Source organism: Streptomyces sp. LUP30 (genome assembly GCF_001746365.1).
Taxonomy (GTDB): domain Bacteria; phylum Actinomycetota; class Actinomycetes; order Streptomycetales; family Streptomycetaceae; genus Streptomyces.
The window spans coordinates 1-230686 of sequence record NZ_MJAJ01000004.1 but is presented as its reverse complement, the minus strand read 5'-3'; the positions used below and the strand labels follow the sequence as shown (position 1 = coordinate 230686).

Sequence of the window (230686 nt, the reverse complement as noted above, 5' to 3'; positions counted from 1 at the left end):
CGCACAGCGTGAGGACGGCCGTTGCGACGGTGATCCGCAACGGGTCGCCCTGCGCCGCGCGCAACAGGGCGCGGATCAGGGGGTCGAAGAGCCCGGCGTCCACCATCAGGCTGAAGTACAGGACCGCGAAGGCGATCATGATGCCGGTGGGCGCCACCTTGGACAGCCCCCCGAGAATCAGCTCGCCGAGATCGCCCGCGAACCCACCGATGAGCGCCGCCAGCACCGGAAGCAGGATCAGGGCGACGAGCACCGAGGCGCGTCGGCTCATGGTGAGCAGCAGGATGAGGGCGATCGTGGCGAAGCCCAGGGCTGCCAGCATGCGGCGCTCGCTTTCTCGGGGACGGGCCCTCGGCGTTGGCGAGCGGGGCTGGGCGGGGGAAGGCCGGCCGAGGTGTTACGCGAGAGTTTCGAAGCACCAACTGCTCAGTGTCCAGCATCAAACCGAGATCTGTTCATGCGTTAAGAGCATCAGTTCAAGCGTGGGCGCTCTATGCTCGTCGGCCATGGAGGCCCCCACCCTGCGTCAACTGGCGGCGTACACGGCCGTCGCCCGGGCCGCGAGCTTCACCGCGGCCGCCGTGGAGATGCACGTGTCGCAGTCCTCGCTCAGCCGCGCGGTCGCGGATCTGGAGCGGCAACTCGGCGTCCAGCTCCTGGCACGGGACACCCGTAACGTGCAGTTGACCGCGGCGGGCGTGGAGGCCCTGCGGGTCGCCGAGCAGATCGTCACCGCCCACCGGGCGGGCATGAAGGAGCTCAGGCGATATCTGCTCGGCGAGTCGGGAACGGTCGCCGTGGCGACCCTGCCCTCGGTCGCCGCGGTGCTCCTGCCGCAGGTGATCTCCGACTTCCGCGAGCGTCGGCCGCAGGTGGCGGTCCGCCTCCTCGACGGCCTGGAGCGGTCGGTACTGGACCGGGTCCTGTCCGGTGACGCCGACTTCGCGATCACCACCGTCGGTGACCCGTCGGAGCGTCTGGACCATCGCCCCCTGGTCAGGGACCGATTCGTCGCGGTGCTGCCGAGAGGCCACCCGCTCGCCGACCGCCCCGAGATCGCCTGGGAGGATCTGGCCCGTCAGCCGTTCCTGGCCGTCGGGCGCGACTCCAGCGTGCGCCGGCTCACCGATGCGGCGTTCGCCCAGATCGACGCGCACACGGTACCGGCGGCCGAGGCGGGCAGTGTCGCGACGGTGGGGGGACTGGTGGCCGCCGGCCTCGGGGTGTCGGCGATGCCCGCCCTCGTGCTCCCGCTGATGGGCGCCGGGTCCGTCGTCTGCCGTCCTCTGGTGGACCCGGTGGTGGACCGGCGCCTGGACATCGCGGTGCGCGTTCGGCGGTCCCTCCCCGCCGTGACGGAGCGGTTCCTCCAGACGCTCGAGGAGTTCCGTCTCCAGGGCCGCGCTCTTCCGCCCGGGGCGTCATGGGCATGAAGCCGCTCACGCACCGACCGCTCCCCGATTCATGCGTTCTTCGCATTGATTGATGGCCTTCTGTTGCTCGACAGGCATTTCTCCGCTCCTGCACTCTGAAGACTCGAACCGCGACGACCGTGCTGCACCGGCGCGGACGGTGCGGTCGGCGCGGTCGGGGAACCAAGGCGAACTGCAGGGGCGAGGGAGCGCATCGGTGTCGGACGACGAGCGGAACACCACCGGACGCGGGCAGTTGCAGGGGCTGAAAGTGGTTGAGTTCGCCCATGTGGTGGCCGGGCCGCTGGCGGGCTCGATGCTCGCCGACCAAGGGGCCGACGTCGTGCACGTGGAACCCCCCGGCGCCGGAGACGCGGCCCGCGCCATGGGACCGCAACGTGACGGCGTCCCCCTGTGGTTCAAGGTCGCCGGCCGCAACAAGCGCTCGGTCACCCTCGATCTGCGCCAGGAGGCCGGCCGGGGTGTCGCCCGCCGGCTCGTCGCCTGGGCGGACGTCGTCATCGTCACCCTGCGCGCCGGACGCCTGCGCAGCTGGGGACTCGACTGGGACTCCGTGCACCGGATCAACCCCCGGGCCGTCCTGCTGCAGATCTCCGGTTTCGGCGCCACCTCGTCGCAGGCGGACGCCCCGGGCTTCGGCAAGATGGGTGAGGCACGCAGCGGGGTCGTCCACCTGACCGGTTTCCCCGACGGCCCGCCCGTGCACACCGGCTTCTCGCACGGCGACGCCGTGACCGGCCTGATGGGCGCCTACGCCGTCCTCGCGGCCCTCCACCGCCGCGACCACGATCCCGGGTTCGACGGCGAGTGGATCGACCTCGCTCTCTTCGAGGCCCTGTTCCGTCTCGTCGAGTGGCAGGTCATCGTCCACGACCAGTTGGGGGAAGTGCCCGAACGTTCCGGCAACCAGCTGGCGGTCGCCCCCGCGGCCGTGATCAACACCTACCGCTCCCGCGACGGAGAGTGGATCACGGTGACCTCCGCGACGCTGCGTTCGGTCCGCAACATCGTCCGCCTGCTGGGTCTGCCCGAGCAGGAGTTCGCCACGGCGCGGCAACAGCACGACCGGCGGGCACAGCTGGACGAGGGCCTGCACGACTGGGTGGCGCAGCGCGGCGCCGGCGAGTGCCTCGAGGAGTTCGCCCGCGCCGAAGTCGTGGCCTCACGGGTGTTCGACGCCGCGGACATCGCCGCCGACCCCGTGTACGCCGAACGCGAGGACATCGTCACGGTCGACGACCCCGACCTCGGTCCGGTACGTATGCAGGCGGTGATCCCGCACTTCCGGCAGCGGCCCGGCCGGGTCTGGCGAACGGGTCCCGCCCTCGGTCAGGACAACCGCCTCGTCTACGGGCAGTGGCTCGGACTCACCGCGGACGAACTGGCCGACCTGGAGAAGAGCGATGTCATCTGAAGCGCCTCGCAGGAGGCCTGCCGAGGCGGACCCGGGACCGGTCGGCCGGCCCCCGCTGCGCTCCCTGCTCTTCGTCCCCGGCACCAGAACCGACTGGCTGCCCAAGGCCCGGGCGGCGGGCGCCGACGCGGCCGTCCTCGACCTGGAGGACGCGGTGCCCGCCGCGGACAAGCTCGCCGCCCGCGCTCAGGTGGCCGACGCCATCGCGCGGGCCGCAGCCGAACCGGCCGATCGGGTGGAAGGGATGGCGCTGTTCGTCCGGGTCAACCCGCTGGACGGCTGGGCGGGGGCCGAGGAACTACGCGCGGTCGTAAAGCCGGGCCTCGCCGGCATCGTGCTGCCCAAGGTCCGCTCCGCAAAGGACGTGTGGCTTGCCGACCGGCTGCTGGGCTGGTGCGAACGGGAACAGGGGCTGCCGCCCGGACGGGTCGCCCTGGTGCCCCTGCTGGAGACGGCCCGTGGCCTGCGCGAGGCCTACGACATCGCGCGAACCGCCGCACGCATCGCCTACGTGGGCGCACTGACCGCCCCCGGCGGCGACGTGGAACGGGCCGTCGGCTACCGCTGGAGCCCGGAGGGGACCGAGACGGCGGCGCTGCGCTCTCGTGTTCTCCTGGACGTCCGGGCAGCCGGAGTGCCGTGCCCGGTCACTGGAGTGTGGACGCGCGTCACCGACCTGCCGGGGCTACGCGCCTTCGCCCAGCAGAACCGCTCCCTCGGCTACGAGGGGATGATGGCGATCCACCCTTCCCATGTCCCGGTGATCAACGAGGTGTTCTCTCCCCGCCCGGACGAACTCGCCCGCTGCGCGGAGGTGATAGCGGCGGTCGAGGCGGCGCAGGAGGACGGCAGGGGCGCTGTGACTTTTCAGGGCGAGATGGTCGACGAGGCCATGGCCGCTACGGCACGGCTTGTTCTCGGACGAACCAGGGCGCGGATGCGGGTGACCGATGAGCTCCCGCCTTCCGGCCTGTGATCACGAAACGCCGCCGTCACCGGCGGGGGGGATGATCCGGCGGGCCCGGACCGGCGTCAGTCCGGCTTCAGCATCACCGCCTGGCCGCCCGAGGGAGCCAGGGCCACGCTGAGCACGGTCGCCGCGGCGGCGGCGGTGCCCGTCGCGCCTATCCCGACCGCGGCGGCGCCGACGGCGACCGCCGTGCCCTTGAGCAGCCCCGGCGGGACACTGCCGGGGGGCGCCGGGACGGGTCCGTCCCTGCGTCCGTCGGGCGTGAGGGAACCTGCATGGCAGTGCACCTCTCCATCGAGTAGATCCGCGCCGGGCAGGGAGATCGGATGTTTCGGATCACCGTCCGCCCGCACACCCAAACACAACTGAACAGTAATGAACGGGTGCCAACACCTCGGCAGTTGTACGTCAGGGCGATGGAAAGGTCAACAGTGCGCGCAACACCCGTCCCGCCGCCCGCCCGAGCATTTCCTGGCGCGCCCGACTTCGCCCGGCGAAGCGCGGCCCCGCTCTCCAACAGCCCGATTCCGAGGCGGCATTACCTACCATCCAGGGCCGAAACCGGACAGCAGCCCGGCCGGTGGACCTTGGACCGCGCCCTCCGAACGACCCCGTGGTCACCCCGTGTGAAGCCACGGGTGGTCATGCCGCGACTCCCGGGCTCCCCCTCGCGTGCAAACAAAACCAATCACTTTCTCTTGACACGACAGTGCACCTGCGGCTGTCATGACCGACGGATATCCCATCTCCCCTTCCGCACCGCCGCGTTTGCCACCGTTCGCGGCCCCACTCCCTGTCGAGCGTGCCGCCATGCACCCTCACCGTGCGGCACGGCCCGCCAAGGCGTCCGGCCTCGCTGCGGCCGGACACCGTGATCCGGTTCCTCGCGGTGCGTCATGACGTCATGTCAGAACCTCTAAGGAGAGGCAGAACATGTCGAATCGGGCACCCCACCACAGCCCCCCACGCGCCCGGTGGCGCACCGTCGTCACCGCGTTCCTCACGCTGCTCGGAGGCCTCGCGGCACTGCTGCTGCCCGCCGCGTCCGCCCACGCCGCCACCGTCTCGTTCACCCTGGGCGCCACCAGAACCGACCAGAACGGCAACACGCTCCAGCTGCACGGGCTGGGCATCGTCAAGGTCGGCTCCACCTGGTACGGCTTCGGCGAGGACAAGACCGGCGAGACGTCGACGGACACGTCCTTCCAGGACGTCCCCTGCTACACCTCGACCGACCTCGCCGACTGGACCTACCAGGGCCGGGCCCTGAGCAGACAGAGCAGCGGCGACCTGGGACCGAGCCGGATCGTGGAGCGGCCGAAGGTCATCCACAACGCGTCGACCGGCATGTACGTGATGTACACGCACATCGACAGCATGAACTACTCCGACGCGAGGGTCGGCGTGGCCACCAGCAGCACCCCCTGCGGCCCGTACACCTACCGGGGCAGCTTCCGGCCGATGGGCAACCTCAGCCGTGACCTCGGCCTGTTCCAGGACACCGACGGCACCGGCTACCTGCTGAGCGAGGACCGCAACAACGGCCTGCGCGTCTACCGGCTCTCCGCCGACTACCTCTCCGTCGACAGCCTGGTGACGACACTGGGCAGCAGCGGCAGCGGCAGCGTCGAGTCGCCCGCCATGCTGAAGATCAACGGCATGTACTACGTCTTCGGATCCCACCTGACGGGCTGGAGCCTGAACGACAACATCTACGCCACCGCCACGTCACTGAACGGGCCATGGTCGGCGTTCCGGAACTTCGCCGCGCCCGGCACCCACACCTACGGCAGCCAGACGGCGAACGTCATCACCGTCCAGGGCGCCTCCGGCACCACCTACCTCTACGCCGGCGACCGCTGGGACACCTCGAACCTGGGCGAGTCGAAGCTGATCTGGCTGCCGTTGACCATCAGAGGCACGACGGTGAACCTCGGCCAGTACCCCACCTGGTCCCTCGACGTGTCGGCGGGCACCTGGACGCCCGACTCCGGCGTCCCCACCGACGCGGTGCACACGCTCACCAACGCGGGCAGCTCCATGCTGATGGACGTCTCGAGCGGTTCCACCGCGACCGGGGCCAAGGTCATCCAGTGGCAGTCCAACGGCGGTGACAACCAGAGGTGGAGCCTGAACCGAGTGGCGGACAACGTCTACACGCTCAAGAGCGTGAAGAGCGGCCTGTGCCTGGAGGTCCCGGGCAAGTCCACCGCGGAGAACGTCCAACTGCAGCAGTGGACCTGCAACGGCGGAGCCAACCAGCAGTTCGCCGCCGATCTGGTCGGCAGTCTGACCGGCGCCAAGTTCATGCTCGTCAACGTCAACAGCGGACTGGACATCGGCGTGGACTCCTCCTCCACCACCGCGGGCGCCGCCGTCGTCCAGCTGACCGGCACCGGCGCCGCCGGCCAGCAGTGGACGATGTCATGACCCTCCGGACGCGGGCTCGCCGCGGCCGTCGCAGTCCGGCCCCGCACGCGCGCCCCACGTGACAGGCGGACGGCCCCTGCCGGAGTCGGGAGGCGGACGGGGGCGCTGACGTTGCGGCCGGTCGCCCCCGGCGTGAATGCCTCGCACACACCACGCGAGGCATTCACGCCGACCGGGCAGAGGCGACTCCACCTGCGGGGACGCCTGAAAGGGCGGCGGAGAAGCGGAGGTGCGGATCACACGGAACCCTGGACCGTCATCCAGCGCCACTGGGTGAACTGCTCCAGGTTGGCGGTGCCGCCGATGCGGGAGCCGTTGCCCGAGGCTCCCATCCCACCGAAGGGGGCGTTCGCGGCGTCCTTGGCGGAGACGTCGTTGAGGTGCACCATGCCGGTGCACAGCTGCTCGGCGATGACCGCGGCCCTCGCCGTCGAACCGGAGTGCACAGCCGCCGTCAGGCCGTACGGCGTGTCGTTGGCGATCTCCACGGCCTCATGGTCGGTACGGAACGCGACGACGGGAGCGACCGGCCCGAAGATCTCCTCGGTGAAGGCGGGCATGGTCCGCTCGACGCGGTCCAGAACGGTGGGCGGGTAGAACAGCCCGTCGCGGCGTCCGCCCGCCAGCACCCGCGCACCGGCGGCCACGCTCTCGTCCACGATGCGTGCGACCCTCGCGACCTGACGCTCGCTGATCACCGGGCCGAGGGCCACGCCCTCCTCGCGCGGGTCGCCGACCCGCAGCTCGTCGGCCTGCCTGACCAGCGCCTGCGTGTAGGGCTCCACGACGTCGGCGTGCACCAGATGACGTCCGGCGGCGACGCAGGCCTGCCCTTGATAGCCGAAGGAGCTCATCGCCCCGGCCGCCGCGGCGGAGCCGATGTCGGCGTCGTCGAGCACGACGATCGAGTTCTTGCCGCCCAGTTCCAGCGCCACCCGCTTGAGCCCGTCGCCCGCGGCGCGGGCGACCGCCCGTCCCGCCTCGGTGGAGCCGGTGAAAACGACCATGTCGACGTGGGCATCGGCCACGACCGCCTCACCGGTGCCGGGGCCTCCGGGCAGGACGTGGAGCAGCCCCTCGGGCAGTCCGGCCTCCTCGAACAGCCGTGCCACGACGACACCGCCGGACACCGGTGTGTGGGGGTCGGGCTTGAGCAGAACGGCGTTGCCGAGGACGAGTGCGGGCGCCAGGGCCCGCATGGCGAACAGCAGGGGGGCGTTCCAGGGGTTGATGACGCCGACCACGCCCAGGGGTACCCGCCATGCGTAGCTGGCCCGGGCGGGCGCCGACGGGCTCAGGATCTCGCCGCGGGGCAGCGACGCGAGGCCGGCGGCCTGCGCGAGCTGGCTGAGTCCGGCCGCGATCTCGTAGTCGCCCTTCGCCGGGACGCCTCCGGACTCCCTGACGATCCATTCGCGAATCGCTCCGCGGTGGTCGCGCAGTGCCCCGGCGGCGCGGAGCAGGACCTCGGCGCGCTCCTGGGGCGCCGTCCCGGCCCAGACCGGCTGGGCTCGGGCGGCCTGGGTCCCGGCCCGGGCCACATCCGCGGGCGCGGCCACCCCCACCTCGGCCAGCCGCTCCCCCGTGGCGGGTTCGTCGACCGGCTGCACACCGCCCTCGGACCGCCGCCAACCGCCGCTGTAGATCTTGCCGGTCCATTCGGCCGCGTCCGGCCACGTCTCGTCGTCGGTGACGGTCATGGCACGACCCTCCAGCCCCCGATGGATTGGTCTATCTTTTACATTTATGCCGTTATCGATGATATATGTCCGGTCATCTCTCTAGGTTGCTCGTGGCCGGGCCGGGACGCACGGTGGAAAGACCGAAGCGAGGGCGGATGAACGCGATGACGGGTTCTGGCACCGCCGGCGACGACCGGGCGGCGTGGCGGCCTGACGACCCCATCGACGAGTCGGCCACGGCCGGAGCCCGCGTGGACTCGAACGGCATCATGACCTGGTGGAGCGAGGGGGCACGGCGGCTGCTCGGATACCCGTCCGCGGAGGTCGTCGGCCGGCCCGCGGCGTCATTGCTCGTAGGGGAGCCGCCCGCCGAGACGCTTCGTTCCCTGCGAACGCTGCGGCGGTGGGCCGGGACGGCGACTCTCCTGCACCGCGACGGCCACCGTCTCGCAGTGAACCTGCTGGCCCACCGCCGGGAGCCCGACGGCGAGGAGACAGGGGGCGGCGAGTGGCTCCTGGTCTCCCCCCTGGCCGGGTCGGCGTCGCCGCTCCCGGACGACGCGCTGGTGATGTGGGCGTTCACCCGGTCCCCGCTCACGACGGCGCTCTACGACACCGGCCTGCGGCTGCGGCGGGCGAACGCGGACATGGAGCGGGTGATCGGTCTGCCCGAAGCCGCGATGCAGGGGCTGCGCGTATCGGAGATCGTGGTCGACCCGGAGAGCGACCGCACGGAAGAGTGCATGCGGCGGGCGCTGGAGACCGGCGAACAGCAGCATCTGCAGCAGTCCCTGCACCTGGCGGGCCATGAGAGCCAGAGCGTCTGGACGACCTTGCTCACCCCCGTGCGGGACGCCGAGGGAACGATACGGGGAGTGCTCCTTTCCGCGTACGACGTGACCGAGGAGCACCTGGCCCGAGGACGGCTGGCCCTGCTGAACGAGGCCAGCATCCGCATCGGCAGCACCCTGGACCTCGCCCGGACCGCGCAGGAACTCGCCGATGTGGCCATCCCCCAACTCGCGGACTTCGTCACCGTCGACCTGCTTCCCGCCATCGAGGGCGGCGACGACCCGCTCGCGGGCTCGCCGCCCAGCCCCGTCATGCTGCGCCGTGTCGCCTACCAGTCCGTCCTGGAGGGCTGCCCCGAGGTCGTGGTGGAACGCGGAACGGTGGCCGCCTACCCGGACGACTCGACTGCGGCCAGGTGCCTGACCACCGGCCGGCCGCTGATCGAGAACGTGACCGCTTCCGCGATGGACCGGGTGGCGAGCCAGACCCCGGACCGGGCCGAGCGGATGCGGCACTACGGCTTCCACTCCGTGCTGGCCGTGCCGATGCGCGCCCGCGGCATCACCCTCGGCGTGGCCACGTTCTCCCGCCACCGGCACCCGGAACCCTTCGAGCAGGACGACCTGCTCCTGGGCGAGGAGATCACCGCCAGGGCCGCCGTCTGCATCGACAACGCCCGCCGCTACAGCCGCGAGCGCCGCACCTCCCTCACCCTTCAGAGCAGTCTCCTGCCGCAGCGGCTGCCCCCGCAGGCCGCCGTCGACGTCGCCTCCCGCTACCTCCCCGCCAGCGCGCAAGCCGGCGTCGGCGGCGACTGGTTCGACGTGATCCCGCTGTCCGGCGCCCGGGTCGCGCTCGTCGTCGGCGACGTCGTCGGCCACGGCATCCAGGCCTCGGCCGCGATGGGACGACTGCGTACCGCCGTGCGCACCCTTGCCGACGTCGACCTTCCGCCCGACGAGTTGCTGACCCACCTGGACGACATGGTCATCCACCTGTCCGCCGAGGCCGAAAACACGGCCGGCGTCGTCGGCGACATCGGCGCGACCTGTCTGTACGCCGTCTACGACCCGGTCTCCCGGCGCTGCGCCATGGCTCGCGCGGGCCACCCCGTACCCGCGCTGGCGACGCCGGACGGCGCCGTCGTGTTCCCCGACATCCCCGCGGGCCCGCCGCTCGGGCTGGGCGGCCTGCCCTTCGAGGTCACCGAGATCGAGCTGCCCGAAGGAAGCATCCTCGCGCTGTACACCGACGGCCTCATCGAGGCCCGCGGCCGCGACATCGACGAAGGTCTCGACGCACTGCGCAAGGTGCTGGCCCGGCCGGCTCCGTCCTTGGAGAGCACCTGCGACACCGTGCTCCGGACGCTTCTCCCGGACCACCCCGCCGATGACGTGGCGCTGTTGATCGCCCGCACCCGCGCCCTGGACGCGGCCCATGTCGCCACCTGGGACGTGCCGCCCGATCCCTCAGCGGTCGCCCGGACCCGTAAGGACGCCACCCGGCAGCTGGCCGCCTGGGGCCTGGACGAAGCCGTTTTCGTGACCGAACTGGTGGTCAGCGAACTCGTCACCAACGCCATCCGTTACGGCGGCCCCCCCATACAGCTCCGGCTCATCCGCGACCGCAACCTCATCTGCGAAGTCTCCGACGGCAGCAACACCACCCCCCACCTCCGCCGCGCGCGCACCTTCGACGAAGGCGGCCGCGGGCTGCTCCTCGTCGCTCAGCTCACCCAGGGCTGGGGCACTCGCCAGACGTACACCGGCAAGACGATCTGGGCCGAACAGGCCCTCTCCCCGCACGCTTCACCGTCTACGAAGACGGACTGACCGATGCGGCAGCCCCGCCGCTTCGAGACCTTCGAGGATCTTGACGACCCTTGCCGATCAGCAGCCGTCCATGACGTTTCTGCTGGCGGGCCGGGGTGCGCCATCTCTCTGCCCGTCGGTCTCTGTCGGTCTGTTCCTGTCCTCGCGTCCCAACTGCCTCCCGACACCGCGCCGAAGGGCCAGAGACGCTGGGCTGTGGGGCGGTCCGTGTCCGCCGGTGCGGCCGACGTCGGCTCGAGGGGCGTGGACCCGCCCGGTGCTGGGGAAGACCTGGGGCTGACCTGAACCTTGTCGGGCTGTCTTACGCGCGCGTAGCGTGTGTCGTGCCCTGGTGCCTGGGGAGTGCCGCCAGGCGACGCCGGTGAAGGGGCTGACCGGCCAGGGGAAGGTGCGGAGCGTGTGCGCGTCTGATCGCCGGGGGTTGTCGTGGTGACGTTCAGACTTCTCGGGCCCGTCGAGTTATGGGGCCGAGGACCGATCGACGTAGGTCCTCCGCAGCGGCGGAGCGTGATGGCGGCGCTCGCGGTGGACGCCGGCCGGGCAGTGCCGCTCGAGACACTGATGAGGCGTGTGTGGGGTGAGGATCCGCCGGAGGGGGCGCGTCAGGCGCTGTACGCCCATGTGGCCCGCATCCGGCGGGTGTTGGCGGCCACCGGGGCCGTCCGCACGCAGGGCCTGCTTCGGCGGAACGGCGGTTACGTGCTGGACGTCGACTCCGAAGACGTGGACCTCCACCGGTTTCACCGCCTGGTCGCCGACGCCCGCAGAGCCGACCGGGGCCACGCCGAGCAGGTGACCATACTCCGCGAGGCCCTGGATCTGTGGCGCGGGGAGCCGCTCGCCGGACTGTCCGGGGAGTGGGTGTCGCGGATGCGCGACACCTGGCAACGGCAACGGCTGGACGCGGTCACGGCGTGGGCCCACGCGGAGACGGCGGTGGGCAACCACGCGGTGGTGATCGACCGGGTGCCCGAGCTGATCGACCAACACCCGCTCGTGGAGCCGCTGGTGGCCGTGCTGATGCGGGCGCTGTACGAGGCGGGGCGCGGTTCCGAGGCCCTGGAGTGCTTCGCCCGGACCCGGAAGCGCCTGGCCGACGAACTGGGCGCCGATCCGGGGACCGAGCTCCGGCGACTCCACCGGGAGATCCTGCGGGGAGCCCCCGAGCCGGCCGAGGTCACGGATCCGCTGCCTTCGGCCCGACCGCGGTCCGTGCCGGTTCTGGCGCGTCTGCCCCTGGACGTACCGGCTTTCACCGGCCGGGAGGAGGAGCTGGCCCAGCTCGACAAGATCCTCGCGGAGGGCATGGGCGGCCCCGCGGTGGCGGTGGTCTCGACCCTCTCCGGGACCGCGGGCGTCGGGAAGACGGCTGTGGCCGTCCACTGGGCCCACCGGGTGGCCGAGTGGTTCGAGGACGGCCAGCTCTACGTGAACCTCCATGGTTTCGAGCCTTCGCGGCCACCCGTGACCCCGGCGGAGGCGCTGCCCCGGCTGCTGGAGACGTTGGGCGTGCTCCCGCAGCACATGCCGGTCAGCCCGGAGGCGCAGACCGGGCTGTACCGGAGCATGCTGGCGGGACGGCGGATGCTGGTGATGCTCGACAACGCACGGGACGCCGAGCAGGTACGGGCGTTCCTGCCCGGCAGTCCGGGGTGCTTCACCCTGGTGACCAGCCGGAACCGGCTCTCCGGCCTGATCGCCCTCGAAGACGCCCGGAGTCTCGTCCTGGATGTGCTGCCCGCGGCGGAGTGCCGACGGCTGCTCGCTCGCCGGACAGGGGCCGAGCGCGTGATGTCCGAACCGCTGGCGGTGGACGAGATCGTGAGCCGCTGCGCGCGGCTGCCGCTGGCCCTGGTGATCGTGGCGGCCCGCGCGGCGATCGAGCCGGGGCTCAGCCTGGCACGGCTCGCAGCCGAACTCCGGGACGCCCAGGACTCCCCCGACGGGCTGGACAGCTTCGGCAACGAGGACACGAGGGCGGACATACGCGCCGTGTTCTCCTGGTCGTACGGCACCCTGCATCCCCAGGCCGCCCGGATGTTCCGGCTGCTCGGCGTTCACCCCGGCCCGGACATCAGCGTGCCCGCCGCCGCGAGCCTGGCCGGGCTCCCCGTCCGGCACGCGGGCCGGCTGCTGACCGCGCTGGCCGACAGTTGCCTGGTCACCGAGCACTCGCGCGGCAGATACGTGCTCCACGACCTGCTGCGGATGTACGCCGCGGAACTCGCCGGCGCCGCGGACGCAGCCGGTGAGACGCACGCGGCCGAAGACCGCTTGTTCGGCCACTACCTGCACTCCGCGCACTCCGCGGACCGCATGCTGGATCCCCACCGCGACCCGATCGCGCTGCCGCCCCCGGCCCCCGGCGTCTCCCCCGAGCACGCCGCGGACCACGGGGAGGCTCTCGCCTGGTTCACAGCCGAGCACCCTGTGCTCCTGGCGGTGGCGCACCGGTCGGGCGTCACCACGCAGGCGCCCGATGCCCCCACCTGGCAGCTGACGCGCGCGCTGACCACGTTTCTTCAGCGACGCGGCCACTGGTCCGACTGGGCCGCAGCGCAGGAGGCCGCCCTGGACGCCGCCCTGCGCTCGGCTTCCCGGGTTGGGGAAGCCGAGGCCCGCAGCGGCCTCGGCCGTGCCTGCACCCGCCTGATGCGACTGGACGACGCGCTCACCCACCTCACCCGCGCCCTGGATCTCCACCAAGGACTCGGCAACCGTACGGAGCTGGCGCACACCCACCTCGACCTGGCCCGCCTGCACGCCCGGCGGGACGCCTGCCCCGAAGCCCTGGCCTGTGCCCAGGAGGCCCTCGACCTGTACACCTCCTTGGGTCATCGGGCCGGACAGGCCCGGGCCCTGAACTCGGTCGGCTGGTATCACGCGCAGCTCGGCGACCACCGCCGGTGCCTCGCGTGCTGCGGGCAGGCGCTGGAGCTCTTCGCCGAACTCGGCGTCCGGGACGGGCAGGCGGACACCTGGGACAGCCTCGGCTACGCCCACCATCACCTCGGCGACCACCGCCGGGCAGCAACCTGTTACCGCAACGCCGTCGCGCTGTTCCACGGTCTCGGGGACCGCTACTACGAGGCCGACGTACTCGCCCACCTCTGCGAGAGCCTCCGGGCCGCCGGCGAGGCCGACGCAGCACGGCGGGCCGCCCGGCGCGCCGCGGACATCCTCGACGAACTCGGCGTCCCGGGCTCGGACGGCATCCGCGTGCGGCTACGCCGCCTCGGCCTGCCGACCGTCCCCTGAGCAGGTTCCGCTCGGCGTCCTGTGAACCGACAGCCGGCCGAGGGGCCCGCGCGAACGCAGGCGGCGTGTCCGCACGGCGGGCCGCCGCGCGGACACGTCAGGGACTATCGCGTGTAGCAGACGCCCGTGTGCCTGCCGTTCTGGCCGTTGGTGTAGTCGTATGCCTGGAAAAGGAACTTGGAGCTGGTCTTGGGGCCGAAGCGGCCGTCCACGTCCAGCACGTGGCTGCCCGCGTTCCGGTTGATCTGCGTCTGGGCGTTCTTCACCGCCTGCTCGGTGCCGGAGCCGAAGTCCCGGTCCTCCGCGATGCCCTGGCCGAAGCAGGCGTTCAGGCTCTCCTGCACGACGAGTACCGGGAGGCTGTTCATCCCCCGGGCCACGACGCAGTTGTAGTTTCCTGAACCCGCCGAGGGCACATGGAGGTACCAACCGCCACCGACACTCACGTTGGTGAAGCCGGTGCACGCGACCTCGGCGGCAACCGTCTTGGACGCAACCTGCGCCGAGGCCGTTCCTGCGCTGCCCCCCACCACCGCCGGGACGGCGAGCGCCGCCACTGCCGCCAACGAAGCCAGGCTTGCCCGTCGTGTCGTTCGCATGGATTCCCTCTCCCTCGTCCCACGCGCCTCACACAGATGCGCGATAAACGTGCGCCGTCGGGACCTTCCGCTCCGGTGGCCGGCGTGGCCGCCTCGGTGCACATGACGACAATGGACAGGAAGCCTTGCCGGAACCTTGCCGGAACCTTGTTGCCCGTCCCGCCGCCCGGCCGACCAGGACACCACCGCCGGACGCCGCCGCCAGGCTTCGACGACGCGGGGAGCCGATCGGCGCCCCGCGCGTCCGCGTCAGCCCGTTGCGGACTCAGCCACGCGGCCCCGCGCCGTGCAGGAGTGTGTCGATGACGAGCGTGGCCAGGGCGTCCGGGTCCTGTGCGGCAGGATCCTGCTCCGTGCCGGGCCCGTTGACGGCTTCGCCGAGGAGGGCGTAGTACACCTGCCGCGTCCACGCCAGGTCTGCGTCCGGAGCGATCAGCCCCTCCCGCTGCGCCCGGTTCATGAGCTCGACGGTGTGGGTGTCGATCTCACCCCAGAGGGCGGCTGCGGCGGGAGTGTGAGCCGCGGCGTGGCTGAGGGTGAACCGCCAGGTGTTCTTGACCCGCAGGACGTTCGCCGTCACCCGGTGCAGTGCCACGAGCGCGGGGGCGGCCTGCGGCCGGGCCTCCTCGATGGCGTCGATGAGCTGCTGCTTCGCGGAGACGGCGAGCGCCTCCAGCAGCGCCTGCCGGTTCGCGAACCGGCGGTGAACGGTGATCCTGGTCAGCCCCGCCGCCTCGGCGACCTGCTCCATGGAGGCGCCGGCGTCCTGGGCGAAGACCTGTTCAGCCGCCTCGAGAATCGCGCGCACACTGCGCTCGGCATCTGCCCGCAGTGCTCGGCCCATGTCTGTCTCCTGTCTGATCGCTGCCCGTCCCCTTGTAGGGGATACGTGAATGCTACCGGTAGCCGGTTAATTGATGCTTCCGTGTTGCCATTGACTTGAAAACTGATACATTGGTGAAACCGATTGAGGATCGCTCGGCGCCGGCATCGCGAGCCCTCCATCACGACAACGACGAAACCGACCCCCTGAGCAAGGAGCCCACAATGGCGACGACACGACCGGTAGCCCTCGTGACGGGCGCGTCCTCCGGAATCGGAAAGGCAGCCGCTCTCGCACTGGCCGCGGCAGGCCACGAAGTGGTAGGCACCAGCCGCAACACCGCGCACGTCACCCCGATCGAGGGCGTGACCTTCCTCGACCTCGACGTGACCAGTGACGAGTCGGTGACCGCCGCGGTCGGCGAGGTGATCGACCGGTTCGGGCGCATCGACGTCCTGGTCAACAACGCCGGCATCGGCTCGGCTGGCGCCGCCGAGGAAAGTTCCGCCGCGCAGGCGCAGGGCCTCTTCGACATCAACGTCTTCGGCGTCATCCGCATGACGAACGCCGTCCTGCCGCACATGCGCGCGGCACGCAGCGGACGCGTCATCAACATCTCGTCCATCGTCGGGTTCATGCCGCAGCCCTACATGGCCGTCTACGCCGCTTCCAAGCACGCCGTCGAGGGCTACTCGGAGTCCGTCGACCACGAGGTCCGCGAGTACGGCGTGCGGGTCCTGCTCGTCGAGCCGGCCTGGACCAGCACCGCGTTCGACGCCGCCAGCGTCCGCCCCGACCAGCCCTTGGACGTCTACGCCCACCAGCGGCACGTCTTCGAGGAGTACATGGCCCAGGCCGTCAAGGACGGCGACGCCCCCGCCGTCGTCGCCAAGGAGATCGTCGCCGCCGCGACCGACGCCAAGCCCAAGCTGCGCTACACCGCCGGCGCCCTCACCGGCCGCGTCCGCACCATGCGCCGCATCGTCCCCACCCGCATGTTCGACCAGCAGCTGCGCAAGCTCAACCGCCTGCCCACCACCTGACGTTCAGACCCCACCTCCAGACGACAGCGACAGCGACAGCGACAGGAAAGCGAAGCGACATGAGCACCTACCTGGCAGACGCGGCCGAGGACCTCACCGTCGACGGTCCCTCCGCGACCTTCACCTACCGGCGCCTCGGCCCGGCCGGGGGCACCCCGCTGGTCCTGCTGAACCGGGTCCGGGGCACCCTCGACTGGTGGGACCCGGAGTTCCTGGACCACCTGGCCGCCGAACGCGACGTGATCGTCTTCGACTACCTCGGTACCGGCTACACCACCGGTACTCCGGCCGACTCCGTGGAGGGACTCGCCGACGGGACCGTCGAGTTCATCGAGGCCCTCGGCCTCACGCAGGTGGACCTGCTCGGCTGGACGCTGGGCGGCACCGTCGCCCAGCACATCGCCCGCCGACGGCCCGACCTGGTCCGCAGGCTGGTCGTGGCGGCCGCCGGTCCCGGCGGCACGGTGCCCGGCGCACCCGACCCGAACCCGAAGGTGCGGGCCACCATGACCAAGCCCGAGGTCACGGGGGACGACCTGGTGTTCCTGTTCTTCCCGGAGACGGACACCGGGCGCGCCGCCGGGTACGCGCACCTCGCCAGGGTGGCCACCCGGCTGGCCGGCGGGCTTCCCGAGGTGTCCGAGGCGGCGGCCATGGGCCAGATCGCCGCGATCCAGAAGGACGCGTCGATCCCTTTCGAGCAGGTGCGGGCAGAGCTGGCGGCCATCCGGCAGCCCGTTCTCTACGCGACCGGCATGCAGGACGTGATGATCCCCGCGCTGGCGGCCTACACCGCCGTGCAGGACCTCGTTGACGCCACTCTCGTCGCCTACAGCGACGCCGGCCACGCCTTCCTCTTCCAGCACGCCAGGGAATTCGCCGCCCAGGTGACGTCCTTCCTCGCCGACTGACCACTGAACGAAGCCCGACACCGAGGGAGTCGGAAAGCCTCCCCGAACGAGGAGACCCACCGTGGAGTCGACCAGCGATCCGGCACGCCGCGAGGTCACGCCCCTGGAACTGTTCTTCGACCTGGTCTACGTCTTCGCCATCGGCCAGCTGTCACACCGATTGCTGGCGCACCCGACGTGGACCGGCGCCGCCCAGACGCTCGTGCTCTACCTCGCCGTCTACGCAGCGTGGGCGTACACCACGTGGGCGGTCACCCTCGTCCCGGCCGAGGACCCACGGACCCGGCGGATGCTGCTCGCGGTCATGCTCGTGGGGCTCTTCATGAACGCCGCGATCCCGCGAGCCTTCAGCGACGCCGGTTGGCTCTTCGTCGCCACCTTCCTGCTGGTCCACATCGGGCGGACGGTATGGCTGCTCACCGTCGGCCTCGACGAGGTCAACCAGGAGCATTTCGTCCGCGTTCTGGTCTGGTTCGTCGCCGCCGCTCCCCTGTGGGTGACCGGCGCGGCGGTCGGCGGCGGCGCGCGGCTGGCGTGGTGGGCCGCGGCGCTGCTGATCGAGTTGGCGGGCACGTGGACGGCGCACCCGCTGCCCGGCCGCAGGCTGGAGTCCCGGCAGATCGGCTTCGCCGGCGGGCACCTGCTGGAACGCGGCCGCCTGTTCGTGATCATCGCGTTGGGCGAGACGGTCATGACCACCGGCACGGCGCTCACCGCGGCACCGTACGAGCCGATGACCCTGCTCACCGGCAGTGTCGCGCTCACCGGCACGGTCGCACTGTTCTGGCTGTTCTTCAGCCGCTCCGAGCGCGTCGTGCGCCATTTCCAGCGGACCGAGGACCCCATGCGGGCCGGGCGCAGCGGCGTCATCAGCCTCATGGCCTCCGTCGCCGGGTTGATCGCCGTCGCCGTCGCCGATGAACGTGTCATCGTCCACCCCGTCGACCACGCCGGCATCACCACGAACCTGTTGCTCTTCGGCGGGCCGGCCCTCTACCTCGTCCCCCAGGTGTGGCACGGGGCAACCCTGTTCGACGAGCTGCTCTCGCCACGGCTGCTCGCGCTGTCCGCCCTGGTCGTCGCGGGCCTGCTCACGCCCATGGCCCCGGCATGCCTGGCGGCGGTCGTCGCCGCCGTGATCGTCGTGGCACTGGCCGCGTTCGAAGAGCGCCGTCCGACCGACGATACGCAGGGGAAGCCGGCTCCTCGGACCGTCCACACCCCTGACCCGATCACCTGATTCCGACGCACGCGGCCGGTCTGCCGGCCGGCATGGCACATCGGCGGGTCGTCCGATGAGACCGGCATGCCTTCTCCCCCTCCCCACCCCCCTTTCAACAGAAGGATTTTCATGAGCCTGTCCACCAGCGCCCCCTCGCCACCGGAGCCGACGGGGGTGCCGACAGGGGCCCCGCCCGGACACCCGCTCTCGAGCCGTCCGGCGCTGAGACCGCCCTCCACGCCGGTGCCCGCGACCACCCCGACCATCCGCATCCGGTAGCCGGACATGAGCCGACCGGCGGGCGGGAGCAGGTGGCCGTGTCGGGAGGCGGGGCGCCATAACGACGGCCGGCGTACTGATCTGTGACGCCCAGGAGTTGATGCGGGCCGGACTGCGCGGGGTGGTCGACAGCCAACCGGACTTCACTGTCGTCGGCGAGGCCGGGGACGGCGAGTCCGCTGTGGCGCAGGCACTCACGCTGCGCCCGGACCTCGTCGTCATGGGAGTGCGGATGCCGTGTCTGGACGGCATCTCGGCAACCGCGCAGGTGCGTGCCGAACTGCCCGGGACCCACGTCCTGGTGCTCAGCGCCTGCGACCGCGACGAGTACGCCTACGCGGCGCTGCGTGCCGGAGCCAGTGGCTTTCTCGTCAGGGACACCTCGGCCGCCGAGATGCTCGTCGCGCTCCGCGGGGTACTGCGCGGCGAAACGATGATCGCCCCCTCCGTGGCGCGGCGTCTCATCGACCGGTACGTCACGGGCGCGGTCGTCCCCCTCCCCGACGCCCGCCTCGACACCCTCACCGAGCGTGAGCGGGAGGTGCTGTGTCTGGTCGGCCGCGGGCTGAACAACGGGGAGATCGCCGAGAAGCTGTTCCTCGGCGAGACCACGGTCAAGACGCACGTGGCCCGGATCCTCGCCAAACTGCACGTCCGTGACCGCATCCAGGCCGTCGTCGTGGCCTACGAGAGCGGACTGGTTCGCCCTGGCGGATGACCCCGTCGGGCGCCGGGGAGGACGCCCGACGGCACGGCCGGTACCTAGATTCGGGGCATGTCGATCATGCGGGAGTTTCTGCGCCGCCCCCGACTCACCGGCGCGATCCTGCGACAGCTGACGCCGAGGGCACGGCTGGTGGCGGTCGAACTGAACCGGGTGTTCGCCGACAGGCCGGCACAGCGGTACCGGGACTTCCGCTCAGCACCGTCAGAATTTCTGCACTGGAGCACACCATGACGCAGCACAGCATGTTCAGCATCGGGACAGTGGCGCCGAAGATCCGCAAGGTCACCTTCTCGAATCCGCCGGTGAACGTCGTCGGGGCGGACACCGTTGCTCAACTGGCCGACGTCGTCGACGAGCTGAGCCGGGACGAGCAGGTTCAGGTCGTCATCTTCGACAGCGGCACGCCCGGGTACTTCTACAACCACGCCGATCTCGGCCAAGTGGCCGACCTCCTGGCGCTGAACAGCGCCGACGGGACACCGACGTGGGTCGACCTGGTCACGAGCCTGACCAGTGCCCCGTTCATCAGCATCGCCTCCGTCCGCGGGCGGACCAGGGGTGGCGGGGACGAGATCGCCCTGGCCTTCGACCTGCGCTACGCCAGCCGCGAGGAGGCGTTCTTCTGCCAGCCCGAGGTCGCGATCGGCATCGTCCCCGGCGGGGGCGGCAGCGACCGTCTGGCCCGGCTGCTGGGGCGGGACCGCGCGCTCGAAGCGATCCTCACCGGCCAGGACTTCGACGCCGACACGGCCGAGCGGTACGGGTGGGTGACCCGGACCGTCGCCGACACCGAACTGGACAACCTCGTGAGCGGCGTGGCCGCGCGTATCGCCTCGTTCGACAAGCAGTCCGTCCTGGCCGCCAAGGCACAGATCAACCGGTCGACCCTGCCGCCGGTGGCCGACCTGCGGGCGTCCTGGGCGGAGTTCGCGGAATCGGTCGACTGGCCGGGATTCCAGGCGCGCGTGCCGCAGCTCGGAAAGGCCATCGCCGAGATCGGTCTCGAGGAGATCGAGCGCGACCTGGGCCACTACGCCGGCCTCATCAACGAACAGGCCTGAGCACGTCCCCTCGCGGAGACGCCCGATCCGCGTCGCCTCCTTTTCGGTGAGACCGGTGAGAAGCGCGCCGATCACCCCTCCGCCGAAACCGAACGGAAAGACGTCGACATCATGTCCGACACGCAGACGGCCCGGCCGCACCATGCGGCGGAGGCGGGAATCACGGAGTGGCGACGCATCGTCGCGGGGCTGGAGTGGGACCGGCTCCCCGATCTGCTCGCGGAGAACGTCGCCTACCGGGAAAAGACAGCACCTCGTGCGAGGACGCTCCGCACACCACGGCGCACGACAACCCTCAGGGCTTCTACAGCAACCAGATGACCGTCAAGGACTTCGAGCGGCTTCCCGACCCCCGGCCCCGTCTGCGCACCCTGCACGTCCCCTCTCTGATCATGCGAGGGGAGTGCGACTTCATCAAGCCCGCCGTGACCGCCGAGTACCAACACACCCTCGGGGGCTCCGAGTTGGTGACCGTCAAGGGAGCCGGACACTCCATCTCGGGCGAACAGCCCGGCCGCTACACCGCGCTGCTGAGGGACTTCCTCCTGGACGAACCGCTGCCGAAGGGCACCGGCTGAGTACGGAACGGGCGGTCGGATCGGATCGGATCGGGCCGGGGCGGGGCGACCGACGGCCCGGACACGGCCGCCGTCCTGGCCCACGAGAGCGGACCGGTTCGCCCCGGCGGCGACTCGGTGTCGGCCTGACGGATGACCCTGCCGGGCGCTCAGGATGACGCCCGACGACACGGCCGCTCCCTAGGTTCTGGGCATGTCGATCATGCGGGAGTTCCTTCCCCTCCCCCGCATCACCGGCGTCGTCACTCCCAGGCCCCAGCTCCCAGGTCCCAGCCCCCAGCTCGCCCACACTCGCGCAGGCCATGACCTCCGCTCCGCACCTCGACCGCCCACAGGACCCATCGGGGCCTTCAGACCTACGGCGACGGGCCCGCCTTGACGAGGTCGCCGGGTCAGGAACAGCTCCACGGTCCGTGCGCCCCGCAGACACCCGTACACGAAGCGCACGGCAAGTTCGACGCGCCGGGGAAACCTCCGGCCCGACTCAAGGAATGCGCATGTCCTCAACCAACCGGCCTACCCGTGGCTCCCGGCGCACCGCGATGGCGCTGGCCACCATGTCGCTCGTCGCGGCTGTCGCCGCCACGGCGCCGAGCATGGCCAATGCCGTGAGCGGCAGCTCCAGCGGTACGCGGCAGGCGGTCACCCAGACGCGGAACGCGGTGAGCGCCAGCACCGCCCCCAACCTGCGCGTCAAGGCCGCAAACGGCGTCACCTACCTGTACCGCCGCTTCGGCCACCCCACGGCCGACAGCGTGCCCCTGGTCTTCTTCCAGCACTTCCGCGGCAACATCGACGGCTGGGACCCCAAGCTCATCGACACCATCGCCGCCGAGCGCGAGGTCATCCTCGTGGACAACGCCGGCGTCGGCGGCTCCACCGGCATCACCCCCAGCACCGACCAGCAGATGGCCCTGGACGCCATCGACTTCATCGACGCCCTCGAGCTGCCACGCTACGACCTGTTCGGCTTCTCCCTCGGCGGCGAGGTCGCCCAGGAGGTCGCCCTGCGCCGCCCCTGGCAGGTCCGCCGCGTCGTCTTGGCCGCCACCGGTCCCCAGGGTGGAGTGGACCAGCGCGCAACCGACCCCGACATCCTGCAGAGGACCCTGAAGGACGATCCCGGCCCTGAGGACTATCTCTTCCTGTTCTTCAAGAACACCGCCTCCAGCCAGGCCGCGGGAGCGGAGTTCCTGCAACGCCTCGGGCAGCGCACCACCGACCCCGACACCCCCACGAGCCTCGCCACCCGCGATCACCAGCTCACCGCGTGGTCCGAATGGGGCATCACCGACAAGTCCAGGCTGGTCCGCCTGAAGTCCCTCTTCCAGCCGGTCCTGGTCGCCGACGGCGAGAGCGACATCCTGATGCCCGCCGAGAACTCCCACCTGCTGGCCAAGTACCTCCCCAACGCCCAGTTGCACATCTACCCGGACGCCGGCCACGGCTTCCTCTACCAGTACGCCGTCAAGTTCGGCACCGAGGTGAACACCTTCCTCGACCGCTGACCGCACATCCGCCGCGAGACGGTCGCCGACGCCCATGCCGGCAGGCACGGTGACCGCCGAGCGGCAGCCGTACCCCGCCGGCGCGGAGCACGGTGGAGGGACACACCCACCCAAGAAGCACGGCAAGGAAATCGCCGCCGTGGACGCGTTCACGCACGACGGCATCAAGGCGATCGTCGTGCCGTCGTTCACGGACGACCCCAACATCCCGGCGAGCGCCCTGCAGTAGGCAATGTCGGCTGACGAATCCGGTCGCGGTCGCCTCAGCCGGAGGCGACCGCGACCGAGGCCTCGCGGGGCAGGCCTCCGATTCGAGCGCCTGTCAAGCCGCTGGGCCATGCTCGTCACCTACCCGCTCGTGACCGGGCCCGCCCGCTGTGGACTCACCACCAGACGATCCAGAGCCTGCCGGCGGACATGGCCGCGCGTGAGGCGGGGACCGCCTCCGACACCGCCGAAGGTCCCGGCCGCGGCCGTGTCGGCCACCGAGAGTGATCGGCCATCGGCTGGCCCGCCCGGCACCGGAGGGTGTCCGACGGTTTGGGTACGTTGGTGGCCACCGACCCAGGAGATGTCCCGTGCCCGACCGCCCCAGCGTTCTGTTCGTGACCGATCTCGCCTACGAGGCACGGGGACGGCGCTACTGCGACGAGGACATCTTCCTGTCGTCGCGGCTGCGGAACGACTTCGACATCGCCTTGTGCCATCCGCTGGACGCCGCCGCTCTGATGGACGCCTTTGACGCGGTCGTGGTCCGCAACAGCGGCCCCGTGCTGCACTACCAGAAGGAATACGACGCCTTCCGCGGCCAGGCCGCAGCGCGGGGCGCCCGGGTCTACAACCCGCTGTCCGGCCGGGCCGACATGGCCGGCAAGCAATACCTGCTGGACCTGACCGCAGCCGAATACCCGGTCATCCCCACCGTCGACCGGCCCCAGGACCTCGGCCGCCTGCCCGAGGTCGACCAGTATGCGGTCAAGCCGAAGGCAGGGGCGGACTCCATCGGCCTCAGCTTCGTGCCCCGGGAGCAACTGGCCGGCCTCGCCTACGGGGACGTCCTGGTCCAGCCTCGGATCGATTTCCGCTACGAGGTGTCGTTCTACTACGTCGACGACGCCTTCCAGTACGCCCTGCACGCCCCCGACCCCGAACGGCGCTGGGTCCTCGAGCCCTACCGGCCCACCGGGGCCGATCTCGACTTCGCCCGCCGCTTCATCGACTGGAACACCCTCGACCACGGCATCCAGCGCGTGGACGCCTGCCGCACCCAGGAGGGTGAGCTGCTCCTGGTCGAGCTGGAAGACCTCAACCCCTACCTGTCCCTCGACCACCTCGACGACCCGACCCGCGACATGTTCGTCACCAGCATGACGACCTCCCTCCACCGGTTCCTCGGAACCCCACCCCGCCCCTGAACCGGCAGGCCGCCGGTCATCTGAGAGCCGGAGCCCCGCCGACGTTCCGGTGGAAGCACCGTGCGTCAGCCTTCGCAGCCGCGAGGAATTGGGGATCTTGACGGCCCTTGCCGATCGTTGCCGAATCACGCCGTTCTTGCAGGTCAGACGTGCTGATCAGTGTCAACCCTGTGCAGTGCTTGTCGGTCTGTTCCTGTCCTTGTGGCCCCTCAATGGCCCCTGGAGGTCGATGAGTTAGACGCTTACCAGAGCAGCAGCCGCGTCCACCCAGCTCGGCCAAAGGATGGAACGTTCGCACAGCGGATTTCCCGTCCAACGCGCAGATGCTCCGCCCTGTAATCAGGGACGAGGCCTCACGGAAGTCCGAGGTCCTGCACACCTCGGCGAAGGCCTGCAGGACCTCGTGGTGTTGGGCGGTCCCGAGACGTTATTGGTGGGTGACCCACCAGATGGCCAGCTGGACGGGGGCGGAGCCAGCTGCGGTGGCGGCGGCGGTGACGGCAACTTGGACGGCGGTGTGGGTCAGGCGGCGCAGAAACTGACGGTCGAACATGAGGTCCCCCTCTACGGTTTGCCGGCCATGCGGGGTGCGTGGCCGTTCGCTGTCGATGGGGCCGGTCCGGACGGTTTTCCGGTTCTGCTCCGCGTTGGTGGTAGCGCAGGGCAGGCTATTGGCCTCGGGGCGGAGGCCGGTCCCGCGGTTTCCGGGATGGTTCCGGTCCGGAATCCGGTCCGGCAAAGGGGGCAGCGGGATGGGCGAGCCGCTGGACGCGACCGGGATGTGGGCACGGGCGCTGCGTGTGCTGTGGAACGCTGCGGCCCAGCCAACGGGCGCGGCGATCATTCGGCAGGCCGCCGCGCAAAACCCGCCGGTAAAGGTGACCTCGTCGTCGTGGAGCGATTGGTACAACGGCAAGAACGTCCCAGCCGAGGCCAGGACCGCGCGGTGGCTGGTGGTGTTCCTGCGGGGCCGGGCTCGCCGGACGACTCCCGGGTTCGTCGCCGAGCCCGATGACTGGTGGGAGCAGGCGTGGGAGCGGGCTCGGGCGGAACGGCAGCAGCGCCGGAGCGGCCGGTCGCCCAGGGCGTATCCCGGGCGTCCCCAGGATGCGGGAGGGCAGCTCCGGGTCGGAGTGGTGCCGCGCCAGTTGCCTCGGCAAGTCTCCCGGTTCGTCGGCCGGCGAAATGAGCTTCGCTGGATGGACTCCCCCGGTGAGCCGAGGGCAGCGCCCATCAGCGTTATCTCCGGGACCGCTGGCGTCGGTAAGACGGCGCTGGCTCTGTGTTGGGCGCACGAGGCTCGTGACCGGTTCGCCGACGGCGACCTCTACGCCGACCTCCGTGGATTCGACCCACACGGATCGGCAGTCGATCCCTCCGAAGTGCTCGGCGCGTTTCTGCGCGCTCTCGGCACCACAGACGAACTCATCCCGCAGGATATCGAGGGGCGCGGCGCGCTCTTCCGGAGCCTCCTCGGCTCGCGCGACGTCCTCGTCATGCTCGACAACGCTCGGGATGCCGCGCAGGTACGCCCGCTCCTGCCGGGCGGTGCGAACGGAGCGGTTGTGGTGACCAGCCGGAGTCGGCTGGACGGACTCATCGCTCGGGAGGGCGCGAGACGCCTTGACCTAGATGTACTGACCGAGCCGGAAGCCCTGGAGCTGCTGCGGGAAGTGCTGGGTGCCGGAAGGGTCGACCGCGAGCTACAGGCAGCGGGCGAGTTGGTGCACCGCTGCGCCCGACTGCCGCTGGCCCTCCGTATCGCGGCTGCCCACGGTATCGCCCAGCCGGGGGTGTCACTGGCCGAGCTCGCGCGCCGATTGGAGGCCCGGGGCCTGGACTACCTCAGCACGGACGACGACGATGGGATCAGCGCCGTGCGCGCTGCCTGCTCTTGGTCCTACCAGGTGCTGCCCCGCGCGCAGGCCCGGCTGTTCCGACTGCTCGGCCTATCCGGCGGTACCGACGTGCCGACGCCGGTGGTCGCCGCCTTGGCGGGTTTGCGGACCGACATGGCAGAGTCTTTGCTGGACAGACTCGCAGCGGCCTGCCTGATCGAGGAGCACCTACCCGTGGGGGCAGCCTATGCCCCGGAGGGCCCCCGTAGATGGCGGATGCACGACCTACTCCGCTCGTTCTCCTTGGAGTGCTGCATGAACGACGAGCCCAAGCGGGAACGGCGCACGGCGGAACGGCGCATGCTCGACTGGTATTTGGAGCATGCCCGGGCGCTCGACCGCCTGCTCTGGTCGCCGAACTTGACCGAGGAACGGGACGAGACCGGCGTCCCAGCCGCACGGGAACCGGAAGAGATAATTTCGGTCGTTGGCACCGGGCAAGCGGTACCGATCTTTGCCGACCTGTCGTCTGCGCTGGCGTGGTACGACCGTGAACGGCCGGCGTTCCTCGACGTGATCCGGACGGCAGCGCGCGAGGGCCACCTGGAGCACGCCTGGAAGATCCCGGTGGCCCTATACGTCGCCTACTTCCGCAGGCGGCACCTTGCCGACCTCGTTGCGACCCACCTCGTCGCCCTGGACGCGGCTGTTGCATGCGGCGACCGCGCGGCCGAGGCCAGGGTGCGCTATGGGCTGGGCGATGCCTATGGCGGGCTCGTCCGTCATGCCGAGGCCATCGCCAGCCACGAGCAGGCTCTGGTTCTGTTCGAGGAGTTGGGCGACCGACACGCCGAGGCCCGGGTACTGCATGGGCTCGCCCACGTGTACTTCACGGTCGACTCCCATCAGCGCGCCCTAGACCTGTTCCTCAGGTCGCTCGACCGCTTCGTCGAGTGCGAGGACGCACATGGCATCGGCCACACCCTCAACGGGCTCGGTAACGCGCTCACCGGTATGGAGCGCCATGCCGAGGCTCTGGATTACTACGAGCGGGCACGGGATCAGTTCCGCGAAGGCGGGGACCGACACGGAGAGGGCCACACCCTGTTCCGTCTCGGCATGTGCCAGCTCGGCCTCAGCTGCCCGGAGGCCGCGATCGAGCACTTTGGGCACGCCTTGCAACGCTTCAGCGAGGATGGCGACCACAGCATGGCGGGGGGCACCCTCGCTGGGCTGGGCGACGCGCATCTCGCACTGGAGGATGTGCCCCAAGCGGTCTACTGCTTCGAGCAAGCTCTACGCTCCTATCGGATCGCCGAAGACACCGCAGGGGCAGGGAACATGGAAAAACGGATCGCCGAAGCACGACTCCGTACCGGACGGTGACCGCCCGCGCGGGGCGTTTCTACCTACACGGAAGGAGGCCGGGGCCTAGGGACTTCTGATGGATCGCCGCGGCGTCACAGCGTCCTCCGCCCTCGGCTTCGCCCGAGCGGGGACCACCATGCCGCTCGCCGCAAGCGGACGGGGAGCTCCGCCGCATGACCGTTCACAGCGCACGCCGATCGTACGCACCGCAGACGCCGCTCCTTCCTCCACGGACATCCATCAGAAACCCCGTAGGGCCAAGCGAAGCCGATCCACGGTGACGTCCCGCTGGTACTTGCTGGACTGCCGCAGCGCCGCCTGACTGAGGCCCCGCTGTATCGAGGGCTCCGACAGCACCGCAGTGAGCGTCCGCGCCAGGGACTCCGCCGACGGTTCGCTCCACCGAGCTGCGGTGTCGCAGACCTCCTGCAAGGTGTCGGAGCGGACCGCGACGACCGGCACTCCTAGGGTCAGTGCTTCCAGCACGGGCAGGCCGAATCCCTCACACCAGGACGGTACGACAAGTACGGCCGACCTGCAGTAGGCGTCGATGAGCTCGTCGTCGCTGATCCAGTAGTGATAATTGATCCAGCCGCCAGCCACGCCCCGGCCGATCGCCGCATGGACCTGTGCAGCGTAATCCCTGTAATTGCCGGTGGAACGTCCGACCAGTGTCAGAGTCACCGGGACGCCGCAGCGGTACATCGACTCCACCGCCTGCAGAAGGCTGAGCTGGTTGCGGCGCGGCTCGAAGTTACCGATGTGCAGGATCTGCCAGGGCGCGTCGAAAGGGCCTTTCCAGCCGCTTGCGTCGTGGAACTTCGAGCTGGCGAACGGGTAGACCGTGTTGATCTTCGCGGCGTGCGCCGGAAACAGTTCACGCAGTCGGCGTGCAGAGGAATCCGAGACCGACAGCACCACGTCGGCCCTCTCGACGCCCTCGGCGTACAGCACCCTGTAGACGTCCTGGACATCGGGTTCCTGCCCGCTTGTAGAGGCGGGCATACGTTCCCGCACGTACGTCAGCAGGAGGCCGAGGTCCCGCTCACCGTAGCGCAGTCGCCATTCTTCGAGCGTCGCCAGCGGAACCCCGTCCATGAACGGATAGGTGTCATGCAGGAAGCGGATGTGTCGGCAGGGGATCAGCGGCGACACGTAGTACTGAAGGGCCAGGAAGGAGTCCACCCTCGCCGCCTCGATGATCAGCGGAAGTCCATGGATATCGCGTTCGGAGTACTTGGCCAGCGGATAGTCGCAGACCTCGGCGCCTTGCTCGGCCCACAGTCCCAGCTCCCCGCGGTCGCCGAACAGAACGAGATCAAATTCGGGCGCACCATCGATGAGCCCGCCCACGAAGTCTCGGGTCAGCCGGGAGACGCCGTTTCCCCAGATCCGCCTGCAGTCGATTCCCACGCGCATTCTTTCCTCCCAGCACCATCGTGACGTGCGGGTTCTCGTGTGATTTGCATGGCGCGAATTCTCTCGCCTTCGACGTGGCAGGCGAGATGGAGCTCGACACAATTGCCAAGATGTCGCAAGACGGTCTCCCCCCGAGAGATCTGGAGGAGCGCGGCACGTATCGCTCCGCCGTGCGAGACCACCAGCGGGGATGGCCGAGTGGCGGCACACCGGCCGAGGGCGGCGAGTATGCGGGCGGCGGCCTCAGCCAGCGATTCTCCGCCCGGAAAGGCCGCTGCCGTGTCGCCGGCGTCCCAGCGGGCGAGCACTGAGTCGTGCAAGGCCCAGGACCGCGGATCGTCCCGGCCGTCCAAATGGCCCACATCAAGCTCGCGCAGTCCCTCGTCGAACCGGACCAACGCAGCACCCCGGCCGAGGATCCGCGCGGTCTGGGCGGCACGGACCAGTGGCGAGCTAAAGATCGTCGTCTCACCCACGAGCCGGTCCGCGAGCGCCGCCGCCTGCTGCCGTCCGCAGGAGGTGAGCGGCAGGTCAGCGTCACGGTAGGACAGAAGCCGTCTTGTGTTGGTGAAACTCTCGCCATGCCGGACGAACCGAATGACAACGGGCGTTCCAGGGGTTGATTCAACGCTCATGTCCCGAGTCGCTCGGCCGCATTGATCTTGCACCTATGTTCCATTTCTCCAAGATGACGTCCAACTCGGCCTCTGTGAAGTCGCCCGTGCAGATATCCGAAGGCGCCTTGGGGGCATATTCGTGAGCAGTAGGTGCGAGACGGCCCGTGGCGGCGCGTAAGGTCTACCCGTCGCACGCCGCACGATGGGTCATCACGCTTGGCCTGTGCGGCAGTTGAGCGCCGTCGCCTGCCAACTCCGCGTGCGGCGCCCTGTGGAGACTCGATGGCGTCGAGGGTCGCGGGTGATCTCGCCAACCGCCTTGGTGAACTCAGGTGAGCGGCGTCGGCAGTGCCGGTATGAGTAGCACATTCGGGGCATGGTGCAGCGGCCGGGCGAGGCCGGCCGCGGAGGGCGTCGCGCCCAGGAACTCGGCCGCGACGATCTTCAGCTTGCCGCCGAGCGCCTTTACGTATGCGGCGAGGGTGTCGACCTCGCTGCGCTCCGGTTGACCTTTCTCGATGCGTGAGACGCGGGCCTGGGTCACACCCATGGCTTCGGCAACCTGGACTTGCGTGGCGTGCTGCCGCTTCCGCAGCTCGGCGAGGCGGTGCGCACGGGAGGCCAGGACCATCGCCGAGGGTACGGAACCCTCCCGCAGTGGATTCCCTTCCAACGCGATGCTGCTACGCATACGCCTGCTCCGCCTGGGGCACCGCGCCGCGATGCCAGCCGGCCCAGTTGCCCGGCTCGCCACCGCCGACCAGGATCACTGCCCGGCGGCCCAGGTCGAACACGAACAGCAACCCGCACCTCCGTGCCCCCGCCGAGTATTCCCGGCGTTGTTGGTTGTCCTGCTTCGACCACAACGAAGTTGTGGAACAGGTCGGCCGGGAAACCCTTTCCGTGCTGTCAGTGGGCTCTGTTAGCTTCAGGCGCTCGTGTGATCCACGAGCGTCAAGCATGCACAGGGGAGGGCCACTTGACCAGGTTCACGAGGACAGGCAGACGCAGACGGACGGTGGTGGGGAGTTGCGCAGCGGCACTGTTGGCCACGGCTGCCGGGACGGCGAACGCGGTGAGCAACCTGCCGCCGGATCAGCCGCTTGTCCAAAACCTCCAGTCGGGAGGCAAGGCATGCGCGACCGGTGACGACACGCCATACGTTTCGACGCCGCCCAGGCTCGGTGCGGTGCTGTACGACCCGGAGGAGGACAACCAGCCCTCCGAATCCAGCCCGGTCAGTGGCGAGTTCGAAGCCTGGTGGACGGATGCGGCCGGAGTGAAGCAGCAGCGTACCTTCACCAGCATCATTCTCCCCTCGGGGTCGCGCCAGTACTGGACGATGCCGAACGACATCCCGGCGAACACCGTCGTCTCCTGGCATGTCCGCGCAAACGACGGCAAGGCGACCTCCGCGTGGAGCGACGAGGGCGACGGCTCCCTCTGCTCGTTCGTGTACGACGACGTGAGCCCGGAGAAGGCCACGATCACCTCTCCCGAATACCCCAACCCGGAGGACGTTTTCTGGGTGGACGGAGTGGGCGTCTACGGCCACTTCACCATGGACTCGCCTTCCGACGACGTGGTGTCGTACAGGTACGGCCTCGTGGGCGGCCCCTACGACACCGTCTCCGCGGCGCAGCCGGGCGCGGCTGTGACCATCCCGTACCTGCCGCTCTCCGCGGGACCCAAGTCGCTGACGGTCCACGCCATCGACCGGTCGGGCCGAAGCAGTGGAGAGTCGCGTTACGACTTCAACGTGAAGGCCGGCCGTGCTCCAGTCGACCGCTGGAAGCTGGACGACCCGGCGGACTCCACCTCGGCCGCCGCCGAGACCGGCACCGCCGCCCGTGCCGGAACCGGCGTGACCTTCGGCGGCCCGGCGCCCACAGGCAGCACGACCGCCACCACGGTCGGCCTCGACGGCAGCGGCCACGGCTTTCTCACCCCGGACGCCTCGGTGACCGACATCCGTAAGACCTTCGCGGTGAGCGCGTGGGTACGGCCCGCCGAAACCGACCGGAACATGACCGTCGTCAGCCAGGATGCCGATGGGACGCCCGGCTTCGACCTCGGGCTGCGCCGCCAGGACTCCGGGGCCGCCTGGTCGTTCGCGATCGGCGGCGCACAGGTGTCCGGCGGCGCCCCCGAGACCGGCGAGTGGGCCCATCTGCTGGGGCTGTACGACGCCGAGACCGGAAAGGCGCGACTGTACGTCAACGGCCGCGAGGCCGGCACCGCCGCTGAGGCGACTCCCGCCGAAGCGGCAGGCGCTTTCCAGATCGGGCGCGCGCTCAGGGCTGCCGGCTACGAGGACCAGTGGCACGGGGACATCGGTGACGTACAGGTTCACGACCGGGTCGTGGTGCCGGACGAGGCAGCCAAACTTGCAGGCCGCAAGCCGAAGTTGCTCGGCCACTGGTCGCTGGAGAACGCGACGGGCGGTCTGAGCCCCGAGCAGTCGGACGGCGCACCGCTGCGGCTCGGTGCGGGGGCTTCGATCTACCGGGGCTCCGACAGTTCCTGCATTCCGGAGATCGACCCGGACTGCACCTACGTGCCGCCGCCACTCGTCGGTGACGGGCATCTGGTGCTGGACGGCGAGAGCGGGTACGCCACTGCTGACGGGCCCGTCGTGGACACTGGGGACAGTTTCACTCTCGGCGTCGTCGTTCGCCTCGCAGACGCCGAGCCCGCCCACCCGATGGCCGTGCTCTCGCAGGCTGGCCGGCACACCGACGCCTTCAAGGTGCGCTACGAACCGTCCACGTACACCTGGCAACTGGTGATGCCGGAGAAAGACGAGGCCGGAGCCCCCGAGAAGGTGGTGTCCCAGATCGTGGGCGCGGACGGTGGCGAGGGCCAAGGCCAGCGCCTCGCCGTGGTCTACGACGACGCCACCGACACGATCAGGCTCTACCTCAACGGCTACACCAACGCCCAGGCGACCGCGAGTCTCTCCAACGGCTGGCACAGCACCGGTGCCCTCCAGATCGGCCGGGCCAGGTCCGACGACGGCTGGGGCGAGTACCTGCATGGCGACGTGGACGAGGTACAGGCCTACTCCGGCGCGCTGAGGGACACGGACGTCTCCCGCCTGGGGTGGGGTACGGATCGTTGTCTGTGCTGATCCCTGACCTCCCCAACGGTCCGCCCGAACCCGGGTTCCGGCGGGCTGCCCTGCTCCGGTCGACCGCCGGTGCCTAAGAATGCGTGCGTCCCTCCTGACCCCCCGCCCGCATCGGACACGAACAACAGTGGGCTTCACCAGCCCTGGCCGACGCCGTTCACGACGTCCGTGCCGCGCGTGAGCACGGCGTCATCGAGGCACTCGCCGAGGCCGGCATTACCTGCTGGGCAGACAAGGGCTATCAGGGTGCAGGCGGCACGGTCCGTCTCCCTTACCGTGGCCGATGGGACAGCCTCTCCACCGGCCAGCAGGCCGTCAACCGGTCCCACGCAAAGGTCCGCGCACTGGTCGAGCGGGCCATTGCCACCCTCAAGTCCTGGCGACTCCTCCGCAAGCTCCGCTGCGCGACGACCCGGATCACTAGCCTCGTCCAAGCCGTCCTGATCCTCCAGCTCGCCGCCTCGGGCTGAGATCAATCCGCAGCATTCACCAGGTGCGTCAATTCGGCCTCGGACGTGCCCGCCCGCAGACGAACGTCGAAGGCATAACCCTCATCGCAGAACACCAGGTCAAGGTCCATGGGTGTCAGCTCGCGGAAAACGATCGCCAACCAGATCGCATCTTCCTCCCAGACGTCCATGTACAGGCATGTGCCGTCCTCGTGCAGGTACGCCTCACCTGAGCCGTTCTCCGTCTGAAACTGCCATACGAGACTGCGTGCTTCACTGCGGTGCATCGAGTCGATCTCAACCTCAGACCATCGGGCACGGATCGCTTCTGTCAGCGCATCTGAATCGATGCGCCATCCGCCCGCATCACCCTCGACCACCACCAAGAACGTCATAGCCAGGGTGTACCAGACGTCCGTGACACAGCACCGATCGACTGTCGACTGAAGTTGGAATGGGCTCACTGAACGTACACGTGCCCTTCAAGGGACGCCTCGGTCAACTCTCGGGGCGTGCCCGCCTCGAGGAGACGAGCGAAGGTCTCGGGAATGTGGGCTCCCGTCTTGCCGCGCCCTCAGCGCAGAGACCCCCAGTCCACTCGCCCGGCCTGGATCAAGGACGGCCTGACACTCATACCCGTACCCCCGGTCTCTGCCGAGCCATTGGCATACACCGCTCGCGGTCGCGAGGGTGCACCCTTCCAGAGATCATCCCTTTCCCCCGTCACCGAGGACTGGCGCTCCTGGGCGGATCAGCTACTCAAAGCCGTCGATCATCACCGACCACATCGATTGGGGTTTCTCGACCGACAGGCGATCCTTTCCATGGAAGTTGGCCCGAACCCTGGAGCAGAGTTCTCGATAGGGCGCATGGAAGTCGACGTCTGCAGCCTTGCTGCCCGATTTTCTCGAGGCTTCCCAGGCAGCCATTTCGGCACGGTCGGCCCGATCACGCTGATCCACCAGAAGAGGAGCAAGCCAGTACCAACGCCAACAGAAATCGACGAAGACGGCGAGTCGCGAATTAATCAACTCATCCTGAATCCGGTCCGGATGTACATGCGCAAGCGCCGGCGCCATGTCGCGCACATCTGGCACGGCGAACACGGAGCCAGACGTTTCACTGACCACGATTTGCACATCTCCGCATTGCGCGACCACATAACCATTCCAGCCTTGACCTGCATACTCCGGCTCACTCGACGACTGGAAGAGGGCACCGACACGCAGAAGCGTGTCCATGGAAGGAAGCGCCGGCAATCCGTGGACAGACAGAAACTCCTTGTCGCCCGGCGAGAGTCTCCATGAGCCCAGGACAACAGGCGGCCGTACTGATGCCCCCTCTCCGTGGACCAGCGATCCAAGTTCAGCACTCAAGAGGCGATCCACCTCGGTGCTTGCTTCTTGGTAATCCACGAACGACACCTCCGGTAGCCCTGCAAAGATCGCGAGCAGTCTAGCGCGACTCGCGCCGCGATCGCGGCAGGAGCCATATCATCAGCCTAGTTTCCGACCCACTCATAGTCTGGGACGCCGGAGCCAGGAGAATACCCTTCCATCGCATCACGAATACGGGCCTTATTGTATCCGCTATAGCCAGGGCCGTCCGGGTTTAGACTCCACTGAATATCATTGCGTGCCGAAGTGTATCGCCCAATTCTTGCACCACAGAGATTCGGAAGAGAAGAACATGGTTGACGCTCCGAATAGATGGCCGTGACGTCTTCAGGGGAAATTCCTTGCTTGTCCACGTAGGCGTCGAGAACGCGCTCGGAGTGTAGGTTTCCCTGATTCGCCGCTGCGATATAGCGCGCCTCATCCCTGGATCCGATGCGATAGACTGCCACATTCCTCCCGGCGGCGATACCGTTTTCCATTCGCGCCTTCGTGGCAACCTGGGCACCCTCCGACGAGGGGTCGTTGAGCGGGCAGGTCGCATCGACGTTGTGCACCAAGATCGGAACACCGCCGGCCACGACATAGTACGTGTGGAGTTCCTGGACGGTGAGGTTCCAGCGATAGGCGGTACCGGGTGTGGGGTGGGTGGCCAGGACGTGGGCGTGGCGAGCGCCGGGGGTGTTGAGGCTGTCTCCGCGGTGTAGCCCGCCGGCAGGGACCCAGGTGTGTGCGGTGTCGTCCCAGAAGGGGTGGTTGGCGGTGGTGTGGATGGTGGCGCTGCGGCCGTCCTTGGTACGGATGGTGACGTCGAGCAGGTCGTGGTCGTGGTTGATCCACACGTGTTTGACGGCGCGCGAACCGACATGCTTGCCCGTCTTCTGATCGGCTGATTCGACCTTGTCGCCGACCTTGATCTTGCCGATCTCCTTGGTCTTTCCCCCGGCCATGAGGACGGGCGTGTCAGGGGAGAAGCTGCAGCGGGCTGCCGATTCGGCGGGCTTCGTGCCGGCGTTGCCTGCTTCCGGCTCGCTCGGCCTGGCCGCTCTCGCGTTCGTCTCCGCGGCATGCTCCTGCGCGTTCGCCCGCTTCAGCGCCGCCAGGTCCGCCGCGTCGGACGCTGCTTCGTCGACGGCCTTGGCGCCCGCGCCGGCCGCGGCCGCCGCGTCGGCGTCGGCTCCGCCTCTGGCCGTGTTGACCAGCGCGCTTTCACCTTCGCCCACCGCACCGCGCTCGAGAGCCCCGATGCCGCTGCCTTCCATGCCTCCGCCGGAGACGACGCCGCCCGCGATCTGGCAGGCCTGGTCGTGGTCCGCTCCGCTTCCCGTGAGCCAGAACTCGCAGACGGACAGGGAGCGGATGGCCAGACCGATGTCCACGATGCTGCTGTAGAGGAGGTCGTGGGCGTTCGGATCGGGCGGTGTCGCGGGGGGCGTGAGGCCAGGAGAGGGCTGCGGGGCGGAGCTTCCGCCGCCGCCGCCACTGGAGGTGCTGGTGGGCGCGGGCGCCGGGGACGGGGACGGCGTCGGACCGCAGTCGATGACGCACTTGTTCATGGACGGGTCGTTGTACCAGTCGTCGAAACCCGTGGGATCGCTGCTGCTGGCGGGGTTGTCGGCGGCGTAGGTGTAGCCGCCCATCTGGTTGGGGTCGCCGGCCTGGAAGATCGGGTCCGGGGTGAGGAAGCGGCCGATGACGGGGTCGTAGTTGCGGGCGCCGAGCAGGTCGAGGCCGGTCACGGGGTCGGCGGGCTGGCCGAGGAAGCCGTGGTTCTCGTCCGGTGCCACCCAGGAACCGGGCTTGGTACCGCGCGGGTTGCCCCAGGGGTCGAAGGAGCGGCGGGTGACGGCCAGCGTGGCTGCGTTGACGGCGGTCAGGGCGGTGCCCTGACCGTTGGCGACCTGGTAGGTGACCGTGCCGGTGCTGGACCGGGTCACGGTGGTGCCGTCCGGACCTGTGATGTTGCGCAGGCCGGTCCAGGTCTTGGCAGCGACGTTGAGGGTGATCTGCTCGGTGCCGCCGAAGAGGTAGAGGACGCGGGTCTTGTCCACGCCGTCGACCGCGGCGGTCTGTTCCAGCAGGCCGCCCTTGGCGTCGTACAGGTACTTGCTGGTGTTCGTGTGGGTACCGGAGGTCGTGGCGACGGTGGCGGTGTGGCCTTCGGCGTCGTAGGTGAAGGTCTGGGTCTGACCCGCCGGTATCGCGCCGGTGCCGGCGCTCGTCCAGGTCTGGCCGCTGCCGCCGCAGGTGGCGATGGTCAGCTGGGTGCCGTTGGTGGCGGAGGCTCCCGGGTCGGTCAGGCACACCGCGCTGTTGGCGTTGTTGACCAGGGTGCCGGTGGTGGTGACCTTCCACTTCTGGGTGGCATCGGTCTTGCAGGTGTCGATCACGACGAGGGTGCCCGAGGCCGTCGCGTTGCCGGAGGTGTCCAGGCACATGCCGAGGACCTTCACCGTGCCGTCGGTGCCGACCGTCCACTTCTCGCTGGTGGCCCCGTTGCAGGTGTTGACCTGCACCTTCGTGCCCGCGGTGGTGGACGCGCCCGCGTCGTCGACGCACCGCTTCCCGCCGCCGGAGATCGTGAAGCCGGTGGACAGCGGGCCGGTGGTCGTCACCTTCCGGCTCATGGTGTCGCCCGCGTTCACGTTGCCGTAGGCGGGGTCGGCGTACGTCGACGTGATGGTCGCGGTTCCGCCCGGGTTGGTGAGGGTGGCCGTCCCCGCCTGGTCGGGCAGCGTGGCGGGCACCGTGCCGTTGACGCCCGGGTAGGCGATGCTCTGCGTGATGTCACTGAGCGCGTTGCCGGTGGTGTCGTGGTTGACCGTGCCGGTACGGTCGCCGAGCTGGTCGTAGGTGTAGGTCTGCCAGTACGGGGCGGGTCCGCCGACGGTGGTGGCCGTGATGGGGGCCGTGGTGGTCGTCTGCACCCGCGCGGTGTTGCAGCCGCCGACGGCGCCGACCGTGGCCGCCGTGGGATCGGTGATGCCCCCGGTGTCCGTCCAGGCGGCGGTCAGCCGCTGGAAGGAGTCGTAGGTGAAGCATTGGGTGTCGTGCGCCGTGTTGTTCTGCAGGTCGTCGGTCGCGGTGAGTTCGCCGACCTGGTTGTAGCGCAGGTTGACGACGTCCAGGGCCGTGGCCGAGGTCTGCACCATGCTGCTGGTCTGGGTGACGCGCCCGGTGGTGGCGTCGTACTGGGCGAAGGTCGCCAGTTCCTTGCCGGTGGGGCCGTAGTTGGCCTGCACCACACGGCCGAACGCGTCGTGGACGGCGGTGTCCAGGTAGGCGGGCGTGTTGGCGGAGTTGATGAAACCGCCGATGCCGTCGAGGTTGCCCTGCTGGGTGTAGCCGTAGTCGATGTCCTCGGCGGGCAGGTCGCCGTCCGCCTGGTAGTGCGCGGTGGAGAGCAGGCCGACGTTCGGGGTGTAGCGGGCCGTGGAGGTGTACGTGACGGTGCCGGACGTGGGCGCGCTGCTCTGCCCGGCGGCGGCGAAGCCGTCGGCTGCCGGGATCGTCAGTGTGGTTCCGAGCGGCTGGTAGGCCGTGTTGTAACCGGTGACGGCCTGGGTGTACGCCGTCCCCGAGGCGCCCCCGACGTAACGGGTGGCCGAGGTCGCGTAGCCCTTCTCCAGCGTGTCGTACACATGGGACACCAGCAGCTTGGACGGGTCCGGTGTGGCGGACCACGCGGCGGCGTACTCGGCGATGGGGCGGTTGTCCCAGTCGTAGGTGAAGGACAGCGCCTGGCCGCGCGCGTCGGTGGTCTGCAGCAGGTTGCCGGTCACGTCGTACTTGTCGAACGTGGTCTTGCCGACGTTGGGGTCGGTCTGAGAGGTCTTCTGGCCCAGCAGGTTGTACGTGTACGACCAGGTGTTGCCCGCACTGTCCTTGATCGAGTCGATCTGGCCGGCGGGGGTGTAGGTGTAGCGGGTGGTGGCGTCGGCCGCCGGGACGGCGTTGGCCGTGCCCTGCTTCCACAGCGCGGAGCCGCCGGAGGCGACGACGGCCACCGTGGAGTCGTTGCACACCTGGAAGGTGGCGCCGGTGGTGGCCGTCAGGCCGGTCGTCCACAGCTGGGCCGCGGCCGTGCTGTAGACGACCAGGTTGCCGTCGGTGCCGAACCTGGCCCAGGCACCGGGGTGACCGCCGGTGCCGGAGGACCAGATGGTCGCGCCGGTAGCCAGGGCGGAGAGCACGAGGTTGCCGTCCGCCTGCATGGTCAAACGCACGCTGTCGGAGGTCAGCGAGGTTCCCGAGGGGATCACCGAGCCGCCGGGCAGGGTGACCGTGGAGCCGGTGTTCTTCACCAAGGTGCTGGTGGTCTGACCGATGGCGTTGGTGAAGGAGGCGGTGGAACGGCCCCCGGCAGGCGCCGTGGTGTCGACCTCGTCGGCCCCCGGGTAGCTGACAGAGGTGTGCCACTGCTCGACGGCCTGGTGCCAGAGAGTCCCCTTGAGGGGTCGGCCCTGACCGTCGTACGTGGTGGTGGTCTCCGAGGGGATCTGGTTCTCGTTCGCCGCGTACAGCGTGGCCGAGGGGAAGTTGTTCGGCTCGGAGTACGGCGCGTAGGCGGCGACCTGCCAGCCGTGCGAATCGTAGAAGGTGTCCGAGATGACGCGGCCGGAGTTGGAGTCGCCCATCGCGGTGGACTGGCTCTGTCGCGGCTGCAGCATGCCGTCGTAGATCGTGATGGAGGTGGCGTACGTGCCGTCCTCGCGCAGCGTCTTGGAGGTGACCGACGTCGGTGCGCCGGGCTGGGTGATCGTGTCTCCGGGCGCGGGTACGGCACCGGGGTTGATGGAGTACTCGAACGTGCGGTCCGCGCTCTGGCCGGCTGCCTTGTCCCGGCCGGGCAGCCACACCGCGGTGCGCCTGCCGAGCGCGTCGTAGGTCATGTCGGTCTTGCGACCGTTGGCATCGACGTTCTCGGTGGACAGTCCGCGCAGCGGGTCGAGGGAGGAAGTGACCGTCCAGTTCTTGGAGTTGGTGGTGGTAATGCCGGTGGGGTTGGTGTTACCGCCGGTCGAGGCCCAGGGAGGGGTGAAGTCCGTATGGGTGTTCTGCCCGGTGACGTCCAGGGTGTCGGTGATCCGCCCGGCGCCGTCGTACTTCATCGCCGAGTTGGTCTGCCAGTTCTCCGTGGTACCGGTGTAGCCGGTGGCCGTGCGCACGGCGGTGACCCGACCGATCGCCGTGCTCCCGGTCTGCTCGAGCTGCCCGAAGGTTCCCAGATTCGTGAGGCTGCCGTCACCGTCGTAGTAGAGCTTCTTGTCGGCCAGGAGCGTGGTGGCGCTCGGTGCGGTGCCGCACGGGCCGCTGACGGCGGTGACCTGGGCCGGGTAGGCCAGGGCCATCGAGTTACCGGACGGCGGCGTCGCGTAGGTCGTGGTGGTGCACTTCTCCTGCTTCGGGTCGACGCCGTCACCGTGCTGGTTGACGGAGGACAGGCGGCCCTGACTGTCGTACGCCGTGTCTGTCTTTGTGTGCCGCCAAGCCCCGTTGGCGTTGAGTTCGTACTTGAGCGAGCTGCCGGACTTGATCCGGTGCGCGGTGAGGTCGGGCAGGGTGGACAACGTCGGCTCGGTCTCGCCAGGGTTGTCCTCCTGAGTCCAGTCCGTCCAGGGCGTCTGGTGGGAGGAGGCTGTGGTGGTGAAGGTGAACGGGCCGTTGACGCTGACGGCGTCGACGGTGCCGCCGGCCTGGGTGTAGGTGTCGTCCTCGAGCATGCTGCCGGACAACTGGCCCGAGTCGGTCACGCTCAGCACGGTGCTGCCGCCGACCTTGGCGTCGACGGTGACGGAGCGGCGACTGCCGTCGGCCTTGTAGTCGCCGTCCATGCCCTGCAGGTAGGTGGTGGTCCGCTGAGTGACGGGCTCGGGGCTCTGGCCGGTCTGCACGGTGACGGTGCGGAAGCCGCGGAACTGGTCCCAGGTCCGGTATTGGTCGTCGGTCAGCGCCGAGTCGTCGCGATGCCAGGCCGGGCCGGAGTAGCTGTAGCGGGAGATCTGGGTCTCGGAACCCGCCGGGTTGTTCTGTGCATCCGGCTTGTACTGGCCCGCGATGGTCAGGTCGGACACGGCCACGCTGTCGACCGTGACCTTGTTGAACCAGTCGGCGACCGGCTTGGAGGCGCCGGGCACAGTCCAATAGACGGGATAGCAGGAGTTGGAGTTGCTGTCCGCCTTGGTGATGGAGAGCGATCTGCCCGCACACGGAGCCGAGTTGTACTCGACTGCGATCGACTCACCGGTCTCGGTCTGCACGCTCGAGATGCGCGGCCGATACAGCGGAGGGGCGGACGGGGAGTCGTCGTTGACCCGGTTGTCGATCTCGGTGCCGGTGAACGACGCCTGGTTCAGCGTGATATCGCTGTTGCCGTTGCCGTAGGTGTCCTTTCCGGTGTGCCGGATGGACTGCAGCCACATCACGGCCTGCAGCATCCCGGCGTCCTTCGGGTCCACCGTGGTACCGGTGACGGGGTCGACCGTGCCGCCCGCGTCAGAGTAGATCTGGCCCAGCTTGTACGAGTCGACCGCGGTGAGCTGGTCGGTCGCCTTCACGTGAACCTTGGTGGTGATGGAGTCCAGCCGCGTGGTGGTCCAGAAGCTGGGCCCTGACGTGATGCACACGTCGTCGGGGACAGTCGTGGCGCCGTCCGGGAGCTTGGTCTTGTCCGTCGAGTCGCAGTGGAGGTCCCACGGCACGTCGGGCCAGTGCGTCGCCGTGGAGTCCTTCAGGTTGGACGCGGAGCAGTCGGTGAACGTGGAAGTGGTCTGGCACCGCTGGGCCAGGCCGAAGTCCACCTCGGCTGCCGGAGTACGCCCGGCCTGCTCATCGGCCAGCGTGTATCCGTACGAGAGCAGCGTCAGCGCGCCGCCGCGGGTGTACGAGGTGAGAGTGCCTGTGTCGTCCGGGTCGGTCGACTCGCCCGCTTGACCGCCGCCGAGATCGTAGTAGTTGGACTCGGTGGTGTAGTCGTACCGCTGCACGAATCCGGCCGGCGACACCACGAAGTCGAGGTTCCAGCGCCAGCCCTCCGGCTTGTCGCACTGGGACGCCTTCCCCTTGGCGCTGTCGTAGCAGGGGTCCGTCGCTTGCGGGTGCAGGACGGGGACGCCCCAGGCGGAGTGCGTGGAGGGGTCGGCGGGGTTCGCGGGCATGGTGGCAGCGGTGCCCGCACCGTTCGGGGAATGGTCGGCGCCGAAGTAGGCGGCTGTGCCATCCGTGGTCAGGACCCGGTAGTAGACGCCGTCGTGCAGGCCGTTGTCGGCTCCGGACAATTCCTGTACGAGGGTGCCGTCGTCGCCCTGCAACCGCCACTGCCTGATCTCCCCGGTCACGCTGGAGTCCACGCCGTCCGGCACCAGTACTCCGGAGTGCGCGCCGAAGGACAGCGTGGCGTTGTCCCCGCCCCAGCATTCGTCGCCGGAGCCCTTGAGGATCTTGTCTCCACCGGAGTCGAGGAGGGAGCCGCACTTGCGGTAGGCGCGCTCCACGGAACCGACCTGGTAGCTCCAGCCGTCCCCGACCCACGAGGCCTGGGAGTTGCGGGCGGTGGTCTCGCCGTCGACGGTCTGCGAGTCGTAGCTCAGGCCGACGGACGGCGCGTTGCCACCGACCGCGGAGGGCACCGAGATCGGGTAGGCGTAGGTGAACGAGCCGGTGGCGGAGGCCTGCCAGGTGCCGGCGGCCGACAGCGTGGTGGCGCCGTAGTCGCCCTGGGAGCCCGAGGTGCCAGAGGTGACCGCCAGCGCCGTGGTGCCTGTCGTGGCGGTCGCCGCCAGGGGCGCGGTGCGGACCGACATCGTCTGCGGGCCGTCCGCGGTAGCTGCCTGGTCGGGGCCTTTCGTCTGTTCGGGGACCTCTGCCTTCTCGGGCGCGGGCTCGGTGTCGGGTGAGGCCAGGGTGACGGTCGCCGTCAGCTGTTCGGCGGTGGGGCGGTTGGTGAACGCGATCGGGGTGCGCTTCTGGCATTCGGCCCGCTGCGGGGTGGTCAGCGCGCATGCCGGCAACTGCACCAGCTGCAGCCGTGAGCCGTAGCCGCCGCCGTATGCCTTGGCGATCGCGGCGTAGTCGACGACCACGCGCACCCGGCCGCCTGCGGTGGCCGCGCCGGACGGTGTGATGCCCAGCAGCATGCCGTTGGCGCCTGCCCTGAGCGTCTGCGCGTGGGAGGCGGTCTGTACGCGGACCTCGCCGACAGGGTGTCTGTCGTCGGCCTGTGTCACCCAGACCGGCAGTTCACCGGCCTTGACCGGCTTCGCCGCACCGTGGGCGCCCAAGGCGACGGTGGCGGTGCCCGCCTTAGGCCACTGAGGCCCGCGCGCCCGATAAGTACCCAGTGCGCCGGCGCCCTCGGGGTGGGGGGTCTTCTTCCGCAGGGCGTGATGCCCGACGGTCAGGGGCGCGGGGAGATTCTTGGGGTTCCAGACCTCACCGTCGAAGCGGAAGCCTCCGTGGTGGCCGAACCCGTCGTCGCCGTCGGCCCTGTGTCCGGGAAGGAATCCCGGGGTGCCGAAGCCCGTGGCGATCGCCGCCGGCAGGAGCAGCGCGAAGAGGGCGACAGGAATCGTCCAGGGTCCCAGCCCACTCAGGAATCTTCGATGCCACACGCCCGCGAACCATCGCCGTCTGCCACTCACGCGTACCCCCCGGAACACGGCCTTGAGAGACCGTCACATCGCCAGACCACACGTGCGAGTGATCGAGCGGAGGCTAGGTTCGGCCATGATCGCGACTCAAGACCCTTTGCCATCTCGATGACAAGACCGTGCCTCTACTTGGCAGAGCGTGTGTATTTTCTGTGCCGAAATTGATCACTGCCGAGTGGCAATCGGGCTTCCCCCACCCCGCTGCCCGCGAACCGAAGGAAGCTCGCCACGTGTTCAGACCACCGATACGCGCCGGTCGCAGACGTAGTGCCTCGACTCATCGTCTGGCCCTCTTCGCCACCGTACTCGGCTTGTTCACGGCTTTGCCCGTGCTGCCCGCCACAGCCGACGACTTCGCGCCCACCCCGGCGGATCCGCTGCTGGCCGCACAGAGCCAGGCCATGTCCACCGGACGACCAGTCCCCGTCGACGCCCTCACCACAGAGGTCTCCACCACCGAGGCACTTCCGGACGGCACCTTCGCCAACACCACGAGCGCGCTGCCGACCCGGGTCCTCAAGGACGGCGTCTGGACCCAGGTGGACGGCACCCTGGTCCCGGACGGCCACGGTAGGTACACGCCCAGAGCCACACCGAACGGGGTCATCCTCTCCGGCGGCGGCGACGGCCCTCTGGTCACCCTCAACCACGCCGACGGGCCCAGCATGGCCCTCACCCTGCCGTTCACTCTGCCGAAGCCGGACGTCAGCGGTGACACCGCGCTGTACGCCTCTGTGCTGCCGGGGGTGGATCTGTCGGTGTCCGTCACAGACCAAGGCGGTTTCAGCGACGTCCTGATCGTCCACGACGCCGAGGCCGCAGCCAACCCCCAGCTGCAGAAGCTCACCTTGGCCACCGCCGCCCAGGGCCTCACCCTGACCACCACCTCGTCCGACAGCATGAGCGCCACCGCCTTGGACGGCGATCTGGCCTACACGAGCCCCCAGCCTCTGATGTGGGACTCCGGCTCGACGCCCGTCGCCTCCCACGAGGCCGGTCCGGCCGCCGGCTTGACGTCCTCCGTGGACGGTCCCGGGCCCGGAGCCGACACCAAGCCCGTGGGCATGACCGCCACGAACAAGGCCCTGACGCTGATCCCGGACGCCGGCATGCTCACTGCCCCGGACACCGCCTATCCGGTGTACATCGACCCGTACACCAACCCGGTGTCCTCCACCGCCGGTCATTACACCGAGGTCTACTCCAGCTCGACGTGCAGCAACTCACCGCAGTACGACAAGGCACAGACCAACGGCCAGGGCGCGGGCTATCAGCGATGGGGCGGCGTCTGCGGTATCGGCCTGGAGCGCTCGTACTGGGCGATCAACACCAGCGGACTGCACCCGGCGTTCGTCGTTTACGACGCCTACGTGAAGATCTCCACCACCTACGCGGCCAGCTGGGACTGCAGCCAGAACCAGCCCCTCACACTCCACACCACGAATGCGATCAGCTCCAGCACCGACTGGCTGTCACGGCCCGGCGTCCACGACACCGCCTTTCCGCCGGTGACCGACACCGTGCCCAGCGGCGCCAACTCCAACAGCTCCTGCAGCAACAGCACCGCCACCTTCCACGTCACCGACCAGGCCCAGAAGATCGCCGACCAGGACGGGGACGGCTATGACGCGGCCGGCACCTTCGGCGCCGGCACCAACACCTGGACCATAGGCCTGTACGGAAACGAGTCGCAGACCTCCGGCAACGACGACTATCTGCGCCTGTCGACCACGCTGACCCTCACCACCAAGTTCGACATCCCACCCGCCGTACCGTCCAATCTCCACATCACCCCGGCCGCCACCGGCGCGTCGGCCGCCTGCACCACGAGCGGCGTGGGCTGGATCGGCGCCACCACCTACTCGGATGCCGGCAGCAACATCACCCTGCACTCCACCGTCACCACCCAGATGTCCGGCGAGAACGTCAAGGCGCACTACCACGTCTGGGACCGCACGGTCGATCCGGACGGCGACGGCAGTGGGGCCGACGTATCGACCCCGACCAGCGCCTTCCTCGCCTCCGGCACCGACGCGGCGGTGAAGATCGGCGCCACTTTGAAGGACGGCCACCAGTACGGCTGGGATGTCTACGCCGAGGACGACTCGGTCTCCGACCTGAAGTCCACGACATCCGACCACTGCTGGTTCTCCACCGACTTCACGGCACCGGCAACTCCGGAGGTGACCGGCAACGCGTCGTTCCCTCCAGTCGGTTCCGGTCCCGCCGACCCGGTGGTCTACGCCGGCCCGGGCAAGACCACGAACTTCACCGTGGCCGGCGCAGACAGCCCGGCAGCCGACACCAGCTGTGTCCCCGGCCCCTGCAAGTCCAGCGGCATGGACTCCTTCCTGTGGCAACTCGACTCCCCGCCCACCGCCGCCGACGGCCAGAGCACCACGATCACCGGCACCGACAGCCAGGGCAGGTCCACCGCCACCATCCCTGTCCCGATCCGCGACTGGGGCGTACACACCCTGTACGTGGCCGGCGTCGACAAGGCCGGCAACATCTCCACCGCTCCCTCCGGCTACACCTTCACCATCCCCTGGAACCCGGCCACCACGATCAAGCCCGGTGACATCTCCGGCGACGGCGTTCCCGACCTGCTCGCCACCACCAAGACCGGCGACCTCAACCTCGTCCCGGGCAACAGCGACCCCGCCCAGAACACCGACCCGGTCCCGAGCGGCCCCGTCACCGGCACCCCGCCGGCCGTCACCGGCCCGGTCACCGTGGCCACCGCCGCCGACTCACCCGACGGCACCGGCTGGAACAACTACCTCATCGCCCACCGCGGCAACCTGCACGGCACAAACGTCGACGACCTCTTCGCGTACAACAAGACGAGCAAGCAGCTCTACGTCGTCAAGAACGACCAGGACCCGGTCGACGACGCGTCCTTCCCGAGGAGCCCGTACTCCACGTTCGGCGGCTTCATCGGCAGACGGTTCGACGTCATCGCCAAGGACGCTTGCGCACCGTCCGACATCGTGGCGGACGACACGCGCTGCCGCGGCACCGACTACAACAGCCAGAGCTGGAACATCAGCCAGCTCATCACGCCGGGCAACGTTTTCGGCAACACCAACGACTACCCGGCCGTGATCACCGTCGAGAACAAAGAACTGTGGATCTACCAGTCCGACGGCGGCTACCACCTGAAGAACCCGATCCTGCTCGGCGACGGCGACTGGACGGGCCAGACGCTGATCGCGGCGGGCACCTTCAAGAGCAGCCCCGTCCTGTGGTCCCGCGACAACGCAACCGGCGAGCTCTACAGCTACCCGATCACCGTCGACACCAGCACCCTGGTGCCGTCCCTGCTCCACCCCACCATCCACACCAGCCTGCGGCTCACCCTGCCACCTGCCTCCTACCCCGTCGTCGCCTCACCCGGCGACCTCAACAGCCCCGTCAAGATCGGCGCAACCGACCCCGGAGGTCCGGACGGGCTTCCCGATCTCTACACCGTCGACACGTCCGGTCAGCTCATCGAGTACAACTACCGGCAGAGCCCCGTCCTCACCTCCCCGCCCACCTACGACTTCGCTGCGCCGGTCTCCCTGGGCTCGGTGACGGACACCGCCACCCACTGGTGGCAGCTCGCCGAAGGCGCCGGCACCACCACCACCGACAGCACCGGCGCCCTGGGCGCCACCCTGTCCGGCGCCTACACCTGGGGCGCCGACACCACCCGGGGCAAGTTCCTCAGCCTGAACGGCACCACCGGATACGGCGCCACCACGGCGCCCGCCATGGACACCTCGAAGAGCTTCACGGTCTCCGCCTGGGTCAAGCTCAACTCGCTCTCCGTCAACAGCACGTTCGTCTCCCAGAACGGCACCACCAACAACGGCTTCCAGCTGTACTACTCCTCCGGTGCCCAGGCCTGGGCCTTCGGCCGGCACAGCACCGACGCCTCCGGTGCCGTATGGCGAGCCGCCTACGGCAGCAAGGCCACGACCGGTCAGTGGACCCACCTGGTCGGCGTCTACGACGCCACCGCCAAGGAGATCCGCCTGTACGTCAACGGCAGGCTCACCGCCACCAGGGACTGGACCTACACCCCCTGGAACGCCACCGGCCCCCTCCAGATCGGCCGCAAGCTCTCCTCCAGTGCCTACGGCGAGTACGCCAACGCGGCCATCAGCAACATCCGCATCTACCCCACCGCCCTGCCCCCAGCCGACGCGTCGGCCACGGGCGACAGCCCCAAGGTCGCCCAGCTCGACTGAGCCGCACGCTCGGCGCTCCGCCCATGGCCCGTCCCGGCTTGACCGGGGCGGGCCCCCGTCGTGCCACGGCCTCCACTGAGGCGATGCTGGCGGATAAGCAGCGCCCGCTGCGCCTGTTGCAGTCGTCTCGGCAAAGGCGGCTCGCAGACAACCTGTCGCGATCCCTGCGTCCTCACAGCGTCCCCGATTTCGCCCTCGGATGCTGGTTCGGGTCGCTGCTACAGATCCCGTCTAACCCGTTTACGCAGGTCAGTGCAGAGCGACGACCTCCGGTCGGAGCATCGTTGTACTCGCGAGCAGCGGATGCAGTCCGATGAGCCCGAGTTGACGTTCCGAAACCTCAGGAGAGACGTTTCCGCAGGTCAGAAGCCTGCACAAGTGGGGCGGGTGGGACTCGAACCCACGGCCGACGGATTATGAGTCCTTCGAGGATCTTGGCGGTCCTTGCCCGTCCACGCTCGTTCATGACGTTTTCGCAGGTCAGAATGGGTGGGACGTGTCGGCATCCCTTCGTCTTTGTCGGTCTGTTCCTGTGCTTGTGTCCCGACTGCGTCCCGACACCGCCCCGGACGGCCGGAGACACCGGGCCGTCGAGCGGATTGCGCCAGCTCGGAAACGGGTCTCGAAGTCGCGCGCAGCGGATCTCCCTTCCAACGCGCAGGGGCTCTGCCCCATGGGTGGGGGGCAGAGCCTCTATGGCCGCAGTCATGAGCCAAACGTCTAGGGCGAGCGTAGTTGGAGGGGCTGCCGCGCCGGCCGGGGTGCTCGTCAGAGTTCTTTGATGCGGATGTTCCGGAAGGCGACCTTGCCGGTGTGGGCCTGAAGGCCGATGAAGCCCGAAGCCGGGTCTGCGGTGGCCGGCTTTCCGCGCCATGTGTCCGCGTTGGTGAACAGGGAGGTCTGGGTTCCGTTCAGGCGCACGGTGTACGTGTCGCCGCGGACCTCGATCTCGTAGTCCGTCCACTGTCAGGGGATCAGCGGGGCGGGCCGTTGGTAGGCCTGGCCGACGGGTACGGCGATCCCGTAGACGGCTCCGGTGCGGTGCATGTCCTGTCCGTCGGGTGCCGCGGTCTCGTCGATCTGGATCTCGAAGCCGGTGTCGACGGCGAGCCCAGTGCTGGTTGTTGTACGGGATCAGGCGGGTGGGGTCGGCCCGGTCGGGGACGGGCTGTCGCGGGTCGCGGGAGCGTACGAAGATTCCGGACCTGGACCTCTGCGATGCGGAACTGCGGTCGCAGGACGAAGTCGCTGAAGGACTGGCGGGCGTAGTAGAGGAGGCCCAGTTCGCTGCCGCCGGGCTGGGTGACGATGGCGCCGTCGACCAGAGCGAAGCTGCCGCCGCCTACGCCGCGCCACAGACTGAAGGTGCGGTCCAGCCGCTTCGTCCTTCGGGATCTGACCGTGCCCTGCACGATCTCACCCGCGACCGGCTGTCTGCGTTTCCCGGCTGAGGGCACGGCGGGAGGCGAAGTCTTCCCCGCCCGGGCGCGGTCCACGCGGGCGCGCGGTCACGGGCCGCAGGTGGATGCGGGCATCGAGGCCGGTGCCGGGAGCGGGGTGAAGGGAGATGGAACCGCCGGAGGCGTCCACGAGGTGGCGGACGATGGGCAGGCCGAGGCCGGTGCCGTCGTGGTGGGAGTCGGAAGAACGCCAGAAGCGGTCGAAGGCGCGTGCGCGGTCGGCGTCGTTCATGCCGGGGCCCTGGTCGATGATGTGGAGTTCGGTGCCGGGGGTGCGGTGCAGGGTGATGGTGGTGCTGGGCGGGGAGACGCGCAGGGCGTTGGCGAGGAGGTTGTCGATGATCTGCTCCAGGGCGCCGGGGATCGCCCACACGGGGCCGGCGGGAGGGCCGGTGATGTCGAGGGTGACGTACTGCTCTGCGGCCAGCGGTTCCCACATCGCGACCCGTTCGGCGACGACGGCGTCGAGGTCGACGGGTTCGGGGGTGGTGGCGGTGTTCTCCAGGCGGGCCAGGGCAAGGAGCCCCTGAACCATCCGGCCGAGGCGTTCGACCTCGCCGACGGCTTCCTCCAGGCTGCCGTGAGCGCGCGGGTCGAGGTAGGGCTCGAAGTTTTCCAGCCGCAACCGCAGCCCGGTCAGCGGGGTTTTCAGCTGGTGGGAGGCTTCCGAGGCGAACGCCTGCTGGGCCTTGAGCAGGTGCTGCAGCCGGGCGGCGGTGTGAGTGAAGGAGGCAGCGAGGCGGCGCAGTTCGGGTGGGTCCGGTGGTGGCGTCGGGCGGGTGGGTGAGCTGTCCCTCGGCGAGCTGGGCGGTCGCGGCTTCCAGGGTGCGCAGGGGGCGGGTGATCCACCGGGCCAGGCTGAACGCGACCAGCGCGACCAGCGCGAGGATGCAGGCCCCGGCGAGCGCGAGCGCGCCCCAGATCCGGTGCACCCGGGTGCTGACGTGGTCCAGCGGGTAGGTCAGGCGCAGGGCGCCGCGGATGGTGGTGCCCGAGGCGCCGGGCATGGTGGCCGACAGGACGTCCCGGCCCGCGGTGTCGGTCGCCGTGGTGACGGTGGGCTGGTTGCGCAGGGCGCGGGCGATGTCCGGCTGCGCGGCGATGCTGATGCCGGTGGGGCCGGCGGGGTCGGAGTCGGCCAGGACGACGCCCTGCTTGTCGGTGACGACGACGTGGCCGCCGGTGCGTTCGGCGTAGTCGCCGACGACGTCCGGCAGCGCGCCGAACTGGCCTTTCTCGATGTTCTCTTCGGTGACCTCTGCGAGCATGGACGCGTCGCGTTCAACGCTCTGGGAGGCGCGGGAGGTCTCCCCTCGTGCGTAGATGAAGCCGAGCGGGACCTCCAGCCCGGCGAGTACCAGTACGGCCAGGGCGAGGTAGCTGAGCAGCAGGCGGCGGGTCATCCGGTCTCCTCGGAGACGGTGTGGTCGCCGGGAACGGTCAGGCGGAAGCCGACGCCGCGGGCGGTGGTGATCCAGCCCGGATCGCCGAGCTTGCGGCGCAGGGCTGCCACGTGGGCGTCGAGGGTCTTGGTGGGGCCGAAGAAGTGCGGGTCCCACACGCTGTCCATGATCTGCTGGCGGGAGTGCACCGTCCCGGGATCGTCTGCGAGGAAAGCGAGCAGGTCGAACTCCCGGGGTGTCAGGGCGACGTCCCGGTCATTGAGGTGGACCTCGCGGGTGCGGCGGTTGATGGCCAGCGGCCCCAGCGCCTGGGCGCCGGCAGCCGGTTGCTGCGCCTGCGGCACGTCGGCGGGCTCGGTCGGCGCATAGGCGGGGGCTCCCGCGCACCGGGTGACGGCCCGGATGCGGGCGATCAGCTCCCGTACGCCGAAGGGCTTGGCGAGGTAGTCGTCGGCGCCGAGTTCGAGGCCGACGATGCGGTCAGCCTCCTCTCCCCGGGCCGTGATCATGATGATGGGGACGGCAGAGCGGGCGCGCAGGCTGCGGCAGACGTCCAGGCCGTCCATGTCGGGCAGACCGAGATCGAGCAGGACCAGGTCCGGCGCGGCTGTGGTGTTGGCCAGGCCCGCAGCGCCGGTGCGGACGTGATCCACGGTGAATCCGTAGCGTCCCAGGCCCTCGGTGAGGGGGCCGGCGATTCGGTCGTCGTCTTCGATGAGCAGCAGCCGCATGGCGCCAGGCTCGCACAGCTGTGCCAGGCGAGTTGAAGGGTTCACAGGAAGCCGCCTGAGGAGGGGAGACGTACGGGACGATGCCGGACAAGGGTGTGCCGTCCGGCCGACAGGGGCGGGAGGACGGCGTCGGCCGGACGGCGGTGGCGGGACGTCGGCGGCGCCGACCGGGGAGTCAGTCGTCGGCGTCGTCGCCGTCCTCGCGTCCTTGTTCCTCCCGCCCATGGTCCTCGTCGCGACCCCGGTCCTCGCTGGTGCCCGGCGACGAGCTCGTCTGCGTGGGCGTGGGCACAGCGGCGGTGCCTGCGGCCCCGCCGGGCGACTCGGGGGTAGCCGCGGGGTCAGGCGGGAGCGGCTGCGCGGTCGGTGACCTTGGAGCGGAGACCTGAGCGGTGCCCCCCGGGGTGGGATTGGAGGAGACCGTCTCGCTGACGGACGACAGCGCGAACCGAAGCCGCCCAGAACAACCAGCGCGGCAGCGGCCATCAGAACCGACCGGTGCAGGCCGGCCACCTGCCACCAGCCGCCAGCGTCCCGTGCCTTGGATCCTGCACGGCCTCGCCCCTCCGTCGCCACCCGCGACGCGGTGTCCGTCTCGCCGGCAGCGCGGCCGAGGAAGAGGGGTAGTCAAAGGCGTCGTCCGCCAAGCGGTCCTCGTAGCCTCGCGACGCCGGTGTGACGGGCACCGCATCGAGGATTGCTGTCTGCTCGGCGTCTGGGAGGGAGGCAGCGGACACTTGCTCGCGTTCGGATGGCATCGGATTCTCCCTTCCAGCGGCTCGGGCCGTGGCCGTCAGCTGGCGTCGTCGGCCTCCTCGGTGCCTTCCTTCTTGGTGTCGGTGACCTTGTAGGACTTGTCGAGGTAGGCCTCGATCGAGGTGCCGTCGGCCTGCTTGACCTCCACCGCGTACATGCCGGGCTTCTCCGCGTCTTCCTCGGACTTCACGACGGTGCCCGGGTACGCGGCGATCGCGGCGGCCTCGGCCTTCTGCTTGATGTCACCGGTCAGCGGCGGCTCCTTCTTGTCGTCGGTGTCGCCAGCTGCTTCACCTCCGGCCTCGGCACCGCCCGCGCTCTGGGCCTGCTGCTGGGTGTCCGCAGCCTTGGAGTCGGAGCCGGACTCGGATCCGCCGCAGGCGACCAGAGCGAACATCAACGCGGCGCAGGGAGCGGCAAGCACAGCACGACGGGGCAGAGCACGCATCAGGGTGTCTCCAAACACTGGGGTCTCGCGGGTTCGAAGGCGGTGGAACCGGGCCTCCGGGGGATGACAACGACCCTAGGAACCCGCTGTAGAGAGACAGCCCAGCAAACGGAGAGAGGCAGACCAGCAGACTGCCAACCTTTCGCCACACCACGCTGCCTTGTGACGATGACGGCTGCGCACGCGCTCGCGGCGGTTCTGGTCGCCGTGCTGTTGCACCGCGCGGACGCCACGTGCTGGGCGCTGGCGCGCGGCCTGACGACCGCGGCCGACGCGGTGGGCGTGCGCGTCGCCACGGCTTGGACGCCGCTCACCGAACGCGCGGCGCTGCCGGAGACGAGCGTGCCCATTCCCGTACGCGCCCGGCCGGAACCACCGCCGCGCGCAGGGGTGGTGCTCGCCAACGTGGTGGTACGGAGGGGTCCTCCCCGGATGGGTTCACTCACGCCATTCGACCTTGCCGGGACGACTGTTGAGCCGCCCCATGCTCCCCCACGCCTGGAGACATCCATGCTCCGTGTCACGAACAAGCAGCGCACCGCCCGCCGCCTGACCCTGCTGACCGGGGCGGCCGCCGCCATGCTCTTCCTCACCGCCGGCCCGGCCGCCGCACACGTCGAGGTCGAGTCCGAGCGTGCGCAGGCCCTCGCCCTGAACGCCGAGATCAAGTTCGAGGCCGAGTCGGAGTCCGACACGGCTGGCATCACCAAGATCCGCGTCGTCCTGCTCGAAGGCATCACCCCCGCCGACGTCACCTACGGCGAGGGCCCCAAGGGCTGGAAGTTCACCGCCGGCGACGACGGCTGCACGGTCGTGGGCCCGGCGGTGAAGACCGGCGAGAACGCCGAGTACTCCGTCGTCGCCAAGCAGCTCCCCGACGCAAGGGAGCTGGCGTTCAAGACGCTGCAGACCTACAGCGACGGCCGCACCGACCGCTGGATCGAGCTGTCCGAGAACGGCGAGAACCCGGCGCCCGTCCTGAAGCTGAAGGCCGCCGCACCGGGCGACAAGCCTGCGAGCCCGTCAGCCGACGCCACCGGGTCGGCCTCTCCCTCGCCCACTGCCAATGAGACGACCGCGACGGCGTCTCCCGCTGCCAAGGCTGACGACAAGGACGACGACGGTCTGTCGGCCGACGCCTGGGCGGGCATCGGCCTCGCGGTGGTCATCGTGGCGGGCGGCGCGGTCTATCTCGTCCGCCGCCGGGGGGCCGCGTCCACATAAGCCCCTCTGGAGCCGGGCTGGTCCCACGGCCTCTGCCGACGGGATCGGCCCGGCTCTGGCTGAGCGCCTCTCAGTCGTGCGGAGCCTGCCCACTGACCCGGCGATCGGCGTGGCTGAGCGCCTCCGTCACCAGCCGCCGCAGATGCCCGTCACGCAGGCTGTAATAGACGTGCCGCCCGTCGCGCCACGTCTCCACCAGCCCCGCCAGACGCAGCTTCGCCAGATGCTGACTGACCGCAGTCCGGGACGCGTCACACCGATCAGCCGCGGAGAAGGTGTTCCGGCGGGTGCGGGGGGAGCGATCCACCTCAAGCTCACGCGGTGCCTCCGTCGGCGCACCAAGCGTTGCGTTCTGCGTCATGTCTTCAGGTCTTACCGAACACCCGCCACGGATCACCCCGCGCCTTTCCGAAGGTCCCCGGCCGACCTGCCGAACCTCTCCGGCCGACGGGCTGGGGCCGCGCCGCCAATCGGCGGGAATGCCTCAAGCCCGCTGAATAACGCCTCCCGCGGGTGGTACGCATCCACCGGCGGGCATGCGAGGAGCGGAGCGAAGGTGATCCGGCTACTGGTAGGTCGACGATGAGGCCCTGCTCCGCACGGGGTCCGACCTTGACCGCCGACCCGCTGGGCCGTTTCAGCACGGGCCGTTTCAGCCAGTCACGGAGAACGGCCCTGCGCTCCAAAAGTGTGGAGCACCCCGGTCCGCCGCCACTGACGCCGCCTTCCGCTGTCTCCCACTGGCCGGCGTCGACAGGATGGGCCTGACGCAGCCACTTCCGATTCCCTGCGTCCCATCAGCGTCCCGAATACCGCCCTCGCCCGCCGATCAGACCGTCCGCTCCAGCCCGCGAGAGCAACCGCACGAGGCATGACCGCAGGTCAACGAAGCGCCCAACTGTGGATCACCGCATCGCCGTTGAAATCGCGAGCAGCGGATTCAGTCCGTTGGGCCAAAGTCCTGAATCCGCGCCCTCGATGAGACGTTTCTGCAGGTCAGAGCCCTGCACAGTGGGGCGGGTGGGACTCGAACCCACGGCCGACGGATTATGAGTCCGCTGCTCTAACCGGCTGAGCTACCGCCCCATAGCGGCGTGTCGCGTACACGTGTGCGCGCCGTCTGCCGCAGCATAGCCGCTCATACGATCTCACGCTCCGGCTGGTCGGCCGTGCCACGACCATGAGGACAGCGCCTCTGGCCTGCACGGTTCCCGCCGGCGTGACACCACATGAAAAAGGACCCCCATGGGGTCCTCGTTCACGATGCTCCCCCGACTGGACTCGAACCAGTAACCTGCCGGTTAACAGCCGGCTGCTCTGCCAATTGAGCTACAGGGGACCGAGCTCCCCCGACTGGACTCGAACCAGTAACCTGCCGGTTAACAGCCGGCTGCTCTGCCAATTGAGCTACAGGGGAATGCCTCGTTTGCATCGAACGTGGCTACCTGGGTATTCGCCAGGGGGCGCTCGCTCGCTGCGACACATACATTAGCGCAAGCAGGGGGGTGCTCCGCCAATCGGTTCCCCCCGGCGCCGCCGTCGTGCCAGGGACCTACACGAGGGAAGGGTGGCAGTCATGCGCTACAAGCTCACGTTCGTCGTCGGACTGGCTCTGGGTTACGTACTGGGCACGCGTGCCGGGCGCGAGCGCTACGAGCAGTTGAAGAAGTCCGCCCGGCAGGTCGCGCAGAACCCCGCCGTGCGCAACACCGCCGAGACCGCCGCCCACCAGGGCCGGCAGTACGCGGGCAAGGCGTACCACGCGGTCAGCGAGAAGGTCGGCGACAAGATGCCCGAGTCGGTGTCCAGCCGGGTGCGCTCGCTGAAGGAGCGCAGCGCCCACAACGGCGGGGACGACGACTGGGGCAGCAGCAACACCTAGCAGCGGCATCCGGCTCAGACGGCCGGACGGCCGGACCGTCGCCCTCCGGGTTCCGCGTCCGCATTCGCAGTCCTTTTCGACACGGAAACGCCGCGCCCCCAGCGGACTCGGGGGGCGCGGCGAGCTGCGTCACCAGGCACGACACACGCGCACCCGCCGGACGCCCGTCACCCGGGCGGTGCCCGACGGCCAGAGTCGAGCGGAGAGTGCGGCAGAATTTTCGCCATGGGGATAGTCGCCGGGTTGGACAGTTCGCCCGATTTCACTCGTATCGTCGTCTGCGACGCGGACACCGGAGCCGTGCTCCGGCAGGGATACGCGCCGCATCCGGTGGAAGGCGCCGAGGGCGGCGGGCGGCCCTCCGACGTCGATCCGCAGGCCTGGCTGCTGTCCCTGGGCGAGGCCGCGGGCGGCGGCCTGCTGGAGGGGGTGCAGGCCATCGGTGTGTCCTCACAGCAGAACGCCGTCGTGCCCCTGGACTCTCAGGGCAACACCGTGCGTCCGGCGATGGTCGGCGGGGACAAGCGGGCCCAGGTCGCGGCGGCGGACCTGCTCGACGCGCTCGGCGGGCGCGAGGCGTGGGCGCAGGCCGTGGGGTGTGTGCCGCAGGCCGCGCAGCCGGTGACGAAGCTGCGCTGGCTGGCCAAGAACGAGCCCGAGGCCGCCGCACGGACCACGGTGCTGCTGCAGGCCCACGACTGGCTGGTGTGGCAGCTGCTCGGGCGGCCCGTGAGACGGACCACCGATCGCGGAGGGGCCTCCGGGACGGGCTACTGGTCGGCCGCCACGGGCGGTTATCGGCCTGATCTCATGGAGCTGGCGCTGGGTCACCAGGCGATGCTGCCCGAGGTGATCGGGCCGTCCGACGCGGCCGGCACGACACCCGAGGGGCTGCTGATCTCCGCCGGGACGGGCGAGACGATGGCCGCGGCCCTGGGGCTGGGCATCGGGCGGGGCGACGCGGTCGTGTCCCTCGGAGCCTCCGGTTCCGTGATGGCCGTGCACCCCGAGGCGCTGGTCGACCAGAGCGGGATGATCACCTCCCTGGCCGACGCGACGGGGATGCACCTGCCCGTCGTCACCACGCTGAACGCGGTGCGGACCCTGCGCGGAGCCGCCGAGCTGGTGGGAGCGCCCGATCTGGAGGCGCTGTCGGATCTCGCGATGAAGTCGACGCCGGGGTCGCACGGCCTCGTCATGCTGCCCTATCTGGAGGGCGAGCGGACCCCGAACCTGCCGCACACCGCCGGGACGCTGGCCGGACTGCGGCGCGAGTCGATGAAGCCCGAGCACTTCGCGCGGGCCGCGTTCGAGGGCATGCTGTGCGGGCTCGCGGACGCGCTGGACGTGCTGCGCGGCCGGGGCGTGGACGTCCGGCGGATCTTCCTGCTCGGGGCCGCGGCGGAGCTGCCGGCGGTGCAGGCGGCGGCGCCCGCGCTGTTCGGGGCCCAGGTGGTCGTGCCGCAGCCCGCGGACTACGCGGCGATCGGGGCGGCCCGGCAGGCCGCGTGGGCGCTGGGGGCCTCGCAGGGCACGCTGGATCCGCGGACCCCGCCGGCCTGGCAGGGGGCGGCTGCGCAGGTTCTGGACCCGGGCGAGGAGCTGGCCGTGGGGCAGGCGGTGCGGCAGCAGTTCGTCTCGGTCCGCGAGCAGACCCATCCGGGCGCGTTCCGCGTCTAGCGGGCTCGTCCTGGCGGGCTCGCCCTGGAACGGGCTTGTCCGGTGGGCTCACCGGCCCGCGGGTGCGCCCTGTGCATCGGGAGCACTGGGGTGGTGGGGGAGCATCGGGAGCACTGGGGTGGCGGGGGAGCGTCGGGGGCACCGGGTGCGTCCGGTGTGCCGCCGTGCGCGGTCGAAGCCTGTGAAGACGGCTGTAAAAGCACTGCTGCCGGCTTAATGGGTTGAGGTAACGCGGGGGGAGTGTCCGACGATAGGGGCCAGGGGCAACCAATGCCTCTCCCGCCGACTCCGAGAGACGTAGCGTGCTCATACGACTGCTGAGGACCTACCTCAGGCCCTACCGAAAACCCATCAGCCTGCTGGTGCTGCTGCAACTGCTGCAGACCTGCGCCACCCTCTACCTGCCCACGCTGAACGCCCACATCATCGACAACGGTGTCGTCAAGGGGGACACCGGGTACATCGTGTCCTTCGGCGGTGTGATGATCGCCGTCTCGCTGGCGCAGGTCGTGTGCAACATCGGCGCCGTGTACTTCGGCGCGAGGACCGCCTCCGCGCTGGGCCGCGACGTACGGGGGGCCGTCTTCGACCGGGTGCAGTCCTTCTCCGCCCGCGAGGTCGGCCAGTTCGGCGCGCCCTCGCTGATCACCCGGACCACCAACGACGTCCAGCAGATCCAGATGCTGGCCCTGATGACGTTCACGCTGATGGTGTCGGCGCCCATCATGTGCGTGGGCGGCATCGTGCTGGCGCTCGGACTCGACGTGCCGCTGTCCGGGGTGCTGGTCGCCGTGGTGCCCACGCTGGGCGTCTGCGTGACGCTGATCGTGCGGCGGCTGCGTCCGCTGTTCCGGTCCATGCAGGTGCGGCTGGACACCGTGAACCGGGTGCTGCGCGAGCAGATCACCGGCAACCGGGTGATCCGCGCCTTCGTCCGGGACGAGTACGAGCAGCAGCGGTTCCGCAAGGCCAACGCCGACCTCACCGACATGTCGCTGAAGACCGGCAACCTGCTGGCGCTGATGTTCCCGGTGGTCATGACGACGGTGAACCTGTCGTCGATCGCGGTGGTCTGGTTCGGGGCCCACCGGATCGACAGCGGCGGGATGCAGATCGGTGATCTGACCGCGTTCCTCTCCTATCTGATGCAGATCGTCATGTCCGTGATGATGGCCACCTTCATGTTCATGATGGTGCCGCGCGCGGAGGTGTGCGCGGAGCGCGTCCAGGAGGTGCTGGACACCTCCTCGTCCGTGGTGCCGCCGTCGGCGCCGGTCACCGAGCTGCGCCGGCACGGGCATCTGGAGATCCGGGCGGGCGGGTTCCGCTATCCCGGGGCCGAGGAACCCGTCCTCAAGGGCATCGATCTGGTGGCCCGCCCCGGTGAGACGACGGCCGTGATCGGCTCGACCGGCAGCGGCAAGTCCACTCTGCTCGGGCTGGTACCCCGGCTGTTCGACGCCACCGAGGGCGAGGTCCTGGTCGACGGTGTCCCCGTGGCCGAGGTCGAACCCGCGCTGCTGGCGAGGACCGTCGGACTCGTACCGCAGAAGCCGTACCTGTTCGCGGGCACGGTCGCGACCAACCTGCGCTACGGCAATCCCGAGGCAACCGACGCGGAGCTGTGGCAGGCGCTGGAGGTGGCGCAGGCCAGGGACTTCGTCAGCAAGCTGGAGAACGGGCTGGACTCCCCCATCGCCCAGGGCGGCACCAACGTCTCCGGCGGCCAGCGGCAGCGGCTCGCCATCGCCAGGACGCTCGTCCAGCGGCCGGAGATCTACCTCTTCGACGACTCCTTCTCCGCTCTCGACTACGCCACCGACGCTGCGCTGCGCGAGGCTCTCGGCCGGGAGACCGCGGAGGCGACCGTCGTGATCGTCGCCCAGCGGGTGGCGACCATCCGTGACGCCGACCGGATCATCGTCCTCGACGAGGGCCGGGTCGTCGGAGTCGGCTCGCACCAGGAGCTGATGGCGGACAACGAGACCTATCGGGAGATCGTGCTCTCCCAGCTCACGGAAGCGGAGGCAGCCTGATGGCCGGGCCCATGGGGCGCATGATGGCCGGCGGCGGCCCCGAGAGCCGCACTCTGGACTTCAAGGTGTCCGGCAGGCGGCTGCTCGCCCGGTTCAAGCCGGAACGGCTCACCCTGTCCGCGATGCTGTCGTGCGTCGTCCTGAGCGTCGGCCTCAGCGTGGTCGGGCCGAAGATCCTCGGCAAGGCCACCGACCTGGTCTTCGCGGGCATCGTCGGGCGGCAGATGCCGGCCGGTGCGAGCAAGGAGCAGGTCCTCGACTCGATGCGCGAGCGCGGCGACAGCGGTGTCGCCGACATGCTCAAGGGGACCGACTTCACGCCCGGCAAGGGCATCGACTTCGACGCCGTCGGCCAGATCCTGCTGTTCGCGGTCGGTGTCTTCCTGGTCGCCGGTCTGCTGATGGCAGTGGCGACACGCCTGGTCAACAGGGCCGTCAACCGGACGATGTTCCGGATGCGCGAGGACGTGCAGACGAAGCTGTCGCGGCTGCCGCTGTCGTACTTCGACAAGCGGCAGCGCGGCGAGGTCCTCTCCCGCGCGACGAACGACATCGACAACATCGGGCAGACGCTCCAGCAGTCGATGGGCCAGCTGGTCAACTCGCTGCTGACCGTCGTCGGCGTGCTGGCGATGATGTTCTGGGTGTCGTGGATCCTGGCGCTCGTCGCGCTGGTGACGGTGCCGCTGTCGGCGCTGGTCGCCACGCGTGTCGGCAAGCGGTCGCAGCCGCACTTCGTGCAGCAGTGGCGCACCACCGGCAAGCTCAACGCCCACATCGAGGAGATGTACACCGGCCACACGCTGGTGAAGGTCTTCGGCCGCCAGGACGAGTCGGCGCAGCAGTTCGCCGAGCAGAACGACGCGCTGTACGAGGCCGGGTTCAAGGCGCAGTTCAACAGCGGGGTCATGCAGCCGCTGATGATGTTCGTGTCGAACATCAACTACGTGCTGGTCGCGGTGGTCGGCGGGCTGCGCGTCGCGTCGGGCGCCCTGTCCATCGGCGATGTGCAGGCGTTCATCCAGTATTCGCGCCAGTTCTCGATGCCGCTGACGCAGCTCGCGTCGATGGCGAACCTGGTGCAGTCGGGCGTGGCCTCGGCCGAGCGGATCTTCGAGCTCCTGGACGCCGACGAGCAGGAGGCGGACCCGGTGGCGGCGGAGCGGCCCGCGGAACTGCGCGGGCGGGTGGCGCTGGAGAACGTGTCCTTCCGGTACGACCCGCAGAAGCCGCTGATCGAGGACCTGTCCCTGACGGTGGAGCCCGGCAACACGGTCGCCATCGTCGGGCCGACGGGCGCCGGCAAGACGACGCTGGTGAACCTGCTCATGCGGTTCTACGACGTCTCCGGCGGGCGCATCACCCTCGACGGCGTGGACATCGCGAGGATGTCCCGCGACGAGCTGCGCGCCGGGATCGGCATGGTCCTGCAGGACACCTGGCTGTTCGGCGGCACCATCGCGGAGAACATCGCGTACGGCGCGTCCCGGGACGTCACCCGGGGCGAGATCGAGGAGGCGGCGCGGGCGGCGCACGCCGACCGGTTCGTGCGCACCCTGCCCGACGGCTACGACACCGTGATCGACGACGAGGGCAGCGGGGTCAGCGCCGGTGAGAAGCAGCTGATCACCATCGCGCGGGCGTTCCTGTCCGATCCGACGATCCTGGTGCTCGACGAGGCCACCAGCTCCGTCGACACCCGCACCGAGGTGCTGATCCAGAAGGCGATGGCCAAGCTGGCGCACGGGCGGACGTCGTTCGTCATCGCGCACCGGCTGTCGACCATCCGGGACGCCGACACGATCCTGGTGATGGAGAACGGCTCGATCGTCGAGCAGGGCGCCCACACCGAACTGCTCGCGGCCGACGGCGCCTACGCGAGGCTGTACAAGGCGCAGTTCGCCCAGGCGGTGGCCGAGGTGGACTAGCCCTCGGGCCTCTTCGCCCGGAGGCCCGCCCGCCCCAGGGCCGATGGCGTCCGGGGGCCGCTCGCGTCGGGGGACGGCGAGCGGCTCCGCGGGGCCGCTCCGGCTCAGTCCAGGTAGCCGCGGAGCTGGTCCGCGAACGCGTGGTCCCTCAGCTTGTTCAGCGTCTTCGACTCGATCTGCCGGATCCGCTCGCGCGTCACGCCGAAGATGCGGCCGATCTCCTCCAGGGTGCGCGGGCGGCCGTCCGCCAGTCCGTAGCGGAGCTGGACGACCTTCCGCTCGCGTTCGCCGAGCGTGGAGAGCACGGCGTCCAGGTGCTCGCGCAGCAGCAGGAACGCAGCCGACTCGACGGGGCTGGCCGCGTCGCCGTCCTCGATGAGGTCGCCGAGGGCCACGTCGTCCTCCTCGCCCACCGGGGCGTGCAGGGAGACCGGTTCCTGGGCCAGGCGCAGCACCTCGCCGACCCGCCCGGGCGGGAGGTCGAGCTGGCCGGCGACCTCTTCGGGGGTGGGCTCGTAGCCGCGTTCCTGGAGCATGCGGCGCTGGACGCGGACGACCCGGTTGATCAGTTCGACGACATGGACCGGGACGCGGATGGTGCGGGCCTGGTCGGCCAGCGCGCGGGACATGGCCTGGCGGATCCACCAGGTGGCGTAGGTGGAGAACTTGTAGCCGCGGGCGTAGTCGAACTTCTCGACGGCGCGGATGAGGCCGAGGTTGCCCTCCTGCACGAGGTCGAGCATGGTGAGCCCGCGGCCGACGTAACGCTTGGCGACGGACACGACGAGCCGGAGGTTCGCCTCGATGAGGCGGCGTTTGGCCATCCGGCCCATGACGACCAACCGGTCCAGGTCCAGGGCCAGTTCGCTGTCCAGGTCGGAGGCGCCGCTCAGCTTCTCCTCGGCGAACAGGCCCGCCTCCACGCGACGGGCGAGCTCGACCTCCTCGGCCGCGGTGAGCAGCGGGATCCGGCCGATCTCGCGCAGGTACTGCCGGAACAGGTCCGAGGAGGGGCTGCCGCTGTCGGTGGCCCGGGCCCGGGGCGGGGTCTCGACGGGCTCGGGTTCCGGGCCCTCCTCGAGAGCCTCGGCGGGCGGATCGGCGGGCTCTGCCTCGTCTTCGGGCTCGGCTTCGGCTTCGACGTCGGCCTCGGCATCCGCCTCGGGCTCGGTCTCGGGGTGGTGCGCGGCGCGGTGCTGCGGCGGGACCGCGGCCAGGACGTCGGTGTCGGCGTCCGGTTCCGTGGCGTCGGTCGGGCTGTCGGCAGTGCGGTTGTCGGCAGTGCGGTCGGTCTGGGTCAGGGTCTGGGTCTGCACGGGGGCGACCTCCAGGATGATCGCTGCTGAGGTGAGCGGCGGCGCTACGCCGGGGGGCCGCTCCGAGGACTCAGGCACCGGGACCAGTGTGGGGTACGACACAACCTCGCCACGAGGGGCGTGCGGTGACTTTTTGCGTTCGTCCGGTGACCGCCGCGTCGTCACGACCGGAAACCCGGATGCCCGTCCCGCTCCTGTTCTGCAACGATGCGCCGGTGTCCGCTTCCCTGTACGAAACGCATGTGACGGTGCGCTGCACCGGCCCCGACGAGTCGCGGCGGCTGAGCCGCTGGGCGGCCGCGGCCGGTCTCAAGCTGACGCACATCGTGCTGGCCCGGGGTCGGATGCGCGAACAGCCCATGCTCACGCTGTCCGGTGGCCGGTCCTGGGCCGAGGCGTCGGCCCGGGCGCGGGATGTGGTGGCACGGCTCGTCACGGACGGCTTCCACCCCGTGCGCGTGAAGACCGAGTCGACTCCGTGGGCTCCCGAGGTACCGCTGCTGCCCTGCGAGGACGAGCGGTACTTCGAACACCATGTGAAGCTGCGGCTCACCGCGGACGCCGACCTGCTCACGTTGGCCGCGCGGGTCGTGCCGCACCGCGCCCACCTGTCGTGGAACGCGCGGCGCGTGGGGGGCGGCGGCCTTCACGAGCGGTTCGTGACGCAGCGGTGCCGTGGGGTGGACGCCGAAGGCGCGGAGCTCGCTCTGCAGCGACTGCTGGCCGAGCTGAGAGGATGCGAAGTGCTTTCCGTGGAAAGGGAGTTCGTACTCCACGACAGTGACGTGTCGGTGGACGAGGGATGGATCGAGGAGACGGTGGCGGTTTCGGGGGTGCGGGGATGAGCGGGACCTGGCGGGGCTTCGGGTGGCGGTCCGAGGAGATCCCCCGGGTACCGCTGGACGAGGCCACCCGTGTGCGGGAGGACCTGCCGAGCACCCTGCAGTGGGTGGCGGGTGACGACGTGCGGCAGCGCCCGGTCTTCGACCCGGCCATGAAGCACCACTCCAACGCCTACCGGGCGACCGACCCGAGCTTCGCCGATCCGGCCCGTGGTGAGGCCTGGCGGGAGGCCCGGCGCCGGGCGCTGGATCTCGTGCTCGCCGCGATCGCCGCGTCGGAGTGGGTGGAGTCACTGGTGCTGCGCGGCAGCGTGCTGATGTCGGCGTGGTTCGGCGGGGCCGCACGCGAGCCCGGCGACCTGGACTTCGTCGTCGTACCCCACACCTGGAAGATCACCCACGAGCGGACCGGCCGGATGCTGGCGGAGATCGCGGAGGCGGCCCGCACGACGGCCGACGCGCACGGGGAGGGCGTCACGGTCTCCGCGGACGGCGCGGTGGTCGAGGACATCTGGACCTACGAGCGGGTGCCGGGACGGCGCATGGTCCTGCCGTGGAGCGCGCCGGGGCTGCCCGGCGGCCATGTCCAGCTCGACTTCGTCTTCAACGAGCGGCTGCCCGTGCAGCCGGAGCCGGCGGAGCCGGCGCCCGGTGCGGTCGTGTGGGCGGCGACGCCGGAGCTGTCACTGGCCTGGAAGCTGATGTGGATCATCAACGACACCTATGCGCAGGGCAAGGACCTGTACGACGCCGTGCTGCTGGCCGAACGGCACCCGCTTCGCCGGGAAGTGCTGCACGAGGTGTTCCGGCTCTCCGGCGAGTGGCCGAAACGGCACCGGGAGAAGATCCTGCTGGAGGACGTGGTGGAGGCGGTCGGGTACGTCGAGTGGGACCACTTCGTCACCGAGTACCCGCGGTTCGCTGACGACGAGCGGGAGTTCGCGGAGCGGCTGGTGCGGGCGGTGACGCCGACCTTCGAGGGACCGTCACAGGGCGGCGGCACCGTGCTCCCGTAGGGTCTGGTCGTACTGCTGCAGCACCCACAGCTCGTTCTGCACGGCGGCCAGCCGGGCGGGGTCGTCGCCGCCGCCCAGCCGGGTCAGCTGGGACTGGACGTCGCGGATGCGGCGCTCGACGGCGCGGCGGCGGACCGTGACCAGCTGGGCGCCGGCGTACATCTCGTCCACCGTCTTGCGCATGATCGCCTCGACCGCGAGTTCGGTCACCATCGCCCGTACGGTGTCGTCGGGCGCGGCATCCCGGACCCGTACCAGGTACTCCGGCCCGTCCTGGACGCCCCACTCGGCGCCGCCCGCGTCCATGATGGCCTGGCGTACGGCGGCGTAGGGGGCCGCGGTGAACTCGTCGACGCCGTACGCGTCGAACGCCGGGGAGACCAGTTCGGGGCGCTGCAGGGCGAGTTTGAGCAGCTCGCGCTCGGTGGCGTAGACGGCGTTGCGGAGGTTGAGGGCGGGGCCGCCGGCGGCGGACCGGGGGGCGGCGTCGTAGGGCTGCGGGCCGCGGCCGGCCGGCGCGGGTCCCTTGCCGCCGCGGTCGCGGGCCCAACGGGCCAGCTGGGCGACGCGCTTGACGACGAACTGGGTGTCCAGGATGCCGAGCATGCCGGCGAGCTGGACGGCGACCTCGTGCTGGGCTCCGCTGTTCTTGATGCGGGCGACGATCGGCGCCGCCTCGTCGAGCGCGGCGGCGCGGCCCGCCGGGGTGTCGAGGTCGTAGCGCACGACGATCTGGCGGAGCGCGAACTCGAAGAGGGGGGTGCGGGGTTCGACGAGGTCGGCGACCGCCTCGTCGCCCTTGGCGAGGCGCAGGTCGCAGGGGTCCATGTTGTCCGGCGCGATGGCGATGTACGTCTCGGCGGCGAACTTCTGGTCGTCCTCGAAGGCGCGCAGGGCCGCCTTCTGGCCGGCCGCGTCGCCGTCGAAGGTGAAGATGACGCGGGCGCTGCCGTTGTCCATCAGCAGCCGGCGCAGGATCTTGATGTGGTCGCCGCCGAAGGCCGTGCCGCAGGTCGCGATGGCGGTGGTGACGCCCGCGAGATGGCAGGCCATGACGTCGGTGTACCCCTCGACGACGACCGCGCGGGACGACTTGGCGATGTCCTTCTTCGCGAGGTCGATGCCGTAGAGGACCTGGGACTTCCGGTAGATCGCGGTGTCGGGGGTGTTGAGGTACTTCGGCCCGTTGTCGGTCTCGTAGAGCTTGCGCGCGCCGAAGCCGACGACCTCGCCGCCGATGTCGCGGATGGGCCACATCAGACGGCCCCGGAAGCGGTCGATGGGTCCGCGGCGGCCCTCCTGGGCGAGCCCGGACAGGAGGATCTCCTTGTCGGTGAAGCCCTTGCCGCGCAGGAAGCGGGTGAGGTGGTCCCAGCCCTGGGGGCTGTAGCCGACGCCGAAGTGGACGGCGGCGGCCTGGTCGAAGCCGCGCTCGGCGAGGAAGATCCGGCCGGTGTCGGCCTCGGGGCTCACCGCGAGCTGTTCGGCGTACCAGTCGGCGGCGACCTTGTGGGCCTCGACCAGGCGGATGCGTTCGCCGCGCTGGTGGGCGGGGTTGTAGCCGCCCTCCTCGTAGCGCAGGGTGATGCCGGCCTGGGCGGCGAGGCGCTCGACCGACTCGGAGAAGGTGAGGTGGTCGACCTTCATCACGAACGTGATGGTGTCGCCGCCCTCCTGGCAGCCGAAGCAGTGGAAGAGCCCCTTGCTCGGGCTGACCTGGAACGACGGCGACTTCTCGTCGTGGAAGGGGCACAGGCCCTTGAGGTTGCCGCCGCCCGCGTTGCGCAGCTGGAGGTACTCGGACACCACGGCGTCGATCGGGACCGCGTCCCGAACAGCCTTCACGTCCTCGTCGTTGATCCGTCCTGCCACGTGGTGATTCTACGGGGGTGCGCCGACATCTCCGGCGAGCGGAGCGGGGGCGCGGGCCGTGACCGGTGCGGGGGCGCCGCGCGGACGCGACCAGCCGCACACCCGGCCCGCACACCCCGGCCGGCGCCCCGGGCCCGCGCAACGCGGCGCGGACCCGGGGCGGCGCCGGGCGTCGGCGGGCGTGGCCGCTAGACGCCGAGGCTCTCCAGCGGCACATGGGGGTCGGCCAGCGCCTCGGTGTCCACGGCGGTCCGTGAGGCGATCAGCTTCTGGATCGGCTCTGTGACGTCCCACACGTTCACGTTCATCCCGGCCAGGACACGGCCCTCCTTGACCCAGAACGCGATGAACTCCCGCTTTCCCGCGTCGCCGCGGATCACGACCTCGTCGTACGTGCCCGGCGGGGCCCAGCCGCTGTACTCCATGCCCAGGTCGTACTGGTCGGAGAAGAAGTAGGGCACGCGGTCGTACGCGACGGCCTTGCCGAGCATCGCGCGGGCGGCCGCCGGGCCGCCGTTGAGGGCGTTGGCCCAGTGCTCCACCCGCAGCCGGGTGTCGAAGAGGCCGAGCGGGAAGGACGCGACGTCGCCGGCCGCGTAGACGTCCGGGTCGGAGGTGCGCAGCGAGGCGTCCACCGCCACGCCCCCGCCGTGGGCGCGGTCGGCCAGCTGCAGACCCGCAGCCTCCGCGAGCGCGGTCCGCGGGGCCGCGCCGATCGCCGCGAGGACGTCGTGGGCGGGGTGCTCCTCGCCGTCGTCGGTGCGGGCCGCCAGGACCATGCCGTCCTGGCCGACGATCTCGGTGAGCCGGGCGCCGAAGTGGAAGCGGACGCCGTGCTCGCGGTGCAGGTCGGCGAAGAGCGCGCCCAGCTCCGGGCCGAGCACCCCGTGCAGCGGGGTGGGCTCCGGTTCGACGACGGTGACCTCGGCGCCGTACTCGCGGGCCGCGGCCGCGACCTCCAGGCCGATCCAGCCGCCGCCGGCGATCACCAGGTGTCCGTTGTCGCGGCCGAGGGCGGCCAGGACGCCCTTGAGGCGCTCGGCGTGCGCGAGCCGGCGCAGATGGTGCACGCCCGCGAGGTCGGTGCCGGGGACGTCCAGCCTGCGGGGTTCGGCGCCGGTGGCGAGGAGCAGCTTGTCGTAGTGGGCGAGCGTGCCGTCGTCGCCGAAGCGGACGGTCTTCGCGACGCGGTCGATCGCGTCGACGGTCTGCCCGAGGTGCAGCTCGATGTCGTTCTGCGCGTACCAGGCGGGCTCGTGCACGAAGACGCTCTCGCGCGAGTCCTTGCCGAGCAGATATCCCTTGGACAGCGGCGGCCGCTCGTAGGGGTGGTCTCGTTCGTCGCCGATCAGTATCACGCGGCCGGTGAAACCCTCCGCCCGCAGCGTCTCGGCCGCCTTGGCGCCGGCCAGGCCTCCTCCGACGATGACGAATGTCTGATCCGCGTCGACCACGTGATGCCTCCTACCCGGGGGTCTGGGGGGTGTCCCCCAGATGACACTGTGCGTGCCGCCACATGCGAGCGTCCCGCACGGAGCGTGATGGGGGAAGGGGGACGTGCCCGATCAAGGCGTGCGGGTGCCCGTTCGGGCCCGTTTGGGCGCACCGGGCCCGGCCTCGGTCACGAACGCCGTCACGCCCTTCGTCATGCCTTCGGTCAAGCCCTCCGATCATGCCCTCGGTCACGGTCTCGTGCGCCCGGTGAGCCGGGCGTGCAGGGAGCGCGCGGAGGCGTCGGTGAGGGAGGCGATCTGGTCCACGACCACGCGTTTGCGGGCGCGGTCGTCGGGCGCCCGGTCGAACAGGGCACGGAACTGGGGGTCCAGGCCGTCGGGGGCGCGCGCGGTGAGGGCGTCGGCGAGCTCGCTGATGACGACGCGCTGGTCGGCGCGCAGCAGTTCCTGCTCGGCGCGCTGCATGACGTACCGGTCGGCCACCGCCTTGAGGACCGCGCACTCCAGGCGCGTCTCGTGCGGTACGACGAGTTCCGCGGCATAGCGGGTGAGGGGGCCCGTGCCGTGCCGCGCACGGGTGGCGCCCTCGGCGGCGAGGCAGAAACGGCCGATGAGCTGGCTGGTGGCGTCCTTGAGGCGGGCCTGGGCGGCCGCCGTGCCGTCGTAGCCGTGCGGCCACCATTGCTGGTCCTGGAGGCGGTCGAGGGCGGCCGCGAGCTCGGCCGGGTCGGTGCCGGCGGGGACGTACCGGCCGACGGCGACCCGGAAGACCTCCTCGCGTTCGGGCTCCGCGTGCAGGCAGTTGGGATCGATGTGTCCCGCGTGCAGGCCGTCCTCCACGTCATGCACCGAGTACGCCACGTCGTCGGCCCAGTCCATGACCTGCGCCTCGAAGCAGGTGCGGGTGCCGGGGGCCTCCTTGCGGACCCAGTCGAAGACGGGCCTGTCGTCCTCGTAGACGCCGAACTTGGGGGAGGCCGGATCGGCCGGGTGGGCGCCCCGGGACCAGGGGTACTTGGTGGCGGCGTCGAGGGCGGCGCGGGTGAGGTTGAGGCCCACGGAGCCCTCGGGCGTGAAGCGCTTGGGCTCGATGCGGGTGAGGAGCCTGAGCGACTGGGCGTTGCCCTCGAAGCCGCCGCAGTCCCGCGCGAAGTCGTTGAGCGCCTGTTCGCCGTTGTGGCCGAACGGGGGGTGGCCGAGGTCGTGGGACAGACAGGCCGCCTCGACCAGGTCGGGGTCGCAGCCCAGGGCCGCGCCGAGCTCCCGCCCGACCTGGGCGCACTCCAGGGAATGGGTGAGACGGGTGCGTGGGGTGGCGTCCCAGGCGTCCGTGCGGGTGCCGGGCGTCACCACCTGGGTCTTGCCGGCGAGTCTTCTCAGCGCCGAGGAGTGCAGGATGCGGGCGCGGTCGCGTTGGAAGGCGGTGCGGCCGGGGCGCTTGTCGGGCTCCGCCGCCCAGCGTTCCGTTGACGGCAAGTCGTAGGGCATGTCTCGACAGTAAGCGGCGGGGGTGACAATCGGGCGGCGCCCGGCTGCCGGTGCGCTCCCCGGCGGCCCACGGGTCGTGTGCGGCCCGTCGCCCGCGCGCGGTGGAGCCCGGAACGTCGGCCCGGTCCCGCGCCCCGTCAGGCCGCGCTGCTCGCGGTCCCCGCCGCGAGGGCCTCGTCGTAGCGGTGGAGCAGCAGTTCGGCCATCGCCGGATGGGTGCCCAGGGGGGCCGACGCGATCCAGGGAGCCGCCTGCGCGCACTCCGTCGCGAAGCGGCCGGGAGCGGTGAAGCAGGAGGCGACGGCCACCCTCTCGCGGCCCCTCGCCGCCAGCGCGCGGAGCGCCGTCGTGACCGTCGGGGTCGCCGTGGACGCGTAGGCGGGGACCACGGGGACGCCGAGCCGTGCGGCCAGCAGCTGGGCCGTAAGGCGGGTGTCGACGCCCGAGTCCGGGTCGCGGGAGCCCGCGGCGGCGAGGACGACCGCGCTCGCGGCACGCTCCGCCCGGCTCATGTCGGTGCGCCAGCCCGCCTCGGCGAGCCGGGCGAGGAGGGCGTCGGCCAGCAGGGGGTGCGGGCCCAGCGGAGCGGCCACGCGCGTGCGTACCCGGGCCTCCGCCGCCGTCTCGGGGATGTCCCGCTTGACGTGGTGGCCGCGGGCCAGGAGCAGGGGGACCAGGACGGCGTCCGTAGTGTCCCGGGCGTCGAGGTCGGCGAGGGTGTCCGTGAGCAGCGGCTCGTTGAGCTCGATGTGGCCCAGACGCACCGGCAGACCGGGGCGGCGGGCGCGGACGTCGTCCAGGAGGGCGCGGACGGTGCTCAGCGCGCGCGGGTCGCGGCTGCCGTGGGCGACGACGACCAGCGTGGGCCGGCAGGCGCGTCGGCGGGCGTCGAGCTGGACGAGGCTTGGCTGGCTCATGCATCCATCCTGACGGCACGAGGTTGCACTCCCGTTGCCTGACCGTCACGAGTGTTTTCCGGCCGTTCACGGCGGGTCCCGCGCCGGTGTGAGGCGCGGCGCGTGGTGCGGGCCCGAACCGGATCACCTCCGACTGCGTCTTTCCGGACCGAAGAGCCTTTTCGACCTGCCCGACCTGCCCGACGTGCCCGACCTGCCCGACGTGCTCGGTCTGCCCGACGTGCTCGGCCTGCTCGGCCTTGCTGATCCTGGGGGAAACCGTATGAACATCCGTCGGCCGCGGTTGCCGCGCACCCGCGCCGGTCGGCGCCGCTGGGTGCAGGCCGTGATGGCCGGGTGCGTGCTGGCACTGCTGCCGGCCACGTGGCTGTACGTGTCCACGGCCGGCCGGCTGGGCACGACCGCCGACGCGCCGCGCACCGAGGTCGCCGTGGTGTTCGGCGCCGGACTGTGGGACGGCGAGCCGTCGCCGTATCTCGCGCACCGGCTGGACGCGGCGGCGAAGCTGTACCGTGCGGGCCGGATCGAGGTCGTCCTCGTCACCGGCGACAACAGCCGCGAGGACTACGACGAGCCCGACGCGATGCGGGCCTATCTCGTCCGGCACGGCGTACCGGACGCACGGATCGTCAGCGACTTCGCCGGGTTCGACACCTGGGACTCGTGCGTGCGCGCCAAGAAGATCTTCGGCGTCGACCGGGCCGTGCTGATCAGCCAGGGCTTCCACATCCGGCGGGCCGTCGCCCTGTGCGAGGCGGCGGGGGTGGAGTCCTACGGCGTGGGGGTCGACGCGAAACACGACGTGACCTGGTACTACGGAGGCGCGCGGGAGCTCTTCGCGGCCGGCAAGGCAGCCCTGGACGCGGCGTTCGAGCCGGACCCCCGCTTCCTCGGACCGAAGGAACGAGGCGTGGCCCGAGCGCTCGGCTCCACGGGGTGACCCCACCTGTCGATCGGCGGCCGCCGTGCCGCAGGCCGCCGCGCGATCGTCACCGCCCCCGGAACACCGGGGGGCGTTTCTCCAGGAACGCGGCCATTCCCTCCTTCTGGTCCTCGGTCGCGAACAGGGCGTGGAACACGCGTCGTTCGTGGCGGATGCCCTCGCGCAGGCCGCTCTCCAGGGCGTGGTCCACGCAGTCGCGGGCCGCCCGGACGGCGGTGCGGCCGTACGAGGCGATGGTCGCCGCCGCGGCCAGCGACTCGGGCAGGACCCGCTCGTCGGGCACCACACGGGAGACCAGGCCGCACGCCTCCGCCTCCCGTGCGTCCATCGTGCGGCCGGTGAGGACGAGGTCCATCGCCTTGGCCCGGCCGATCAGCCGGGTCAGCCGCTGGGTGCCGCCGATCCCCGGGATCACCCCGAGCCCGATCTCCGGCTGACCGAACACCGCGGACTCCCCGGCGATCACCAGGTCGCACATCATCGCCAGCTCGCAGCCGCCGCCCAGAGCGACGCCGTTCACGGCCGCGATCTTCGGGAGGCGCAGATCGGCGAACTTCTCCCAGGCGCCGAAGTAGTCCTCGTGCGCCATCTCCTCGGCCGTCTTCGCCGCCATCTCCCTGATGTCGGCCCCGGCGGCGAAGGCCCGCTCCGACCCGGTGACGACGAGGCAGCCGACGGTCGGGTCCGCGTCCAACGGGTCCAGGGCCGCGAGGAGTTCGGCGAGCAGCGCGGAGTTCAGCGCGTTGAGCACATGCGGGCGGTGCAGGCGTACGGTAACGACCGCGCCCTCACGTTCCAGCTTCAGGTTGTCCATCGTCTCCGTCTCCGTCTCCGTCTCCGTGTCCGTCTCCGTGTCCGTCTCCGTGTCCGTGTCCGTGTCCGTGTCCGATGCCGTCACGGACTCCGCCTTCCGTCGTGGGCTCCGTCTTCCGTGACGGGTTCGTTTCCGTCAAGGGCTGCCGCTTCGTCGCCGTCTTCGACGTCCTCACGAGTCCCAGATCGCGCCGTACGCCGGAATTCCGCGTCGTTCCAGCCCGTGGACCACCTGCCAGGTCAGCTTCTTGTTGGAGATGCAGATCACGGCCTCCGCGCCGAAGTCGCGGTATGCGGCGTAGGCGAGCGCGACCATGTCGGGCTTGCCGTCGCGGGAGGTGTCCCAGACGACCGCCTGCGGCTGGACGGCGAGGATCTCGTCGACGAGGGCGTCGCCGTAGGTCGTACGGGGATCCCGCGTCGCCCAGACCAGACGGGAGGGCACCTCGGCGGCCAGCAGGTGGGGCAGACAGGGACCGATGCCGCTGCCGGTCGCCACGTACACCACCTTCGTGAAGAGGACCTCGATGTTGGCGACGCCGGCGGTGGTGATGCCCTTCGTCCACACCTTCGTCGGCAGGTCGTCGATGAAGGAGCCGGTCCAGTCGCCCGCCCGGGAGATCGTGAGCCGGAAGCCCGACTGGCCGGGAGCCGGGACGTTCGCGAAGGAGTGCCACTCCTTGAGCGGGCTGCGGCTGATCGCGGTCGAGGAGCCGGCGAACGGGGTCACGCCGTGGTCGAAGCGGGCCAACGCCACATGCGCGGACGGGCGTTCGGTGCGGACGTCCACCCGGCGCAGCCGCAGCCAGGGCAGCGCCACGCTGACCGTCACGAGGGTGAGGACCGCCAGGGACAGGGGGCCGGGAGCCGCCATCAGGGTGTGCGTCCAGAAGAGGACGAGGGCGCTCCAGCCGCCGAAGCGGTGGATCCTCTCGAAGGCGTCGTGGCGGCGGGAGCGGAAGGGAGGCAGCGCCGTCGCGACGATCACCGCGAGGAGGGCGGTCAGCGTCCAGCTCACGGCCCGCAGGGGCCCGTCGGTCGTCCTCAGCGTGAGCGCCAGGAACCAGGCGGCTCCGGCCAGCGCCCCGCCGACGTGCAGTCCGCCGAAGTGGTAGACCTTGCCGAGCGTCCAGCGCAGCCGCAGCGGCCAGTGCGTGGGGGCCGAAGTCGCCAGCCGGAACAGGAGGTTGACGACGTACTGCTGGCGGATCAGCACGGCCAGGGCGAGGTTGGCGAGGACCGCGTGGCCCAGGGACCGGTCGGAGAGCGGACGGCCCGCGTACGCGTATCCCAGGTTGAGGACGACGACCAGGGCCGCGAGACGGTTGTGGTGCATCAGCCGGGGGTGTTTGAGCAGACGGCGCAACATTCCCACGGGAGGCGGAAGTTCGGTCCGGGTCCGGTTCAGCGAGGTCGTCACCGGGCGCCCACCGCCGGCCGCCCCTGGGCCAGTCGCAGCAGCGCCTGCTTGTCGATCTTGCCGCGGTCGGTCTCCGGCAGAAATGGCAGGGGCATGACATCTTCGGGCACGCAGTAGTACGGCAGCGCCTCCGCGACCGCGCGGCGGGCCGCGGCCGGGTCGACGTCCGCCGGACAGACGAAGGAGACCAGGGTGCGGGCGTCCCGCCGGAGGGTCACCGCACGGGCGCAGCCCGGGAGGCCCTCCAGGACCGACGACACGGAGTCCAGCTCGACCCGGAAGCCGCGCACCTTGACCTGGTCGTCGGTGCGGCCGAGGTGCTCCAGCTCGCCGCCGGCGGTCCAGCGGCCGAGGTCGCGGGTGCGGAACATCCGGTGGCCGCCGCCGAGGAAGGGGTCGGGGGCGTACCGCTCGGCGTTCAGCGCCTCGTCGGACAGATAGCCCGCGGAGACGCAGGCGCCCCCCGCCCACATCTCGCCGACCTCGCCGATCGGCAGGGGGCGGCGGTCGGCGTCGAGGACGTACACGGTGTTGTTGGGGGTGGGACGGCCGATGGTCAGCAACGGGGCGGCCGGGTCGTGACGGCTCATCGTGTTGACGATCGTCGTCTCGGTGGGCCCGCAGCAGTTGAAGAAGTCCGCGCGGCGGGCCCAGCGGTCGGCCAGCGGGCGCGGGCAGGGCTCCCCTGCGACGGCCACCGCGCGCACCCGCGGGCAGGCCGCCGGGTCGATGCCGGACAGGACGGTCGGGGTGGCGATCAGCACGGTGGCCGTGCGCGCGGTCGCTGCGATGTCCCTGCCCCGGACGACCAGGGTGGCGCCCTGCGCGAGGCAGCCCAGGATCTCCCAGGCCGCCATGTCGAAGGCGATGTTGAGGAGTTGGGCCACCCGATCGCCGGGACGGATGCCGAGGTCGCCGGGAGCGGTCAGGAGGAGGTTGGCGACGTTGCGGTGGGTGACCTTCACGCCGTTGGGGCGGCCGGTGGTGCCCGAGGTGAACAGGACGTAGCAGCCGTCGTCGAGGGTGACGTGGCGGCGAGGGGCCGGGGCGGGCCCGGCCGCTGGTTCGCCACGACGGTCGCCGCGAGGGTCCCCGCCGGGGTCGCCGAAGAGACCGTCGTGGTCGACGGGGTCGTCGAGGCCGATCGTGCGCGGGCCTGGCGGGACCTTCGACGCGTGTTCGCGCTGGGTGAGGACGACGGCGGTGGCGGCGGTGCGGACCACGTGCTCGAGCTGGCCGCGGGGGGTGATGCCGATGTCCTGGGGGACGTAGGCCGCGCCCGCCTTCAGGACGGCGAGCAGACCCACCACCATCGCCGTCGAGCGGCGGACGAAGAGACCGACGTGGTCGCCGGGTCGGACGCCCGCGCGGGCCAGCCGGGCGGCGAGGGCGTCGGCGCGGCGGTCGAGCTGCGCGTAGGTGAGGGTCGCTCCCTCGTGTTCCACGGCGATCGCGTGCGGGAAGGCGAGCGCGTGGCGTTCGACGGCGTGGTGGATCAGCGGATCCGGGACGGGGACGGCCGGGCCGTGGCCGTACTGCCGGAAAAGACGCCGGTCGCGGGGGGTGAGGTGGCGCAGAGGCATGGTGGAGAGACCTCCAGGCAGCTTCGAGTGTCGGTGACATGGCCGTGGGCGGCGGCATGCCCGGGATTTCGAACGCCGTACGGGGTCGTGCGATGCCGTGCGAGAGGGTGAGCGTCGACTGTACTGCCGTCCCTTCACCTTTCAACCAGGTGTGACCGGCCAACTACCGACAAGGAATGAGTCACGTGGGGCGTCTTCCGCCGCAGCGGCAACCTCCGCACGGTCCACGGCGACTCCCCCGGGGTGGTGTGCGCCCGTCGCGGCGCTCCTCACGAGGCCCCCGGACCGGCGGGGAGGGCACCACCACACCGCCGTAACAGGAGACCGCACGGCGCGTAACACGGCCGAAGCACGCTGAAACGCATGCAGACCGCCTCGACGCCCACCCACTGCCCGTACTGCGCCCTGCAGTGCGGGATGGCCCTGTCGCCCCTGCCCACGGGTGGCGTCGAGGTGGTCGAGCGCCCCGACTTCCCGGTGAACCGGGGCGCGCTGTGCGGCAAGGGCCGTACGGCGCCGGCGGTGCTCTCCTCCACGGTGCGGCTGACCTCCCCGCTCGTGCGCTCCGGGGGCTCGCTCGTCCCGGCCACCTGGGAGGAGGCCCTGGACCGGATCGCCGCGGAGCTGGGCCGGGTGCGGGACGCGCACGGGGCCGACGCGCTCGGCGTGTTCGGCGGCGGCGGACTGACCAACGAGAAGGCGTACACGCTCGGCAAGTTCGCGCGGGTCGTGCTCGGCACCTCGCAGATCGACTACAACGGCCGCTTCTGCATGTCGTCCGCCGCGGCGGCCGGCGTCAAGGCGTTCGGGCTCGACCGGGGGCTGCCCTTCCCGCTGGAGGACGTCCCGCGGACCGGATGCGTGATCCTCGTCGGCTCCAACCTCGCCGAGACCATGCCTCCGTCGCTGCGCTTCTTCAGCGAACTGCGGGACAACGGCGGCACGTTGATCGTGATCGACCCGCGCCGCACGAAGACCGCGGAACAGGCCGACCTGCACCTCGCGCCCCGGCCCGGGACGGATCTCGCGCTGGCGCTCGGACTGCTGCACCTGATCGTGGCCGAGGGGCGGGTCGACGAGGAGTACGTGCGCGAGCGCACCACCGGCTGGGAGGAGGCCCGGGCGGCCGCGATGGCCCACTGGCCGGAGTACGTGGAACGGATCACGGGGGTGTCCGTTCCGCAACTGCGGGAGACGGTGAGGCTGTTCTGCGAGCCCGACGCCGCGATGGTGCTCACCGCGCGCGGGCCCGAGCAGCAGTCCAAGGGGACCGACACGGTCGGCGCGTGGATCAACCTGTGCCTGGCGACGGGCCGGGCGGGACGGCCGCTCAGCGGCTACGGCTGTCTGACCGGCCAGGGCAACGGACAGGGCGGACGCGAGCACGGCCAGAAGGCCGACCAGCTCCCCGGATACCGCAAGCTGGACGACCCGGCGGCGCGGGCGCACGTGGCCGGCGTGTGGGGCGTGGACCCCGACTCCCTGCCCGGCCCCGGACGCAGCGCCTACGAGCTGCTGGACGCGCTGGGCACGGACATCCGGGCGCTGCTGCTCATGGGGTCGAACCCGGTGGTGTCGGCGCCGCACGCCGCGCACATCGAGCAGCGCATCGGGTCCCTCGACTTCCTCGCCGTCTGCGATGTCGTGCTGTCGGAGACGGCGGCTCTCGCGGACGTCGTCCTGCCGGTCACCCAGTGGGCGGAGGAGACGGGGACGACCACCAGCCTGGAGGGCAGGGTCCTGCTGCGCCGGAAGGCGATCACCGCCCCGGAGGGCGTGCGCAGCGATCTGGAGGTGCTGCACGAGCTGGCGGCCCGGCTGGGCGTCGAGAAGGGCTTCCCGGTCGAGCCCGAGGAGGTCTTCGAGGAACTGCGGCGGGCCAGTGCGGGCGGCGTCGCGGACTACTCGGGGATCACCTACCGCAGGCTCGCCGAGGAGAACGGGGTCTTCTGGCCCTGCCCGGCAGCGGACGACGAACCGGCGCCCGGCACGCCCCGGCTCTTCCTCGACCGGTTCGCCACACCGGACGGCCGGGCCCGCTTCGTGGCGGTGTCGCACCGCCCGAACGCCGAGGAGCCGGACGACGACTACCCCGTGCTGCTCACCACCGGGCGGGTCGTCGCGCAGTACCAGTCCGGCGCGCAGACCCGGCGCGTGGACGAGCTGAACGCCGCCGCCCCCGGCCCGTTCGTGGAGCTGCACCCCCGGCTGGCCGCGCGGCTCGGGGCGGCCGAGGGCGACCGGGTGGCGGTCGTGTCCCGGCGCGGACGTGCCGTCGCCCCCGCCCGGATCACCACGGGCATCCGCCCGGACACCGTCTTCATGCCGTTCCACTGGCCCGGCGAGGGCCGCGCCAACACCCTGACCAACCCGGCCCTGGACCCCACCTCCCGCATGCCGGAGTTCAAGTCCTGCGCGGTACGCGTGGAACTCGCCGAGCAGGCGAGCGGGGACACCTTTTCGTCTGCGGGGTGATCCGGACGAGAGGCCCTAGGCGGGCAGACGTAGGGCCAGGCCGTCCAGAACGACCCGCAGGCCGTAGTGGAACTTCTCGTCGCGCAGGGCCGCCGGATCGGTCGCCGCCGCGGCGGTGTCCGCATAGCCGCCGGCGAGATGCTCGTGTCCGGCCGCGGCCCGCTGCGCGGCCGGCATGAGGCGGGCGATGAAGTCGGCCTCGCTCTCGCCCGAGCGGGCGACGGTGGTCAGCCAGGCGGCCTCGGTGGTGCTCATGCCGATGACGTAGGACAGGACGGTGTCGATGGCGCGGCTCGGCTCCGGGAAGCCGGCGGCCGTGAACAGCGCGGCCAGGCGCTCCGAGAAGGACATGAGGTTGGGGCCCAGATAGGCGAGGCCGGCCTGGCCCAGGACCGAGGACAGCCAGGGGTGGCGCAGGCCCGTGGCGCGGAAGGCGGTGGCCGCCTCGGTGACGGCCGCCCGCCAGTCGGGGGCGCCCGCGTCCGGCACCCGGATCTCGGCGGCGACCTCGTCCACGGCCAGCTCCATCAACTCGTCCTTGGTGGCGACGTGCCGGTAGAGGGAGGTCGCGCCCGCGTTCAGCCGGGCCCCCAGCTTGCGCATGCTCAGGGCCTCGATGCCGTCCGCGTCCAGCATCACGACCGCCTCACGCACGATCGCGTCCCGGCTGAGCGCGGGCTGATCGGGCTCACGGCGCTGCCTGGTCCAGACGGACGGGACGGGATCGGCGTTCTTCGTCCTGGCGGTCACGGTTCCACTCCCTGCGGGTCGGCGGCCTGTCGGGCGCCTGGCGGCGGCCTCCGGGCGTACATCGTGCGCTTCCAGCGTACAGAGTTCCGTCATTGCGCACACTGTTCCCTGTGCGTACAGTGTGCGCATCGGACGGAACACCGTACGCATCGATCGGAACAGTGTGCGCAAACTGGGAACACCGTGCGCACCACGAAGGGACAGGACGTCATGGAAACCCGTAATCCACGCCGCTGGTGGATCCTCGTCGTGCTGTGCCTGAGCACGCTGGTGCTGACGATCGACAGCATGGCGCTGACGGTGGCCGTGCCCGCGATGACCGAGGACCTCGGCGCCGACGCCCAGGACACCCAGTGGATCCTCGACTCCTACATCCTGGTCTTCGCCGGCCTGCTGCTGACCTCCGGAAGCCTCGGCGACCGCTTCGGCCGCCGGAAGGTGATGCTCCTGGGCCTGGCGGTCTTCGGCGCGGCCTCACTGGCCGCGACGATATGCTCCGAGCCCGGCGAGGTGATCGCCGTGCGCACCGCGATGGGCGTCGGCGGGGCGCTGATCATGCCGTCCACCCTCTCGATCCTCATCACCGTCTTCGACGAGGAGGAACGCGGCAGGGCGATGGCGATCTGGGGCTCGGTGTCGATGCTGGGCCTGGTCGGCAGCCCGGTCCTGGGCGGCGTGCTGATCGACCACTTCTCCTGGCACTCCGTCTTCTTCGTCAACGTCCCGGTCGTCCTCCTGGCGATGATCGCCGCCGTGATCCTGATGCCGGAGTCCAGGGCGCCGTGGCAGAAGCCCGACCCGCTGGGCGCGGTGCTGTCCGCGATCGGCATGACCGCCCTCGTCTGGTGGATCATCGAGCTCCCGCAGCACGGCGCGCTGGGCGGCCGTTCGACCGTCACCCTGCTGACCGCCGTCGTCGGCCTGGCGGGCTTCGTGGTCTGGGAGAACGTCACCTCCTCGCCGATGGTCCCGCTGGTCCTGTTCAAGCACCGCAACTTCAGCGGCGGTTCGCTCTCGCTGGCCCTGGTCCAGATCGGCAACGGCGGTCTGCTGCTGGTCCTCACCCAGTACCTGCAGTTCGTCCTCGGCTACTCCCCCGTCGAGGCGGGCCTCGCCTTCCTGCCGTTCGCCGTGGCCGCGCTGATCGGCAACGGCGCGGGCATGAAGCTGGCCGCGAGGATCGGCAACCGGTTCGTGATCCTGGCCGGCATGCTCGTGATGGCCTCCGGCTTCGCCCTGCTGACGACGGTCGACGCCGACTCGGGCTTCACCGTCCCGGCGATCGCCCTCGGACTGCTCGGCGTCGGCGCGGGCATGGCCATGCCGGCCGCCGTCGGCGCGCTGATGAGCACCATCCCCGAGGACAAGGCCGGCGTCGGCTCGGCCCTCAACGACACCATCCAGCAGGCCGGCACCGCCCTCGGCATCGCGATCCTCGGCTCCCTGCTGACCAGCGGCTTCGCCGCCGAGATGCCGGCCGACGCCCCCGAGGCGGCTCGTCGGTCGATCGGCGGGGCGCTGGCGGTGGGCGGCCAGGAAGCGGGTCTGGTCCGGGCTGCCCGAGAGGCCTTCACCGACTCGATGACGACGACGTTCACGGTCAGCGCGATCGGCGTCCTGGCGGCGGCGATCCTGGCGACGCTGGTGATGCGGGACGGCAGCACCCGTCCGCCCGCCGCCGGGCACCGGGCGGAGAAGGAGGAGACTCAGAAGAACGCGGAGCACGCGGAGCACGCGGAGCACGCGGAGAACGCGGAGAACGCGAAGTCCCGGGAGGCCTCGGAGACTTCGGGACGGGCGGAGAAGCCGGAGCCGGCCGCCCGAGACCTGCCGGTCGCCTGAGGCGTCTGCAGGTCGCCCGGGACCGGCACGGCCACCGTCCGGACAGCAGAAGGCCGGCACCCTCCAGGGGGCGCCGGCCTTCGACGCGCGCGTCAGGCGGGCGTCGTCCAGCCCGGGACCGTGGGCAGGACGAGCTGCGCGATACGCAGCAGTGCCGTGTCGTCCGGCCGCATACGGTCCTGGCGCCAGATGACCAGTTCGTAGGAGCCGCCGCGGTCCTTGGCGTCCGGGGCGACGATCAGGGCCCGGGCGATGCCGCCGGGGCCGGTCTCCGACTTGCCGCCGCCGAGGTTGAAGCGGAAGGCGATCGTCTGGGTCGAGTAGAGCACCGCGGGGTGGCCCGCGACCGTCTTCGCCTGCGCTTCGCTCAGCAGGTCGGCCATTCCGGCGATCGGAGAGTCGTCGTAGGACCGCGACAACTGCACGGTGTAGGTGTCCAGTCGGACGGTCGCCCCGGGTGTCGGGATCTCTTTGCCACCGTCCGTGCCGATCGAGCTGTCATTGCCGTAGGCCGTCAGCGCGTGCTCTCGCGGCGTGCCGAGGAGCGTCGGCAGGTCCGCCCGGTTCAGCGCCGTGCACAGCTGCGTCCCGGAGATGCGGTGCGCCGCCTTCGCGGCCGCCGCGGCCTTCTCGTCCGCGTCGTCGGCGGAACAGGCCGCCGGCTTGTCGGCGGCCTTGGCATCGTTCTTCTGGAGCACGAACAGCGCGCCCCCCAGCGCGGCGACCACGACCAGCGCCGCTATCGCCTGAGCCCACGGGTTCGGACCCTTTTCGGGCGCGGCAACTTCTTCGCTCATGTCCCCCACTGTCCCCATCGCCCCCGGTGCTCCCGGCACCTCGAGGCCCCCTGATCACGCCGGATGCGCGCGGAGGGAGCGTAACGGGTGCCCCGGCCGCGGGGAAGCACGTTTCCTCACCACGATCCCCATCACCGTGCCCGTCGGCAGCACGGTTGCGTCGGAGGCACACAGGGCGGGCAGCATCCCGATGACGTCGTGGGCGGTCACAGCACCCTCGCCGACGACGCACGAAACTCGCAGAGCGTCGGCTCACCTGCCAACTCGGCGACTACGGCCCCGACGGCGAGCCGTACGCCACTGCCGCCATCGGGCGCGGGCGGCACTCCACGCACATGCGACGTCCTCACGAGCGCATGCCGCGTCTTCGTACACGACGACATCGCGGCGTTCAGAGGCGCTGTGGCCCAAGGTCCGGCGGGACGCCCCGGCTTCACTCGATCGCGGCAGCTCGGCGTGCACAGGGCCGACGGACGGCTGACAGTGGCTCCATGAGCATTCGGCCATGGGTGGTCGTCGATCCCCCTGACAGACGCGGCCTTCGCAGGGTCACCATCAACGGCGACCCGGTGGGCAGCGCCTGGTCTCTGAGCGAGCTGCGGAAGTTGCTCCGTCGCCTCGGCTATCCGGTCGACACGGACCTGGAGAACCCGTCATGCGTCTACTGGCGCGGCGGCGACAGCAACACGTGGCCCGACAGACGCTGGCGCCGATACGGAGTCATCGCACCCATGCTCCTGGGGCTGCTCGCCTCCATGGTGCTGCACACTGTCATCGGCTGGCCGGACGCCCTGGGGGCACTCACCTTCGCACAGCGACTGGTCGGCGTCATGTTCCTCCTGGCGGCCGCGGTACAGATCGTCGCAGCGCCCGCGGTCGTCGACTACTGGGGGCGCCGGCAGAGCCGGCTGTCCGGAGCACTGGTCCTTCTCGCGGTGCTCATGACCCTGGCCACCACAAGCCTCCTGCTCTTCCTGTGGCTTCAGGAACGAGAGCTCATATCCGGCCTTCTGGCATTCGTTTCGCTGTGGGTCTGGTCGCTGTGGGCCTCCTGGCTCCTGGTCAGCGAAAGGGTCTGGAGAGGGGTACCACACCCCAAGAAATTCGCGGCCGGGGTGACCGCCACGGCCGTTCTGACAGCAGTCAGCCTGGGCTATTCCATACTCTATCAGCCTGTTTCAGCTCCCATTCACTTCATCCTCAACACGCAGTTCGGAAAGCCGCAGACCGCCCCCGATCTGGCCTTCGTGCAAATCCCGCTCACGCTTTACGCCAAGAATGACGGCGCGATCCCCGCCTATATCGTGGTGGACGACTTCACCGTATTCGGACACTCCGCCAAGTTCTCGCATTCGGGCAAAGGTCTGGAAGAGTGGACGGAGGACGACCCGACCACCGAACGCTACACGACAAAGGCCAAGGACACAGTGGTCGCGACGGGTCCCTTCGGAGGGCCGGGCACGACCTTGAGCTCAGGACAGGAGCTCAAGGTCGAAAAAGTGATCACGCTACCCAAGGACACGAAGTACAAGACCCTGCTAGCCACGCTGCGATTTGTATTTCTGAGACAGGACCGCGGGAAGGTGGACGACGACTTCACGGACCCCAAATCATCCTGGGACAAGAGCGAAGGAAAATACTACTGCCCACCCGGGAAGTGCGACGGGGACTACCTGATCTACCACGGCAGGGTGCGCTACAACGACAACCTGATCAACGTTACACGCAAGCCGAGGTACGTGGCCGCCTTCTGGTCGCCGGAATCCGAACCACTGGTCCGCATCTCGTCGGACGACTTCTTCAGAAAAGAGAAGGGTACTCCCTATGAGGAATACGGGAGCCTCAATCCTGGAACCGAGGAGCACAGGTACGGCCTGAACGGAGCCTGGGTCGATTCGGAGGTGTCCGTCCAAGAACTGCTGAAGGGGGCCACCGGTTGACGGCCGGCCGGGGGCGTCCGATGAACCCGTGCGGCCGCTCCCGGCCCCGGATCCGGGGCCGGGAGCGGCCGCACAAGCGCTCCGCGCAGGGTGATGGTCAGTTCACGTTGACGGCGCTCCAGGCCGCCGCCACCGTGTTGTACTCCGTGCTGCCCGCGCCGTAGAGGTCCTTGGCCGCGCTCAGGGTGGCGGTCCTGGCTCCGGCGTAGTTCGTCGAGGACGTCATGTAGACGGTCAGGGCGCGGTACCAGATCGCGCCGAGCTTGTCGCGGCCGATGCCGGTGACCGTGGAGCCGTTGGACGTCGGGGAGTTGTAGGAGACGCCGTTGACGGTCTTGGCGCCGCTGCCCTCGGCGAGGAGGTAGGCGAAGTGGTTGGCCACGCCGGAGGAGTAGTGGACGTCGAGGCTGCCGACCGAACTGCTCCAGCTGTCAGCGGACTTGCCGTCCCTGCTGGGCTTGTCCATGTAGCGCAGGGCGTCCTTGCCGAAGCCGGAGCGGACGATCTTCTCGCCGATCAGGTAGTCACCGACGTCCTGGGTGTTGCCCGCGTGGAACTCGACCAGCGAGCCGAAGATGTCGGACGTCGCCTCGTTGAGGCCGCCCGACTCGCCCGAGTAGGTCAGTTTGGCGGTCTTCGAGGTCACTCCGTGGGACATCTCGTGGCCCGCCACGTCCAGGGCCACCAGCGGGCCCATCTGGGTGCCGTCGCCGTCGCCGTACGTCATGCAGAAGCAACTGTCGTCCCAGAAGGCGTTGTTGTAGCTGTTGCCGTAGTGGACGCGGTTGTAGGAGCCCTTGCCGTCGTTGGCTATGCCGTTGCGGCCGTGGACGTTCTTGTAGTAGTCCCAGGTCGCGTCGGTGCCGTACTGGGCGTCGACCGCCGCCGTGGAGCGGTCCGCGGAGGCGCCGGTGCCCCAGTGGTTGTCCGCGTCCGTGAAGAGGGTCGCGGGGGCGCGGCTGATGCAGATGCCGAAGATGCACAGGTCGGTCTTGTTGGCCGCGTCGCCGGTGTACGTGTTTCCGCGGGTGGGGTCCTTGAGCTGGTACGTCGATCCGGAGAGGGTCGTCTCCAGCGGGACCGTGCCGCCGTACAGGGACTTGCCGTCGCCGGTGGCCGTCTCGATCGTGTCCCAGGCGTCGATCTGGGCGCCGGTGCGGGCGTCGGTCAGCACGGCGCGGGCGACCGGGTTGCCCAGCGAGTCCAGGCCGACGACGTTCGTCCGCCAGGCCAGCTTCGGGGCGCCGTGCAGGGCGTCGACGACGAGCTGGGGCTTGGCCTTCACCTGCTTAAGCGTCTCCCCCAGGTTGGCCGCGCGCAGGGCGTTGACGGCGACGTCGGCGGCTTTGGGCGCCGACACCTTCGGGGTGATGCTCGCCAGTGAGATCGCCGCCCGCGTCGCCCGGTCGGCGCCGCGGAACGCCCCGTCACGACCCAGATGGACGACGAAGTCGCCGCCGAGAACAGGGAGTTGCCGGTAGGTGCGGTCGTAGCGGACGTGCTGGGCGCCGTCCTTGTCGACGATCACGTCACTCACGGACGTGCCCTGCACGGACGTGAGGCCCAGGGCCGCCGCGTGACCGGCGAGGACCGCCGCGGCGTTGTCGAGCGCGGTCGCCCTGGTCGGTCTGTCGGCCGCGCCGGCGGCCGGGGAGAGCACGGCGGCCAGGAGCGTGGCCGTGGTGGCGGCGATGCCGGCGGTGGCGAGACGGGAACCTCGGACGTGCTGCCGTATCCGACTCATCAGTGTCTTCGGTCTCCTCGGGAAGGCGCCGTGGGGGGCGCGCGTGGGGGTGGCCTGTGAGCGGCCTGTGGAGGTGGCGCTGATGTCGTCCTGGCATTTAAGAGGGCATGACATGTCATGTCCATAGCGCATACGCAACGGACCGGTGAGGGGCCGGTGAGGGGAGAGAATCGTTTCCGTGATCGCCCCCGAACTCCCCTTCTTCGTCTACGGCACGCTCCGCCCCGGCGAGGTCAACCACGACCTCCTGCTGCGCGGCCGCACCCTCCGCGAGGAGCCGGCCCGACTGGCGGGCGCGCTGCTCTACGACGGTCCCGGCTACCCGTACGCGGTCGAGACGCCGGGCGAGGCGGGCGCGACCGTCGCCGGGGAACTGGTGACGGCCCGTCCGCAGGCGTACGCCCGGCTGCTCGCCGAGCTCGACCGGCTGGAGGAGTACGTCCCGGGCGACCCGCGCAATCTCTACGAGCGCGTCGCCCGCGAGGTGGCCCGCACGGACGGCTCCGCTCCCGTGCCCGCCTGGGTGTACATCGCCGCACCAGCCGTCGCCGCCGGTCTGCGGGCCCGCGGGAAGCCGATCGAGGGCGGGGACTGGCTGGCCCGCCGGTGACCGGCTCACCCGTTCACACGCCCTGCGGAAACTTTTCCGCACTCGGCCGCCGATACACCGGTGACCTGCTGAAACAAACGCCGTCAAAGGTCCGGGCCGTCGCGATCTGACACCCATTCATCCCATTCCTGACACACCATCAGGAAGCGCGCTCACCGCGCGGCGACTTACCTCGGAGGGGCAGGGATTCTCGAAGAGCTCGAAGGAGCACCGATGCGACGTCGTACCGCCCGGCACACCGCCCGCCGTACCACTCGTCGTCCGGTCCGCCGCACTGCCCGTCGTCCGGTCCGCCGCACTGCCCGTCGTCCGGTCCGCCGCGCCGCCCGCACCGCCGTCCGTCGTACCGCCCGTGCGCTGACCGGCGCCGCGCTCGCCGTCACCGCGGCGGCCGGGATCGCCGCACCCGCCCACGCCGCGGGCGTCGGCGCCGCCTCCTCCGGCGGGCAGCTGGAGGTGTACCCCGCCACCGCCGTGCCGGGCGGACAGGTCTCGGTGGACACCGCGGTGTGCGGGGACGGCGAGTCGGCGGCGGGCGACGCCGGGGCGGTGGGCGCGGGTCGCTTCACGCTCGCGCCCACCACGCACGAGGGCGAGTCCGCCGGGCAGTTCCGGGTGCCGCCGAGCGCGCAGCCGGGCACGTACGAGATCGTCGCGGAGTGCGCCGGGGACGGCCGGCGGATCACCGGGGACCTGGTGGTCGTGCTGGCCTCGGACCGGCAGCCGGTGCCTCCGCGCGGAAGTGTCAAGACGGGGGTCGGCGGCGCTCTGGGCCCCGACCCCGTTCAGACCGCGGCCGGTGTGGCGGCTCTCGCCGTCGCCGCCGCGGGCGGTACCTGGCTCCTGCATCGCCGGGCGAGAGGCGACGGGATCTGACGGACACCCTCCGCCGTCCGTCAGCCGGTACCGCATTGCCCCTCCCCCTCCGGGCCCGACGCCCCTCGCGGCCCGGAGGGGGGCACGGGGCCCCCGTTCATCACAGACCGACGCAGCCAGTGGGACGCGGCCGCAAAGAGGGGGATCGCATGCGCAGGGTCGGCAACACCGCCATAGCGGCCGTCACCGCGGCCTCCCTGTGCTGCGGCGCATGGCTGCTGCACAGCGGCGCCGAGACACATGCCCCGCCGCAGCCGTCCGCGGCCCAGGCCGGCTCCGACGGTCCGGGGCGGCCCGGCCGGTCCGCCCCGGCGCTGCCGCCCTCCGCGCCGGACCGCGTCCGCATCCCCTCGATCCACGTGGACGCCCCCCTGACGGGCCTCGCCCTCACCGCCTCCGGCAGCCTCGACGTCCCGCCCGCCGAGAAGACGAACCTCGCCGGCTGGTACGAGGCCGGCACCACCCCCGGCGAGACGGGCACCGCGATCGTCGCCGGCCATGTGGACAACGCCGACGGCCCCGCCGTCTTCTACGATCTGGGCGCCCTGCGCAAGGGCAGCGCCGTCGAGGTGGACCGGCGTGACGGACGCGTCGCCGTGTTCACGGTGGACGCCGTCGAGGTCTACCGGGCTCGCGACTTCCCCGACGCGAAGGTGTACGGGGCGGCCGACAGGCCCGAGTTGCGGGTGATCACCTGTGGCGGAGGCTATTCGAAGTCGACCGGTTATCAGGGGAACGTGGTCGTGTTCGCCCATCTCACCGGCAGCCGCTGAGGCCTCCTCCCCGCACCCTCCCCTGCTGCCGCCCACGGTCGAACAAGCGGCGCCGAGGCCGGTCAGGCCGATCGCGTCAGCGCATGTACTGGCCACGCACCTGGGGAGCCGCCGAGGCGCGGGAACCCTCACACCTGGGCCGGGGCCCCGCTGAGGGCAGCGTTCCTCGCGGGAAACAACGGTGATGCGGCCGGGTAACCTCGGCAACGCACGCTCCTGGACATGACCTCGAATTCGCGTGTGGTGGTGCTCGGCGCCGGCCTCGCGGGCGTACGACTCGCCCGCCGGCTCGGCGAACTGGGCGTGCCCGCGCTGCTCGTCGGCGACGAGGAGCACCGGCCCTACAACCGGGTCCTGCTCGCCGAGGTGCTGGCCGGCCGCTACTCGCCCGACGTGATCGCGCTGCCCGCGCCCGCCGGACTGGTCCGGGCCAAGGTCACCGGCATCGACCGCGACCGCCGGGTCCTCGCCTGCGCGGACGGCTCGGAGATCGCCTACGGCACGCTCGTCCTGGCCACCGGCTCCAACCCGGTCCTCCCGCCCCTGCGCGGCCTCTTCACCCCCGACCACGTCCTGCCGGAGGGCGTCCACGCCTTCCGCACCATGGACGACTGCCTCGGCCTGTCGAAGGCGGTACGGCCGGGCGTACGGGCGGTCGTCATCGGCGGCGGACTCCTCGGGGTCTCCGCGGCCCGCGCGCTCGCGGTGCGCGGCGCCCAGGTCGTCCTCGCCCAGCAGGCCGAGCGCCTCATGGAACGCCAGCTCGACCCGAACGCCTCCCGGCTGGTGCTGCGGCACCTCAAGGACCTCGGCGTCGAGGTCCACACCGAGTGCCGGGTGCGCGACGTGCGCTGCCTCGGTGGCGCCGTCCGGTCGGTCGAGATGGCCGACGGCTACGCCCTCGACGCCGATCTGGTGGTGCTGGCCTGCGGGGTCTCTCCCCGGGCCGGACTCGCCAAGGCCGCCGGGATCGCCGTCCACAAGGGCATCCTCGTCGACGACCGACTGTGCACGTCGGACCCGCACATCCGGGCCGTCGGCGACTGCGCGCAGCACGACGGGACCGTGTACGGTCTCGCCGCCCCGGCGCTGGAACAGGCCGACGCGCTGGCCGCGTCGCTGGCCGGGGACCCGGACTCCCGCTACACCGGCACCCGCGCCCTCACCCGGCTCACCCTCGCCGGGAACAGCGCCTTCGACCTCGCCGCGTTCGGCGAGACCGAGCCCCGCCCGGGCGACGACGTCGTGCAGCTCGCCGACGCCACCCGCGGCACCTACCGCAAGGTCGTCGTCCGCGACGACCGCCTGGTCGGCGGGGTCCTCGTCGGCGAACTCGGCACCGTCGGCGCGCTGGCGCGCGCCTGGGAGGGAGCAGAGCCGCTCCCCTCCGACGGCGGCCCCCTGCTCCACCTGCTCACCAACGACGGAGGCACCTGATGACCGCCACTGAGGGGGCCACCCCCACGATCGTGCTCGTCGGCCACGGCATGGTCGGCCAGCGCTTCCTCGAGGCGCTCGCCGAGCGCGGCCTGACCGCCACGCACCGCGTGGTCGTGCTGTGCGAGGAGCCGCGGCCCGCGTACGACCGCGTGGCGCTGACCTCGTACTTCTCGGGCAGGACGGCCGAGGACCTGTCGATGACCGACATGGCGTTCATCGAGACGCACGGCATCGAGCTGTACGTGGGCGACCCTGCCGAGACGGTCGACCGCGAGGCGAAGAAGGTCGTCGCCCGCTCCGGCCGGGTGTTCGCGTACGACACCCTCGTCCTCGCCACCGGCTCGTTCCCCTTCGTCCCGCCGGTCCCGAACAAGGACGCCGAGGGCTGCTTCGTCTACCGCACGATCGACGACCTGCTGGCCATCGAGGAGTACGCCGCGACGGCGACGACCGGCGCGGTGGTCGGCGGCGGCCTGCTCGGCCTGGAGGCCGCGGGCGCCCTGAAGGGCCTCGGACTGACCTCCCACATCGTGGAGTTCGCACCCCGGCTGATGCCCGTCCAGGTCGACGCGGGCGGCGGCGCGGCCCTGCTGCGCACCATCGAGGACATGGGCCTGACCGTCCACACGGGCGTGGGCACCCAGGAGATCGTGGTCGACGAGTCCGGCGCGGTCACCGGCATGAAGCTGTCCGACGGCTCCGAACTCGCCACCGACCTGGTCGTCTTCAGCGCCGGCGTCCGCCCCCGCGACCAGCTCGCCCGCGACTGCGGCCTGACCGTGGGCGAACGCGGCGGCATCTCGGTCGACGAGCAGTGCCGCACGGTCACCGACCCGCACGTGTTCGCCATCGGCGAGTGCGCCCTGGCCGCCGACGGCCGGGTGTACGGCCTGGTCGCCCCCGGCTACGAGCAGGCCGAGACGGCCGCCGCCACCATCGCCGACGACGAGTCGGAGCAGCTGTCCTTCACCGGCGCCGACCTCTCCACCAAGCTGAAGCTGCTCGGCGTGGACGTCGCGTCCTTCGGCGACGCGCACGGCGCCGCCGAGGACTGCCTCGACGTCGTCTACTCCGACTCCCGGGCCGGCCTGTACAAGAAGCTCGTCATCGGCCGCGACGGCACGCTGCTCGGCGGCATCCTGGTCGGCGACGCCGACGCGTACGGCACGCTGCGCGCCTTCACCGGGTCCGTGCCGCCCGTCGCCCCCGAGTCGCTGGTCCTGCCGGCCGGCGCCGGAGACTCCGTACAGCTCGGCCCGTCCGCACTGCCGGACGAGGCGATCGTCTGCTCCTGCCACAACGTGTCGAAGGGCACGATCCGCGGCGCGGTCACCGAGCACTCCTGCACGACCGTGCCCGAAGTGAAGAAGTGCACCAAGGCCGGCACCGGCTGCGGCAGTTGCGTCAAGGTCCTCGGCCAGCTGGTCACCGCCGAGCTGGAGGCGAGCGGCGTCGAGGTGGACAAGGGCCTGTGCGGCTGCTTCTCACAGACCCGCGAGGAGCTGTACGAGATCGTCCTCGCCCTGCGCATCAACACCTACCAGGACCTCCTGGACCGCTACGGCCGCGACGGCGCCCGCGGCGGCGACGGCTGCGACGTCTGCAAGCCCGCGATCGGCTCGATCATCGCGTCCCTCGCCCCGACCATCGGCGCGAGCGGCTACGTCCTGGACGGCGAGCAGGCCGCGCTGCAGGAGACCAACGACCACTTCCTCGCCAACCTCCAGAAGAACGGTTCCTACTCGGTCGTCCCGCGCATCCCCGGCGGCGAGATCACCCCCGAGGGGCTGATCGTGATCGGTGAGATCGCCCGCGACTTCGGCCTCTACACGAAGATCACCGGCGGTCAGCGCATCGACATGTTCGGTGCACGCGTGGAGCAACTCCCGCTGATCTGGACCCGGTTGGTGGACGCCGGATTCGAGTCGGGCCACGCCTACGGCAAGTCCCTGCGCACGGTGAAGTCCTGCGTCGGCCAGACCTGGTGCCGCTACGGCGTCCAGGACTCCGTCCGCATGGCGATCGACCTGGAGCTGCGCTACCGGGGCCTGCGCTCCCCGCACAAGCTCAAGTCCGCCGTCTCCGGCTGCGCCCGCGAGTGCGCCGAGGCCCAGTCGAAGGACTTCGGCGTCATCGCCACCTCCAACGGCTGGAACCTCTACGTCGGCGGCAACGGCGGCGCGACCCCGCGCCATGCGGACCTCCTCGCCCAGGACCTCACCGACGCCGCACTGATCCGCCTGATCGACCGCTTCCTGATGTTCTACATCCGCACCGCCGACCGCCTGGAGCGCACGTCGACCTGGCTGGAGCGCATCCCGGGCGGCCTGGACCACGTCCGCGACGTGGTCGTGGAGGACTCCCTCGGCATCTGCGAGGAGCTGGAGTCCCTGATGACGGCCCACGTGGCGCACTACGCCGACGAGTGGGCGACCACCATCAACGACCCCGAGAAGCTGGCCCGGTTCGTGTCCTTCGTCAACGCCCCGGACACCCCCGACCCCGTCGTCGGCTTCGTCCCCGAGCGCGAGCAGATCAAGCCCGACCTGCCGCTGCTGACCATCGGCCACCGTCCCCTGGAAGGGAGCGCCCAGCGATGACCCTGGCACCCGAGACCACTGATCTGAAGGTCCAACTCCAGCTGGAGGAGGGCGGACCGGACTGGTTCACGGTCTGCGACCTGAGCCGGCTCGTCCCCGGCCGCGGCGTGGCCGCGCTGCTGCCCGACGGCCGCCAGGTCGCCCTGTTCCGCGACCGCTCCGGCACCCTGTACGCCGTCGACAACCGTGACCCGTTCTGCGGCGCGGCGGTCCTCTCCCGAGGCCTGACCGGCACGCACCAGGGCCGCCCGTTCGTCGCCTCCCCGCTCCTCAAGCAGCGTTTCGACCTGGTCAGCGGGCAGTGCCTGGACGACGAGACGGTACGCATCGCCACCTACGGGGTACGCACCGCCTGACCGGTCCGACCGCCGGCCGGGGGTTCCCCGCCGGCATCCCGGCCGCTCAGTCGCCGAGGGCCTCGAAGGACACACCGGTGAGCTGCTCGGAGGCGGCCCACAGCAGACGCCCCGCCCGGTCGTCGAGGGTCCAGGGCGCCCGCCACGACGGCGCGGGCGCCCCGCGCCACATCGCGAGGGACGGCCCGGTGAACGAGTCCGGGCGCACGCCGGGCGCGGTCGCGGCGTGGAGGGCGGGCAGCGCGCCGGCCCCGGCGGGCTGGGCGATCACCCGGTTGCCGAGCGCCATCAGCCGCTCGGCCGTACGACGCCCCTCCGCTCGCGGCCCGGCCGTCTGGAGGTTGGTCGCCGCGTACCCCGGGTGCGCGGCCGCCGCGACGACGCCCGCACCGGCCACCTCGAGTCTGCGCGCCAACTCGTGCGTGAAGAGCAGGTTGGCGGTCTTGGACCGACCGTAGGCGATCCAACGCCGGTAGCCCCGCTCTGAGTTGAGATCCCCCGGGTCGATGTTGGCGAGCAGGTGGGCCATGCTGGAGACGGTCACGACCCGCGCCCCCGCCGGGCGCTCCGCGGCCTCGAGCAGTGCGGGCAGCAACAGCCCGGTGAGGGCGAAGTGCCCGAGGTGGTTCACCCCGAACTGCGTCTCGAACCCGTCGGCCGTGACGCCGTACGGCATCGCCATCACCCCGGCGTTGTTGACGAGCAGGTCGAGCCGCTCGAACGGCAGCGAGCCCGCGAACTCCCTCACGGAGGCGAGAGCCCCGAGGTCGAGCAGCCCCAACTCCACTTGCGCGCCCGGAACTTCATCACGCAGCCGCCGCACGGCTTCCGCCCCCCGGGCCTCGCTGCGGCAGGCGAGCACGACCCGCGCACCCTTGCGGGCGAGCTCCCGTGAGGTGACGTACCCGAGCCCGCTGTTGGCCCCAGTGACCACCGCGGTACGACCGCTCTGGTCAGGGATGTCGCGCACACTCCACCCGGCCATGCCCGCACTCCTCCCGCCGCCCCCGGCGGCTTGCTCCACTTCCACCACTGTCTCCGCAGCCTACGGCGCTCACGCCTCCCCCTTCTCCCGTCGCACGCCCTGCCCTGCCCTGCCCTGCCTGCGAACGATGCAATGCGATGATGACGAAATGAAGCCCCGCACCACATCAGCCACTGCGGTCACCGACACCGGCCGAAAGGCAGATGCCGCGTAAGCGCCCCGGCGCCCTGCGCGCCCGCCGGCTCCCGGCCGCCCGCCCCCGCACGGTCCCTCCACCGGCCCGCATCCCCGGCCTCTCCGCCCGCACCAGCCTCGCCGTCCACCGCCTGGAGGACGAGGACGACGGCCCCCTTCTCCTGCCGGGCACCACGCGAAGCGCACTGCACCGCTACCGCACGTTCGTGACGACCCCCGGACGCGGCATCCTCTACCCCCGCACGTCCATATGCCCCGCCTGCCCCGGCTGCGGCCTGGACGACGTCCGACACGCACGGGACATCTTGAACGAAGCCCTGCGCCTCCTCGCCCCGCCCGGAGCACGGACGGAACTGAGCCGCGCGCTGCGCCTGCTGGACCGCACCTACCTCCTCCGCACCCTGCCCGACCCCCGCGCCCGCTCGGGCCCCTGGTGGCACCGCCGCCTGGCAGAGGGAGCGGAAGGTTGGTAGCCGACCGGCCCTCCGCCCCGCCCATCGAACGGGGCGGCACCCCGCCCCCAGGGTGCCGCCCCAGCCCCACATCCGCCGGTCCCGCTCAGTCCCGACGGATCAACTCCGGCCCCACTCAGTCCCGACGGATCAGTTCGGGGTCGATCCGCCGCCCGATCAACGGCAGAGAACCAAGAGCAGCGACGACGACAACCCCCAGCGTGCTGGCCAAGAGCAACGGCACCCCTGCGCCGTCCCAGAAGATCTCGCCCCCGCCGGTGACCAGATAGCTGGACTCGGACGCCTTCCCCAGAGCCACTGCCAACGTCAAACCGACCGCTAGCGGCAACACGACTTGCACCACCTGGACGGTCCGCAACGTACGAGGGCGAGCACCGAGCAGAGAAAGGGCGGTTACCTGCGGACGGCGTTCGACAGCACGATCCGTGGCAGCCACCAGGTAAGCAGCTACTCCGATGATGAGGCCGAGCACCATGCCCATTCCGAGAATCGTTTTGACGACAGTGATCTGCTGGAGGGCGGTTACCACTACCCCAGGCGTCTCGACTTCAACAGTGGGGTCCACGCCTCCAATGCCGTCGAGGACCGAGCGCACGGCATCGGGTGCCGAACTGCTGAGAAGCACGAGGGTGGCAGAGGCAGGCCGAAAACCTTTGGGGATCATCGAGGGCGGAATGAGCACGTCTCCACTGTCGACAAGAGCCTCTCCCGTTTTATCTGGATATTTGAGCGCTCGCTCAGGTACCCGAACTCGAAAGAACCGTTTCTCACCCTTCGCCTGCAGCAGGAAAGGAAACACTGCTCCAGGTCGACTGGATTGGTCATAGATCTGGTCGTCGCTCACAAGACGACTCAAGCGTTGTTCTTGACATCCGGTGGCAGTGGGCACCATTTTGCGCAGCTGATCACAGTCGGCGATCACCGCGTGAAGGATTTTGGGCCATCCTTCACTGCCGTGATCCCACCAGGAGTCCATCTTGATGAAGTGACCTTCTACACCGGAAACGCGCTCGAAGGCCTTCCGCTTCTCATCGGAAACTTCATGCAGCGGCAAGGTGTATGACTGAACGGGTGAGTTGCGGTTGGACACTTGGTTGAGCTCGATGAGTACCCCTTGCGCAAGTGAGGCAGCGTAGACGAGCAGCACGAGCCCCGTCGCGACACGCAGGGCACCGCCCGGTTCGACTTCGTTACGCCGCATGGCCAGGCTCAAGGGAAGGGAGCCACTTCCGTGCGCCACCGAGCGGGCCAGACTCCGCGAGATGATCGGTAGCGACAGGACGAGGCCGATGCCTACTAGGACGATCGCGAGTGGCATCAAAATGGACGACAGCGAAGTGCTTTTGGGCTCGTGTCCTGTGGCCCCCGCAACGCAGTAGCCCGAAATGATTCCCAAGCCTGGTAGCAGAGGCAATAGCCTCCACTTGCCCAGCGGCTTCTCAACTGCGGTCCGCCTCACGGCCAGCGGGTTCGAAGCGGCTTTCCTGGCTCCCGCCGCCCCTGCGAACCACGCGAGCGTTGGACAGCCGATCAAACAGATGAGAAGCGTGGACAAGGACAATGCACCATCTGCTGGGTACCACCGGAACCCAGGGAGACCAATCCGCGAGACTAGCTCGTTGGCCAGCGCATAAATACACAAGCCGATAATGGCTCCCAGAACTGCCGCGGCGACTGTTTCAGCTGCGTTGACTCGCCGCACCCCCTTTCTGCTCAAACCGACCAACCGCAGTGCGGCGAGTCGGCGGACGCGCGCCGCAGCCGACAGGCGCGAGCAAACAGACAGATATACAACCAGGGGGAGCAATACGACCCCTGAAAGCGTGAACCGTACGATGCCGAGAGTTGATGGCTCCACCGTCTCATCGTCGGTGTACGGCCTACCGAAGGACGTGACGGGATTTCCACCCTTCAATTGATCCCGCCTAACGCCGACGTAAGCGTACAATTCATCAGGGTGAGCCAGCCCTTGGGGGCCGATGATGCCTCGCTCACGCCCAGGCAGCAGTTGCCCGAGACCCGGCTCTCGGATCAACGCCCTGTGCAGTTCTGGAGAGACGAAAAACTGTCCAGGTGAGGGAAGCTCGTTCAGGCCTGGCGGAGGAGCAATCTCCTTTGGTCCCGGCGCGTGGAAAACTCGAGTCATGGGCCGAGACCCATAGGGGTCCGTCAGCTGCAGCTCAAGTGGGGCTTCTTTGGCTCCGATGCAGAAGCGACGATCATCGAGGTGGCAGTCGGATGCCCGTGCCGCCTTCCTTCCGTCTTGCGCGGCCAGGATTGCGGGAATAGCGAGCACCATAGCCAGGCAACAGACCCCAATAGCGCTCCCGCCAGCCATAAGGAGAAATCGCACTCGATTGCCTCGACCACTGCCGAACAACAACCGAATACCTAGCAGGAGCTCCCTCACGCCTCCTCCAGTGTCAAAGCAGAGAGAACGCCGTCACACATCGAATAGCGGCTATCGGCCCGGGAAGCCACCTGGGGGTCATGCGTGACGAGCACCACTGCTGTTCCCTGAGATCTTGCCAGGGAAAGGAATTCCTCCAAAACCGCTGTGGCGTTCGCACTGTCCAGTGAGCCCGTCGGTTCGTCTGCGAACACCACTGCCGGTCGGTGCACCAATGCTCGGGCGACCGCGACGCGTTGACTCTGTCCACCAGAAACCTGGGCGGGACGCCTATGACGCAGTTCAGCGAGACCCAACCGACCCAACACTTCGCCCGCGACGGTCAAAGCCTCCTTCTTCCGTTGCCCGGCCAGACGCAGCGGCAAAGCTGCATTCTCTTCGACGGTGAGTTCAGGAAGAAGTTCGCCGTACTGGAACACGAAGCCGAACCGTTCGCGACGCAGTGAGCTGAGTTCCTCGTCGTCGAGCTCACCAAGGGTTCGCCCTTCAAAGCGAATCTCGCCTCGCGCCACAGGCAGGACTCCGGCCAAGCAGTACAACAGCGAGGATTTACCGGAGCCACTTTGACCGGTAATGGCTGCCACCTCACCGCGACGTAGACTGATGCTGGCTTTCTTCACCGCAGGCGTATCACCATAGAAGAGGTCGACAGCCTTTGCGGACAGCACTTCCGATGTGTTGATGTTGAACCACCTGTAACGAGTGGGAGCCCAGATGCAGGCATCTGGGCTGAGGAGTTCAGACAGCTTCCACTACGAAGCCGAGAATTTCCGGACCGGAGAACAGTTATCGGGATGCAGTGACCCTCGGTTCCGGCAGACCCTGATTTCCGCGTGGTCGGTATGGCGCTGGGCTCCAGCTCGGTTCGAGTGATGCAGCCGTACGCTCTTCCGCTGCCTCCCGTCGTAGCGGACCCAGCCGTAGCCTTCGACTCGGACCTGCAGGTAGACGTTGTGTCCGTCTCCGAAGTCGTCGTCCCGCAGATTTCCTCTCCACTCGAACGAACCACGGTCCCGCTGCGGCGGGTTGAATCGGTACTCAGCACCCTCGAAGGCAGCGCCCGTGGTCGTCGTGGCTTTGATGGGACGCCATGAGTCCGCGACCGCGCTGCCCATACCTGCAAGTAGCAGTCCAACCGCCAGCGCACCAGCGACAACCCTCTTCATGCTTTGACCTCTCTGCTCGACCGGCAGCACCAACGGCGACCGCCTGTCACAGAAAGTAGCTGCACGATCGCATGCTGAAACCTTCACTCCTGCATTCACCACCACATCAGGTGATCGACTTCCGGCCAGCCACTCACCAGCCATCACCCGCCTCCCGTCGGCCCCAGCCACAGGCCACGGCCCACTGACCCCCAGCCCCAGCCCTCATCCCCGAACGCCAGAAGACGGCACCCCCGCACAGGGTGCCGTCTTCTCGTGGGCCGGGGCCGTTGCCGATCGGTGAGGGTCGGGGACCGGCGGTGGCTCCGGGGTTCAGTTGCGGTCGGGGGCCGCGGGGGCGGGGCTCAGCGGTGGTCGCTGCCCGTCGACTGCGTCGCCGCCCGGCCTGCCTCCAGGCGGGCGACCGGGATGCGGAACGGGGAGCAGGAGACGTAGTCCAGGCCCACCTCGTGGAAGAAGTGCACCGACTCCGGGTCGCCGCCGTGTTCGCCGCACACGCCGAGCTTCAGGTCGGGGCGGGTGCGGCGGCCCGCCTCCGCCGCGGACTTGACCAGGGAGCCGACGCCGTCCCTGTCGATGGTCTCGAAGGGGCTGACGCCGAAGATGCCCTTCTCCAGGTACGCGGTGAAGAAGGAGGCCTCGACGTCGTCCCGGCTGAAGCCCCACACCGTCTGGGTCAGGTCGTTCGTGCCGAAGGAGAAGAACTCCGCCGCCTCGGCGATCTGGCCGGCGGTGAGGGCCGCCCGCGGGAGTTCGATCATCGTGCCGATGGCGAGCTTCAGCTCGACGCCGGTGGCCGCCTCGACCTCCGCGATGACCTGGTCGGCCTCCTCGCGGACGATCTCCAGCTCCTGCACGGTGCCGACCAGCGGGATCATGATCTCGGCGCGCGGGTCGCCCTTGGCGTTCCGGCGCTCCGCCGCCGCCTCGGCGATGGCGCGGACCTGCATGGTGAACAGGCCGGGGATGACCAGCCCGAGGCGCACGCCGCGCAGGCCCAGCATGGGGTTCTGCTCGTGCAGGCGGTGCACGGCCTGCAGCAGGCGCAGGTCGTTCTCGTGGGACTCCTGGCGGGACTCCGCCAGTGCCACGCGCACCGACAGCTCGGTGATGTCGGGCAGGAACTCGTGCAGTGGGGGGTCCAGGAGACGGACCGTCACCGGGAGGCCGTCCATGGCCTCGAAGAGTTCGACGAAGTCCTTCTTCTGCAGCGGGAGCAGCTGCTTGAGCGACTCCTCGCGCTCCTCCTGCGTGTCCGCCAGGATCAGGCGTTCCACCTGCTCGCGGCGGTCGCCGAGGAACATGTGCTCGGTGCGGCACAGGCCGATGCCCTGGGCGCCGAAGCGGCGGGCGCGCAGCGCGTCCTCGGCGTTGTCGGCGTTGGCGCGGACGCGCAGGCGGCGCTTGCGGTCGGCGAAGGCCATGATGCGGTGGACGGCTTCGACGAGCTCGTCGGCGTCGTCGGCGCCCGCGTGCATGCGGCCCTCGAAGTACTCGACGACCGGGGAGGGCACGACGGGTACCTCGCCCAGGTAGACCTTGCCGGAGGAGCCGTCGATGGAGATGACGTCGCCCTCCTCCACCACGTGGCCGCCGGGGACCGTCATGCGTCGGCGCTTGGTGTCGACCTCGAGTTCCTCCGCGCCGCAGACGCAGGTCTTGCCCATGCCGCGGGCGACCACTGCGGCGTGGGAGGTCTTGCCGCCGCGGCTGGTCAGGATGCCCTCGGCGGCGATCATGCCGTCGAGGTCGTCGGGGTTGGTCTCGCGGCGGACGAGGATGACCTTCTCGCCCGAGCGGGACCACTTGACGGCGGTGTAGGAGTCGAAGACCGCCTTGCCGACGGCCGCGCCGGGCGAGGCCGCGATGCCCCGGCCGACCTTCTCGACCTTCGCGTCCTCGTCGAAGCGGGGGAACATCAGCTGGGCGAGCTGGGCTCCGGTGACGCGCTGCAGCGCCTCCGTCTCGTCGATCAGGCCCTGGTCGACGAGTTGCGTGGCGATGCGGAAGGCCGCTCCCGCGGTGCGCTTGCCGACGCGGGTCTGGAGCATCCACAGCTGTCCGCGCTCGATGGTGAACTCGATGTCGCAGAGGTCCTTGTAGTGGTTCTCCAGCGTCTCCATGATCTGCATCAGCTGGTCGTAGGACTTCTTGTCGATCTGCTCGAGCTCCGCCAGCGGGACCGTGTTGCGGATGCCCGCGACGACGTCCTCGCCCTGGGCGTTCTGCAGGTAGTCGCCGTAGACGCCCTGGTGGCCGGAGGCGGGGTCGCGGGTGAAGGCGACGCCGGTGCCCGAGTCGGGGCCGAGGTTGCCGAAGACCATCGAGCAGACGTTGACGGCGGTGCCGAGGTCGCCGGGGATGCGCTCCTGGCGGCGGTAGAGCTTCGCGCGGTCGCCGTTCCAGGAGTCGAAGACGGCCTTGATGGCGAGGTCCATCTGCTCGCGCGGGTCCTGCGGGAAGTCGCGGCCGGCCTCGGTCTTGACGATCTTCTTGAAGCGGGTGACCAGCTTCTTCAGGTCCGCCGCCTCCAGTTCGGTGTCGACGGAGACCTTCTTGGCGGCCTTGGCCGACTCCAGCGCGTCCTCGAAGAGCTCGCCGTCGACGCCGAGGACGGTCTTGCCGAACATCTGGATCAGACGGCGGTAGGAGTCCCATGCGAAGCGGGCGTCGCCGGCCTGCTCGGCCAGGCCCTGGACCGACTTGTCGGAGAGGCCGATGTTGAGGACGGTGTCCATCATGCCCGGCATGGAGAACTTCGCGCCGGAGCGGACGGACACGAGCAGGGGGTTGTCCGGCTGGCCGAGCTTCTTGCCCATCTGCTCTTCCAGGGCGACGAGGTGCGCACTCACCTCGTCACGCAGTGCCGCCGGCTCCTCGCCGCTGTCGAGGTAGACCTTGCAGGCTTCGGTGGTGATCGTGAAGCCGGGAGGGACCGGGAGTCCCAGGTTGGTCATCTCGGCGAGGTTCGCGCCCTTGCCGCCGAGGAGGTCCTTGAGGTCCTTGTTGCCCTCGGTGAAGTCGTAGACGAACTTCACGCCCTCAACGCTCGCGGCCGGCTCGGCTCCATGAAGATCTTTGTTTTCCGACACGGGTCTCGACTCCTCGAGGACGCGGTGGCTGCCCTGACGGCCAGGAACATACCCAGATCGAAGGCTCCTGGGTACGTCCACTTGCGCGTCATACGCCCGTAACCCACCGTCAGCCAGCAGATCGAAAGTCAAGGCTTGGCAAGCGCAGGGCCGTGGATGTTTTCACTTGTTGAACGCAAGCGTGTTCCACGAACCTCATTCTCGCTCGTATGAGCGATACGTGGCACGGTTGATTTCGATCGATGAACGATCAAGGTGTGGCACTGAGTGCCACCCCTTGGAGAAGTGCAGCCGTGGTTGATTCGCTCATCTGAGCACTCTCCCCCTCAGGGGTGGCGAGAATCACGCTCCCGCACGCGGCCCGAGTTCACCATGCGGACGCGCCCGCGGACGCACTCGAGCAACAGAAACCCGCCTGTCACACGCGTGTCCGCACGAGCGTCCTCACCCGAGCGTCCCTCACACCCCGAGCGCCAGCAACCGCTCCTCGGCGCGCTCCGGCGCGTACAGGTGCTCCACGACCAGCGCACCCGCTCCCACCAGGCCCGCCCGCTCCCCCAGTCGGGAGGTCACGACGTCGAGGTGGGCCGTGGAGCGGGGCAGCGCCCGCTGGTAGAGCAGCTCGCGCACCCCCGTGAGGAAGGCGGTTCCGGCCAGATCTCCGGCGATCATCAGAACCCCGGGGTTGAGCAGCGTGACGACCGTCGCCAGGACGTCGCCGACCCTGCGCCCCGCCTCCCGGGCCAGCGCTGCCGCCTCGGGGTGCCCGGCGGCGAGCAGGTCGCGCACGTCCGAGCCGGACGCCGCCCGTATCCCCGACTCCGCCAGTCTGCGCGCCACGGCCCCGCCGCTGGCGACGGCCGCCAGGCAGCCGTGCGAACCGCAGCGGCACAGTGCGTCCGCGCCCACCCGGATGTGCCCGATGTCGCCCGCCCCGCCGTCGACGCCCCGGAAGATCGAGCCGTCGACCACCACCCCGGCGCCGATGCCGGTGGACACCTTGACCAGCACGAACGCGGAGCAGTCGGGGTAGCCGGTGCGCTGTTCGCCGTATGCCATGAGGTTCGCGTCGTTGTCCACCAGGACGGGGACCTCCGCCGGAACCGCCCCCGCCCCTGCCCCTGCTGCCCCCGAGCCGGCGACGGGAGGCGTACCGGCACCCGCGCTCTCGCTCTCGCTCTGGGCGGCGCGTTCCCTGAAGGCCCGGGCGAGGCGTCCTCTTATGTCGTAGCCGTCCCAGCCGGGCATGATCGGCGGCTGGACGACCCGACCCGTCTCGCGGTCGACCGGTCCGGGGACGGCGAGTCCGATGCCGCAGACCTCGTCCGCCCGGTGGCCCGCCTTCACCAGGAGCTCGGCGAACCAGCGGCCCAGTTCGCCGAGGACGACGTCCGGGCCGTCCTCGACGGCCAGCGTGCCGCCGTGTTCGGCCAGGATCTCGCCGGTCAGGGTCAGCACGGCCGCGCGGGCGTGCCGCGTGTCCAGGTCCGCCGCCAGAACGACCGCGTGGGCGTCGTCGAACTCCAGGGTGATCGAGGGGCGGCCGCCCAGCGGCGAGTCGACCGGCCCGCCCGCGCCCTCGCGCAGCCAGCCCGCCCGAAAGAGGCGGTCCAGGCGTTGGCCCACGGTCGCCCGGGAGAGACCCGTGGCCTCCTGAAGGGCGCCACGGGTCGTCGCGCGACCCTTGCGCACCAGTTCGAGCAGATCACCGGCGCTGGCCTGACCTCGCCCCGTCATGCGCACCCCCTTGTGTTTCCCAAGCCTGCATTACATATTGAGTTTTGCGTGTTAAATAGACGTAACTCTACGGTAGCCGCTGCCGAACCAGGCGGCCTCGTCGTCTTCGGGGAGCCCCGAGTGGATCGCACCGCCCAGCTCAGCGCCCGTGCGGCGAAGGTCGCCGTCGCATACGATCCGGCGGCTCCGCCAGGTCTGTCGGGTCCGCCAGGTCTGTCGGGTCCGTCGGCTCTGTCGGCGTCCCCGCCCGTACGGGCTCCGCGTCTCCAGGCCGCGCACGCCGAAACACTGCGCCGCAGGGCGGTCGCCGTGCTGGAGGCCAACTGGACGGGGACGTCCACGGTCCCCTCGCGCGGTCTGTACCCGCACCAGTGGTCCTGGGACTCCGCCTTCGTCGCCATCGGTCTGCGGCACGTCTCACCACGCCGGGCGCAGACGGAGCTGGAGACGCTGCTGGACGCCCAGTGGGGCGACGGGCGCGTCCCGCACATCGTGTTCAACCCCTCCGTGCCGCTCGACGCGTACTTCCCGAGCCCCGACTTCTGGCGCTCCTCGACCGCGGGGCGCGCTGCGGGCGCCCCGCGCACCGTACAGACCTCCGGGATCGTGCAGCCACCGGTGCACGCGCTCGCGGCCTGGCTGGTGCACCGCGCCGACCCGGGGCTGTCCCGCGCCCGTGGCTTCCTGGCCCGGGTGTACCCCCGGCTCGCCGCCTGGCACCGCTACCTGCTGCACCGGCGGGACCTGGGCGACGGCGGGCTGGTGTCCGTCGTCCATCCGTGGGAGCAGGGCATGGACAACGCCCCGAGCTGGGACGCCCCGCTCGCCCGGGTGGCCCCCGCCCCGGCCCGCTCCTTCCGCCGCGCCGACCTCGACCACGGGTCCGCCGAGGACCGGCCGACGGACCTGGACTACGGGCGGTACGTGCGGCTGGCGACGGAGTACCGGGACGGCGGATACACCGACGGGGGCGGGGAGTTCGCCGTCGAGGACCCGTCGTTCAACGCGCTGCTCATCGCCTCCGAGCACGCGCTCGCGCACATCGCGCACGAGCTGGGCGCCCCGGGCACGGCCCGTCACGCCCGTGCCGAACGGCTCACGGCGGCCCTCGTGGAGCGTCTGTGGGATCCGGCCGAGGGCATGTTCTTCTGCCGGGACGTGCACGGCGGGGGCCTGGTGCCCGAGCGGGGGGTGTCCGGTCTGGTGCCGCTGCTGCTGCCCCGTCTGCCGGGCGACGTGGTCGGCCCGCTGGTGCGGACCCTGCGCGGCCCGCACTTCGGCCTGGGCGGTGTGACCCGGCTGGCGCCCAGCTACGACCTGCTCGGCGAGGCCTTCGACCCGCACCGCTACTGGCGCGGGCCGGCCTGGTTCAACACGAGCTGGCTGCTCGAACGGGGTCTGCGGCTGCACGGCCGCCGGGCCGAGGCCGAGGCGCTGCGCCGGGCCGTCCTGGACATCGCGGACGGCTCGGCCTTCGCGGAGTACGTCGACCCGTACACGGGTGAGGCCTGTGGGGCGACGGGGTTCAGCTGGACGGCCGCGCTCACGCTCGACCTCATCCACCAGGACATGTCAGGCAGTGGTACCGAGGGAGGGGACCTGGGATGACGGACCGGCATCATCTGCTCGTGTTCGGCGGGACGTTCGCGGCCGTGGGCGAGAACGGGGACATCAGCGGCGTACGGGGGCCGGGGCCGGCCTCCGGGTCGCCCGAGGGGCTGTTCGTGCGGGACGCCCGCCACCTCAGCCGCTGGCAGCTGACCGTCGACGGCGCCGTCCCGGAGGCGCTCTCGCCGGTCGAGGACGGGGACACCACGCGCTGTGTGCTCGTCCCGCGCGGCGGCCGCAACGAGCCGCCGTCCTGCACGCTCTTCCGTGAACAGGCCGTCGGCGACAGCTCGTTCGTGGAGTCGCTGCGGATCGTGTGCAACCGCCCGGTGCCGACGACGGTCCGCCTCGCGCTCACCGCCGACGCCGACTTCACCGACCAGTTCGAACTGCGCTCCGACCACCGCACCTACGCCAAGACCGGGGTCGTCCGCCGTCGCGAGATCCTCGACGACGGCGTGGAGTTCACCTACCGGCGCGGCGAGTGGACGTCCTGTACGACCGTGACGGCCGAGCCCGCGCCGGACGCCGTCGAGGAGACCGGCACCGGCGCCCGCCGTCTGGTGTGGAGACTGGAACTGGAACCGCACGGGTCGGCCGAGCTGACCCTGCGGGTGACGGCCCGGCCGCACGGCGAGCGGCGGGCCCTGCGGGTGCCCCGCTCCCCGGGCTCGGTCACCGGACAACTCCGCGCGCGGGAAGCCGAGTTCGCGGAGGGCGTGGCCCTGCCGACCGGATGGCCCGAGCTGACGGCCGCCTGTGCGCGCGGTCTCTCGGACCTGGCCGCGCTACAGGTGCAGGCGACCGGCCCGGACGGCGAGGACCTGCGCGTCCCGGCGGCGGGAGCTCCCTGGTTCCTCACCCTGCTGGGCCGTGACGCGCTTCTCGCCTCCTTGTTCGCGCTGCCCTACCATCCCCGTCCGGCCGCCGCCACGCTCCTCGCGCTGGCCGCGGCCCAGGCCACCGAGGCGGACACGCGGACGGTGTCCCAGCCCGGCAAGATCGTGCATGAGGTGCGGCACGGCGAACTCGCCCACTTCGGGCAGGTCCCGTACGGCCGTTACTACGGCTCGGTGGACGCGACCCCGCTGTTCCTCGTCGTCCTCGGCGCGTATGTCGAGCAGACCGGCGACGTGGCGCTGGCCCGCCGGCTGGAGCCGCACGCGAGGGCGGCCGTCGGCTGGATGCTGGACCACGGAGGGCTCACCTCCCGCGGGTATCTGGTCTACCGGGCCGACCGGGGCGGTCTGGCCAACCAGAACTGGAAGGACTCCCCCGGCGCCATCTGCTCGGCGGACGGCGCCCGCCCGACCGGGGCGGTGATGGCGGCGGGCGCCCAGGGGTACGCCTACGACGCGCTGCGCCGCACGGCGTGGACGGCCCGCACGGTGTGGGAGGACGAGAAGTACGCGGCCCTGCTCGAACAGGCCGCCGCCGATCTGCGCGACCGTTTCCAGCGGGACTTCTGGATGCCGGACCGCGCTTTCCCGGCGCTCGCGCTGGACGGCGAGGGCCGGCAGGTCGACGCGCTCGCCTCGGACGCCGGTCACCTGCTCTGGTCCGGGCTGCTGGACAAGGAGTACGGGGAGATCGTGGGCCGGCGTCTGCTGGAGGCGGACTTCTTCTCCGGCTGGGGCGTGCGCACCCTCGCGGCGGGACAGCCCGCGTACCACCCGCTCTCCTACCACCGGGGTTCGGTCTGGCCGCACGACAACGCGCTGATCGCCCTGGGTCTGGCGCGCTACGGACTGCACGACGAGGCCCGCACGGTCGCCCACGGGCTCGTCGACGCGGCGGCCGCGACCGGTCACCGTCTCCCGGAGGTCCTCGCGGGCTACGGCCGCGACACCCACGGCCGGCCCGTACCGTACCCGCACGCTTGCGTACGGGAATCCCGCTCGGCGGCGGCCCCGTTGGCGCTGCTCACGGCGGTCGGGGGCGTGTAGCCGGTCGGCCGGCCCGGCCCTGCGGACGGGCCGGCCGACGGCTTGGCGTGACGTTTGCGCGGTGTTTGCCGAGCACTGGCCCGGGGGGCTGAACGCGGGCCGGGAGCAGGCCGTACGAAACTGTGGCGGATCCGGCCCGCACCGGATCCGCCGAACCGCCGGGCTTCGTACGGAAGGACCCTCGGGTGCCAGTCACCACTCGCTCATCCCAGCAGCCTGAATCGAAGGACCCCGAGGACGACACCGCAGACGCTCCGGACACCGCGGGAACCACAGAAGCCGCGAAAGCCGCGGAAGCCGTGAAGGCTCCGGCTGCGGCGGTGCCGGTGCAGAAGGCGGAGGCGACGGAACCGGCAGGCCACGAGGATGCCGACAAGGCCACGGCAGCCGCGGACGACGGTCCGGCCACCGCCGACACCACCGACACAGACACCGGCGCGCCCGCGGCCGAGGCGGCGGCGCCCGCCGCCGAAGCCGGGACGCCCGCCGCCGAGCCGGGAGCGCGCGCCGCCGAGGCCACGACGGACGCTTCCGGCTCCGAGGCGCCCGCCCCCGCCGAAGCAGCGGCGGACGTCATCGATGCCACCGCCGATCCCGCACCCGAAGCGGAGTCCGAGGCCGCGGCCGAGTCCGAGGCCGAACCCCCATCCGACGCCGGGACCGACGCCGGGACCGCGGCCGAACCCGCTCCCACGGGTTTCCGGGCGCGCGTCGCGCACCTGCGGGCCTGGCGGGGCAGGCATCCGCGGGCCGCGCGGGTGGTGTGGTGGACGGCGACGGCCCTGTCGCTGATCCTCGTGCTCGGCGCCCTGCTGCTGCCGAACCGGCTGGAGAGTCTGCAGACCAACAGGTTCACGCGGCTGCCCGTCGAGGCCGTCCTGGGCGCGTCCCTGCTGCTGGCGCTGCCCCGACGGCCGCGGATCGTCGTCGCGGCGCTGGGCGGGATCCTCCTCGGCGCGCTGACCGTGGTCGACCTGCTCGACATGGGCTTCATGGAATACCTGGGACGGGACTTCAACCTCGTCCTGGACTGGGGACTGCTGGACGACGCGCAGTCCTACGTCGCGGACTCCATGGGCCGCGCGACGGCCGTCGGCGCCGCGATCGGGCTCGTCGTGCTGATCGTCGCGGTGTTCGCGCTGATGGCCCTGGCCACGGTCCGGCTGAGCAACCTGCTGATGCTGGACAGCCAGCGGTCGACCCGGGTCACGCTGATCGCGGCCACCGTGTGGGTCACCTGCTCCGTGACGGGCCTGCAGAACACCGGGGTGCCCGTCGCCTCCTACCGTGCCGGGGAGGCGCTGATCAACGAGGGGCGTCAGGTGCGGCAGACCCTCGCGGACGAGGCCTCGTTCGGCCGGGAGGCCCGCTACGACACGTTCGGGGCGACGCCGCCCGACCAGCTCGTGCCGGACCTTCGCGGCAAGGACATGATCTTCACGTTCATCGAGAGCTACGGCCGCAGCGCCATCGAGGACCCGATCATGGCGCCGGGCGTCGACGAGACCCTCGCCACCAGGACGCAGGCCCTGGCGAAGGCGGGCTTCCACGCCAAGAGCGGCTGGCTGACCTCGGCGACCTACGGCGGCAGCAGCTGGCTCGGCCACTCCACCACCCTGTCCGGCCTGTGGGTCGACAACCAGCAGCGCTACCGCACGGTGATGGCGAGCGACCACCTGTCCCTGACCAAGGCGTTCCGCAAGACCGGCGCGTGGGACACGGTCGGCGTCATGCCGGGTGTGCAGAAGGGCTGGCCGGAGGCGAAGTTCTACGGCCTCGACAAGGTCTACAACGCCTTCGAGATGGGCTACCAGGGGCCGAAGTTCAGCTGGTCGACCATGCCCGACCAGTACGCCCTCGCGGCGTTCCAGCGGCTGGAGCACGGCCGCACCGACCGCGACAAGCCGCTGATGTCGGAGATCATCCTGACCTCCAGCCACCAGCCGTGGGCGCCGATCCCGAAGATGGTCGGCTGGGACCAGGTCGGCGACGGCTCGGTCTTCACGGGCATCGAGGCGGCGGGCAAGAAGGCGGCCGACGTCATCGCCGACGGCACCGCGTCCAAGCAGGAGTACGGCAAGTCCATCTCCTACTCGGTGACCGCGCTCACCCAGTGGCTGGAGCGCTACGGCAGCGACGACACCGTCCTGGTGTTCCTCGGCGACCACCAGCCCATCGCCCGGGTCAGCGGCGACCACGCCAGCCGGGACGTGCCGGTGTCGATCGTCGCCAAGGACCCGAAGGTGCTCGACAAGATCTCCGGGTGGAACTGGACGGACGGCCTGCGGCCCGCCCACAACGCCCCGGTCTGGAAGATGAGTTCGTTCCGCGACAAGTTCCTGACGGCCTACGGCTCGACCCCGCACCCGTCGAAGGGGTGACGGTCGCTCCGGGCCGCTGCCGAGGGCGCCTCAGCCGCCGGAGGTGTCCTGTTCCGCTTCCTCGTCGACGCCCGCGCAGTCGTAGGGATCCTTCAGCCAGCCGTCGGGCAGGACGACCCTGTTGTTGCCGGAGGTGCGGCCGCGGGGGCCGTCGGCTCCGACGGGCCAGGGCTGGTCGAGGTCCAGCTCGTCGAGCCCGGAGCGGAGTTCGGCGAGCGAGGAGGTGATCGCGAGGCGCTTGCGCATCTCGCTGCCGACCGCGAAGCCCTTGAGGTACCAGGCGACGTGCTTGCGGAAGTCGACGACGCCCTTGGACTCGTCGCCGATCCACTCGCCGAGGAGGGTGGCGTGGCGGACCATGACGTCGGCGACCTCGCGCAGGGACGGCTGTGCGACGTCGTCGGCGCGGCCTTCGAAGGCGGCGACGAGGTCGGCGAACAGCCAGGGCCGGCCGAGGCAGCCGCGGCCTACGACGACTCCGTCGCAGCCGGTCTCGCGCACCATCCGCAGCGCGTCCTGCGCCGACCAGATGTCGCCGTTGCCGAGGACGGGGATCTCCGGGACGTGTTCCTTGAGGCGGGCGATCGCCTCCCAGTCGGCCGTGCCGCCGTAGTGCTGGGCGGCGGTGCGGCCGTGCAGGGCGATGGAGGTCACGCCCTCCTCGACGGCGATGCGGCCGGCGTCGAGGTAGGTGATGTGGTCGTCGTCGATGCCCTTGCGCATCTTCATCGTCACCGGGAGGTCGCCGGCGCCGCTCACCGCCTCGCGCAGGATGGCGCGCAGCAGGTGGCGCTTGTAGGGCAGGGCGGAGCCGCCGCCCTTGCGCGTCACCTTGGGGACCGGGCAGCCGAAGTTCAGGTCGATGTGGTCGGCGAGGTCCTCCTCCGCGATCATGCGGACGGCCTTGCCGACGGTGGCCGGGTCGACGCCGTACAGCTGGATCGAGCGCGGCTTCTCGCTCGCGTCGAAGCGGATCAGCTGCATGGTCTTCTCGTTGCGCTCGACCAGCGCCCGGGTCGTGATCATCTCGCTGACGAAGAGGCCCTTGCCGCCGCTGAACTCCCTGCACAGGGTGCGGAAGGGCGCGTTCGTGATCCCGGCCATGGGGGCCAGGACGACGGGCGGCCGGACGGTGTGCGGGCCGATCTGCAAGGGGGACACGGGCGTGGACATTGCTCCATTGTCGCGTATGCGCGGAGGTACCCGTCCGCGTGCCCCGGCTCCCCCGGTGGACCGTGGACCACTCATTAGTTAGACGCACTATTAATATCGGGCGTACGATGAAACCCATGCCCGAGCTCAGCCCTCGCCGACGGCTCCTGGTGCTCGCGATCTGCTGTATGAGCCTGCTGATCGTGAGCCTCGACGTCACCGTCCTCAATGTCGCCCTGCCGTCGATGCAGAGCGACCTGCACGCGTCGACGTCCGGCCTCCAGTGGACGATCGACGCCTACACGCTGGTCCTGGCCTCGCTGCTGATGCTCGCGGGCTCGACCGCCGACCGGATCGGCCGCAAGAAGGTCTTCATGGCCGGCCTGGTGGTGTTCTCGGCCGGCTCCCTGCTGTGCTCGCTCGCCCCGAGTCTGGAGCTGCTCATCGCGGCCCGCATGGTCCAGGCCGTGGGCGGCTCGATGCTGAACCCGGTCGCCATGTCGATCATCACCAACACCTTCACCGACCCGCGCGAGCGCGCAAGGGCGATCGGGGTGTGGGGCGCGGTCGTGGGCATATCGATGGCCGCGGGCCCGCTGCTGGGCGGACTGCTGGTGGAGTCCGTGGGCTGGCGCTCGATCTTCTGGCTCAACCTGCCCGTCGGTCTGGTGGCCCTGCTGGCGACCCTGCGCTTCGTCCCCGAGTCCCGTGCGCCGAAGGCGCGGCGCCCCGACCCGGTCGGCCAGCTGCTGGTCATCGCCCTGTTCGGCTCCCTGACCTACGCCATCATCGAGGCGCCGGAGGCGGGCGCGGCGACCAGCGGCCCCTTCGCCGCCGTGGCGCTCGCCGCCCTGCTGGGCCTGCTGTGGTACGAGCCCCGGCGCACCGAACCCCTCATCGACCTGCGGTTCTTCCGTTCGGTGCCGTTCAGCGGCGCGACGGTGGTGGCCATCAGCGCGTTCGCCGCGCTGGGCGGCTTCCTCTTCCTGTCGACGCTCTACCTGCAGAACGTACGCGGCCTGGACGCCCTGCACGCCGGGCTGTGGATGCTGCCGATGGCCGTGCCGACGTTCCTGTGCGCGCCGCTGTCCGGTCGGCTCGTGGGCAGCCGGGGCCCGCGGCTGCCGCTGCTGATCGCCGGCCTCGCGATGACGACGAGCGGGGTGCTGTTCGCCGCGTTCGACGCCGAGACGTCCGACGGGACGCTGTTCCTCGGGTACGCGCTGTTCGGGGTGGGTTTCGGGTTCGTGAACGCGCCGATCACCAACACGGCCGTCTCGGGCATGCCGCGCAGCCAGGCCGGGGTGGCGGCGGCGGTCGCCTCCACCAGCCGGCAGCTGGGCCAGACGCTGGGCGTGGCGGTGATCGGCGCGGTCCTGGCGGCGGGCGTGAACGCGTCGTCGTACCGCGACTCCTTCGTCTCCGCCGCCGTGCCCGGCTGGTGGATCCTCACCGGCTGCGGCCTGGTCGTCCTCGCCCTGGGCGCCGTGACCACCGGCTCGTGGGCCAGGCGCACGGCGGAGCGGACCGCCGAGCGGCTGGAGGCGCCGGACGTCCGGGAGGCCGCGGGCGTCAGCGCCTGACAGCGGCGCGGGCCCGGGACCGCGGAGCGGCGGCCGCGCGTCAGGCCGCGTCGGGCCGCAGTGCGCCGAGAACGGCCGCGAGGGCGTGCGGGTCGCGGCGGGCGATGTTGTGGCCGACGGGGATCTCGCGCACCCGCCAGCCCGGGTCGTGGCGCAACCGTTCGGTCAGGGCCGTGAACGGGCTGCCCGGCCACGCGCCGCCGCTGATGAACGTCCGGCCGGGCGCGCGGCCGGAACCGCCCGCCAGCCTGATCGACTGGAGGAAACTGGGCAGCGGGTGCGGTCGCGCGCGGGGGTCGAGGCCTTCGGGGACCGCGACCCATCGGCCGTCGGCGCGGGCGCCGGCCATGAACAGGTCCCGGAAGCGGTCACTGGTCAGGGACCAGCACGAGTCCCCGTCGGCCGGGACGTAGGCGTCGATGAAGACGAGCTGGTCGAGGCGGTCGCCGAGCCGGTCGGCGACACCGGCGATCACCATCCCGGCGTAGCTGTGCCCGCACAGGGCGACCGGCGCGCCGTCGCCGCGGTCGACGATCTCGGCCACCTGGTCGATGTGGGCGTCGAGGTTCGGCGGTCGGTCCACGTCGACCGGTCCGTCCGGCTCCAGTCCCGACAGCGTCACCGCCTCGACGTGGTGAGCGTCCCGGCGGAGCTCGGCGGCCACCCGGTCGAAAACCCACCCGCCCTGCCAGCCACCCGGCACCATCACGAATCTCACCGCGCCATCGTAGGCCCGACCCGGGCGAACCTGACGTGTACATTTCGGCGGTGGCGCGGGAGGAGTGCCGGACGCAGGGCGGGCGGGCGTCGTCGAGGACTCGACGGAAGCCGCCGGTCAGCGCCCGGTCGAGCCGACCGAGCCCCTGGCGTAGGCGTACAGCTTCTCCAGCCGCTCACGGGTCTCCGCGTCCTCCGGTGCGTAGGTCACCATGCGGGCCCCGTGTTCCGGGTTCAGCCACAGGTCGGTGTGGGTGACGGTGAGCAGGCCGACGTGCGGGTTGCAGAACTCCTTGACCTTGCTGCGGCCCACGACGACCTCGTACCGCTCCCAGTTCTCACGGAACTCCGGGGACTCCGTCTGCAGTCGCTTGACCAGCATCTTCCAGGCGGGCTCGGTGAGGTGACCGGCCATGGAGGCGCGGAGCTTGGCGGCCATCAGACGCATCGACTCGTCGAGGTGGACGACCGACTCGCGCCACTGCGGATGGGTGTGGATGAGCACCATGCAGTTGCGGTCCTCGGGCGGGATCGCGTCGAGGTCGCACAGCAGGTGGGCGTAGGTGCGGTTGTACGCCAGGATGTCGTAGCGGCTGTTCTGGACGCACGCGGGGAGCGGGTCGAGCTGGTCGAGCATCGCGCGTACGGCGTCGGTGATGCCGGTGCAGGAGGAGGCGGGGGTCGGGTCGGTCGCCCCGGCCAGCTGGAAGAGGTGGGCCCGCTCGCTCGGGTCGAGCATCAGGGTGCGGGCGAGGGCGTCCAGGACCTGGACCGAGACGTGGATGTCCCTGGACTGTTCGAGCCAGGTGTACCAGGTGACGCCGACCGCCGAGAGATGGGCGACCTCCTCGCGGCGCAGCCCCGGCGTGCGGCGGCGCGCTCCGCGCGGAAGTCCCACCTGCTCGGGCGTGATGCGCTCGCGGCGGCTGCGCAGGAAGGCGGCCAGTTCGTGCCGCCTGATCTCCGAGCCGCCCGTCGCCGCGGTCGTCGTCGCCACAGGCGGCGTCTGCTGGACCATCGTCGTCATGCCTCCAGCCTGCCGCCCCGCGGATCCTGTTGCCAGGTACTCCTTCTACCAGGATAAGGAGACTCTGGTACCCGTCTGAGGGGCGGCGCAGGCTCGGCAGCGTGACCCAGACAACCACGACCACCACCACGACCGCGTCCTCCGTCCCGCGGGGCGCCCGCACCGCGGAGCCGTCCCACTCCCTCGGCCCGCTCGGCCTGTTCACGGTGCTGCTCGGCGCGGCGCTGCCCCTCATCGACTTCTTCATCGTCAACGTCGCCCTGCCCACGATGGGCCGCGACCTCGCCGCGAGCGAGTCCGTCCTGGAACTCGTCGTGGCCGGGTACGGGCTCGCGTACGCCGTGCTCCTCGTCCTGGGCGGCCGCCTGGGGGACCTGTTCGGACGGCGCCGGCTCTTCCTGGGCGGGATGGCGGCCTTCGGTCTGACCTCGCTCGCCTGCGGGCTCGCGCCCGACGCCTGGTCGCTGGTGGCTGCCCGGGTCGCGCAGGGCGCGTCCGCCGCCGCGATGGTCCCTCAGGTGCTGGCCACCATCCAGTCCGCCACGGCGGGCGCGCGCCGCGCGAAGGCGATGAGCCTGTACGGCGCGACCGCCGGACTGTCCATGGTGGCGGGCCAGATCCTGGGCGGCGTGCTCGTCGCGGCCGACATCGCCGGCAGCGGCTGGCGGTCCGTGTTCCTGGTCAACGTCCCCTTCGTGGTCGTCGGACTGCTCCTGGCCGCCCGTACCGTTCCGGAGACCCGCTCACAGCGGCCGGAGCCCGTGGACGGACCCGGCACCGTGCTCCTGGCCGCCGCGCTGCTGACCCTGCTCGCCCCGCTCACCGAGGGCCGGGCGGCGGGCTGGCCGCTGTGGACGTGGCTGTCGCTGGCCGCGTTCCCGCTGGTCACGGTCGCTTTCTACGCGGTGGAGCGACGGGCCGACCGACAGGGCCGTACGCCGCTGGTGCCGCCGAGCCTGTTCGCGCTCACCACGCTGCGGCGCGGGCTGACGATCATGGGACCGCTCGCGGTCGGCTTCAGCGGGTTCATGTTCGTCATCGCCGTGGCCCTGCAGAGCGGGGCCGGGCTGGGTCCGGTGCGGGCCGGTCTCGCCCTCGCGCCGATGGCCCTGATGTTCTTCCTCGCCTCGCTCGCCGGGCCGCGTCTGGTGACCCGGTTCGGGGCGCGGGTGGTGACCGCCGGCGCCGTCCTGCAGGGCTTGGGCGTCGTGCTCATCGTGCTGGCGGTCCGCGCCGACTGGCCGGACGTCGGCCTCGTCGAGCTGCTGCCGGGCACGGCGGTCGCCGGCGCGGGGCAGGCGCTTCAACTGCCCGTCGTCATGCGGATCGTGATGTCCGAGGTGCCGCCGGCCCGCGCGGGCGTCGGCAGCGGTGTGATGGTGACCACCCAACAGGCCTCGCTGGCCCTGGGCGTGGCCACGCTCGGCACCCTGTTCCTGTCCCTGGTCCCGGGCTCGGGCATGCGGGACGCCCTGGTCACCACGCTGGTCGTGCAGTTGGCCGGGGTGGTCCTGACGGGTCTGCTGAGTCTGCGGCTGCCCCGGAACGTGGGCTGAGCGCGGGGGCGGTCCCGTCGAGGCGTCCCCCGGGGCTGCTGTCGCCGCCGGTCATGCTGCACACTCCTTGCTGCGCGGGCAGCCGCGATGCCCTCGGACGCTGGAGGCGTCATGCCGGAGAACAACGCGAGCAAGGTGAGCCGCTTCGACCAGCACGGCCGGCAGCACGTCGTCCGGGTGCGGCGCGCGGGGGTGCAGCGCACCATCAGCTGCGACACCTGCGGTTGGCGCCAGGGGGCGCAGTTCCTGCCCTGGCTGAAGGCGGAGCAGCATCTCGCCGAGGAGCACCAGGCGACGGTGGATCCCCGCGGGGGCGACCAGGGCGAGGGGGGCGGCCGCGCGTCGCGATGACTTTCGGGCGTCCGGGAGGTCGTATCGGTGAAGAGAAGAAGCCAGGACCCACCGGAAGGCCGGCCCATGACCGCGCTGCGCGAGACCCTCCAGCGATACGTCGACGACGGCACCGTGCCCGGAGCGGTGGGCCTGGTGGCCCGCGGCGACGAGGTGGAGGCCGTGAGCGTCGGCTCCCGGGACGCCGAGGGCACGGCCCCGATGACCCGGGACTCCCTCTTCCGGATCGCCTCGATCACCAAGCCGGTCACGGCGGCGGCGCTGCTGACGCTGGTCGAGGAGGGCACGGTCGGCCTCGACTCGCCGGTCGCCGAGTGGCTGCCCGAGCTGGCGGAGCCGATGGTGGTCCGCACGCCGTCCGCGCCCGTCGACGACGTGGTCCCGGCGGTCCGTCCGATCACGGTCGAGGACCTGCTGAGCTCGCGTCCCGGCTGGGGCTTCCCGTCGGACTTCGCCCTCCCGGCCGTCCAGGCCCTCTTCGACGTGCAGAAGGACGGCCGCGCCCCGCAGGCGTTCCCCGAGCCGGACGTCTGGCTGGCCGACCTGGCCCGCATCCCCCTGCTGTATCAGCCGGGCGAGGCCTGGCTGTACGGCACGGCGTCCGATCTGCAGGGCGTGCTGATCGCGCGGGCCTCGGGCCGGACGCTCCCCGAGTTCCTGGCGGAGCGCATCTTCGAGCCGCTGGGCATGCGGGACACGGCGTTCGAGGTGCCGAAGGAGAAGCGGGACCGGTTCACCACCGCGTACCGCCCGGACGGTGCGGGCGGACTGGAGCTCGCGGACGCCCCGGACGGCGAGTGGAGCAGCGTGCCGAGGTTCCCGTCGGGCGGCGGGGGCCTCGCGGGGACGGCCGACGACTGGCTGGCGTTCGCCCGCATGCTGCTGAACGGGGGCGAGGCGAACGGCCACCGGGTCCTGTCGCCGACCTCGGTGAGCCGGATGACCGCCAACCATCTGTCGGCGGTCCAGCGCGAGATCGGCTCCCTCTTCCTGGAGGGCCAGGGCTGGGGCTACGGCGGCGGCGTCGACGTCGACCCGCTCGACCCGTGGAACGTCCCGGGCCGCTACGGCTGGGTCGGCGGCACGGGGACGACGGCGCACATCGTCCCGCGGACCGGCACGGTCACGGTCCTCCTCACCCAGACGGCGATGACGGACCCGACGCCGACCCCGCTGATGCGGGACTTCTGGCGGTGCACGGTGGGATAGGGGCCGCCTGTGCCGAGGCGCGCAGTCCGCGCAGCAGCAGGTCCACGACCGCCGTGAAGTCGTCCTCGACGCCCGGTCGCTCCCAGACCTCGAAGTAGCCCGGGTCGTGGAAGCGGCCCGTGGCGTGGAAGACGGCGCGTGCGGACGCCGCCGGGTCGGCGGTCGCGAAGGCCCCGGCCGCGACGCCCGCTTCGATGATCGAGGTCAACTGGCCGGTGAGGTCGGCGAGGTGGTCGCCGACCGCCGTGCCGCTGTCCGCGGTCAGCACCATGTACGTGGCGAACAGCTCGGGGTCGCCGCCCGCCTTGCGCCGCTTGGCCTCGAAGAGCGCCGTGAGCCAGTCCCGCAGCCGGGCCTCCGGGGGGCGGCCCTCGTCGGCGGTGATCGCGGAGAGGATCTGCGACGTGAAGTCCAGCCATCGCTTCGTGACCGCCTCGCGCAGCGCCGCCTTCGTGCGGAAGTGGCGGTAGACGCTGCCATGGCTGACGCCGAGCGCGCGGGCCACGTCCACCACGGTCGCCTTGGCCGGGCCGTGCCGGCGCAGCACCTCCTCGGTCGCCTCGAGGATGCGCTCGGCGGTCAGGGTCTCGGAGGTCTGCGGTGCCATGGTGAGACGGTACCCGGCGGGCCGGTCAGCGCTCGCTGTCGAGGTGCTCCATGGCCGCGGCCGGGTACCGCTCGCCGGCCGCCGCGTCGGCGGGCACGGCCGCCTCGATCGCCGCGAGGTCGTCGGCCTCGAGGACGACGTCCAGCGCGCCCAGCGACTCCGTGAGCCGCTCGCGGGTGCGGGCGCCGACCAGCGGGACGATGTCCTCGCCCTGGGCCAGCACCCAGGCGACGGCGAGCTGGGCCACGGAGACGCCCTTGGCCTCGGCGATCTTCCGCAACGCTTCCACCAGGGTCAGGTTGTGCTGGAGGTTGTCGCCCTGGAAGCGGGGCGAGTGGGCCCGGAAGTCGTTCGCGCCGAGCTTGCGGTCGGCGGAGAAGTGTCCGGAGATCAGGCCGCGCGAGAGGACCCCGTACGCGGTGACCGAGATGCCCAGCTCGCGGGTGGTCGGCAGGATGGACCGCTCGACGCCGCGGGTGATCAGGCCGTACTCGATCTGGAGGTCGGCGATCGGCGCGGTGGCGGCGGCCCTGCGGATCGTCTGTGCACCGGCCTCGCTGAGACCGATGTGCCGGACGTACCCCTGCTCGACCAGTTCGGCGATCGCGCCGACCGTCTCCTCGATCGGAACGTCGGGGTCGACGCGGGCGATCCGGTAGACGTCGATGTGGTCGACGCCGAGGCGCTGGAGGGAGTAGGAGGCGAAGTTCTTCACAGCGGCGGGTCGGCCGTCGTACCCGGCCCATGAGCCGTCGGGCCCGCGCAGCGCGCCGAACTTCACGCTGGTCAGCGCCTGTTCGCGCAGGGCGGGCGGGGCGGTGCGCAGGGCTTCGCCGATCAGCAGCTCGTTGTGGCCCATGCCGTAGAAGTCGCCGGTGTCGAGCAGGGTGACGCCGGCCTCCAGGGCGGCGTGGATCGTCGCGATCCCCTCGGCCCGGTCCGCGTCGCCGTACAGGGCGGACATGCCCATGCAGCCGAGACCGAGTGCGGAGACCTGGGGGCCGGTGGTGCCGAGGGAACGGGTTCGCATCGTCATGCCCCTAGAGTGTCATGACAGCTGACAGATTTCAATATCTGTCATTCCATAGCTGCAACTCCGCGCTGGTGCGGTCGACGCGCCCCGCAGGATGAGGACAATGGAATATGTCGGTGCGCAGTCACCTCGGCGGCGCCTGCCGCCGACCGAGCGGCCCTTCGCGCCGCCATGGAGGCTGTCATGAGCATCCGCATCGCCACCTTCAACATGGAGAACCTCTTCCGCCGGCCCACGGCCTTCCGGCTCACCGACCCGGTGAAGCGGAAGGAGATCCTCGACGACTTCGCCGCCCTCGGCGCCCTCCTCGACAAGCCGGAATACACAGCTGACGACAAGACGAAGATCGCCGGGCTCATCGAGAAGCACCGGGCGTACGCGATCGACCCGGAGGACCCGCCGCCCATCTACGTGAACCAGTCACGCCCGGGCAAGGACTCCGGACTGTTCAAGCCGCCGGGGCGGGGCAGGCACCCCCACATCGAGGTCACCGCCAAGGGCCGTTCCGCCTGGGCCGGTTGGGTCGAACTCGGACAGGACGACCTCGACCTGGACACCGTGCGCAACACCGGCCGGGTGGTCTCGGAGGTCGACGCCGACGTCCTGCTCACCGTCGAGGTCGAGGACCGCCTCGCCCTGGAGCGCTTCAACTCGCAGGTGCTGGCCGGAGCGCTCGGCAGGCGGCCCTACCCCTACGCCCTGCTGATCGACGGCAACGACAGCCGGGGCATCGACGTCGGGATCTTCAGCCGGTACCCGATCACGTCCCTGCGCACCCACATCTTCGAGACCAACCCGGACCGTCCCGACGAGCGCCTCTTCAGCCGCGACTGTCCCGAGTTCGAGATCCGGCTCAACGGCACCCCCCTGGTGATCCTCGGCAACCACCTGAAGAGCAAGTCCAACGACGATCCGGCACTGCGGCTGGCCCAGGCCAGGCGCGTCGCGGAGATCTACCGGGCCGCACTGGAGCGCACCCCGCACGTCATCGTCGCCGGAGACCTCAACGACTTCCCCAGCAGCGACTCGGTCGTGACACTGGAGGGAGCCGGACTGCGGGACGCGATGAGCCACCGCTCCTACCGGGGACTGCCCGGCACGTTCAAGCCGTGCCAGAGCGAGCGGGACAAGATCGACTACCTGCTGATGTCGCCGGAGGTGTGGCAGGAGGTCCAGCACGTCGGCCTGGAGACCCGCGGCATCTTCGCGGACGGCATCAAGTCCTTCGACACCGTGACCTCGCCTCTCGACGCGGCCTCCGACCACGCGGCGCTCTACATGGACGTCGACCTGTAGGCGCCGACGAACCGGCCCCAGGCCTGCGCCCCGAACATCAGGACACCCCGGTCCGGGTCCTTGCTGTCCCGGACCGGGACGAGGGAGGTCGCATTGTCGGCGACTTCGAGGCAATTGCCGCCGTCCGTGTTGCTGTAGCTGCTCTTGCGCCATGTCACGCTGCTCAGATCGGTGGCTCGCATGGCAAATCCTCCAACATACGCAAGATGAACGACTGCGACTCGGCCGGGCCCAACGCCAGGTCACGTACCGCATCATATGTGCGGTGCAGACGCTCAACCCTGCCCGATTCCTCGATCAGTTCACCGCGTACGTCGTTTTCGACATAGGCCACGGTACGGCCGTCCAACAGCCGCAGGAACATCGTGTCCGTGTTCATCAGGCCGTGCGGGCCGATGCCGAACGGCAACACGTGGAGCGTGATGTTGCTGCACCCCGCAGCATTCAAGAGGAACTCCAACTGCCTTCGCCATTGGTGGAGTTCACGTAGCGAGTTACGCAGCACGGCCTCGGCGAGGATCGCCCGGAACGGTGGAGCCTCCTCCCCTTCAAGCAGCTTCCGCCGACGAGTGCGTGCCTCGATCTGCTGCTCCAACTCCTCCCCCTTGAGGCCGCCCGCCACGAGAGCCTCGCGCACATATCCGTCTGCCTGGAGAAGTCCCGGCGGCGCACTCACTGAGTACTGCCACAGGCCGACCGCCTCCGCCTCCAGAGTCATGTACCGCCGATACTGCTCCTTGAACTGCGAAGGGTCGGCGACCGCCAGCTCCCACAGGGTGAGCAGCATCGAGCCCGTCCCGTAATGCTGGTCCAGCGCCTCCACGACCTCCGGGCTGCCCAGGCTCTGGCCGCCTTCCATCTTGCCGAAGGTGGACGCGGTCCAGCCGAGCACCTCCTCCAGCTGCCGCAGACTGTCCCCCTTGGCCGCCCGCAGCAGCCGCAGCTCCTCCGCGAACCGCCGCCGGGGTTCCTGGCTCCGCCCGGTGACCACCCGCCTCGCCGGCATCCCGCCCCCCTTCCGCATTTGTGGAATTTGCGCCGCCGAACGACCACGAACCCCTCGCCGACGGCATGTCCGCCCCGCCCGGAAGGCATCCTGACGTCAACCCCCCACCACCCAGAGTATCCCAACCTTCACATTTAGTAAGGAAGTTGGGTAAAAGGAGCGGACGACATGGAGCACGAACCCGGCACCCTCCTCTACGACCCGGCCACGGACCGGGTCGGCGAGTACCAGGACCGCTCCGGCCCCTACGCGATGCTGCGGCCGGTCGGCGGCGGCCGGGAATGGCAGGCCGATCCCGCCGGACTGCGGCCGGCGACCGAGCGCGAGCGGCTGCGCGCCGGGGTGCGGGCGGCGAACGCGCGGGCGCGCACCGACGGGCCGTTCATGCTGGGCCTGCGCCGCCCGCCCCAGCCGGTCCCGGACTGCCCGGAGTGCGCCGACCTCGCGTCGCGCCGCACGAAGGCGCGCGCGGTGCACGACTACAGCGCGGAGACCGACGCCGACGTCCTGCTCAGGACCCATCTGCGGGAGCGGCACTCCGCCGTATAGCGCGAGGCCGGCCCCGACGGGATTGCGTCGGGGCCGGCCTCGGTCTGCCGCTGAGTGCCGTGGCGGCTAGGCGCCGATCAGGCGGGCGGCCAGGTAGCCCTCGATCTGGTCGAGGGAGACGCGCTCCTGCTTCATCGAGTCGCGCTCGCGGACGGTGACCGCGTTGTCGTCGAGGGTGTCGAAGTCCACCGTGACGCAGAACGGCGTGCCGATCTCGTCCTGGCGGCGGTAGCGCCGGCCGATGGCGCCGGCGTCGTCGAAGTCGATGTTCCAGTTCTGGCGCAGCGCGGCGGCGAGGCCCTTGGCCTTCGGCGACAGCTCGGGGTTGCGGGAGAGCGGCAGGACCGCGACCTTCACGGGGGCGAGACGGTGGTCGAGGCGCAGCACCGTGCGCTTCTCCAGCTTGCCCTTGGCGTTGGGGGCCTCGTCCTCGATGTAGGCGTCGAGGAGGAACGCCAGCATCGCGCGGCCGACACCGGCCGCGGGCTCGATGACGTACGGCGTCCAGCGCTCGCCGGCCTCCTGGTCGAAGTAGGAGAGGTCCTGGCCGGAGGCCTTGGCGTGGGCGGAGAGGTCGTAGTCGGTGCGGTTGGCGACGCCTTCCAGCTCGCCCCACTCGTTGCCGCCGAACTGGAAGCGGTACTCGATGTCAGCGGTGCGCTTGGAGTAGTGGGAGAGCTTCTCCTTCGGGTGGTCGTACCACCGCATGTTCTCCTCGCGCATGCCCAGGCCGGTGTACCAGTTCCAGCGCTGCTCCATCCAGTACTCCTGCCACTTCTCGTCCTCGCCCGGCTTGACGAAGAACTCCATCTCCATCTGCTCGAACTCGCGGGTGCGGAAGATGAAGTTGCCGGGCGTGATCTCGTTGCGGAAGGACTTGCCCATCTGGGCGATGCCGAACGGCGGCTTGCGGCGCGAAGTGGTCTGCACCTGGGCGAAGTTGGTGAAGATGCCCTGGGCGGTCTCGGGGCGCAGGTAGGCGATGGAGCCGGTGTCCTGCGTGGGGCCGAGGTGGGTGGAGAGCAGACCCGAGAACTGCTTGGGCTCGGTGAACTGGCCCTTGTTGCCGCAGTTGGGGCAGTTCACGTCCGCCAGGCCGTTGGCCGGCGGGCGGTTGTGCTTGGCCTCGTACGCCTCTTCCAGGTGGTCCGCGCGGAACCGCTTGTGGCAGGAGGTGCACTCGGTCAGCGGGTCGGAGAAGGTGGCGACGTGACCGGAGGCGACCCAGACCTCGGGGGCCAGGATGACGGACGAGTCGATGCCGACCACGTCCTCGCGCGACGTCACCATGTAGCGCCACCACTGGCGCTTCAGGTTCTCCTTGAGCTCGACACCCAGCGGTCCGTAGTCCCAGGCGGCCTTCTGACCACCGTAGATCTCACTGCAGGGGAATACGAAGCCACGGCGCTTGCTCAGGCTGACGATGGTGTCGATCTTGTCGGCGGCCACGGTGCTCTCTTCATAACGACGACGGGCGACGAAGCGAGGTGCTTCCAGCGAAGACTTCAGGGTACCGGCGGGGACTCCCCCTCGACCAAATCGGGCCCCCGCCCACAGGGGCCATACCGCAGCCCTTCGGGGCTTACCGGGCCCTTGCTCGTTCCTTGCCCCTCAGCTTGTTGACAACGGTTTCCATATTTGTTGAAAATGAGTGTCATGAACGCACGACGACTCATATCCGGCGCGGCCGTCGCGGCGGCCACCGCCCTCGGCCTCGGCTCCCTCTCCGCCTGCTCCTCCGACAGCGCGGCCGCGGCCAACACGGACAAGTTCGACGTCGTCGCGTCGTTCTACCCGATGGCCTTCCTCGCCGAGCGCATAGGCGGGGACCACGTGCACGTCACCAGCCTCACCCAGCCCGGCCAGGAGCCGCACGACCTGGAGATCAGCGCCAAGCAGACGGCCGCACTCCAGGAGTCCGACGCGGTGCTCTACCTCAAGAACCTCCAGCCCTCCGTCGACGACGCGGTGTCCCAGTCCGGGCTCAAGACCAAGATCGACGCCGCCTCCCTCACCACGCTGGAGAAGCACGGCAACGAGGTCGGCGGCCACGCGGCCGAGCACGACGCCCACCAGAGCGAGGAGCTTTCCGGCCTCGACCCGCACATCTGGCTCGACCCCGTGCGGTACGCCCAGGTCGCCGAGGGCGTCGGCAAGGCCTTCGAGAAGGCCGACCCGGACCACGCGGCCGACTACAAGGCCAACACCGCGGCCCTGGTGAAGCAACTCGGCGATCTGAACACCGAGTTCGAGAAAGGTCTCGCGAACACGAGGACGAAGGTCTTCGTCACCACCCACGCCGCCTTCGGTTACCTCGCCGAGCGCTACGGCCTGACCGAGGAGGCCATCAACGGCCTCGACCCCGAGTCGGAGCCCAGCGCCGCCCGCGTCAGGGAGCTTGAGAAGATGACGAAGGCGGACGGCGTCACGACCGTGTTCTACGAGACGCTCGTCAGCGACAGGACCGCGAAGACCATCGCCTCCGACGCGCACCTCAGGACCGACGTCCTCGACCCGATCGAGGGCATCACGAAGAAGTCCCGCGGCACGGACTACTTCACGGTCCAGCAAGCCAACCTCAAGGCGCTGCAGACGGCCCTGGGAACCAAGTGACCATTACGGAGGGCGTCATGGACGCGAAGGCCGAGCCCGTCATTTCGCTGCGCGGCGTCCGCGCCGAGCTGGGCTCGCGCCCTGTTCTGCGGGGCGTCGACCTCACCGTGCGGCGCGGCGAGGTCGTCGCCCTGCTCGGCGCGAACGGCTCCGGCAAGTCCACGGCCGTGCGCAGCGTCATCGGACAGGTGGCGATCGGCGCGGGCGAGATCGAGCTGTTCGGCGCGCCGCACCGACGGTTCCGGGACTGGGCGCGGATCGGATACGTCCCGCAGCGCACCACCGCCGCGGGCGGGGTCCCGGCCACGGTGACCGAGGTCGTCTCCTCGGGCCGCCTCTCGCGCACCCGCTTCGGCGTCTTCCGCAAGGCCGACCACGCGGCCGTGCGGCATGCCCTGGAGCTGGTCGGCATGGCCGACCGGGCCAAGGACAGCGTGGACGCCCTCTCCGGCGGCCAGCACCAGCGCGTGCTGATCGCCCGCGCGCTCGCCGCCGAACCCGAACTGCTGATCATGGACGAGCCGATGGCCGGCGTCGACCTGGCCAGCCAGGAGGTGCTGGCGCACACCCTGCGCGAGCAGGTCGCCGCCGGCACGACCGTCCTGCTGGTCCTGCACGAACTGGGCCCCCTGGAGCCCCTCATCGACCGGGCGGTCGTCCTGCGCGACGGCTGCGTGCTGCACGACGGGCCGCCCCCGCGGGCCGTCGGACAGCACGCCCTCCCCGGCCACGACCATGTGCACCCGCACGCACCCGCGGGCGCCGAACCGATCCGCACGGGACTGCTGAGCTGATGGACCTCCTGAACTACGCCTTCATGCAGCGGGCGCTGCTCGCCGCGGTCCTGGTCGGCATCACCGCCCCCGCCGTCGGCATCTACCTCGTCCAGCGCCGCCAGGCCCTCATGGGCGACGGCATCGGCCACGTCGCCATGACCGGCGTCGGCCTCGGCTTCCTGCTCTCGTGGTCCCCCGTGTGGATGGCGACGACCGTCTCCGTCCTGGGCGCGGTGATCATGGAACTCATCCGCTGGTACGGAAAGACCCGCGGCGACATCGCCCTCGCCATGCTCTTCTACGGCGGCATGGCCGGCGGCGTGATGTTCATCAACCTCGCGCCGGGCGGCTCCAACGCCAACCTGACCTCGTACCTCTTCGGCTCGCTGTCGACGGTGTCGGAGTCGGACGTGACGGCGATCTGCCTGCTCGCGGCCTTCGTGGTCCTGGTCACCCTCGGCCTGCGCCGCCAGCTGTTCGCGGTCAGCCAGGACGAGGAGTTCGCGCGGGTGACCGGCCTGCCGGTGCGCGCCCTGAACCTGCTGACGGCGGTCACCGCGGCGGTGACGGTGACCGTGGCGATGCGCGTGGTGGGCCTGCTGCTGGTGTCGGCCCTGATGGTCGTCCCCGTGGCCGCGGCCCAGCAGCTCAGCCGCAGCTTCGCCGCGACCTTCGCGATCGCGGTGGCCATCGGCGTGACCGTCACCATCGGCGGCACGGTCACCTCGTACTACCAGGACGTCCCGCCCGGCGCCACGATCGTGCTGCTGACCATCGCCGCGTTCGTCGCGCTGAGCGTGCTGGCCGCCCCGCTGGCCCGCCGCCGCGCCCGCGCGCTGGCGGCGGCTCAGCCCGCGGGCGACCCCGCGGAGTGCGCCATTCCGGCCACCCGTGCCCCGGGCGACGAAGTCGGCGTCTGACCGCGCACAGGCCGGGCTGGCACAATGGCCCGGCAAGCCGCAGACGTGAGGAGACAACGGTGACGACCGCTGGACCGCCCGTGAAGGGCCGCTCCACCCGGCAGCGTGCCGCCGTGGCGGCGGCGCTCGACGAGGTGGACGAGTTCCGCAGCGCGCAGGATCTGCACGACATGCTGAAGCACAAGGGCGACTCGGTCGGCCTGACCACCGTCTACCGCACCCTGCAGTCCCTCGCCGACGCGGGCGAGGTCGACGTCCTGCGCACGTCGGACGGCGAGTCCGTGTACCGCCGCTGCTCCACCGGCGAGCACCACCACCACCTCGTCTGCCGTGTCTGCGGCAAGGCGGTGGAGGTGGAGGGCCCGGCGGTCGAGAAGTGGGCCGAGGCCATCGCCTCGGAGCACGGTTATGTGAACGTGGCCCACACGGTGGAGATCTTCGGCACCTGCGCGGACTGCGCGGCGGCCGCCGCGGGCTGAGCCGCGGTGCGACGCGGGTCCCGCCGGAGGCACGGGCGCGTCCGGCGTCAGACGCGCCGCAGCCGGCCGTCCAGCACGGCCCGCAGCCGGTCGACGTCCTCGGGGGTGCGGGCGCCCCGCTTGACCAGGACGATCGCGCAGTGGCCGGCCTTGTCCGGACTGCGCAGGGCGAAGACCCCCTTCGACTCCGCGTAACTGCCGTAGTTGGCCCAGTCCATGCGCAGGTCGGCGTGCGCGCTCACCGTGCGCACGCCCTCCGGACCGACGGACACCTGGATCCGGCCGTGGTGCCGGTTCGCCTTCAGCAGCTGCGCGGCCGCCAGACGCGGCGCGAAGTACATCAGCACCGGCCACACCGTGAACATCACGCCGAACGACATCGCGGTCCCGTCGGCGGCGCGCACGCTCACGGCGAGCAGCGCCACCCCGGCCAGGGCGACGCACGCCAGGAAGACCGGCCGGTGGATCAGTCCCACCCGGCCGTTCTTGCGGGACACCAGCCGGACGGCGTCCTCCATGTCCGCGAGGCGGTGCTCGTACTCCAGCACCACCGCGTCCTCACGCACTCCGGCACCCTGTCCCTCGCCCACGGCCCCTCCCCGGTCCCACGCTGACGAGCCGTGATCGTAACGGCCGGGAGCGCGGGCCGGAGCGGCGGGGCGGACGCCCGCCTGCCGCGTGATCCGCCGTGCGGCTTCAGGAGCCGGACTCCTGCGCCGGAGTGCTCCCCTCCAGGGACAGCAGCACCTCGTTGGGGGTGGCGCCGCCGAAACGGCGGTCCCGGGAGGCGAACTCCACGCACGCCCGCCACAGGTCACGGCGGTCGAAATCCGGCCACAGGACGTCCTGGAAGACCATCTCCGCGTACGCGCTCTGCCAGATCAGGTAGTTGGAGGTGCGCTGCTCGCCGCTCGGCCGCAGGAACAGGTCGACGTCGGGCATGTCCGGGTAGTACAGATACTTCGCGAGGGTCTTCTCGGTGACCTTGGAGGGGTCCAGCCGCCCGGCCTTCACGTCCTCGGCCAGCGCCTGCGCGGCGTCGGCGATCTCCGCCCGCCCGCCGTAGTTCATGCAGAAGTACAGGGTGAGGCGGTCGTTGTCCTTGGTCTGCTCCTGGGCGACCTGGAGCTCCTTGGCGACCGACTTCCACAGCTTGGGCATCCGGCCCACCCAGCGCACCCGGATGCCGAGCTCGTCCAGGGTGTCGCGGGTCTTGCGGATGAAGTCGCGGTTGAAGTTCATCAGGAAGCGGACCTCGTCGGGCGAGCGCTTCCAGTTCTCGGTGGAGAAGGCGTAGAGCGAGATGTTGCGCACGCCCATCTCGACCGCGCCCTGCAGCACGTCGAGGACCTGCTCGGCGCCGACCTTGTGCCCCTCGGTGCGCGGCAGCCCGCGCTCCTTGGCCCAGCGGCCGTTGCCGTCCATGACGATCGCCACGTGTTCCGGGACCAGCTCGCCGGGGAGCTTGGGCGGGCGAGCGCCGGACGGGTGCGGCTCGGGCGTCCTGTACTCCCGACGCTGCCGCCCCAGGAACCCGCGTACGACCATGTGCCTCTCGTCTCCTTCACTTTTCCACATACCGAAGGGAGCGCAGCCCGCGCTCCAGATGCCAGTGCAGATAGGCGGACACCAGTCCGCTGCCCTCCCGGACGTGGCGCGGTTCGCACGCGTCCGCCGTCTCCCAGTCTCCCGTGAGCAGCGCGCCGAGGAGGACCAGGGTCTGCGGCGAGGGTACGACGCTGCCGGCCACCCGGCAGTCGACGCAGACGGAACCGCCGGCGGCGACGGAGAAGAACCGGTTGGGCCCGGGCATGCCGCACTTGGCGCAGTCGCCGAAGCTGGGCGCGTACCCGTTGACGGCCAGCGAGCGCAGCAGGAACGCGTCCAGGACGAGGTGCGGGGCGTGCTCGCCGCGGGCCAGGGTCCGCAGCGCCCCCACGAGCAGCAGGTACTGCTGCACGGCCGGTTCGCCCTCGTGGTCGGTGAACCGCTCGGCGGTCTCCAGCATCGCCGTCCCCGCCGTGTAGCGGGCGTAGTCGGTCACGATGCCGCCGCCGTAGGGGGCGATGATCTCGCTCTGCGTGCACAGCGGCAGCCCGCGCCCGACGAGTTCGCTGCTGCCCCGCGCGAAGAACTGCACGTCGACGTGGGAGAAGGGTTCGAGACGGGCCCCGAACTTGGACTTCGTCCGCCGCACCCCCCGCGCCACCGCCCGCACCCGCCCGTGGCCGCGGGTCAGCAGCGTGATGATGCGGTCCGCCTCGCCCAGCTTCTGGGTCCGCAGGACGATGCCGTCGTCCCGGAAGAGACTCATCGCACACCGCCGCCGGGGGCCCGCCGGGCCGCCCGCCCGCCGCCCGGCCGCAGCGTGACGCGCCCTGCCTCCCCCGGCTTTCGGGGGCGCAGCACGATGCCGTCGTCGCGGAACAGGCTCATGCCCCCATTCTCGCCTACGCCGGGAGGGCGGCGTGCCCGCCCGTGGTGATCCCCGGGGCGGGCACGCGCAACCAGGGGTGCGCGCGGGAGCGTCCGTGTAGACGGAAACGACTTCGGTTCCCGACGGATGGAGAGAACGATCTCAGCCTCGACCACTCGCCGCACCCTGCTCACCGCCGGCGCGGGCGCCGGCGCGGGCGCCGGCGCCGCCCTGCTCGCCGCAGGCCCCGCACGGGCCGCCGCCGACCCCGTCACGGCCCGCCTGCGTGACCTGGAGGCCCGGCACGGCGCCCGGCTCGGCGTCTTCGCCTGCAACGTCCGCACCCGCCGCCAGGTCCGCCACCGAGCCGACGAGCTCTTCCCGGTCTGCTCGCTGTTCAAGACCCTGGCGGTGGCGGCCGTGCTGCGGGACCTGCCCTCGTCGGCACCGGACCGGCGCATCCACTACACGGCCGACGACCTCGTGGAGAACTCGGAGATCACCAAGGACCACGTGGCCGACGGCATGACGATCGCCGAGCTGTCCGCCGCGGCGATCCAGCACAGCGACAACACGGCGGGCAACCTGCTGCTGCGCGAGCTGGGCGGCCCCGCCGCCGTCACCCGCTTCGCCCGTTCCGTCGGCGACCGCGTCACCCGCCTCGACCGCTGGGAGCCGGAGCTCAACTCGGCCGAGCCCGGGCGGATCACGGACACCACGAGCCCGTACGCGATCGCGCGCACCTACGCCCGGCTGGTCCTCGGCGACGCTCTGTCCGCCCCCGACCGCCGCCGCCTGACCGACTGGATGCTCGGCACTGTCACCAGCGCCAACCGCTTCCGGGCCGGGCTCCCCGCGACCTGGACGATCGCCGACAAGACCGGCGGCGGCTCGTACGGCGCGAACAACGACGCCGGCATCGCCTGGACCCCGGACGGCGCCCCGGTCGTCCTCGCGGTCCAGCTCACCAAGCCCGACCGCGAGGCCCCCTACGACCACGCCCTGATCGTGGAGACGGCGGGCGTGCTGGCGGAGGCGCTCGGCTGAGGCCTCCGTCGGTGGCTCCAGCTCCGGCCCCCGGCTCGGTCCGCGGGGCCGGGCAGGCTCGGCCGAGTCGGCGGAAGTGAACCGGCGCACCTGCCCCGCCGCCAAGGAGTCTTCACGGCCCGGCGTTCGAGTGGTGGGCGCGGACGTGACGCACCGCCTCCTCCGCAGGCCCGCCGTCCAGTACCGCCGGGCAGCCAGGGCCGTGCCGGGCGGCCGCGGCCGCCCGGCGGGGAACCGGAAGTCGGGCCGACGGACCCAGCGGGACTCCCGGCGTCGTCACGGCGCCCGGGCGCCCGGCAGGTAGAGGCCGAAGGCGGGGACCGGCGTCGCGGGCGGCGCGGGGGCCGGCGGGCGGCGCGGGCGGCGGCCCCGGATCAGCCGCCCGGACGGCGGTTCGAGCACTGCGGAGTCTCCGGCGGGCCAGGCCCACGGTCGTTCTCCCTCGTCCGATTCGAACGAGATCGCACGGTGCGGGCAACCGATTCCGCCCGACCGGTGGTCTGGGGGGCGAGGAGGGTGCTTGATGCAGGCCGAACAAGAGGAGCGGTTCCAGGAGTTCGTCAGAGCCCGGTGGTCCCGGCTCGTACGGACCGCCTATCTGCTCACCGGCGACGTCCACCACGCGGAGGACCTGACGCAGACCGCGCTGGCGAAGGCGTACCGGTCGTGGCGGCGGATATCGCGCAGCGACAACCCGGAGGCGTACGTCCGCCGGATGCTGGTCAGCTGCAACAGCGACCGGTTCCGCAAGCGGCGGGTCGTCGAGGCGCTGACCGCGGCGCCGCCCGAGCGGGCGGGGCGCGACGAGGGCGCGGGACGGGTGGAGGAGCGGGGCTCCCTGCTGGCCGGACTGGCCCAACTCCCGCCCAGGCAGAGGGCGGTGGTGGTGCTCCGGTACTGGGAGGACCTGTCCGAGGCGGAGGTGGCCGAGACGCTCGGCTGCTCGCCGGGCACGGTCAAGAGCCAGGCGTCGAAGGGACTCGCGAAGTTGCGTGCGCATCCGGGGCTGGCCACCGGCCGCACGGCGTCCGGCAGCCGTGCGCAGGGACAGGGACAGGGGGTCGGCAGGTGAACGAGCGGGACGGTCGAGGGGACTTGGAGGAGTGGATGCGTGAGCTGCTCGCGCAGGACGCGTACACGGTGCAGCCCTCGCCCGCGCCGTATCCGGCGATCCGGCGGCGGGGACTGGCCGAGCGGCGGCGGCGCGTCGCGGTGACCGGGGCGGCGCTGATCGCGCTGGCCGCGCTGCCGGTGGGGGCCTACGCGGTGAACGGCGGGGGCGGGGGGCACGGCGCCGACACGGCGGCGCCCGGTCCGTCGGCCGGCGCCTCGCGCGGTCCGGCCGGGAGCGCCTCGGCGGCGCCGTCCGGTCCCGCGCGGCCCGCGACGCCGGGGCAGTTGCTCGACGGGATCACCTTCGAGCAGGCGGCGGCCGGACTGAGGGAGTGCCTCAGGGCCGAGGGCGGGCCCGCCGGGAGCGCCGGGGACCTGGGCAGGGCCGAGGACTACCGGATCATCCTGGCGGCCAGGAGCACCGGCGACTCGAACGCCTCCGGCGGTGTCCACGTGGTCGCCGTGAAGGAGCGGCCCGCGGGCTTCCGGGTGGTCTGCTCCCTCGACGAGCACGGTGTGGCCTCGGGCATCAGCACCAGTTCGAGCGACGCCGGTCCGCCGAACGCGGGCCCGGTCGTGCCCGACTTCAACGGCGGCAAGCTGTACCAGCAGTCGTACATCGACAAGGGACACTGGAAGCTGCCGTTCCGCTGGGGGGCCGTCGGCACGGTCGAGCCGTCGGTCGCCAAGGTGACCGTGTCCTACGGGGGCGAGGAGACGACGGCCACCCTGGACGGAGACTGGTTCGTCGCCGCGGGCATGCTGAACCGGCAGGTCACCCTCGCCCCGCGCATCAAGGGCTACGACGCGGCCGGCAAGCTCGTCTACGACTCCGACACGGACAGCTCGTACGAGCGGTCGCTGCCGTAGGCCACCGGGGTCCGCCGCCGTAGGCCGCCGTCTGCTGCCGCGGGCCGTCGCCCGGTCCTCAGGACGGGGTCCCCGCGGCGGCCAGCAGGCGTGTCACGTCGTCCGCGCAGATCGTCAGGGCCGCGCCCACCGTGGCGAGGACCTCCCGTTCGGCCGGGGTGTAGGGGCCGTCGGCGAGGGCGATACGGGCGCCCTGCAGCAGGATCGATTCGCGGCCGGCCGCAGCGAGGTGGGCGGCGAGCGGGTCGAGGGCCTCGTGGAGCTCTATGGCGAGGCCGGGGCCGTAGGGCTCGCCGTAGCTGCGGCCGGTGTCGGAGGCGAGGGCGTCGACGAGGGCGGAGAGCTGTTCCTCGGTGCAGTCGGTGAAGCCGGCCGCGCGCACCGCGCCCGCAGCGGTCTCCAGGGACGTACGGGAGCAGGTGCCGCCGGCCGAGAGGACGGCGAGGGCGACGGTGTGGACGGCGTCGCGCAGCATCGCCGAGAAGCGCACGGTGGTGGGGTGGTCGAGGACGTCGGTGCCGAAGTGGCGGCGGCAGGCGGCGCACTCGACGACCGGGCCGGTCTCGCCGCGCGGCACGAGCGGCACGCCGAGGACGGTGAAGCGGCGCTGTCCGGTCAGCCGCAGGTAGTTGCGGTCCCCGCCGCAGCCCGGGCAGAAGAACTCGCCGTCGCCGACGGGCGTCCACGCGGTGCGGGTGCCCAGGATGTGGGCAAGCCTGGTGACACGGCCGTCTCGTCCCCGTTCTGGCAGCACGTCGCACCTCCGTAACGCCGTGGCAACATCGCCACGTCTGCGTGATGTTAGCCACAGGGGAGAGGTGTAGTCAGCACCTAGGACGAGACCTTTCCGTGACCTCCACGGGACAGTGGCCGAAAACGGCGGGACCCCGCTCGTCGAAGTCGACGAACGGGGTCCTCAAACCGCCGGTCAGGATGGTCAGCGCGTCGCGCGGTTGACGGCCGAGACGACCGCCTTCAGCGACGCACGCGTCGTGTTCGCGTCGATGCCGATGCCCCACAGGACCTTGTCGCCGATCGCGCACTCGATGTACGAGGCGGCCTGCGCGGAGGCGCCCTCGCTCATCGTGTGCTCCTGGTAGTCCAGCAGCCGCACGTCGATGCCGACGGACTGCAGGGCGTCGAAGAAGGCCGAGATCGGACCGTTGCCGGAGCCGGTCAGCACGGTGTCCACGCCGTCGACGGTCGCCTCGACCTTGAGGGTGTCCACGCCGTCGGTGTCGGTGGTCGACTGGCCGTTCCTGACCTGGATTCGACCCCACGGGTTCTCGGGGTTGGGCAGGTACTCGTCCTGGAAGACCGACCAGATGGCGCCGCCGGTGACCTCGCCGCCCTCGGCGTCCGTCTTGGCCTGGATGAGCTTCGAGAACTCGATCTGCATCCGGCGCGGCAGGTCCAGCTTGTGGTCGTTCTTCAGGACGTAGGCGATACCGCCCTTGCCCGACTGCGAGTTGACGCGGATGACGGCCTCGTAGGAGCGGCCGACGTCCTTCGGGTCGATCGGCAGGTACGGGACCGCCCACTCGATGTCGTCGACGGTGACGCCCTTGGCGGCCGCGTCGGCCTCCATCGCGTCGAAGCCCTTCTTGATGGCGTCCTGGTGGGAGCCGGAGAAGGACGTGTAGACCAGGTCGCCCACGTACGGGTGGCGCGGGTGGACCTCCATCTGGTTGCAGTACTCCCACGTACGACGGATCTCGTCGATGTCGGAGAAGTCGATCTGCGGGTCGACGCCCTGGGAGAACAGGTTCATGCCCAGGGTGACCAGGTCGACGTTGCCGGTGCGCTCGCCCTGCCCGAACAGACAGCCCTCGACGCGGTCGGCGCCGGCCATCAGCGCCAGCTCCGCGGCGGCGACGGCGGTGCCGCGGTCGTTGTGGGGGTGGACCGAGACGCAGACGTGCTCGCGACGGGAGAGGTTGCGGCTCATCCACTCGAAACGGTCGGCGTGGGTGGAGGGGGTGGAGCGCTCGACGGTCGCCGGCAGGTTCAGGATGATCTCGCGGCCCGGGCCGGGCTGATAGACGTCCATGACCGCCTCGCAGACCTCGAGGGCGAAGTCCAGCTCGGTGTCGGTGAAGATCTCGGGGCTGTACTGGTAGCCGAACTCCGTTTCGGGGCCCAGCAGTTTCTCGGCGTACTCCATCACCAGGCGGGTGCCGTCGACGGCGATCTGCTTGATGTCGTCCCTGGAGCCGCGGAAGACCACGCGGCGGAAGACGGGGGCCGTGGCGTTGTACAGGTGGACGGTCGCCCGCCTGGCGCCCTTCAGGGACTCCACGGTCCGCTCGATCAGGTCCTCACGGGCCTGGGTCAGTACGGAGATCGTCACGTCGTCCGGGATCGCGCCCTCTTCCTCGATGATCGAGCGCACGAAGTCGAAGTCGGTCTGACCGGAGGCGGGGAACCCGACCTCGATCTCCTTGTAGCCCATCTTGACCAGCTGGTCGAACATCCGGCGCTTGCGCTCGGGCGACATGGGGTCGATCAGGGCCTGGTTGCCGTCGCGCAGGTCGGTGGAGAGCCAGCGGGGGGCGGCGGTGATCCGGTTGTTCGGCCAGGTGCGGTCGGGGATGTCGACCTGGTCGTACTGTCCGTACTTGTGGATCGGCATCTGGCTGGGCTGCTGGCGGTTCGCCATGGGGCGTTGGCTCCTCGGGGTGACCGGAGAGTCTCCGGACGGAAGGACGGCCGACGCGCAACACCAAGCACCGCGGGGAGGGGGTCGGCCTCGACTACAGGCCCTCGCCGCGGCAGCTAAGGAGAAGCAGCCCGAAACGCATAGTGCTCCGCAGCCTAGCCGAGCCGCTCTGGTCGCGCGGGTCCGTATCAGTATGCGGGACCACTCGGGGGCGATGACAGAGAAGTCGGGGAAAAAGGGGCGAAACGTGCGCTATACCACTCCGACCCTTTGATCTGCCGCGTTTGTCACCGTTTTTCACCGATCATGGTTGCTTGTAGTGACAGGTGAGTAACACAGTGCAAAGGTGCCGGACATGACGACTCACGGGGGCTCCGAGCCCGTCTTCTGCACCGTCGTACCGCCGCACGTCCTCGACCGGCTGGCGCGCAACGACGACCCCGCACTCTCCGGTCCCGCCCGGCGCACCCTGCTGCGCGACAGCGAGCTGCGCGCCCGCCGCCGGGTGACCGCCGAGTTCCGCCTGGCCGCCGCACCGGCCACGAAAGCGCCGTCGGACCAGCCGCTGCGGACGATCTACGACTGCGCGCACGGCACCGACCTGCCCGGCGGCAAGGTCCGCTCCGAGGGCCAGGACCCGGGCCGGGACGCCACCGTCAACCGCGCCTACTCCGGTCTCGGCGCCACCTTCGACCTCTACCTCAAGGCCTACCAGCGTCACTCCATCGACGGCGACGGCCTGCCCCTGGACGCCAGCGTCCATTACGACGAGGGCTACAACAACGCCTTCTGGAACGGCGAGCAGATGGTGTTCGGCGACGGCGACGGCGAGATCTTCGTCGACTTCACCAACTCCGTCGACGTGATCGGGCACGAGCTCACCCACGGCGTCACGCAGTACACGGCGAACCTGACCTACTACGGCCAGCCGGGCGCGCTCAACGAGTCGATGTCCGACGTGTTCGGCTCGCTCATCAAGCAGTACTCGCTCGGCCAGACCGCCGCCGAGGCCGACTGGCTGATCGGCGCGGGGCTGCTCGCCCCGAACGTCACCGGCGCCGCCCTGCGCTCGATGAAGGCCCCGGGGACGGCGTACGACGACGACGTCCTCGGCAAGGACCCGCAGCCCGCGACGATGGACGGCTACGTCCGCACCGGCCGCGACAACGGCGGCGTCCACATCAACTCCGGCATCCCCAACCACGCGTTCTACCTCGTCGCCACCGCTCTCGGCGGCCACGCCTGGGAGAAGGCGGGACAGATCTGGTACGACGTGCTGACCGGCGGCGAACTCAAGGAGAAGGCCTTCTTCAGCGACTTCGCGGGGCTCACCGCGAAGGCCGCGCGCGAGCGGTTCGGCGACGGCGGCGACGAGTCGCAGGCCGTGAAGAAGGCCTGGGAGCAGGTCGGGGTGCGGATCCTGTAGTTCCGTACTACACAGGGACCCATGCGTATTCAGGTGAGGCGCACAGGCGGGTTCGCGGGCATCGAGCGCCGGGCCGAGGTGGACACGGCGGGACGGCCCGACGCCGGCGAGTGGCACGCCCTGGCCGAGAAGGCGGTGGCCGGCGGCCGGGGCGCGCCCCCGCCGGGGGTTCCGGACGGCTTCAGCTACGAGATCACGGTGGACGGGGAGCGGGTCTACGCGGCCGATCCCCGGCTCACCGCGGAGCAGCGGACGCTGATCTCCCGGGTGCTGAAGGAAGGGGCGTGAGCGGTCCCTGACGTCCCGTCCGAACTGCCAGTTCACGCTGGGGCGTTGACTTCCTTACCCAGCGGTAAGGATGATCCCGCCCATGGCGAACGAACCGCATGCCGCGGCCCACCCGATCCCCCCGTTCCCGGCAGACTTCCTCTGGGGAGTGTCCACCTCCGCCCATCAGATCGAGGGCGCGGCCGACGAACGCGAGCCGTCCGTATGGGACGCCTTCACCGCCGAGCCGGGGCGGGTCAAGGACGGCTCGACGGCCGCGGTGGCCTGCGACCACTACCACCGCCACACGGAGGACGTCGCGCTCCTGTCGGGGCTCGGCGTGGACGCGTACCGCTTCTCGGTCTCCTGGCCGCGGGTCAACTCCCCCGGCGGTATGGACTTCTACGACCGCCTCGTCGACGAGCTGCTGACCGCGGGCGTCCGCCCGGTCCCCACCCTCTTCCACTGGGACCTGCCGGCCGGCCTGGACTGGCTCGAACGGGACACGGCGTCCCGTTTCGCGGAGTACGCCTCGGTGGTCGTGGACCGCCTGGGCGACCGCGTCAAGAAGTGGATCACCCTCAACGAGCCCGCCGAGCACACCCTGCTCGGCCATGCGCTCGGCACCCACGCCCCCGGCAAGCAGCTGCTCTTCGACGCCCTGCCGGTCGCCCACCACCAGCTCCTGGCCCACGGGCTGGCCGTGCAGGCGCTGCGTGCGGCCGGCGCCGGCGACATCGGCATCGCCAACTCCCACGGCCCGACCTGGCCCGCGTCCCAGGAGCCGGCCGACCTGGAGGCGGCGGCCTTCTACGACGTCCTGCTGAACCGTCTGTTCGCCGAACCCCTGCTGCTGGGTGAGTACCCGGAGGGCCTCGGCGACCTGATGCCGGGCGACGTGGCCGCCGACCTGAAGGTGATCTCCGAACCGCTCGACTGGTACGGGGTCAACTACTACGCCCCCACCCGGGTGGGCGCGCCGCAGGGCACGGAGATCGAGTTCGGCGGGATCACCATGCCGGCCGAACTCCCCTTCTCCGTGCAGGAGATCGAAGGCATGCCGGTGACGGACTTCGGCTGGCCGGTGGTCCCCGAGGGCCTCACCGAGCTGCTGACGACGTTCAAGGACCGCTACGGCGACCGCCTTCCGCCGGTCGTCATCACGGAGAACGGCTGCTCCTACGAGGGCCTCGACGACCAGGACCGCATCGCCTACCTGGACGGCCACATCCGCGCCCTGCACCGGGCGCTGGAGGCGGGCGTCGACGTGCGCGGCTACTTCGTGTGGTCGCTGCTGGACAACTTCGAGTGGGCGGAGGGGTACGCGCGCCGCTTCGGCCTGGTCCACGTCGACTTCGCGACGCAGACCCGGACCCCGAAGGCGTCGTACGCCTGGCTGCGGGACGTGCTGCGGGCGCAGAGAACGCAGGCGCGGGGATGACGACCGCGGACAGCGCGCCGGCAGCCGCGCTGGCCGAGCCCGCCGAACGGGTCGGCAGGGGCTGGACGTCGGCCCTGTCGCTGGCCAACGGGGCGATCTGGGTGGGCTGGTACGGCCCCCTGCAGATCCTGCTGGCCTCCCAGGCCGAGGACTTCGCGCCCGGCTCGGGCATGTCGAAGGAGACGATGCTGGCCTGGGTGACGGGCGTCGGCGCGGTGGTCTCGCTGGCCGCCAACCCGCTCTTCGGCGCCCTGTCGGACCGTACGACGTCCCGCCGGGGCCGGCGCACGCCGTGGATCGTGGCCGGAGCGGCGGGCGGCGCGCTGTCGCTGCTGCTGCTCGCGGGCGCGGGCGGGCTCTGGACGATGGCGCTGGGCTGGTGTCTGGTCCAGCTGACCCTGAACGCGGCCTTCGCGGCGGTGACGGCGGCCGTCCCCGACCAGGTGCCCCGGCTCCAACGGGGCTCGGTGGGCGGCTGGCTGGGGGCCGCGCAGATCCTCGGCGTGGTCGGCGGCACCGGGCTCGCGACGGCCGCCGGAGGCGTCGGGTCGGGGTACGCGGCGTGCGCGGTCTTCACGCTGGTCGGCGTGCTGCCGTACGTCGTGCGGTACGAGGATCTGCGGCTGGCGGAGCGGGACCGGCCGGTCTGGTCCTGGCGGGGTTTCGCGGCCGGCTTCTGGCTGAGTCCGCGCCGCCACCCCGACCTCGGATGGGCCTGGCTGACCCGCTTCCTGATGAACCTGAGCAACGCGCTGGTGCTGCTGTACCTCCTGTACTACCTGCGCGACCGTCTGCACCACGCCGACCCCGAGCAGGGGGTGCTGATCCTGACGGCGGTGAACGGGCTGACGCTGCTGGCCACGGTCGTCGTCGGCGGCGTCTGGTCGGACCGGGCGGGGCGCCGCAAGCCGTTCGTCGTCTGGTCCGGGGTGCTGATGGCGGTGGCGACGGCGGGACTGGCGGCCTGGCAGACGTGGCCGGGCGCGATCGTCGCGGCGGCTGTGCTGGGCGTCGGCTTCGGCGTGTTCACCTCGGTCGACTTCGCGCTGATGACGGACGTGCTGCCGACGGCCGGGGACCGCGGCAAGGACCTCGGCATCATCAACGTGGCCAACTCCCTCCCCCAGGTCGCGGCCCCCGTCCTCGCCGCGCCGATCGTGACGTACCTGGGCGGCTACCGGGTGCTGTACCTGGTGGCCGCCGTCATCGGGCTGGCGGGGGCGGTGCTGGTGGGCCGGATCCGGGGCGTCGAGTAGACGTTCACAGCGCCCCGGCGTCCCGCGCGGCCCACACCGTGGGGTACAGCGGACGGTAGCCGAGCTCACGGCGGACGCGCCGGGTGGAGGTGATCCCGGACCACGGGTCGGGGTCGGTGCGGTCCGCCATGCCGGCGGGGAGGTCGACGCCGTTGAGCTGGTGCAGGTCGAGCGCCGTCACGGGAGCGTCGTCGGCGATGTTGTAGATCCGGCCCGCGGCTCCCGGCGCGTACAGCAGGCGCAGCAGCCCTTGGGCGACGTCGGCGTGGTGGACCATCTGCAGCCGCTGCGCCGACGCCCACCCGCCGGCCCACCTCAGGGACTGGGCGAGGTGGGGATCGCCCTCGCCGTAGACGAAGACGAGCCGGGCGATCCGCACGTCCAGGCCGTCCAGCGCGAGGAGCTCTTGCTCGGCGGCCGCCTTCGACTCGGTGTAGGCGCCCCACATCTCGCCGCCCGGCCGGATCTCGTCGTCCTCCGTCAGCGGGCGGCCTCGCCCGAGCCCGTACACCAGGCCCGTGCTGACCTGCACGAACCGCTGCACGCCCGCCGTCCGCGCAGCGTGTCCCAGCGCCACCGCCGCATCCCGGTTGACGGCCCACGCCTCCTCGTCCGGGACGCCGCGGAAGGACGCCGCGACGTTCACCACCGCGTCCGCCCCGGCCACCGCCTTGCCGAGCGCCTCCGCGTCCCGCAGATCGCCGGTCACGACCTCGGCGCCGAGCTCCGCGAAGCGCTCCGCGCGGGCCGCGTCACGCACCAGGATGCGCACCTTCTCCCCCGGCCCGGTCTGCGCCAGCAGTCTCGGCACGAACCTCCGTCCGATCTGTCCCGTCGTACCCGTCACCAGTGTCAGCATCGTCGTCCGCTCCTCTTGGCCCGGTCGGCCCGTTCGGCCTGTCCGGTGTGGTGCCACCACCCTCGGGCGGGACCGTGAGGAGCGGGAGAGACCCGTGGATCAGGGGACCGGCGGTCCCTGGCTAAGCCGGACGCTGTGCCGCAGCCTGGAGAGGTGAACCGCACCGAACTCGCCGACTTCCTGCGCCGCGGGCGCGCCCGCCTGGCCCCCTCCGACGTGGGTCTGGCCCCCGGCGCCCGCCGCCGTACGCCGGGCCTGCGCCGGGAGGAGGTGGCGCAGCTGGCCGGCATGTCGGTGGACTACTACACGCGGCTGGAACAGAGCCGGGGCCCCCGCCCCTCGCGGCAGATGCTGTCGGCGCTGGCCCGCGCCCTGCGGCTGACCGCCGACGAGCGCGACCATCTCTTCCACCTGGTCGGCGAGGAGCCCCCGCGCCGGGAGACGGCGTCGACGCATGTGTCGCCCGGGCTGATGCTGATCCTGGACCGGCTGGTCGACACACCGGCGCAGGTGCTGACCGACTGCGGCGAGGTCCTGGCGCAGAACGCGATGGCCAGGGCGCTGACCCACGATGTGATGTCCCGGCCCCGGCCCGAACGCAACCTCGTGCGTCTGTACTTCCTCGTCCCCGACGCGCGCGGCCTGTTCCCGCCGGAGGACCGCCCCGACCACGCCCGCGCCCACGTGGCCAATCTGCGCGCGGTGACCGCCGCCCGGCCCGACGACCCGGAACCGGCCGCGCTCGTGGCCGAACTGCGCGCCGGGAGCGAGGAGTTCGCCCGCCTCTGGGACGCACACGAGGTGTCCCTGCGGCACAAGGCGACCAAACGCTTCCTGCACCCGGTGGTCGGACTGCTCGACCTGGACTGCGAGGTGCTGCTCAGCCACGAGCACCACCAGCTCCTGGTCGTCCACACGGCCCGCCCGGACACGGAGTCCTACGAACGGCTGCGGCTGCTGCGCGTGGTGGGGCTCCAGGACATGTCCCCGCAGACCGTCTAGAACCCCAGCTTGCGCAGCTGCTTCGGGTCGCGCTGCCAGTCCTTGGCAACCTTCACGTGCAGGTCGAGGAAGACGGGCGTGCCGAGCAGGGCCTCGATCTGTTTGCGGGACTTGATGCCGACGTCCTTCAGGCGCTTGCCCTTGGGGCCGATGATGATGCCCTTCTGGCTGGGGCGCTCGATGTAGATGTTGGCGTGGATGTCCAGCAGCGGCTTGTCGGCGGGGCGGTCCTCGCGCGGGAGCATCTCCTCGACGACGACCGCGATGGAGTGCGGCAGCTCGTCGCGGACGCCCTCCAGCGCCGCCTCGCGGATCAGCTCGGCGACCATCACCTGCTCGGGCTCGTCCGTCAGGTCGCCCTCGGGGTACAGCGGCGGGCTGTCCGGCATCATCGGGATGAGCAGGTCGGCCAGCAGCTCGACCTGCTCGCCGGCGATCGCCGAGACCGGCACGATCTGCGCCCACTCGATGCCCAGCTCCTTGCCGAGCTGGTCGATGGCGATGAGCTGCTCGGCGAGCGCCTTGGAGTCCACGAGGTCGGTCTTGGTGACGACCGCGATCTTCGGCGTGCGCTTGATCCCGGCGAGCTCCTTGGCGATGAACCGGTCGCCGGGGCCCAGCTTCTCGTTGGCCGGCAGGCAGAAGCCGATGACGTCGACCTCGGCCCAGGTGGTGCGCACGACGTCGTTCAGCCGCTCGCCGAGGAGCGTGCGCGGCTTGTGCAGCCCCGGGGTGTCCACCAGGATCAGCTGGGCCTCGGGGCGGTGCACGATGCCCCGGACCGTGTGCCTGGTGGTCTGCGGACGGTTCGAGGTGATCGCCACCTTCTTCCCGACCAGAGCGTTCGTGAGGGTGGACTTGCCCGCGTTGGGGCGGCCCACGAAGCAGGCGAAGCCGGCACGGTGGGCGGACTCGGCCGACTGCTCGGATGACAGGTTGCGAACGCTCATGCCCCCCATTCTCCCTGATTCGCGAGGCCCCGCCGTACACACGAGCGGCAGAACCCCCTCAGGTGAGCTCCCGGAAACCTCCACGCAATGAAACGTCACGGAAACACATCCGTGCACAACCGGAAACGCGGGGCGGTGAACCTCTGACGAGCCCCCGCATCGTTGGAGACCCCGTGACTCTGGCCGCCGCCCACGCGAACACCGGCGACACCGCCTGGCTGCTCGCCGCCACCGCCCTCGTCCTGCTGATGACCCCGGGCCTGGCCCTCTTCTACGGCGGCATGGTCCGCACGAAGAGCGTCCTCAACATGCTCATGATGAGCTTTGTGTCGATCGCTCTGGTCACCGTGGTGTGGCTGGCGGCCGGCTACTCCCTCGCCTTCGGCGACGACGTCGCGGACGGACTGATCGGCGGCCTGGACCACGCCGGCATGGCGGGGCTGGGCCCGGACAGCGTCCAGGGCACCGTCCCGACCCTGCTGTTCGCCACCTTCCAGCTCACCTTCGCGATCATCACGGCCGCGCTGATCAGCGGCGCGATCGCGGACCGGGCGAAATTCGGGGCGTGGCTCGTCTTCGTGCCGGTCTGGGCGCTCCTCGTATACGTTCCCGTCGCACACTGGGTCTGGGGCCCCGGCGGCTGGATCCTGGACCGGCTCGGCGCGCTGGATTTCGCCGGCGGACTCCCGGTCGAGATCACCTCCGGCGCCTCCGGTCTGGCGCTGTGCCTGGTCCTCGGCCCGCGTCTGGGCTTCAAGAAGGACGCGATGCGTCCGCACAACCTGCCCATGGTGATGCTGGGCGCGGGCCTGCTCTGGTTCGGCTGGTTCGGCTTCAACGCGGGCTCCGCCCTGGGCGCGAACGGCCTGGCGGCCGCCGCCTTCCTCAACACCCTCACCGCCGGCTGCACCGGTCTGCTGGGCTGGCTCTTCGTCGAGCAGAAGCGCGACGGCCACCCGACGACGCTGGGCGCGGCCTCGGGAGCGGTCGCGGGCCTGGTGGCGATCACCCCGTCCTGCGGCTCGGTCTCGCTGCTCGGTGCGCTGGTCGTGGGCCTGGCCGCCGGCGTCGTCTGCTCGTACGCGGTGGGCTGGAAGTTCAAGCTGAACTACGACGACTCCCTCGACGTGGTGGGCGTGCACCTGGTCGGCGGTGTCATCGGCACGCTGCTGATCGGCGTCTTCGCGGTGGACGGCATGACCGGCGGCGCGCAGGGTCTGCTGTACGGGGGCGGGCTCGCCCAGCTCGGCAGGCAGCTGGTCGCCGTGACCGTCGTGGCGGTGTACGCCTTCACCGTGACGTTCGGCATCGGCAAGCTGCTCGACCGGGTGATCGGGCTGCGGGCGGACGAGGACCACGAGCACACCGGGCTGGACCTTACGGTGCACGCCGAGACGGCATACGATCACGGCGTCCTGGGCCATGGCGCCCCGGTCTCCGCGCACTCCGTCCTCTCCGCCCAGAAGGTCAAGCCACAGGAATGAAGCTCATCACCGCGATCGTCAAGCCCTACCGCCTCGACGAGGTCAAGACGGCCCTCCAGGAGCTCGGCGTGCACGGCCTGACCGTGACCGAGGCCAGCGGCTACGGCCGGCAGCGCGGCCACACCGAGGTGTACCGGGGCGCCGAGTACCAGGTCGACCTCGTGCCCAAGGTCCGTATCGAGGTCGTCGTCGAGGACGCCGACTCCGAGACCGTGATCGACGCGATCGTGCGCGCCGCACACACCGGCAAGATCGGCGACGGGAAGGTGTGGGCGGTGCCGGTCGAGACGGTCGTGCGGGTACGGACGGGCGAGCGGGGCCCGGACGCGCTCTAGCCTCCGGCGGTTCGGCTGAGTTTCGGCCGCGGGTTCGTGGGGGCCCGTCGCACGGTTCCCCGCGCCCCTTCGCGCCCTCGCCGGCGTCTGAGCAGGAGCCACACCCCGGCTGCGATCACCGCCGCCACCGTCCCCACCGCCGGCCAGGGCACGGCCAGGAAGGACGCGGTCGCCGACTCCGACGTCCTGGTGGCGCTCGCCGTCAGGGTGACGTGCGCCCGGTCGAGCTGGGGGGCGCCGGCCCAGCGTTCGGTGAGGCGCACGCGCTGGCCCGGGAGCAGCTGGGAGGGGACCTTCTTCAGGTCCCGGGTGAGCAGGGTGCGCCCGAACAGGCCGTTCGCCGTCAGCCGCACCTTCGGCTCCAGGGTGACGTTCCCCGTGTTGTGCAGCGTGTAGGAGATCGTCGCCGTGCTGTCGCCGACGCCCGGGATCAGGGGCTGGTGGTGGCTGACCCGCACGTTCTCGACGGCGAGGGCGGGCAGCGTGGGCCCGCCGACCTGGAGGTAGACGCGGGCGCCGACCGCCCGCTGCACGCCCAGCGCCAGGGAGCCGCCGCCGTTGTCGACCCGTTCGTCGAGGGCGACGATCGCCCCCGGATGGTCGCCGGGTTCGGCGCCCTCGGGCACCTCGACGGTGAACGGAACGGTGACGGTCTTGTGGCCGGGGACGGTGACCCGGTCCCGCGGGAGCTTCGCCCACGCGCCCACGCCCCGCATCGGCTCGCCCCGCGACTTCACGGCGAACCCTCCGTCGCGCGCGGTGTTGTAGGCGTCGGCGGCGTACAGCCGGAACGTCAGTGGCCGGTCCGTCTTGTTGGCGACGACGATCTTGTCCTCGATCGTCTGCCCGGGGTCGGCGGAGACGTAGAAGTACGGCCGCGCGGCGACGGCCGAGGAGACGGGGTAGACGGACCAGCTGCCGTTGTCGGCGGCCCGGGCGGGCGCGGCGAACAGTAGACAGAGCAGGAACGGCAGGAGGAGGACGTACGGCTTGCGCATGGCTGCGGACCCCCACGGACGGGCTGCGACGGCTGGGGTCTGTCGTCGGGATCGGGTTGCCGGAGTCCGACGGCGCCTGGTCGCCACGCGTCTGCGGACCGATGGGGACGACAGGCCCAAGGTGGACGGGCGGGTGCGGGCCCCTGTGGGGCGGGCGCCCGGCCACCGGTGGACGTGATGCGTACGCTCAGGTGAGCGTGAGGGTCAGGACGCCGGCGTAGCTGCCCGCGGGCGTGAACGCCGGTACGTCGAGGGACAGTTGCGCGCCTGCGGTGAACTCTCCGCCGGTGGCCGTGCCGTCGGGCGTGGACGCCAGGGTCGCCCCGGAGGCGCCGACGGTGCCCGCCGAGCCGGCCTGACAGGTGCTCGGGCTGCCCGCCTTGGTCGTGCACGCGGGCGTCCAGCTCAGCTTGCCGGCGTCGATCTTGGCGCCGGGGCCGCTGAAGTCGGTGACCTTGCCGGTCAGAGACCAGCCCGCGGGGCCGCCGCGGAAGTCCTTGACGGTGACGGTCTGCAGGGCGCCTGTCGAGGCGCCGCCCTGGCCGAACTGGACCGCGGACAGCTGGACGGCGTCCCCGGCCTGGGACATCGACAGCGTGCCCGCCCGGACCGTGGTGGTCACCTTCTGGCTGCCGGCCGGCACGGGATGGTCGTCGATCACGACGTACGCGACCGGCCCCGCGCCGAGGCCCGGGCTCCAGGCGCCGCCCTCGTACGCCACCACACCGGTCGTGGTGAGGTCGTTGACGACGAGCGAACCGGAGATCCTGCCCTGGGCGTCCGCGGTCACGGTCGCCGTGTCCGCGGTCTGGGCGGACGCGGAGCGCCCGGCGAGCGTCACCGACGCGCCCGCGGTGAAGCCGCTGCCGGTGACGGCGACGGCCGCGCCCTGACTGCCGGAGGCCGAAGCCAGCGAGATGGCACGGGTGTTGGCGGGCGGGTTGTCGGCCGCCGTGACCGTCTCCGACACCGGGGCCGGCGGGTTGGTCACCGTGCAGGGCGTGTCCAGTTCCAGGATGTAGCTGGTGTGGATGTTGTAGTCGCCGGGCGAGAGGGTGATCGCGCCGGGGGTGGTGACCGTGAAGGTGCCGGTCATGGAGAACGACGGGAAGACGCCCTTGCCGGGCACCGGGTCGTTCTTCTTCGGGCCCGTGACGGTGACGCTGCCGGTCTGCGCGCCGCCGAGGGTGACCTTGCCCGTCGGCGTCATGATGTCGGCCGGCAGGGCCAGGTCGGTGGGGTTGTTGGCGGCGGGCGTGATCACCGTGTACGTGACGGTGACGGTGTCGCCGACCTTGGGGCTGGTGTTGTCCGCGGTGATCTTCGCGGTGGTGGTGCCGTCGATCGGCGGGAGGCCCGCGATCGCCGGCGGGATGCAGTGCGTGGGGAAGCTGACGTCGGTCGCGGCGCCGGCGGGGCACGCCAGCGCGCCGCCCGCGGTGACCGCGAGCACGGTGACCCCGAGCAGCGATGCCCAGCGCCGTCTTCGCGAACTTCGGGTCCTCAGGGACCTCAGGGGTGAAGCCATGGTTGCCCCCTCCTCCGGGGAGTGCGGGCGCAGCGGCTCTTCTGCGCCGACAGGGGGCATTGAGATGCCGATCGCACGAGAAGTCAATGGAGACGGCGAGGTCAACTGATGGACCGTCAGCTTCCTGCTGCAGCAGGTCGGCTGACGGCCCGTTGGCACTGTTCCCGGTAGCTATCGGTCAGAACACGAACGGTCCGGGCGACTGGGCCCCGGGTGCCGTACAGGTGACGGTGATCCCGAAGACGACCATCTTCAGGGAGCCCTTGTAGAAGTCGAGGCTGTCACCGGCGGCCACGGTCCCGTTGAGCGGCCCGACCACGATCGGGGCGCCGGTGGCCATGGCGGGGTTCACGGTGCCGCTGAAGACGCGGGCGGCACCGGTCGAGTTCGCCATTGTGAGCGTCGAGCTGATGCTGTTCGCGCCGATCGGGATCGGCGCGGTGATCGCGGTGGAGGAGAGGGTGAGGGTGGCCGCGGTGCCGCTCTGGGTGGCCGTGAGGGTGGCGGCGCCGCCGCCGAACAGACCGCAGTTCGCGGTCGTGGTCGCCGTCGTCGGTGTGACGGCGGCGGCAGAGGGCGCGAACGCCAGTCCGGTGACCGCGAGGGCCCCGGCCAGCAGTGCCGCACCAGATCCGATTCGTTTGCCTCTCATGATGTTTCCGGCTCCTTCCCGGATGTGGGGAGACGGACGGCCGAAAACGGGACGGGTGGGTGCGGACACCGGTGCCGGTGGGGGGTGGATCTGACGGTCCGTCGGAACTTACGGTCTCATTGATGCGGGACCGACCCGGGCACGGCAAGGCCGAATTCCGGCCTAGTTACGGCGCTCGGCCCGCGGAGGCGGACAGCAGGCGGAGAGGCCCGGCCGCAGTGGGGGTCAGCCCGCGGTGAGGGTCAGCCGGACCGTCCCGTCCGGCGAGGCCAGGAGCACCGGCGTCCCCGGTCCGCCGAGATCCCGTACGGCGGCGAGATCGTCCTCGGCGGCGCCCTCCGACGACGTCACCACGGCCGCCGCCTCCAGCGACCGCGCGCCGGACGCCACCGCCATCGCCACCGCCGTCCGCAACGCGCTCAGCCGCAGCGACGGCAGCTCCACCGTCGCGGCGACGTAGGTGCGCCCCGTGTCGTCCCGTACGGCGGCGCCCTCCGGCACACCGTTGCGGGCCCTCGCGGAACGGGCCAGGGTGACGATCTTGCGGTCCTCGGGGTCGAGCGCGTTGCTGTCGGTCATGCCCCGAGCATACGAAGAACCTGCCCGCCCGCCCGGACGAGGGGTGGGTCCCCCCGAACCGGACGGTGCCGCGTCACGGCCGGTCCAGGCGCAGCCGCTCGGCGCGCGGCAGGCCCGCCACCACCAGGTCGTAGGAGTCCTCGATCAGCTCCCTGACCAGCCGGTCCGGGAGGCCGCCGTCGACCGTGACCGTGTTCCAGTGGCGTTTGTTCATGTGGTACCCGGGGTCGATCAGACCCGGATGGTCCGTGCGCAGCCGGACCGCGTCCTCGGGGTCGCACTTGAGGTTGACCTTCAACGGCTGCTCGCCGGTCCAGCTCAGCGCGAACATCTTGCCCAGGACCTTGAACACCGAGATCTCCGGCCGGAAGGGGAACTCCTCGGTCACCGCGTTGAAGGACAGACAGAAGGCGCGCAGCTCCTGAGGCGTCACTCGGGACTCGTCTCCTCCCCCGGCGGATCCGCCGGGTCCACCGGCTCCACCAGCACCGTCACGATCTTGTTGCGGCGGCCGGCCGCGGCCTCCGCCGTCAGCCGCAGCTTGCGTCCGTCGGGCAGCTCGACCTCGGAGGAGGCCCCGGCGATGGGCACCCGGCCCAGCGCCTTGGCGAGCAGACCGCCGACGGTCTCCACGTCCTCGTCGTCGTACTCCTCCAGGCCGTACAGCTCGCCCAGATCGGTGATGTCGAGACGGGCGGTGACCCGGTAGCGGTCGTCGCCGAGCTCCTCAACGGGCGGCAGCTCGCGGTCGTACTCGTCGGTGATCTCACCGACGATCTCCTCCAGGATGTCCTCGATGGTGACGATGCCGGCCGTGCCGCCGTACTCGTCGATGACGACGGCGACGTGGTTGCGGTCCCGCTGCATCTCCCGCAGCAGGTCGCCGGCGTTCTTCGTGTCGGGCACGAACGCGGCGGGCCGCATGGCCGTCGACACCAGCTCGCCCTCGGCGTCGCGGCTGATGTGCGTCTTGCGGACGAGGTCCTTCAGATACACGATGCCGACGATGTCGTCCTCGTTCTCGCCGGTCACGGGTATCCGGGAGAACCCGGAGCGCAGGGCGAGGGTCAGGGCCTGGCGGATGGTCTTGTAGCGCTCGATGACGACGAGGTCGGTCCGCGGGACCATGACCTCCCGCACGAGGGTGTCGCCCAGCTCGAAGACGGAGTGCACCATGCGGCGCTCGTCGTCCTCGATCAGCGACTCCTTCTCGGCGAGGTCGACCAGCGCGCGCAGCTCCGCCTCGGAGGCGAAGGGGCCGCGGCGGAAGCCCTTGCCGGGGGTCAGCGCATTGCCGATGAGGATCAGCAGCGACGGGATCGGACCCATGATCCGGGCCAGCGGGAGCAGCACGTACGCGGCCGCCGTCGCGGTGTTCAGCGGGTGCTGGCGGCCGATGGTCCGCGGGGACACGCCGACGGCGACGTACGAGACGAGGACCATGACGCCGATCGCCGCCAACAGCGCCGGGGCCGTGCCGTCGATCTGCCGGAGGCACGCGTAGGTGACCAGCGCTGCGGCCGCCATCTCGCAGGCCACCCGGACCAGCAGGGCCACGTTGAGATAGCGCGTCGGGTCGGCGGCGATCTGTGCGAGCTTGGCGCTTCCCCGCCGCCCGGAGCGCACGGCTTCCTCGGCGCGGAAGCTGGAGACGCGCGCGAGGCCCGCCTCCGCGCAGGCGGCGAGCCAGGCGACGACGACCAGGGCGATCGCGCCGGCGACGAGGGTGGGGCTCATGAGACGGTCGGAGCCGGGGAGGGACCGGTCAGGCCCTTCTCCGCACGCCAGCCGTCCACGATGGCGGCCTGCAGACCGAACATCTCGGCCTTCTCGTCGGGCTCCTCATGGTCGTACCCGAGAAGGTGCAGCACCCCGTGGACGGTGAGCAGTTGGAGCTCCTCGTCCATGGAGTGCTCCGTGGGCGCTTCCTTGCCCTGCCGCTCGGCGACCTCGGGACACAGCACGATGTCGCCGAGGAGGCCCTGCGGCGGCTCGTCGTCGTCCTTGGACGGGGGCCGCAGCTCGTCCATCGGGAAGGACATGACATCCGTCGGGCCGGGCAGGTCCATCCACTGGATGTGCAACTGCTCCATGGCGTCGGCGTCCACGACGATCACCGAGAGCTCGGAGAGCGGGTGGATGCGCATCCGCGCGAGCGCGTAGCGGGCGATGTCGAGGATCGCCTGCTCGTCGACCTCGGTTCCGGACTCGTTGTTGACGTCGATCGACATGGTGCTGGCTTGTCTACTTCCGCTTGTTGCGGCCGCCCTGGCGGGTGCCGTTCTCCGTACCGTTATCGCTGTCGTACTTCTCGTACGCGTCGACGATACGGCCGACCAGCTTGTGCCGGACGACGTCCTGGGACGACAGGCGGGAGAAGTACACGTCGTCGACGCCTTCGAGGATGTCCTGAACCTGCCGCAGACCCGACTTGGTGCCGCCCGGCAGGTCGACCTGCGTCACGTCACCCGTGATCACGATCTTCGACTCGAAGCCGAGCCGGGTGAGGAACATCTTCATCTGCTCGGGACTCGTGTTCTGGGCCTCGTCCAGGATGATGAACGCATCGTTGAGCGTTCTTCCCCGCATGTACGCCAGCGGCGCCACCTCGATGGTTCCCGCCGCCATGAGCTTCGGGATCGAGTCGGGGTCCAGCATGTCGTGCAGCGCGTCGTACAGGGGGCGCAGGTAGGGGTCGATCTTCTCGTAGAGGGTGCCGGGGAGGAAGCCGAGGCGTTCTCCGGCCTCGACCGCCGGGCGGGTCAGGATGATGCGGTTGACCTGCTTGGACTGCAGCGCCTGGACCGCCTTGGCCATGGCCAGGTAGGTCTTGCCGGTGCCCGCGGGGCCGATGCCGAAGACGATCGTGTGCTTGTCGATCGCGTCGACGTACCGCTTCTGGTTGAGGGTCTTGGGTCTGATGGTGCGGCCGCGCGAGGACAGGATGTTCTGCGTCAGAACCTCGGCCGGGGTCTCCTGGCCGTCACTCGTCCCGTTCTCACTCGCCCGCAGCATGGCGATCGAGCGTTCCACTGCGTCCTCCGTCATCGGCTGTCCGGTGCGGAGCACCAGCATCATCTCGTCGAACAGTCGCTGGACGAGGGCGACTTCCCGCGCCTCGCCCGTCGCGCTGATCTCGTTGCCCCGGACGTGGATGTCGGCCGCCGGGAAGGCCGTCTCGATCACGCGCAGGAGGGAGTCGCCGGATCCCAGCACGGTCACCATGGGGTGCTGGGCGGGAACGGTGAACTGTGCTCTCGCCTTGCCCTGCGCGGGCGTCTGAGCTGTGGGTGTCTCAGTCATAGACCGGCCCGAGGGCCTTTACGTCCTCCCGGATGCGTCTCGCCTGCCACGAGGGCGGCCTGGCGAGTCCAAGGGTACGCCAGGGCACTGACAACGCCGTAGTGGTTTTGTCATGCCCCGGCGACCGTCCCGGCCACTATGCCGAGCGGCCGAAACCGATCGTCGGGACGGCTCTGCGCAGCGGCCACGGGGCCGCGTCCTCCGCCTCCGGAAGCAGCGTGGGCAGCAGACGCTCCAGGAACGCGTACCGGTGCAACGCCTCGGGGTCCTGGCCCGGCACCGACTGGACCTTGCGCCACCAGGCGGCGATCTCGGACCAGCCGGGGGCGGAGAGCGAGCCGCCGAACTCCTGGACGGAGAGGGCGGCGGTGAGCCCGGCGAAGGCGAGCCGGTCGGCGAGCGGCCAGTCCGCCAGGGTGCCGGTGACGAAGCCGGCCACGAAGACGTCCCCGGCGCCGGTGGGGTCGAGGGCCTCGACGGCGATGGCCGGGACCTCGGCGGACTCGCCGGTACGCCGGTCGACCGCGTACGCGCCCTCCGCGCCGAGCGTGACGACCGCGAGCGGCACGTGCGCGGTCAGGGCGTGGGCGGCGGCGCGGGGGCAGGTCGCGCCGGTGTAGCGCATGGCCTCCTCGGCGTTCGGCAGGAAGGCCTCGCAGTGCTCCAGGTCGGTGAGGCCGGCCAGGTCCCAGGCGCCGGTGTCGTCCCAGCCGACGTCGGCGAAGACGCGGGTGCCCCGGCCCGCGGCCTGGGCGATCCAGGGGGCGCCTCTGCCGGGGGTGAGGGAGGCGACGGCGGCGCGGGCGTGCGGGGGGAACTCGGGCGCCGGTTCCTCGGGGGGCGGTTCGTGGCCGTGCGAGACCATGGTGCGCTCCCCCTCGTACGCCATGGAGACGGTGACCGAGGAGTGCCAGCCGGGGACCGTGCGCGAGGTGCTGAGGTCGATGCCCTCGCCGTGTTCGAGGGCGTCCCAGCAGTACTCGCCGTAGTGGTCGTCGCCGAAGGCGGCGGCGAGGGAGGTGCGCAGGCCGAGCCGGGCGAGCGCGGTGGCCATGTTGGCGACGCCGCCGGGACTCGAACCCATGCCGCGGGCCCAGGACTCGGTGCCGCGCACCGGGGCGGAGTCGAGCCCGGTGAAGACGATGTCGAGGAAGACGTCCCCGGTGAGGTAGACGTCCCAGGGCGGATCGTCGGGGGCGCGCCGGGCGGCCAGGGGGTCGACCCGGGCGGCCGGGCGGTTCTGGCCGGTGTGGCGGTGGTGTCCCTCTCCGACGGACGCGTATGACGCGGTCACGGTGTGCTCCCTGACGTGGTGCCGATCTGGCCAGTGTGCACCACGCCACCGACGACGGGCGGTGCGTCACGCCGGGGGCGCCGCGGCTTCGGACCCGGCGTCCACGGCGGTCGGCGTCACGGCGAGGGAGCGCGCCGGCAGGTCACCAGCGGGGCACGGACGGCGTGACCCACCCGGGTTCGGCGACGCGCATGGCGGTCGCGTCGTCGCGCTCGCGCAGCGCGCCGTCGTCGTCCAGCCAGCGCCGGTGCAGGAAGTCCAGCCTGTCCCGGTCGAGTTCGACGCCGAGGCCGGGAGTGTCGGAGACGGTCACCTTGCCGTCGTCGAAGGTGAGCCGTTCGGTGAGGACGTCCTCCGACTGCCAGGGGTAGTGGGAGTCGCAGGCGTGGTGGAGGTCGGGGACGGTGGCGGCGACGTGGGTCATCGCGGCCAGGGAGATCCCGAGGTGGGTGTTGGAGTGCATGGAGACGCCCACTCCGAACGTGCGGCAGACGGCGGCCAGTTCGCGGGTGTTGCGCAGTCCGCCCCAGTAGTGGTGGTCGGAGAGGACGACCTGGACGGCGTCGCGGGCGAAGGCCTCCCTGATCTCGGCGAACGTGGTCACGCACATGTTGGTGGCGAGGGGCACGTCGGTCCGTGCGGCGACCGCGGCCATGGCCGGGGCGCCGAGGGCGGGGTCCTCCAGGTATTCGAGGAGGTCGCCGATCTCGCAGGCGACCCGCAGCGAGGTGGGCACGGACCAGGCGCCGTTGGGGTCGAGCCGCAGGGGGTGTCCGGGGAAGGCCTCGGCGAGGGCCCGGACGGCGGCGATCTCCTCGTCGGGCGGGAAGACGCCGCCCTTGAGCTTGAAGGAGGTGAAGCCGTAGCGCTCCTTGAAGCGCCGGGCCTGCTCGACCACGGAGGCCGGGTCGAGGGCTGCGCCCCAGTCGTCCTTCTCGGCGGGGACGCCCTCGGGGTGGTCGGCCCACTTGTAGAAGAGGTAGGCGCTGTACTCGACGGCGTCGCGCACCTTGCCGCCGAGCAGCGCGTGCACGGGCAGGCCGAGCGCCTTGCCGAGGGCGTCGAGACAGGCGACCTCGAAGGCGGAGACGACCGACAGGCGCAGTTTGTCGGCGGTCTGGACGCCGCGCAGTCCGCCGACGTCGACCTGGGAGGAGATCCGGGAGCCGTCGACGGACACGTCGTCGGCGATCGTGAACAGCGCGTTCAGATCGCTGACCTGCCGGCCGGTCAGCCTGTCGGCGAAGGGGCGGGCGAGTTCCAGGTACTTGGTGTCGCCGTAGGTCTCGCCGAGGCCGGTGATCCCCTGCGCGGTCTCGACCTCCACGATCAGCCGGGGGGTGTACGGCTGGTGGACGCCCTGGGTGTTGAGCAGGGGCGGGTCGGCGACGAGGATCGGGGTCAGACGGACGTCCGTGATCGTGAGGTCGGGGCTCACAGGGCGGCTCCTACGAGGTCGAGGCCGGCGGTCAGGAGGGTCGTGAGGTCGGCCAGGTCGGCGGGCGAGGGCTCGGTGAGCGGGGCGCGGACCGGTCCGACGGGGCGGCCGCGCAGGCGGGCCGCGGCCTTGACCAGGGACACGGCGTAGCCCGGCACGCGGTCGCGGAGTTCGACGAGCGGGACGTAGAAGTCGCGCAGCAGCCGCTGCACCGATGCGCCGTCCGTGCCGTCGCCGTCGCGCAGGGCGGCGAAGAAGGCGTTCGCGATCTCGGGAGCGAAGGCGTGGACGGCGGAGGAGTAGGCGGGTACGCCGACGGTGGCGTAGGCGCGGGCCTGGATCTCGGCGGTGGCGGCGCCGTTGAAGAAGAGGAAGTCCTCGGGTGCGGCGAGGGTGAGGCGCTGGAGGCGGTCGAGGTCGCTGTGGCCGTCCTTGAGGCCGATGACGTTCGGGATGCGGGCGATGCGCCTCAAGGACGCGGCGGTGAAGGCGACCTGGCCGCGCTGGTAGGCGATCAGGGGCAGCCGGGTGCGGGCGGAGATCTGCTCCAGCTGGGCGACGAGGCCGTCCTGCGGGGCGGCGACGAGGTAGTGCGGCAGGACGAGGAGGGCGTCGGCGCCGGCCTGCTCGGCGATGCGGGCGAAGCGGGCGGCCTGGGCCCAGCCGTAGCCGATGCCGGCGACGACGGGCAGGCGGCCGGCGGCCTCCTCGACGGCGATCGTCACGGTCTGCCGGTACTCGTCCTCGTCGAGGGAGAAGAACTCGCCGGTGCCGCAGGCAGGGAAGAGGGCGCCGGGGCCGGTGGCGATCTGGGCCGCGACATGGGCGCGGAAGCCGTCGGGGTCGAGGGAGCCGTCGTCGTGGAAGCTGGTGAGCGGGAAGGACAGCACTCCCCGGGCCATGCCGTCCCGCAGGCGCCGGACGGTGTCGCCCGTCGTTTCCCCGGTGGGGTCCCCTGCGGCGGCCCGAGCCCTGTCCTGCGTCGCGTCTCCGTCGAGGCCCACCCGCGCCCATCTCCCTATGTAGACGTCATCCATGTATGAAGATGGAGGTTAGATACACGAACGCCGCCCGTCAATGGAGCCGCTCCGGCCCTTACCATCGGCGCATGTCGGAGACAGGGGGCGTCCGCGAGGTGAAGTCCGCGGCACGCACGGTCGAGCTGCTGGAACTGCTCGCGGCGCGCGCGGACCGGCCGGCCCGGCTGCAGGAGCTGGCCGACGAGCTCGGGGTGCCGCGCAGCTCGATGTACGCGCTGCTGCAGACCCTGATCGGCCGGGGCTGGGTGCGCACGGACGCCACCGGCTCGCTCTACGGCATCGGCATCCACGCACTGCTGACCGGCACCAGCTACCTCGACTCAGACCCGCGCGTCCGCCTGGTGCGGCCCTACCTCGACGAGGCGTCCGAGGCGCTGGGCGAGACGATCCATCTGGGGCGACTGGACGGCCGGAGCGTGGCCTATCTGGCGACGCGCGAGTCGCACGAGTACCTGCGCACGATCAGCCGGGTCGGACGGCGGCTGCCCGCGCACGCCGGCGCGCTCGGCAAGGCACTGCTCGCCGGGCGCCCGGACGACGACCTGCCCGACGGCCCCTACGAGGCGCTCACCCCGCACTCCCGCACCAGCCGGGAGGCGCTGCTGGCCGACCTCGCCGAGGTGCGGGCGCGCGGCTACTCCGTGGACCGCGAGGAGGGCGTCCTCGGCATCGTGGGCTTCGGCTTCGCCCTGCGCTACGACGTCCCCGCCCAGGACGCGATCAGCTGCTCGGTGCCGGTGGCCCGGCTGACGCCGGAGCACGAGGAGCGGATCGTCGCGGTGATGCGGGAGATCAGGGCCAAGATCGAGGCGACGGCGCCCGGTTCCGGCGGCGGCGCCGACTGGCGGTAACGCGCGCTCCTACCCGGCGATCGCCGCCCCAAACGCGAGGTGATCCAGATCACCCACCCCGGGCTTCTTCTCGAACCGCGTGCTTGATACAAATTGCCCGCGCGTTCCTGTCCGTCGACGGTCGGCGCCCAACCCCCTTTTCGTGCCGCCCCTTTCGCATGCCCTGGAACGCCCGTGTTCGCCCCTCGCACCACCGTGCCCTGGCCCGCCGTCGCCCTTTTCACGGCCGGGTACCTCGCCCCCTATCTCCTGCCGACCGTGGTCGGCCGACTGGACGCCGGGCTCCCGCTGTCCGCCACCCAGGCCGGCGCAGTCGGCAGCGCGCTGCTACTCGGCTCGGCCTGCGCCGGCTTCCTGCTCGCCTCCCGCGTGGAGCGGACCGGGGCGCGCACCCTCGCCCGCCTCGGTCTGGTCCTCGCCGTCCTCGGATACGGCGGCGCCGCCCTCGCCGGCGACGTGCCGGCCGTCGTCGTGGGCGCGGTCCTCGGCGGGATCGGCTCCGGCACGGTCACCACGGTCGCCGCCACCCGGATCGCCGCCCAGCCGGACCCGCACCGCACCTCCACGCTGGGCCTGCTCGCGGTCTCCGCGCTCGCGGGCGCCGTCTATCTGACGGTCCCGCACCTGGGCGCGGGGCACGGGCAGCCGCTGGCCGCGATCGCGCTCACCGCGCTGGCGGTGTGGCCGCTGACCGGGCGGCTGCCCGACCGCACGGCCGGCGCGGGCACCCGCGCCGAGGACCGCGCCCGACTTCCCCACCTGCGCTCCGGCCTCGTCCTGGCCGCCGCGATGCCCTGCTGGTCGCTGGTCCAGAACTCCCTCTGGGGCGTCAGCGGACGCATCAGCCTGACCCAGGCCCATCTGTCCGAGGCCGCCGTGGGCGTCGTCTTCGCGGTGGCCCTGGGGGCCGGGCTGATGGGCGTGCTGGGCGCGAGCGCGCTCGGCACACGGCTGGGGCGGGCCGCGCCCATCGGCGTGGGGACCGTGCTGATCGCCGGGTGCGTCGTCGCCGCCGCCTCGGCGACCGGGCCGCTGAGCTTCGCGGCCGGCGAGATCGCCTGGAACGTCCTGTACCCGATCGTGCTGTCGTACCTGATCGGGCTCGCCGCCTCACTGGACCGGCGCGGCCGCTGGGCGGTGCTGGTCGGATCGGCCTCCTCGCTCGGCACGGCGGCCGGGCCGCTGACCGGGAGCGTGCTGTCCGCGCGGACCGGGTTCCCGGTGATGGGGCTGGTGCTGGCGGCCGGGCTGCTCGTCGTCGCCGTGCCGATGACGGCCGTCGCCCGGCACACGGGCGGCCGGCCGCTGCTCGCCGGCGGGGTCCTGCGCAGGGGCGGCGCGGCGGAACAGCTGCCGGTCGAGGTGGTCGAGATCCCGGTGGAGGCCCCGGCCCTGCCCGTCCAGGACGCGTACGACACCGCCGGCCCCCGCCCGGCGGGCGCCGCGCCCGGGTCCGGAGCCGGGTCCGCGATCTGACGGTGGACCGCGCGTACCGGATCCGGTCGGTACCCGGATCCGGTCGGGACCCGGACCCGGTCGGTACCCGGACCCGGTCGGTACCCGGACCCGGTCGGGACCCGTCCCGGGCGGGACCCGTCCCGGGCGGCGGACCGGTCAGAAGGTGTAGGCGTCGACCTCGGCGAGACACCGCGCCCGCCGCTCCTCGTCGTCCTCCAGGAAGGAGGCGACGAAGGAGTTGCGGGCCAGCTCGCGCAGCCGCTCCTCGCTCAGGCCGAGGCTCGTGCGCACGGCGTCGAAGTTGTCGCCGGCGTAACCGCCGAAGTAGGCGGGGTCGTCGGAGTTGACGGTGCACACGAGCCCCGCGTCGAGCATGGCCGGCAGCGGGTGCTCGGCGAGGACGTCGACGGTGCGCAGCCGTACGTTGGACAGCGGGCACAGGGTCAGCGGGATCCGCTCCCGCACCAGCCGCTCCACCAGCGCCGGGTCCTCCATGCAGCGCAGGCCGTGGTCGACGCGCTCGACGCCGAGGACGTCCAGCGCCTCGGTGATGTACTGCGGCGGCCCCTCCTCACCGGCGTGCGCCACCCGCCGCAGCCCGAGCGCGGCCGCCGCCTCGTACACCTCGCGGAACTTCACCGGCGGATGCCCGACCTCGGCGGAGTCCAGCCCGATGCCGATGATCCGGTCGAGGTAGGGCTTCGCCGCGTCCAGCGTCTCCAGAGCCGACTCGGCGGACTCGTCGCGCAGGAAGCAGAGGATCAGCCGGGTGGAGACGCCGTGGACGTCCTCGCTGCTGCCCAGCGCCCGCCACAGCCCCTCCACGACCGTTCCCATGCCGACGCCCCGCGCGAGGTGGGCCTGCGGGTCGAAGAAGATCTCCGCGTGCCGCACGCCCTGGGCGGCCGCCCGGGTCAGGTAGGCGTTCGCGAGGTCCTCGAAGTCCCGCTCGGTGCGCAGGACCGCCATCAGCTCGTAGTACAGGTTGAGGAAGGACTGCAGGTCCTCGAACCGGTACGCCTCACGGAGCGCCTCGGTGTCGGCGTACGGCAGCTCGACCCCGTTGCGGGCGGCCAGCTCGAAAGCCAGCTCGGGCTCCAGGGTGCCTTCGATATGCAGGTGCAGTTCAGCTTTGGGGATGGGCATCAAAGCATCGTACGGCCGCCTCACCGGCGTTTCGGAACCGGCACCCGGAGCAGGTCGTGCGCCACGGTCAGCTCGCCCTCGAACCCGGCCGCCCGCGCCTGCCGTTCGAACTCCTCGGGCTCGGAATAGCGCTGGCTGAAGTGCGTGAGGACCAGATGCCGCACCCCCGCGTCCCGTGCCGCCCGGGCCGCCTGACCGGCGGTCAGATGCCCGTGGTCGACGGCGAGCCGCTCGTCCTCGTCGAGGAACGTCGACTCGATGACGAGCAGATCGGCGCCCTCGGCCAGGGCGTGCACCCCCTCGCACAGCCGGGTGTCCATGACGAACGCGAACCGCTGTCCGCGGCGGACCTCGCTGACGTCGTCCAGCGACACCCCGCCGACGGAGCCCTCCCGCTGGATCCGGCCCACGTCCGGTCCCCGCACCCCGTGCGCGGCCAGCAGTTCGGGCAGCATGCGGCGCCCGTCGGGCTCGACGAGCCGGTAGCCGTAGGACTCGACGGGGTGCGAGAGCAGGGCCGCTTCCAGGCGGTAGGAGGAGGCGGTCGCCAGGACGCCGTCCGTGTCCACGGGGGCCTCGGTGACGCCGACGGTCTCACGGTAGGCGGTCGAGTAGCGCAGCCGGTCGAAGAAGCGCTGTCCGGAGCGCGGATAGTGCGCGGTGACCGGATGCGGGACCTGGTCGAGGTTGATCCGCTGGATGACGCCGGCCAGGCCGAGGGAGTGGTCCCCGTGGAAGTGGGTGACGCAGATCCGGTGGATGTCGTGCGCGGCGACCCCGGCCCGCACCATCTGGCGCTGGGTGCCCTCGCCCGGGTCGAAGAGGACGCCCTCGCCGTCCCAGCGCAGGAAGTAGCCGTTGTGGTTGCGGTGCCGGGTGGGGACCTGGCTGGCCGTGCCGAGCACCACCAGTTCGCGTACGGACACGACGGCCTATCCGGGGGGCCAGTGCAGGCCGCGGCCGCCCAGGACGTGGGCGTGGGCGTGCCAGACCGTCTGGCCGGCGCCTGCGCCGGTGTTGAAGACGGTGCGGTAGCTCTCCAGCTTCTCCTCCTCCGCGACGGCCCGCGTCTCGCGCAGAACGTCCGCGGCGAGCTCCGGGGCCGCGGCGGCGAGGGCCGCGGCGTCCGGGTAGTGCGCCTTCGGGATCACCAGGACGTGGGTGGGCGCCTGCGGGTTGATGTCCCGGAAGGCGACGGTCGTCCCGGTCTCCCGCACGATCGTCGCGGGGATCGTCCCCGAGACGACCTTGCAGAACAGGCAGTCGTCCTGCGGTTCCCCTGCCATGCGGGTCCTCCTCCGACGAAGTCGATCAGTACGGGGGCATCGTATCCGGGGGCCGCCGCCCCGAGCCCGCTCTCTCGCGTGCCCACGGGGCGGCGGCGGTGCGGTCACGGCAGCGAAGGGGGCGTCCTCGCGGGCGTCGACTCCAGGGCGGCCAGCGCCAGGGACACCGCCTCGTCCAGCTGGACGTCCCGGCCGGCCGCGTGGTCCTGGGGGGCGCACACCACCTCGACGTCCGGGTCGACGCCATGGTTCTCCACGCCCCACCCGTACCCCTCCAGCCAGATCGCGTACTTGGGCTGCGTGACGAGCGTGCCGTCGACCAGCCGGTACCGGCTGTCGATCCCGACCGTCCCGCCCCAGGTGCGCGTGCCGACCACCGGCCCGATCCCGAGCGCCTTGATCGCCGCGTTGACGATGTCCCCGTCGGACCCGGAGAACTCGTTGGCGACAGCGACGACGGGCCCGCGCGGCGCGTCCTCCGGATAGCTGGAGGCCCGCACCCCGCGCGGCACGTCCCAGCCGACGATCCGCCGGGCCAGCTTCTCCACGACGAGCTGGGAGGTGTGCCCGCCCCGGTTCTCCCGGACGTCCACGATCAGCCCCTCGCGCGCGACCTCGACCCGCAGGTCCCGGTGGATCTGGGCCCATCCCGGCGCCTGCATGTCGGGCACGTGCAGATACCCCAGCCGCCCGCCCGAGGCCTCGTGCACGTACGCCCGCCGGTCGGAGACCCACGCGTGGTAGCGCAGCGCCTCCTCGTCCGCGACGGGCACGACGACGGCATGCCGGGGCTCGCCGCCGCCGGACGGTGAGATCGTCAGCTCCACGACCTTGCCCGCGGCGCCGACGAGCAGCGGCCCGGGCCCGGTGACCGGGTCGACCGGCTGTCCGCCGACGGCGAGGATCGCGTCGCCGGCCCGCACCGCCACGCCGGGTGCGGCGAGCGGGGAGCGGGCGTCGGGGTCGGAGGTCTCCGAGGGCAGGACGCGGTCGACGCGCCACGTGCCGTCCTCGTGCCGGGAGACGTCGGCGCCCAGCAGCCCCTGCCGGGCGCCGTGGCCGCGACCGCCGCGCGGCATGACGTAGGCGTGCGAGGTGCCGAGCTCGCCGTGCACCTCCCAGAGCAGGTCGACGAGGTCGTCGTGGGTCGCGACCCGCTCCAGCACGGGCCGGTAGCGGTCCAGGACGCCGTCCCAGTCGACCCCGCCGAGATCCGGCCGCCAGAAGTTGTCCCGCATGATCCGGCCGTTCTCGTCGTACATCTGCCGCCACTCGGCGGTGGGGTCGACGACGTGGCGGATGCGGCCGAGGTCGACGGTGACGTTGCCGTCGCTGTCCTCGTCGCCGGACGCGCGCCGGTCGCTGGGGACGACCTTGAGCTTGCCGTCGGTCCACAGCAGCAGCCGCTTGCCGTCGCCGCTGACCTCGAAGCCGTCGGCGTCGGCGGCGAGGTGCTCGATGCGCTGCTGGGCGAGGTCGTAGCGCTCCAGCTCGGTGTGCGGATCGGGGTCGTCCGGGGTGGCCCGGGAAGCGCCGAGGACACCGCGCACGGGGTGCCGCAGCCACAGCACGCCGTCCCTGGCCGCGGCGAGCCCCGAGTAGCGGCCGGCCTCGACCGGGAAGGGGACTATCCGGTCGGCGAGGCCCTCGAGGTCGATCCGGGTGCTCGGGGTTCCCTCGCTGTCGGGCGTCTCCTCCTTGTCGGGAGCCTCGAAGGGCCTGCCGTGCCGCTGCGGGCCGAAGGGGGACGGGGTCGTCGCCGCGAGGGTGATCAGGTGCGGGCGGGCGCCGGCCACGAAGGAGAGGTCGAAGACGTGCTGGTCGTAGACCGGGTCGAAGGCACGGGTGGAGAGGAACGCGAGGTGTTTGCCGTCGAGGGTGAAGGCGGGCGCGTAGTCCCGGAAGCGCAGCGGAGTGGCCTCGGTGACCGACAGGTCGGTGACATTGGCGAGCTTGAGCTGACTGAGCGGGCGCGGGCCGGGGTGCGACCATGCCAGCCAGGCCGAGTCGGGGGAGAAGACCAGGTCGGACACCTCGCCGTCGGGGCTGGCGTCGACCTCGCGGACCTCGCCGGTCTCCCGCTCGACGAGCAGCAGCCGTCCGTCGTGCGCGGCGACGGCGGCCCGGCTGCCGTCGGGCGCCATGGCGAGCTCCAGGACCCGGCCGAGCCGTCCGGCGGCGAGCCGGCGCGGCGTGGCACCCGGGGTCTGTCCGGTGGCGGGGGCGAACTCCAGCGCGTCCTCGCCCTCCGCGTCGGTCACCCAGACCGCCCACTCCTCGCCCTCGGTGCGGAAGGCGCGCGGCAGCCGGGCGCGGACGCCGGGTTCGGCGGCGAGCGCGCGGGCGGGCCCGCTGCGGTGGGTGACCCAGTGGACGGCCCCGCGCACCTCGACGACGCTGCCGCGCGCGGTGTGGTCGGGCGCCGCCCCGCCCAGCCAGCGGGAGGCGGCGACCGGGTGGGGGCGGCGGTCGACGCGCTGGCCGCCGAGGCGGACGTCGAGCCGGCGCGGTTCGGCGCCGTCCAGGTCGTCGAGCAGCCACAGCTCGCCCGCGGACATGTACACGATGCGGGTGCCGTCGCCGGCGGCCTGGCGGGCGTAGAAGCCTCCCCCGAGCGGGGTGTGCCGGCGCAGGTCGGAGCCGTCGGCCAGGGAGGAGTACAGGGCGCCCGTGCCCTCGTGGTCGCTGAGGAACGCGAGCCGGTCGCCCGCCCACACCGGGCACTCGACATTGCCGTCGAGGTCCTCGTGGAGCCGGACGAACTCCCCCTCGCCGTCCCGGTCGATCCACAGCTTGCCCGCCGTGCCGCCCCGGTAGCGCTTCCAGTGGGCGGCTTCGCGGCCCATCGACGCGGACAGCACAACGGTGTGCGGGCCGTGGGCGACGGTGCCGACGGGCCCGTAGGGCAGGGTCGTCGCCGGGCCGCCGTCGACGGGGACGGCGCGCGCCCAGGTGCGGCGCAGGGTGGCCTGGTCGTGGCTGCTGACGGCGAGGACCTGGCCGTCCGGGGTCCAGCCGCGTACCCGGGTCTGCCAACTCCCCCAGTACGTCAGCCGGGTCGAGGGGCCGCCGTCGACGGGGGCGATGTGCACCTCGGGGGCGCCGTCGCGGGTGGAGGTCCAGGCGACGGTGGAACCGTCGGGCGAGATGCGCGGCAGGGAGACCGGCACGTTGTCGGCGCTGACCCGCCAGGCGCGGCCGCCGCCGAGGGGCGCGAGCCACACGTCGTCCTCGGCGGCGAAGGCCACCGACTCTCCGTGCAGGTGCGGGAATCTGAGATACGCGGCAGGCGTCGCGGGCTGGGTCACCGCATCACTGTAGGCACCGGCGCGGCGGCTGGTCAGGGGTTTCGATCACTTCCCCGCGGTGCCCGCATGCACGGTCTCGGTGACGGTCACCGTCACGGTGACCGTCGGCCGGACGTCCGGCCGCGCCGTGCCGGCCGGTCCGCCCGGCGACTGGCCCACGGGCGACGGCGTCGCGGACTTGCAGTCGCCGAGCCCACTCACCCGGAACAGCTGCTTCTTGCCCACGACGGCGGTCAGGTCCCCGCGCACACAGGATCCCTCCACCGCCCGGGTGACCTTTCCGGTGACGGTGACGTCCCGTCCGTCGTCGGTCTTGCCCCGGCAGTCGACCGAGGCGGTGGCTCCCGCCCTGCCCTGGCCCTCGTAGCGTGCCGTGCAGGTCAGCCAGCGCACGTGCACGTCCCGCCGCTGGATCTCCGCGGTCGCCGCCTGGTCGGTGGTGTACGCGATCGACATGCTGCTCAGCCCGCCGGGCTCGCACGCCACGACGCCCAGCGCGGCCACGGCCGTCGCCGGGACAAGCCAAATACGTCTCGATGCCCCCATGGAGGGCAGCGTGCCACTCGGGCGGCCGGCCCGGTAGCCCGGATGCGGTCATGTTCCGCGCGGGTACCACCGTGGGTGGGGGGCGTTACGCGGGTGGCGGCGGGTACCGGCACGGCGGCGGCGTGGGCGACCGCGACCACCGCCTCGGCCTTCACGAACCCGGCGTGGTGCGCGCCTTCGTCGCCGAGGCCGCCGAGGCCGCCGAGGCCGCCGAGGCCGCCGAGGCCGCCGAGGCCGCCGAGGCCGCCGAGGCCGCCGAGCGGGAACTGCTGCACGTGGACGGGGAGTCGGACGGCTGGGGGCTCTTCCCGGCAGTCGTGACGGCGGTCGCGCTCAGCCGCGCAGCAGCAGCCACTGCTGAAGCTCCACCAGATTGCCCTCCGGGTCCTTGAGGTGGGCGACGCGCATCCGGTCGGTCATCGGCGCCGGACCCCGCAGCAGGACCGCGCCCCGGGCGACGATCTGCGCGCAGTACGCGTCCAGGTCGTCGACGCGCAGCACCACCAGGGAGCGGTGCCCGCTGGCCGCGTCGCCCAGTTCGCCGAGGACGGCGGCCATCATCGCCCGGTCCTGCAGGGCGATGCCGGCCGAGCCGGCGGCGGGGCTGAACTTCTCGTACGGCCCGTCCGCCGCGCCCGACTGGGGCTTGAGGCCGAGGGTGTCGGCGTAGAAGCGGTAGCAGGCGGCGAAGTCGGTGACGAGCAGCCGGACTTGGGCGAGTTCCACGTGTCCCCCGGGGAGTCAGGACCAGCGGCCGGTGCGGCCGAGCAGCAGGGCGGTCGCCGCCGTTCCGGCGGTCGACGTGCGCAACACGCTACGGCCGAGGCGGTGGGCCTTCGCGCCCGCCTCCTCGAAGAGCGCCAACTCCTCGGGTGACACCCCGCCTTCGGGTCCCACGATCAGCACGATCTCACCCGCGGAGGGGAGTTCGGCGGTCGCCAGGGGCTCGCTGGGGTAGGCGCGGTCCTCGTGCAGGACGGCGGCGAAGTCGGCCCGGGCGACAAGTGCCGCCACCTGCTTGGTCGTCGACGCCTCGGCGACCTCGGGGAAGCGGACCCGGCGCGACTGCTTGCCGGCCTCGCGGGCGGTGGCCCGCCATTTGGCGAGCGCCTTCAGTCCGCGCTCGCCCTTCCACTGCGTGATGCAGCGCGAGGCCGCCCAGGGCACGATCGCGTCGACGCCGGTCTCGGTCATCGTCTCGACGGCCAGCTCGCCCCGGTCGCCCTTGGGCAACGCCTGGACGACGGTGATCCGGGGCGACTCGGCGGGCTCCTCGGTCACCTCCCCCAGGCTCAGCACCAGCCGGTCCCTGCCCTCGGTCGTGACGACCTCGCCCCGAGCCCAGCGTCCGGCGCCGTCGGTGAGGACGACCTCCTCGCCGGCGTGCAGCCGCCTCACGGAGACGGCGTGCCGGCCCTCGGGGCCGTCCAGCACGAACGCGGAGCGGGAGTCCGGGAGTTCGTCGACGACGAAGACGGGGGCGGTCATGACCGGCCTCCGTCACCGGCCGGGAAGCGCGACAACGCTGTCCGCGCTTCGGCGAGTTCGGCCAGCAGGACCTCCACGAGCTGCCCGGCGGGCAGCTCACGGGCCATCCGGTGCCCTTGTCCGGCCCACAGCGCCATGCCCTGCGCGTCGCCCGCCTTGGCGGCCGCCTTGCGCAGCGGCGCGGTCAGGTGGTGGACCTCCGGGTAGGCGGCGGGCGCGTAGGGACCGTGCTCGCGCAGGAAGCGGTTGACCAGGGCGCGGGCCGGGCGGCCGGAGAAGGCGCGGGTCAGCTCGGTGCGCACGAAGAGGGGGTTGGTCAGGGCCTGCTTGTGCACGGCGGGCGCGCCCGACTCGGGCGTGGCGAGGAACGCGGTGCCCAGCTGGGCCGCGCTCGCGCCCGCCGCGAGGACCGCGGCGATCTGGCTGCCGCGCATGAGACCGCCGGCGGCGACGATCGGCAGCCGCACCGACTCGCGGACCTGGGCGATCAGGGAGAGCAGCCCGATGCCGCAGCCGTCGGACTCCGGGTTGTCGCGGTGGGCGCCCTGGTGACCGCCGGCCTCCACGCCCTGCACGATCACCGCGTCCGCGCCGGCCCGCTCCACCGCGACGGCCTCCTCGGCGGTGGTCGCCGTGACCAGGGTGAAGGCTCCCGCGCGCCGCAGGGACTCCAGCGTGTCGCCGCCGGGGACGCCGAAGTGGAACGACACGACCGGCGCCGGGTTGTCCAGGAGCACCGCGAGCTTGGCGTCGTAGCCGTCGTCGCGGCCGCTGTCCGGGTCGCCGAGCTCGGTCTCGTACCAGGCGGCCTCACCGGCGAGCTGGTGGGCGTAGACCTCTATGGCGCCCGCGGCGGGGAGCGAAACGCCCGCCGCCCCCTGGGAGCCGGAACCGGCACCGGGATACTCGGGCTGCGGCATGAAGAGGTTCACGCCGAAGGGACGGCCGGTCAGGCTCCGCAGCTGCTTGATCTCCTGGTACAAGCCGTCGGCCGTCTTGTATCCGGCCGCGAGGAAACCGAGCCCGCCGGCCTCGGCCACGGCGGCGGCGAGCTGGGGCACGGAGACACCGCCCGCCATGGGGGCCTGCACGATCGGGTGCGGGAAGAGATCGGTCAGCGCGGAGGACATGACGGCATGTTGTCACGTCCTCCGAACAAGTCCGAATCGGCCCTTCACCGTGCCCCGCGGGCGCCGGGGGCCGCCCCCCGGCACCGCTCAGCGCCCGTTGAACGCGTCCTTCAGCCGCGAGAACAGCCCCTGCTGGCCGGGCTGGAACTGGCCCGTGGGCCGCTCCTCGCCGCGCAGCTTGGCCAGCTCGCGCAGCAGCCGTTCCTGCTCCGGGTCGAGCTTCGTCGGCGTCTGGACCTCGACGTGCACGATGAGGTCGCCGCGGCCGCCGCCCCGCAGATGTGTGACGCCCCGGGCGTGCAGCGGGATCGACTGACCGGACTGGGTGCCGGGCCGGATGTCGACCTCCTCCAGGCCGTCCAGCGTCTCCAGCGGGACCTTGGTGCCGAGGGACGCCGCCGTCATCGGAAGGGTCACCGTGCAGTGCAGGTCGTCGCCGCGCCGCTGGAACTGCGCGTGCGGCAGCTCGTGGATCTCCACGTACAGGTCGCCGGCGGGGCCGCCGCCGGGGCCGACCTCGCCCTCGCCCGCCAGCTGGATGCGGGTGCCGTTGTCGACGCCGGCCGGGATCTTCACCGTCAGCGTGCGACGCGAGCGGATCCGCCCGTCGCCCGCGCACTCCGGGCACGGCGTCGGGACGACGGTGCCGAAGCCCTGGCACTGCGGGCACGGCCGCGAGGTCATGACCTGGCCCAGGAACGACCGCGTCACCTGGGACACCTCGCCGCGGCCGCGGCACATGTCGCAGGTCTGGGCGGTGGTGCCCGGGGCCGCGCCCTCGCCGCTGCACGTGGTGCAGACGATCGCCGTGTCGACCTGGATGTCCTTGGTCGTGCCGAAGGCCGCCTCTTCGAGGTCGATCTCCAGCCGGATCATCGCGTCCTGGCCGCGGCGGGTGCGCGAGCGCGGACCGCGCTGGGACGCCGTGCCGAAGAACGCGTCCATGATGTCGGAGAAGTTCCCGAAGCCGCCGGCTCCGAAGCCTCCGGCGCCGCCGCCGCCCGACTGGGAGAGCGGATCGCCGCCGAGGTCGTAGACCTGCTTCTTCTGCGGATCCGACAACACCTCGTAAGCGGCGTTGATCTCCTTGAACCGCTCCTGGGTCTTCGGATCGGGGTTGACGTCCGGGTGCAGCTCGCGCGCGAGCCGCCGGAAGGCCTTCTTGATCTCTTCCTGCGACGCATCGCGGCGCACGCCGAGAACGGCGTAGTAGTCCGTGGCCACTTACGACTCCGCCAGGATCTGTCCGACGTACCGTGCCACCGCTCGTACCGCTCCCATCGTTCCCGGGTAATCCATGCGGGTCGGTCCGACCACGCCCAGTTTGGCGACTGCCTCGCTGCCCGAACCGTAACCGACCGACACCACGGAAGTGGAGTTGAGTCCCTCATGGGCGATCTCGTGACCGATGCGTACGGTCATGCCCGAATCCCCCGCCTCGCCAAGGAGCTTGAGGAGCACGACCTGCTCCTCGAGGGCCTCCAGGACGGGCCGGATGGTGAGGGGAAAGTCATGTCCGAAGCGGGTGAGATTGGCGGTGCCGCCGATCATCAACCGCTCCTCGTTCTCCTCGACGAGCGTCTCCAGCAGGGTGGAGAGCACCGTCGTGACCGTGCCGCGGTCCTCCGCCTCGAAGGCGTCCGGCAGATCTTCCACCAGGCGCGGCACGTCGGAGAACCGGCGGCCCGCGACCCGGCTGTTGAGCCGCGCGCGCAGATCCGCCAGCGAGGACTCCCCGAAGGGCGCCGGGCAGTCCACCATCCGCTGCTCGACCCGCCCGGTGTCCGTGATCAGCACGAGCATCAGACGCGCGGGCGCGAGCGAGAGGAGCTCCACGTGCCGCACGGTCGAACGGGTCAGGGACGGATACTGCACGACGGCGACCTGGCGGGTGAGCTGCGCGAGCAGCCGTACCGTCCGGGCCACGACGTCGTCGAGGTCGACGGCGCCGTCGAGGAAGTTCTGGATGGCCCGCCGCTCGGGGCCGGTCATCGGCTTGACGCCGGCCAGCTTGTCGACGAACAGCCGGTAGCCCTTGTCCGTGGGGATGCGCCCGGCGCTGGTGTGCGGCTGCGCGATGTACCCCTCGTCCTCCAGGGCGGCCATGTCGTTGCGGACCGTCGCCGGGGACACGCCGAGGTTGTGACGCTCGGTGAGCGCCTTCGACCCCACGGGCTCCTCGGTGCCGACGTAGTCCTGGACGATGGCGCGCAGAACCTGGAGCCTGCGTTCACTCAGCATCCGCGCGCACCTCCAAGAATCTCGTCCCCCAGTCCCCTGGGCCTGGCGTCTGGCACTCTTCACATCCGAGTGCCAGCGTCCCCGGCCCAGTGTACGGCTGTGGGGTACACCCAGGGCAAGGTCGGCTCCTCGCGGGGCGTTGTCCAGCTAGCGTCGCGGTATGACGGTGACTTGGGAAGAGCTCGGATGGGAGCGGCTCGCGGCGGGGGTGGGCCGGGTGCGGCTGCCGGGCTGGGACTGCACGGCGGGGCTGGTCGTCGGGGCGGGCGCGGTGCTGATGGTGGACGCGGGGTCCAGCCTGGCGGAAGGGGCGCGACTGCGGGCCCAGGCCGAGGAGCTCACCGGCGCGCGTGTGACCCATCTCGCGCTCACCCACCCCCATTTCGACCATGTGTTCGGTGCGGAGGCCTTCGCGGGCGCGGAGGTCTTCGGGGCGGTGGGTGCGGACGCGGTGCCGGGTGGGGAGCTGCGGGCGGACGCGGTGCGCAACGGCCTCGACGAGACGGCGGCCACCGAGGCCGCCGACACGCTCGTGCGGCCCCGGCATCTGGTCTGCGGCGAGTGGACCCTCGATCTGGGCGACGGCCGGCAGGTCCTGCTCGCCAACGTCGGCCCCGCCCACACCGCCCACGACCTCGTGGTCCTCGTCCCCGGAGCCGCCGGATCACGGGAGGTGGTGTTCTGCGGCGACCTGGTCGAGGAGTCCGGCGAACCGCAGGCCGGACCCGACGCCGTCCCCGGCCGCTGGCCCGCCGCCCTCGACCGCCTGCTGGACCTCGGCGGCGAGGACGCGGTGTACGTGCCCGGTCACGGGGCGGTGGTGGACGCCGCGTTCGTGCGGGCCCAACGCGACGCCCTGGCGGCCCGTTTCGGCGTGTCGCGCTGACCGTGTGCCCCCCGCCCCGCGGATTCTCCTATCGTCATCCGAATGCGCCCACCCGTCTCCCGCCATCGCCCTTCCGAAGGGGGTCCTTCGGGCCCGCGCCCCCGTGCGTACTCCGCCGACCTGACCCCTCCCTGGAAGAAGCCGAAGCCCGTCCCCGAGGTCCCGGCGGACCCCGGTCTGGTCGTGGAGGAGCCCGGCACCGGGTTCTGCGGCGCGGTGATCCGCTGCGAGGCGGGCACGGTGACCCTGGAGGACCGCTTCGGCAAACACCGGGTGTTCCCACTGGAGCCGGGCGGCTTCCTGCTGGAGGGCCGGCCCGTCACCCTCGTCAGACCCGCCTCGGGGCCGGCGCGCCCCTCCCGCACCGCCTCCGGCTCGCTCGCCGTCCCCGGCGCCCGAGCCCGGGTCGCCCGCGCCGGACGCATCTACGTCGAGGGCCGGCACGACGCCGAGCTGGTGGAGAAGGTGTGGGGCGACGACCTGCGCATCGAGGGCGTCGTCGTGGAGTACCTGGAGGGCGTCGACGACCTGCCGTCGATCGTCGCGGAGTTCGCCCCCGGGCCGGACGCGCGGCTCGGGATCCTGGTCGACCACCTCGTGCCCGGCACCAAGGAATGGCGCATCGCCCAGTCCGTGACCAGCGAACACGCCCTGGTCGTCGGCCACCCCTACATCGACATCTGGGAGGCGGTGAAACCGGCCTCCGTGGGCATCGGGTCCTGGCCGCGCGTACCGCACGGGCAGGACTGGAAGACGGGGGTGTGCCGGGCGCTGGGCTGGCCGTCGGAGAACACCGGCGCGGTGTGGCAGGCGATCCTGAAGCGGGTGGGCTCCTACAAGGACCTGGAGCCGGAGCTGCTGGGCCGGGTGGAGGAACTGATCGACTTCGTCACCGCCCCGGCCTGACGCCCGCCGCCCGGCAACGCGGCGACCGCCCGAGGCGCACCCGGACGGGCCCTAGTCCACCAGGTCGCGCACCACCGCGTCGGCCAGCAGTCGCCCGCGCAGGGTCAGCACCGCCCGCCCCGCGTCGTAGGGGCCCGGCTGGAGCAGGCCCTCGCCGAGCGCCCTGCGGGACGCCGCGAGCCCGTCGGGCCGCAGCAGAGCGAGCGGCGCACCCTCCCGCAGCCGCAGCTCCAGCAGGATCCGCTCGACCCGGCGGTCCTCCTTCGAGAGCACCTCGCGTCCGGCGCCCGGCGAGCGCCCGCCCGCGAGGGCCGCCGCGTACGCACCGGGGTGCTTGACGTTCCACCAGCGCACCCCGCCCACGTGCGAGTGCGCCCCCGGTCCGGCGCCCCACCAGTCGGCGCCGCGCCAGTACAGCTCGTTGTGGAGGCAGCGGCCCGCCTCCGAGGTCGCCCAGTTGGAGACCTCGTACCAGTCGTAGCCCGCCGCCGACATCACCTCGTCCGCGATCAGATAGCGGTCCGCGTGTACGTCGTCGTCGGTCATCGGCACCTCGCCGCGGCGGATGCGGCGGGCGAGCTGCGTGCCCTCCTCGACGATCAGGGCGTACGCCGAGACATGGTCGGGGCCCGCGCCCAGCGCCGCGTCCAGGGACGCCCGCCAGTCGTCGTCCGACTCGCCCGGAGTGCCGTAGATCAGGTCGAGGTTGACGTGCTCGAAGCCCGCGGCCCTCGCCTCCGCCACGCACGTTTCCGGACGTCCCGGGGTGTGGGTGCGGTCGAGGACCTTCAGGACGTGCTGCCGGGCGCTCTGCATGCCGAAGGAGACACGGTTGAAGCCGCCCGCGCGCAGGGTCGCCAGGTACGCCGGGTCCACGGACTCCGGGTTCGCCTCCGTCGTCACCTCCGCGTCGGCCGCCAGCCCGAACTCGTCGCGGATCGCGCCGAGCATCCGTACCAGGTCGGACGCGCCCAGCAGGGTCGGGGTGCCGCCGCCGACGAAGACCGTGCGGACCTCGCGCGGGTCGTCGCCCAGGACCTTGCGGGCGAGCCGGATCTCGTCGATCAGGGTGTCCGCGTAGTTGTCCCGGGAGGCGAGGACGCCGCCGGTGCCGCGCAGCTCGGTCGCGGTGTAGGTGTTGAAGTCGCAGTACCCGCAGCGGGTCGCGCAGTACGGGACGTGCAGATAGAACCCGAGGGGGCGGTCGGCGGCGCCGGCGAGCGCGTGCGCCGGGAGCGCGCCGTCGTCGGGGACCGGCTCGCCGTCGGGAAGTGCGGAAGGCATGTCGTCCATTGTCCCGTACGTCCGCACCGGTCCACGTCCGAGCCGGTCCGCGAGGCCGTCGGCCCACGTCCGGGACGGTCCGCGACGTCGCCGGTTCCCGTCCGGGACGGTCCGCGGCGCATCGGTTCACGTCCCCGGCGTCCTGCCCGCGCCGCCGGCCGGGGGACGTGCGCTGTCAGGCCAGCAGTTCCGCGCCCAGCGGCCGCCCGGGACCGGCCCCCGGCAGGACGTAGGCCAGCGCCGAGCCCCGCGTCTCGGTGAACCCGCTGAGCTCGTCGCGGGTCGCCATCCGCCGCTGTACCCGGGTGAACAGCGCCGGGTCCCGCATGAAGGCGAGGAACAGCAGGCCCTGGTCGGTGGGGCCGTCGGCGTAGGAGTAGCCGCGGCGCAGCATCCGGGCTCCGTCGTCGTGCCGGGAGCTGACCACGCCGACGTGGGAGCGCGCCGGGGTGAGGTACCGGCCCTTCGGGGACTTGGCGAAGACGTCGACCTCGGCGTGCTCGGGGCCGCCCGGCAGCGGGCCGCCCGTCGAGCGACGCCGGCCGACGATCTCCTCCTGGCGGTGCGGGGCGAGCCGCGCGAAGTCCTCCACCCGCAGATGGATGCGGCGGACGACGAGGTAGGTGGCGTCGTCCGACCACACCCAGCGTTCGCACTCCTCAAGGCTCGGGTTCGCGCTGCCGTTCTTGAAGCCGAGCAGGTCGCGCGGGGTACCGCCGCCGTCCGGGGACGGCGGCAGGAAGCCGGACTGCCGCCAGCGCGGACGCAGGGTCTCCCCGGCCAGCCGGGTGAGGGACTCGGCGGTCTCCTCGGCCGTGTCGGAGTCGTCGGCGCATAGCTGCACCAGCACGTCACCGCCGCAGCGCGCGGGGTCGAGGCGGTCGCCGGGGAACGAGGGCAGCTCGCGCAGGGCCGCGGGGGCCGACACACCGAGGCGGGCGGGCAGCAGAGGGCCGACGCCGACCGTGGCGGTGAGCCGCGCCTCCTGGGAGGCGTCCGCTTCCCGGGTCTCGGCGAGCGCGTCGGTCCAGGCCCCCAGCACCTCCTTCAGCGCCCGCGCGCCGGACGCGCCGCGCACGGCGGGATCGAGATCGTAGGCCAGGAGCAGCACGGTGGCCTGCCGGGGCGTCGTCACACCGGCCTGGCGGACGCCGTGGCGACCGGGACCTGAGCCGGAGCCGGGCCCAGGGGCGCCCCGGTGCGGCGGACCGGCCGCACGGGTACAGGCGGTCGCGGTGAGCCCGAGCCCCGCGCCGGCGATCAGGACGCGCCGGCGCAGGGGCGCGTCGATGGGGACATTCGTTGCCTTCGGCACGAACCGGACGATACATCCGCAGGGCCGGACATCCGTTCTCCCCCGCCCGACCCCGCGGTCGCCGGGGCGAGCGCTACTCCGCCTGGAGCACCAGCAGGGCCAGGTCGTCCTCGGGAGGCCGTTCGCCGAACGCGTGGACCAGGCCCCGGATCCGCTCCGCGATCAGGTCCGCGTCGAGGCCCACACAGCCCGCCAGCGCGGTGGCGAGCCCGCCTTCGTCGTCGAACTGGCGCAGGCCCGACCGCCGTTCGGTGACGCCGTCCGTGACGCACAGCAGGGTGTCGCCGGGCCGCAGCCGCAGGCTGTCGCAGGTGTAGGCGACGTCCTCGATGACTCCCAGCAGGGTCTGCGGGTGCCCGGCCGTGGCGACCGAGCCGTCCGGGCCGAGCAGCAGCGGCAGCGGGTGTCCGGCGGAGGCCAGGGTGCAGCGCACGCCGCCCTCGAAGGGGGCCAGTTCGCCGTAGAGGAGGGAGAGGAACCGGGTCTGCGGGCCCTCCCCCGGTACGACGGGCCCGACGAAGGCGCGGGCGGCGGCGTCGGCGGCCTCGGTCGCGTCGTCGAGGAGCAGCTGGTTGAGCCGGTCCAGCACGTCGGCGACGCCGTAGCCCTCGCGGGCCAGCAGCCGCAGCCACGGCCGGGCCAGACCGATGACCACGGCCGCCTCCGGCCCCTTGCCCTGCACATCGCCCACCGCGAAACACCAGCGGCCGTCCCCCGCCGGGAACAGGTCGTAGAAGTCGCCGCTCGGCCCGCCCTGCTCGCGCGGCTCGTAGACGAGGGCGCTGCGCACGCCCGGGATCTCGGCGACCGCGCCGGGCAGCAGCCCGCGTTGGAGGACGGCGCTGATGGTGGCCTGGCGGGCGTACTGACGGGCCGCCCCGATGGCCAGCGCCACCCGGCGGCCGAGGTCCTCGACGAGCCCGGTGACCTCGTCGGGGAAGACGTCCGGTCCGGCGCGCCCGATCACCAGCGTGCCCAGCGGACGGCCGCCGGCGACCAACCGGTAGGCGAGCGACGCGCCGTGCGGGCCGAGCGCCGCGCCGGGCCACGGGAACAGCTCGGGCCCGGAACGCGGACCGCCGTCGGGCGGGGAGGGGGGACCTTTCTCCAGGGCCCCGCGCAGCTCCTCGATGCGGTTCTCGCTGGCGTGCCAGACCCGGGCCAGCCGCGGTCCCGGCCCGCCGGCCCACTCGCCGCTCCCGCTGACCTCGTCCTCCAGCCACACCGCGCACCAGTCGGCGAGCCTCGGCACGACCAGCTGTCCGGTGAGCGCCGCCACCAGGTCCTCGTCGAGCTGCCCGGCGAGCAGGTCGGAGGCCTCGGCGAGGAAGGAGAGGGCGCCGCGGTTGAGCCAGTCCCGGTCGCCCCGGGCGACGGGCTGCGACCCGGCCGCGAGGCCCGCGGGCCGGCCTGCGGAGGCAGACGCACAGGCAGAGGCCGAGGCAGAGGCGCCGGTTGCCGCGGGGGTTGCGGCCGGGTGAGCCTGCCCGCGGACCGACGGCCCCGCGAGACCGCCGTCATCGGGGCCGCCGTGCCCGCCGCCGTCATGTCCGACGCCGCTGTGTCCGAGGCCGGCGAGATCCGGGAGGCCGTCGTGTCCGGGGCCGGTGGGACCGTGCTCGTCACCGCCGAGCCCGAACCCCGGATCGAAGTCGAGGGCGGAGTCGAGGGCGAGCGCGGGGGCGAAGGCGGGATCGAGGGCCGGGTCGAAGGCGGCGTCGGAAGTGGGGTCCGGAGGCTCAGCCGTGGGCAGCAGGCGGGCCCAGATCGTCTTCGTCCCCCTGCGGTACGTCACTCCCCAGGCCTCGGCGAGCGTGGCGACCAGGCGCAGACCGCGGCCGTACTCCGGCATCTCGTACGGCGTCTCGCCGGCGTCGTCGCGCGGGGCACGGGACGGATGGTGGTCGCCGACCTCGACGACGACCGCCGGACAGCCGTCGGGGCGGCCGGGCTCCTCCTCCAGGCGGCACACCAGCTCCACATCGGTGCCGGCGTGCACGACGGCGTTGGTGACGAGCTCGCTGACGACGAGTATCGCGTCCTGGGCGAGACGCTCGCCGAGCTCCTCGGCCGTCGGCCGGCCCGCTCCCGCCCATTCCGTCAGCGCGGCGCGGACCAGATCGCGGGCGGCGCCGGGCGCGAGGGGGCTCCCGGCCAGAGAGGCGCGGATCGACGGGAGCCCGGGCGCGTGCGCGGGCGCGCCGCCGGCCCGGGAGACGGTCTCCCGTTGCGTCGGAATGGCCCCCATGCGCAGCTCCCCGGACGGTTCGGATGCCCACAGGGTGACAGACCGGTCCCGGCCATGAGCGCTGGGTTACCGAACTGGGCCGTCCTGGACGCGAAGCATGGCGCGCGGGTGTACGCGAATGTTCGATGACGCACGGTTGAGGGGCGGAATCCGAGCATTCGGATTCCGCCCCCGCCCACGCCCCGCGCTACGCCTCGCGCGCTCCGGCGTACATCTCGTCGATGAGGTGCTTGTACTCCCGCTCCACGACCGGCCGCTTCAGCTTCAGGCTCGGCGTGATCTCGCCGTGCTCGACGTCGAGGTCGCGGGGCAGCAGCCGGAACTTCTTGATGGTCTGCCAGCGCTGGAGGCCCTCGTTGAGCTGCTTGACGTATCCGTCGACGAGCTCGACCGTCGCGGGAGCGGCGACGACCTCTTCGTACGGCTTTCCGGCCAGCCCGTTGTCCTTGGCCCAGTCGAGGATCGCCGGCTCGTCCAGCGCGATGAGCGCCGTGCAGTAGTTCCGGTCGGCGCCGTGCACCAGGATGTTGGAGACGTACGGACACACCGCCTTGAACTGTCCCTCGACCTCGGCGGGCGCGATGTACTTGCCGCCGGAGGTCTTGATCAGGTCCTTCTTGCGGTCGGTGATGCGCAGGTACCCGTCGGGCGAGAGCTCGCCGATGTCACCGGTGTGGAACCAGCCGTCGGCCTCCAGGACCTCGGCGGTCTTCTCCGGGAGCTTGTGGTAGCCCTCCATGATGCCGGGGCCGCGCAGCAGGATCTCGCCGTCGTCGGCGATGCGCACCTCCGTGCCGGGCAGCGGCTTGCCGACGGTGCCGGTGCGGTAGGCCTCGCCGGGGTTGACGAAGGAGGCGGCGGAGGACTCCGTCAGGCCGTAGCCCTCCAGGACGTGGATGCCGGCGCCGGCGAAGAAGTAGCCGATCTCCGGGGCGAGGGCGGCCGATCCGGAGACGCAGGCGCGCAGGTTGCCGCCGAAGGCCTCACGGATCTTGGCGAAGACGAGCGCGTCGGCCACCTTGTGCCTGGCGCCCAGGCCGAAGGGGACGGACATGCTGCCGGTGCGCCGGAAGTTGTCCTGCGCGGCCTTGGCGTACTCGCGGGAGACCTCGGCGGCCCACTGGAAGATCTTGTACTTGGCCCCGCCGCCCGCGCGGGCCTTGGCGGCGACCCCGTTGTAGACCTTCTCGAAGATGCGCGGCACGGCCGCCATGTACGTGGGCCGGACGATCGGCAGATTCTCGATGATCTTGTCGACGCGGCCGTCGACGGCGGTGACGTGCCCGACCTCGATCTGGCCCGAGGTGAGCACCTTGCCGAAGACGTGCGCGAGCGGCAGCCACAGGTACTGGACGTCGTCGCCGCTGATCAGACCCGTCGCCGCGATCGCCTTCGCCATGTACGACCAGTTGTCGTGCGGCAGGCGCACGCCCTTGGGGCGGCCGGTGGTGCCGGAGGTGTAGATGAGGGTGGCGAGCTGGTCGGAGGTGATCGCGGCGACGCGGTCCTTGATCAGCCCGGGCTCCTTCTCCAGCCGGGCCGCACCGCGCTTCTCCAGCTCGTCGAGGGTGAGGATCCAGTCGGCGGTCTCCACACCGGCCGGGTCGATCACGACCACATGGGTGAGCGCGGGCAGCTCGGCGCGCTTCTCCACCGCCTTGGCGAGCTGGGCGGCGTCCTCGGCGATCAGCACCCGGCTCTCGGAGTCCGAGAGGATGAATGCCGACTCCTCGGCGTTGGTCTGCGGGTAGACCGTGGTCGTGGCCGCCCCCGCGCACATGATGCCGAGGTCGGCGAGGATCCACTCGATCCGGGTGGAGGCGGCCAGCGCCACCCGCTGCTCGGCCCGCACCCCCAGTTCGATGAGGCCGGCCGCGATCGCGTAGACCCGCTCGGCGGACTGCGCCCAGCTCAGCGACTTCCAGGCGTCCGGTCCCTCGCCGGACGCCGCCGGCACGGGGTAGCGGTAGGCCTCCGCGTCGGGCGTGGCCGCCACGCGCTCCAGGAAGAGGCCCGCGACGGACGGCGGACGGTTCTCGATCAGTGTCTGTGTGTCGCTCACGACATCCTCCGGGGCCCGCGACGGAGCGGCTGGCTCGTTGCGGCGTCGTTCGACGCGGCTTGTGTTGACGGTGGCTGTTGTTGACCGCGGCTGTTGTTTAACTCACGAGTAACTACCGAGCAGGGATCAGAGTAGAGGGCGACTGGCCAGCGCGTAAGGGGCTCCGGACCGTCACTTTCTCCTGGATACAGGGACAGGGCCCGTCGCGCTCACGCACGACGGGCCCTGGACTCCTGCGCCGAAAGGGCTATTTCTTGGCCTTGCCGGATCCCGCGCTGTCGTCACTGCTCAGGACGGCGATGAAGGCCTCCTGCGGAACCTCCACGGAACCCACCATCTTCATCCGCTTCTTGCCTTCCTTCTGCTTCTCCAGCAGCTTGCGCTTCCGGGAGATGTCACCGCCGTAGCACTTGGCGAGGACGTCCTTGCGGATGGCGCGGATGGTCTCGCGGGCGATGACCCGGGAGCCGATGGCCGCCTGGATGGGCACCTCGAAGGCCTGCCGCGGGATGAGCTCGCGCAACTTGGCGACCAGCCGCACACCGTAGGCGTACGCGGCGTCCTTGTGGGTGATGGCCGAGAACGCGTCGACCTTGTCGCCGTGCAGCAGGATGTCGACCTTGACCAGGCTGGAGGTCTGCTCGCCGGTGGGCTCGTAGTCGAGCGAGGCGTAGCCACGGGTCTTGGACTTCAGCTGGTCGAAGAAGTCGAAGACGATCTCCGCGAGGGGCAGCGTGTAACGGATCTCGACGCGGTCCTCGGAGAGATAGTCCATGCCGAGCAGCACACCGCGCCGGGTCTGGCACAGCTCCATGATCGAGCCGATGAACTCGCTCGGCGCCAGGATGGTGGCGCGCACGACCGGCTCGTACACCTCCGAGAGCTTCCCCTCGGGGAACTCGCTCGGGTTGGTGACGACGTGCTCGGAGCCGTCCTCCATGAGCACCCGGTAGACCACGTTCGGCGCGGTGGCGATGAGGTCGAGGCCGAACTCGCGCTCCAGCCGCTCACGGATCACGTCGAGGTGCAGCAGGCCGAGGAAGCCGACGCGGAAGCCGAAGCCCAGTGCGGCCGAGGTCTCCGGCTCGTAGACCAGCGCGGCGTCGTTGAGCTGCAGCTTGTCGAGGGCCTCGCGCAGCTCGGGGTAGTCCGAGCCGTCCAGCGGATACAGACCCGAGAAGACCATCGGCTTGGGGTCCTTGTAACCGCCGAGGGCCTGGGTCGCCCCCTTGTGCAGGGTGGTGATGGTGTCGCCGACCTTGGACTGGCGGACGTCCTTCACGCCGGTGATCAGGTACCCCACCTCGCCCACGCCGAGGCCGTCCGCGGAGAGCATCTCGGGCGAGTTGGTGCCGATCTCCAGCAGCTCGTGCGTCGCGTTCGTCGACATCATGCGGATGCGCTCGCGCTTGTTGAGCTGACCGTCGATGACACGGACGTACGTCACGACGCCGCGGTAGGAGTCGTAGACCGAGTCGAAGATCATCGCGCGGGCGGGGGCGTCGGCGACGCCGACCGGCGCCGGGATCTCCCTGACGACCTTGTCGAGCAGCGCGTCGACGCCGAGACCGGTCTTGGCGGACACCCGCAGCACGTCGTCCGGGTCGCAGCCGACCAGGTTCGCGAGCTCCTCGGCGAACTTCTCGGGCTGCGCGGCCGGCAGATCGATCTTGTTCAGCACGGGGATGATCGTGAGGTCGTTCTCCATCGCCAGGTAGAGGTTGGCGAGGGTCTGGGCCTCGATGCCCTGGGCGGCGTCGACGAGGAGGACCGTCCCCTCGCAGGCCGCGAGCGACCGCGAGACCTCGTACGTGAAGTCGACGTGCCCCGGGGTGTCGATCATGTTGAGGATGTGCGTGTTGCCCGGATCCTGAGTCGGGGCCCAGGGCAGGCGCACGGCCTGGGACTTGATCGTGATGCCGCGCTCGCGCTCGATGTCCATCCGGTCGAGGTACTGAGCACGCATCTGCCGCTGCTCGACCACACCGGTCAGCTGGAGCATCCGGTCGGCGAGCGTGGACTTGCCGTGGTCGATGTGCGCGATGATGCAGAAATTGCGGATCAGAGCCGGGGCGGTACGGCTCGGCTCGGGCACGGTCTTAGGGGTCGCGGGCACGCAGGGTCCTGTCTCTTGAGGCGCCTTATGCCTCGGGTCGGATCGATACGTAGGCTCCATGGTCCCATGGGCGGCGACCGGGGACCGGTTTGGGCCACTCGCGGCACCACTGGTAGTCTGGGCAGCTGTGTCTCATGCCCTCTCAGCGCGAGGCACACCTCAGAAAATCACCTGGCACGGGACCTTCACGGCCTCGCGCCTGAACCTGCAAAGGCTCATTCGTGGCGAACATCAAGTCCCAGATCAAGCGGATCAAGACCAACGAGAAGGCCCGGCTGCGCAACAAGGCCGTCAAGTCCTCCCTGAAGACCGCGATCCGCAAGGCCCGCGAGGCCGCTGCCGCGGGTGACGTCGAGAAGGCCACCGAGTACCAGCGCGCTGCCGCGCGTCAGCTCGACAAGGCCGTCTCGAAGGGCGTCATCCACAAGAACCAGGCCGCCAACAAGAAGTCGGCGCTTGCTTCCAAGGTCGCCACCCTCAAGGGCTGAACCCCTCAACTGATCTGATCGCCGGAGGGATCCAGAGCGGGCCCTCTCATCCGCTCCCGTCCGGCACCCCGAGCCTGTACGCGGCCTGCGTTCGCCACGCGGGTACGGGCTCACCAGCTTGAACAGGCAAGAGCAGGCTCTGAACGAGCTTGCAGGCCTGTACCGAAGACCCCGGCACCCCGCCCTTCCCCAGGGCGTGAGCCGGGGTCTTCGGCATGCGCCGGATTCTTCGCCGTTCCCGGAGGTCACGAGGCCGCGCCGTCACGGCCTCGCACCGTCACGGCCTTGCGCCATCACGGCCTCGCGCTTCGTCACGACCAGAAGTCGTTGACCGTGTCCATGTCCTGCACACACTCGTCGAGATCCGTGATCTTGTCGCCGACGATCCGGAAGACGATGCACCCGTCCTCCTCCAGGTGCTTGCCGTTGCGGTCGGCGGTGGAGCGGTGCACAGCCACGGCATGCCCTCGCCCGTCGACCAGCACGTTGCGCAACTCGACGCGCATCGTCCCGGCCGTCTCCGAGAAGAGCTTGCCGTACATGTCCGTGATCGCGTCGAGGCCCTTGAAGTCCCCGGAGAGCGGGTGGGACCCGGGCACGTGGTGCGTACAGTCGCCCGTCATCATCCCGCGCAGGGAGTCCATGTCCCCGCGGGAGAAAGCGTCGTAGCCCCGGCGGATCAGGACTGCGTGCGGGTGTTCAGCCATGTCGATCGCCCCTTTCACATGCGCCGGCGATGTCGGCTGCCACGTCCGATTCTCCTCCCCTGCGAGGGAAGGGCCAGTGGATCAGCCCGGATCGGAGAAGGGGGAGGGGGACGGGGACGGGGAGAGGGAGGAGGAGGGGCGAGGGGGAAGCTTTCGGGGAGGGGGAGGTGGCCTGGCTGATGGGGGGGGGAGCGGTGGTGGCAGCGCGGGGTGGCGTGGCCGACGCCAGTGGGCGGGGACGGTGCTCCGGTGAGCCGGGCCGGCTAGCCGCGTCCGCCGGAACGGGCGGCCCGCGCGATGGTCACGACCGCCTTCTCCAGCGCGTACTCGGGATCGTCGCCGCCGCCCTTCACTCCGGCGTCCGCCTCGGCAACGGCCCGCAGCGCGACGGACACCCCGTCCGGCGTCCAGCCGCGCATCTGCTGTCGCACACGGTCGATCTTCCAGGGCGGCATGCCCAGCTCGCGCGCGAGGTCCGCAGGGCGACCGCCGCGCGCGGAGGACAGCTTGCCGATGGCCCGAACGCCCTGGGCGAGTGCGCTGGTGATGAGCACGGGCGCGACGCCGGTGGCCAGCGACCAGCGCAGCGCCTCCAGCGCCTCGGCGGCCCGCCCCTCCACCGCCCGGTCGGCGACGGTGAAGCTCGACGCCTCGGCCCGCCCGGTGTAGTAGCGCCCGACCACGGCCTCGTCGATGGTCCCCTCGACGTCGGCGACGAGCTGGGAGACGGCCGACGCCAGCTCCCGCAGATCGCTGCCGATGGCGTCGACCAGCGCCTGGCACGCCTCGGGCGTGGCCGACCGCCCGGTCGCCCGGAACTCCTGTCTGACGAAGGCCAGCCGGTCCGCCGGCTTGGTCATCTTCGGGCAGGCCACCTCCCGCGCGCCCGCCTTGCGCGCGGCGTCCAGCAGCCCCTTGCCCTTGACTCCGCCCGCGTGCAGCAGCACGAGCGTGATTTCCTCGGCAGGCGCCCCGAGGTAGGCCTTGACGTCCTTGACCGTGTCGGCGGACAGATCCTGCGCGTTGCGCACGACCACGACCTTGCGCTCCGCGAAGAGCGACGGGCTGGTCAGCTCGGCGAGGGTGCCGGGCTGCAGCTGGTCCGAACTCAGATCCCGTACGTCCGTGTCGGCGTCGGCGGCCCTGGCGGCGGCCACCACCTCCTGCACGGCACGGTCGAGCAGCAGGTCCTCCTGGCCCACGGCAAGCGTCACGGGGGCGAGAGGGTCGTCGTTCGCAGTCTTCCTGGCCATCCCCGAAAGCATCCCACGCCCCACTGACACCCGACCCACGCCGGATGGGGTGCGGGGGGGGCTTCCGGGGGCCCTGGGGAGCTTCCGGGGGTCCGGGGGCCTGGAGGTCCGGGGGCCGGGGGGCTGGGGGTCGGGGGTCGGGGGCCGGGGGGCTAGGGGCCGGGGGCTAGGGGGCTTCCGGGGGTCCAGGAAGCGCGGGAGCGCGGGAGTCCGAGGCTCCGGGAATCCGAGGCTCCGAGGACCCGGAAGTCCGTGAGCCCGTGAGTCTGAGGCTCCGAGGCTCCGAGGCTCCGAGGCTCCGAGGCTCCGGGAGTCAGGGAGTCCGGAAGCCCGGAAGCCCGGGAGTCCGGGAGTCCGGGAGTCCGGGGCGGAGGTCAGGGGTCCTCGCGCCACCCCTCCCATTCCGCCGCGAACCCGTCCAGCGCCCCCACGTCGAGCCGCTGTTCCTCGTCGTGCAGCAGGACGAGCCACTGCGCGTCCTCCGCGTCGTCCTCGCCGGCCAGGGCGTCCCGGACGATCCGCGGTTCCTCGTTCACCCCGAACCGCTCCCCGAGCTCCTGAGCCACCGCCTCCGCCGCCTCGCGATCGGGCAGCACCAGCACATGTCGCACATCACTCACGGAGCCATCTTCCGACATGCGCGGGACGCGCCGTGCCACGGGTCCGGGAAACCCGAGGCGGTGAGGTCCTGCGCCGCCCGGGCGCCGAAGGTCAAGCCGCCGGCGCCTGCTGCACGATCTGCACGTCCAGCTCTATGGCGATGCTGGGCCCGACCACGGCGATGCCCCGCGCCAGCATCGTCTGCCAGCTGACGGTGAAGTCGTCCCGATGCAGCTCGGTCCGTGCGCGGCAGGCCGCCCGCGCCTCGCCGTTCATGCCGCTGCCGAGCCCGAGATACTCCGTGTCGAGCGTGACCGTCCGCGTCACGCCGTGCAGCGACAGGGCCCCGGTGACGGCCCACCGGCTGCCGCCCTTGTGCACGAACCGCTCGCTGTAGAACTCGAGTGTCGGAAACCGTTCGACGTCCAGGAAGTCCGCGGACCGCAGATGGTCGTCCCGCATCCTGACGTTCGTGTCGATGGACGCCGCGGCGATCACCACGTGCATCGCCGACTGCTCCACCTGCTCGGCGATCCGCACCGCCCCGGCGAACGAGTTGAACCGCCCGTGGATCCGGGCGAGCCCGATGTGCCGAGCGGTGAATCCGATCGACGAGTGCGTCGGCTCTATCTCCCAGTCCCCCGGCGCCGGAAGCTCCGGCGGCCGCGCCACCTGGAGTGTCACATCACCGAGCGAGGCCAGGGTGTTCTCGGCGACCGTCGCGGTCGCCCGGTAGGGCGTGTATCCCTCGGCGGACACCGCGAGCCGGTACTCCCCCGCCGGCACCGTCGTCACGAACGCCCCGAAGGGATCGGCTCCCCCGCTGACCACCTTGCGTCCCGTGGTGTCGCTCACCGCGAACTCCGCATGCGGCACCGGCTCGTTGACCGGATCGAGCACCCGGCAACTCAGCACCCCGGCGTGCTCCGGGGTGTGGACCGCCGCGAGGGGACTCGTCCGCTGCACCCGGTTCGTACGGTTTCCCAGCCAACGGCCGAACATCCACGACACCCCTGCGCGACTTGACACCACTTGTTGCCGAAGAAGCATTCGATCACCGTTGCCGCTTTCGAGGCAAGACAAGCCCACATCGCGGGAAACCAGCGCATGTGCCGGTACTACGCACGAGTAGCCCCGTGTGACCGGAATCTACCCCTGCGACCCCCCGCTCCCCGAGGCCGTCCGCCCTGCCGCCTGCCGTGACATCGCCGTCCGCACCGCCGGCACCCGCTCCAACGCGATGCCGAACCGCTCCCGATACGTCTGCAGGACCTCCTCGTCATCGGTCAGTTCGTCCTCCCGGCTCACTCCGTCGGCAGCCGTCACCTTCAGCCGACGCCCGCTGAGCGTGATCCTCCCGCCGTCCTCGGTGAGCCGTGAGCAGATCAGCGATTTCGTGAAATGCGACTCCGGCGAAGTGCTGTGCCACCAGGCTCCCGCCACGAAGTCCCGCAACACCCGAGGCCGCGCCTCCAGTCGGTACACCCGCTCCCCGTCCAGCACGACGTCCAGATCCCGCGCCGTCGCAGAACCGGCTCCGCTCTCCGCCCCCGCCGGGTGCGGACCGACCGCCTCGACGATCCTGAAAGCCCCGGCAGGGTCCGGCTGTTCATCCCGCCGTCCCCACTGCAACGGGTAGTGGCTGTGCGCCCCGAATCCGACGTCCGCCAGCCACTCCCCCGCGTCCGCCGTCCTCACCAGCAGCGCGAGATGGTCGTAGGGAATGCCGAGCCGCCCCTCCTCCCCGTACACCCGTGCCGCCAGCAGCGTGACCTCGAACCCCAGCGCCGCGAGCAAGGCCCCGAACGCCCCGTTCAGCTCGTAACAGAACCCTCCCCTGCCCTCCTCGACGACCTTCTCCACCAACCTCCTCTCCTCCAGCACGATCCCCTCGCCGAGATGCACCGACAGATTCTCGAACGGCACGGCCCGCAGATGCCGTAGATGCAACTCACGCAGCAGGGCGACGGTGGGCGCGTGAACAGAACCGGGACCCGGGGCGGAGGCACTCCTGTGGTCGGAGGCAGCGGGGTCGGACCCCGCGCAGGGCGCGTCGAAACCGAGGCGTTCCAGGTAGGCCCCGACGAGGCGAGCGTCGAGCCCCGCACACGCCTCGACGCCACGGGCCTCCGACTGCCCGGCATCAGAACCGGCATGGGCCTCGGCCTCGGACGAGGTGACGGGGAGAGACGGCTGAGCAGCGGTGGGACGCCGGAGGCGAGGTTCGGGAACTTCTCGGCCGGACTGTGCGGGATCCATGTCCTCAGTCTCTCGCCACCCGCATGTGCCCACCCGTATCCGCGACGACGGCCACGGCCCCGTCGCGGTCCGTCCGCATGACGACCGCGCCTCCCGCGCGCAGCGCCGCCACCGTGCTGGGCGCCGGGTGGCCGTACGGGTTGCCTTCGCCGCACGAGATCAGCGCCAGCCGTGGCGCCACCGCTCGTATGAGGCCGGGGTCCTGGTAGGCCGAGCCGTGGTGCGCCACCTTGAGCACGTCCACTCCACGCACCAGCGCGGCCGCCGGTGATCGCGACAGTGCCTGCTGGGCCGGGGGTTCGAGATCGCCGAGCAGCAGCATCCGCAGGCCCGCGGAACGCACGAGCATCGTCACGCTCGCGTCGTTCGGTCCGTCCGGTTCAGGGGCCGGGCCCGGTGGCGGCCACAGCACCTCCCAGTCGAGCGCACCTACCCTTCGCCGCTCCCCGGCCGCGGCCCGCACCACGGGAACGTTCCGCGCCTGCGCCTCCTTCCGCACGAACTCCACCTGCTCTCGGGGCTCCTCGAACCCCGTCGTCTCGATCGCCCCCACCGTCCGGCCGCGCAGCACCCCTGGCAGTCCGGCCACATGGTCGGCGTGGAAGTGGGTGAGCACGACGAGGGGCACCCGGGTGACGCCCAGCGTGTGCAGGCACCGGTCGACCGGTTTCGGATCCGGCCCGGCGTCCACCACCACGCCCGCGCCGTCGCCGGCCGCGAGGACGGTCGCGTCCCCTTGTCCCACGTCGCACATCGCCAATCGCCAGCCGGGGGGCGGCCAGCCCGTGAGGACCCTGGTCAGCGGCGGCGGCTGCACCACCACGAGCAGCAGCAGCGCCCCGCAGAGCCCACACAGCCACGGGTGTCCCAGCAGGCGTCGTCCGAGCATCACCACCGCCGCCGTGGCCAGTGCCAGCAACAGCGCTCCGACCCAGCTCCCCGGCCAGCCCACCCCCGCGCCGGGCAACGCCGCCCCGGCCCGTGCCACACCCGCGATCCATCCCGCCGGCCAACTCGCCAACCAGGCCAGCGCTTTGGCCACCGGCATCGCCACGGGCGCCGTCGCCAGCGCCGCGAAGCCCAGTACCGTCGCCGGGGCGACCGCGAGCTCCACCAGGAGATTGCAGGGCACCGCCACCAGACTCACCCGTGCCGACAGCACCGCGACGACCGGGGCGCACACAGCCTGGGCGGCTCCTGCCGCCGCCAGCGCCTCCGCGAGCCGCGGGGGCACCCGTCGCCGTCGCAGGGAGGCGCTCCACCGCGGCGCCAGCGTCAACAGCGCCCCGGTGGCCAGGACGGACAGCAGGAACCCGTAACTCCGGGCCAGCCAGGGGTCGTAGAGCACCAGCAGCAGAACCGCCGTCGCCAGCGCCGGGATGAGGGATCTGCGGCGGCCGGTCGCCAGGGCGAGCAGCACGATCGCTCCACAGGCCGCGGCACGCAGCACGCTGGGATCGGGGCGGCACACGACGACGAATCCGAGCGTGAGCGCTCCGCCCAGCAGCGCGGTCGTCCGCAACGGCACGCCCAGCCGAGGCGCCAGGCCGCGCCGCTCGACCTGCTGGGCCAGGCCCGGCGGGCCGAGGAGCAACGCGAGGATGATCGTGAGATTGCTCCCGGAAACGGCGAGGGTGTGGGCCAGATCCGTGTCCTTGAAGGCCTCGTCCAGCTCGGCCGTGATGCGCGAGGTGTCCCCGACGACCAGCCCCGGCAGCAACGCCCGAGCGTCCGCCGGCAGCCCGTCGGTGGCCGACCGCAGTCCCGCCCGCAGCCGCCCCGCCAACCGCTGCACGGCCGTCGGCTCCCCCACGGTCATCGGCTCGGCATGTTTGCGCACCCGCAGCACGGCCGCGATCCGGTCTCCTCCGGCCAACGGGAGCGCCAGCCGCCCGGTCACCCGCAACCGGGTCGACGGCAGCAACTCGAGCCACGACGCCCCGGGTCTCGGCCCGGAACTCCCTGCGTCAGCGGTCCCGACCCGGCCATGCTCCACATCCGCGCCTCCGGCCCCCGTCCTTCCGGCGAATCCCTTCCTTCCCACGAACCCGGCCGTTCCGGCGGGCCCCGTACGCGAACCCGACCCGCCCCGGCCCGAACCGACGTCCACGATCAGCAGTACCGGAGCCCGTGTCGCCACGGTGGTCCGGGACGGCCCCTCGACACTGCGCACCTCCGCTTCGATCAGGACGGAGTCGGGGGTCAGGTGATCGCCCCTGACTCTGGGCCGGGCCAGCCGTGGATCCGATGTGACCTCCACCTCGGCGGTGACGGTCGCGTACTCCCGCGCCAGGGCCGGTACCGGCCCCCGCCGCAGGTCGGCCCCGTGCAGCCCGGCCGACGCGGCAGCCGCGGCCACGCACAGCAACGAGGCGGCGACAGTGACTCGCGGCCAGACCTCTCTGCCGCCGACGGCCGACTCCGTCGACCGGCTCCCACCGCCGGAGCGGTCGCGCCGCCCGTCATCGTCTGCTCCGCGCCGCCGATTCACCAACAGCAGGGCGCCGGCGGCCAGCAGGCAGACGGCCACGAGGCCGCCCACCAGCTCTGGCGAGGCGTCCAGCGTCGACGCGGCGGTCACCCAGGCCGCGAGCGCGGGGGGCACGAGCCGTAGATCCAGCGGCCCTTCCTGACGCGGGTGGGCATCGCCGAGTCGTTTACCGGAGGCGGCGTGCACGGTCCCACGGGGGCGAGAGCCGAAAGCGGCCCGCACACCGACGCCCGCGACCGTCGCCCTGCCTCCGACCACACGGCCGCCCGCCGCCGGCCTTCCGGCTCGGAGACCGCCGGCTCCGCCGGTTCGGGGTGTCGTGTGCCCGCTGTCCTCGCGCCTCATGGCCGCACGAGATTCCGCAGGTCGGCGAAGCGCCGCTCGCCGATGCCGTTGACCTCGCGCAGCTCGTCCACCGAGCGGAAACCGCCGTGCTGCGCCCGGTAGTCGACGATGTGCTGTGCCAGCACGGGCCCCACACCGGGCAGGGTGTCCAGTTGATCGACGGTGGCCGTGTTCAGGGAGACAGGAGCCCCAGGTCCCGGTCCCGCTCCTGCCACCACGCCCGCTCCCGCCCCGGTCCCGGCGCCTCCGGCCGGCGCGGGTCCGCCGACGACGACCTGCTCTCCGTCGACGAGGAAACGCGCGCGGTTGAGACCGTCGGTGTCGGTGCCCGGCCGGACACCCCCGGCCGCGTCCAACGCGTCGACCACACGTGAGCCGGCCGGGAGACGATGGATCCCGGGCTCACGTACCTTGCCGCTGACGTCCACCACGATCTCGGCCCCGGCCGTGCCGCCAGGACCCGGCGGACCCGTGGCATCGGGCGGCTCGGACGCCGAGTTCTGCCGGCCCGTGTCATAAGGGGCCGCGGCCCGCACCACCTCCGGCGCTCGGACCGGCTGGGCCCGGCCGACCCAGAAATGCTGAACGGCGAAGACAGCGGCGGCCGCCAACAACACGGTGAGGGCGAGCACGCTCCTGCGCTCCAGGCCACAGCGCGTCTGCAACCACACCGGCATCCGCTCCCGCAGCGCGAGCCCCGCCCGCGCCCGCCACACAGCCACCCCCGGAGGAACCGCACCGCCGGCCGCATGGCCCTCGGCGTCGACAGCGGTATCGGGCTCGCTATCGCTATGCGCAGGAGCGTGGGCCGGGGCATGGGCACGGGTATCGATGGCCGTGTCGGTATCGGTGTCGGTATTGGTGCAGGTATCGGCGAGGGCACCGACACGGGCATCGGCGAGAGCGCGGGCATAGGCGCGGCGCGCGGCGCCCTCGACCTCTACCTCGGCTTCCGCACCCGCACCCGCAGACTCCCCCACACCGGCATCCAGGCCTCCGCTTCCTCCACCGCCGCCGCCATCGCCACCCCCACCGACCTGCCGTGCCCTAGCCATGTCCCGTTGCAGAGAAGCCCGTTCGGCGAACAACGCCTCCGCCCGGCGACGGTTCTCTTCCGCCGAGGCTTGGCCGTGACGATGTCCGCCCCGGCCGCCGCCAGGTGAACTGCGTCGTGGGGAGCGGCCGTCGGAGCCGGGAGGCCGGCCGGGGCCGCTGGTCGCGTTCGTGTCGCGTGAGCGTGATCGAAGTGCCATGCGACGAGGATCGGGCACTTCACCGAACCGCGATGATCTTGCTCAATTCCCGGGGAAAACCAGCTGGTTGTGGATAACTTCGCCACCCGCACGAGTGAGGGACCCGGGCCCTCACCTCGGTGAGACCACGACCCCCAGCAGTCCCGGTCCGGTATGCGCCCCGATCACCGCTCCGACCTCGCTCACATGCAGGTCGACGAGTCCGGGCACGCGTGCACGCAGACGGTCCGCGAGCGCGGACGCCCGCTCGGGGGCGGCGAGATGGTGCACGGCGATGTCGACCGGCGCGCTTCCGGCCCGGTCGGCCCCGATCTCCTCCAGGCGGGCGATCGCCCTCGACGCCGTGCGCACCTTCTCCAGGAGTTCGATGCGGCCCCCCGCCAGCTGGAGCAGCGGCTTGACGGCGAGCGCGGAGCCCAACAAGGCCTGCGCGGTGCCGATCCGGCCGCCGCGGCGCAGATAGTCGAGAGTGTCGACGTAGAAGTAGGCGGACGTGCCGGCCGCCCGCTTCTCCGCCGCGGTGACCGCCTCGTCGACCGTGCCGCCCGACTCGGCGGCCTCGGCGGCCGAGAGCGCGCAGAAACCGAGCGCCATCGCGACCATGCCGGTGTCCACCACCCGAACCGGCACGGGCGCCTCACGCGCCGCGACGACGGCCGCGTCGTAGGTACCGGACAGCTCTGCGGAGAGATGGAGGGAGACGATGCCGGCGGCCCCGGACTCGGCGACCATGCGGTAGGTCTCGGCGAAGACCTGAGGGCTGGGACGCGAGGTGGTGACGGGGCGTCGCTTCTGCAGTGCCTGGGCGAGGGAGCGGGTGGAGATCTCGTTGCCCTCTTCAAGAGCCTGGTCGCCGAGGACGACGGTCAACGGCACCGCGGTGATGCCGTGGCGCTCCATCGTCCGCTGCGGCAGATAGGCCGTTGAATCCGTGACGATAGCGACATGGCGGGACATGACCTGGAGGTTACCTGCCGTAGCCCCCGTACGGCAGCCCGGCCCCTCGCACCCGGACGGCCCTTGACCGAATCAAATACCACGCCTGGCGACACCGAAACCCGTGCTCCGTCAGGTGGTGCTCTCGGGGCGCGGCTTCTTCTGCCAGGGGTAGGTGGGGCGCGGCGCCGCAGGGGTGATGGCGGGCCGGGGCGGCTCCTCCGCGCTGTGCGTGCGGGGAGTCTCCGGCCAGGTCTGTCCCTCCGTCTCGCCGTCGGCGGCGGGCGCCTCGGGCCACGAGGGTGGGGAGGTCGGCGAGGTCGGGGAGGACTCCGCCGTCGTCCAGTGCCGCAGGGCGCCTGTCTCGACGTCTATCTGGGTGCCGAGGGAGTCGAGGTCGTCCTCGGCGAAGCGGCGGGCGCGGTCGCGAGCCGCCCAGCGCAGAGAGTCCGCCGACGCCGTGATCCGCTCGGTACGTTCCCGCAGCGAGGGAAGCCGCTGGGCGAGTGCGGCCCGGTCCGGCTCGGATTCCAGGCGCTTGAGCTCGGCGTCCAGTTCCTGCCCGTGCGCGCTGAGCCGCTGGAACAGGCCGAGGGACTCCTTGAGCGACTCGTCCTCTGCGGCGCCGGCGTGCAGGGCCTCCTGCGTGGCCCTCATGGACGTGCGCAGTTTGAGCCGCAGCTGGGCGAGCTCGCCGGCCGGTCCGAGCTGGGCGAAGGACTTGGCCCGCAGGGTGTGGTCCTCGACCGTGCGACGAGCCTGGGTGATGGTGCGGTCGACTCCTCGCTTGGCGGCGCCGATGACCTTCACCGTGGCGTAGACGCCGAGCGCCAGGAAGAGCACGAAGAGCAGGGCGACGATCGTGATCACTGCTTCCACCAGCTCCTCCTCCGGCCTGCCAGGACCCATCCGGCGCCGCGATGACGCGCCGCACTTCAAACGGTAAACGAGACGGGCAGGTCCGGAGTTCCAGAAGAACCCCGAACCTGCCCGCACGAAACCCTTAGGGGACGGCCACGAACACCACGCCCCGACCCTCAGGCACCTCAAGCCTCGGGAACCCCGGACTTCAGGGACCCCAGGCTGCAGACACCTCAGACCAGGCCCTCAGACCTCAGACCTCAGACCTCAGACCTCAGACCAGGGCAGCCTCAGGCCGGAACGATGTTGACCAGCTTCGGCGCCCGCACGATCACCTTGCGGATACCGGCCCCGCCCAGCGCCTTCACGACGGCCTCGTCGGCCAGCGCGGCCTTCTCCAGTTCCGCGTCGGAGATGGCCGGGGAGACCTCCAGGCGCGCCTTGACCTTGCCCTTGATCTGCACGACGCAGGTCACGCTCTCGTCCACGACGTAGGCCGGGTCGGCGACCGGCAGGTCCTGGTGGACCACCGAGTCGGTGTGGCCCAGGCGGCGCCACAGCTCCTCGGCGATGTGCGGGGCCAGCGGCGCGACCAGCAGCACCAGGTCCTCGGCGACCGTGCGCGGCACCGCCCCGCCCGCTTTGGTCAGGTGGTTGTTCAGCTCGGTGATCTTGGCGATGGCGGTGTTGAAGCGCAGGCCCTCCAGGTCCTGACGCACGCCGTCGATCGCCTTGTGCAGGGCCCGCAGGGTGTCCTCGTCGACGTCGGCGTCCTCGGCGTCGACCACGGTCACCTCGCCGGTGCTCTCGTCGACGATGTTGCGCCACAGCCGCTGCAGCAGCCGGTACTGGCCGACGACCGCGCGGGTGTCCCACGGGCGCGAGACGTCCAGCGGGCCCATCGCCATCTCGTACAGGCGCAGGGTGTCGGCGCCGTACTCGGCGCAGATCTCGTCCGGAGTCACCGCGTTCTTCAGGGACTTGCCCATCTTGCCCAGCAGCCGGGAGACCTTCTCGCCCTGGTAGTAGTAGGCGCCGTCGCGCTCCTCCACCTCGGTGGCGGGAACCGCGATGCCCCGGGCGTCGCGGTAGACGTACGCCTGGATCATGCCCTGGTTGAACAGCTTGTGGAACGGCTCCACGGAGGAGACGTGCCCCAGGTCGAACAGGACCTTGGACCAGAAGCGCGCGTACAGCAGGTGCAGCACGGCGTGCTCGGCGCCGCCCACGTACAGGTCGACGCCGCCGTGCGGCTGACCCTCGCGGGGGCCCATCCAGTACTGCTCGATCTCGGGGTCGACCAGCTTCTCGCTGTTGTGCGGGTCCAGGTAGCGCAGCTCGTACCAGCAGGAACCGGCCCAGTTGGGCATGGTGTTGGTCTCGCGGCGGTACTTCTTGGGGCCGTCGCCCAGGTCCAGGGTGACGTTCACCCAGTCCTCGTTGCGCGACAGCGGCGTCTCCGGGGAGGTGTTCGCGTCGTCCGGGTCGAAGGTGCGCGGCGAGTAGTCCTCGACCTCCGGCAGCTCCAGGGGCAGCATCGACTCGGGCAGCGCGTGGGCGACGCCGTCCTCGTCGTAGACGATCGGGAAGGGCTCGCCCCAGTAGCGCTGCCGGCTGAACAGCCAGTCGCGCAGGCGGAAGTTGACGGTGCCCTCGCCGATGCCCTTGCGCTCCAGCCACTGCGTGATGCGCGCCTTGGCGTCGACCACGCCCAGGCCGTCCAGCGAGATGTCGTCGTGGGAGGAGTTGACGATCTTCGCGTCGTACGAGGCGAAGGCGTCGTCCCAGGCCGAGGTGTCGGTGCCGCGGCCGTCGGTCGGCTCCACCACGCAGGTGATCGGCAGCTCGAAGGCGCGCGCGAACGCGAAGTCACGCGTGTCGTGCGCCGGGACGGCCATGATCGCGCCGGTGCCGTAGCCCATCAGGACGTAGTCGGCGATGAAGACGGGGACCCGCTCGCCGTTGACCGGGTTGGTCGCGTAGACGCCGGTGAAGACGCCGGTCTTGTCCTTGGCCTCGGCCTGTCGCTCGACGTCGGACTTGGAGGCGGCCTGCGCGCGGTACGCGGCGACGGCCTCGGCCGGGGTCGCGTGACCGCCGGTCCACACGTCGTGGGTGCCCTCGGGCCAGGCGTCCGGGGTGAACTTGTCGGCCAGCGGGTGCTCGGGGGCCAGCACCATGTAGGTCGCGCCGAACAGGGTGTCCGGGCGCGTGGTGAAGACGGTGATCTGCTCGCCGTCCACGGGGAAGTCGACGCGGGCGCCTTCCGAGCGGCCGATCCAGTTGCGCTGCTGCAGCTTGATGGCCTCGGGCCAGTCCAGGGCGTCCAGGTCGTCCAGCAGGCGGTCCGCGTAGGCGGTGATGCGCATGTTCCACTGGCGCAGCTTGGCCTTGAAGACGGGGAAGTTGCCGCGCTCGGAACGGCCGTCGGCGGTGACCTCCTCGTTGGCCAGCACGGTGCCCAGGCCCGGGCACCAGTTGACCGGCGCGTCGGAGGCGTAGGCCAGGCGGAAGTCGCTCAGGACGTCGGCGCGCTCGGTGGCGGTCAGCTCGCCCCACGCGCGTGTGTGCCCCGGTACGGCCCGCTCACCGGACTCGAACAGGGCGACCAGCTCGGCGATCGGACGGGCCTTGTCCGCGTCGGTGTCGTACCAGGAGTTGAAGATCTGCAGGAAGATCCACTGCGTCCACTTGTAGTACTCCGGGTCGATCGTGGCGAACGACCGGCGCTTGTCGTGGCCCAGGCCCAGCCGACGCAGCTGGACCTTCATGTTCTCGATGTTGGCCTCGGTGGACACGCGCGGGTGCGTGCCGGTCTGCACGGCGTACTGCTCGGCGGGCAGGCCGAAGGCGTCGAAGCCCAGGGTGTGCAGCACGTTGTGGCCGGTCATGCGCTGGAAGCGCGCGTACACGTCGGTCGCGATGTAGCCCAGCGGGTGGCCGACGTGCAGGCCCGCACCGGAGGGGTACGGGAACATGTCCATGATGAACTTCTTGGGCCGGGCGACCAGCTCCGGGTCGCCGGCCAGGTCGCCCTTGGGGTTCGGGGCCGCGTAGGTGCCCTCCGCGTCCCAGAAGTCCTGCCAGCGTGCCTCGATCTCGGCGGCCATGGCAGCCGTGTAGCGGTGCGGCGCGGCCTCTGCCGGGACAGCGGCGGCAGCGGGGTTCGTCTCGCTCATGGTCCTCAAAGCTCCATCGATCGTCTCTGCCAGCGGGTTGTCGTCCAGGAAACGAAAAATCCCCTCGCACAGGAGGGGACGCCGCGCCGATTCCGAACCGTCCGATCACCGGCGGTCGGGACTGATCAGCGCGGCTCGCTAAGCAGAAGGCGTACAGCACGCATGGCGTTAGGGTACCGCAGGCCTTGAGCAGGCCGCGACGAACTTACGTATGCATGGTCGCGACAACGTTGAGGAGCCGAGAACGGGGGGTCGGAGCTGAACCAAGGCCAATGGTTACTTCGCGTAACAGCCGCTACAGGACATCACGCCAGCCACATTGTCGTTTCATAACAACGCAATAACTCAAACCTCGTACCCATCGGTATGGAGCCACTTAGAGTTCGGCAGCGGGACCGCTTTCCCGAAACTGCTCGGAGTTGCCCCCATGAACCCTCGTTCTAGTTACAGCTCGCTCCCCAAGCCCGGCCGGTCGGCCTACGGGTTGGCGACGGCTGTCGTCCTGGTACTCATACCTGTGGTCGTGCTGGTCGGAGGCGACCAGGTGCAGGCCTTCCTCAACTTCGGTGCGGGCGTCCTGTCGCTGGTATGCCTGACCTGCTCGGTCATCTGGGGCCTCGTCGCCCAGGACCGGCTCATCCTCAACACGCGTCAGCGGATCCTCGCGCAGGGCATCCACCGCGTGACCGCCGTGGGCTCCATCGCGTTCCTCGTGGTGCACATCACAGTCAAGCTGGCCCTGGACCACACCGTCCTGATCGCCGCGCTGATCCCGTTCAGCCTGGGCGTCAAGGGCAGTGCCGGGCTCATCGGCCTCGGTTCGCTGGCCGCGCTGCTCATGATCTTCGTCGGCATCACCGGCGCGCTGCGCAACCAGTTCGCCGCTCCGGCCGAGGTCGCCGCCCGCTGGCGTGCGATGCACATGCTGGCCTACCCGGCGCTGTGCGCGGCCCTCATCCACGGCCTGTTCGCAGGACGCGCGGCCAAGCCGTTCTTCATGGTCTCCTACGAGCTCTGCCTGGTCGGCGTCATGGCCGCCCTCGCACTGCGCGCCGCCCCGCGCCCGTTCAAGCGCAGGGTCGCCGACCGGATCACCGCGGTCCTGGGCACGCAGGACCGCTTCGACATGGACGGCCTCGAGGCGTCACGCGCGCGCGTGGCCGAGACCGGATCGTCGGCACTGCCCGGCTACGAGGGCCGCTCCGGCCGCTCGCCGCTGACCGACACCATGAGCTCCACGCGGATGGCTCCGCCGGCGTCGCCGATGTACGACACACCGGCCACCCCGGAGCCCGCCAACGGCTTCGCGGCCGCCTACCGCGCCGTCAACACACCCCCGCGCGGTCAGCAGCAGCCCTATGTGGCGGATCAGACGGCACGCATGGGCATGCCGTTCGACCTGCAGCAGGCCACGGAGGCGTTTCCGCGGGTCGACAACGGCGGCAGCACCTCGGGCAGTTGGCCGGTCCCGTCCCCGCCGCCGGTCGGCGAGGCCCCGCCGTCCGCCTACGACCCCCTCCAGGACACGGGATTCAACATCCCGGTCTATGGCAATTCGGGCGCCGGCGGATACGGCGCACGTGACGTGTACGACACCGGTGAGACGAATCAGGCTTACGGCGCGTACAACCAGAACGACACGTACAACAGCGGTCCCGCCAATGAACCATCGCCCGGCGCGTCGTTCGACGCACCGGGTTCGGGCGAACCTTGGAACACGCCTTCCGGAGGCTATAGGTGAACGAGGCCCTGCCCGACGTCCCAGAAGTCCGCGTGGTCGGCCTTCCGCAGCTCACGTCGGGCTTCGACCTTGTCGAACGACTCGATCTGCCCATGCACCTCAAGGTGCATGGGCCGCTCGAGCCCCTGGGCGGAGAGGCCCTCGCGAAGCTCTCCGAGAACATCAACCTGAAGGGCCGCGGCGGCGCGGGCTTCCCCTTCCACAAGAAGCTGCGCTCGGTCGCCGAGACCGCGATCAAACGCGGTGTCCGGCCGGTCGTCGTCGTCAACGGCAGTGAGGACGAACCGGCCTGCCGCAAGGACACGGTGCTGATCAACCGTGCCCCGCATCTCATCCTGGACGGCGCTCTGCTGGTCGCGGAGGCGCTGGGTGCCCGCACGCTCGTGGTGGGGGTCACCCGCGAATCCACCCAGCGGTCCATGGAGGCCGCGCTCGCCGAGCGCGGCCTCAGCAACGGCCGCAGATCGGCTTTGAAGGCGTTCGTCCAGCGCAATCCCATCCGCATGGTCACCGGCGCCGCCGCGTCGCTGATCCGTTCCATCGACGGCGGTCCGCCGATCCCGCCCGGCCGCAAGGTCAGCGCCTCGCAGAACGGCGTGGGGGGCGCGCCGACCCTGCTGTCCAACGCGGAGACGTTCGCGCAGCTGGCCATCGCCGCCCGCATCGGTCCCGAGCGCTACAGCAACACCGGCCTGTACGACGAGCCGGGCACCGTCATGCTGACGGTCTCCGGCGCGGTGGCCCGCCCGATGGTGATCGAGGTCCCCACGGGCGTTCCGCTGCGTTACGTCCTTCAGCTCGCCGGCGCCCCGCCGGTGCCCCAGGGCGTGCTGACCGGCGGGTACCACGGCAAGTGGATCGACGCGGCGACGGTGAACGAGGCGATCGTCTCCCGCAACTCCCTGGACGCGGTGGGCGGGGCGCTCGGCGCCGGCGCGATCCTGCCCATCAGCCAGGAGACCTGCCCGCTGGGCGAGTCGCTGCGCGTGGCCCAGTGGCTGGCCGACGAGAGCGCGGGCCAGTGCGGTCCCTGCTACCTCGGTCTGCCGGCCGCCGCGCGCGGGATGGAGGACATCCTCAACGGAGGCGGCCCGGCCGCCCTGGAGGCGCTCAAGCAGGTCGCCAAGAACGTGAAGCGACGCGGGGCGTGCTCGCACCCGGACGGCTCCGCGATGTTCCTCGAGTCGACGATCAAGGCGTTCACCGACGACCTGGCCGCGCACGTCCTCGGCAATGGCTGCGGACGGCCCGTGGAGGGCGTTCTGCCGCTCTTCGAGACCGGCATGGCCCCGGCGGGCATCACGAGCGGCAACGCGGCGGAGGACAGCGGCTCCAGCCGCCAGAAGATCTTCGTGGACTGGACGCTGTGCCGCGGGCACGGCCTGTGCGCCGACATCCTCCCCGAGGTGTTCCAGCTCGGCGCCGACGGCTTCCCGACGGTGGCCCAGGCCAAGGTGCCGCAGTACGCCGAGGCCAAAGCTCTACGCGCGGTGCGTCGCTGTCCGGCGCTCGCCCTGCGCATCGAGGAGGACACGCGCGCTCAGGCGCCCGCCCGCAACCTCCCGGTCCTCTCCCAGGGCCGCGGCCGCCGCGCCCTGGGGCGCTGAGCGGTACGACGCACGGCGTCGGACGACTGGACGACGGCGAACGCGCGAGGGGCCGCCTGTTCTCAGGCGGCCCCTCGCGCGTTCGCCAACCGCCCCTGAACGCAAAAAGATCCCGCCGGATCGGATCGATCCGGCGGGATCTGCTGTGGAGCTAAGGAGAATTGAACTCCTGACCTCCTGCATGCCATGCAGGCGCTCTACCAACTGAGCTATAGCCCCTCATGGTCTTGCGGCCAAGCCGCATATCGACCGTGTCGCCCGGTTTCCCTGGCGGCGACGCCAACATTACCGGCAGGAAGGGTGGACCACCAAATCGTTTCCGCCCTGCCCGTTTTCGCCCCATATGCACATTCGGTGCGGCGCCGAGCTCCGCCTCACGCCGCCGTCAGGCGGTGACGAACGAATAGAACCGCTTGAGCGTGCAGTGCTCCTCCAGGAGCCGCCCGTAGATCGGCTCGCCCTCCAGCTCGCGGTACGTCTCGATCGGGTCGCCCTTTATGATCAGCGCCCTCGCGCATTCCTCGCACCAGTACTGGTAGTCCGGGTTGACCGGCTCCATGTCACGGACGATCGGGGTGCCGCTGCCGCACCAGTCGCACTTTCGCCTGTGTGCACCCATCGATCAGCTCCAGCTGTGGCCGCAGGCCGTGCACACGTAGGAAGTCCCGCCGTTGTCACCGAGCACCAGGGCCACATGGCCGGAACCGCAGGAGGGGCAGTTGAGCCGGGTGGCCTTGTCCCGTGGCAACGCCACTTCGGAGAGGTGGCCGACCTCTCCGAGGATGCTCGCAGGCATCGCTACTCCCTCCCGTCGGGCCGCGCCCCCTTCCGGCCGTTTGATTCTGCCACGGCCGGACCAATACGGTCAGCGACGCCTCAGTACCAGTCCGGACACGGCACCGAGGGGCTGCTGTCGCAGCGAGCACGAACATGCATGTGAGAAGCGCTTCCGCAGAGGTATACGCCGCCGGGACCCCAAGTGACTCAAGCCGGTTGAAGAACAGTGTGCCGAAGACCTCGACGCCGATCAGCTGCCCGAGCACGAGACCGGGCCACTCCGAGCCACACGCCCCTTTGCGCGCCGCTCGCGCCGCCGCGTCCCGTCCCGCGCCCCCGCCCGGCGGCAGGGCGCGCCCGGCGCCGGTGATCAGCAGGTACGGCGCACGGTCCCGCTCCGGTGGGAGACGACAAAAAATCCCGCCCCCTGAGGGACGGGATCTTCGTGAGCCGATCGCGACCGGTTCTCGCTGCTTCCATCGATCTTCGACAACTCAACAGAGTGTCGATCGACCGATCGAACCGAACGATCTGTGGAGCTAAGGAGAATTGAACTCCTGACCTCCTGCATGCCATGCAGGCGCTCTACCAACTGAGCTATAGCCCCTTGCGTTCTTCCCGCTCGGCGGTGCGAACAAGAAGAACTTTAGCCTGCGACCTGCCGGAAAGTGAAATCCGGCCTCCGCGGGCCGAGCGGTCGCTCAGTCGTCGTCGCCGAGCACCGGTTCGGGCAGGGTGCCGGCGTTGTGCTCCAGCAGACGCCAGCCGCGCGCGCCCTCGCCGAGGACCGACCAGCAGCAGTTCGAGAGACCGCCGAGGCTCTCCCAGTTGTGCGCCTCCAGGCCGAGGAGACGGCCGATGGTGGTGCGGATGGTGCCGCCGTGGCTGACCACGACGAGCGTGCCGTCCTCGGGCAGTTTCTCGGCGTGCCGCAGCACGACCGGGGCGGCCCGGTCGGCCACCTCGGTCTCCAGTTCGCCGCCGCCGCGGCGGACCGGCTCACCGCGCTTCCACGCGGTGTACTCCGCGCCGTGGCGAGCGATGATCTCCTCGTGCGTCAGCCCCTGCCAGGAGCCCGCGTACGTCTCGCGCAGGGCCTCGTCATGGGTGACGGTCAGGCCGGTGAGCACGGCCAGCTCGGCGGCCGTGTTCGCGGCCCGGGACAGGTCCGAGGCGACGATGGCGTCGGGCTGGAGCGAGGCCAACAGCCGGGCGGAGCGGCGGGCCTGGGCCACGCCGGTCTCGGTCAGCTCGACGTCCGTCGTGCCCTGGAACCGGCGCTCCACGTTCCAGGCGGTCTGGCCGTGCCGCCAGAGGATGACGCGGCGGCCGCGCCCCGGCTCACGGGACGCGGCGGTCTGCGCGCTGGCAGTCACCGCAGCTCCCCGAATCCGGCGTCGGCGTCCTCCTCGGCCTGCAGCTTGGCGTGTTCCTGGGCCTTGCCGCGGGTCGCCCGGGCGTCGGCGGGCAGCTCCAGCTCGGGGCAGTCCTTCCACAGCCGCTCGAGGGCGTAGAAGACGCGCTCCTCGCTGTGCTGGACGTGGACGACGATGTCGACGTAGTCGAGCAGGATCCAGCGGGCGTCGCGGTCGCCCTCACGGCGTACCGGCTTGGCGCCGAGCTCCTTCTGGAGGCGCTCCTCGATCTCGTCGACGATCGACTTGACCTGGCGGTCGTTGGGGGCGGAGGCCAGCAGGAAGGCGTCCGTGATCGACAGCACGTCGCTGACGTCGTAGGCGATGATGTCGTGCGCGAGCTTGTCGGCAGCCGCCTGGGCGGCGGTCTGGATGAGCTCGATGGAGCGGTCGGTGGCGGTCACTACGTGGCTTTCCGTCGGCGGACACTTGTCCCCAAGGGTCTCACGGACCGCCGACACCACCCCACGTGATGAGCGGATCACGCGGGGACCGGCTCCGACGGGCCCCGTGTCTCTCTCCGCGCCCCCGGTCTCCCGTCGCCCGCACTGCGCGCACCACCCGACCCACCCGCATCACTCGGACCACTCGGACCACCGGACGGCTCACCCGGTCGCGGTGGGCTTGTAGTCCTCGCCCAGGACGACCGCCACGTCGGCGTTCCCGGAGACGGCGCCCTTCTTCACGGCGCCCGCGTCCAGCCCCAGGGTCTTGGCGACCTCGGATGCGTTCTCCTTCTCGGCGGGGTCGGTGTAGAGCACCTGGGAGGCGGCCTTCGTGCTCGACGGACTGCCGGCCTCCAGGAAGGTGAAGCCGCCGTTGAGGAGGACCACGCGCGCGTCCTCGGTCTTGGCCTTGTCCCCGCTGGCGTTCTGGACGGACACGCTGACGGCGGCGTCCTTGTCGGGGCTCTTCGCGGTGCCGCCGAGGACGTCCTTGACGACGCTCGCACTGGCCGCCGCGCTGAGCGTGCCGTCGTTCTGGACGGGGAGCAGGGCGGTCTTGTAGTCGCCGCCCTTGGCGAGGTCGGCGAGTTTGGCGAGGAAGGCGCCGAGGTCCTTGTCCGTCAGGGAGGGATCGAGGATCTGGGCCAGCGTCTGCACGGTGACGGTCGCGCCCTGCGCGTCGGAGGACACCTTGCGCAACACGCCCTGCATGACCTGGCCGAACCGCTGCAGCTGGGCGTTCTGTGGCTCCCCCGGGGCGCGGTAGGTGGCGTAGGCGACGGCCATCTTGCCGCTCAGGGTCTGGTCCTGGTCCTTGGCGACGAGCGGGGCCTGGCCCTTCTTGGCGGCCCGGTCGGGCACGGCCGCGTCGGTGTCGATCTCGATGTTGCCGACGAGGTCGACGAGGTTCTGCAGATAGGGGGTGTCGAGCCGCCAGGTGCCCTCGATGCTGGTGCCGAGGACCGTGGCCAGCGCGTCGCGCGTCCCGGCGGAGCCGTCGTCGTCGACGGACTTGGCGAGGGTCGTCGTGGCGCCGTCGTCATCCGTGAGGACAAGGGAGTTGGGCAGCAGGACCGTGGTGGCCTGCTTGGTCGTGGTGTTGTCGACGAGCAGCACCGTGGAGGTGCCGCCACCGGCGGTGTTGTGCAGGTGGACGACGACCACATCACGCTTCTGGGCGCCGCCGGTCGTGGTCTTGGCGTCCGGGTCCGAGGAGGACGACAGCCCTGGCAGCATGCCGGCGAACCAGAGGTAGCCCACGCCGCCGACCGCTACCAGCGCCAGCACCACGGCGAGGGCGACGACCCGGCTGCGGGCGCGACGCTTTGCCTCCTCGCGGCGCTCGGTGCGGTTCTCGGTGAAGTTCAGCCAGTCGATGACGTCCTCGGAGTCACCGCCCTGCTCCTCGACGAAGGCGAACTGCTCGGTGCGGTAATCCCGTTGCTCCCCTGAGGGAGCGTCGGTCGCCCCGCGCGCGTGGGACGCCGGGTCATCGGTTTCGCGGTCCGCCTCGGAGGCCCCGGTCTCCACGGGACCGGCCTGCTGAGGGATGTACGCGGTCTGCTCGGCGGCACGGGGCTGCTCGACCCGGGGCTGCTGTCCGCTGGTCGCGGTCTGACCGTAGGGGTCGTACGGGGCCTGGGTGGCGTCGCCGTAGGGGTCGTAGCCGACGGGGGCCTGTCGACCCGTGTCGTAACCGGAGGCGGCCGGCTGACGACCGGTGGCGTAACCGGGGTCGGTCTGCTGACGGCCGGTGTCGTACGGGTCGTAGGCGGGCGCCTGCTGCTGCCCGCCCATGGCGTACGGGTCGTAGCCGTACCCCTGTTGCCCTTGCTGCCCTTGCTGTCCCTGTTGCCCCTGCTGTGTCTGTTGCCCTTGCTGCCCGTAGTCGTAGGGCTGCTGCGGCATCTGGCGGGGCGGGACCTGCGGAACCTGTCGGTAGACGGGCTGCCCGTACTCGTCGTAGCCGACGAGCTCGTACTGGTCGTCCCCGTACCCCGCGTCGTATCGGTCGTTCACCGGTACCCCTCTCGGCTCACTCGCCGCGGTACAGCTCGCGCTTGTCGATGTAGCGCACGACTCCGTCGGGCACCAGATACCAGACGGGGTCGCCCTTGGCGACTCTCGCACGGCAGTCCGTCGAGGAGATGGCGAGGGCGGGGACCTCGACGAGCGAGACACCGCCTTCGGGCAGGCCGGGGTCCTGGAGGTTGTGCCCGGGCCGGGTGACGCCGACGAAGTGCGCGAGGGCGAACAGCTCCTCGCTGTCCCTCCAGGTCAGGATCTGGCCCAGGGCGTCGGCGCCGGTGATGAAGAACAGGTCCGTGTCGGGGTTGAGGGCCCGCAGGTCGCGGAGGGTGTCCACGGTGTAGGTGGGGCCGCCGCGGTCGATGTCGATGCGGCTGACCGAGAACTGCGGGTTCTCGGCGGTCGCGATGACCGTCATCAGGTAGCGGTCCTCGGCCGGGGAGACGCTGCGGTGGGTCTTCTGCCACGGCTGCCCGGTCGGGACGAACACGACCTCGTCCAGGCGGAACTGCGCGGCGACCTCACTGGCCGCCACCAGGTGTCCGTGGTGGATCGGATCGAACGTTCCGCCCATGACGCCGAGGCGGCGCTTGCCCGGGTTCCGCGGGCCGGTAGGCATGTCCTGCTCTCCCATGCGTGCAGACCCTACCGGCCCGGTCCCGGGGCCCCGGCCGGCGGTCGCCCGGAGCGTCCCGCTATGCCGGACTGCCCGTCGCTGAACACGTGCCGTCTCAGCGGTCGCGGTTGAAGCGGGTGGTGATCCACAGCAGGAGCAGCAGGATGAGGAACGCGCTGCCGCCGGTGACCAGGGGGCTCAGGCTTTCGTGGTTGCCACCGTGCTCCTCGCCCTCGGCGGCGAGGGTGACCAACTGGGCAGCGGCGCTGTGAAGGCTCATCTTCGGCAGGACCTATCCGATGGAGGTCCCCCCGCTCGACCGGAGTCGAGAGTGGGGGAGGGCGGGAAAGACGTCGGCCCATGGTAAGCGTGAGGCTCGGCGGCGATCACGCCGACTCCGCCGTTGGGAACCTTCGCGACGACTCAGTCGTCCTTCCGCTTGTAGCCCCGCAGCAGAAACCACGCGGTGAGCACACAGCCCAGGATCATCACGATCAGTACGACGCGGAGCAGATTCCCCGCCCCCTGCTGCTGGGCGGCGCCGGCGGCTTCGGTGAGCCAGGCGGCTGCGGGGTGCTGCTCCATGGCGGGGGACTCCTTAGGTGTAGTGCCCGTCCACGGTAACTCCGCCTAGGCTGGGCTCTGCTTCGGGGGCGCAAAGGGCCGCACAAGGGTCCGTAAAGGGTCAGGTAAAGGCCACACAGACGCACATGGGGGAAGACATGTCGGACGAAGGCCACGAGCACCACGGCGCCGGTCACGAGAAGGTGCCGAGCAGGCAGCGCAGGCGCTTCCCCGGAATCTCCTCGCGTGCGTACGAGCACCCGGCGGACCGCTCGGCACTGGTCGCGCTGCGCAAGCTGAGCGGCTTCGACACGGTGTTCAAGGCGCTCAGCGGGCTGCTGCCCGAGCGGAGTCTGAGACTGCTGTTCCTGTCGGACTCGGTGCGGGTCTCGGACCAGCAGTTCGCGCACCTCAACGACATGCTGCGGGACGCCTGCCACATCCTGGACCTGGAGAAGGTCCCGCCCATGTACGTCAATCAGGATCCGCAGCCCAACGCGATGTGCATCGGCCTGGACGAGCCGATCATCGTCGTCACCACCGGTCTCGTCGAGCTGCTGGACGAGGAGGAGATGCGTGCGGTCGTGGGGCACGAGGTGGGCCACGCCCTGTCCGGGCACGCCGTGTACCGCACGATCCTGCTGTTCCTGACCAACCTGGCCATCCGGGTCGCCTGGATCCCGCTGGGCAACCTCGCGATCATGGCGATCGTGACGGCGCTGCGCGAGTGGTTCCGCAAGTCGGAGCTGTCCGCCGACCGCGCGGGTCTTCTCGTCGGCCAGGACCTGAAGGCGTCGATGCGCGGCCTCATGAAGATCGCCGGCGGCAACCATCTGCACGAGATGAACGTGGACGCCTTCCTGCAGCAGGCGGAGGAGTACGAGGCGTCCGGGGACCTGCGCGACTCGGTGCTGAAGATCCTCAACGTGCTGCCTCGCACCCACCCCTTCTCCACCGTGCGCGCGGCCGAGCTGAAGAAGTGGGCGGAGTCCCGCGACCACCAGCGGATCATGGACGGCCACTACCCGCGGCGCGGCGAGGACAAGGACACCTCGGTCACGGACTCCTTCCGTGAGTCGGCCGCTCACTACGCGACCAGCGTCAAGAGCTCCAAGGACCCGCTGATGAAGCTGGTCAGCGACATAGCCGGCGGCGCGGGCGATCTGGGCGGCAGGGTGCGTCGCGGGTTCGGCGGTTTCGGCGGCCCGGCTCCGTCGGACGACGCGCCGCCTCGCAACGGTTCGAACGGCACGGAGGGCACCGGCGGCGCGGACGGTACCGACGGACCGACGGAGACGCCTCCGCGCGACGCGACCTGACGGCGGCCCGGTGCCGGGCGCGCTCCCTTCCGACGACCGACGGTCGGCGCCCCCTGCCGGTACCGGTGTCCCAGCACCGGCGAGTGCGGCGGCCGGGGGTCAGACCTTCGGTTGGGCGCTGTTCGCCAGGGCTCCGCACAGGGCCGTCGCGTCATCGGTCGCATAGGGGTCCGTGCCGGCCGGGCCGCCCGCCTTGGCGGTCTGGCCGGCGAGCAGGGGACGCAGGTGGTTCGTGGAGTCCTCGGCACAGGACAGCGGGCCGGCCTGCACGTAGGACACGCTCAGCTGGACCTGGTGGGTGCGCAGGTCGGCGCGGTCGAAGCGGAAGTGCAGCTCGCGTCGGACGGTGAAGAGGGAGGCCGCGGCGCCCGTCTCCGCGCCGGTGGGGCGCAGGGCGTACACGAAGGTGTGGTCGGCGGTCACCTCGAGGGTCGAGGAGTCGGTCTCGAGAGCCTGCAGGGTGCCCTGGACTCGGATCCTGGCGTCGGCCAGCTCCACCCGGGCCGGGTCGAAGCGGACCAGCCAGCCGGTCGGCGCGTGCCGCCCGTCGGCGGTGGGGCGGCTGAAGCTCTCGTCGAACTGGTCGAGCTGATCGGAGTCGACCAGCGCGCGCACGGGTCGCACCTGCTGCCCGGTGAGCACCCCCGGGTAGAGGGAGGAGTGCACGATGTAGTCCTTGGCCGTGGTCAGAGCGGTGACCACCTGGCTGTCGGAGAAATGCGCCGTCCGCCGGGAGGCGGGCAGCGGGATGCCCTCGGCGCCGATGCGGAACTGCGCGGCGGGACTGTGCGCGAAGAGCGTCTCGGGGGCGGCCGCCCCGGGCACGACGCCCTGCGGGGAGAGCGGGATGACGGTCATCCGCAGGGGCTCGACGGACCGGCGTGCCGACTGGTTCTGGTAGGGGCTGCGCAGTCCCATGTAGACGGCCGTGCCGAAGGCGACGGCGATCAGCAGGACCAGGATCAGCGCCTGCCGGGACAGTCCCCGGCGCAGGGGTGGACGACGGCGGACGGCGGGCGCGTGGTCGGTCAGCCGCTCCTGGGCGGAGTACTCCTGAATGCGGGCAGCGCGGACGAACGATTCGTCGAAGACGACGGATCGGTACTCGTCCTCGCCACTTCCGGAAGTGCCTTCGGGTGTCCCCTCCGGTGGGTCTCCAGGCCCGGCCATACTTTCAGGGTAGGTCGCGCGGACCTCGGGTAAACGCCCCGCCGCACCGCAACTTCTGACAGGTACTCACCAGCTTCACCCGTGCCCGCGGAGCGTTCGCACGGCCCTGCGTCGCACATGCGTTCAGGGGACCTGAGGGGCCGCTGAGACGGGTGGCCGGAAAGAGTCGGCGGATGCACCGGGGGGCGGCACGCTTCCCTGTTCGAGACCGGTCCTGGCGGGCTGCGGCACCCGGTCCCGGCTGTCCGAGGACCCGCCCCGGTAGACCGCGGCGAAGGCCAGCGCGACCATGCCGATGCCCATCACCAGGGCGAGCATCCATGCCACCGCGCGGTGCCAGCGGATCTGCCTGCCGAATGCGCCGAGAGCGCCGTAGCGGCGTTCCCAGGCTTCGGGAACGTCGGCGTCGTCCAGGTCGTCGAGGTCGGGATCATGGCCGAAACCGCCGGTCCCGTAGAGGTCGTCGTAGCGGTCGCCTCTGGCGCGGGCGCGGCGGGCCTCGGCCTCGGAGGCCTTGGCTCTCGCCTCCGCGGCGGCCAGGAGGCGTTCGACGGCGGTCGGCTCGTGCACCACGGCCGCCTGCACGAAGGCCTCGTCGAAGACCACGGAGGCGAACTCTTCGTCCGACACCCCGCGGTCGTGATCGTCGTCGGGCTCCCAGCCGTCAGGGAACGGCGGCACACCCCCCACGTCCTCCGGCACGGTTCCAGAGTAGACCTGGGGGGTCATTTTGGGCAGGCGGTAGGGAAATTCGTCGCCGGATGAGACGCCCGTCACGGCCGTCCGCGACCGGGCCGGACCGGCCCCCGAGCGGCTGGGTGACGGCCCCTGTCAGCGCCGTACGTGCCCGTCGCCGGTGACGATGTACTTGGTGCTGGTCAGTTCCGGCAAGCCCATCGGGCCCCGGGCGTGCAGCTTCTGGGTGGAGATGCCGATCTCCGCACCGAAGCCGAACTGGCCGCCGTCGGTGAAGCGGGTGGAGGCGTTCACAGCCACCGTGGTGGAATCCACCAATTGGGTGAACCGGCGGGCCGCCTGCTGCGAGGTGGTGACGATCGCCTCGGTGTGACCGGAGGTCCACAGCCGGATGTGCTCGACGGCCTTGTCCAGCGAGTCGACGACGGCGGCGGCGATGTCGTAGGAGAGGTACTCCGTCTCCCAGTCCTCCGGGGTGGCCTCCACGACGGTCGCCTTGGAGCCCTCGGCGTACGCCAGCACACGTTCGTCGGCGTGGACCGTCACGCCCGCCTCGGCTAGGGCGTCCAGGGCGCGCGGCAGGAACGCGGGAGCGATGTCCTGGTGGACCAGGAGGGTCTCGGCGGCGTTGCAGACGCTGACCCGGTGCGCCTTGGAGTTGATCAGGATGTCGATCGCCATGTCGAGGTCGGCGTGGGCGTCGACGTAGACGTGGCAGTTGCCGGTGCCGGTCTCGATGACCGGGACGGTGGACTCCGTGACCACCGTCCGGATGAGCGACGCGCCACCGCGCGGAATGAGGACGTCGACGAGTCCGCGGGCGCGCATCAGCTCGCCGACGCTCTCGCGGCCCTCACCGGGCACCAGTTGCACGGCGTCGGCGGGCAGCCCGGCCCCGCCGACGGCGTCGCGGAGCACCCTGACGAGGGCGGTGTTCGACTCGTAGGCGGAGGACGAGCCGCGCAGCAGCACCGCGTTGCCCGACTTCAGGCAGAGGGCTGCGGCGTCCACGGTGACGTTCGGCCGGGCCTCGTAGATGATGCCGACGACGCCGAGCGGGACCCGGACCTGCCGCAGGTCGATGCCGTTGGGAAGGGTGGAACCGCGGACGACCTCGCCGACGGGGTCGGGCAGGGCGACGACGTCCCGCACGTCCGAGGCGATGGCACGCACCCGTTCCGGGGTCAGGGTCAGCCGGTCGACGATGGCCTCACTGGTGCCGGCCTCCCGGGCCTTGGCGATGTCCTTGGCGTTGGCCTCGACGATCTCGCTCGTGCGGACCTCCAGCGCGTCCGCGATGGCGAGCAGCGCGTCGTCCTTCACGGCACGCGGCAGCGGCGCGAGGTCGGCGGCGGCCGCCTTGGCGCGGTAGGCGGCGCGGGTGACCGGGGACATGGAGTCGTACGGCGAGAGCGTGGTCATAAGGGAAGCGTAGTGCGCCGCACCGGCCCGTTCTCCGCTCGTTCCACACCCCGAGACACACCCGGAGAAACCCCGGGACACCTTGGGACGCCCGAGACACCCTGAGGAAGGCGTCGAGGCGTCCGGGTCCCCGGACACGCCGGACACCCCGATCCCCCGGACACCCCGATCCCCCGGGCACGCCGGGCCCTCGGGCGCCGGCGAGGGGCATCGAGGCGAAGGGCGTCAATAGGGGTGGACGCCGACCGGCGTCGCCGGGGCCGGGCCGTAGCCCTCGGCGATGCGCTGGTGGTAGGTCTGACGGTCGATGACCTCCAGGCCCACGATCTCCCAGGGCGGGAGCCCGGCCGTCTGACGGTGCTCGCCCCACAGGCGCAGGGCGACGGCGGCCGCGTCGTGCAGGTCGCGGGCCTCCTCCCAGTACCGGATCTCGGCGTGATCGCCCGCATATCTGCTGGTCAGGAGGAAGGGGTGGTCGTGGGCGAGCTGTTCGAGAGCACGCCGGACCTCCTTCAGCGGGGCCTGCTCACCGGAGACGCTGAGGGTCACGTGCCACAGCCGGGGGACGTCCACGGGCTGCTCGCCCTTCGACTCGACGTCCTCCTGGGCCCGGTACGTCTCCCCAGCCGCCACGCTGGTCAGGGCGCGCTCCTCGCCGGGCGCACGCGCCGGCGCACCCGCGGTGCGCGACGACGCCGGCCCGGCCGTGCACGATGCCGTCCCGCCGGCCCCGCCGGTACTCCCACGGGCCGCTGCCACCCCAGGGCGCACTCGTCTCACGACGGCCTCCTTTACGCAGCGCTCGTGCGGATCGTGTGCCGCGCTCGCCCACCGGGCTCCCGCGGTTTGTCCCTGTGACAAAGTTGAGCAGGCCGCACGGCATCGTGGGGCGGTTTCACGGAACGTCCCCCACCGGTACGGTCCGTTCGAGCGCGTTTACGGGTGCAGGATCACCAGGTCGTCCCGGTGGACGACCTCGCGCTCGTACTCCGCGCCGAGCTCCCGGGCGAGCTCCCGCGTCGACCGCCCGAGCAGCTGGGGGATCTCCTTGGCGTCGAAGTTGACGAGGCCGCGGGCCACCGGGCGCCCCTGGGCGTCGCGCAGCTCCACGGGGTCGCCCGCGCTGAACTCGCCCTCGACGGAGGCGATCCCGGCCGGCAGCAGCGAGGTACGCCGTTCGACGACCGCGCGCACCGCGCCGTCGTCCAGCGTCAGCGACCCCTGCGGGGTGGAGGCGTGCTGTAGCCACAGCAGCCGGTCGGCCGAGCGCTTGCCGGTGGCGTGGAAGAAGGTGCCGGTGTCCCCGCCGGCGAAGGCGTCGGCCGCGTGGACGGCGCTGGTGAGGACCACGGGGATGCCGGCGGCCGCCGCGATCCGGGCGGCCTCGACCTTGGTGACCATGCCGCCGGTTCCGACGCCCGCCTTCCCGGCGCTGCCGATCTCGACGTGCGCGAGGTCCTCGGGGGCCCGCACCTCGGCGATCCGGGCCGTGCCCGGCCTGCTGGGATCGCCGTCGTAGACGCCGTCGACGTCGGAGAGCAGGACCAGCAGGTCGGCGTGGACGAGGTGGGCGACGAGGGCGGCGAGCCGGTCGTTGTCGCCGAAGCGGATCTCGTCGGTGGCGACGGTGTCGTTCTCGTTGACGATCGGGAACGCACCCATCGCGAGCAGCTTGTCCAGGGTGCGGGAGGCGTTGCGGTGGTGGGCGCGCCGGCTCATGTCGTCGCTGGTCAGCAGCACCTGCCCGACGCGGACGCCGTACCGGGCGAAGGAGGCGGTGTAGCGGGCCACCAGCAGTCCCTGGCCGACGCTGGCGGCGGCCTGCTGGCGGGCCAGGTCCTTGGGCCGGCGGCGCAGGCCCAGCGGGGCGAGCCCGGCGGCGATCGCACCGGACGAGACGAGGACGACCTCCTTCTCCCCTCCGCTGCGGCTCTTGGCGAGGACGTCGACGAGCGCGTCGACCCGGTCGGCGTCCAGCCCGCCGGAGGCGGTGGTCAGCGACGAGGAGCCGACCTTGACGACGATCCTGCGGGCTTCGCCCACGGCCTGCCTTGCCCCTGCCACCTTGTTCTGCGCTCCTCGCATAGGTCCACGGCTGTTCACGGCTGCCTTTCCGGCAATCTACGCGAACGCGGGCGCGGGCCGCGCGGGGGTTTCACTGCACGGACGGATGCCCGGTCGAGGCGTGGCCCGGCCAGGAACCGGACCGGCGCGAAGGTCGTCGCGGGCGCTCCCGCAGCCACGGTGCACCGCCGCGCCGGCCACCGCCGGTTCCTCAGGCCGCCGCCGTGCCGCCCGGACGCGCCGTGCGGCGCAGGCGGCGCGCCTTGCGGCGGACCTTGCGGACGAAGCCGCGCAGGAAGGTCTCGGTGGGGTTCTTGCGCCACCCCGGGTAGGCCTTGGCCTCGCGGGGCTCGGCCAGGTAGGTCCGGTCGGGGACGCCGGCCTCCGCGGAGCCGTAGTGCGGGTAGGCCAGGTAGAGCTGGGTGCCGCGCTTCTTCAGGACGGGGGCCGGCTTGGTCTTGGCCTGGATGAACTCCAGGACGTCCACGAGGAGGTCGGCGCGCCCGCGGGCCACCAGCTCCAGACGCAGCCGCTCGTGGACCAGGAGACGCTGGGCGACCCCTTCGTTCCAGTAGGCGTCCATCAGCGGCTTGGCCAGCTCCAGCTTGGTGCGCCGGATCTCCTCGTCGTTGCGGAGGAAGACGGGCCCGAACTGCGGCAGCACGGTGACGAGGAACGGGCGGACCATGAGCACGTCACGCTTGGGGCCGGGCGGGACCAGCCGCTCCAGCAGTCCCATCAGGGCGCGCGCCGAGTCGAAGCGCAGGGTGTAGCTCCCGCTCTTCGTCACATGCTTGCCGTCGTCGCGGCCCACCAGGTAGTAGCAGGTGTAGTCGGCGACCACGGAGACCCCGTCGGCCCGCAGATACGCCTCCATGGTGAACAGCGCGTCCTCGCCGGTCCACAGCGACTCGTCGAAGCGCATGCCGTGCCGCTCCAGGAACTCCCGGCGGAACAGCTTCTGCGCGCTGAGCGTGAACTTGATGTTGGACGAGTACACGTCCGTCCGGTCGAGCGTCTCGCCCCACATCGACCTGGGGGCGTTGCGGTTGACGCCCTCGACCCGGCCGAGGACCACGTCCGTGCCGTTGCGGTCGGCCATGGCGACCATGCGCTCCAGGGCCTCGGCGCCGAGCCTGTCGTCGGCGTCGAGGAAGAAGACATAGCGCCCGGTGGCCTTGGACAGGCCGACGTTGCGCGGACCGCTGGGGCCGCCCGAGTTGTCCTGGCGGATCACCGTGACGTCCATGGGTGCGCGGGCGGCGAACTCCTCCAGGAAGTCCCCGGTGCCGTCCCGGGATCCGTCGTCGACGGCTATGACCTCGATGCGGGCCGGATCCAGGGTCTGTGCCTCGACCGATGCCAGGCACTCCACCAGATACGGCATCGCTTCGTACGCCCCGATGACCACCGTGACGTCAGGCTGCGCAACGGTCACTGTTCCCTCTCATCACGCAACGGTCTCCCGACACAGACATGCTTTGGACACCCGATAGACGATGGGTGAACAGGATGGGTTGCCTGCCGCAACCGTGTTCCACCTCACAGAATGCACCAAAGGCCGGGTCTCCGGAGCATTCTCTCCAGGGACCCGGCCCTCGGCGACGCGCGCGTCAGGCGGTGGTGACGTCTCTGGCCCGCGCTGCTTCGCCGTCCGCCTCCGCGTTCGTCTCGCCGTCCGGCATGTCGTCCGGCGCGACCGCGAGGGAGGCCTGGCCCACGTTGCGCGCCTCGGCCTTCAGCGCGAGGTCGCCGACGGCGGTGTCGAACCGCTCGCGGGAGGTGGGCTCGTCCGGTCCGAGCAGGTACTCCTTGAGTTCCCTGCGGTCCTTCGCCAGCGAGTCGCCGGCCGGGTCGCGCACGGCGTCCAGGAGCTGGTCGAGCTCGGCGGCGTCGTTGCCGAGGATCACCGCGGCGCGCACCGCCGTGTTCTGCCGCCTGAACTCCTCCGCGCCCAGCTCCGCGGAGTCCGTGACCGCATAGGGCTTGCCGCTCGCGATGTAGTCGGAGACCACGCTGGAGATGTCGGAGACCATCGCCTCGGAGGCGTTGAAGCAGTCGTACAGACGCGGTGAGGCGCCGGTGATCACCCGGTGCTCGTACGAGGGGAACGAGCGCCAGTAGGCCTCGGCCCACTCGGTGCGCAGCCGGGCGGCCTCCTGGTGCTTGCGGACGTCGACGATGGCGTCGCGGCTGGTGACGGCCTCGTCGGCCCGCTCGTCGAAGGCGAGCGAGAGAGCGTCCAGGCGGGCCTTGAGCCGGGTCAGCTCGGCCTTGGCGGCGGCCTGGGCGGTCGGGTCCGCGGTGAAGCGCGGGTCGCTCGCGCGCTGGGCGGCGGCCTTCTTGATCAGGGCGGTGATCCGGCGGTGCGCGGCGCCGGCCTTGGCGCTGCGGGTGCCGGTGAACGGGTGCGGCTTGTACAGGACGCGGACCGGAGGGTCGGCGGTGACCAGCTTCTTCACGATGTTCTCGCCGGCCAGCAGCAGCGAGGTGTTGCCCGGGTTGTCGTCCCAGCCCTCCCAGGTGGGCGCGTACAGCACCGTCGGGACGCGGTCCGCGGGCACGCCGTCGCCCTGCCTGATGGACGCCAGCTGCGGACGGCCGACCTCCACGATGTCCTCGTCGCGGATGCCGACGTCGGCGATGGCGTAGCGGTCGCGCCCCGCCCGGCCGGCGACCCACACCTCGTCGTAGACCTTGCTGAACGGGTTGACGCTGGCGGCCTTGTCGCTGTCGCCGTGGCCGATGAAGACGTGCTTCATGGTCGGCACGCGCAGCAGGTGGATGTTCTTGCCGACGTTCGCGCAGTACAACGCGACCCGCACCATGGACAGGTCCAGGTTCATCAGGTGCACCCCCCCGGGCACGCAGATGACCGGGACCGACGTGGGCGCCATCTTCTCCAGGACGGCGCGCTCACGCAGGATCACCAGCGGCCGGGCCTCCATCTGCTCCATGGTCTCCAGCCACATGTTGACCTGGTAGGCGGAGTCGTCGGAGCCGGAGAAGTACAGGACCACCCCGGGCCGGTACTCGCGCAGCCAGGAGCTGACGGTGGCCAGCACCTTGGGAGCCTTCGGCGGGAGCCGCCTGGCCCGCAGATACGGCACCAGCGCGACGACGTACAGCGCGCCGAGGCCCAGGGTGACGGCGATGCCGACGAAGCCCGGGCGCACCGAGTCGCCCATCGCGCAGACGAGCAGGCCCACGACGGCCGCGAGGTCGAGGTGGAGCATCTTGACCGTGGCGCGGCTCAGCAGCAGGCGCGGCGGGGCGTCCGGGATGCGCAGCCGGGAGGCCAGGTCGACGTTCCTGGTCGCGACCGGCATCTGGCGGCGCTTGGCGATCAGGGTGACCAGCGCACCCTGCGGCGCCTGCAGGCCGAAGAACACCGTGAAGCACGCGATCGCGGCGTAGAAGACCGGCTCCTGCGAGAGGTCGAGTCTCGCCAGCAGCAGTATCAGCAGCAGCTCGCGGACCAGGAACCGGGTGGACACACCGGCTCGCACCTTGGACAGCAGGCCGATGAGGCGACTGCGCTTGCGGTGGAGATAGAGGTCCGCCAGGTAGGTCACGGCGGCCGCGACGGCGAAGGCGGGAGCGCTCGGGACGAGCGCGGTCGCCATGAGACCGGGGTATCCCAGCATCATGAGGACCGCTGCGACCAGTTCGGCCGCGCTGCCCACCCGGGCTACGCGAATAGCGGTGGATATCACGGAGAAACCTGCTCTGGGAGGGGGCCGGTCATAGGTGCCTAAAAGTCCGGAAAATCCTTTTTAAAGGTTTCGGGAGTTTTACGGATTCAGGCCTCTGTGAATTCTCGGTAAACCGGGAGCCACAGAGGCCTGAAAATTCGATGGCTATTTGGCCTTGATTATGCCACGCCGTCCTGTCGATCGAGCACGCCGGCCAAGGCCTGTTCGAAGTCGGAGGCCTTGCCGGCAGCGGCCGTCGGGTCCTGCTGACGGACGTCGACGACATGGCCGGTGAGCTCGGAAAGCAGCACGTCGAGGGAGGTGCGGGCGACGGCCTCCGAGGACAGCAGACTGCCCGCGGGCTCCTGCCCGAAGGCCTTGGTCCGCATAGGGGTCGCGGTGCGCTCGGGGTTGACGCAGTTCACCCGGATGCCGTCACCGGCCCACTCGTCGGACAGGGCCTGGGTGAGATTCACCATGGCGGCCTTGGTCGAGGAGTACAGGCTGTACTCGGCGCGGCCGCGGGTGTAGCTGCTGGAGGTGTACAGCAGCAGTTGGCCCTTGGTCTCCGCCAGGTACTTGTAAGCCGAACGGGCGATCTGCACCGGCGCCAGGTAGTTGACCTTCAGCGCTTCCTCGATGGTCGCGTTGTCGGTCTCGGCCAGTTTGCCGATGCGCAGCACTCCGGCGGTGTTGACGACGTAGTCGATGCGCCCGGTCTCGCTGTAGGCCTTGGACAGGGCGTCGTCGACCTCCTCCGGGTTCTCCACGTGCGTGCCGGTGGTGGAGCGGCCCAGGGCGTAGACCCGGGCCCCGTAGGACTCGGCGAGTTCGGCGATGTCCTTGCCGATGCCGTACGAACCGCCGAAGACGACCACGGTCTTGCCCGTGAGCAGCTCGCGGTAGACCTCCTCGCCCTTCTGCTCGGGAGTGGCGGAGGAGGCCAGCTGGAAGAGCTTGTCGGCGATGAAGACGTCGACGGGCTGAGTCACCTTCATGTTGTACTCGTCACCCGCCACGACGTGGATCGGCACGTCCGGCAGATAGCGCAGGACGACCGTGCAGTCGTCGGTGGCCTGGAAGTTGGGGTCGCCCGCCGCCACCTCGTAGGCCCGCCGGATGGTGGACAGCTTGAACGCCTGCGGGGTCTGGCCGCGGCGCAGCCGGGAGCGGTCCGGGATCTCGGTGATGAACTCGCCGTCCTCACCGTGCGTGCGCGTGACGATGATGGTGTCCGCCGACGGAATGGCCACGTCGACGGCCTGGTAGCGCTCCAGGGCGGTGACGCAGTCGTCGATGACGCGCTGCGAGAGCAGCGGGCGCACGGCGTCGTGGAAGAGGACGTTGAGATCCTCGCCGTCGGCCAGCCCCTCGCCCAGGGCGGCGATGGCGCGCTCGGTCGTCTCGTTCCGCGTGGAGCCGCCCTCGATGATCGCCCGGACCTTCTTGAACCCGGCCTTGGACACGATCTTCTCGACGTCGGGGACATAGCCGGGCGCCATCAGCACGATGATGTCGTCGACCGAGTCCGCCTTCTCGAAGGTGGTCAGCGTGTGCTCGATGACTGCCTTGCCGGCGATCTTCAGCAACTGCTTGGGGATCGACAGACCCACCCGCTGGCCGGTGCCACCGGCCAGGATCACTGCGGTGGTACGGGGCTTGGCTATGTGCTGGGACACAGGGGACCTACCTTGGGGCGACAGGGACGAGGAAATGGTCCCACTTGCGGTTACCGCGATGCAAGGTGAGCGTCGTTCGCTGCAAATGTGCACGCAACCTGGCATTCATCCTGCGGCGGGGCGATTGCCGAGACGTCCACGCGGCTTCCCGCTGACGTCTGTGTAAATCCTGTGAGTTACTCCACAGGGAGTAACGCATTGCCACGGCCGAGGGTGACGGGTGTGACTCTAACGGTCTTGGAGGGGCGCCATCGCCGCCAAGGGCGTCCTGGGCAGGGGCCACCGGCCCCGGACCGGCCAGTTCGGCCGCTTCCGGCGCAGCGGACGGCCGGGGACGGTTCCCGATCTTCACGCTCCGGCCGACGGGGCTGCACCTGTCCTTCATAGGCAGGACGTCCCGTCGTGGACCGGGCCCTGGAAGAATTGAGCGGACCGGCGAGGCCGATTCCGAGGAATTCGTCGCTCGTATTTCTCGGTATTTCGGTCTCGGTGACCTCGTGAGAACGGTTCACCGTGCCGGGCACGAGCCGCCGAGAAATCGCCGACCGTGCGGCGCGCTGCGCACGGAACGCCGGGAGAGGTCGGTGCGGGCGCGGACGAAGCCGGTCGAGGCAGGCCCCCGGGATCGGGAACCTGCCTCGACGGTGTTCGGGCGGGGCGGGGATCAGAAGGGCTCGAAGCCCTCGAACTCCTGGGCCGCCTCGTCGCGTTCGGCCTGCTTGTCCCTGCGGCGCTGGGTCGCGGGGCGCGGAGCCTCGAAGCGGTGGTCCTCGCCTCGGCGGCCGAGCATCTCGGCGCCGGCCGTGACCGACGGCTCCCAGTCGAAGACGACCGCGTTGTCCTCGGGACCGATGGCGACGCCGTCGCCGCCACGGGCGCCCGCCTTCATCAACGCGTCCTCCACACCGAGGCGGTTGAGCCGGTCGGCGAGGTAGCCGACGGCCTCGTCGTTGTTGAAGTCGGTCTGCCGCACCCAGCGTTCGGGCTTCTCGCCCCGGACGCGGAACAGGCCGTCCTCCTCCAGCGAGACGGTGAAGCCGGTGTCGTCGACCGCCTTCGGACGGATGACGACCCGGGTCGCCTCCTCCTTCGGCTTGGCCGCACGCGCCGCGGCCACCATCTCGGCGATGGCGAAGGACAGCTCCTTCAGGCCCATGTGGGCGACCGCGGACACCTCGAAGACGCGGTAGCCACGCGCCTCCAGGTCCGGGCGGACCATCTCGGCGAGGTCCTTGCCGTCCGGCACGTCGATCTTGTTGAGCACCACGAGCCGCGGCCGGTTGCCCAGACCGCCGTACTGCTTGAGCTCCTCCTCGATGATGTCGAGGTCGGAGAGCGGGTCACGCTCGGACTCCAGGGTCGCGGTGTCGAGCACGTGCACGAGGACGCTGCACCGCTCGACGTGGCGCAGGAACTCCAGGCCCAGTCCCTTGCCCTGGCTGGCGCCCGGGATCAGGCCCGGCACGTCGGCGATGGTGTAGACCGTGGAGCCCGCCGTCACCACGCCCAGGTTCGGGACGAGGGTCGTGAACGGGTAGTCCGCGATCTTCGGCTTGGCGGCGGACAGGACGGAGATCAGCGAGGACTTGCCCGCGCTCGGGTAGCCGACGAGGGCCACGTCCGCGACCGTCTTCAGCTCCAGGACGATGTCCTGGAGGTCGCCGGGCTCGCCGAGCAGTGCGAAGCCGGGCGCCTTGCGGCGGGCCGAGGCCAGCGCCGCGTTGCCGAGGCCGCCGCGGCCGCCCTGGGCGGCGACGTACGAGGTGCCGTGGCCGACCAGGTCCGCCAGCACGTTGCCGGCCCTGTCCTGGATCACCGTGCCGTCCGGGACCGGCAGGATCAGGTCCTGGCCGTCCTTGCCGGAGCGGTTGCCGCCCTCGCCGGGCTTGCCGTTGGTGGCGCTGCGGTGAGGCTTGTGGTGATAGTCGAGGAGCGTGGTGATCGACTGGTCGACGACCAGGATCACATCGCCGCCGCGGCCGCCGTTGCCCCCGTCGGGGCCGCCGAGCGGCTTGAACTTCTCACGGTGGACGGAGGCACAGCCGTGACCCCCGTTACCCGCGGCGACATGCAGTTCGACGCGGTCCACGAAGGTGGTCATGTGGGTGCCTCCAGCACTTGCTACAAAACGAAACGTACGTATCTGTCTACTGCGTAACACGCGAAAGGCGGACCCGCCTTCCCGCACGGGAAGTGAGGTCCGCCTCGCGAAAGCTTCCGATCAGGCGACCGGAACGATGTTCACGACCTTGCGGCCACGGTGGGTGCCGAACTCCACCGCACCGGCGTTCAGCGCGAACAGCGTGTCGTCGCCGCCACGGCCGACGCCCGCGCCGGGGTGGAAGTGCGTGCCGCGCTGGCGGACCAGGATCTCACCCGCGTTGACGACCTGACCGCCGAAGCGCTTCACGCCGAGCCGCTGGGCATTGGAGTCGCGACCGTTCCGGGTGGACGATGCGCCCTTCTTGTGTGCCATGTCTCCTCAGTCCCTTACTTCGCAGCCGCGGGGATCTCAGTGACCTTGATCGCCGTGTACTGCTGGCGGTGGCCCTGACGACGGCGGTAGCCGGTCTTGTTCTTGTAGCGAAGGATGTCGATCTTCACACCCTTGTGGTGGTCCACGACCTCGGCCTGGACCTTGATGCCGGCCAGAACCCACGGGTCGCTGGTCACAGCGTCACCGTCGACAACGAGCAGGGTCGAGAGCTCGACCGTGTCGCCAACCTTGGCAGTGGAAATCTTGTCAACCTCAACGATGTCGCCGACAGCAACCTTGTGCTGGCGACCACCGCTGCGCACGATGGCGTACACGCGGATCTCACTCTCTCGCTCTGGGACGGCATCCCCGCAGTCCAGCCACCCGGGAACGAACACGGACGGCCTCTCCCGGCCACCTAGGTACCGGTACCCGGGAGGAAGAGGGTTTACGGAGATGTGGCACGTCAACCGACACGCCGAGGGACCAGGCTACGGGGCCCGGCTGGAGGGGTCAAACCGGGCCCCGTGGCGACTCCCGGGTCGCGAGCGCCGCCGACCAGCTTCCTTCAACGGCCCCTCGACGCCCTGGCCGAGCCGGACCCATCCGCGATCTCCGGTGCCGCGAGCGGAACCGGCCACCCCGGGCCCTGCGATTGCGGGCCCGTATGCTCGCCCGGTGATGCCAGACACCCGGAAGGCGGAGAAGTGAACTACAGGGTCCAGCCCAGTGCCCAGGTCGACGACCGTGCCGAGATCGGCGCCGGGAGCAGCGTCTGGGACCTCGCGCAGATCCGCGAAGGCGCACGCCTCGGTGAGGGCTGTGTCGTGGGCCGCGGCGCGTATGTCGGCTCGGGCGTGCGGATGGGCGACAACTGCAAGCTGCAGAACTACGCCCTCGTCTACGAGCCCGCCGAACTCGGTGACGGTGTCTTCATCGGGCCGGCCGTGGTGCTCACCAACGACCACAACCCGCGTTCCGTGGACCCTGACGGCAACCAGAAGCGCGGCGGTGACTGGGAGGCCGTCGGAGTGAGGATCGGCGACGGCGCCTCGATCGGCGCCCGCTCCGTGTGCGTCGCGCCGCTCGCCATCGGCCGCTGGGCCATGGTGGCCGCGGGCGCCGTGGTGACCAAGGACGTCCCGGACTTCGCGCTGGTCGTAGGCGTTCCGGCCCGTCGGGTCGGCTGGGTCGGCCGGGCCGGCGTCCGCCTGGTGGAGCGGGACACGGAGGCCGGGGTGTGGGAGTGCCCCCAGACCGGTTCTCTGTACGAGGAGAAGGACGGGGCGCTCGTGGAGCGCGCCCTGTAGGAACCCTCAGCGGCAGTCGGCGAGGGAAGCCGTCCCGCGGCCGACACCGATTGTCCTGGTTTCCACCCACGCAAACGCAAAATTCACGAAACCGTTATCCGGGTGGGAAGAAGCAGGGAAGCCGTGTTCTGACCACGGCATGGACACGACGCACCCGCCGAGGGGCAACCCGTCACGGACCTGGTGCGTCTAACGCTCTGCCTACCATCTTCCTACCCGTTTCTTTTGCTCAGTCGCCCCCCAGAAGAAGAGTGCTCTGTGAAAGTCATCAGCATCGTAGGTGCCCGTCCCCAGTTGGTGAAGCTCGCCGCCGTCGCGGCCGCCTTCGTGGGCACCGAGCACGAGCACGTGATCGTGCACACCGGGCAGCACTACGACGCCGACCTCTCGGACGTCTTCTTCTCCGGGCTCGGCATCCCGGACCCGGACGTCCACCTCGGTGTGGGCTCCGGCAGCCACGGCGTGCAGACCGGCGCCGTCCTCTCCGCGCTGGACCCGGTCCTCGAGCGTGAGCAGCCCGACTGGGTGCTCGTCTACGGCGACACCAACTCCACCATCGCCGGCGCGCTGTCGGCGGTGAAGATGCACCTGCCCGTGGCGCACCTGGAGGCGGGCCTGCGCTCCTTCAACCGGCGGATGCCGGAGGAGCACAACCGCGTCCTCACCGACCACAGCGCCGACCTGCTCCTCGCACCCACCGAGGAGGCCATGCGCCACCTCGCGAACGAGGGACTCGCCGAGCGCGCCCGGCTGGCCGGCGACGTGATGGTCGACATCTGCCTGCGCATCCGCGACCAGGTCCGCGCCGGGGAGTTCCCCGCGCCGGAACTGCCCGAGGGCATCGACCCGTCCCAGCCCTTCCTGCTGGCGACCCTGCACCGCCCGGACAACACCGACGACCCCGAGCGGCTCGCCGCGATCGTCGACTCGCTCGCCGGGCTGCCCGTGCCGGTGGCGCTCGCCGCCCACCCGCGACTCGTCGCCCGCGCCCACGAGCACGGCATCGACCTGTCCAAGGGCAACCTGCACGTCGGCCGCCCGCTGCCCTACGCGAGCCTGGTCGCCGCCGTCCTGGCCTCGGTCGGTGTGGTGACGGACTCCGGCGGTCTGCAGAAGGAGGCGTTCCTGCTGGAGCGCATCTGCACCACCATCCGCCCGGAGACCGAATGGGTGGAAACCGTCGCCACGGGCTGGAACGTCCTCGTACCGGACCCGCAGGCGCTGACGCCCCAGAAGTGGGCCGAGACCGTGACCCGTGCCGTGCCGACCGACGATCCCGGCATCCCGTACGGCGACGGCCGCGCCGCGCACAACGTCGTCCGTCTCATGGAGGAATGGAAGGGGGGAAGCCGGCCCGTCTGACATGAGAAACGCGGATTCGAGGGCCGTGGCCGCCCCCTTACGGGCGGCGACGTGTGACCCACAGTCCGCGCATGTCAGCGTGCTAGCGTCAACCGCTATGTCATCGTCTCCCCCGTCCGGGCCGCCTGCGGAAGGCAAGCGACCGCACGTCATCTATCTCGCCATCGGCTTCCCGCCGGCCGCCAAGAGTTCCACGTACCGGATGCGCGAGACCGCCAACCAGTTCGTGAGGGCCGGCTGGGACGTCACGGTCGTCAACATCGCCCGGGAGTCCTGGGAACTCGACTCGGGCATCGACCTCTCCCTGCTGGACCAGGTCGACCCCCGGGTGAAGATCGTCGAGCTGCCGCTGTCGCGCGACGACCTCGAGACGGACATCCGCCTCTTCGACGAGGCGCGTGCCCTCGACCCCAACGGCTGGGTCGCCAAGCTCCGCAGGCGCCAGACCGAGACGTTCCCGGAGCCCAACTTCGGTGAGTGGCGCGGTGACCTGGAGGAGGCCGTGCTGCGCATCCACCAGGAGCACCCGGCGGACCTGCTGCTCGCCAGCTGCGTGCCGTACGTGAACCTCGCCGCGGCCTGGAAGCTGTGGGAAGAGGCGAAGGTGCCGTACGCGGTGGACTTCCGCGACGGCTGGTCCATCGACGTCATCGACGGCGTCGAGGCTTTCGCCCGCGACTCCGCCGAGGGCGTCTGGGAACAGAAGATCCTGGCCGACGCGGTGTCGCTGTGGGTCGTCAACGACCCCATCGCCGAGCACTACCGCAAGCGCTACCCCGAGCTCGCGAACCGCGTGCACGTTGTCCGCAACGGCTACGACGCGGACAGCTCGCCGGGCCGGTCGCACAGCCCCGACCCCGAGTCGGGACTGGTCTTCGGCTACCTCGGCACGGTCAACTTCACCGTCCCGCACCTGGAAACGGTGCTGAACGCCTGGCGCGCGGCCCGCGCGAAGGAGCCGCTGCTGGCGAACGCGCGCTTCGAACTGCGCGGCCACCTCGGCAACGGCGCCAGCCGCGGGGCGAACCGCCATGCCGAGGTCTTCAAGGAGGCCGAGGCCGACGGCGTGGTCTTCGGCGGTCCCGCCGCCAAGGCCGAGGTCTCCTCGATCTACGCCCGCTGGGACGCCATGGTGCTGATCCTCATCGGCGGCCGGTTCGTCACCTCCGGCAAGGTGTACGAGTACATGGCGACCGGCCTGCCGATCGTGTCGGCGCACGCCGTCGAGCACGACGCCTCGAACGTGCTGAGGGGCCACCCGCTGTGGACCGGCGCCCCCGGCCTCGACGAGGCGGGCCTGACCGAGTCCTTCATCAAGGCCGCCCACATGGCGGTGGAGACCACCGACGAGGAGCACGCCGAGGCGATGGCCCACGCCGACCAGTTCACGCGTGAGGCGCTGATGTCCTCCGCCGTCAAGAACCTTGTCGAGGAGCTCGCCAAGTGACCGAAGTCCTGCTCGTGGCGTCCGTCCGGCCTAATTTCGGCGTACTCGCCGACACGGTGCGCAAGTTCAACGCCCAGGGCGCTCGTGTGCATCTGGCGGGCATCTTCCACCTGGACGCCGAGGGCGTCCCCGAGGAACTCGCCAAGGTGGAGCTGGCCACGGCGCACCAGCTGCCGCGCACCCTCAAGCACCGCAGCCAGGCCGTGCGCCGCCGGCTCGGCAAGGCCCCGCGTGGTCTGCGCAACTGGACTCAGGTGCGCGGCGATTCGTGGCTGCGCTCCCATGGCCGCAAGGCCGACGTCCTCGTCGCGCTGGACGTGGCCGCCGTGTACACGGTGTGGCGGCTCGCCGAGTACAACCGCACGGCCGCGGCCAAGTTCGGGCTCGCGCCCGCGCTGAAGGCCGTGGAGGAGCTGAAGGCACAGGGCGGTCCCACGGTCCGCCGTTCCACCGTCCTGCCACCGCTGAGCGCCGTCGCCCGTGACGTGAGGCGCTCGGTCGACCGGCTGCCCGCGCAGCTGGTGCGCACCGCCACCCCCCGGCCCCTGATGCGGTCCGGTGTCGGCGCCCGTCTGTGGCGCTCGGCGGTGACCGCGCCCGGCGTGCCCATAAGGGTGCGCGCCGCGACCTCGCGGTACGTCGCCGAAGGCATGCAGTGGGCGGGCCGTACCAGCGGCGCCGCGCTCACCCTGGCGGACGCCGCGTCGAAGATCCCGGACCTGCAACTGCGGGCGGACCTCTACAACGAGGGCGTCATGCAGGAGCTGAAGAAGGGCATCAGCCCCCGCCACCTGGGCAGGGCGGTAGCCGCCCAGCTCGCCAACGCCGACGCGCTCTTCGCCAGGGGGAGGACCGACGACGCCGCCGAGGCGCTGAACCGTGCCCTGTTCCTGCATTTCCACCGGGTGCTGCACATCGACCAGTTGTCGTCGCCGCTGGCCAAGGACGCCGAGGGCTTCGTCGCCCCGCTGCACCGCTCCAAGGCGTTCCAGGCACTGAGCCGCCCCCGCGGCCGCAAGGCGCCCGCCGCGCCCGCCCCCACCGACCGCCCGCTGCGGCTGCTGGTGGCGACGAGCGCCAACGACAACTTCCTGCACCTGATCAAGGAACACTTCGCCGACCACCCCGGCGTCGAGCTGCGCTACCTCGACCTGGCCGCCAACAAGCACCTGAAGCGGATCTCGTGGGCGGCCCCGCGGATGCTCAAGGACCGCCTGGCGGGCGACACGAGCGACTACCAGGAAGAGGTGGAGCGCCTGATGCGCCCGCACCTCGACTGGGCCGACACCCTGTTCCTCGAGTGGGCGGCGGGTCCGGCCGCGATGCTCACCACGATCGACCCGGGCGACACCCGGATCGTCGTGCGCCTGCACAGCTACGAGGCCTTCACGCGCTGGCCGCACATGACGGACTTCTCCCGGATCGACGACATGGTCTTCGTCGCCCCGCACGTGCAGGACCTGACTGCCTCGCTCGTGCCGACGCTGCGCGGCGAGCAGGCTCCGCGGTTCCACCTCATCGACAACGCCATGGACCTGTCGGGCTTCAACCGGGTGAAGCCGGCCGAGGCCCGCTTCAACCTCGGTCTGGTCGGCATCAGCCAGGTCGCGAAGGACCCGAAGTGGGCCCTGGACGTCCTGGCGCGGGTCCGCAAGCACGACGAGCGCTACCGGCTGCTGCTGGTCGGGGGCGACATGGACCCGAAGACCAGCCGGGCCACGAAGGACTACCTGAACGAGTTCGAGGAGCTGCTGGAGCCACTGGAGGAGTCCGGCGCGGTGGTCCGGCTGGGCGCGACGGACGACGTCCCGTCGAAGCTCGTCGAGATCGGTACGATCCTGAGCTCCTCGGTCCGCGAGGGCTGCCACGTCGGCCTGATGGAGGGCGCCGCCAGCGGTGCCGTCCCCGTGGTCCGCGACTGGCCGTTCTACGCGGGCAAGCCGAACAGCGCCCGTACCCTCTACCCCGAGGGCTGGGTGGTGGCCTCTCCCGCAGAGGCGGCCGAGCGGATCCTGAAGATCACGGCCACGGAGGAGTCCTGGCGCGGGGCGGGCAAGCTCGCCGCCGAGCACGCACTGACGGTGTGGGACTGGCCCGTGGTGCAGAAGCACTTCGAGGAGCTGTTCCTCGACGACGAGCAGGCCGGCTGAGCGGCCGCCGTCGCACCGCATGAGTGAGGGCCCCGGGATCTGTTCCAGGGGCCCTCACTCATGCGCTCACCGAACACCTCATGCCTCGCGCGGGCGCGCTCAGGGGTGCCGCAGCCGCCATCCCGCCCACGCGGACTCCACCATCTCCCGCACATCGCGCTCCGCGCTCCAGCCGAGTTCCTCGCGGATGAGGTCGGCGGAGGCGACGACCCGGGCCGGGTCCCCCGGTCGGCGACCGGACACCAGGGGTGCGGCCTCCGCACGACCGGTGACCTCCTGGATCACACCGATCATCTCGGCGACCGAGACCCCCTCGCCCCGGCCGATGTTGAGGACCAGCCGGGCGTCCGGATCGGCGGCCAGCCGTCGGGCGGCCGCGACATGGGCGGCGGCGATGTCCTCGACGTGGATGTAGTCGCGGACGCAGGTCCCGTCGGGCGTCGCGTAGTCGTCACCGAAGATCCGCGGGGCCTCGTCCGCCTCCAGGCGTTCGAAGACCATGGGGACGAGGTTGAAGACGCCTTCGTCACCGAGCTCGGGGGTGGCGGCGCCCGCCACGTTGAAGTAGCGCAGCGAGGCGGTCGCCATGCCGTGGCGGGCGCCGACCGCCCCGACCAGCCATTCGCCCGCGAGCTTGGTCTCACCGTAGGGGTTGATCGGCGCGCACGGCGTCTTCTCGGTGACGAGGTCGACGTCGGGCATGCCGTACACGGCGGCGGACGAGGAGAACAGGAACCGTCCGATCCCCGCGGAGACGGCCGCGTCGAGCAGGACCCGCATGCCCTCGACGTTCTCGCGGTAGTAGTACAGCGGCCGGTCCACGGACTCGGCCACCTGCTTCTTGCCCGCGATGTGCACGATGCCGGTGATGCCGTGCTCGCGCAGCACGCGTGCGACGGTGTCCCCGTCGAGGACCGTGCCGACCTCCAGCACCACACCGTCCGGGAGCCGCTCGGCCCGGCCCGTGCTCAGATCGTCGAGGACGACGACCCGCTCGCCGGCGTCCGTCATCGCCTTCACGACATGCGAGCCGATGAATCCGGCTCCGCCCGTGATCAGCCAGGACATGGGAAAACCTTCCTGCACGAGGACCCCGCCCCGAGGTGCGGGGCGGGGCCACGAGGTTGCTCGCGTACGGGTGTCAGCCGCCGATGACGACGCGGCGGACGCCCTTCCAGGCCTCCGGGTCCGTCGTGCGGCGACCGTCGACCAGGACGGTGACGTCCGGCAGGTCGGCCGGGGTCAGGGTGCGGTACTCGGCGTGGTCGGCCTGCAGGATCGCCGCGGTGACCTTCTCGCCCGCGTGCGGGGTCAGGCCGTGCGCGAGGAGCTCCGCGTCGGTGTACATCGGGTCCGAGACGAACGGGACCGCGCCGCGCGCCTTGAGGGCCTCGACGGTCGGGAAGACGCCCGAGAAGGCCGTCTCCTTCACGCCGCCGCGGTAGGCGGCGCCCAGGACGAGCACGTTCACGCCGGTCAGGTCGCCGTACGCGGCGGCCAGCAGGTCGACGGCGTACTCGGGCATCGCGGCGTTGGCCTCACGCGCGGAGCGCACGACGGTCGCGGCCGGGTCGTTCCACAGGTACATCCGCGGGTAGATCGGGATGCAGTGGCCGCCGACGGCGATGCCCGGCTGGTGGATGTGGCTGTAGGGCTGCGAGTTGCAGGCCTCGATGACCTTCTTGACGTCGATGTCGTTCTGGTCGGCGAAGCGCGCGAACTGGTTCGCCAGGCCGATGTTGACGTCCCGGTAGGTGGTCTCGGCGAGCTTGGCCAGCTCGGAGGCCTCCGCGGTGCCCAGGTCCCAGACGCCGTTCGGCCGGGGCAGGTCGGCACGCTCGTCGAAGTCGAGGACCTGCTCGTAGAACTCCACGCCACGGGCGCTCGACGCCTCGTCGATGCCGCCGACCAGCTTGGGGTAGCGGCGCAGGTCGGAGAAGACGCGGCCGGTCAGGACGCGCTCCGGGGAGAAGACGAGGTGGAAGTCGTCGCCCGCGGTCAGGCCCGAGCCCTCGGCCAGCATCGGCGCCCAGCGGGTGCGGGTGGTGCCGACCGGGAGGGTCGTCTCGTACGAGACCAGCGTGCCGGGCTTGAGGCCCTGGGCGATCGCCTTCGTCGCGGAGTCCATCCAGCCGAAGTCCGGGGTGCCCTCGGCGTCCACGAACAGCGGGACGACCACGACGACCGCCTCGGACTCGGCGACCGCGGACGCGGTGTCGGTCGTCGCGCTCAGCAGCCCGGCGTCGACGGCCTGCTTCAGCTTGACGTCGAGGTCGTGCTCGCCGGGGAACGGCTCGACGCCGGCGTTGACCAGCTCGACGACCTTCTCGTTGACGTCCGCGCCGATGACCCGGTGGCCCTTGGAGGCGAACTGCACGGCCAGCGGAAGGCCGATCTTGCCGAGTGCTACTACACAGATGTTCATGGAGGGTCGCTACTTCCTTTTCAAACCGGTCGGCTTCTTGAAACCGGCGGACTTCAACTTTCTGACGCCGGCCGCCCTGGAGCGGACGGCCAAGGACTTCAGCTTCCGGGCGGGAGCTGCCAGCGCCCGGAGCAGCAGAGCGCTCTTCGGCGGGTACATCCGAGCCGTGTCGATCACGACACGCCCCTTGTCGTTGACGATGGCCGACGCCCGGTAGGGGTCCCCCTCCCGGCCCCAGAGGCAGGCCAGCGGCATGGGCAGGTCCTTGCCCCGCACGGGAATCTCGTACGTCGAACCGGCCACGTCCAGGTATACCCGCACACCGCGCCTGACGGTGACGTACTCCAGCGGGATCCGGGCGTGCAGCACGGTGGCCGCGCCGTCCCCGGACGGCTCGCACGTCACCTCGCCCACCGGCGGCGGCAGGACGTGGTCGGCCTTCAGCCGACGCGCGCCGGGCTTGTCCGCCGACTTGGGCATGGCTTTCGTGGCGAGCCGGACCACGCTGCCCTGGACGTCGCCGAGCACCGGCACCCGGACGGAGAGCGTGTAGGCAAGCGCCTCGCCGTCCTGTTCCCAGGCGGAGGCCAGCAGCTCGGTGCCCTGGGCGAGACGGCCGGGAACGGACTCCCCGACCAGCTCGTAGACCCGGTCCGCCAGGCCGATGCGCGGGTCGCGGAAACCGGCGTAACGAGCGAAGGCCCGTCCGCCCTCCAGGACGAACGGGGGCGCCCCGTGCTCACTCTCCGAGCTGATCGCCTCGGCGAGCTCGTCGATCGCACCGGCCCTGGCCAGCGCTATGCGCACCCGGCGCTTGACGTCCATCGCGTCACGGACGCCGTCGGTGAAGTACACGTCGGCGAGCCGCGCGATGCCCGCGCAGATCTGCCGCTGGAGCTCGCGGTCCAGGCCGGGGAAGTCGTCCTGGACGAGCTTGGCGAGCTCCCAGGTGAAGTGCCGACGCAGCAGCGCGTCCCGCTGGGGACCCGCCTCGACGAGACCGGCCGCGAAGTCCATGATCTCGCCGGCCGCACGCAGCCGCGCCAGATGGTCGGCCCGGTAGGTGATGTTGCTGGCGTCGCCGCGCTTGACCGCGTAGTAGCAGGTGTAGTCGGCCACCACCGAGATCTTCTTCGCGCGGACGCACGCCTCGATGGTGAACGGCTGGTCGCTGCCCACCGGCAGGTGCTCGGGGAAGCGCAGCTTGTGCTTCTCGACCAGCTCCCGGCGGAACAGCTTGGTGTTGGCCAGGGTGAAGGGCAGCGCGGAGTCGTACAGACTGACGTCCGGGTCGCTCGTCTTGTAGAGCGCCTGATGGACGTAACGGCCGTTGGTGCCGACCATCTTGCCGACGACCACGTCCGAATCGTGCTTGTCGGCGTAGTCCACCATGCGCTCCAACGCCTCCTCGCCGAGGTAGTCGTCGGAGCCGATGAAGTACACGTACCGGCCGGCGGCCACCTCCAGCGCCCGGTTGCTGGGCGCGGCCGGGCCGCCGGAGTTCGACTGGTGGATCACCTTGACGGTGTCCGGGTACAGGGCCGCGAACCGGTCGAGTTCGCGGCCGCTGTCGTCGGTGGAGCCGTCGTCGACGGCGACGATCTCCAGCCGCTCGCGTCCGATGGTCTGGTTGACCAGGGAGTTCAGGCACTCCGTCAGGTACGGCATCGTGTTGTATACCGCGACGACGACGCTGACGTCAGGCGCAGCACTCATGCTAGGGCTCCTGGTCTCCGCCGGCCGGGCCGGCTTGGTCCTGCGGGGAAAGTCTCACAGAACATAGGAGTCCCGCCGAGCACGCACCGTTCCCCCGATGTGTGATGCTCAGCTGCCATGGACGGCCAGGTCCTCCACCGGAAGCGTAACGCTGGTGTTGTGGGCGGCCGATTCCAGAAGCGCAGCCGCGACCTCGACGGTCCGCATGCCCTGGCGCAGGGAGCAGATGTCGACGGGCTTGCCGAGCACCGCGTCCCGGAAGAGCTCGTGCTCGACCTGCAGCGGCTCGCGCTTCGGGATGGCGTACCGGACCATGTCGCCCTCGGAGACGCCGCGGAAGGCCCGCAGGGCCTCCCACTCGGTGGTCACCGCCGCGTTGGAGTGGAACGTCAGGTCGGCGGTGAGGGTGTCGGCGATGAAGCAGCCGCGCTCACCCGTGACCGAGGTGAACCGCTCCTTGAGCGGGCTCAGCCAGTTCACCAGGTGGTTGACCATGGTGCCGTCGTCGAGGCGGCCCACCGCGGAGACCATGTCCTCGTGCTCACGACCGCTCTTGGAGACGGTGTGCGCGGCGATCGACACGTACTGGCGACCGGTGACCCAGCCGGTGAGGTCGATGTCGTGCGTGGCGAGGTCCTTGACGACGCCGACGTCCGCGATCCGGTGCGGGAAGGGACCCTGGCGGCGGGTGACGACCTGGTAGACGTCGCCGAGCTCGCCGGCCTCCAGGCGGGCGCGCAGCGAGAGCAGCGCCGGGTTGCACCGCTCGATGTGACCGACGCCGGCCACCAGGCCCTTGGACTCGAAAGCCTCGACGAGGCGGCGGGCGCCCTCCACGGACTCCGCGACCGGCTTCTCGATCAGCGCGCAGACGCCGGCGTCGGCGAGCGCCAGCCCGACCTCTTCGTGCAGATGCGTCGGGCAGGCCACCACCGCGTAGTCCACACCGAGGGCGATGAGCTCCTCGACGCTGTTCAGGATCGGCGCGCCCTGGGCGGCGCCGAACTTGTCCCCCATCGGGTCGACGACGCCGACGAGGTCGACGGCGTCCAGACCCGACAGGACACGGGCGTGGTGACGCCCCATGGAACCGAGGCCGACGAGTCCCGCTCGCAGCGACTTCCCGGTACTCACAGTTGCTCCCCCAGAGCATTGACGGCGGTGACGATGCGCTCCAGGTCCTGCGTGGACAGGGCCGGGTGCACGGGCAGGGACACGACCTCGGCGGCCGCACGGTCGGTCTCGGGCAGGTCCCAGTCGCGGCCCGCCTTCTGGTCGGGCTCCCAGTACGGCTTCAGCCGGTGGATGGGCGTCGGGTAGTACACCGCGTTGCCGATGCCGGCCTCGGTCAGCCGGGCCATGGCGGCGTCGCGGTCGCCCTGGATGCGCACCGTGTACTGGTGGTAGATGTGCCGGGCGCCCTCGGCGACCTTCGGCGTGATCACGTTCGGCGCCGTGATGTGCTCGGTGAGGTAGGCGGCGTTGGCGATGCGCTGTTCGGTCCAGCCGTCCAGCTTGCGGCGCTGCACGCGGCCGATCGCCGCCGAGACGTCCGTCATGCGCACGTTGGCGCCGACGATCTCGTTGGCGTAGCGCTTCTCCATGCCCTGGTTGCGCAGCAGGCGAAGGGTCCGCGCGGTCTCCGCGTCCCCGGTGGAGATCATGCCGCCCTCGAGGCTGTGCATGTTCTTCGTCGGGTAGAAGCTGAAGGTGCCCGCGGCGCCGAACGCGCCGACCGGGGTGCCGTTCAGCGCGGCCGCGTGGGCCTGGCAGGCGTCCTCGACGACGGCGAGCCCGTGCTGCCGGCCGATCTCCATGATCTTGTCCATGGCCGCCGGGTGACCGTACAGGTGCACCGGCATGATCGCGGCCGTGCGCGGCGACAGGGCGGCCTCGACCGCGGCCGGGTCCAGGCAGAACGTCTCCGGGTCGACGTCGGCGAACACGACGTCCGCGCCGACCAGCCGCACCGCGTTGGCGGAGGCGGCGAAGGAGAACGACGGCACGATGACCTCGTCGCCCGGGCCGAGGCCGAGGGCGAGGAGCGACAGGTGCAGCGCTGAGGTGCCGGAGTTGACCGCGACGCAGTGACGTCCCTCGACCAGCTCCGAGAACTCCTCCTCGAAGGCGGCCACCTCGGGCCCCTGGACGACCATGCCGCTGCGCAGAACACGCACGGCGGCTTCGATCTCCTCCTCGCCGATCACTGGTTTGGCGGCCGGTATGAACTCATGGGCGTCGGTCATCGACATCCCCTCCTCTACGGCGACCTCGAAGGCGCACCACGTCATGCATGGTCGGGAAGGGACCGTGTCGATGCACAGCACGGCCGCATCCCTGGTTGTCCGCCGACGCCTGTGGGCGGGCGGACGGCTTGTACACAGGACCCCGCCCCGTGAGGGTTCCTTGCGGGAAGTCAGCCGTCTCCGGGCTGGAAGACCGGATGTGCTCTTCGGCTGTGGTCACGGTGTGCATGTCTTCGGCCACCGAGACCAGAGTGCACGTTACCAGTCTGGAGACGACGATCTTGCCCAGGGTCACCACCCCGAAACCCACCGCGCGGGTGCGCTCCATCACAAGCGAGACACAGAGTAACTCCCCGGTGAACGCACGGCGACGCGGGCGCGGGAGGCGGGTGAAACGCCGGCGCGGGCGGCCGGATGTCCGGCCGCCCGCGCCGTGAGTACCCGCGCCGGGCGGGGTCAGTCCTCCGTCGAGGCCGTGACGGACGGCACACTCGGCTGCGCCGCCACGGTCTTCTTCGACACCGACTTGGCCGCCTTCTTGGCCGTCGTCTTCTTGGCGGCGGTCTTCTTCGCGGCCGTCGTCTTGGCCGCCGCCGTCTTCTTGGTGGCGGCCTTCTTCGCGGTGGCCTTCTTCGCGGTCTTGCGAGCGGCCGTCTTCTTCGCCGGAGCGTCCTGCGCGTCCTCGGCGGGCGCGGCGGCCCCCTCGGACGTCGCCTCGGACACTCCCTCGGACGCGGGCTCGGCCGTGGCGTCCGCCGCGACCGACGGTACGACCACGACGGCCGTCTCCTCGGAGGCGGTCGGCGCGGTGGCCTTGCGCACGGCGCGGCGCCGCGGACGGGCCGGGGCCGCGCTCTCGGCGACCGGCTCGGCGGCCTGCTCGGCCTCCGGCTGCTCCACCGGAGCGGTCTCGGCGACCGGCGTCACGACGACCGGGGTCTCGGTGACCGTCACCACGGCGGCCTCCGCCCCCGCGGGCGACCCGGCCGGCGCGGACACCTTGCGGGTGGCGCGGCGGCGCGTGCGGCCCTTGGGCGCGGCGTCCTCGGCGACCGGGGTCTCGGCGGGGGCCTCGACGACCGGGTCCTCGACGGCGACCGGCTCCGTGTGCGCAGTGACCGTCTCGGCCGGCTGCACCGGACGCTCGGTCTCCGCCTCGACGGTGACGTCCTGCGCGGTGGGCGCGTCGACGGCCTCCTCCGCGGTCCCGGCCGACAGCTCCGAGACGAACGCCTCGGAGCCGCCCGCACGGCGCGACCCGCCCCTCGGCGCGCCCGCCGGAGCGGACGCCCTGCGGCTCGACCGGCGTCGGCCCCGGCCACGCGTGGCGGCGGCCTCCGCCTCGGCGACGCTGCTGTACAGCTCCTCGTCCACGGCGAACTCGGGGGCGGCCAGCGCGACCGGCTCGGCCACCTCCGCGGCGACCTCGGCCTCGCTCTCCGTCTCCGGCTCGGCGCCCGCGTACGGCTCGACGACCTCGGTCGCCGCGGTCTCGTACTCGTGGTCGTGGCCCTGTCCGTCGCCGCCGCGGCCGCGCTTCTTGCGCTTGGCGCCGCCGCCGACGGACGTCGGCTGCTCCATGTGGACGATGACACCGCGCCCGTTGCAGTGCACGCAGGTCTCGGAGAAGGACTCCAGCAGACCCTGGCCGACCCGCTTGCGGGTCATCTGCACCAGGCCCAGCGAGGTGACCTCGGCGACCTGGTGCTTGGTCCGGTCGCGGCCCAGGCACTCCAGCAGTCGCCGCAGCACCAGGTCCCGGTTGGACTCCAGCACCATGTCGATGAAGTCGATCACGATGATGCCGCCGAGGTCGCGCAGCCGCAGCTGACGCACGATCTCCTCGGCCGCCTCCAGGTTGTTCCTGGTGACCGTCTCTTCGAGGTTGCCGCCCTGACCGGTGAACTTTCCGGTGTTGACGTCGACCACGACCATGGCCTCGGTCCGGTCGATCACCAGCGAGCCGCCGCTGGGCAGCCAGACCTTGCGGTCCAGCGCCTTGGCGAGCTGCTCGTCGATCCGGTAGGTGGCGAAGACGTCGACCTCGGACGTCCACTTCGACAGCCGCTGGGCGAGGTCGGGGGCCACGTGCGAGACATAGCCGTGGATGGTCGACCAGGCCTCGTCGCCGCTGACGATGACCTTGGAGAAGTCCTCGTTGAAGATGTCGCGAACGACCCGGACGGTCATGTCCGGCTCGCCGTACAGCAGCGTCGGAGCGTTGCCGCTCTTGGCCTTCTTCTGGATCTCCTCCCACTGCCCCTGCAGACGCTCGACGTCACGGCGCAGCTCGTCCTCGCTCGCACCCTCGGCGGCGGTGCGCACGATGACGCCCGCGTCCTCGGGGACGATCTTCTTGAGGATCGTCTTCAGCCGGGCCCGCTCGGTGTCGGGCAGCTTGCGGCTGATGCCGGTCATCGAGCCCTCGGGCACGTACACGAGGTAGCGGCCCGGAAGGGAGACCTGGCTGGTCAGACGGGCGCCCTTGTGGCCGATCGGGTCCTTCGTCACCTGCACGAGGACCGGCTGGCCCGACTTGAGGGCGGCCTCGATGCGGCGCGGCCCGTTGGCCATGCCGAGCGCCTCGAAGTTGACCTCTCCGGCGTACAGGACGGCGTTGCGCCCCTTGCCGATGTCGATGAACGCGGCCTCCATCGACGGCAGCACGTTCTGCACCTTGCCCAGGTACACGTTGCCGACGTACGAGGTGGCCTGCTCCTTGTTGACGTAGTGCTCGACGAGCACGTTGTCCTCGAGGACGCCGATCTGGGTGCGCTCGCCGCTCTGGCGGACGACCATCACCCGCTCGACGGCCTCGCGCCGGGCCAGGAACTCGGCCTCGGTGATGATCGGCACGCGGCGGCGACCCTGTTCACGGCCTTCCCGGCGGCGCTGCTTCTTGGCCTCCAGACGGGTCGAGCCCTTGATGGACTGCACCTCGTCGGACGGCTCGGAGGGCTTGCGCGGCTCGCGGACCTTGACGACCGTGCGCTCCGGGTCCCCGACGACGGGCTCGGCCTCGGTGGAGGAGTCCCCGGCCCGGCGCCGACGGCGACGGCGACGACGGCTGCCGGCGGTGGAACCGCCCGCGTCCTCGTCCTCCGCGTCCTCGTCCTCCTGCTCGGCGCTGTCCTCGGCGTCCTGGGCGGCCTGCTCGGCGGCGAGCTCGTCGGAGTCGGCGTCGCCGGACTCCCCCTCGCCGTCGGCCGCGTCGCCACGACGGCGACGACGGCCGCCGCGGCGGCGACGACGACGCGACCCGGTCTCCTCGCTGTCGTCATCGCTCTCGACGACGTCCTCGGCAGCCTCGTCGGCTTCGTCGGCCTCGTCCGGCTCGCTCTCCGCCTCGTGTCGGGCGGAGGGCGCCGCGGTCTCGGCGGCCTGTGCGGCCGGCGCGGCGGTGCGGCCGGACTCGGCCTCCTCGCCGGCGCCGGCGGTCCTGCGGCGACGACGGCGACGCGAACCGGCGGGCTCCTCGGAAAGCTCCGGGGCGCTCTGCACCTCTTCGGGCTCCTCCGCCACGACGGTCTCCGCCTCGGCGGCGGCCTGGGCTGCGGCCCGCTGCGGGGTCTGGAACTGCGGCTCGGCGAACACGGGCGCCTGGAACACGGCGACCGCGGGGCGCGCCGGACGGCGCGGCGCGTCGTCCTCCTCACCCTTGACGGGCTCGGGCGCGGAGAAGCCTCCGGCGGCCCGGCGGACCACCCGCCGGCGGCCGCGGCGCGGGCCGGCGTCCTCGTCGGCGGCAGGGGCCTCGGGAGCCTCGGGGGCCTTCGGCTCCTCGACGGCGGCGGGAGCGACCGGCTCCTCGGGGGCCTCGGCAGGCTCGGGCGCCTGGGGTGCGGAGACCTCGGGGATCTCGGCGGCGGGCGCGGAGACGCGACGGGTGGCACGCCGACGGGAGCGCGGAGCGGCCGGCTCGGCCGCCTCCTCGGCCACCGCGGGCGCCTCCGTCGCGACAGGCTCTGCGGCTTCGACGACTCCGGCGGCTTCGGCCGGGGTCTCGGCCTCCGGCGTGGCGACGGGCGCGGTCACCCGCCGGGTGGCGCGGCGCCGCGTGCGCGGAGCGGCCTCGGCAGGCGCCTCCTCGGCAGCCTGGGCGACGGGCTCCTCGGGCGCGGACTCCGCCTCGGCGGACTCCACGGCCTCGGCCGGAGTCTCCGTGGGCGTGGTCACGCGGCCGTGGTGGCGGCCGCCCAGCGCACCCTGTCGCTGGCGGCCCGCGGCGACTGAACCCGCCCGCACACGACGAAGGCGCCCGGCAGAACCCGGGCGCCCTCGTCGTCGTACCGTCGGCCGTCAGCGCTTCTTGCCGGCCGACTCCGCTTCGTCCTTCTTCACGCCGCCCGCGGTGG

General features: G+C 71.1%; 183 protein-coding genes, 5 tRNA genes and 5 pseudogenes (1 of these 193 cut by a window edge). 75 read left to right on the top strand and 118 right to left on the bottom strand.

Annotated elements, in window-relative coordinates; translation table 11 throughout:
• Positions 1-322, bottom strand: the 5' end (the start) of a protein-coding gene (locus tag BG482_RS06010) for a CitMHS family transporter (RefSeq protein WP_069767797.1). It extends 1121 nt beyond the left edge of the window; the window shows 322 of its 1443 coding nt (coding positions 1-322); its start codon is at positions 320-322; its stop codon lies off the left edge, out of view.
• Positions 323-506: 184 nt separating this feature from the next.
• Here BG482_RS06010 and BG482_RS06005 point away from each other — a divergent pair, with 184 nt between their 5' ends.
• The 3 genes from BG482_RS06005 (at position 507) to BG482_RS05995 (ending at position 3823) form a co-directional block, all read left to right on the top strand.
• Positions 507-1433: a LysR family transcriptional regulator gene (locus tag BG482_RS06005; RefSeq protein ID WP_069767796.1), complete on the top strand. Its 927-nt coding sequence runs from the start codon at positions 507-509 to the stop codon at positions 1431-1433.
• Between the two features lie 196 nt (positions 1434-1629).
• Entirely contained in the window at positions 1630-2847 is a 1218-nt protein-coding gene (locus tag BG482_RS06000) for a CaiB/BaiF CoA-transferase family protein (RefSeq protein WP_069767795.1), read from the top strand.
• A complete protein-coding gene (locus BG482_RS05995; protein WP_069767794.1) occupies positions 2837-3823 on the top strand; it encodes a CoA ester lyase in 987 nt (328 codons plus the stop codon). Before BG482_RS06000 ends, BG482_RS05995 begins: the two co-directional genes overlap by 11 nt.
• Before the next feature lie 56 nt (positions 3824-3879).
• On the opposite strand, the gene BG482_RS05990 is transcribed toward BG482_RS05995, so the two are convergent.
• Complete coding sequence (locus tag BG482_RS05990; RefSeq protein WP_069767793.1) at positions 3880-4104, bottom strand: hypothetical protein; 225 nt, start codon at positions 4102-4104, stop codon at positions 3880-3882.
• 646 nt (positions 4105-4750) lie between these two features.
• Between BG482_RS05990 and BG482_RS05985 the strand changes: the two genes are divergently transcribed.
• Positions 4751-6247, top strand: coding sequence for an RICIN domain-containing protein (locus tag BG482_RS05985; RefSeq protein ID WP_069767792.1), 1497 nt, complete (start codon positions 4751-4753; stop codon positions 6245-6247).
• A gap of 236 nt (positions 6248-6483) precedes the next feature.
• Here BG482_RS05985 and BG482_RS05980 read toward each other — a convergent pair whose 3' ends face one another.
• Complete coding sequence (locus tag BG482_RS05980; protein WP_069767791.1) at positions 6484-7947, bottom strand: benzaldehyde dehydrogenase; 1464 nt, start codon at positions 7945-7947, stop codon at positions 6484-6486.
• Positions 7948-8084: 137 nt separating this feature from the next.
• On the opposite strand from BG482_RS05980, the gene BG482_RS05975 reads away from it, so the two are divergent.
• Complete coding sequence (locus BG482_RS05975; RefSeq protein ID WP_079141620.1) at positions 8085-10553, top strand: SpoIIE family protein phosphatase; 2469 nt, start codon at positions 8085-8087, stop codon at positions 10551-10553.
• A 426-nt stretch (positions 10554-10979) separates the two neighbouring features.
• Positions 10980-13811: a BTAD domain-containing putative transcriptional regulator gene (locus BG482_RS05970; RefSeq protein WP_069767790.1), complete on the top strand. Its 2832-nt coding sequence runs from the start codon at positions 10980-10982 to the stop codon at positions 13809-13811.
• A 104-nt stretch (positions 13812-13915) separates the two neighbouring features.
• Here BG482_RS05970 and BG482_RS05965 read toward each other — a convergent pair whose 3' ends face one another.
• Together BG482_RS05965 and BG482_RS05960 are read right to left on the bottom strand one after the other, a co-directional pair.
• On the bottom strand, positions 13916-14410 hold the full coding sequence (locus BG482_RS05965; protein WP_141746547.1) for a peptidoglycan-binding protein: 495 nt from the start codon (positions 14408-14410) through the stop codon (positions 13916-13918).
• 265 nt (positions 14411-14675) lie between these two features.
• The gene (locus BG482_RS05960) at positions 14676-15254 is read right to left on the bottom strand and encodes a TetR/AcrR family transcriptional regulator (RefSeq protein ID WP_069767788.1); all 579 of its coding nucleotides are present in this window, start codon (positions 15252-15254) and stop codon (positions 14676-14678) included.
• Between the two features lie 203 nt (positions 15255-15457).
• Between BG482_RS05960 and BG482_RS05955 the strand changes: the two genes are divergently transcribed.
• From BG482_RS05955 to BG482_RS05915, 10 genes are all read left to right on the top strand, one after another.
• A complete protein-coding gene (locus BG482_RS05955) occupies positions 15458-16276 on the top strand; it encodes an oxidoreductase (RefSeq protein ID WP_069767787.1) in 819 nt (272 codons plus the stop codon).
• Positions 16277-16335: 59 nt separating this feature from the next.
• Complete coding sequence (locus BG482_RS05950; protein WP_069767786.1) at positions 16336-17187, top strand: alpha/beta fold hydrolase; 852 nt, start codon at positions 16336-16338, stop codon at positions 17185-17187.
• Positions 17188-17248: 61 nt separating this feature from the next.
• A complete protein-coding gene (locus BG482_RS05945) occupies positions 17249-18427 on the top strand; it encodes a low temperature requirement protein A (protein ID WP_069767785.1) in 1179 nt (392 codons plus the stop codon).
• A gap of 319 nt (positions 18428-18746) precedes the next feature.
• Positions 18747-19406, top strand: coding sequence for a response regulator transcription factor (locus BG482_RS05940; RefSeq protein WP_079141619.1), 660 nt, complete (start codon positions 18747-18749; stop codon positions 19404-19406).
• A gap of 57 nt (positions 19407-19463) precedes the next feature.
• Positions 19464-19646, top strand: coding sequence for a hypothetical protein (locus BG482_RS43375; protein ID WP_141746546.1), 183 nt, complete (start codon positions 19464-19466; stop codon positions 19644-19646).
• On the top strand, positions 19643-20476 hold the full coding sequence (locus BG482_RS05935) for an enoyl-CoA hydratase/isomerase family protein (protein ID WP_069767783.1): 834 nt from the start codon (positions 19643-19645) through the stop codon (positions 20474-20476). The genes BG482_RS43375 and BG482_RS05935 overlap by 4 nt, the downstream gene beginning before the upstream one ends.
• A gap of 317 nt (positions 20477-20793) precedes the next feature.
• The gene (locus BG482_RS05930; RefSeq protein WP_069767782.1) at positions 20794-21054 is read left to right on the top strand and encodes an alpha/beta fold hydrolase; all 261 of its coding nucleotides are present in this window, start codon (positions 20794-20796) and stop codon (positions 21052-21054) included.
• Between the two features lie 497 nt (positions 21055-21551).
• Positions 21552-22562: an alpha/beta fold hydrolase gene (locus BG482_RS05925; protein WP_256096275.1), complete on the top strand. Its 1011-nt coding sequence runs from the start codon at positions 21552-21554 to the stop codon at positions 22560-22562.
• A gap of 34 nt (positions 22563-22596) precedes the next feature.
• Positions 22597-22791 carry a hypothetical protein gene (locus BG482_RS05920; protein ID WP_069767781.1) on the top strand — a complete coding sequence of 65 codons (195 nt, stop codon included), beginning with the start codon at positions 22597-22599 and terminating at the stop codon, positions 22789-22791.
• Positions 22792-23140: 349 nt separating this feature from the next.
• On the top strand, positions 23141-23977 hold the full coding sequence (locus BG482_RS05915; RefSeq protein ID WP_069767780.1) for a hypothetical protein: 837 nt from the start codon (positions 23141-23143) through the stop codon (positions 23975-23977).
• Positions 23978-24404: 427 nt separating this feature from the next.
• Here BG482_RS05915 and BG482_RS44990 read toward each other — a convergent pair whose 3' ends face one another.
• Positions 24405-24530, bottom strand: coding sequence for a hypothetical protein (locus BG482_RS44990; protein ID WP_256096274.1), 126 nt, complete (start codon positions 24528-24530; stop codon positions 24405-24407).
• Positions 24531-24729: 199 nt separating this feature from the next.
• Here BG482_RS44990 and BG482_RS05910 point away from each other — a divergent pair, with 199 nt between their 5' ends.
• Entirely contained in the window at positions 24730-27201 is a 2472-nt protein-coding gene (locus BG482_RS05910; RefSeq protein WP_069767779.1) for a tetratricopeptide repeat protein, read from the top strand.
• Between the two features lie 222 nt (positions 27202-27423).
• On the opposite strand, the gene BG482_RS05905 is transcribed toward BG482_RS05910, so the two are convergent.
• The 3 genes from BG482_RS05905 to BG482_RS05900 form a co-directional block, all read right to left on the bottom strand.
• Positions 27424-28602: a glycosyltransferase gene (locus BG482_RS05905; RefSeq protein WP_069767778.1), complete on the bottom strand. Its 1179-nt coding sequence runs from the start codon at positions 28600-28602 to the stop codon at positions 27424-27426.
• Complete coding sequence (locus BG482_RS46070; protein WP_079141618.1) at positions 28548-29237, bottom strand: histidine phosphatase family protein; 690 nt, start codon at positions 29235-29237, stop codon at positions 28548-28550. Before BG482_RS46070 ends, BG482_RS05905 begins: the two co-directional genes overlap by 55 nt.
• 310 nt (positions 29238-29547) lie before the next feature.
• Positions 29548-29910 carry an XRE family transcriptional regulator gene (locus tag BG482_RS05900; RefSeq protein ID WP_079141617.1) on the bottom strand — a complete coding sequence of 121 codons (363 nt, stop codon included), beginning with the start codon at positions 29908-29910 and terminating at the stop codon, positions 29548-29550.
• A 327-nt stretch (positions 29911-30237) separates the two neighbouring features.
• On the opposite strand from BG482_RS05900, the gene BG482_RS05895 reads away from it, so the two are divergent.
• Positions 30238-32349: a LamG domain-containing protein gene (locus BG482_RS05895; protein ID WP_069767777.1), complete on the top strand. Its 2112-nt coding sequence runs from the start codon at positions 30238-30240 to the stop codon at positions 32347-32349.
• A gap of 128 nt (positions 32350-32477) precedes the next feature.
• Positions 32478-32819 (top strand): annotated as a pseudogene (locus tag BG482_RS40625) (transposase family protein); the annotation flags it as partial.
• 2 nt (positions 32820-32821) lie between these two features.
• Here the strand turns inward: BG482_RS40625 and BG482_RS40620 are convergent.
• The 3 genes from BG482_RS40620 to BG482_RS05885 all read right to left on the bottom strand — a co-directional run bounded on the left by BG482_RS40620 (position 32822) and on the right by BG482_RS05885 (position 42801).
• Positions 32822-33193 (bottom strand): hypothetical protein, encoded by a 372-nt coding sequence (locus tag BG482_RS40620; RefSeq protein WP_079141616.1) that lies wholly within the window; start codon positions 33191-33193, stop codon positions 32822-32824.
• A gap of 360 nt (positions 33194-33553) precedes the next feature.
• A complete protein-coding gene (locus tag BG482_RS40615; protein ID WP_176741314.1) occupies positions 33554-34213 on the bottom strand; it encodes an SUKH-4 family immunity protein in 660 nt (219 codons plus the stop codon).
• An 86-nt stretch (positions 34214-34299) separates the two neighbouring features.
• On the bottom strand, positions 34300-42801 hold the full coding sequence (locus BG482_RS05885; RefSeq protein ID WP_069767776.1) for a ricin-type beta-trefoil lectin domain protein: 8502 nt from the start codon (positions 42799-42801) through the stop codon (positions 34300-34302).
• A 350-nt stretch (positions 42802-43151) separates the two neighbouring features.
• Here BG482_RS05885 and BG482_RS05880 point away from each other — a divergent pair, with 350 nt between their 5' ends.
• Positions 43152-47078: a LamG domain-containing protein gene (locus BG482_RS05880; RefSeq protein ID WP_141746545.1), complete on the top strand. Its 3927-nt coding sequence runs from the start codon at positions 43152-43154 to the stop codon at positions 47076-47078.
• Between the two features lie 768 nt (positions 47079-47846).
• Here the strand turns inward: BG482_RS05880 and BG482_RS40610 are convergent.
• From BG482_RS40610 to BG482_RS46060, 3 genes and pseudogenes are all read right to left on the bottom strand, one after another.
• A pseudogene (locus BG482_RS40610) lies at positions 47847-48032 on the bottom strand (DUF1080 domain-containing protein); the annotation flags it as partial.
• A 462-nt stretch (positions 48033-48494) separates the two neighbouring features.
• Positions 48495-49163 carry a HAMP domain-containing sensor histidine kinase gene (locus BG482_RS46065; protein ID WP_069767774.1) on the bottom strand — a complete coding sequence of 223 codons (669 nt, stop codon included), beginning with the start codon at positions 49161-49163 and terminating at the stop codon, positions 48495-48497.
• Between the two features lie 178 nt (positions 49164-49341).
• Positions 49342-49545, bottom strand: a pseudogene (locus BG482_RS46060) (two-component sensor histidine kinase); the annotation flags it as partial.
• Between BG482_RS46060 and BG482_RS46055 the strand changes: the two are divergent.
• A complete protein-coding gene (locus BG482_RS46055; protein ID WP_069767772.1) occupies positions 49520-49735 on the top strand; it encodes a hypothetical protein in 216 nt (71 codons plus the stop codon). The pseudogene BG482_RS46060 and the gene BG482_RS46055 sit on opposite strands and share 26 nt — an antisense overlap.
• 202 nt (positions 49736-49937) lie before the next feature.
• Here BG482_RS46055 and BG482_RS05860 read toward each other — a convergent pair whose 3' ends face one another.
• Both BG482_RS05860 and BG482_RS05855 read right to left on the bottom strand, forming a co-directional pair.
• Complete coding sequence (locus tag BG482_RS05860) at positions 49938-50672, bottom strand: response regulator transcription factor (RefSeq protein ID WP_069767771.1); 735 nt, start codon at positions 50670-50672, stop codon at positions 49938-49940.
• A gap of 793 nt (positions 50673-51465) precedes the next feature.
• A complete protein-coding gene (locus BG482_RS05855; protein WP_069767770.1) occupies positions 51466-51876 on the bottom strand; it encodes a hypothetical protein in 411 nt (136 codons plus the stop codon).
• 168 nt (positions 51877-52044) lie between these two features.
• Between BG482_RS05855 and BG482_RS05850 the strand changes: the two genes are divergently transcribed.
• Entirely contained in the window at positions 52045-53100 is a 1056-nt protein-coding gene (locus tag BG482_RS05850) for a DUF1775 domain-containing protein (RefSeq protein ID WP_370745752.1), read from the top strand.
• Positions 53101-53170: 70 nt separating this feature from the next.
• On the opposite strand, the gene BG482_RS05845 is transcribed toward BG482_RS05850, so the two are convergent.
• The 4 genes from BG482_RS05845 to BG482_RS05830 form a co-directional block, all read right to left on the bottom strand.
• Complete coding sequence (locus tag BG482_RS05845; RefSeq protein WP_107450380.1) at positions 53171-53461, bottom strand: helix-turn-helix transcriptional regulator; 291 nt, start codon at positions 53459-53461, stop codon at positions 53171-53173.
• Positions 53462-54112: 651 nt separating this feature from the next.
• Positions 54113-54186 (bottom strand) — tRNA-Ile (locus BG482_RS05840).
• Positions 54187-54366: 180 nt separating this feature from the next.
• A tRNA-Asn gene (locus BG482_RS05835) sits at positions 54367-54439 on the bottom strand.
• 5 nt (positions 54440-54444) lie between these two features.
• Positions 54445-54517 (bottom strand) — tRNA-Asn (locus BG482_RS05830).
• 159 nt (positions 54518-54676) lie between these two features.
• On the opposite strand from BG482_RS05830, the gene BG482_RS05825 reads away from it, so the two are divergent.
• From BG482_RS05825 to BG482_RS05810, 4 genes are all read left to right on the top strand, one after another.
• The gene (locus tag BG482_RS05825) at positions 54677-54982 is read left to right on the top strand and encodes a hypothetical protein (protein WP_069767768.1); all 306 of its coding nucleotides are present in this window, start codon (positions 54677-54679) and stop codon (positions 54980-54982) included.
• A 225-nt stretch (positions 54983-55207) separates the two neighbouring features.
• Positions 55208-56662 carry an FGGY-family carbohydrate kinase gene (locus BG482_RS05820; protein ID WP_069767767.1) on the top strand — a complete coding sequence of 485 codons (1455 nt, stop codon included), beginning with the start codon at positions 55208-55210 and terminating at the stop codon, positions 56660-56662.
• Positions 56663-56964: 302 nt separating this feature from the next.
• On the top strand, positions 56965-58698 hold the full coding sequence (locus BG482_RS05815) for an ABC transporter ATP-binding protein (protein WP_069767766.1): 1734 nt from the start codon (positions 56965-56967) through the stop codon (positions 58696-58698).
• Positions 58698-60626 carry an ABC transporter ATP-binding protein gene (locus BG482_RS05810; protein WP_069767765.1) on the top strand — a complete coding sequence of 643 codons (1929 nt, stop codon included), beginning with the start codon at positions 58698-58700 and terminating at the stop codon, positions 60624-60626. Before BG482_RS05815 ends, BG482_RS05810 begins: the two co-directional genes overlap by 1 nt.
• 104 nt (positions 60627-60730) lie before the next feature.
• Here the strand turns inward: BG482_RS05810 and BG482_RS05805 are convergent, their stop codons facing one another.
• On the bottom strand, positions 60731-62020 hold the full coding sequence (locus BG482_RS05805; protein ID WP_256096272.1) for an RNA polymerase sigma factor: 1290 nt from the start codon (positions 62018-62020) through the stop codon (positions 60731-60733).
• A 101-nt stretch (positions 62021-62121) separates the two neighbouring features.
• Here BG482_RS05805 and BG482_RS05800 point away from each other — a divergent pair, with 101 nt between their 5' ends.
• Together BG482_RS05800 and BG482_RS05795 are read left to right on the top strand one after the other, a co-directional pair.
• Positions 62122-62787 (top strand): hypothetical protein, encoded by a 666-nt coding sequence (locus tag BG482_RS05800; RefSeq protein ID WP_069767763.1) that lies wholly within the window; start codon positions 62122-62124, stop codon positions 62785-62787.
• Positions 62784-63800 (top strand): nucleotidyl transferase AbiEii/AbiGii toxin family protein, encoded by a 1017-nt coding sequence (locus tag BG482_RS05795; protein ID WP_069767762.1) that lies wholly within the window; start codon positions 62784-62786, stop codon positions 63798-63800. The genes BG482_RS05800 and BG482_RS05795 overlap by 4 nt, the downstream gene beginning before the upstream one ends.
• Here the strand turns inward: BG482_RS05795 and dnaG are convergent.
• The 4 genes from dnaG to BG482_RS05775 form a co-directional block, all read right to left on the bottom strand.
• Entirely contained in the window at positions 63771-65672 is a 1902-nt protein-coding gene (gene dnaG, locus BG482_RS05790; RefSeq protein WP_069767761.1) for a DNA primase, read from the bottom strand. The genes BG482_RS05795 and dnaG overlap by 30 nt on opposite strands.
• 188 nt (positions 65673-65860) lie before the next feature.
• Positions 65861-67126, bottom strand: a complete 1266-nt coding sequence (locus BG482_RS05785; RefSeq protein WP_069767760.1) for an NAD(P)/FAD-dependent oxidoreductase — start codon at positions 67124-67126, stop codon at positions 65861-65863.
• A 228-nt stretch (positions 67127-67354) separates the two neighbouring features.
• On the bottom strand, positions 67355-68614 hold the full coding sequence (locus BG482_RS05780) for a deoxyguanosinetriphosphate triphosphohydrolase (RefSeq protein ID WP_069767759.1): 1260 nt from the start codon (positions 68612-68614) through the stop codon (positions 67355-67357).
• A gap of 137 nt (positions 68615-68751) precedes the next feature.
• On the bottom strand, positions 68752-69531 hold the full coding sequence (locus BG482_RS05775; RefSeq protein ID WP_069767758.1) for a sirohydrochlorin chelatase: 780 nt from the start codon (positions 69529-69531) through the stop codon (positions 68752-68754).
• 262 nt (positions 69532-69793) lie between these two features.
• On the opposite strand from BG482_RS05775, the gene BG482_RS05770 reads away from it, so the two are divergent.
• On the top strand, positions 69794-70471 hold the full coding sequence (locus tag BG482_RS05770) for a vancomycin high temperature exclusion protein (RefSeq protein ID WP_069767757.1): 678 nt from the start codon (positions 69794-69796) through the stop codon (positions 70469-70471).
• Positions 70472-70520: 49 nt separating this feature from the next.
• On the opposite strand, the gene BG482_RS05765 is transcribed toward BG482_RS05770, so the two are convergent.
• The 3 genes from BG482_RS05765 to BG482_RS05755 all read right to left on the bottom strand — a co-directional run bounded on the left by BG482_RS05765 (position 70521) and on the right by BG482_RS05755 (position 74290).
• Positions 70521-71288 (bottom strand): enoyl-CoA hydratase-related protein, encoded by a 768-nt coding sequence (locus BG482_RS05765; protein ID WP_069767835.1) that lies wholly within the window; start codon positions 71286-71288, stop codon positions 70521-70523.
• 171 nt (positions 71289-71459) lie between these two features.
• Positions 71460-72707: a hypothetical protein gene (locus tag BG482_RS05760; RefSeq protein ID WP_069767756.1), complete on the bottom strand. Its 1248-nt coding sequence runs from the start codon at positions 72705-72707 to the stop codon at positions 71460-71462.
• A complete protein-coding gene (locus BG482_RS05755; RefSeq protein ID WP_069767755.1) occupies positions 72704-74290 on the bottom strand; it encodes an amino acid adenylation domain-containing protein in 1587 nt (528 codons plus the stop codon). Before BG482_RS05755 ends, BG482_RS05760 begins: the two co-directional genes overlap by 4 nt.
• 363 nt (positions 74291-74653) lie before the next feature.
• Here BG482_RS05755 and BG482_RS05750 point away from each other — a divergent pair, with 363 nt between their 5' ends.
• Entirely contained in the window at positions 74654-76765 is a 2112-nt protein-coding gene (locus tag BG482_RS05750; RefSeq protein WP_069767754.1) for a molybdopterin oxidoreductase family protein, read from the top strand.
• A gap of 15 nt (positions 76766-76780) precedes the next feature.
• On the opposite strand, the gene BG482_RS05745 is transcribed toward BG482_RS05750, so the two are convergent.
• Entirely contained in the window at positions 76781-77515 is a 735-nt protein-coding gene (locus BG482_RS05745) for a TetR/AcrR family transcriptional regulator (RefSeq protein ID WP_069767753.1), read from the bottom strand.
• Between the two features lie 210 nt (positions 77516-77725).
• Here BG482_RS05745 and BG482_RS05740 point away from each other — a divergent pair, with 210 nt between their 5' ends.
• Positions 77726-79357: an MFS transporter gene (locus BG482_RS05740; RefSeq protein WP_079141629.1), complete on the top strand. Its 1632-nt coding sequence runs from the start codon at positions 77726-77728 to the stop codon at positions 79355-79357.
• 92 nt (positions 79358-79449) lie between these two features.
• On the opposite strand, the gene BG482_RS05735 is transcribed toward BG482_RS05740, so the two are convergent.
• On the bottom strand, positions 79450-80154 hold the full coding sequence (locus BG482_RS05735; RefSeq protein WP_069767752.1) for a DUF6215 domain-containing protein: 705 nt from the start codon (positions 80152-80154) through the stop codon (positions 79450-79452).
• Between the two features lie 491 nt (positions 80155-80645).
• On the opposite strand from BG482_RS05735, the gene BG482_RS05730 reads away from it, so the two are divergent.
• Complete coding sequence (locus BG482_RS05730) at positions 80646-82094, top strand: NnrS family protein (RefSeq protein ID WP_141746544.1); 1449 nt, start codon at positions 80646-80648, stop codon at positions 82092-82094.
• Positions 82095-82191: 97 nt separating this feature from the next.
• On the opposite strand, the gene BG482_RS05725 is transcribed toward BG482_RS05730, so the two are convergent.
• Complete coding sequence (locus BG482_RS05725) at positions 82192-83838, bottom strand: M4 family metallopeptidase (protein ID WP_069767750.1); 1647 nt, start codon at positions 83836-83838, stop codon at positions 82192-82194.
• Between the two features lie 178 nt (positions 83839-84016).
• On the opposite strand from BG482_RS05725, the gene BG482_RS05720 reads away from it, so the two are divergent.
• The 6 genes from BG482_RS05720 (at position 84017) to nirD (ending at position 90493) form a co-directional block, all read left to right on the top strand.
• On the top strand, positions 84017-84448 hold the full coding sequence (locus BG482_RS05720; protein ID WP_069767749.1) for a gamma-glutamylcyclotransferase family protein: 432 nt from the start codon (positions 84017-84019) through the stop codon (positions 84446-84448).
• Positions 84449-84661: 213 nt separating this feature from the next.
• Positions 84662-85324 carry a hypothetical protein gene (locus tag BG482_RS05715; protein WP_256096270.1) on the top strand — a complete coding sequence of 221 codons (663 nt, stop codon included), beginning with the start codon at positions 84662-84664 and terminating at the stop codon, positions 85322-85324.
• A gap of 149 nt (positions 85325-85473) precedes the next feature.
• A complete protein-coding gene (locus BG482_RS05710) occupies positions 85474-86097 on the top strand; it encodes a class F sortase (RefSeq protein ID WP_069767748.1) in 624 nt (207 codons plus the stop codon).
• A gap of 222 nt (positions 86098-86319) precedes the next feature.
• Positions 86320-87534, top strand: a complete 1215-nt coding sequence (locus BG482_RS05705) for an NAD(P)/FAD-dependent oxidoreductase (RefSeq protein ID WP_069767747.1) — start codon at positions 86320-86322, stop codon at positions 87532-87534.
• Positions 87534-90137 carry a nitrite reductase large subunit NirB gene (nirB, locus tag BG482_RS05700; protein WP_069767746.1) on the top strand — a complete coding sequence of 868 codons (2604 nt, stop codon included), beginning with the start codon at positions 87534-87536 and terminating at the stop codon, positions 90135-90137. Before BG482_RS05705 ends, nirB begins: the two co-directional genes overlap by 1 nt.
• A complete protein-coding gene (gene nirD / locus BG482_RS05695) occupies positions 90134-90493 on the top strand; it encodes a nitrite reductase small subunit NirD (protein WP_069767745.1) in 360 nt (119 codons plus the stop codon). The genes nirB and nirD overlap by 4 nt, the downstream gene beginning before the upstream one ends.
• 46 nt (positions 90494-90539) lie before the next feature.
• Here the strand turns inward: nirD and BG482_RS05690 are convergent, their stop codons facing one another.
• A complete protein-coding gene (locus BG482_RS05690; protein ID WP_069767744.1) occupies positions 90540-91478 on the bottom strand; it encodes an oxidoreductase in 939 nt (312 codons plus the stop codon).
• 203 nt (positions 91479-91681) lie between these two features.
• Between BG482_RS05690 and BG482_RS05685 the strand changes: the two genes are divergently transcribed.
• The gene (locus BG482_RS05685; protein ID WP_069767743.1) at positions 91682-92146 is read left to right on the top strand and encodes a hypothetical protein; all 465 of its coding nucleotides are present in this window, start codon (positions 91682-91684) and stop codon (positions 92144-92146) included.
• A 115-nt stretch (positions 92147-92261) separates the two neighbouring features.
• On the opposite strand, the gene BG482_RS46050 is transcribed toward BG482_RS05685, so the two are convergent.
• The 5 genes and pseudogenes from BG482_RS46050 to BG482_RS05670 form a co-directional block, all read right to left on the bottom strand.
• Positions 92262-93542 (bottom strand): ABC transporter permease, encoded by a 1281-nt coding sequence (locus BG482_RS46050; RefSeq protein WP_370745754.1) that lies wholly within the window; start codon positions 93540-93542, stop codon positions 92262-92264.
• An 87-nt stretch (positions 93543-93629) separates the two neighbouring features.
• A pseudogene (locus BG482_RS46045) lies at positions 93630-94292 on the bottom strand (FtsX-like permease family protein); the annotation flags it as partial.
• Positions 94293-94552: 260 nt separating this feature from the next.
• Positions 94553-95224 (bottom strand): ABC transporter ATP-binding protein, encoded by a 672-nt coding sequence (locus BG482_RS40595; protein ID WP_079141611.1) that lies wholly within the window; start codon positions 95222-95224, stop codon positions 94553-94555.
• Between the two features lie 842 nt (positions 95225-96066).
• Positions 96067-98814 carry a pyruvate, phosphate dikinase gene (ppdK, locus tag BG482_RS05675; protein ID WP_069767741.1) on the bottom strand — a complete coding sequence of 916 codons (2748 nt, stop codon included), beginning with the start codon at positions 98812-98814 and terminating at the stop codon, positions 96067-96069.
• 459 nt (positions 98815-99273) lie between these two features.
• Complete coding sequence (locus BG482_RS05670) at positions 99274-100551, bottom strand: ROK family protein (protein WP_107450390.1); 1278 nt, start codon at positions 100549-100551, stop codon at positions 99274-99276.
• A gap of 120 nt (positions 100552-100671) precedes the next feature.
• Between BG482_RS05670 and BG482_RS05665 the strand changes: the two genes are divergently transcribed.
• The 3 genes from BG482_RS05665 to BG482_RS05655 all read left to right on the top strand — a co-directional run bounded on the left by BG482_RS05665 (position 100672) and on the right by BG482_RS05655 (position 106486).
• Positions 100672-102159 carry a hypothetical protein gene (locus tag BG482_RS05665; protein WP_069767739.1) on the top strand — a complete coding sequence of 496 codons (1488 nt, stop codon included), beginning with the start codon at positions 100672-100674 and terminating at the stop codon, positions 102157-102159.
• Complete coding sequence (locus BG482_RS05660; RefSeq protein ID WP_069767738.1) at positions 102156-104105, top strand: glycogen debranching N-terminal domain-containing protein; 1950 nt, start codon at positions 102156-102158, stop codon at positions 104103-104105. Before BG482_RS05665 ends, BG482_RS05660 begins: the two co-directional genes overlap by 4 nt.
• Before the next feature lie 719 nt (positions 104106-104824).
• Positions 104825-106486, top strand: coding sequence for a CDP-alcohol phosphatidyltransferase (locus BG482_RS05655; protein WP_069767833.1), 1662 nt, complete (start codon positions 104825-104827; stop codon positions 106484-106486).
• Positions 106487-106516: 30 nt separating this feature from the next.
• On the opposite strand, the gene dusB is transcribed toward BG482_RS05655, so the two are convergent.
• The gene (gene dusB / locus BG482_RS05650; protein ID WP_069767737.1) at positions 106517-107659 is read right to left on the bottom strand and encodes a tRNA dihydrouridine synthase DusB; all 1143 of its coding nucleotides are present in this window, start codon (positions 107657-107659) and stop codon (positions 106517-106519) included.
• A gap of 116 nt (positions 107660-107775) precedes the next feature.
• Here dusB and BG482_RS05645 point away from each other — a divergent pair, with 116 nt between their 5' ends.
• Positions 107776-109221, top strand: a complete 1446-nt coding sequence (locus tag BG482_RS05645; protein ID WP_069767736.1) for an MFS transporter — start codon at positions 107776-107778, stop codon at positions 109219-109221.
• Between the two features lie 40 nt (positions 109222-109261).
• Here the strand turns inward: BG482_RS05645 and BG482_RS05640 are convergent, their stop codons facing one another.
• Entirely contained in the window at positions 109262-109939 is a 678-nt protein-coding gene (locus BG482_RS05640) for an alpha/beta fold hydrolase (protein ID WP_256096269.1), read from the bottom strand.
• 117 nt (positions 109940-110056) lie between these two features.
• Positions 110057-110965 carry a helix-turn-helix transcriptional regulator gene (locus BG482_RS05635; protein ID WP_069767734.1) on the bottom strand — a complete coding sequence of 303 codons (909 nt, stop codon included), beginning with the start codon at positions 110963-110965 and terminating at the stop codon, positions 110057-110059.
• A gap of 101 nt (positions 110966-111066) precedes the next feature.
• On the opposite strand from BG482_RS05635, the gene BG482_RS05630 reads away from it, so the two are divergent.
• From BG482_RS05630 to BG482_RS05620, 3 genes are all read left to right on the top strand, one after another.
• Positions 111067-112521, top strand: a complete 1455-nt coding sequence (locus BG482_RS05630) for an MFS transporter (RefSeq protein WP_069767733.1) — start codon at positions 111067-111069, stop codon at positions 112519-112521.
• A gap of 111 nt (positions 112522-112632) precedes the next feature.
• Positions 112633-112872, top strand: a complete 240-nt coding sequence (locus BG482_RS05625; RefSeq protein ID WP_069767732.1) for a hypothetical protein — start codon at positions 112633-112635, stop codon at positions 112870-112872.
• A gap of 66 nt (positions 112873-112938) precedes the next feature.
• The gene (locus BG482_RS05620; protein ID WP_069767731.1) at positions 112939-114081 is read left to right on the top strand and encodes a serine hydrolase; all 1143 of its coding nucleotides are present in this window, start codon (positions 112939-112941) and stop codon (positions 114079-114081) included.
• Here the strand turns inward: BG482_RS05620 and BG482_RS05615 are convergent.
• Together BG482_RS05615 and BG482_RS05610 are read right to left on the bottom strand one after the other, a co-directional pair.
• Positions 114008-114688 carry a TetR family transcriptional regulator gene (locus tag BG482_RS05615; RefSeq protein WP_079141609.1) on the bottom strand — a complete coding sequence of 227 codons (681 nt, stop codon included), beginning with the start codon at positions 114686-114688 and terminating at the stop codon, positions 114008-114010. The genes BG482_RS05620 and BG482_RS05615 overlap by 74 nt on opposite strands.
• 25 nt (positions 114689-114713) lie before the next feature.
• Positions 114714-115724, bottom strand: a complete 1011-nt coding sequence (locus BG482_RS05610) for an aldo/keto reductase (protein WP_069767730.1) — start codon at positions 115722-115724, stop codon at positions 114714-114716.
• A gap of 180 nt (positions 115725-115904) precedes the next feature.
• Here BG482_RS05610 and BG482_RS05605 point away from each other — a divergent pair, with 180 nt between their 5' ends.
• Positions 115905-117017 (top strand): endonuclease/exonuclease/phosphatase family protein, encoded by a 1113-nt coding sequence (locus BG482_RS05605; RefSeq protein ID WP_079141608.1) that lies wholly within the window; start codon positions 115905-115907, stop codon positions 117015-117017.
• Here the strand turns inward: BG482_RS05605 and BG482_RS05600 are convergent.
• Positions 116996-117199, bottom strand: a complete 204-nt coding sequence (locus BG482_RS05600) for a DUF397 domain-containing protein (protein ID WP_069767729.1) — start codon at positions 117197-117199, stop codon at positions 116996-116998. The genes BG482_RS05605 and BG482_RS05600 overlap by 22 nt on opposite strands.
• On the bottom strand, positions 117181-118023 hold the full coding sequence (locus BG482_RS05595) for a helix-turn-helix transcriptional regulator (RefSeq protein ID WP_069767728.1): 843 nt from the start codon (positions 118021-118023) through the stop codon (positions 117181-117183). The genes BG482_RS05600 and BG482_RS05595 overlap by 19 nt, the downstream gene beginning before the upstream one ends.
• 168 nt (positions 118024-118191) lie before the next feature.
• Between BG482_RS05595 and BG482_RS05590 the strand changes: the two genes are divergently transcribed.
• Positions 118192-118572 carry a hypothetical protein gene (locus tag BG482_RS05590; protein WP_069767727.1) on the top strand — a complete coding sequence of 127 codons (381 nt, stop codon included), beginning with the start codon at positions 118192-118194 and terminating at the stop codon, positions 118570-118572.
• 66 nt (positions 118573-118638) lie between these two features.
• Here BG482_RS05590 and BG482_RS05585 read toward each other — a convergent pair whose 3' ends face one another.
• Positions 118639-120021 carry a glycine--tRNA ligase gene (locus BG482_RS05585; protein ID WP_069767726.1) on the bottom strand — a complete coding sequence of 461 codons (1383 nt, stop codon included), beginning with the start codon at positions 120019-120021 and terminating at the stop codon, positions 118639-118641.
• A 207-nt stretch (positions 120022-120228) separates the two neighbouring features.
• On the opposite strand from BG482_RS05585, the gene BG482_RS05580 reads away from it, so the two are divergent.
• Genes BG482_RS05580 through BG482_RS05565 form a run of 4 tightly spaced genes read left to right on the top strand, consistent with a single transcriptional unit; the run spans position 120229 to position 123360 of the window.
• Entirely contained in the window at positions 120229-121185 is a 957-nt protein-coding gene (locus BG482_RS05580; RefSeq protein WP_069767725.1) for a metal ABC transporter substrate-binding protein, read from the top strand.
• Between the two features lie 17 nt (positions 121186-121202).
• Positions 121203-121979 carry a metal ABC transporter ATP-binding protein gene (locus BG482_RS05575; RefSeq protein ID WP_069767724.1) on the top strand — a complete coding sequence of 259 codons (777 nt, stop codon included), beginning with the start codon at positions 121203-121205 and terminating at the stop codon, positions 121977-121979.
• Entirely contained in the window at positions 121979-122881 is a 903-nt protein-coding gene (locus BG482_RS05570; RefSeq protein ID WP_069767723.1) for a metal ABC transporter permease, read from the top strand. Before BG482_RS05575 ends, BG482_RS05570 begins: the two co-directional genes overlap by 1 nt.
• Positions 122882-122940: 59 nt before the next feature.
• A complete protein-coding gene (locus BG482_RS05565) occupies positions 122941-123360 on the top strand; it encodes a Fur family transcriptional regulator (protein WP_069767722.1) in 420 nt (139 codons plus the stop codon).
• A 47-nt stretch (positions 123361-123407) separates the two neighbouring features.
• On the opposite strand, the gene BG482_RS05560 is transcribed toward BG482_RS05565, so the two are convergent.
• The 4 genes from BG482_RS05560 to BG482_RS44980 form a co-directional block, all read right to left on the bottom strand.
• Entirely contained in the window at positions 123408-123950 is a 543-nt protein-coding gene (locus BG482_RS05560) for a hypothetical protein (RefSeq protein ID WP_069767721.1), read from the bottom strand.
• 106 nt (positions 123951-124056) lie between these two features.
• Positions 124057-124908 carry an isoprenyl transferase gene (locus BG482_RS05555; protein ID WP_069767720.1) on the bottom strand — a complete coding sequence of 284 codons (852 nt, stop codon included), beginning with the start codon at positions 124906-124908 and terminating at the stop codon, positions 124057-124059.
• 16 nt (positions 124909-124924) lie between these two features.
• Entirely contained in the window at positions 124925-125674 is a 750-nt protein-coding gene (recO, locus tag BG482_RS05550) for a DNA repair protein RecO (protein WP_069767719.1), read from the bottom strand.
• Complete coding sequence (locus BG482_RS44980; RefSeq protein ID WP_256096268.1) at positions 125671-125796, bottom strand: hypothetical protein; 126 nt, start codon at positions 125794-125796, stop codon at positions 125671-125673. The genes recO and BG482_RS44980 overlap by 4 nt, the downstream gene beginning before the upstream one ends.
• A gap of 127 nt (positions 125797-125923) precedes the next feature.
• Here BG482_RS44980 and bla point away from each other — a divergent pair, with 127 nt between their 5' ends.
• From bla to BG482_RS05535, 3 genes are all read left to right on the top strand, one after another.
• On the top strand, positions 125924-126823 hold the full coding sequence (gene bla, locus BG482_RS05545) for a class A beta-lactamase (protein ID WP_069767718.1): 900 nt from the start codon (positions 125924-125926) through the stop codon (positions 126821-126823).
• Positions 126824-127346: 523 nt separating this feature from the next.
• Positions 127347-127895, top strand: coding sequence for a SigE family RNA polymerase sigma factor (locus BG482_RS05540; protein WP_069767717.1), 549 nt, complete (start codon positions 127347-127349; stop codon positions 127893-127895).
• 35 nt (positions 127896-127930) lie between these two features.
• On the top strand, positions 127931-128806 hold the full coding sequence (locus tag BG482_RS05535; RefSeq protein ID WP_069767716.1) for a hypothetical protein: 876 nt from the start codon (positions 127931-127933) through the stop codon (positions 128804-128806).
• A 58-nt stretch (positions 128807-128864) separates the two neighbouring features.
• On the opposite strand, the gene BG482_RS05530 is transcribed toward BG482_RS05535, so the two are convergent.
• A complete protein-coding gene (locus tag BG482_RS05530) occupies positions 128865-129560 on the bottom strand; it encodes a TerB family tellurite resistance protein (RefSeq protein ID WP_069767715.1) in 696 nt (231 codons plus the stop codon).
• Between the two features lie 183 nt (positions 129561-129743).
• Entirely contained in the window at positions 129744-131465 is a 1722-nt protein-coding gene (gene leuA / locus BG482_RS05525; RefSeq protein ID WP_069767714.1) for a 2-isopropylmalate synthase, read from the bottom strand.
• Positions 131466-131820: 355 nt separating this feature from the next.
• Between leuA and BG482_RS05520 the strand changes: the two genes are divergently transcribed.
• From BG482_RS05520 to BG482_RS05505, 4 genes are all read left to right on the top strand, one after another.
• Positions 131821-132891, top strand: a complete 1071-nt coding sequence (locus tag BG482_RS05520; protein WP_069767713.1) for a M4 family metallopeptidase — start codon at positions 131821-131823, stop codon at positions 132889-132891.
• Between the two features lie 21 nt (positions 132892-132912).
• Positions 132913-133179, top strand: a complete 267-nt coding sequence (locus BG482_RS05515; protein ID WP_069767712.1) for a protealysin inhibitor emfourin — start codon at positions 132913-132915, stop codon at positions 133177-133179.
• Positions 133180-133261: 82 nt separating this feature from the next.
• Positions 133262-134599 carry a GH1 family beta-glucosidase gene (locus BG482_RS05510; RefSeq protein ID WP_069767711.1) on the top strand — a complete coding sequence of 446 codons (1338 nt, stop codon included), beginning with the start codon at positions 133262-133264 and terminating at the stop codon, positions 134597-134599.
• Positions 134596-135855, top strand: a complete 1260-nt coding sequence (locus BG482_RS05505; protein ID WP_069767710.1) for an MFS transporter — start codon at positions 134596-134598, stop codon at positions 135853-135855. The genes BG482_RS05510 and BG482_RS05505 overlap by 4 nt, the downstream gene beginning before the upstream one ends.
• 4 nt (positions 135856-135859) lie before the next feature.
• Here BG482_RS05505 and BG482_RS05500 read toward each other — a convergent pair whose 3' ends face one another.
• Positions 135860-136714, bottom strand: coding sequence for an NAD(P)-dependent oxidoreductase (locus BG482_RS05500; RefSeq protein ID WP_069767709.1), 855 nt, complete (start codon positions 136712-136714; stop codon positions 135860-135862).
• A 153-nt stretch (positions 136715-136867) separates the two neighbouring features.
• Between BG482_RS05500 and BG482_RS05495 the strand changes: the two genes are divergently transcribed.
• The gene (locus BG482_RS05495; RefSeq protein WP_069767708.1) at positions 136868-137716 is read left to right on the top strand and encodes a helix-turn-helix transcriptional regulator; all 849 of its coding nucleotides are present in this window, start codon (positions 136868-136870) and stop codon (positions 137714-137716) included.
• Here the strand turns inward: BG482_RS05495 and era are convergent.
• Complete coding sequence (gene era, locus BG482_RS05490; protein WP_069767707.1) at positions 137713-138666, bottom strand: GTPase Era; 954 nt, start codon at positions 138664-138666, stop codon at positions 137713-137715. The two genes, BG482_RS05495 and era, sit on opposite strands and share 4 nt — an antisense overlap.
• Positions 138667-138839: 173 nt before the next feature.
• Here era and BG482_RS05485 point away from each other — a divergent pair, with 173 nt between their 5' ends.
• Both BG482_RS05485 and BG482_RS05480 read left to right on the top strand, forming a co-directional pair.
• Positions 138840-140150 carry an ammonium transporter gene (locus BG482_RS05485; protein WP_069767706.1) on the top strand — a complete coding sequence of 437 codons (1311 nt, stop codon included), beginning with the start codon at positions 138840-138842 and terminating at the stop codon, positions 140148-140150.
• The gene (locus BG482_RS05480; RefSeq protein ID WP_069767705.1) at positions 140147-140485 is read left to right on the top strand and encodes a P-II family nitrogen regulator; all 339 of its coding nucleotides are present in this window, start codon (positions 140147-140149) and stop codon (positions 140483-140485) included. Before BG482_RS05485 ends, BG482_RS05480 begins: the two co-directional genes overlap by 4 nt.
• Here BG482_RS05480 and BG482_RS05475 read toward each other — a convergent pair.
• From BG482_RS05475 to BG482_RS05425, 11 genes are all read right to left on the bottom strand, one after another.
• Positions 140482-141483, bottom strand: coding sequence for a WxL protein peptidoglycan domain-containing protein (locus tag BG482_RS05475; protein ID WP_069767704.1), 1002 nt, complete (start codon positions 141481-141483; stop codon positions 140482-140484). The two genes, BG482_RS05480 and BG482_RS05475, sit on opposite strands and share 4 nt — an antisense overlap.
• Before the next feature lie 187 nt (positions 141484-141670).
• Positions 141671-143011, bottom strand: coding sequence for a beta-xylosidase (locus tag BG482_RS05470; protein WP_176741313.1), 1341 nt, complete (start codon positions 143009-143011; stop codon positions 141671-141673).
• Between the two features lie 178 nt (positions 143012-143189).
• The gene (locus tag BG482_RS05465; protein WP_069767703.1) at positions 143190-143663 is read right to left on the bottom strand and encodes a hypothetical protein; all 474 of its coding nucleotides are present in this window, start codon (positions 143661-143663) and stop codon (positions 143190-143192) included.
• A 225-nt stretch (positions 143664-143888) separates the two neighbouring features.
• Positions 143889-144242 carry a cytidine deaminase gene (locus tag BG482_RS05460; RefSeq protein WP_069767702.1) on the bottom strand — a complete coding sequence of 118 codons (354 nt, stop codon included), beginning with the start codon at positions 144240-144242 and terminating at the stop codon, positions 143889-143891.
• 73 nt (positions 144243-144315) lie between these two features.
• Positions 144316-144675 carry an MmcQ/YjbR family DNA-binding protein gene (locus BG482_RS05455; RefSeq protein ID WP_069767701.1) on the bottom strand — a complete coding sequence of 120 codons (360 nt, stop codon included), beginning with the start codon at positions 144673-144675 and terminating at the stop codon, positions 144316-144318.
• On the bottom strand, positions 144672-145979 hold the full coding sequence (locus BG482_RS05450; RefSeq protein WP_069767700.1) for a hemolysin family protein: 1308 nt from the start codon (positions 145977-145979) through the stop codon (positions 144672-144674). Before BG482_RS05450 ends, BG482_RS05455 begins: the two co-directional genes overlap by 4 nt.
• The gene (gene ybeY / locus BG482_RS05445) at positions 145976-146473 is read right to left on the bottom strand and encodes an rRNA maturation RNase YbeY (RefSeq protein ID WP_069767699.1); all 498 of its coding nucleotides are present in this window, start codon (positions 146471-146473) and stop codon (positions 145976-145978) included. Before ybeY ends, BG482_RS05450 begins: the two co-directional genes overlap by 4 nt.
• A gap of 13 nt (positions 146474-146486) precedes the next feature.
• Positions 146487-147545 carry a PhoH family protein gene (locus BG482_RS05440; RefSeq protein WP_079141607.1) on the bottom strand — a complete coding sequence of 353 codons (1059 nt, stop codon included), beginning with the start codon at positions 147543-147545 and terminating at the stop codon, positions 146487-146489.
• Between the two features lie 136 nt (positions 147546-147681).
• Positions 147682-148839 carry a carbohydrate kinase family protein gene (locus tag BG482_RS05435; protein ID WP_069767697.1) on the bottom strand — a complete coding sequence of 386 codons (1158 nt, stop codon included), beginning with the start codon at positions 148837-148839 and terminating at the stop codon, positions 147682-147684.
• 142 nt (positions 148840-148981) lie between these two features.
• On the bottom strand, positions 148982-150277 hold the full coding sequence (locus BG482_RS05430) for a glucarate dehydratase family protein (RefSeq protein WP_069767696.1): 1296 nt from the start codon (positions 150275-150277) through the stop codon (positions 148982-148984).
• The gene (locus tag BG482_RS05425) at positions 150274-151179 is read right to left on the bottom strand and encodes a 5-dehydro-4-deoxyglucarate dehydratase (protein WP_069767830.1); all 906 of its coding nucleotides are present in this window, start codon (positions 151177-151179) and stop codon (positions 150274-150276) included. The genes BG482_RS05430 and BG482_RS05425 overlap by 4 nt, the downstream gene beginning before the upstream one ends.
• Before the next feature lie 206 nt (positions 151180-151385).
• Between BG482_RS05425 and BG482_RS05420 the strand changes: the two genes are divergently transcribed.
• A complete protein-coding gene (locus BG482_RS05420) occupies positions 151386-152168 on the top strand; it encodes an IclR family transcriptional regulator (RefSeq protein WP_069767695.1) in 783 nt (260 codons plus the stop codon).
• Between the two features lie 174 nt (positions 152169-152342).
• A complete protein-coding gene (locus BG482_RS05415; protein ID WP_069767694.1) occupies positions 152343-153644 on the top strand; it encodes a sugar MFS transporter in 1302 nt (433 codons plus the stop codon).
• A 138-nt stretch (positions 153645-153782) separates the two neighbouring features.
• Here the strand turns inward: BG482_RS05415 and BG482_RS05410 are convergent, their stop codons facing one another.
• From BG482_RS05410 to BG482_RS05390, 5 genes are all read right to left on the bottom strand, one after another.
• Positions 153783-154772: an adenosine deaminase gene (locus BG482_RS05410; RefSeq protein ID WP_069767693.1), complete on the bottom strand. Its 990-nt coding sequence runs from the start codon at positions 154770-154772 to the stop codon at positions 153783-153785.
• A 20-nt stretch (positions 154773-154792) separates the two neighbouring features.
• On the bottom strand, positions 154793-155698 hold the full coding sequence (locus BG482_RS05405) for a ribonuclease Z (protein WP_069767692.1): 906 nt from the start codon (positions 155696-155698) through the stop codon (positions 154793-154795).
• A gap of 6 nt (positions 155699-155704) precedes the next feature.
• On the bottom strand, positions 155705-156058 hold the full coding sequence (locus tag BG482_RS05400; protein WP_069767691.1) for an HIT domain-containing protein: 354 nt from the start codon (positions 156056-156058) through the stop codon (positions 155705-155707).
• 104 nt (positions 156059-156162) lie between these two features.
• The gene (locus tag BG482_RS05395; protein ID WP_079141606.1) at positions 156163-159366 is read right to left on the bottom strand and encodes a S41 family peptidase; all 3204 of its coding nucleotides are present in this window, start codon (positions 159364-159366) and stop codon (positions 156163-156165) included.
• 45 nt (positions 159367-159411) lie between these two features.
• Positions 159412-159912, bottom strand: coding sequence for a hypothetical protein (locus BG482_RS05390; RefSeq protein ID WP_069767689.1), 501 nt, complete (start codon positions 159910-159912; stop codon positions 159412-159414).
• Positions 159913-159962: 50 nt separating this feature from the next.
• Here BG482_RS05390 and BG482_RS42380 point away from each other — a divergent pair, with 50 nt between their 5' ends.
• Positions 159963-160304 carry a hypothetical protein gene (locus tag BG482_RS42380; protein WP_107450369.1) on the top strand — a complete coding sequence of 114 codons (342 nt, stop codon included), beginning with the start codon at positions 159963-159965 and terminating at the stop codon, positions 160302-160304.
• Here the strand turns inward: BG482_RS42380 and BG482_RS05385 are convergent.
• From BG482_RS05385 to hrcA, 5 genes are all read right to left on the bottom strand, one after another.
• Entirely contained in the window at positions 160246-160638 is a 393-nt protein-coding gene (locus BG482_RS05385; protein WP_069767688.1) for a VOC family protein, read from the bottom strand. The two genes, BG482_RS42380 and BG482_RS05385, sit on opposite strands and share 59 nt — an antisense overlap.
• Positions 160639-160653: 15 nt before the next feature.
• Complete coding sequence (locus BG482_RS05380; protein WP_069767687.1) at positions 160654-161400, bottom strand: 16S rRNA (uracil(1498)-N(3))-methyltransferase; 747 nt, start codon at positions 161398-161400, stop codon at positions 160654-160656.
• On the bottom strand, positions 161397-162530 hold the full coding sequence (locus BG482_RS05375; protein WP_069767686.1) for a nitronate monooxygenase: 1134 nt from the start codon (positions 162528-162530) through the stop codon (positions 161397-161399). Before BG482_RS05375 ends, BG482_RS05380 begins: the two co-directional genes overlap by 4 nt.
• A gap of 87 nt (positions 162531-162617) precedes the next feature.
• Positions 162618-163754: a molecular chaperone DnaJ gene (dnaJ, locus tag BG482_RS05370; RefSeq protein ID WP_069767685.1), complete on the bottom strand. Its 1137-nt coding sequence runs from the start codon at positions 163752-163754 to the stop codon at positions 162618-162620.
• A complete protein-coding gene (gene hrcA / locus BG482_RS05365; RefSeq protein WP_069767684.1) occupies positions 163755-164771 on the bottom strand; it encodes a heat-inducible transcriptional repressor HrcA in 1017 nt (338 codons plus the stop codon).
• Positions 164772-164931: 160 nt separating this feature from the next.
• Between hrcA and BG482_RS05360 the strand changes: the two genes are divergently transcribed.
• Positions 164932-165657, top strand: a complete 726-nt coding sequence (locus BG482_RS05360) for an MBL fold metallo-hydrolase (protein ID WP_069767683.1) — start codon at positions 164932-164934, stop codon at positions 165655-165657.
• Positions 165658-165699: 42 nt separating this feature from the next.
• The gene (locus BG482_RS05355; RefSeq protein ID WP_069767682.1) at positions 165700-166563 is read left to right on the top strand and encodes a DUF3097 domain-containing protein; all 864 of its coding nucleotides are present in this window, start codon (positions 165700-165702) and stop codon (positions 166561-166563) included.
• A gap of 51 nt (positions 166564-166614) precedes the next feature.
• Here the strand turns inward: BG482_RS05355 and hemW are convergent, their stop codons facing one another.
• The 5 genes from hemW to lepA all read right to left on the bottom strand — a co-directional run bounded on the left by hemW (position 166615) and on the right by lepA (position 175588).
• Positions 166615-167847: a radical SAM family heme chaperone HemW gene (gene hemW, locus BG482_RS05350; protein ID WP_069767829.1), complete on the bottom strand. Its 1233-nt coding sequence runs from the start codon at positions 167845-167847 to the stop codon at positions 166615-166617.
• Positions 167848-168022: 175 nt separating this feature from the next.
• On the bottom strand, positions 168023-169162 hold the full coding sequence (locus BG482_RS05345; protein ID WP_107450367.1) for a Dyp-type peroxidase: 1140 nt from the start codon (positions 169160-169162) through the stop codon (positions 168023-168025).
• Between the two features lie 73 nt (positions 169163-169235).
• Entirely contained in the window at positions 169236-171410 is a 2175-nt protein-coding gene (locus BG482_RS05340; RefSeq protein ID WP_069767681.1) for a SpoIIE family protein phosphatase, read from the bottom strand.
• A gap of 187 nt (positions 171411-171597) precedes the next feature.
• Entirely contained in the window at positions 171598-173472 is a 1875-nt protein-coding gene (locus BG482_RS05335) for a long-chain fatty acid--CoA ligase (RefSeq protein ID WP_069767680.1), read from the bottom strand.
• 247 nt (positions 173473-173719) lie between these two features.
• On the bottom strand, positions 173720-175588 hold the full coding sequence (gene lepA / locus BG482_RS05330) for a translation elongation factor 4 (RefSeq protein WP_069767679.1): 1869 nt from the start codon (positions 175586-175588) through the stop codon (positions 173720-173722).
• A gap of 221 nt (positions 175589-175809) precedes the next feature.
• Here lepA and rpsT point away from each other — a divergent pair, with 221 nt between their 5' ends.
• Positions 175810-176076 (top strand): 30S ribosomal protein S20, encoded by a 267-nt coding sequence (gene rpsT / locus BG482_RS05325; RefSeq protein WP_053750780.1) that lies wholly within the window; start codon positions 175810-175812, stop codon positions 176074-176076.
• Positions 176077-176387: 311 nt separating this feature from the next.
• Here rpsT and BG482_RS05320 read toward each other — a convergent pair whose 3' ends face one another.
• The 10 genes from BG482_RS05320 to leuS form a co-directional block, all read right to left on the bottom strand.
• Positions 176388-176783: a nuclear transport factor 2 family protein gene (locus tag BG482_RS05320; protein ID WP_069767827.1), complete on the bottom strand. Its 396-nt coding sequence runs from the start codon at positions 176781-176783 to the stop codon at positions 176388-176390.
• A gap of 263 nt (positions 176784-177046) precedes the next feature.
• Entirely contained in the window at positions 177047-178036 is a 990-nt protein-coding gene (gene holA / locus BG482_RS05315; RefSeq protein ID WP_218108768.1) for a DNA polymerase III subunit delta, read from the bottom strand.
• Between the two features lie 374 nt (positions 178037-178410).
• Positions 178411-178656 (bottom strand): hypothetical protein, encoded by a 246-nt coding sequence (locus BG482_RS05310; protein WP_079141626.1) that lies wholly within the window; start codon positions 178654-178656, stop codon positions 178411-178413.
• A 91-nt stretch (positions 178657-178747) separates the two neighbouring features.
• Positions 178748-179638 (bottom strand): YceI family protein, encoded by an 891-nt coding sequence (locus tag BG482_RS05305; RefSeq protein ID WP_079141603.1) that lies wholly within the window; start codon positions 179636-179638, stop codon positions 178748-178750.
• 147 nt (positions 179639-179785) lie between these two features.
• Positions 179786-180562 carry an arylamine N-acetyltransferase gene (locus BG482_RS05300; RefSeq protein ID WP_370745751.1) on the bottom strand — a complete coding sequence of 259 codons (777 nt, stop codon included), beginning with the start codon at positions 180560-180562 and terminating at the stop codon, positions 179786-179788.
• Positions 180563-180899: 337 nt separating this feature from the next.
• A complete protein-coding gene (locus tag BG482_RS05295) occupies positions 180900-183572 on the bottom strand; it encodes a ComEC/Rec2 family competence protein (protein ID WP_069767824.1) in 2673 nt (890 codons plus the stop codon).
• A 155-nt stretch (positions 183573-183727) separates the two neighbouring features.
• Positions 183728-184984 (bottom strand): ComEA family DNA-binding protein, encoded by a 1257-nt coding sequence (locus BG482_RS44970; protein ID WP_079141600.1) that lies wholly within the window; start codon positions 184982-184984, stop codon positions 183728-183730.
• 111 nt (positions 184985-185095) lie between these two features.
• A complete protein-coding gene (locus tag BG482_RS05280) occupies positions 185096-185941 on the bottom strand; it encodes a DegV family protein (protein WP_069767674.1) in 846 nt (281 codons plus the stop codon).
• 111 nt (positions 185942-186052) lie between these two features.
• Positions 186053-186799, bottom strand: a complete 747-nt coding sequence (locus tag BG482_RS05275) for a hypothetical protein (protein WP_069767673.1) — start codon at positions 186797-186799, stop codon at positions 186053-186055.
• Between the two features lie 272 nt (positions 186800-187071).
• Positions 187072-189960: a leucine--tRNA ligase gene (gene leuS / locus BG482_RS05270; RefSeq protein ID WP_069767672.1), complete on the bottom strand. Its 2889-nt coding sequence runs from the start codon at positions 189958-189960 to the stop codon at positions 187072-187074.
• A 427-nt stretch (positions 189961-190387) separates the two neighbouring features.
• Between leuS and BG482_RS05265 the strand changes: the two genes are divergently transcribed.
• Entirely contained in the window at positions 190388-191701 is a 1314-nt protein-coding gene (locus BG482_RS05265; protein ID WP_176741312.1) for a cytochrome b/b6 domain-containing protein, read from the top strand.
• The gene (locus tag BG482_RS05260) at positions 191698-193308 is read left to right on the top strand and encodes an NADH-quinone oxidoreductase subunit NuoF family protein (RefSeq protein ID WP_069767670.1); all 1611 of its coding nucleotides are present in this window, start codon (positions 191698-191700) and stop codon (positions 193306-193308) included. Before BG482_RS05265 ends, BG482_RS05260 begins: the two co-directional genes overlap by 4 nt.
• A gap of 146 nt (positions 193309-193454) precedes the next feature.
• Here BG482_RS05260 and BG482_RS05255 read toward each other — a convergent pair.
• The 11 genes and pseudogenes from BG482_RS05255 to BG482_RS43765 form a co-directional block, all read right to left on the bottom strand.
• A tRNA-Ala gene (locus BG482_RS05255) sits at positions 193455-193527 on the bottom strand.
• Positions 193528-193693: 166 nt separating this feature from the next.
• Positions 193694-193927: a hypothetical protein gene (locus BG482_RS05250; protein WP_003976229.1), complete on the bottom strand. Its 234-nt coding sequence runs from the start codon at positions 193925-193927 to the stop codon at positions 193694-193696.
• 3 nt (positions 193928-193930) lie between these two features.
• Positions 193931-194104, bottom strand: coding sequence for a hypothetical protein (locus BG482_RS42375; protein WP_107450363.1), 174 nt, complete (start codon positions 194102-194104; stop codon positions 193931-193933).
• Positions 194105-194173: 69 nt separating this feature from the next.
• Positions 194174-194348 (bottom strand): annotated as a pseudogene (locus tag BG482_RS44965) (MFS transporter); the annotation flags it as partial.
• A gap of 271 nt (positions 194349-194619) precedes the next feature.
• A tRNA-Ala gene (locus BG482_RS05245) sits at positions 194620-194692 on the bottom strand.
• A 94-nt stretch (positions 194693-194786) separates the two neighbouring features.
• The gene (locus BG482_RS05240; protein ID WP_069767669.1) at positions 194787-195461 is read right to left on the bottom strand and encodes a histidine phosphatase family protein; all 675 of its coding nucleotides are present in this window, start codon (positions 195459-195461) and stop codon (positions 194787-194789) included.
• Entirely contained in the window at positions 195458-195904 is a 447-nt protein-coding gene (gene rsfS, locus BG482_RS05235; protein ID WP_069767668.1) for a ribosome silencing factor, read from the bottom strand. Before rsfS ends, BG482_RS05240 begins: the two co-directional genes overlap by 4 nt.
• Before the next feature lie 201 nt (positions 195905-196105).
• Complete coding sequence (locus BG482_RS05230; protein WP_069767667.1) at positions 196106-197965, bottom strand: LCP family protein; 1860 nt, start codon at positions 197963-197965, stop codon at positions 196106-196108.
• Between the two features lie 16 nt (positions 197966-197981).
• Positions 197982-198608 (bottom strand): nicotinate-nucleotide adenylyltransferase, encoded by a 627-nt coding sequence (gene nadD / locus BG482_RS05225; RefSeq protein WP_069767666.1) that lies wholly within the window; start codon positions 198606-198608, stop codon positions 197982-197984.
• Between the two features lie 97 nt (positions 198609-198705).
• Positions 198706-198870, bottom strand: coding sequence for a hypothetical protein (locus BG482_RS42365; protein WP_107450361.1), 165 nt, complete (start codon positions 198868-198870; stop codon positions 198706-198708).
• A 143-nt stretch (positions 198871-199013) separates the two neighbouring features.
• Positions 199014-199175 carry a hypothetical protein gene (locus BG482_RS43765; RefSeq protein ID WP_176741311.1) on the bottom strand — a complete coding sequence of 54 codons (162 nt, stop codon included), beginning with the start codon at positions 199173-199175 and terminating at the stop codon, positions 199014-199016.
• Between the two features lie 137 nt (positions 199176-199312).
• On the opposite strand from BG482_RS43765, the gene BG482_RS05220 reads away from it, so the two are divergent.
• Positions 199313-200473, top strand: coding sequence for a M48 family metallopeptidase (locus tag BG482_RS05220; protein ID WP_069767665.1), 1161 nt, complete (start codon positions 199313-199315; stop codon positions 200471-200473).
• Positions 200474-200572: 99 nt separating this feature from the next.
• Here the strand turns inward: BG482_RS05220 and BG482_RS05215 are convergent, their stop codons facing one another.
• The 11 genes from BG482_RS05215 to rplU form a co-directional block, all read right to left on the bottom strand.
• Entirely contained in the window at positions 200573-201643 is a 1071-nt protein-coding gene (locus BG482_RS05215) for a hypothetical protein (RefSeq protein ID WP_069767664.1), read from the bottom strand.
• Between the two features lie 123 nt (positions 201644-201766).
• Complete coding sequence (locus tag BG482_RS05210; protein WP_079141599.1) at positions 201767-202372, bottom strand: hypothetical protein; 606 nt, start codon at positions 202370-202372, stop codon at positions 201767-201769.
• A gap of 102 nt (positions 202373-202474) precedes the next feature.
• Complete coding sequence (locus BG482_RS05205) at positions 202475-203761, bottom strand: glutamate-5-semialdehyde dehydrogenase (protein ID WP_069767663.1); 1287 nt, start codon at positions 203759-203761, stop codon at positions 202475-202477.
• A gap of 225 nt (positions 203762-203986) precedes the next feature.
• Positions 203987-204541 carry a hypothetical protein gene (locus BG482_RS05200; RefSeq protein WP_079141598.1) on the bottom strand — a complete coding sequence of 185 codons (555 nt, stop codon included), beginning with the start codon at positions 204539-204541 and terminating at the stop codon, positions 203987-203989.
• A gap of 156 nt (positions 204542-204697) precedes the next feature.
• Positions 204698-205804, bottom strand: coding sequence for a glutamate 5-kinase (gene proB / locus BG482_RS05195; RefSeq protein WP_069767662.1), 1107 nt, complete (start codon positions 205802-205804; stop codon positions 204698-204700).
• A gap of 232 nt (positions 205805-206036) precedes the next feature.
• Positions 206037-207263 (bottom strand): glycosyltransferase family 2 protein, encoded by a 1227-nt coding sequence (locus tag BG482_RS05190; RefSeq protein ID WP_069767661.1) that lies wholly within the window; start codon positions 207261-207263, stop codon positions 206037-206039.
• A gap of 175 nt (positions 207264-207438) precedes the next feature.
• Positions 207439-209541, bottom strand: a complete 2103-nt coding sequence (locus tag BG482_RS05185; RefSeq protein ID WP_079141597.1) for a hypothetical protein — start codon at positions 209539-209541, stop codon at positions 207439-207441.
• 158 nt (positions 209542-209699) lie between these two features.
• Positions 209700-211199, bottom strand: coding sequence for a bifunctional cytidylyltransferase/SDR family oxidoreductase (locus tag BG482_RS05180; protein WP_069767660.1), 1500 nt, complete (start codon positions 211197-211199; stop codon positions 209700-209702).
• 664 nt (positions 211200-211863) lie between these two features.
• Positions 211864-213300 carry a GTPase ObgE gene (obgE, locus tag BG482_RS05175; protein ID WP_069767659.1) on the bottom strand — a complete coding sequence of 479 codons (1437 nt, stop codon included), beginning with the start codon at positions 213298-213300 and terminating at the stop codon, positions 211864-211866.
• Between the two features lie 120 nt (positions 213301-213420).
• Complete coding sequence (gene rpmA / locus BG482_RS05170; RefSeq protein ID WP_007381992.1) at positions 213421-213675, bottom strand: 50S ribosomal protein L27; 255 nt, start codon at positions 213673-213675, stop codon at positions 213421-213423.
• Between the two features lie 14 nt (positions 213676-213689).
• Entirely contained in the window at positions 213690-214010 is a 321-nt protein-coding gene (gene rplU, locus BG482_RS05165) for a 50S ribosomal protein L21 (RefSeq protein ID WP_007381993.1), read from the bottom strand.
• 372 nt (positions 214011-214382) lie between these two features.
• Here rplU and BG482_RS05160 point away from each other — a divergent pair, with 372 nt between their 5' ends.
• From BG482_RS05160 to BG482_RS05145, 4 genes are all read left to right on the top strand, one after another.
• A complete protein-coding gene (locus BG482_RS05160) occupies positions 214383-214985 on the top strand; it encodes an acyltransferase (RefSeq protein ID WP_069767658.1) in 603 nt (200 codons plus the stop codon).
• A 258-nt stretch (positions 214986-215243) separates the two neighbouring features.
• Positions 215244-216347, top strand: a complete 1104-nt coding sequence (wecB, locus tag BG482_RS05155; protein ID WP_069767657.1) for a non-hydrolyzing UDP-N-acetylglucosamine 2-epimerase — start codon at positions 215244-215246, stop codon at positions 216345-216347.
• 202 nt (positions 216348-216549) lie between these two features.
• On the top strand, positions 216550-217794 hold the full coding sequence (locus tag BG482_RS05150) for a glycosyltransferase (protein WP_176741315.1): 1245 nt from the start codon (positions 216550-216552) through the stop codon (positions 217792-217794).
• Positions 217791-219944 (top strand): glycosyl transferase, encoded by a 2154-nt coding sequence (locus BG482_RS05145; RefSeq protein ID WP_069767655.1) that lies wholly within the window; start codon positions 217791-217793, stop codon positions 219942-219944. The genes BG482_RS05150 and BG482_RS05145 overlap by 4 nt, the downstream gene beginning before the upstream one ends.
• Positions 219945-220043: 99 nt before the next feature.
• Here BG482_RS05145 and galE read toward each other — a convergent pair whose 3' ends face one another.
• The 6 genes from galE to BG482_RS05115 form a co-directional block, all read right to left on the bottom strand.
• The gene (galE, locus tag BG482_RS05140; RefSeq protein ID WP_069767654.1) at positions 220044-221012 is read right to left on the bottom strand and encodes a UDP-glucose 4-epimerase GalE; all 969 of its coding nucleotides are present in this window, start codon (positions 221010-221012) and stop codon (positions 220044-220046) included.
• A gap of 73 nt (positions 221013-221085) precedes the next feature.
• Entirely contained in the window at positions 221086-222369 is a 1284-nt protein-coding gene (locus BG482_RS05135) for a nucleotide sugar dehydrogenase (protein WP_069767653.1), read from the bottom strand.
• Positions 222370-222378: 9 nt separating this feature from the next.
• Complete coding sequence (locus BG482_RS05130) at positions 222379-224085, bottom strand: glycosyltransferase (RefSeq protein WP_069767652.1); 1707 nt, start codon at positions 224083-224085, stop codon at positions 222379-222381.
• Between the two features lie 108 nt (positions 224086-224193).
• Positions 224194-225219 (bottom strand): Gfo/Idh/MocA family protein, encoded by a 1026-nt coding sequence (locus BG482_RS05125; RefSeq protein ID WP_069767651.1) that lies wholly within the window; start codon positions 225217-225219, stop codon positions 224194-224196.
• Entirely contained in the window at positions 225216-226331 is a 1116-nt protein-coding gene (locus tag BG482_RS05120; RefSeq protein WP_107450384.1) for a DegT/DnrJ/EryC1/StrS aminotransferase family protein, read from the bottom strand. Before BG482_RS05120 ends, BG482_RS05125 begins: the two co-directional genes overlap by 4 nt.
• A 456-nt stretch (positions 226332-226787) precedes the next feature.
• Complete coding sequence (locus tag BG482_RS05115; protein ID WP_079141596.1) at positions 226788-230576, bottom strand: ribonuclease E/G; 3789 nt, start codon at positions 230574-230576, stop codon at positions 226788-226790.
• Between the last annotated feature and the right edge of the window lie 110 nt (positions 230577-230686).

What these genes read in the sequence shown, in the direction of transcription:
- BG482_RS05930 (WP_069767782.1), top strand. Translation starts at nt 20,794, where the DNA reads ATGACCGTCAAGGACTTCGAGCGGCTTCCCGACCCCCGGCCCCGTCTG.
- BG482_RS05480 (WP_069767705.1), top strand. Translation starts at nt 140,147, where the DNA reads ATGAAGCTCATCACCGCGATCGTCAAGCCCTACCGCCTCGACGAGGTC.
- holA (WP_218108768.1), bottom strand. Translation starts at nt 178,036, where the DNA reads ATGGCCAGGAAGACTGCGAACGACGACCCTCTCGCCCCCGTGACGCTT.
- leuS (WP_069767672.1), bottom strand. Translation starts at nt 189,960, where the DNA reads ATGAGCGAGACGAACCCCGCTGCCGCCGCTGTCCCGGCAGAGGCCGCG.
- BG482_RS05620 (WP_069767731.1), top strand. Translation starts at nt 112,939, where the DNA reads ATGACCGCGCTGCGCGAGACCCTCCAGCGATACGTCGACGACGGCACC.
- BG482_RS05580 (WP_069767725.1), top strand. Translation starts at nt 120,229, where the DNA reads ATGAACGCACGACGACTCATATCCGGCGCGGCCGTCGCGGCGGCCACC.
- dusB (WP_069767737.1), bottom strand. Translation starts at nt 107,659, where the DNA reads ATGTCCACGCCCGTGTCCCCCTTGCAGATCGGCCCGCACACCGTCCGG.
- BG482_RS46070 (WP_079141618.1), bottom strand. Translation starts at nt 29,237, where the DNA reads ATGAGCGTTGAATCAACCCCTGGAACGCCCGTTGTCATTCGGTTCGTC.
- BG482_RS05590 (WP_069767727.1), top strand. Translation starts at nt 118,192, where the DNA reads ATGGAGCACGAACCCGGCACCCTCCTCTACGACCCGGCCACGGACCGG.
- BG482_RS05985 (WP_069767792.1), top strand. Translation starts at nt 4,751, where the DNA reads ATGTCGAATCGGGCACCCCACCACAGCCCCCCACGCGCCCGGTGGCGC.
- BG482_RS42380 (WP_107450369.1), top strand. Translation starts at nt 159,963, where the DNA reads ATGTTCCGCGCGGGTACCACCGTGGGTGGGGGGCGTTACGCGGGTGGC.
- BG482_RS05570 (WP_069767723.1), top strand. Translation starts at nt 121,979, where the DNA reads ATGGACCTCCTGAACTACGCCTTCATGCAGCGGGCGCTGCTCGCCGCG.
- BG482_RS05500 (WP_069767709.1), bottom strand. Translation starts at nt 136,714, where the DNA reads ATGCTGACACTGGTGACGGGTACGACGGGACAGATCGGACGGAGGTTC.
- BG482_RS05575 (WP_069767724.1), top strand. Translation starts at nt 121,203, where the DNA reads ATGGACGCGAAGGCCGAGCCCGTCATTTCGCTGCGCGGCGTCCGCGCC.
- bla (WP_069767718.1), top strand. Translation starts at nt 125,924, where the DNA reads ATGGAGAGAACGATCTCAGCCTCGACCACTCGCCGCACCCTGCTCACC.
- BG482_RS05750 (WP_069767754.1), top strand. Translation starts at nt 74,654, where the DNA reads ATGCAGACCGCCTCGACGCCCACCCACTGCCCGTACTGCGCCCTGCAG.
- BG482_RS05380 (WP_069767687.1), bottom strand. Translation starts at nt 161,400, where the DNA reads ATGACCGCCCCCGTCTTCGTCGTCGACGAACTCCCGGACTCCCGCTCC.
- BG482_RS05795 (WP_069767762.1), top strand. Translation starts at nt 62,784, where the DNA reads ATGAGCGGGACCTGGCGGGGCTTCGGGTGGCGGTCCGAGGAGATCCCC.
- BG482_RS05690 (WP_069767744.1), bottom strand. Translation starts at nt 91,478, where the DNA reads ATGGCCGGGTGGAGTGTGCGCGACATCCCTGACCAGAGCGGTCGTACC.
- BG482_RS05920 (WP_069767781.1), top strand. Translation starts at nt 22,597, where the DNA reads ATGCCGGCAGGCACGGTGACCGCCGAGCGGCAGCCGTACCCCGCCGGC.
- BG482_RS05440 (WP_079141607.1), bottom strand. Translation starts at nt 147,545, where the DNA reads ATGACTGAGACACCCACAGCTCAGACGCCCGCGCAGGGCAAGGCGAGA.
- BG482_RS05320 (WP_069767827.1), bottom strand. Translation starts at nt 176,783, where the DNA reads ATGGCTGAACACCCGCACGCAGTCCTGATCCGCCGGGGCTACGACGCT.
- BG482_RS05710 (WP_069767748.1), top strand. Translation starts at nt 85,474, where the DNA reads ATGCGCAGGGTCGGCAACACCGCCATAGCGGCCGTCACCGCGGCCTCC.
- nirB (WP_069767746.1), top strand. Translation starts at nt 87,534, where the DNA reads ATGACCGCCACTGAGGGGGCCACCCCCACGATCGTGCTCGTCGGCCAC.
- BG482_RS05515 (WP_069767712.1), top strand. Translation starts at nt 132,913, where the DNA reads ATGCGTATTCAGGTGAGGCGCACAGGCGGGTTCGCGGGCATCGAGCGC.
- ybeY (WP_069767699.1), bottom strand. Translation starts at nt 146,473, where the DNA reads ATGTCGATCGACGTCAACAACGAGTCCGGAACCGAGGTCGACGAGCAG.
- BG482_RS05150 (WP_176741315.1), top strand. Translation starts at nt 216,550, where the DNA reads ATGCGCGAGACCGCCAACCAGTTCGTGAGGGCCGGCTGGGACGTCACG.
- BG482_RS05505 (WP_069767710.1), top strand. Translation starts at nt 134,596, where the DNA reads ATGACGACCGCGGACAGCGCGCCGGCAGCCGCGCTGGCCGAGCCCGCC.
- BG482_RS40620 (WP_079141616.1), bottom strand. Translation starts at nt 33,193, where the DNA reads ATGACGTTCTTGGTGGTGGTCGAGGGTGATGCGGGCGGATGGCGCATC.
- BG482_RS05470 (WP_176741313.1), bottom strand. Translation starts at nt 143,011, where the DNA reads ATGGCTTCACCCCTGAGGTCCCTGAGGACCCGAAGTTCGCGAAGACGG.
- BG482_RS44980 (WP_256096268.1), bottom strand. Translation starts at nt 125,796, where the DNA reads ATGAGCCTGTTCCGCGACGACGGCATCGTGCTGCGCCCCCGAAAGCCG.
- BG482_RS05845 (WP_107450380.1), bottom strand. Translation starts at nt 53,461, where the DNA reads ATGACGCAGAACGCAACGCTTGGTGCGCCGACGGAGGCACCGCGTGAG.
- BG482_RS05670 (WP_107450390.1), bottom strand. Translation starts at nt 100,551, where the DNA reads ATGACGGGGCGAGGTCAGGCCAGCGCCGGTGATCTGCTCGAACTGGTG.
- BG482_RS05465 (WP_069767703.1), bottom strand. Translation starts at nt 143,663, where the DNA reads ATGAGAGGCAAACGAATCGGATCTGGTGCGGCACTGCTGGCCGGGGCC.
- BG482_RS05510 (WP_069767711.1), top strand. Translation starts at nt 133,262, where the DNA reads ATGGCGAACGAACCGCATGCCGCGGCCCACCCGATCCCCCCGTTCCCG.
- BG482_RS05400 (WP_069767691.1), bottom strand. Translation starts at nt 156,058, where the DNA reads ATGGCAGGGGAACCGCAGGACGACTGCCTGTTCTGCAAGGTCGTCTCG.
- BG482_RS05460 (WP_069767702.1), bottom strand. Translation starts at nt 144,242, where the DNA reads ATGACCGACAGCAACGCGCTCGACCCCGAGGACCGCAAGATCGTCACC.
- BG482_RS05735 (WP_069767752.1), bottom strand. Translation starts at nt 80,154, where the DNA reads ATGAGCGAAGAAGTTGCCGCGCCCGAAAAGGGTCCGAACCCGTGGGCT.
- BG482_RS05540 (WP_069767717.1), top strand. Translation starts at nt 127,347, where the DNA reads ATGCAGGCCGAACAAGAGGAGCGGTTCCAGGAGTTCGTCAGAGCCCGG.
- BG482_RS05645 (WP_069767736.1), top strand. Translation starts at nt 107,776, where the DNA reads ATGCCCGAGCTCAGCCCTCGCCGACGGCTCCTGGTGCTCGCGATCTGC.
- BG482_RS05905 (WP_069767778.1), bottom strand. Translation starts at nt 28,602, where the DNA reads ATGCGCGTGGGAATCGACTGCAGGCGGATCTGGGGAAACGGCGTCTCC.
- era (WP_069767707.1), bottom strand. Translation starts at nt 138,666, where the DNA reads ATGAGCGTTCGCAACCTGTCATCCGAGCAGTCGGCCGAGTCCGCCCAC.
- hemW (WP_069767829.1), bottom strand. Translation starts at nt 167,847, where the DNA reads ATGCCTTCCGCACTTCCCGACGGCGAGCCGGTCCCCGACGACGGCGCG.
- BG482_RS05390 (WP_069767689.1), bottom strand. Translation starts at nt 159,912, where the DNA reads ATGGGGGCATCGAGACGTATTTGGCTTGTCCCGGCGACGGCCGTGGCC.
- BG482_RS05950 (WP_069767786.1), top strand. Translation starts at nt 16,336, where the DNA reads ATGAGCACCTACCTGGCAGACGCGGCCGAGGACCTCACCGTCGACGGT.
- BG482_RS05615 (WP_079141609.1), bottom strand. Translation starts at nt 114,688, where the DNA reads ATGGCACCGCAGACCTCCGAGACCCTGACCGCCGAGCGCATCCTCGAG.
- BG482_RS05220 (WP_069767665.1), top strand. Translation starts at nt 199,313, where the DNA reads ATGTCGGACGAAGGCCACGAGCACCACGGCGCCGGTCACGAGAAGGTG.
- BG482_RS05250 (WP_003976229.1), bottom strand. Translation starts at nt 193,927, where the DNA reads ATGGGTGCACACAGGCGAAAGTGCGACTGGTGCGGCAGCGGCACCCCG.
- nadD (WP_069767666.1), bottom strand. Translation starts at nt 198,608, where the DNA reads ATGGGAGAGCAGGACATGCCTACCGGCCCGCGGAACCCGGGCAAGCGC.
- galE (WP_069767654.1), bottom strand. Translation starts at nt 221,012, where the DNA reads ATGTCCTGGCTGATCACGGGCGGAGCCGGATTCATCGGCTCGCATGTC.
- BG482_RS05625 (WP_069767732.1), top strand. Translation starts at nt 112,633, where the DNA reads ATGCCGGAGAACAACGCGAGCAAGGTGAGCCGCTTCGACCAGCACGGC.
- BG482_RS05450 (WP_069767700.1), bottom strand. Translation starts at nt 145,979, where the DNA reads ATGAGCCCCACCCTCGTCGCCGGCGCGATCGCCCTGGTCGTCGTCGCC.
- BG482_RS05120 (WP_107450384.1), bottom strand. Translation starts at nt 226,331, where the DNA reads ATGACCGACGCCCATGAGTTCATACCGGCCGCCAAACCAGTGATCGGC.
- BG482_RS05975 (WP_079141620.1), top strand. Translation starts at nt 8,085, where the DNA reads ATGAACGCGATGACGGGTTCTGGCACCGCCGGCGACGACCGGGCGGCG.
- BG482_RS05210 (WP_079141599.1), bottom strand. Translation starts at nt 202,372, where the DNA reads ATGACCCCCCAGGTCTACTCTGGAACCGTGCCGGAGGACGTGGGGGGT.
- BG482_RS05900 (WP_079141617.1), bottom strand. Translation starts at nt 29,910, where the DNA reads ATGCGTAGCAGCATCGCGTTGGAAGGGAATCCACTGCGGGAGGGTTCC.
- BG482_RS05910 (WP_069767779.1), top strand. Translation starts at nt 24,730, where the DNA reads ATGGGCGAGCCGCTGGACGCGACCGGGATGTGGGCACGGGCGCTGCGT.
- BG482_RS44970 (WP_079141600.1), bottom strand. Translation starts at nt 184,984, where the DNA reads ATGGCACTTCGATCACGCTCACGCGACACGAACGCGACCAGCGGCCCC.
- BG482_RS05420 (WP_069767695.1), top strand. Translation starts at nt 151,386, where the DNA reads ATGTCGGAGACAGGGGGCGTCCGCGAGGTGAAGTCCGCGGCACGCACG.
- BG482_RS05740 (WP_079141629.1), top strand. Translation starts at nt 77,726, where the DNA reads ATGGAAACCCGTAATCCACGCCGCTGGTGGATCCTCGTCGTGCTGTGC.
- hrcA (WP_069767684.1), bottom strand. Translation starts at nt 164,771, where the DNA reads ATGCTGAGTGAACGCAGGCTCCAGGTTCTGCGCGCCATCGTCCAGGAC.
- BG482_RS05265 (WP_176741312.1), top strand. Translation starts at nt 190,388, where the DNA reads ATGAACCCTCGTTCTAGTTACAGCTCGCTCCCCAAGCCCGGCCGGTCG.
- BG482_RS43765 (WP_176741311.1), bottom strand. Translation starts at nt 199,175, where the DNA reads ATGGAGCAGCACCCCGCAGCCGCCTGGCTCACCGAAGCCGCCGGCGCC.
- BG482_RS05535 (WP_069767716.1), top strand. Translation starts at nt 127,931, where the DNA reads ATGCGTGAGCTGCTCGCGCAGGACGCGTACACGGTGCAGCCCTCGCCC.
- BG482_RS05600 (WP_069767729.1), bottom strand. Translation starts at nt 117,199, where the DNA reads ATGCGAGCCACCGATCTGAGCAGCGTGACATGGCGCAAGAGCAGCTAC.
- BG482_RS05305 (WP_079141603.1), bottom strand. Translation starts at nt 179,638, where the DNA reads ATGTTCGGCCGTTGGCTGGGAAACCGTACGAACCGGGTGCAGCGGACG.
- BG482_RS05825 (WP_069767768.1), top strand. Translation starts at nt 54,677, where the DNA reads ATGCGCTACAAGCTCACGTTCGTCGTCGGACTGGCTCTGGGTTACGTA.
- BG482_RS05810 (WP_069767765.1), top strand. Translation starts at nt 58,698, where the DNA reads ATGGCCGGGCCCATGGGGCGCATGATGGCCGGCGGCGGCCCCGAGAGC.
- BG482_RS05605 (WP_079141608.1), top strand. Translation starts at nt 115,905, where the DNA reads ATGAGCATCCGCATCGCCACCTTCAACATGGAGAACCTCTTCCGCCGG.
- BG482_RS05425 (WP_069767830.1), bottom strand. Translation starts at nt 151,179, where the DNA reads ATGGCCCGGGGAGTGCTGTCCTTCCCGCTCACCAGCTTCCACGACGAC.
- BG482_RS05280 (WP_069767674.1), bottom strand. Translation starts at nt 185,941, where the DNA reads ATGTCCCGCCATGTCGCTATCGTCACGGATTCAACGGCCTATCTGCCG.
- BG482_RS05765 (WP_069767835.1), bottom strand. Translation starts at nt 71,288, where the DNA reads ATGGACAACCTGAAGCTGGAACGTGAGGGCGCGGTCGTTACCGTACGC.
- BG482_RS05555 (WP_069767720.1), bottom strand. Translation starts at nt 124,908, where the DNA reads ATGGTCGTACGCGGGTTCCTGGGGCGGCAGCGTCGGGAGTACAGGACG.
- BG482_RS05715 (WP_256096270.1), top strand. Translation starts at nt 84,662, where the DNA reads ATGCGACGTCGTACCGCCCGGCACACCGCCCGCCGTACCACTCGTCGT.
- BG482_RS05410 (WP_069767693.1), bottom strand. Translation starts at nt 154,772, where the DNA reads ATGCCCATCCCCAAAGCTGAACTGCACCTGCATATCGAAGGCACCCTG.
- BG482_RS05215 (WP_069767664.1), bottom strand. Translation starts at nt 201,643, where the DNA reads ATGGCCGGGCCTGGAGACCCACCGGAGGGGACACCCGAAGGCACTTCC.
- nirD (WP_069767745.1), top strand. Translation starts at nt 90,134, where the DNA reads ATGACCCTGGCACCCGAGACCACTGATCTGAAGGTCCAACTCCAGCTG.
- BG482_RS05730 (WP_141746544.1), top strand. Translation starts at nt 80,646, where the DNA reads ATGAGCATTCGGCCATGGGTGGTCGTCGATCCCCCTGACAGACGCGGC.
- BG482_RS05770 (WP_069767757.1), top strand. Translation starts at nt 69,794, where the DNA reads ATGAACATCCGTCGGCCGCGGTTGCCGCGCACCCGCGCCGGTCGGCGC.
- leuA (WP_069767714.1), bottom strand. Translation starts at nt 131,465, where the DNA reads ATGGCGAACCGCCAGCAGCCCAGCCAGATGCCGATCCACAAGTACGGA.
- BG482_RS42365 (WP_107450361.1), bottom strand. Translation starts at nt 198,870, where the DNA reads ATGAGCCTTCACAGCGCCGCTGCCCAGTTGGTCACCCTCGCCGCCGAG.
- BG482_RS05610 (WP_069767730.1), bottom strand. Translation starts at nt 115,724, where the DNA reads ATGACGATGCGAACCCGTTCCCTCGGCACCACCGGCCCCCAGGTCTCC.
- BG482_RS05800 (WP_069767763.1), top strand. Translation starts at nt 62,122, where the DNA reads ATGCCCGTCCCGCTCCTGTTCTGCAACGATGCGCCGGTGTCCGCTTCC.
- BG482_RS46055 (WP_069767772.1), top strand. Translation starts at nt 49,520, where the DNA reads ATGGTGGTGCCCGAGGCGCCGGGCATGGTGGCCGACAGGACGTCCCGG.
- BG482_RS05955 (WP_069767787.1), top strand. Translation starts at nt 15,458, where the DNA reads ATGGCGACGACACGACCGGTAGCCCTCGTGACGGGCGCGTCCTCCGGA.
- BG482_RS05980 (WP_069767791.1), bottom strand. Translation starts at nt 7,947, where the DNA reads ATGACCGTCACCGACGACGAGACGTGGCCGGACGCGGCCGAATGGACC.
- BG482_RS05820 (WP_069767767.1), top strand. Translation starts at nt 55,208, where the DNA reads ATGGGGATAGTCGCCGGGTTGGACAGTTCGCCCGATTTCACTCGTATC.
- BG482_RS05705 (WP_069767747.1), top strand. Translation starts at nt 86,320, where the DNA reads ATGACCTCGAATTCGCGTGTGGTGGTGCTCGGCGCCGGCCTCGCGGGC.
- BG482_RS05925 (WP_256096275.1), top strand. Translation starts at nt 21,552, where the DNA reads ATGTCCTCAACCAACCGGCCTACCCGTGGCTCCCGGCGCACCGCGATG.
- recO (WP_069767719.1), bottom strand. Translation starts at nt 125,674, where the DNA reads ATGAGTCTCTTCCGGGACGACGGCATCGTCCTGCGGACCCAGAAGCTG.
- BG482_RS05775 (WP_069767758.1), bottom strand. Translation starts at nt 69,531, where the DNA reads ATGAGCCAGCCAAGCCTCGTCCAGCTCGACGCCCGCCGACGCGCCTGC.
- BG482_RS05965 (WP_141746547.1), bottom strand. Translation starts at nt 14,410, where the DNA reads ATGCGAACGACACGACGGGCAAGCCTGGCTTCGTTGGCGGCAGTGGCG.
- BG482_RS05860 (WP_069767771.1), bottom strand. Translation starts at nt 50,672, where the DNA reads ATGCGGCTGCTGCTCATCGAAGACGACGACCGAATCGCCGGCCCCCTC.
- BG482_RS44990 (WP_256096274.1), bottom strand. Translation starts at nt 24,530, where the DNA reads ATGTTCGACCGTCAGTTTCTGCGCCGCCTGACCCACACCGCCGTCCAA.
- rpmA (WP_007381992.1), bottom strand. Translation starts at nt 213,675, where the DNA reads ATGGCACACAAGAAGGGCGCATCGTCCACCCGGAACGGTCGCGACTCC.
- BG482_RS43375 (WP_141746546.1), top strand. Translation starts at nt 19,464, where the DNA reads ATGTCGATCATGCGGGAGTTTCTGCGCCGCCCCCGACTCACCGGCGCG.
- BG482_RS05340 (WP_069767681.1), bottom strand. Translation starts at nt 171,410, where the DNA reads ATGGGGGCCATTCCGACGCAACGGGAGACCGTCTCCCGGGCCGGCGGC.
- BG482_RS05725 (WP_069767750.1), bottom strand. Translation starts at nt 83,838, where the DNA reads ATGAGTCGGATACGGCAGCACGTCCGAGGTTCCCGTCTCGCCACCGCC.
- BG482_RS05635 (WP_069767734.1), bottom strand. Translation starts at nt 110,965, where the DNA reads ATGACGACGATGGTCCAGCAGACGCCGCCTGTGGCGACGACGACCGCG.
- BG482_RS05135 (WP_069767653.1), bottom strand. Translation starts at nt 222,369, where the DNA reads ATGAACATCTGTGTAGTAGCACTCGGCAAGATCGGCCTTCCGCTGGCC.
- BG482_RS05855 (WP_069767770.1), bottom strand. Translation starts at nt 51,876, where the DNA reads ATGCGTGCTCTGCCCCGTCGTGCTGTGCTTGCCGCTCCCTGCGCCGCG.
- BG482_RS05360 (WP_069767683.1), top strand. Translation starts at nt 164,932, where the DNA reads ATGACGGTGACTTGGGAAGAGCTCGGATGGGAGCGGCTCGCGGCGGGG.
- BG482_RS06005 (WP_069767796.1), top strand. Translation starts at nt 507, where the DNA reads ATGGAGGCCCCCACCCTGCGTCAACTGGCGGCGTACACGGCCGTCGCC.
- BG482_RS05755 (WP_069767755.1), bottom strand. Translation starts at nt 74,290, where the DNA reads ATGCCTCTGCGCCACCTCACCCCCCGCGACCGGCGTCTTTTCCGGCAG.
- BG482_RS05780 (WP_069767759.1), bottom strand. Translation starts at nt 68,614, where the DNA reads ATGCCCTACGACTTGCCGTCAACGGAACGCTGGGCGGCGGAGCCCGAC.
- BG482_RS05375 (WP_069767686.1), bottom strand. Translation starts at nt 162,530, where the DNA reads ATGTCCTCCGCGCTGACCGATCTCTTCCCGCACCCGATCGTGCAGGCC.
- BG482_RS05130 (WP_069767652.1), bottom strand. Translation starts at nt 224,085, where the DNA reads ATGAGTGCTGCGCCTGACGTCAGCGTCGTCGTCGCGGTATACAACACG.
- obgE (WP_069767659.1), bottom strand. Translation starts at nt 213,300, where the DNA reads ATGACCACCTTCGTGGACCGCGTCGAACTGCATGTCGCCGCGGGTAAC.
- BG482_RS05205 (WP_069767663.1), bottom strand. Translation starts at nt 203,761, where the DNA reads ATGACCACGCTCTCGCCGTACGACTCCATGTCCCCGGTCACCCGCGCC.
- BG482_RS05595 (WP_069767728.1), bottom strand. Translation starts at nt 118,023, where the DNA reads ATGCCGGCGAGGCGGGTGGTCACCGGGCGGAGCCAGGAACCCCGGCGG.
- BG482_RS05935 (WP_069767783.1), top strand. Translation starts at nt 19,643, where the DNA reads ATGACGCAGCACAGCATGTTCAGCATCGGGACAGTGGCGCCGAAGATC.
- BG482_RS05995 (WP_069767794.1), top strand. Translation starts at nt 2,837, where the DNA reads ATGTCATCTGAAGCGCCTCGCAGGAGGCCTGCCGAGGCGGACCCGGGA.
- BG482_RS42375 (WP_107450363.1), bottom strand. Translation starts at nt 194,104, where the DNA reads ATGCCTGCGAGCATCCTCGGAGAGGTCGGCCACCTCTCCGAAGTGGCG.
- BG482_RS05520 (WP_069767713.1), top strand. Translation starts at nt 131,821, where the DNA reads ATGACGACTCACGGGGGCTCCGAGCCCGTCTTCTGCACCGTCGTACCG.
- BG482_RS05685 (WP_069767743.1), top strand. Translation starts at nt 91,682, where the DNA reads ATGCCGCGTAAGCGCCCCGGCGCCCTGCGCGCCCGCCGGCTCCCGGCC.
- BG482_RS05850 (WP_370745752.1), top strand. Translation starts at nt 52,045, where the DNA reads ATGACGGCTGCGCACGCGCTCGCGGCGGTTCTGGTCGCCGTGCTGTTG.
- BG482_RS05475 (WP_069767704.1), bottom strand. Translation starts at nt 141,483, where the DNA reads ATGCGCAAGCCGTACGTCCTCCTCCTGCCGTTCCTGCTCTGTCTACTG.
- BG482_RS05960 (WP_069767788.1), bottom strand. Translation starts at nt 15,254, where the DNA reads ATGGGCCGAGCACTGCGGGCAGATGCCGAGCGCAGTGTGCGCGCGATT.
- BG482_RS05660 (WP_069767738.1), top strand. Translation starts at nt 102,156, where the DNA reads ATGACGGACCGGCATCATCTGCTCGTGTTCGGCGGGACGTTCGCGGCC.
- BG482_RS05355 (WP_069767682.1), top strand. Translation starts at nt 165,700, where the DNA reads ATGCGCCCACCCGTCTCCCGCCATCGCCCTTCCGAAGGGGGTCCTTCG.